Origin of the sequence: Candidatus Nitrososphaera evergladensis SR1 (assembly GCF_000730285.1) — an archaeon.
Taxonomy (GTDB): domain Archaea; phylum Thermoproteota; class Nitrososphaeria; order Nitrososphaerales; family Nitrososphaeraceae; genus Nitrososphaera; species Nitrososphaera evergladensis.
On sequence record NZ_CP007174.1, the window covers coordinates 2,472,576 to 2,697,440 of the forward strand.

A 224,865-nucleotide genomic window follows, 5' to 3' on the forward strand; every position below is an offset into this window, starting at 1 on the left:
GATTCGTTTAGCAGTATTCCGAATAGTGCTATGCCCATCCAGTTTTGTGATGTCAGTGGGTGTTACAAAAGGGATATCACCGTTCCAGTATTCGGTCACGCTAGTTAAGGGGGTCGCACCACCGACGATTTCTGCAACTTCTTCCAGCCGGACCACTTTCCAATGTTCCGGCAAATCGCCAATCTCTGTAGGTTTACTATTCGGACCGTTCATCGTGTGCATTCCATGACCTTATTTGATGCTGTTCAATTACGTCATTTAATGCTCTGAGTTCACTTTGTATCTCATTCTCTAAATTTAGAATTTGATTGAGCAATACGGAGGGGTCTTCATATTTTGTTTCTAATCTGACTGAAGGCTTGTATCGATTCGCAGATAATGAATAATCATTATCAACTATCTGCTGATATGAAGCTACCCAGGTTCTCTCATTATCTACTTGCTTCTTCGACCATTTCTTGATTATATCAGGTATGTCGTTTCTGTAAGGAGTTGGCACTCTCTTATCATCTAGTGAGTAACCGTCGGCAGTAGTCCCATAGAACCACACCTGCTCAGTCCTTCCACCCTTAGTGAACAGCACTATTGATGTGGCGACGCCTGCATATGGCTTAAAGACGCCTGCAGGCAGCGATATGATTCCTTCAACCTGGCAATTCTCTACCAGAATTTTTCTAATATTCTTGTGGGCATTACTATTTGCAAATAAAGCTCCTTCTGGAACTATGACTGCACATCTTCCACCCCTATGTAGAATATTATGCATTAGCTCAAGAAAGAGTAATTCAGTCTTTGCGGTTCTTATTTGAAAATTATCATTTATTGTAGACTCATCAACGAAGCCAGTAAAAGGAGGATTTGCCAAAACCACATCATAAAGCTCCTTCTGATCAAAACTCTTTGAAATAGAATCCGCATATCGGATGTTAGGATGCTCTACCCCGTGCAAGATCATATTCATTAACGCAATTCTTATCATAGTAGTGTCCACCTCAAAACCGTAGAATGTTTCGTTTCGAAGCAGTTTCCAGTGAGCTTTGTTTACAATCTTATCTCCTACAAGATTATGTGGAACTCCATTTGCATCTCGTTCAATTATATCATGACTGGTATTTGCAGCTAGAATGTGTTCATAAGCACCTATAAGAAATCCAGCTGTACCACAGGCAGGGTCACAAATTTTTTCTCCTATCTTTGGATCAATTAGTGTAACCATCAATCTAATGATGTGTCGCGGTGTCCTAAATTGCCCATTCTTTCCGGAAGTCTGTAATTGGCTGAGCAAATGCTCATATATGTCACCCTGAACATCTTGATTCTGTGCAGTAATGTTGATCTTATCAATAATTGCAACTGCCTCTTGCAGCAGCTGAGGCTTTGGAATAACGAAAACAGCGTCTTTCATATATTGAGCAAAGAGAGCGTCATCCCCGTTATGAATGGTCTTGATAAATTCGAAGACCTTATCTCTAACATGCTTTAGCATAGAATCAGCATTATAATGCTTCCAGTGTGACCATTTGCAATCTTCATGGCCTTTGAATACCGATACATAGGACATATCTTTTCGCTGGGAAGCCCTTTTTGCATGTAGATTATCTAGATCTTCTAGCCTCTTCATGAAAATCAAGTATGACATTTGTTCTATGGCTGTTAACGGATTCGTTATGCCTCCAGCCCAAAACTTGTTCCAGAGTGAGTCAATATGTTGTTTTAGCTCTGCAGATAAAGCCATCTATTCCTTGAACGCCTAATTTTCAAGCTTGTTGCAGAGTTGTACTAACTCATGAAGCTCTTCTTGACTGAATAACGGAATAGGTGCATCAGCACCAAAGTTCGTAAAAGGCGATTCAAAAAGATCGTCTAGTTCTATGTGCTTCTTTTTGGTAAAAACCGTCTGCAAAGTTCGAAGAAAGTTCACTTGGTTGGCATTTAAATAATTTCGCTCAATCATATAGGTCTTGAAGGCTTCAGATATCTTATCCTGAGGAGATGCAAATCGGTAAAGTCCCAGGATATGCTTTACAAAATCGACTATCGTCGCTCTTTTCTGCGAATAGACCTTTCTTAACAGTTCTTCAGTAATGAATAGGTCGGGGCTGTTCAGCTTGTCTTCTAAATCATGCAAGTCCTCTTCTGTTAGTTGCTGGTTTGTTTGCAACTTCTTGACGACCTCATTGTCGAATGCAAGTCGCTTGATGTGCGCCTCAACTTTCTCCTTGTAGACATCAATGTATTCTTCCTTTGCGGGAAAACCGTAGAGTATCTTCTTCCTTTCTTGGATAAGGTCATCTATGTCTAAAACTATCTTTGGGACAGGTTCTGGACGAACATTATCCATAATTTCTACTAACTGTTCTTGCATAGCCATAGCGTCCTTGTATTCGATAAACTTCCAGTAGTTCTTACTTAGTATCTGGTCTATGATGATTTCCTTTCTTTCAACTTCCTTTATTGTCCGGGGAAGACGCATTAGGTAGTCGCCTATCGTTTCCTTGGCCCTTTCAAATTCCTCATTATTTTTTGTCAGAATCGCCAGTCCTAGCTGTTCTGTCTTTAACCTGAAAGTTTCTCTATTAATGTTAATATCGCTAGCATATCGCATCAGTGGTGCAATCTTTTCCTTTAGAAAAACAACCTCATCCTCTATCGCAATATTGTCAAAGAGTTTGCCTTGAGTAACGATTTCAACATCCCGTAGTCTTTCTCTAATATTTGCTGAATCTTTGGGTAGCTCATCTACACTCTTGATAAGCTTTGCCAGAACTGCTTCGGCATTTTGTAGGTCGCCATTGCGTTTGAAGTATTGGTATTGCTGCAGCCTCACAAGGAATATCTTTGTAGGTAATGCTTCAGATGATGTGGAGATTTTTCCTTCAGGGTGCATGTCAAAAAATTCAAAATTCTTCCAAAAATCAAATATTAGAAATTCGGTTTTTTTACCATCCGGTAACCAGTCATGGTTCTTGCAAGCCTCATTGCTGCGTGTGCCCCTTCCAATCATCTGCCAAAACTTGATGTTAGAGAACACAGGCTTGGCAAATACAAGATTGCAAACTTCAGGAATATCAACTCCCGTATCTAGCATGTCTACCGAAATTGCAATCCGTGGATAGTTTTCCCTCTTGAACTGCCGCAGGGTTTCCTGAGCTCTAGAATCTTCAGAGACAATAACATTAGCAAGTCGTCCTCTATGCTCAGGATAAAGCCTCTCTATAGACTCCCAGAGCCTTTTTGCATGTTTTTTGGATATTGCAAAAATGATAGTCTTAGCAGGCAGAGTTCCAGACTTGTCCTTCAAGCTATACTCATAGTATTCGCAAATTATTGCCTCGTTTGTTCCTGTAACGATAACACGCTTTTCTATTTCAGTTCCTTCAAAATCAAGATCTTCTTCATCCTTGCCCTCTGCAAGTAGTTTCTTCTTTACTTCTTCAGGAATGTCTTTGCTCTTAATTCCTTCAATCTGAAAGTGTGTTTGTGCCTCATGAACTTTAAAGTCAACAAGATAGCCGTCATGTACGGCTTGTTCATAAGTGTAGAGTGCAGTAGGTTTGCCATCGAGGCAGTCAAAAAATCTGAATGTATCCCGATCGATCAATTGTGCAGGGGTAGCAGTAAGTCCAATTTGGATGCAGTCAAAGTATGTGAACACATCCTTCCATTTGTTGTAAATTGATCTATGAGCCTCGTCAGAGATAATGACATCAAAGTCCCCTATTGAAAAATCACGATAGCATTCCATGAAGGTTTGGATTGTTGATGCATACAGTCGATGGTTTTTCAGGTCTACATCTCCGGAGAATACCTTAGTCTTGGATTCACTTGGGAAGAATATTTTGAATCCTTCCTCGTATGCCTGGTCCCTTAGCGCCTTTCTGTCTGCAAGGAACAATATTTTCTGAGCCCTGTTTGAGCGTAACAAGATGTCAATTAGTGACATAGCAACCCTGGTTTTTCCGGTCCCCGTTGCCTGCACGATTAGGAACTTTCGTCTACCCCTCCCAATGCCCTCAAGAACGCGTTTTATGGACTCAATTTGATATGGCCTGTCAGTAATCTCCCTATTGATGGGAATCTCTTCAAAGTCCTTTTTTGAGATATTTTGAAAGCGTAGTCGTTCAAGTGCATCTCGGCCATGAAAACCCTTGACCATTCGGGGGTTGTCGTGGGGCTTATTCCAGAACCAAATCTCATAACCGTTCGTAAAATAAATGAAAATATCTTTGCCTGTCTGGTTCTTTATATCTTGAGCATACAGCTCGGCTTGTTTCTCGCCAAGTATTGGGTCTTTGGATGTCTTTTTGGCCTCTATTACTGCCAGAGGGTCACCGCTGCCGTCCAATAATAGATAATCGGCATACTTGCTATCTTTCTCATTTTTCAGAGTATCTGAAACAGTCCTATACAACTGCGATTTAAAGTCTGATTGTAGGGTATCTACTTCCAAGATTGCCTGAGAGACATTCTTGACATCCCATCCCGCCTCCTTTAACAGAACATCGATCTTTTCTCTTCTCGTGAGAAACTCAGAGTCGGTCGTCACCAAAACTAGGTCCCAGTACGGGACAATGTAAATTAGCCGATAGAAAAAGATTACCTATATTTACCCAGTAAGATGCTCTATATGAAGCCTTCTTACCTGCAACTGTCGTACTCTCATTGTTCTCCGATTCGGCATCTATCCTAGAGATTAATAGCTTGCAAAGATTGGATTATCATCATTATTGCACAGTCCTGTCACTTCAGTCTGTTCGTAAAGCTAAGCGACTTCATCTATTGGATGGTTTCTAAATAAAGGGGTTTGCATAGTCAGCCCAAGACAGTTTGAATTTATTCTCCGGCTTTCTGAACTTCATATGCAACTTCAAAATGACCATCGCAATTAATCATCGAGTCAGGATAGTCATTAGGATGGTAGCCTAAACCGTAATTTTTTTCCCTAATAAGCGATGCATAGTACACTCCTATTGCAAGGTTTTTCTGCTTTGCGAAATAGTCTATTGTTGCTTCAACTGCTTGGGTTGTAGCCTCTCTTGCCAATGGCACTGTAACTGGACCCGTTGGACCTGAAAATATCTGTATTAGCGAACCGGCTATTGTTCCAATTCCTTTAGCGACAAAGTTTTCCTTGAGCAGTTGAGCAAACTGGCGGGTCTCCTCGGTGTCGCGGACTGCAACCAGATACAAGTTTAGGAAACCTTGTGGCCGGCCACGGAATAGCAATACTCCAAGGTCTGGGTCTATTGACAGTGTAGCACCTTTCTTGACTTGTGGAAATTTGTCCTGTCTGCTCCAAAAGGGAGTACCAGATTTCATGTCTGGAAGACCGTTTACTACAATGGAATAAAGGATGACGTCGGTTGCGCCAAAAAGTTTCCTTGTTTCAAGAATTCGAACTTTGAGCAGCGATAAAGCACAGCTGCCATTGTAGTATTCAGGCTCCACAAGGTGTTCAACTCCGCCAGAAAAAGCTTGCTCGTCAACTCGAAGCCAGCCTGTCACGACTTGTCAAGTAACAAATCCAATGTCTTAAATTTTTCTTGCAATTAATCTCATTCGCCCTGAAGTCCTAAGTTTCTCTTTGTTAAATTAAGCACCAGGAAAAGCATGTTAAAGAAAAAGAGGACCCTCTCTTACGACTTTTTGGAAATTATGGTCACCCCATGCAGGCCGGAATCGCTCATCATGTGCCGCCATTTTGCCAAAATCAGAATTATATCTCATGGCCTGATTAAGCCGATAGTAAGCCTCGGGAATTCTGCGATCATCACAGGAAATTCTTGCTTTCTGATATTCTGTGTGTCCTTTTAGAATATGTATCAAAACGGCAGATGGATTATTGGGAACAGAGTTTGAGTATAATTGTGCAATAGCATCATGGCAACCAAGGGCTTCCTTGTATCGGCCAAGTTTGACTAGTGCCTGCATCTTATAATCAATAAAATACGGGTCGTTCGGTTGCATAACTAGAGCTTTTTCGAAGCAATCCAAGGCTCTTTTGTAGATCCTCTCATCTTCGCCAAGATTGTGTAAAGACAAAAATCCTATCCCACTAATTGCAAGAATATTATCGGGCTCATATTCTACTATTTTTTCATAACATCGTAATGCCTTGTCATATTTTTGGAGTCGCTCATATGCGCGGGCTTCTTCGACCAGCGCAAAAGTGTTGCGTGGATCTAGCTTGAGTAGGGTCTCAAAACATTCTATTGCGTTATCAAATCTTCCATCATAATTGCCGGTAACATTCTTTCGATTTAATGCATATCCCTTGCCATAAAGGGCTTCAACATCGTTTGGGTCATGCTTTAACAGAATAGCATCAAAATAGCCTATGGCTTCAACATACCGTTCCAATCCATTCAGTGTCTTTCCAAGGTACAATAGAGTAAGTACATTTTCTTCTCTGTCAAGTGCCTTCTTAAGAAGTTTATACGCTAGCTCGTATTTCTTGTACAGATATAAGATTATACCCTTTTGCTGATTTGCTACTACATTTTCGGGATCAGACGCTAGGATTTCATCATAACGTTTTTTTGCATCGAGGAGCATTCCTGCTTTAGAAAATTTTTCTGCCTCATCCAGTAATTTCTGAACACTCTCAACTTTTAAATCAGAGTTGCTGCCGGATTGTCCCAATTAGATAATAATTAATTGCAAGGTTATAGTTAAGAATTCTCAACCGCGATAGCATAAATACAAGAAAACGTAAGGACCAAGAAAGGCTTATTGTTCACATGGCGGTTCTTTTGAACGATTGCTATTAGCAGATATTCTAAAATTAAAGGCAGAATTGGAGAAGAAATCAGAGGATCAACTTAAGGAACTTGACCTTACCAATTACGAATTGGATTTCGTATTGCCTTACATGCTAATTGATCACATACCGAAGAACCTAGACCTTGTAATGGATATCGTGGAAAGAAAACTAAAAGTCAGATGGGCTCTTCACGACTCATGGGCATACCTAGTCAATAAAGTCGGAGCGGCCCGATTTGAAGAAGCCATGGAAGTGGTGGATAAATGGTTTAATGAACCAAATCTCAAGACAAAGATTTCCAATATCATTCCAGAACTTTGCAGAAATATCGATAAGATACGACTCCTACCATTCTTAGAGAATTGGGCCAAACAGGATGAAGTACGTCTTGATACTGCCATGGATTCACTAAGTATGGTTATGTTTAAAGTAATATTGGATATTGGGAGAAAGATTCCTGCTAGTGATATCCTCAAGCAAGCGGAATCCAAAGAAAGCGAATTTCTTCGTAGGTCTTTGCATTTATTAGAAGGAATAGCAAAGCACAAGGATCTTGATGTTTCCTTTTTCATAGGTGGAGAAGAAAATAAGATATTTCAGTGCGCCTCAGTGATAGAGGCAATAAAATACTACAGAGACTCTTTAGATTACGATCAAATCCGCCAAGCAGCATCGATCTACCACAACATAGAATCTTTTATGGGAAAGTCTTGGTTCATGAAAATGAAAGACGAACGGAACAAGACAAACGTGGTTCTGCGACTAATGTCTTTCAATGATAAGAATTTTCTTTCAAATTTCAATATAACCCTTGGAAATATTCTTAGCGAGAAACTACCAGGAACAAAACAGCTTAGAATGAACTTGCAATCTAAAGCGTTAAGGCAAGACTATGCCACCTTAAGTGAAATTGGATTTCTTTCGCATTTTCTCCGAAAATCGAAAATCGAACTCTATCCTTCGGTTGGCGTGAAAAAGCTAGACTTCAAAATTTGGATATCGGAAAGCCCTATTCTTTTCGAAGTAAAAAATCTGGCTATGTATCGGTACCTAAAGGCCTTAGAGGGGACTTTCATAACATTACCTGACACCGTCAAACGGAAAATTTGCACAGAATATGACGAACAGCTAATGAGCTTGGACATAGATTTGCCGCTATTGATGGCAATCGATCTGAGAGATTCCGAGGCAGGAATCGATGAGGTAGGTGCTTCAACCAGATATTTTGAAGGAAAAATGAAAAATCTCACAGGAGTAGTCCTGTTTAGGAATCCCCTATATCATTCATCGAAATCAAAAACCGAAGGCATGATTATCACTAATGACTTTGCTATCAACCCACTGTCACCTTCAACATTGGAGAAATTGAAGCAGGTGTTATTTGCCTAATTGCATAATTCTGTTAGAACTGTGGAGATGTCGCTGTCTATTCAATGCTACAATTTGCTTTAACTGAGTTCGGAGTTTTTCGGTGTATTTCAATCTCAAAAGATCTAGTGCGATATACTGTTTCGATTGATGTGGTGGAATTCCATACCCTCTTGCAAGCTCTTCCAGGCAGCATCTTCTAAGATAACAGATTTGTTTAATAGACGGTTTTGTCGTCATTGCTCTTGGCTTCTTCTTCACAATTGTTTCATCATAGACAAGATCAAGGTAGAGTATGCCAAACTCCTCAGCGGAATTCCGGTACTTATTTGCCTTCACCTCGTCGTCCGTAGCGATGAACGTTCTGTCCACAAATGGTGCAATATCTTTTAGTTGAGTGAATGCCTTTTCAAATACATCCTTTTTCGATTTCACTTCAATTGCGATGACTTGATCCTCTTTTATTGCCAGAACGTCAACATCGGATACAATGTTTGACCATGCAATGTTCAAGGTCGCGTGCGGATACGTTGTGAAGCCCTGAATTCTGAAATAGTCTTCTACTACAGAAATTAGAGGTACTTCATGAATTCCTCTAATCATATCTATCCCAGTATGATGATTCCATTGACTCAGTTGCCGTGTGTGATCGTTCGCGTTCTCTTTCCATCGCTTCCTTTAGTGTTAGAAATCCTTTAGGAGGACGCTGAGCTTCAATTACGAGAACTCCGCCATATCTTAGAGATAGCCTTGACAACTCTTGAATGGGAATATTGTCTAGCTTCGGCCTCAATCTAAATCTCCACCAACCAATCGAGTTTTTCTTATATGCATACACTGCTTTTTTGACATGCGTCCACTTTCCGACATTCACTCCTTTCTCACGAACTAATTGTAATTTTTGCTGCCCCTTTGTGCCATCTACCATAATAGCAGTATAATTATCGAGAGTAGTCGGCAAAGAATAGTTATCTGAATGAACCAGGAATAGAGTTACTTTTACGGGCTGCACCATAATGGGTATTCGAATCTCATGAATCGGTATCCTATGTTCATTCATATTTGCAAACACTCCCTCAAAAATCACTCGAACCTTCCTATCACTTGTTGTCGACAATTCATCTGTATCCAAACAGCCGAATCCGCCAAACTCGTCATATGCGGCTGTCGGTTTACATGCACTGTATGCCAGAGCTTTCAATGTTTCGCAATTCTTCACTCTATCTCTCAATGAGAAATCCAACAAGGCAAGATGTCTAGCAAATAGAGGAGCAGCCATGCTTGTCCCATAGTGAGAAGTAACCTGACCGGAAATCGAGTGTGCCATTACGCCAATATTTGTGGAGCCAAATCCTTCGACTGCGAGAGTTCCCCCAAACTCCAATACCTCGGGTTTGTTTGCAATCTTTTCTGAATTGTGTCTGCCAAAACATGCAGGATACAGACGGTATGAGTTATTGTCAACCCCATTTGCCCTACAATATGCTCCAACAGAGGTGATTGTTCTGGCATCCGATGGATGAAATACCCTTGCAGACTTCCAGATTGACTCTCGAGTCTCAACGCTTCGTCTGGAAGCCGCATCGTCAATATTGCCGGCACTATTTACAAAACACACATTCTTTGATTGGATGAGAAGCTCTAGCTTCCTCGTCTCCTGCTCAGAAAATGAATCATGAAATGTGTAATTTAGTGAACTTACAAAAACACGAGATCTGCCCTTATGATTGTCAAGAACAAACTTCATCGCAGTATAGAGGTCTTTTACATCATAGTCATGGGATTCTTGCCATGCCTTATATGAGGTAACCTTTACTCTACTAGTCTTGAGTTTCCCACCTTCTCCGAAAAGCAGTAAGCTAGCTATAGGAGTTCCATGATTATCCTTGTCCTCTCCATCTGGAAATTGAGATAACGCAGTAAGAGGTACAACATGATTCTGAAAGTCTTGGAGAATTTTTACGCCAGAATCTATCTCAATAACTTCATAGCGGTTCGTACTAGATGAATCGTCTGTTACCATAGAAGATGCAGTAATGGCTCTTGTACTATCTCCAGTTATACGACGTTTTCGTTTTCCTAATGCAGATAAGATAACATTAGGCACCTTGTATACCGATAGGATTACGGATGAATCATCTGCCAATTGTCGAAGTGTTTCACCGTTGACTTTGGCAATGATACTTCCCCGCAGATTTTCGCGGTCGATTAAACCATTAAGAGGTTCTCCTTGATGTTGTTGAATAAATTCGCGTATCTTTGACATATGCTGCTCTATCTTCGGAGCAGGAATATTCGGTATAGTATTAACGATAACAGTTGCATTTCCTGCAAAATTTACGAGATCTGGCGCAATTTTTTCTTCACGGTCAAGGGGACGAATTTTCTTAATTATTTCTCGACTTTCTTTGACTATGACTTCTAACGGATCAGCGTATGGAGACTGAACAAGTGCTTTCTTTTGAGATTTGTCCAAAAATGCCAGTAAAGTCATATTCATCTCTTGCAGTACACGAGCATATCTCCCACTAGTCGGGTTTGAGTAGAATTCGAGCAGAAAATACGCAAACTCATCATCCTTGATTGAGGAATTAGAAACCCTTGAAATTGTCTTCTCATAATCTTCTACCAATTCCTTCTTCGATTTTTTCGCGTATTGCACTTTTTTCTTTCCTCCGAAGACTTTTCTTGGATTGAAATCCACGAATTCTTCTATTGGTGTATAGAATACATCATTGCCGTGATAATTAACTTCTCTACCAATAAAGCCATCCTCAGAAGACAATGTTTACCGAAATGTGAGAATATTTTCTATAAAAATGCATTGTTTAGCTAAAGTCGGTTAATGCTTTCAGCTTTAGTATTCTAATACCGATTTCCGGTTTCAGAAGCAGGACTTTCAGGTATGTGGTATCACTCTACTGTTAGGGTTCATGAAGATAATTTGACTATTAAGATGTTTGAAGGAACACTAAAATCAATGAACGATTTTATCAGGAAAGCCTTTCGAGATAGATTGGGACAGTGATGGCCTCTTCATATGCCAATTCCGATGGTGTGCCCACCGGTTGTTTCCGATCTCACCGCTTACGAGTGTCTTAATGATTGACACCTCAACGACACGTCAAACCGACTGAAGGGTATTTCACCTTCGAGCGAAAATCGTGCCGCCCCTATCAGTGTTCTAACTGACAAGTCTATCAATATGTATTATGATCGGCAGAAGATAAATCTGCCGGTCTGAATTGGCCGAATTCCCAATAGTTGCAGCGGCCTTCAGGGGCCAGGTTTATCCGAACAAATACTTTTGCTAGAGACTATTGCTCCATTTGAACTCCAGCTATACCAGCGTGATTCTCTTAAACCATGACCGCCGCAATTACAACAAGTTGGAAAAGCATCAGGCCGTAGAACCCCATTGAAGAATAGTTGCATTGCAAGAGTCAAAGCATCAATAAGCAAAAGGTCTTTCATTAATTGCCACAATAAACAAACGGGCTTATATCACCGAATACATGCAGTCTCCTCTTATCTTACTGTACGTACATGTACAGGATCAATATTATTAATGTACATGTACAAATAATAATACAATATTCCGTCCCCGCTATAGTCATTGCCGTATGACGATGCATGTAATGCGAATACTGCGATAGCAGTATGAGCATGTCCGGTATAAAAAACACTGAAAAATTTTGTTTAAATTAATAAACTGTCGATTGCAGAGATTAGCAAATGATTAACTATAAAGTCTCATACCAAAAAGCAAGCTAGTTAGACATACATGTGCACAAGAAGAGCCTTCTTACAGCATTACGTAATGACCATAATAGTTGCAGCGGGGCATGACATTGGGTATCATAGTAGATCAAACTGCTTCTTCCACCACGTATTTCAAGATTCAAAATAGATTAGTTCCCGCGCTTTGAGTAAACTACTAGTCAAATCCAAGTCCATATTCATTATCGCTATGCTTTTGCCACTTGTGAGAAAAATATTCGTCTACTGCAGAATATCCCTTTGCTCAACTGCCACAGCAGGTCCATTTATGTCTGTACATATACACTTTGAATGAAGATAAATCAACACATCACCTAATCCAAAAAGTAAGGGAAAGACGGGCCGTCTTTTACAATGTCCAATTCTATCTACTTCACAAGGTTATCAACCCTTGTTCGTGTAGCTGCGACATCGCTGTCTTGAACTGCTGGAATTCTACTTCTAGTTGCTTCGTCCTCTCTTCTTTTTCCTTAAGTTGCATCTTGGCCCTATTTTCATCTGTGATGGTAACATGTTCAATCACCCTAAGGTATTCTCTAAGCAGTTCGTTTTCTTCTGTAGCATCATAGACCATCATTAGCCTAGTCACGCCAGTTTGCTGGTTACCGACTTTATGACCCATCAATAATTCACGGACGATAGGGTTTATCTGGGCACGGCCACATGCCTTAAAGAAGAATTTTCGAAAGGCATGATTCAGCATGTTGTCCTTACGGTCTCTGTTTTGTTTGTCAGTCTTTACCCTCAAGCCTGCGCTGATAGCACATGCATTTGTCAAATGCGCCAGTGTATCTCTATGGATTGGTCTTGCGTCATGAGTCTTGGCAGGATTGTTAAAGTCGAACCTTTCACGAATTAGCGGACTGTTAGGATTAATGTTTTCGCCGCGCAGTTTGCGAAAGTGAAGGTATGCATCTATGGCCGCCTTGCATTCTGGACTGCAGTAGGTAACATACTCATCTCTAGTATTAGCATAAGGTGTAATGGCATAGATCCCGTATTGTGGAATTTCATGCAAGTCTTTCATTCTCAGGTTAGTAATTGCACCCACACGCATTCCTGAAGAAGCCATCAGCAGGATGACACACTTTGTCCTCAAATCTGCATAAGTCAGCATCTTTTGGATTTCCTCAGTAGTGTATGCCTTGTCTTTGACTGCCTTGATGGCTTCATGCAGGTAGCCTCGAATGATCTTCCAGTTGATGTCAGGCCTGTCATTATAGACAAAGAAGTGTTTGATGCAAGATAGCTCAACTGCCACAGTTTGTGCCCTTACCTTCTCTTCGTCTTGGCGGTGCATTATAAAGTCAACAATAAGCTTTTCCAGCCTCTTTCTGTCTAGATTAACAAACTCATCCAAGCTGCAGTTTACCTTGGCAAAGGTCAGGAATCGGACAAGGTTTAACTTGTAGTGTGCCGCCGTTTCTTTAGACTTGATTGTGTTGACAAAATTCTTCCAGGCAGTAGCATCCTCATATTCAGGAAACGTCCTTTTGTTAGACATATTGGATGATTCATTGATAAAAAACTAGTATGTAAGATATCTGAAGAATTTTGTTTAAATTAATAAAAGTTGCTAGTTAAATAAGATTATATCCGTGCACGGCTTAGGAACGTCACAGAAATTGAGGCTGAGAAGAGGGCACATTCTACTTATCGCAGGAGGCGCCATCGTCGCCCTTAGCTTTATCGCAAGCAACTATTACGCTTCCCAGTTCCTCAAGGAAATACAGGAGAAAAACATGCACACCATTGCACCGGGCGCCAAGTTTGACCTGCAGGGAAACATCACGTCGGGCAACGGCGCGTACGTGGTGGCGTTTCCAAATTATTCGTCGGCAGGCTCTGTGCGAGCTACGGTCAGCATCAGCGACCCTGACGGCGAGCCGGTGCTTGAGAAAAACCTGAACCTCCCCTTTTTCAGCGAGCCCTTTGCGGCCCAAAAACAGGGCAATTATACCCTGACCATTTCAAACCTTGGCAACACTTCTCTTGACGCGTCGGTGATATTTGGCGAGGAGCAGGTGGTGGGCGAGGTCATAGGCATGCCAAACGTCGTCTCCACGGCCATCTCGTCGCTTTTGCTAATCGCAGGCATCATAGTCCTTGCGGCAGGCGGGGCCATCATGCTAATCGACAGGCACAGGGACCAAAAGATGAAGCAGTTTGGCGACATGAGCGACCTGGTGTGAAAAAAAAGAAAATGGCAAAACTTGAAGCGCGCAACATCGGCAAGCACTTTAACTCGGTGCAGGGCGGCGGCCAGTCCCAGCAGCAAGTGTCTGCAATAGACAACGTCAACCTGTCCATAGAGGACGGCCAGTTCGTCTGCCTGGTAGGCCCGTCAGGCTGCGGCAAGACGACTTTTTTGAACATACTTGCGGGGCTTGACAGGCCAAGCGAGGGAGAGGTGGTGCTTGACGGCAAGCCGGTGACAGAGACGGGCCCAGAGAGGGTAATGGTGTTCCAGGAAAACGCGCTGTTTCCGTGGCTTAGGGTCATCGACAACGTCGAGTTTGGCCTCATGGTAAAGGGAGTCGAAAAGGCCAAGCGCAACGGGATAGCGATGCAGTACCTTGAAATGATGCAGCTCACGAAATTTGCAGACGCCTACACGTACCAGCTGTCCGGCGGCATGAAGCAGCGCGTGGCAATAGCGCGGGCCCTTGCCATCGACCCGGAGGTGCTCCTGATGGATGAGCCCTTTGCGGCACTTGACAGCCAGACGCGCGACCTGCTGCTTGTAGAACTGCAGCTTATCTGGGCGCGAACTAAAAAGACCATCGTGTTTATCACGCACAACATCACCGAGTCGGTGTGCCTTGGCGACAAGGTGGCCGTGTTTACGAAAAGGCCGGGCACGATAAAGAAAGAAGTGGCAGTAGACTACCGCAGGCCGCGCCTGCCAGAGGACGACGGGCTGCGCGAGTACCAGCGCAAGGTCCTTGATGAATTGAAAGGCGAGATAGCGGCCAAGGAACTCTAGAGCGCTTTTAGCAGATCTATCCCTGATTGAAAACTGTTGGGCGAAGTGAGGAGCACCGTTCCTGCCATCCTGCCCGCCTTTTTCACAAATTCCGCCGGCTCTTTTTTGTAGCCGGACCAGTCAAGGCCGATCATCCTGGCAGACTGCTCGTTCTTTTTAGAGGGCACCATGATGCACGCAACCACCTTGATGCCGTGCGGCTTGACAAAATCGACTATCTCGCCAAGGTCGGAAAGCGACGATATCGACTGCGTGACAAGCGCGTGCGGTCTTGCGTCAAGCTTGGCCTGTATCGCCGGCGCTTTTTTGTCGATGATTTTTGCAGGAAACGACAAATCCAATTTTAGCTTGCGGTCAAAGCCCTGTTCGCGAAGCATCCTGACTGCCTGCGACGGCTTTAACCCAGAGTTGCGGCCGTCGGTCGGCGCGTCGCCAAGAAGTATCAGCAGGCTGTCTACCCCGGATATGACGGCGTCGGCCGCTGCCTGGCAGAGCGTGATGATGTTCCGGTCGCTGGTCCTGATGCTGCAGCCCAGTTTTGCATCCTTGGCAGACTTTTTTACAAACGACGCGGCGGTGATGCTTGACACCCGGGGCACGCCAAGGACAGAATCGGTGAGATGTATGCCGTCTACGTGATGCCTGCCCAGCTGCGACGCTCGCTCCCTCAGGGCATCCATGTCACTGTCTAGGCGCTGCTGGTCAAAGCGCCCTTCCCTTGCCACCTTGGGCGGGTTCAGCTCGTACGCTATCTTCATCGCAGGCCGGAGTTTGGCACTCTTGCGCCTTATTAAATGCAGAGGTATACGCCGCAGAAATTCTAGTGCGTTTTTGCTATGCCCAGATAGTACGACCTCACGTCGCGCCTGAGCAAAAGGCGCAGGACAACAAAACTTGCAATGATTGCATAGAGCGAGTAATCGAAAACAATGAAATCATAGGATTGCGACGCAATGCTCTGTACAACGTGCGCGACATATGGTGCTACGAGGTTGTTCAGGTGAGCCGCAAGAAAGACGATCTGAAATATCATGTTCGCTTTCCAGGTGTCTTTTCCCTTGAACGTCTTTATCCCTATGACAACGGCCGGAACTATAAAGGCCAAATCAAGATACAACGTGGGAACAACGAATGGAAGGGCGGGATTGTACCATATACCTATTGTCGTGGCATTCTGGATGCCCAGCAAAAGATTTAGCGCGACTGCAAGTATCGTCAGGATGCCGACTATCCTTATTATTCTTGGAGGAGGAGATAAAGAAGGCGCTGGATGCATGTTGATGTCGTAGCCTTTAACAGAAGAAGAATACTGTTCTGTCGCTATATCACAATGCTATTCAATAAACTGCTTCTTTTTGGTTGCAAAGACGCGCTCTTTTTGCATCCTTTTTTGTTTGCAGTTTCATCTTGTGCGAAGGCGTCTGCTGAAGACAAACGTAACGTGTCAAAAAAATGCAGAAGCGGCTATATGTGCTAGGCCGCATCTGCCGTATGCTTGGGCGACGACTGGCTGGCTTGCTTGTTTTCTTGTTTTCCTTCCTTTGCTTTGTATACAGGTGCAGTTGGCTTGTACACTTCTGTCTGCCCAACTGCCAAAAACGCGATGCCAAGTGCAAGCGACGCGGCAGAGGCTGCCACTATCCCGACGTATGGCACCATAGAGGACGGAAGCGGTGGATGAGGCGCCTTCTGATATATGACAGGACTGTTGCCATCCAGAACCATTGAATTTGACTCGATTGGCATGGCGTACGCCATCCCGCCTATTCCGAGGACCACCAGTATCGCGCCGATACCTAACTTGCCCGATACCATTGCCACGTCATGCGACGAGATCGTATTAGAACAAGACTTAACCATGTTAACGCAGCCACATTTTAGTAAGCTTGTTACATAATGTTCTTATAGCTGAGCTAAAGGAATTACAACTAACGTTATAATAATTGGAGAAAACATGACAATGAGTCACAAAATATCATGCAGGGCATGCGGCGAATACCTCTCGCCGACAGCCATCTGCACCGTTTGCCAAGAATACGTCATATGGACCTGCCCTAGGTGCGAGAGGATAGACGACGTGACGCACATCCACGGCTACTGCAGGGTGGCGTACAAAAAGATAGAGATAGTAAAGGCCAAATCAGCCTGACCCTGAAAAAACGTGCAGGCTTCTCTGAATCCGGTAGTTTCAGCACTACCATATTATGTGGCACCTGCGATACCATAGGCGGCATATATGGCGCTGTTGGATTCTGAAGGGATGCAGCTTGTTATCGAAATGGCGATTGCTTCGGCCGCAGGCATGATCGGGCTATGGTATCTCAAAAAGAGGACCAAGGACAGGTCATCGTCGCCACTACCGCCACCATCATCATCTTCATCATCGGCCGCCCAGAAAAACACGGATGATGACAAAAAACCTCCCGCCCCACAATAATCAATTACATGCGCACGTGCGCGTGTATGTACAAGCTCTGCTGCCAAAAAGATCGCTAGGTTCATTAATTTGATTTTGTAATTTGAGATGTACGCGCGTATGCTGCGCCCAATCGATTTAGAGACTAGCGAGCACGTCATGTTGCTCTATGATAGCGACCAGGTGCGGGACGAGGTCGCAGCGCACTATATCAACGAGGGAATAGATGAAGGTCAGCTGGTCATATACGCCTCTGTCGATGCAGAAGATTTAGCGCACTTGGCCAGGCTGGCATCAAGAATTACAGAGTATCAGGAAAACATAAGCCAGGGCAACCTGTTGATAGTTAGCTTGAAGCAGTGCTACCAAAATGCGCTGGCCGGCGACTTGAGCCCGTTTGGCGACATCAAGAAACTAGTAGAGCGAGCGTCAAAAGAAAGGCTTGACGCCGGAAAGGGCGACGGAAGGGCGATAATAGTGGCAGACTGCGCGGACACGCTGTCCAAGAACGAAAAGTTTGAAGAATGCGGCATCGTGGAGAACTGGTGGCGCAACACCTGCCGCGAATGGCTGAAAAACAACCTGCAGGTCACGGTGATCTGCCCGCACTTGCACCCTATGCTTGACGACAGCGAGCGAGAGTTAATCGGAGGCTATCACAGCATGACAGTCAAGGTGCCATAGCAATATAACAATAATAAAAAAAATCCAGCCAGTTTTTTGTGTTTCAGGTTCTCTGGCACACCTACCAAGGTTAATCATTTTTCCAGGGTTTTCCCCGTTTTCTTGTGCTAGAAACCGCGACAGCAATAACGATGACGATAAATTCGCTCATCAAAAGTTGCAGGCCTGATTTTATTTGTCGCGTACGCTCATTGCACCGATATTCGTGCACTGAGCGAAAATCATTATTACTTAGAACAGGTTGTATTAATCGATGTCACCCAAGCTCAAAAACGAAAGCGTCACCTTTCGCATATCAGGTGATATTCTGCTTGCCATGCGCCAGTTGTCACAGGAAGGAGGCGTCAGTCTCAATACACTGGTAAACAATGTATTGAAGAGTTATGTCGATTGGGAAAGCACTGCAGTAAAGGCAGGTTTTGGGGTGTTTCAGAGAGAAGTCGTCAAAGAGGCCATCAATTCCCTAGATGAAGATACGCTCAAAAAGATAGCCGCAAACACCGCAGACACGTACAAGGACATGCTGCTTCTTATGAAAGGGTCTTCGGACTTGGATTCGTTTATCTACATGGTGAAGGAAAGAGCCAAACGAGCTGGATTTAACCTCCGCGAGTTTGAAGAGGAGGAAGGAAAGAAAATAGTGCTGCAGCACGACATGGGCGCAAACTGGTCAACGTACTGCAAGATTTACCACGAGAAGGTCATCAACTCGATAGGCCATCCAGTAAAGATAGAAACTACGGATAACTCGCTTATCATATGGGTTCCAAAAGCAAAATAAGATTCTCCCAGATTTTTCAAAACCAGCTTTTCTGTTGCACACTGCTGCAAGAATCAGGGATCAGGCCGCCAGCGCTTTTCTCAAGGCCAATGCCCGCGCTAGAAGCCCATTCCTGATCCCACGTCCGTACACGTATTCGTACATGTGTGTGGGGAGCAAGGTGAACTGAACCCTGCTTCCTGAGTCGTTTTGTGTTTTGTTAAATAAAAGAGTCCGGAATGCATCGAGCGATAATTATTGCAATGCAATAATGCCGGGACGGCAACAATAACAATAGGAGCGGCTCTGCGCAAAAAATCACATCGCCGTCGCTGCCGCCACCACTGCTAGCAACATCATATCTCCTCCTGCCGCTAACGCATACAATGATTATTTCACGACAAGCACCGGGCAGGGAGCGTACGTGACTACGCCTGAAGCCACGCTTCCCATCAAGAGCTTTTTAAATCCCGTGCGGCCCCTGCTTCCCATCACTATAAGGCCGGCGTTGATCTTTTCCGCATAGTTTACGATCTCGCCTACAAGCGACAGGGGAGCTTCTATGACCTTGCCGGTCATCTTGACGTTTGCGGCGTCTGTTTCTTTTTTGATGCGGTCAAACCAAGGGTCGGCTTCCTTGCTTGCCGCCTCAAGTATCTTGTCGACGTTTTGTGGGTATGCAGCCCCGTAAACGCCAAGCGGCACAAGGCTCTGGTTTATGTCAAGCGCATAGACTACAACCAGCTCCGCGCCGTACCTGCGCGCCAGGTCGACAGCAAACGACGCAGCGCGGTAGGCGTTTTCAGAGCCGTCAATTGGGACCAGAATTGTTCGCACCGGACTTGCCGACATGGCATTGTTACCCAACCATGTTATTTACAGGTTCCAATGCAGCTGCGCATAATAATGCTGTGAAATAACATGGTTAAGCGAGTCTTAATACCAAAATTGAGTGTATGATTATCAGGCGAAAAAGAAAAATGCAATCGTCTGAACCAGCCGTGCTGCGCTGGGACCGCGTTATACACAAAGGGGTCAGGACAAAGGACGGCCTACCCTTGGGAAACATCGCATCTGAAGAGCCGGACGCCATCGTCGTCCTGGGCATCAAGTCAAGGGTGTACAAGATACCCAAGTCGCGTGTAGAGTCCTTTGACGGCTCGCAGGTGCTTGTAGACATACCGGCAAAAGAGACAGGCGGCTACCTGGTCTGACCTTCTCCCTGCCCCCTTCCTCTTTTTGGCCGTCCGCTTTTATCCGCAACGGAATTTAACCAGCGCGCATGAAGGAACGTCGTGCAAAAGGAGGAGCTCCTGCGGCATCTTGGCGGCGCGCTGACAAAAAAGGGCGTGCACATGCCGCAGGACGCCACGACCTCGATACCGGCGGCGGTGCTGGTCATAATCCACTACCACCACAGAAAAGTGCCGTACGTCTTTTTGACAAAGAGGAGCGCGGGGCTGAGGTCGCACAGCAGCGAAATCTCTTTTCCCGGCGGCAGGCACGCAGAAGGCGACGCTACACTCCTTGAAACCGCGCTGCGGGAGACGCAGGAGGAGATAGGAATCGTGTTTTCGCCCAGCGACATTGCAGGAAGCCTGCAGGTCGTCAGGACCATGACTTCAAACCACTACATCGTGCCGTTTGTGACCGTGCAGGACATGCTACCGCGCTACCGCGTCTCTGCGCACGAGGTCGAGGAAGTGCTTGACGCCCCCTTGATAGAAACGCTCAGGACAATAGAGCCGGACACCGAGCACTATCGCCTGTCAAAGAACGCGTACAGGTTCACGTACAGGGGAAACGTCATCTGGGGCGCGACTGCGCGCATCATGAAGCAGTTGTACGACTCACTCATCAGACCGTCGTAAGGTGGTCATCGCATCGCTCCCTTGGATAACAGGTCATCATTTGAGCAGTAATTCATCATCCGATGGTGGTTATACATTTAGCGGGCCCGGTGGGCTTCGATCCCACGACAACTGGCTTCGGAGGCTTGTGCAAACTTTTTTTGAAAAGTTCAGCACCCTGTCCTGACTAGGCGACGGGCCCTATCTAGGTGCACAGATTAGGCGGTATATGAAATGTGGCATTCAACGCCCACGATAATAATATCCCCCACCTGCAGAAACATCGCAGAAACAATCTGATCATGTTTGCAGATAGATGAAATTCCAAGACGATAAGGAAACGACTGCAACATTGCGAGAGTCATCAAACCTTTTCCATCATGTAGTAGTGTAGAGATCGACATTGGCACGTCTTCACGGGCAACCTGAGGCGAGTTCCCTGTATGGTTAAAGCTTATTGTCCTTTGTCATGGTATCCAAAAAGCTTAAGAGCTTCTAGTAACACCTTCGCTGTGTTGCTATCAGAGGAATTTTCTCCTGACGACGAAAGCGAGATTATTGAGGATCACTATGCAACGCTCCGGGAGTTAATAGGCAAGCGCGTCCGCTGGTTTGGAGATTATGATTGACAGAGGAGTTGCGTCCTCTGCCATAGTTCTTCTGCCGTCACTTCTTCAAGAAAAAAAAACATTTGCGCTTTGAGCGATGACAAAAAGCATGTCCGTCAGTCAATCAGAAATCCACGTTGCGCTAGAATCGTCTGGCAACCATCCTTTTCCATTGCATACAATGCATTTTGTGGTATGCCAAGAATCGATTATCTGGCCGGTTCCAGCTGCAGTCGTATGCAGTCCACTTCCCAAGCACTTTGGGCATGGCTTGACCATTGCATATCAATAGCGTCCGTACATCATAACGTTTCTGCTAAGCATCATACACTATCTTACTTGCCTTGAGGCTCCTTCCCTTGCTCCTGCTTTTGCCTGCCAAAGCCAGTTCTCTGTCGCCGCCAAAATTATGCGGCCGTCCACCCTCCGATTTGAATTGCTTTTTTCAGTCTTGCAAAAAATAGAAAGGATTTTCACTTTGACATGGACATCAAGCCAGAACACATGAATTGGCCGTCCAGATCTCATACTTTTCTTTATATCTACCACACGAGTTCATGGTACAATAGAATATGTCCTCTACTAGTTCGAGAAAAATCAAAATCGCAATACCAGCGCTAGTAGGTGGTTTGGGAGTGATAATAGCAATAGTGTTTATGCTATCATTTTACAGCCAGAACTCTTTAATTTCCAATGCTTCCCCCGATCAAAATCTAGGTGGCTCGTTTACGGTGATACGATGCAATGATGTGCTCCCGGCTACTTCGATTCTAGAAACAAATGGATTTGTGACTATAAAGCCTCGGACATCTGCAACACCCGAGTTAACTCCCGGCGTTCCAACATCGGGTAACGAACCCGGAATATACGAATTTGTTCTCAAGCCCGGTTCAACAGGTATTGTGACGATGAGCTATGATTTCTGTGCTGGCAAAGGAGAGTCCGTAGTTAATTCTTCAGATAATAAAACTACTAGCGGAGAGTTGAAGATATTCTTCGATTCGTTCAACTCTACAAACAAAGGAATTGACAAATTGAATGCCGAAGCGTTTTCCAGCTCTGACAATACGCCGAAGGATCCGCTTAGCTCTCTAATGACAAAAAATAATGTATTACCTACAACCCATATTTCACATGCAAACGAAACCGGCGTAGATATCCGTACGTCCAATATAACCAGGACTTCGGACCATGCCGTAAAAGTGACCTATGTTATTTCAGCTGATCCTTCTTCTAACAAGGCTACGTATATCATTACCAACTTCTTTAGGACATGTCCAGGCGAACTTTTGACAATAGGTGATGAGCCAAATGAGAAATCTGCCGAGTGGGCCAAGGGACCGTTTTATGGTTGTGTTGGATAATATGTGAGTTGCATGGAATTATAAATTACAAGAGATCAATAAGACATAGTTCTTACAGATTGAATTGACAGAGCCCTCCGCCGCCCACCAACATAGATAGCGTCCTATCAGTTCGCCAAGTGTACCATTATGCTCAAATATTCTGCCAAGCCCATTAATCTTACTGCATATACCATACATCATGCATGTATGAGAATGAGAGGAATGTCCTGCCTCGTTACAGACTGACTCTCATTCTCTTTCTGATTTTGATAGTCTAGCCGCAACTGCCCAACCGTATTAGCTTTTTTTATGTCATTCAATCGTATCTGTTGTTTAGCGGATCGGCCAATCTTCGAAGGCTATCAAAATTAGTCGGCATCATCATCTGCCTATGGGAGGAGCTTGGGATATCTACGCTGCATTTTAGTATATGGCTCTTGGAATTAACGATTTGAGGCCGACAAATACAAAGATAATTTTGATTGGAACAACAATAGCATCTGCGGGAATTGGCTTCTCGCGCTCTTAGAAGCCTTGCTCCCGTTTATTGGGTGTTCCATAGAATGCCTAAGCTACAACAATCTTATTATTCGAATCGCCAGAGTAATTTTCACTTTTTACCATCCAGCTTTTCATGGATTCTGTCAAGCTCCAAGGCGAGCATCATAAGTGCAATCTTTATTCCTCTTTCACCACTGTTGGTATTCAAAATGTTGGTTACGCTATCTATAATTCTTGGATTTGTCATGTTATGCTATCCCCGCATAAGGTTACTTGCATATCCAATTTACCGATTTTGGTTGCAGTATATTCTAGTGTTCGACTATTGGCTTACGGTGCGTCAGAAAGGCCAAGGTAGAAAGAAATCTCTAGTGAAATTAAATATTCGTTTATTGCATAATAATAGGCACATATGCTTGCAAAGGCCAGAGGCAAACGCCTTTACAGGATAATTCTCATCTTGGGAGCCATAATATTCATTATTGGTTTTGGACTACATCTAGTAAAAGTCGAGCTTACGCCACAAGAAACGGAGCAACTAAGGCATATGCTAACGTGCCCAAGCGGCCCGTGTACAGGGCCATTTTACAAGGCTCCATATGCAGAGGTAGGAGACTACATGATGTATGCAGGTATTGCAATAATGATTGTCGATGGGGTCTTGCTGAGTATTAGGATTGTAACTTTGAGTGGAAAGACGTCATCAACAACAACGGTTGCAGGAGACTAGCCTCCAAAAGCGAGAAACAGCATATGACGTAAATGCTACTCGATCTTTACTTCTCATTAAGCCAGCTTCAGTTATCTCAAGTATATACGCCGACTTTTGCGGCGCACGGCTTTTTTTGTCAGGGCTCTCCTACCGTAAAGTACGTCGAGACGACAGGAGAATATACTTCGGGATTCACGGTCCCACTCAGCACGAACGTCCTTGCTTCATATGTGCCTGCCTTTTCCGGGGTCCAGTTGAGCCCGACGCTAACCAAAGCGTCAGGGCGTATCAATCCAAACCGCCAGTTCAGAAACTCTGTCACGCCGTCAGAACCCCTCACCTCCATTATCGCGGCAAAGGTGCTTGTTTCGTTCAGGCGGCTCTGGACATCAGTAGACAGGATTATCCTGTCTCCGACTGCCAGAGTCGTGATGGCGGTGCTATCAGACTTGAGCACAGGTTTTGAAGCCGTCATGTCTGTGACATCGCCCGACGCTGCAGGGGCAAAAGGCAGCAAAAACATCAATAATGATGATGACGATAGAAGCGCTGCGGGAAGAATTGCTACCGCTGCCGTTATTGTTTGCCAGTGTCTGTGCAACTAGTGCCTCGATATGACGGATAGATTTATCTTCTATGGAAAATAGTTCTATATGTCAGAACGGTTAGAGCAATCTAAAGATTATGGCAGAGATGCGACTCGCCAAGGCTGTTCTGATTGACTGAAGCGTTGCGAGCGTGCGAGAATATTGCGGCGTATGCACACGACGACAACCATGATTTCGTACAACACGATTGATACCACCATACCATCGAATCCGACCTGCCTTCCACCACGCTCGTACCCATACCGAGGTCCTCGCATTAGCCTGTAAAATTTGCATCACACAGTAATTTTTACATATTATCTATATCAGGATACTGATAAACTGTATCACTTTTGAAACAAGCAGGTTTTCTTGCCAAAAATGTTAAATGCAATGCGGATGGTATCTTTTCTATGTACGCAAGGTTATGCAACATAGAGATCCTTTCAAGCTATGTCAGCGAGGTCAGCGTGGGCGATCTGCTCACGGTGCAGGCGCTCGTGACAAACCCGCTTGACTGGCAGCACTTTTACGAAAAAATATCCACCATCAAAAAGGGCGACAGGACAGACTTTATGGTGGTGACGCAGGAAGGCGACCGCCTGCAGGGCATGGGGGACATTGTGGAGGTCGACAGGTGGAGCAACCGGAGCAAGTACGGGTTCAAGGTCAAGATAAACGTGAAAAAACAAAAATCGCTGACCGACAGGAGGACCAGAGTTCCAAGGAAAGCGCAGCCGGTTCCTCTTGCAAAGAAAAAGATAGAGATCACGACGCCGGCAGCGGCGTCCGCACCACAACAACAGGAGGCCGCCGTGGCGGCAGCAGCGGCGCCCTACGTCATCAAGGCAGAAGACATTGCGGCATTTAAGGACATGCTGAAAGGCTCGCTTGCAATGGACATGTCGGCGTCATCATCATCGTCTTCGTCTGTGGACTAGATCCCTTCTATTCTATCCCTTCTTCCCCTTCTTCTTCGGGCTCTTCAGAAGGGGCCTCTGCCTTTTTCTGCACCTTCCTTGCAAAGACCAAGTAGGTGGTGTGCCCTATCATGCGCATCGACGGCCTTGTCATGCCCTCGCGCGCCTCCATCGTGCGTATCAAGAGCTCTATCGACTCGATGTCGGCATAGCCGCTCTTTTTCAGCTCTGTAGCCGTCTTCTCTATCTGGTTCATGGTCGGGCAGATGGCGACAAACGCGCCGCTTCCCTTCAGCGCGTCGTGCACCTGATCAAGCACCGTCCAGGGGTCGCCAAGGTCGACGATGGCGATGTCTGCCTCCCTCACGTCGACGCCTTCGTGCGGGTCGTGGTGGTTCAATGTCACATAGTCGGCCATGCCGGCCTTTTCCAGATTGCGCTTTGCTATCTCCATAAAGTCGGGATTGACGTCAAAACTGTAAATGTGGCCTTCCGGCTTGACGATGCTTGCAAAAAAAGTCGCCGCAGCTGCGCTCCCCGTGCCTATCTCCAGTATCTTGGAGCCGTTTTTCATGCCGGTGCGCGCGGCTATGAAGCCAAGGTCCTTTGGATAGACGATTTGCGTCCTGCGCTCTGACTTCATGATAAAGTCGTGGGTCGTAGGCTCGATCAGAAAGACGACCTTTCCTTCCGTCGTCCTTATCACGGACCCGTACTCCATGCCTATCGTGGCGCCAACGTCAATGATCCCGAGGTGCGTGTGGATTTTCTTGTCAGGCGTCACCTTCGTCAGCCACTTTTTGCGCGACGTGTGAAACAAGAGTACGTACGAGCCTTCCTGGATCTTCAACAAGCAGGAAGCGATTGAGAGGTGATAAAAATCAATCTTCGGGGCTCAAGCCGAGGCTCTTTGCAAAAAGTGTTAGCTCGTCCATTGTCATGTCATAAGCCCTTATTGTCACGAACAAGTCCGTCCTGTCCGCCCCCTTGCCCCACAGCTTTGCTTCTGCATAACCCGGATCCAAGCCTTCGTTTGCAATCAGGACCGCATACCTGCCCGCTATATCCGGCCCGCTTTCAACTCGCCGATCTTCAGCCGGCGCAACATTGACCATGTTCTTTGCCAGATCCGCAGGCGAGTCGCCAAGCGCAAGGTCAGGGCACAATGCTACTGGGCATACAGCTATCTCGGTCCTATGGTAGTTTGAACCCAAATAATAGTCTGCATAGAGAGCCTCAAAGGCTCTCAGGTCTCCGGTCACGCGCATACCCCATTGCACCTGTGCCGGCGTGATTGTGAGAAGGTGCTTGCCGTACGTGCCGGCGGCAGGGAAGGGGAGGGCATAGCCGGCGTTCCGGCTCGCTGCATCAAGCATTTCCCTGTTTGACAGGGTCAGTTCATCCTGCGACAGCCTGCGGCCCTGTCCCGGCGAGCCGTTGGCAGATATGTCGGGCTTTTTGGCGGTGATGTATCCGTCCTTGTCGACTGAAAGGTCAAGCGTGGCAAGTGCAAGCGGCCCTGCGCTGCTTGGGACAGACGGGCTGGTCATTCCCATCGATGCGGCTCCTGCAAACGCAAGGCCGTCCCACGGCCTGTACCTGTCGCTGTGGCACGGATCCTCTATTGCCCACCTGCCGTCGTTTCCAAAGTATTTTATCAAGCAGCCGCTGGAGATGGCTACCGCGCTGTACGCACGAAGCGACGAAACATCGTCCTTTTGCCCGCCAAGCCACGCAGGCAGCCTGACCAGGTTGTAATGAGAGTAAGGCTCCGTCCTTGCCCAGAACTTGCGGACTTGATCTGCAGTAGTAGCGCTGGCAATCTTTTCCCGCACAAAATTGTCCATGTCTGCGCTGAACGGATTCAGGATTACGACAGAGCTGTTTGGCGGGATGTCGCCCATTTTCAGGTTGCGGGCAGTCCACGTTTCCTGCCCAAGGCTGTAATTGTAGCGCTGCTCAAACGCCACCACCCTTTTTTCTTCGCCCCGCGAGAGCGCGCTTGTGGTGAGGGCCGGCACAACTGACAGCGACACGGCAATGAGCGCCAGCGAGGCTGCGACTGCGGCTACAGCATAGACTGCAAACCTAGCGCCGGCCATAACCAATTCTGCACTAGAAAATATATCAGGTTTTGTCCGAATGAAACATGTTTCTGTAATCTTGTTCTAGTCATGGATTGCACAACCTTAACTATCCCAGCAAGCCTTGCCTGTCCCAAGTCGCATATAGATATGTCATGCAGGGGCCTGTGCAAAAAACACCCGCACTACATCCCGGTGAAAAAGATCGAGTACGCCAAGGGGATGAAGGTATGCATCACGTGCGACCGCGCCATTTTCGTCAACATGGAGGAGACGAAATGCCCCTGCTGCAACAAGAACCTCCGCACCCGGCCGCAGTACCACGGCGACAAGGGCAGGCTGGCAAGGGAGGCAACCATGCACAGGCTTTTTACATCTTATTGAGCGCCGTTATGCCAAGCATCGACAGCGCGTTTTTCAGCGCGATGCCAAGCGCCCTGACAAGGGCAAGCCGGGCAGCAAGCGTCCCTGCGTCCTGCGCCCTTAGCACCGGCACCTTTTCGTAAAATATGTTGAAGGTTGTGGCAAGGTTGTACGCATAGCGGGCAAGCGTCTTTGGACTCAATGACTTGGCGGCGTCTTCAACTACAAGGTCCATCTTTGAAATTTCTTTTATCAGCTCTATCTCCGCCTCTCCTTTTAGCAGTGCATAATCGATTGCTGCTGTTGTTGTTTCTGTAGCGGCTGTGCCGGACTTTTCCAGTATGCGCTGCGAGCGCGCAAAAGCGTACTGCAGGTACGGGCCGGTGTCGCCTTCCAGGCTCATCGACTCGTTGATGTCAAACGTGATTATCTTGTCAAGGTCCTGTTTTATCATGTTGTAGCGTATGGCGGAAACCGCGATCTCCTCCGCGATCTGGCCGGCCTGCTCGTCTGAAAACTCGGGGTTGCGCGTCTTGACTTCTCCTATTGCCTTGCCGCGCAGGTGGTCAAGCACGAAATCCGCGCCGACGTAGATGCCCTTTCTTCCAGACATGTGCATGAACTGCCTGTCGCCGATGTCGATGCCAAGCGCCCTGGCGGTGTTGGCGCTCAGAGTCACAGCCTCGTAGCCTAGGTGCTGGTAGTCATGATGGTGCTTGCGCTCTGCATCGGTTCCTATTTTCCCGAGCACCTGCGATATGATGCGCTGGAGGCGCGCCTGCCGCGAATCGATTATTGTTATCACCCTGTCGCCTCCTTCAAAACTGCTTGCCGTGCCTTTGTCAAGCGTGGTCGCGTACAGGGTCGCGCCGTCCCACTGCTCTGCATATTTTTCATAGTTGAACGGGTCCGGCACGAGCCCCAGCTTCCACGCCGCGTACGGGATGTCCTTTGCGATGTAGGTCGCAGTGCCGTCGCTTCTGACTACCACCTTGTCCTCCTCGCCTTCTGCCTCGATAACCCAGCAGCCCTTGTTCTTGCCTTCTTCTTCGAATCTTACCAAACCCTCCTTTTTCAAGAGCTCAAAGGCCTTGCTCCACATCTGCGAGTGCACTATCTGCGACTCAAAGTTCAAGATGTCATAGTGCACCTTCATGCGCCAGCACGTCTTTAGCTGCTCGTCAAGCACCCTCTTTGTTATCTCGGCGGCAAACCTTGCAATCTCTGACTTGCCTTCTTCTATTTCGCGCAGTACCAGCTTGCGCTTTTCTGCAAGCGTCGGGTCTTTCTCGTACATCTGGTTTACCTTGACGTACACCTCGTCGCCAGAGTACTGGTCGAACTTGCGGCCGTCCGGCGGCTCGCGGGGAAAGCCTGCGTACAGGAATCCGATGACGATGTCGGCTACCTGCAGGCCCGAGTCGTCGACATAATTTAGCACCGTCACCTTGTTGTTTGCCGCCTTCATTATGCGGTATAGCGTGTCGCCAAGTATCACGTTGCGCATGTGGCCGACGTGCAGCGCCTTGTTCGGGTTGACGCTCGTATGCTCTATGACGACGCGCTCCAGCGCCCCATAGTCGACGTAGCCGTACCTGTCCGGGCTTTCCAGCGCGTAGCCAAGCGTGTCCTTTGCCACCACCGCGTAATTGAAGCGAAAGTTGACGTAGCCGGCGGGATGCGGCTCTACAGACTCGATGAACGAAAACTGGCCTTGCTGCTTTTTTTCTGCAAGGTACGGCTTGATGCCCTTTTCGATGAGCTCCTGCGCTATCTTTGGCGGGGCCATCCTCAGCTGCTTGCTGAGCAGAAACGCGACGTTGCAGGTCAGGTCGCCAAACTCTTTTCTTGGGGGCTCTGATACGTCAAATGGAACTGGATTGTATCCTGCCTTTGCCATGCTTTCAAACACTGCATGATGCGTCTGGAGCTTGAATCTGCTAAACGTCATTGCTGCGCCTTTACCCCCAAGTAGTTCTGCGCGACATAGTCGATTGCGTCTATCAGGCCCGTCCCTTCCCTTCCTGCGACAACGTGCTTTGCTTTTTCTTTTACATTGTCCTCTGCGTGCGCAAGCGCGATGCTGCAGCCGCAAATGTCGTACATTGGTATGTCCGTCTCGCTGTCGCCTATCGCGACTGTTTCTTCCGGCTCGGCTTTTAATATTTTCAGCGCCTCTCTTAACCCGAGCGCCTTGTCGACTCCTTTTTCGTTGATGTGAAACGCGTACTTGCTGTCGTTTAAGTAAAGTTGCAGGCCGTGCTCGTCTAGGATTTTCTGCCCTTCCTTGATGTCAAACGTGCGCAGCATCACGACCTCTGTCATGCGCGGAAAGACAGGCTTTTCCTGCACGCCGTCGAGGCTTTTTTTCAACAGTTCGTATCCTGCCATGCACCTTTCCCGGCTTGCCAGCAGCTTGTGCTCTTGCGGCGCCACGGTTATTGCGCCTCCGTTTTCTCCCACCGCGACCCTTGTCGTCCCGCCGAACACTGCAAGCACGTACGCCTCTATCGACGACCTGCCTGTGACATAGATTACAGGGTAGCCAAGCTTGTCAAGGTAGCGCAGTTTCGACAACGCAGGCATGTGCACTGCCCCGCCCCCGTTCTCCGTCAGGGTGCCGTCGATGTCGACTGCAAAGACCTTGATGTTGTTGTCGGCCAAACGCGCTTTTACCGGCCTCTGAACGTTATAAGTGTAATGAGACGCGGCCAATAGGAATATATCTTGACCTTGGCCCGCTAGTCCCGATAAGAATTGGCGCTTGTAGACACACTCAAGGCAGGCAAGAACCCGCCGGAAGAGATAAACGTCGTAATCGAGATCCCAAAGGGCAGCAACATCAAGTACGAGATAGACGACGAGACTGGCGCGCTCTTTGTTGACCGCAAGCTGTTCACCGCGATGTTTTACCCGTGCAACTATGGCTTTGTGCCGCAGACAGAGGAAAAGGACGGCGACCCTGTCGATGTACTGGTTTTGGGAAACGATCCCGTGGTGCCGTCGTCTGTCATCCGCGCAAACCCTGTCGGCGTGCTCATAACCGCTGACGAGGAAGGCGAGGACGCCAAGGTGGTGGCGGTGCCTGTCGCAAAGGTGGACCCGTCGTTTTCCGACGTCAAGGACATCCAGAACGTGCCCCAGCACATCCAGGACCAGATAAAGCACTTTTTTGAGCACTACAAGGAGCTTGAAAAAGGCAAGTACGTCAAGGTCAAGGGCTGGGAGAACAAGGAATCAGCCAAGAAAAAGATAACCGAAGCGATGGAACGGTACAAAAAGAAAGACGAAAAGTAAAATTTTGTGTGTATGTGGTATTCTGCGGCCGGCTTTAGTATTTTTTGGCCGGCCGCAGATTTCTGACCTATTCAGGGATATTTAGGGAGTATATACATTCTGCTATTTTTTGTCCCGTACCACCTCCCCTATAGTTGCGGCGTCGCCACCGCCGCAGTAGTAGCAGGTCCTGTCACAGAGATTCTGGAGGTGCCCACCTCAGACAGCGCGACAGGAGACCCGCTCAACTGATCCCATACAAAGACCTTGACGACATAGTCGCCCGGCTCGTCAGGTGTCCAGGATCTGGTCGCTATTTCTGTCTGTCCAGTGTCCACGGCTCCAGTCTGCCAGTCGATCTTGATAGTGACGCCGTCCTTTTCAACCTGGGTTATGTAGACATAGTTCTGCGGGTTGTTCTGGTAGTTCTTGAAGGTGGCATAGATGTCCAGTTGCTGTCCCGCCGTGGCCGATGTGAGCACGACGTTGCTGTTCTGCGGATTGACAACACCAAAGTTGACGAACTTGATCTTGTCCAGCGGGTATTGCACAAAGTGCGAGTCTGGGTAGGTGTAGACTCCGCCGCCTATGATGACGCTGCCGCCAGAGTTTCCTCCGCCACCACCACCGCCACCGCCGCCTCCTCCACCTCCCCCGCCGCCACCTCCGCCGCCGCTGCTTGGGATGGTGATGACATAGCTCTCTGTAACAACAGGGCCAAGGTTGCCGACGCTGTCTTTGGCGACGAACTTGAGTGTCGTAGTTGATCCTATTGATATCGCCGTGACATACTCTGTGTTGGCTGTTGTAGGTGTAGAGCCGTCGGTGGTGTAGTAGATCTTGGTGTTATTGGTCTCGCTCGGCGCAAGGATGACGGACTGGGCTGTAGCATAGGTTCCGCCGACAGGTGCAGCTGACACTGTTGGAGCCGTAGTGTCAATGATGTACGACAGGGTTGTGACGTTGCCAAGTTTGTCTTGCGGGTCGACCAGAACGACCTTCAGGTCAGTGCTCTTAGATATTTGTATTGGCCCGCTATAGGTGGTACTGTTTTTGGTTGGTGTCGAGCCGTTGGTAGTGTAGTGGATTGTCGAGCCCTCCTGTAATGACGTCAGCTTGACGGTTTGCGGAGCGTTGTACGCTCCAGCTTTTGGCAACGGTAGCACTGGTGAAGGGGCGACTATGGTGACTGTCTGGTTCCACGTTGCAACGTTTTTAGAGGCATCAGTTGCATTCCAATGGACAATCGTGACTCCCACACGGAAGCCAGAGCCTTCTGAACCGCCAGGTGCATCGTTGACAATGACGGGGTTTTGGTCAGTATCGTCAGTGGCTTTGACAGTGCCTACTCCAAGCTCACCCGGCGAAATAGGGGTCAGTATACCCGTGGCTTCCTTTTGAATGTCTTGAGGAGGAATTGTGAACACTGGAGCTTTGGTATCAACTGTGCCGCCAAGAGTTACGGTGACAAGGGAATAATCCCATAGGAAATTACCCCAAAAGTCGGTAGCTCTGGCAGTAACGTTGTAGGCGGCAGGCTTGGTGATGGGCAGTTCAAAAGACCAGGTGGTCCAGTTTCCAGGAGCGCCAGGAGTGGCCGTTTTATAGGCAGTACCATTGGTCCTCACCTCAACTATTTTTATTCCAGTTTCACTATCCCTCGCTTGCCCCTTTACTGGTATGTTTACCCCGGTTAAAGGTCCACCCACATGACTGTTCTTCTGGGGCTCGGTGATAGCAATTGTGGGCCTGACATTATCGGCAGTTGCGCGGACTGTTACGTACTGAAATGCTTGAACCGAATTGCCGGATTTATCAGTCGCCGTCCAAGTTACTTTGGTGGTTCCTTGTGGAAATCCCTCTGGCGGTACGTCTTTCGTAACATTAGGATTAGGATCCGAATTGTCTGATACTGAATAAACTCCAAGATCGTCTATCTGGGTACGCGAGCTATTTGAAACTCTATGTATATCTTGAGGAGGCGTAAGAACAGGCGGAACGCTGTCAATTACTGGAGGTGGAGGGAGATTGAGAACCTCTGAGAAGGTCTTTGTAGTGTAACCATAGGCCTTGACAGTATCAAGGATTGTGTTCAGGTCGGCAATTTCCGCGCTGTTAACTTGAGGCGGCTTGAGTGGAACTTGGTTTGCATCCTTTGCTGCAAAGTCCTGTGGGTGAAGGGTCACGACGGCATATCCGTATGAGGAAATCGTGCTGTTAATTCTGCTAAGGATTGTGTTTACTGAATTCTTGACGCCTTCTGGAGTTTCATAATTGTAAAAGCCGATTGTTTCTGGAAGGTGGTATATGCCTCGCGAGTCCGTGATGTTAGAGCCGGGTATCGCCCTGTACACCTTGTTGCTTTCGCTGTCTGGGTTATCGGGGTCGTATATGCCTGGAAGCTCTTGGTCAAATTCTGCGCTTAGTACCTTCATTTTGAGGCTCTTGAGCGCGTCGAGAGTAGCGTTATTGTAGGCATTGTATGGTGCAATGAAGGTTACTGGACTTGTACCCCAGAGCGTGACCATTTTTTCGTTTGCTTGCTGTAACGTAGAGTTCTGCTCTTGGAAAGTCATTTTTGAATGGTCGACGTGGTTCCACGCGTGGCTTGCGATCTCAAAGTTGCCGCTTCGAGCACCGTCTCTCACCTTGTTTATCACCGACGTGTCGGTTCCGATAAAGTTCATTATGACGCCAACAGTCAGCTTTTCATTCTTGGCGATAAACTGGTCCATGACTGCATTCTGGACAGTGTTAAGCCAGCTGTCCTGTATGTCGTCAAGTCTAAAAATAACACAGTTGCACGCACCCGGGATTGGGGCGGCGTATGCACGGATGGGGGCTGAAGCCACGACGTTAAGAACTAGCACCAAGGCGGCTATCACTGCGGTGATCCTGGCCAGGGTGCTGGCTCTGCCGTAGCCAGACAGATGTTGAAAGGTCATATAACAATGCTCTAATAATTTTGTATATAGGTAGCAGGCTCATTCTCCTACTGATTTTTGATTGTTTAAAGTGGCAAAACAGCGTCCAAAACATGTTTTTCAGGCAACCAATCGCGGTTAATCGACTGCAAAATCCAGCAAAAGATGAACCTAGATAAATCTAGGCTGGAAATTTAGAATATCGCTATAGAGCCGGACAAATGACGAATTGCGAGCTCTTGTGCAGAGCTATAGATATCTTATAGAAGATACCTCTATTCTTAAGCTGTCATAAAAAGAATGAAAAAAGGAAAAAGAGCTAGAGCGCCTTGAACTGGTCGCTCCACCTCATGTACGCCCTTATCATGTCGACGCTGACTGAAGGCTTGCGGATCTTTAGTATCTCGCGGAAATCGGTGGTGCCGACGGGCCTTGGGTTTGCGTTGGCTTCCATTGCCTTTCCGCTTTCAAACAGCTCGTTGACGACGCGCAGCTGTACCGACTGGCAGATGTCCTTGATGTCGCTTGCGCTGTAGCCGTCCGTGATTTTCGCAAGCTCGTCGATTTTGAGCGCGCTTTCGGTGTTGAGCGGGCGGGTGTACTGGTTGAACAGGTTGGTGCGAGAAGCGTTGTCCGGCAGTGTGACGTAAATCCTCTTTTGGAACCTGCGCAGAAATCCCGCTTCAAGGCTCCACGGCTTGTTGGTCGCGCCGATGACATAGAGCTGCGACTCTTTTGACTTGCCATTTATGCCGTCCATCTCTGTCAGGAACTGGTTCTTTACCCTCACCTCGCCTCCGACTTCGCTGTTGCGCTGTCCCAAGAGCGAGTCGATTTCGTCTATGAACAAGAGCACGGGCACGCCCTCGCTTTCGTTGAGCTTGCGCGCCATAGTGAATAGTTTTGAAATGTTCTTTTCTGCCTCGCCCAGCCACTTGCTCATCATCGACGCCGCGTCGACGTTGATGAAGTAGCCGTCAATCTCTGCCGCAGCGGCCGCTGCAAGCAGCGTTTTTCCGCACCCCGGCGGCCCGTACAGCAGTATCCCGCGTGGCCACCCAAGCGGGAACAGGTCCGGCCTCTTCATCGGGTAAACGATGGACTCGCGAATAGCCCTCTTGGCGTCGTCAAGGCCGATGACTTCGTCCCAGCTCACCTTGGGCTTGTCCTTCATTACAAGGTCGTCAAAGTCGGCCTTTAGCGTCTCTACGTTGCCGGACTTGCTTCCGCTGCCGCCAGATGGTGCGCTTCCCTTGCCGTTGCCGTTTGCCGGCTCGACTCTGTTGTCTTCAATCGGGGTTGGCCTGTCGTCGTCAAGCCCGTGCGACATCTGGAGTGCCTTTATCCGGTTCTGGTACGCGTTTGCCCGTTCCATGTAGACCTTGTTCAACTTGTAATCCGGGTAGATCTGTACGAGCTTGACTAGTGCCTCAATTGCCCTCTGGTATGACTGGATAGCCATGCCTCTTGAGCCCTGAGAGTCAAGCCTGATCGCCTCGGCTGCATACTTGCTAGCGCTATTTTCAAGTTCTTGGGGTGCGAGACTCATAATTGCAGTTCCAGATGAAAATTGGTTATCGATTTGAATTACCTAGGTGTAAATCTATCTTTGCTTGCAGTGTGAAAAGTTTACACCATCAGGCCAGCTCGGCCTCGGCTTTTTGCTGCCTTGTCTCGACAATCGGAGCGTCTGCAGCGGCCTTTGGCTCTGCAGCGACAGATTCTTGCGGCTGTACGGATGGCGATTGTAATGGTGGCGCCTGCGCAACTGCCGCCGTCGCCTCGGCAAGGATGTTGTTCTGCACCTCGATTTGCGCCGGCTCGGGGTCGGGCATGTACAGGCCGCAGGACGATATCTTGGATATGGCGTCGTGCATCTCGGCAAGCGCGTTTTCTGCCAGCGGCACCAGGTGCTCAAAGTCGCTCTTTATCGCGTTTACCGACTCGGCGGCGCCGTTGATTATCATGACAAATTCTTCCAAAAAGCGCGCGGCCTCCATCTTGCCGGACAGTTCGCTCAGCACAAGCTCGCCGTTTTTTACCAGCTCAAGGACTCGGGCTAGCTCCTTGTACTCGTCGCCGTCTCCCTGCGATTTCAGTATAAAGTCGGCCCGCGACTCTATCCTGCTGCGCAGCACGCTCATTGCGTAGGCGTTGCGCTCCAGGTTTGCGAGAGCTACAGTGGCCCTTTCCCTAAGGGTAGAGTCCTTGCGAAACAGCAAATGTATACACGAGTTCTGGTCAAAAGCGACGAAAAGGCAAAGGGTCAAAAGATGTTGGGCATTCTGTTCGCCCGGGGTGACCCCGGGCAAAACAGAGTAGGGCTGCCTAGCCGACGACAGCCACGAAGTCAGCTAGGCAACCTTTGTGGGTACCATCGGAAGATCGGGGATTCCGGGGAGCTCCTCCTTCATCTTGTGTTCTACGGTGCTTGATGCTTCGTCGACAAGCCTCACGGCTTCTTCGTTTGCAGTCTCAAAGTTGATAGTGTAACCGCCCACCTGGCCGGCGTCCACCAGTATCCCGCTCAACAGTTCCGAGATTATGCCCAGCTCCTCTTCCATCTCGGGCACAAAGGGCACAAGAGACGACCTCACGTTTTTCACCACCGCCATCGCAGGGCTCAATACTATGACAAGGTCGCCAAAGTCCGACACGGACGACAGCCGGCCGTGGATTTTTTCAAGCGCCACCTTGGCTATCGAGACGACGCGGCTTACCTGCCTTGCCTTTGCCAGCTCGGCAGAAAGCACGGTCGAGTACTGGGCGTTGCTCTCCTTTATCGAGGCCATGAGCTTGCGAAACGTCTCGTCGTCGCGCACCTTCAAGGACGACTGGAGTTCGTCAAGCTGGGCTATCTGGTTCTCTATCCTCTTTTGCACCGCTTCAAGCCGGGGCCTCAGGGGACCTCCCGGCTTTGGCGAAGCCGCTGCTGCTACGGATGAGGAATCGTCGGTAGAAGTAACTACTGATTCGGATTTGACCCACTTTGACATCGTCATTTTGCAACGGCTTTGCTTCCGGGGATGGCGATAATACGCCCGGTGTGCCGGAAAGTTTTGTCACCGCGGTGACGCGATTTCGCGGTAACAGCTTGGCATTTTTTTGACTTTTGACACAATATGTTTGACCCACCGTTTTACCTTGGCAACGGGCAAGTCTACCCCGGATGCACCATCAGGATAACATTTCTTCTTCTCCAGCTTCAGGCGACCTGCCGGCGAGCCTTGAAGAGTTTGGGCTGTCAAAGTATGAAGCGCGCGCCTACCTTACGATGATAGGCAAGGGATCGCTTGCGGCAAGCGACCTTGCGTATTATGCCAACCTGCCAAGGACCAAGGTGTACCAGACGGTGAAAAAACTAGAGAAAAAGAGGCTGGCGGTGGTGTCAAAGCAAAAGCCGCTGATCTGCAGCGCAATCCCGCCGGAAGAGGCGTTTGGCGAGATTGTCAACCTGCACGAGCGCAGGGTAAAGAACATGCGCAAGATAGTCGAGCGCCTGCAAAAGCTGAGCGACGAGGGGCAGAGGCCCAAGGGCTCCGAAGAAAGGAGGTACTTTATACTCGATCCTGATTCTGCACTGTCAAAGATATCAAGCTTGGTTGCAAACGCAAGGTCGTCGATAACGGCGACTTTGGACCCGTGGGGGCTGCGGCTGCTTGCGCAGTGCAGGGGGCAGCTGATAAAGGCGGAGACAAACGGGGCGCGCATCCGGCTGATAGTCGGCGCGCAGTGCCTTGGAAGCGAGAGCCTGTCACTGCTTCCTGACGGGATAGAGCTGAAGATGGCAGGCGGCAGTGCCTCGTCAAACCTCATGATAATCGACATGACCCACATGGTCTCTGTCGACCCCAGCAACGGCAAGGCCGCGCTCTTTGCGTCCCTCGACGCGTACGGCGCGATGCAGGCCAAGAGCTTTGAGGAAGCGTGGTCAAAAGCAGGCGAGGCCAAGCACGCGCTGGAGGCCCAGCCGGCGCTTGCCGCAAAGGCGATAGAGCTTGCAAGGGCAGTGGAAAACGGCCTTGCCGCGCACATGCTGGAATACGCCATGAACAGCGAGGACCCCGCCGGCGAGCTTGTCGAAGTGATGGAGAGAAAATACGGGCTCAAGGTGGGGACGATGAGCGCGCCAGAGATCCTCGACCTTGTCGATTCTGCGCTAAAGATAAGCTGCCTTGGCTGGTTAAAACATGACAAGAGCAACAACATCGTCAGCCTCCAGTCCAAGGCGGAAGGCAAGCACGTCCTGCCCTGGGCAGTGGTGCTGGCATCCTACTTCAAGCGCTCAGGCAACGAGCCAAAGATAATGCAGAGCAAGCAGAGCCCGCAGCTGGTGCACGTCAGGCTGGCAAGGCCGATATAACATAGCATAAATAGCAAAAGCGCCAATTGCTTTTCGTCGTGCAGGCAACAAGACTTGCGATAGCTATCGGAGCGGCGGCAGCCGCCGGGGCAATCGCTTTTGCTGTCTTGTACTTTACGCCGGCGCTGCGAATGGTCGAGGGCACGCCAGACAACATCTCGGCAGTTGCAGGGGCTGGCCTGCCGGGGTACAACCACACCGTGGTGTCGATAGCCGACGCCCGCATCCTTGCCGACATTGCCGACACGCCTGACAAAAAGACAAAAGGGCTTGCGGTGAGGAGCAACATGACAGAGGGAGAGGGAATGCTGTTTCTGTTTGACAACGACTATCCCCACCCGTTCTGGATGAACGGCATGAAGTTCCCGATAGACATAATCTGGCTTGACAGCAACAAGACGGTGGTGCACATCGAGCATTCGCTGCCCCCGTGCCCGAACCAATTTGACTGCCCAAACCACCAGCCCGACCATAATGCAAGATACGTGCTTGAAACCGTCGCCGGGTTTTCAGAGCGGCACGGCGTAAAGGACGGGACGCAGGCGCAGTTTAGCTTGAACTAAAGATATAAACGGGTCGCGCCCTCCGCCTCTCTCGTACACGCACATGGAATTCAATTCTCGTTTTGACGCAAAGGCTGTCGAAAACGAGGTTCGCACTCATCTCGATAGTCTCGACCTGAGGGCCATGCTTGAAAACGAGCTTGCCGGCAAGCCCCTTGTAGGCTACATAGAGGGCCCGCCCACCATGAACGGCGAGCCGCACGCAGGGCACCTGCGAGGGCGAGTCATCAAGGATTTGTGGTATCGCTTTAACACGCTGCGCAAGAACAAGGTGATATTCCGCGCAGGGTGGGACACTCAGGGCCTGCCAGTTGAGCTGGCGGCTGAAAAAGAGCTGGGGCTGACTGGAAGCAAGGCTGAAAACGTCAGCAAGGTAGGAGTCGAAAAAATCGTCGAAACCTGCAAGAAACTTATCCACACGTACAACGAAAAGTGGCGGGCGATGGACGCGCTGCTCGGCATGTCGTTCAACTATGAAAAGGCGTACTGGACGTACAAGGACGAATACATAGAGCGCGAGTGGCAATTCCTGAAAAAAGCATGGGAGACCGGCGTCCTAAAAGAGTGGTTCCGGGTAGTCGCGTACTGCCCTTCGTGCCAGACTTCGCTTTCAAACGCCGAGGTGAACCAGGGCTACGAGACCGTGGAAGACCCGTCATTTTACTACAAGGTGAAACTTGCTGACGAGGACGCCTTTCTCATCGTATGGACCACGATGCCCTTTACAATAGTGACGGACGAGATGGTGGGCACAAACCCCAAGGCCGACTACTCGTATGTCTGGGTCACAAAAGACACGAGCGAAGGGGGCGAGCGCTGGGTCGTAGGCTCTGACAGGCTTGCGGAACTGATGAAGGAGCTGCGCATCGAAGACTACAAAGTTGAAAAGACTGTCAAGGGAAGCGAGCTTGACGGCAGGCGCTACGTCCACCCACTTCTGGACATGATACCGGGCCTTGACGAGCTTGCCAGGACAGGCTCGATACACTTTGTGGTGGCAGAGGATTTCGTCGACACTGCGACCGGAAGCGGCCTTGTTCACCTGTCGCCGGCAAACGGAGAAGAGGACTTTGAAATCGCAACCAAACGCAACGTCCCGATATTCGTGCCAATAGACGACAGGGTGGTGTTCACGGAAAAGGCCGGCGCGTTTGGCGGCATGTTTGTGCGCGACGCAGACATGAAGGTGTTTGAGGCCATGAAGGCCAAAGGCGCGTCTGTCAAGATGGGCAAGCTAAAGCACCAGTACCCGACGTGCTGGCGCTCGCACCACAAGGTGGTGTGGCTTGCAAGGCGAGAGTATTTCTACATCCTGAGCAACCTTGGCGACAGGCCGCTTGAAGCCGCGCAAAAGGTGGACTACTTTTTCGACCAGCCAAAGAACAGGTTCGTAGAGATTATCCGCGAGCAGCATCCTTGGTGCATATCCCGCGAAAGGGTGTGGGGCACTCCACTGCCGATATGGGCGTGCGGCAAGTGCGGCCACAAAGAGCCCCTGTTCTCAAGGGCAGACATCGTGAAAAAGGCGGCAGAACTGCCGGACGGCGCCGAGTTTGAGCTGCACAGGCCTTGGATAGACCGGATCAAGGTAAAATGCGAAAAATGCGGCGCAGAGATGCAGCGCGAGCCGTTTGTGCTTGACACGTGGCACAATTCCGGCGCCGCCCCGTACGCGTCGCTGACCGACGAAGAATACAGGGACCTGATACCGGCGGCGTTTTTGACAGAAGGCATCGACCAGACTAGGGGATGGGCGTACACGCTCCTCATGGAAAACGTCATCATGCAGGGCGCCGCCCCGTACCGCTCGTTTCTTTTCCAGGGCCACGTGCTTGACGAAAAGGGCAACAAGATGAGCAAGAGCCTTGGAAACGTCATTGAAGCCCGCAAGCTGTTGTCGGAAAACCCTGTCGACCTCATCAGGCTGTACTTCATGTGGAAGTCGTCGCCCATCGAAGCGCTGAATTTCAGCCTCGACGAGATGAAGACAAGGACGTACCAGATACTGAGCACGCTCCACAACCTGCACGTCTACTTCCGGCAGAACAGCGAGTTCGATCATTTCGACAGGGAAAAGCACACCGTCGAGTGGGCGCTTGAAAACAACCTCCTTGCGCCGACGGAGGTGTGGCTGTTGTCAAAGATGCAGGGGCTGATAGCAGAAGTTACAGCCGCGTTTGAGCGCTGCAGGTTCCACGAAGGCGCCAAGGCCATCGACGAGTTTATCATCAACCACCTCAGCCAGACCTATGTTCCATTGACAAGGAACGTCATATGGGACGACAGCGCCGAGAACCTCGACAAGCGCCTTGCAGTGTACGCGACGCTGGGCCACGTGCTCTTGCAGATAGACATCATGCTGCATCCGCTGTCGCCGTTCATCAGCGACTACATGTATCTTTCATGCTTGGTTGGAAGGAAAAAGAGCGTGCTCTTAGAGACGTGGCCTGTACGCGACGAGCGGCTGGCAAACACCAAGGTGGAAGGCGCCTTTGACATGATAAAAGAAGTCGTGTCGACGGCAAACGCGGCAAGAAACCTTGCCAGCCTAAAGAGGCGGTGGCCAATCCGCGACGCGATAATTTGCGGCACGCACACAGAGTTGAAACCATTGGAGGTTGAAGGCGTGTCAGAGTCTTTGAAATCGCAGTTGAACACCGAGCAGTACAGGATGGTCCAGATAAACGCAGGGTCGCAGCTTGACAAAGTGTCCAGCCTGCTTGAAAACAACCTGCCCATAACGGTCAGTGTTTCGCTTGTAAGAAAGAGCGTGGCGCCCCGCGTAAAAGCAGACATCAATTCCGTCTTGCAGGCATTTGAAAAAATCGACAAGCTGGCACTGATAAGAGAGCTGAAATCGTCCGGCAAGTTCGTGCTTGCGTACAACGATGGAAAAACGACAGAGATCCTGCCGTCAGACGTTGACGTTGCGTACAAGGCGCAGGAAGGCTACTCATCTTCAGAGCGCGCAAATCTTGTCGTGTTCATTTCGACAAAGAGGGACAAAGAGCTGATTGCAAAGGGGCTGCTTCGCGACCTGGCGCGAAACCTCCAGCAGCTGCGCAAAGAGCGTCAATACAATCCAACAGACATCCTGTCAGCCGCGTACGTCGCCGGCCTTGACGACGAAGAAGAGACTGCCGCGTTGTCGGCCATGAAAGACGAAATGACTTACCTCGTGCGCGTCAAGGCTGCAGTGCTGTCAAAAGAGCCCCTTGACAAGGTCAGCTACAAGCAGGTGGAAATAGACGGCCGCGAATTTCAGATCTCGGTCGAATGATAATTTTTTACCAAATGGTACGCATTTTTGCTGCTATACTGTAATATCGAACAACCGGTTTTCTGTTGGCATCGGGGGCAGGTAGCACATTCTAGACGTACTGATAAGTAAAGACTTTTGTTTACACGCAGGTCAATGTTTCTTGCCATACTGCCTTTTCTAGATATTTTCGCCCAGATATCTGCAATTGACCAAGAAGCAGGTGACTCTTGATAGCTGGGTCACGGAAAGGTTGCGTGACCGGCTGAGGAGGGCGTCCATAATTGCCACGAGGACGGGCAAGCCTGTGGTGCTGTACAGGCACACCGTAGAGGAGATGGACCAGTCTGCAGAGGAAGAAATCGCAACTGTAAACGAGCAGTACGTCGTGGTGCAAGTCATTACGCACGGCGGCTTTATACCGCCAAATTTCCAGCAGCAATACGTCTTTACGTTTGAGCAGTTTCCCGAGTACATCATGAAGAGGAGCAACGAGCTTTTGGCCCTGTGCCTTGACAGCCTCGACCAGGAAATAGTCGACTAGCTTCTTGTGTAAGCAATTTGTTGGTCAAGGGATGGAAAACTCAAACACGACTGAATTCTCTGTCACGTGAAATCTGGGCATGATGTTTATGGCGCTCTTTAGTCCTTGCGCGCCCAGGTGGGCCAGATAGAGCGACCATTTTCTTCCCAGCTCATGGTGTACTACGAATGTATAGTTTTTCCCGTCAGACCCTATCTCGTACGTCCCAAATCCGGCGTATCTTGAGAACAATGAAAACTGCGATATAAAGGCGTCAAGGCTGGTTTTCTTGAAGACAAACATCATCAGCTCCTTTGGCTGCCGGGAGCCAATTTCCTCTGCCATTTTCTTGACAGTTTCATCGTCGAGCGCGTCAAGTATCAGTTTAAAGCCGTTTCTTGGCAGGCAGATGAATCCAAACGAGTCTGCGTACCTGTCCCACTCGGCGTACCGGGTTATTATCGAGGAGATGAGCGAATTGACCGTAGTCCTTTTTTCTTCTGCGTCTTTTTGAAGGACGCTGTCGAGATTGCTCTGCAGTCGGATTGTCCGTATGGTAGTTTTTTGTCGGGCCTTCATAATAAGAATACAATGTACTACAATGTAATATTTGAGAATTTTTGTAGACGTCCTCGATATAGCCTCGCCTTGAGTAAAAGTCAACATGAAAGAAGAAGCAAGCGTTCAGGGAAAATCAGTCGAGGTTGCAAGGATGCAAGAGATACCGGCAGGAAAGATAAAGCACGTCGAGGTTGATGGAAAAGAGATAGCGGTTGCCAACATTGACGGAAAATACTATGCCTTTGACGACAGGTGCGGCCACAGCAGCGCACGGCTTTCGATGGGGACGATAAATGGAAATGTCGTAACGTGCCCCTTCCACGGGGCGCAGTTTGACTGCACGACCGGAAGAAAAGTCAGGGATGCAAATACGGTTGCGCCGCCGACAGACGGGCTTCCAGACGTCTGGAAGAAGAACGTGGAGTATGCCTACAACATCCTATCGTACATAAAGACGTACGACCAGAAAACGTACGGCGTCACGGTCGAAGGAGACAGGATAAAGGTCAGCCTTTTGCCAGCGGCTGTTTCCCGGTGAACATACCGGGAGCCGCCGTTGGAAACACCTTTTAATGCCCCCATTCGTTTAGAATAACGAAATGGCCAAGTATGACGGCATAAAGGGTCAGGAGCTCCTCGATGTAGAGGAAACCAAGAACGAGATCACGCTGATATTCAAGGACAACAGGTACCTGTTTGTCAAGATCCAGAACGGGCAGCTTGTGATAGACTCGGTGCCCGAGTAAATCATCATTTTTTGCTTTTCAGGTATTTTTCGTACATCTGTATCGCCCATTCCTGCACGTCTGATTGGATTGAGCCGGGGCGCATTGCGCGGATCTTGTCTATTGACTCTTGCGAGCTCAATCCTTCCTTCTTTACAAGGTATGCCGCCAAGATGACGCCGGTCCTCCCCTTTCCTGCCGCGCAGTGGACCATGACCGGCCTGCCCTTTGCAACCTGGCCGTCGATAAACTCGACTGCGCGGTCAATGTCTTCTAGTTCGGGCGCGGCAAAGTCATCCACTTCTAAATGTAAATAGTCGACGCTCCCGTTGACCCATTCTTCCGGCAGCGGCCCTTCCCTCACTGTCACTATTGCAGATATCCCCTGGCTGCACGCCCAGTCAAACTCGGCTTTTGTGACTGGCATTCCAGAGCCGGCGAGCTTGCCCTCAAGCACCCACCCAAAGTTGGACGGCCTGTCGGAAGTAAGGCCACGCACTCTGCGGTACGCGTCACCCAGCTTCGTCAACGGCTGGAAATCAGCGATGGCAACTTATAATCATATCAGCCTGGGTACGCCTCCTCCAGTCCCACAGTTGCGCCACGACATCGCTCAGCCCTTGTACTCGTCGTGGCGGCGCCACCAGATGCCCGTCTCGTTGCGCCCCTTGGGGGGCGCGGTCGAGCCACTGGTACATGCCCCAGAGGCAGTCCAGTCCGCGCGCATAGGTGGAATACGTGTGGTAGACGACGTCGTCCTCGAGCGCGAACGCGCTCATGCCAGGCCTCTCGCGTATATACGTGGCCACGTCGGTTCCGGCCATGGCCGCGATCTGGGCGACGGGCCCCTCGCCGCCACTCTCCTGACCTTCGCGCCACTGCCACGCCTCCTCGCGCTGGTAGTTGTATTCGATGCCTCCCTCGCGCTGTTGCTCCTCGGTGAACCAGACGTTGAAGTCGAAGTTAAAGTCGCTGCCGAACGAGGACGCCCAGGGAAACGTCCACCCCATCCGCCGCCTGTACGCCTGCAGCTTCGCAAGAGGCGCCCGCGACACCGCCCAGAGCATTACGTCATGGTTGGCCAGGTGCATGGCAAACCCGTTGAAGCCGTCCGCTATGGCCGAGCAGGACGGGCAGCCGGCGGCGTAGTCGGGCCCGAACATGAAGTGATAGACTAGGAGCTGCGAGCGCCCTCGGAAGAGGTCCGCAAGCGAGGCGCTCCCCTCGTCGGTCTCGAATCGATACTCCTTGTCGACCCGGACCCACGGCAGCGCCTGGCGTCGCTGCGCCGCGTTAGCTCCTTCTCCGCCTTGAGCAGCTCGAGCCGCGCTGTGAGCCACTCTTCGCGTGTCCCGGTCATGTGCTTTGTCATAGCTCTTGTCCCCTTCTTTCGTTTGTCCTTAATCGTTCGTTCCCTTCTGTCCCGCGTTCGATCAACATGTAGAACTTGGCTGCCTCTTCTTCTGCCTGCCCGTCGAACCACAGGCACGGGGCGATTTTCTGGATTACTGCCATATGCATCCTACCGCAGATTTTGCATAAAAGGCGTTACTCCTCAAAGGACGCATATATATCCACAAGACAGATATTCGCCGGCCACAAAGACAGGCTGTGCTGGAAGCAAAGTGCCCCAAGTGCGGCAAGAGAGCGCAGGTCGATGACGACATGGCAAACGTCAGGTGCGATTTCTGCGGCTACTCAGCCACATACGACGAATACATCGAGCTTATGAAAGGCAAGGCCGTGACGATGGCCGACGATTACCAGATGAACTGGGACAGAAACCCGTTCTAGCTACCATGTCAGACCTTTCTCGCTGCAGTCCATTTCCATTCCGCAATTTGGGCAGCGAAGATGACATGCTGTCATGTTCTTCATTTCAAAGCCACATCTTAGACATTCGATAACTTCCTCGGTTTCTGCCACGCCTATGCTTTCAGGTACGAGCTTTTAACCGTTTCAATCATTCTTGGAATTAATTCCTTTAAACTGCCTGGATGACGTACAGTCATGAGCTACATGGAATTCCTGTCGCTCTTGTCAAGGACCTTTGGGTATACGCGCAACATCAAGATTCTTGACTGCATGTTGAACGTTCCCGCAAGCGAGTTTACAAAGAGAGAATTGAGGCAATTAAGCCAAAGGTTAATTAAATCCAAAAGGCGCCTTGATTCTGCAATGGCGCAGTTCAAGTTAGTCATTTCCGACTCGACAGGCAGGAGCGTGTCGCAGGAGCTCAAGGACAGGGCCGCGCAGCCGCTGCTTGGTGCGAGGATCGGCTCTGTTCTTGATTCATCCGTAATAGGCATTACAGGTGGCAAGGTCAAGATAACCGGCGGCTCTGACAAGGCAGGCACCCCGATGCGCTCTGACGTGCACGGAGGAGTAAAGAAGTACGTCCTGATGTCCGAAGGCGTCGGCGCCAAGAACCTCGAAGGCGGCAGGATCCGCAAGCTGGTCAGGGGCAACATGGTCACGGAGGAGATTTATCAGTTGAACGTCAGCCTGGTTGAAGGCAAGCTGCCGGAAAAGCCAAAGGAAGAAGCGCCAGCTGCAGCAGCCGAAGCAGTGGCTCCGGCAAAAGAAGAAAAGAAGAAAAAGTAATTTTTCACTCCTTCTTCCTTACCTTAATATCTGAGAGAATTAAACGGTAGATATCAATTGCACTGGAAAGAGACACTGCCGGACTGGTACATCAAGGAATTTGGATACCAGCCCAGCGTTAACATTGGCACGTCGGGCCACGTGGACCACGGCAAGACAACGCTTGTTGAAGCCATCACAGGCGTTTGGACGAGCGCCCACAGCGAGGAGCTCAGGCGCGGCATTACGATTAAAGTTGGTTATGCAGACGCGGCGTTTTACAAATGCACTGGGTGCGAGCCACCGCAGTGCTACGGGACGCAGCCGACCTGCGAAGGGTGCGGCGGCAAGGCAGAGCTTTTGCGCGTCGTGAGTTTTGTCGACTCGCCCGGCCACGAGTCTTTGATGGCAAACATGCTTTCCGGCGCCGCCCTCATGGACGGCGCCATCCTGGTGATGGCGGCAAACGAAAAGGTTCCGCAGCCGCAGACCCGCGAGCACCTTCTTGCGCTTTCAGTTCTGGGAATACAGCAGCTCGTCCTCGTGCAGAACAAGGCCGACCTCACTACGTACGAGGAGGCGATGGACAACTACAAGCAGATAAAGGACTTTGTAAAGGGGAGCATCGCCGACAAGGCGCCCATCGTTCCCGTGTCTGCGCAGCACCGGCTCAACATCGACGCGCTCATCGAGGCCATTGAAACCAACATCAAGACTCCAAAGAGGCTCAAGGACGTGCCTCCGATAATGCACGCGCTGCGCTCGTTTGACATCAACAAGCCGGGCGCGCCGATAAAGCAGGTCAAGGGCGGAATCCTGGGAGGCGCCCTGGTACAGGGCGAGTTTTCTGTCGGCGACGAGATAGAGATAAGGCCGGGACTGGTGGACGAAAAGAAAAACAGGTACGAGCCGATAACTTCTGTAATTTCCACGCTTGGCACCGGCGCCGGCCTTGTGGAGAACGTCAAGCCTGGCGGCCTTGTCGCAATCGGGACGAAACTTGACCCGACGTACACAAAGAGCGATTCTCTGATAGGCTCTGTCATTGGCAAGCCGGGGACGCTTCCAAAGGACGTGGAAGACGTGACTGTAGAGACGCACCTCTTTGACACGGCAGTTGGCACGCAGGACATGGTCAAGGTCGAGCCGATAAAGGCAAAAGAGCCGCTGAGGCTCAACATCGGCACCGCAGCCGCGGTTGGCACCGTTACCAGCGTTCGCGACGGCAAGATGGAAGTGAAACTGAAAAAGCCGGTGTGCCTGATGCCAAAGAGCAGGGTCGCCATCAGCCGCAGGATCGCAGAAAGGTGGCGCCTGATCGGGTCAGGGATAGCGGTCTAGAATACACCATGCAGGTCCTCTGTGACACAAGTTTCCTCATGGTCCTCGTGGAAAAGCCGATAAAATACATTGACAGGATAGAGCACGAGTTTGGCCGGCTTGACTTTATCGTGCCGGAAATTGTGGTTGGCGAATTAAGGAGGCTTGCAGAAAAGGCGGGGCCCAAGCGCGCCATGATGGCCAAGACGGCACTTGAAGTCATCAATGCAAAATTCAGGCAGGTGCAGATTCCAAAGGCCGCGCACGTAGACGACGCAATAGTCGAGTACGCGACGGAGAACAAGTGCGCGGTGGCGACCATCGACACCAACCTGCGCAGGCGCCTTATCGCAAACGAGGTGCTTGTATTAACATTGAGCCGCGACAGGCTTGTGGTGGCAAACCCAAACCTCGGCTAAAGAAAACTTAAATAAATTTCAGACGAGATTCTTCCATGCTCGATTACAAGGGGATAAAGTTCCACTGGCTTGGCCATGACGGCTTTAGGATTGTCGCCGGCGGCAAGACCATCTATGTGGACCCGTACGAGATGACCAAGGCTCAGCATGGGAAAAACGACGCTGACATTGTCATGATAACCCATAACCACTATGACCACCTGAGCATGGACGACCTGAAACAGGTTGTTGGCAAGAAAACAGAGCTAGTCGCCGCCAAGGAATGCGCAGAGCAGCTAAAGCCGCTTGGGCTTGCGGTCAAAGCGGTGGCGCCGGGCGACAGGGTGACCGTGCAGGGCGTGCAGGTTGAGGCAGTTGCCGCGTACAACACCAACAAAAAGTTCCATCCAAAGGGCGACAAGAAGGTCGGCTACGTGATAACGCTGAATGGCATGCGCGTCTACCACTCTGGCGACACTGACGACATACAAGAGATGTCGCAGGTGCAGCCCGACATTGCGCTCGTGCCGGTCTCTGGCACGTACGTCATGACGGCAGACGAGGCTGCAAAGGCAGTCAACGAGAAGATAAAGCCGAAAATGCTTGCCATTCCGATGCACTATGCGTCAATAGTCGGCTCTGAAAAGGACGCGGCGCGCTTTAAAGAGCTCGTCAGGGCCTGCCCTGTGGAGATATTGGAGCGCGAATAAGGCCGACAGTACCTTAAAAAAGAGGTAAAGGCTCCACAAACGGCAATAATATGTTGCAGGGAGGCAAGTCGCTGTTCAGCGTTGGCTCTTTTGAGTTCCAGACAAAGCACCTTCTAATCATAGCCGTCCTTGCGATGGCCTTTTCAATAGCAGTCATAATGAGGTCGTACCCGATAAAGTACGGCGCGTACCTCAACGAGTTTGATCCGTACTTTGACTACAGGGCCACGAAGTACATCCTCGACAACGGCCTTGACGCATACTGGAAGTGGCACGACACCATGTCATGGTATCCGGAAGGGCGCAACATCCCTGCCAGCTCGCAGTCCGGGCTGCACGTGACTGCCGCGATAATGTACTCCATGTTTGGAGGCGGCGGATCGCTCATGGACTTTACCATAATGTTTCCAGTCGTAATCGGCTCGCTCACTGTCATTGTTGTCTTTGCGCTTGTGCGCGTCCTTGCAGGCACCACCGCGGGGCTCTTTGCGTCGCTCTTGTTTGCGCTCAGCCCGCCAATCATCCTCAGGGGCAACCTCGGCTGGTTCAAGTCGGAGCCCCTTGGCCTGTTCTTTGGCCTTTTGGCCGCGTACCTGTTCATCTCTGCCATCAGGCACAAAGAGATCAAGTACGCCATACCAAAGGCGGTGCTTGGCGGCCTGCTCCTTGGCCTTGCAAACGCGTCATGGGGTGGAATACAGTACTTCAGCATACCAATAGCCCTGTTCTTCCTTGCGCTCCCGTTCTTCAGGCGCGACCTGACGATACCGATGTACGTGGCAGTCGCCTTTACGGTATTTACGCTCATTTCTGCAGCAGCGTTCCCAAGGCCGGGAATGTCGTTCATTGCAGGATTGCCCGGCATCGCCATGATAGGCTCCACGGTTTTCCTAGTTGCGGCCAACTTTGTCAGCAAGCTGAGCAAGGACAACGAGCGCACAAGGCAGCGCAACATGGCGTTTCTGCTCATCGCCTTCATAGCCGGCGGGTTGGGCCTGATAGCTACAGGCTCATACATCTCGCCCAGCTTTAGATACATAAATGCAATCTTTCCAGGCATTTCATCGCAGAACGCGCTGGTCGAGTCGGTGGCAGAGCACCTCACTCCTACAATAGCAGACTATTTCGTCGACTTTTCCATCCTGCTGATGTTTGCAGGCTTTGGCGCGTGGATGGCTTTTCAGAGGCGCAACGACGCGGCAGTGTTTGCGCTTATCATCGGCATCACTGGCGTCTATGTTAGCGCCACGTTTGCACGCCTGCTCGTGTTTGCGTCAATAGGCATCATCGTGCTTGCCAGCATCGGCCTCTTTGAGATAACAAGGAGCATCCTTGAAACAAGAGAAGCGCAGGCCAGCGGCCCGCAAAAGGGCAAGCGCAAGGAAGCGTTGGCAAAACAGCCGACGGGAACAGCATTCAGGATGGTCTACGTAGGCATTGTAATAGCCATGCTGCTCATCCCCGTGTTTTACCCTCCAAACTCCAACTGGGTAGACGCCGTCAACGTGCCTACCGCCATTGGAAACGGAGGCACGGTTTTCAGGACCACGAGCACGGACTGGCTTGATGCGACCAAGTGGATATCAGAGCACACAGAGAAAGACGCGGTCATTGCGTCATGGTGGGACTATGGCTACTGGATAACTACGCTTGGCAACCGCACAACGATTGCCGACAATGCGACCATCAACCAGACCCGCATCGAGTCGATAGCCAAGATGTTCTCCGGCGACGAACAGTCGGGCATAAAGATAGCCCAGGACCTGAAGGCGGACTATGTCGTAGTCTATGTTGTCGGCCAGCACCAGTTTACAGGCACGCAGAACGCTACCGGCATATCCGTGCCGGTGTACACCCTCGGGCAGGGCGGAGAGGAGAGCAAAAAGAACTGGATAATGAGGATCGGTGGCTTTGACACTGCAAAATACATAGAAAGCGACGGCTTTACGCCCAAGCCGGCGTTCTGGACTAACACGCTCCTTGGCAAGCTCATACCGTACGAGCCGGGATCTTATGTTTCGTTCACTCCGACAGGCATAAGCCCTCCCCGGCCGACTTATCAGCCGGGCACGGTGCAGCTTTACACAAAGAATGTAAAGTATCCTGCTGATGGCGACCCCAACCTGCCATTCCACCTGGCGTACGCGTCGCCCAGCTTTTACGACAACAGCAGCAGGATCGTGACAGGCGTCATGATATACAAGGTCAACAAGGACTATGTGCCGCACCCCACGCGCGACCCGTACAGCCCTACAAACACAACGCTGGCAGACATGACGCCGGGCCCGCAGATAGCCGAGATAAATACCACGCAGGGCATGATAAAGGCAGAGTTCTTCCCAAAGGCGGCCCCGAAAACAGTTGACAACTTTATCAAGCTTGCCAACGAGGGCTTTTACGACGGGACGGCGTTCCACAGACTCATTCCCGGCTTTGTGATACAGGGCGGAGACCCGCTGACCAAGAATGCGACTGCAGACAGGAACCGGTGGGGAACCGGCGGGCCGGGGTATACAATAGACGCAGAGTTTACCGACATCCCTCACACCAGGGGCATACTGTCGATGGCAAGGACAGCCGACGACCCAAACAGCGCCGGCTCGCAGTTCTTTGTCGTACTTGACAACAACGAGCAGATAAGGGCGGCTCTTGACGGCCAGTACACCGCCTTTGGGCGCGTGATAGAAGGAATGGACGTCGTGGACAAGATATCAAACCTGCCCACCGTCGGCGGAAGCGACCAAAGGGTCAGCGACCATATCGCAAACCCTGATGACGCAAGGATAATTTCCGTGAAAATAGTGCCCCGCTAGAGCGCCCTCAAAAGGTCATAGTGGATTATTCCGTTCGTGGCCACGATGTCCAGCTTTTCAAATACGGGAAACGCCGGCTTGCTTCCGTCAAGGAGCGTCCACCTGCCGCCTGCCTCCTCAAGTATCAGGCCGGCTGCCGCAATGTCCCACATCGACAGGTCGTTGTTTATCGTGCCGTCAAGCCGCCCAGAGGCGACGTACGCGACTTCAAGGCACAGGCTCCCAAGCTTGTGAAAGCGCCTTATCTTTTTCAAGATGTTTGCGTTGATGCGCTCAAACCTGTTCTGGTCGAACTTGGTGTGGTTCACGTTCAGGTACAGCTCTTCAATGTTGCGCCTCTTTGTGACAGACATCCTGTTACCGTTTAAAAACGCGCCCCCGCCCAAGACTGCGGTAAACTCTTCGTTGTGGTTTGGGTCGACAAGGACGCCGGCCAGTGTCTGCGTGCCCTTGCAGAGCGCAATGGACGTGCAAAAGAACGGAATCCCGATCACAAAGCTTGCGGTGCCGTCAAGCGGGTCTATGACAAAGTAATAGCCGTCCTTTTTCACGCCGGCGTTGACCTGCCTGTCCTGCTCCTCCGCCACAAAGGGGATGTCTGGAAACTGCCCTTTCAGATACGACATTATGAGCGCCTGCGACTCGCCATCCACCCTTGTCACAAGCGAGCGGTCGTGCTTTATTGAAACGTCATAAGTGGCCGAGTCACCAAAGTTGTCCTTTAGCAGTTTTGCGGCCTGCCTGCCGGCGGCAAGTGAGTGTCGCAGTACGTCTTTTTCCTCCAGTTCCAAATAGTGTGCTTGCTGGTTTGCAAGCCGCAATAATAATCGTTTCCGGCACCACTAACAATGTTTAATACAGTTCTTTTGCAAAAAAATGTTGGCATTGGGAATTTCAAAAGAGTTTGTACAAGAGCACATTGACAGGTGGGTCAGGGCTTGGAACAGCCGCGACCTTGCCGCAGTCCTTGCCATGTATTCTGACGATGTCGAGTTTGCAAGCCCCAAGATCAAGGTGGTAATGCCGGAAAAAAGCGAGGGCAGGGTAAAGGGCAAAAAAGAGCTTGAAAAGTACTGGTCGCTTGCGCTGCAAAAGCACCACGAGCTGCATTTCACCCCGGTAGCCTTTGCGATAAATAATGACAATAACGAGTGCTTTTTCGAGTACAGCTCTTTGCTGAACGGCCAGAAAACGCTCGTGGTGGAAAAGTTCCAGTTTTCAGACAGCAAAGACGGCCTTATCGTCAGGTCAAGCGCGTTTTATGGCGCGTAAAGCTAGCGGCGTGCAGCTGCTGCAGCCGCAATCGCCGCGTAGATGAACGGCAAGAGCGTCGAAGCCTCGCCGTGGATGGTCGTCTGCCTTGCCTTTGTCGTGACCTTGCCCCACGATATCGCCTCGGCCACCAGCGCGCCCGACAGGCTCCCATCCCATTCCGGCGCTGTCGTGATGTAGACAGCGTAGTCGAGTCCCCCGCGGTACTGATTCCACCAGAGCGTGTGGTGCTTTGATATCCCGCCCCCTATCATGAATGCGCCGGATTTCTTGGCGTCAAACACCATGTCTGAAAGCTTTGTCTCATCCTTTAGCAGGTTGAGCTTGAAATCCTTGTGCTGCTGGTTGAACAGCCATATCTGGCTCCCGACCGCGCCGTCGACTATGCCCGGGACTATGACGGGTATCTTGTTCTTGTGGGCCCAGTACAGAAACGACGACTCGTCAAGCGTGCTCCCGATGTAATCGGCGATTTCATAGGTCGACACGTCGCGGTGGCCTGCCTTGTACATGCCGCTCAGGCATTCCTGCACCTTTTCTTCGATGAGCGGGCCGTACGCGGTCATTGGCACGAGCACGTTTCCAAGGCGGTGGACTTTTTTCTTCAAGAGCGTCGTGTCGTCCATGCGAAAGTCGCCTGCGTAGTACTTGTCGTACGACCTTGCGATGTCGTGGTCAAGTGCGCCACACGTCGTGATGACCACGTCAAACATCCTGTTCTTTAGCATGTCCCGGACGATTCCGCGAGCTCCGGTGGACATCAGCGCGGCAACAAATGACAGAAACTTGGTGCACTGCGGCTCGTCAACTATCATCCTCTTCAGGATGTCTACTCCGTCAGAGAGGTTGCGCGACTCGAAGCCGCCCGAGCTTGCCATGCTTGTAAATATCGAGTTCACGTCAGAATCCTTGGAAATAGCATGATCCTTTACTGCGCTGTGCAGAAGGTCGTCTCTGCTCTTTTTTGTCTTGCTGGCCATTTTACAGCGCCGTACAGGGCGCGCTATAATAAAAATAATGTCCTGCATATTTAGAAAAAAAGAAATTCACCCAACCTCCAGACCTAGAAATTTAATACGTGAAATCCATCTGACAAGAGTTTTTCTTTACGCTGACGTGTTCAAGGACAAAAAGCCAAGGAGCTTTGACGAAGTTTTTGAAATGGAAAAACAAGTAGAGGATGATACAGCCACGTACAACAGAATTTTTTAAATTCAGGTGCCCTTCTAGCTAAGGGGTGCACGACCACAACGGCCACAACCATGACAATGGTGATGATTCAAGACACACTTTTTCCGGACGCAAGATAGACCCACCGACGGTTTCTCCAAACATGACAGTTCCGGATTTGATAAAGTTCTACGGCTCGACAGGCTACAATGCAAGGAGGCTTGCAGAGGCTGCCGAGATACTGCAGGACATGATAGACACCGGCTCCACCGTCTGCCTGACACTTGCCGGCGCCATGACGCCGATAGGCATGGGCAAGACGATATCAAAGATGATAGAAGCTGGGTTCATAGACTGGATTGTGGCGACGGGCGCAAACGTGTACCACGACCTGCACTTTGCATACGGCCTGCCGGTAAAGCAGGGCCACTTTGACGTCGACGACGACGTGCTCTATGCAAAGCAGATTGTTCGCATTTACGACGTGTACATCAAGGAGATGGAGACTCTGCAGGCGCAAGACCTCTTGGTCCAGAAGGACATTGCAGAAAGGTCGGACGAAATACCAAAGAATGCGTCCACGGCAGACATTGCCTACGCGCTTGGCAAGGCCGCAAAAGAGAACGCGAAATACTCTGACAAGTCATTTCTGGTAAAGGCGTACGAGCACAATGTTCCTGTCTACATGCCGGCAATAGGCGACTCGTCAATTGGGCTCAACATGCTCCCGCTCTTGCTTGAGGGCAAGGGCGTTTTCCCAAACACGATACTTGACGTCGCAGAATCTGCGGCGATTCTCTGGAAGAGCAAGAGATCCGGCGGGCTGGAGCTTGGCGGAGGCGTGCCGAAAAACTTTTTCCAGCAGACAGGGCCGGCGCTGTACCAGATACTAAAGATAAAGGAGGGAGGGCAGGACTATTTGATCCAGATGACGGACGCAAGGCCGGACACAGGCGGCCTTTCCGGCGCGACCCTGCAGGAGGGCAAGAGCTGGGGCAAGATCAAGACGTCGCACCGGGGAAACGTCATCGTGTACGGCGACTCGTCCGTGTATTTCCCGCTGCTCTGCTCTTATGCGCTCTCTGTATGCAAGCCAAGGAAGCAAAAAGAGATCTATGCCAAAAAAGACAAGTGGGTGCAGGAAATGAAAAAGATCTACTTTGCCAACAGTAACAAGAAAAAGTCATGAGAATACTTCGTTCTTGACGACCCACTTGCCTCCCTTTAGCGACATCTCTAGCTGCCCCACGAGGTTGCCGTTTGAATAGACCTTGGCAAACTCGGAGCTGGAGCCAAACATCGACGCAAGGAGGTCTTTCTTTTCGTGGTAGCCGGATTCCAGGGTCTTGACGCCCAGCTTGCCGCTTGCCCTCTTGATGATGTTGCGCGCGGCCGGCCACTCGCCCTTCCAAGAGATGAATTCAAAGCCGCCGAACTTGACGGTCGACATCGTGTGGCCCTCTTTTAGTTTGGCCTCGAACTTGATGTTGTTCTTTTTTGCGTACTCGTTCATCCAGGCTACCGCCTTTTCGCCCTTGCCCCGCTCCACCGCAAAGCTGTCCGCGCCGGCCACGCGACAACATCGCACGCGCAATTATTTAATCGATTGCAGGCAGGCGGCAGCAAAAAATATTATAAACAAACTTGTCGGACAGGAATTGTGCGGGCTTTTGTCGCAGTTGATGCTCCGGGGACCGAGATAGCAGAACTCCAGCAAGAGATGATGTCTTTTTCCGGGTGGAGCGCAAGAGAAGTCAAGCCGGTGGAGCAAAACAATTTTCATTTCACGCTGATATTCCTTGGCGAGATAACCGGCCAGCAGGCAGAAAAGGTCAAGGAAAAGCTTGCAAAAGTAAGGTTTGAGCCTTTTCCCATCACGTACACAGGCGTGGGTGCATTCCCAAAGGCGTCAAACGCAAGGATCGTCTGGGTCGGGCTTGACCCAGAAGGGTCGGCCATGCTTCAGGAGCTTGCAGGGCAGGTCGTCGCAAAGACGGCAGAAGCAGGCTTTGTGCCGGACAAGCCGTTTTCGCCACACCTTACGATTTTCCGGGCAAAGAATAGGCACGTTGCAGTCGACACGGCAAAATACGCAGGCAAGACCTTTGGCACGAGCATTGTCGACAGGGTGTACCTGAAGAAAAGCGAGCTTGCCCCTTCTGGGCCGACGTACTCGAACATTTATACCGTCAGCGCCGCAGAGGAAAAGGGAGCTTGACAGATAACACCATCGAAGGCGTCCTTGCAAAGGCACTCGCACTGTGCAACCCGACGGCCGCGGAAGAAAAGAGGATAACCGCGGTCGCAGAGGAGGCAAAAAAGCTCGTGGAGCAAAAGAGCAAGGCAACTTCTTCAGAAGTAAGGGAGATCATTTTTGGCGGCTCGTTTGCCAAGGGAACGTGGCTCCACGGCGATGCAGACATTGACATTTTCCTCAAGGTCGACCCTTCTGTCAGCGAGGAGAGGTTTGAAAAGCTGGGAGTCGAGATAGGCAGGCAAGCTCTAAGGAAATACAAGCCCAAGCTGCGCTACTCGGACCACCCGTACGTCGAGGCGACAGTCAGGGGCATCAGGATAAACGTCGTTCCCTGCTACGACGTGCAAAGGGGCCAGTGGAAGAGCGCGGCTGACAGGTCGCCTTTTCACACGCAGTACATTATGGAAACGCTTGACGTAGCCAAGAAAGAGCAGGTCAGGCTCTTGAAAAAATTCCTAAAATCAACAGGTATCTACGGTGCCGAGATATCCACCGGCGGCTTTTCCGGCTATGTCTCTGAGGTGCTGATAGCGAAATACGGCTCGCTTGAAGGCGCGCTTGCGGCAGCCGCGGAATTCAGGCAGGGGCAGGTCGTTTCGGTCGGCGACTATGACGCAGACATTTCAAAGGGGTTTTCAAGCCCGCTTGTGATAATCGACCCGATTGACCCAAGGCGCAACCTTGGGACTGCGATATCGCCAGAGAGCGTCGGCAGATTTGCGCTTGCCGCAAGGGCATTTTTGCACAATCCTTCTGAAAAATTCTTTGCAAGGCAAAAGCCAAGCGTCAACAAAAAGCTGTACAGAAACGTGCTGGTGGTAGAGTTTTCGCACAGGGAGCGCAGCCCCGACACGATATGGGGTCAGCTGAAGCGCAGCGCCAACTCGGTTGCCAAGCAGCTAGAGCTTGCAGGCTTTACGGTTTTCAGGACGACTTGCAACACCGACGAGAAAAAGAGCGGCGCGTTTGCGTTCCTGCTTGAATCGCTTGCACTGCCAGAGTACATGATGCGCAAGGGACCCGAGATCGCAAGGGCAAAAGACATGGAGAGCTTTGTGATGGCTGCAAGGTCGCTTGCAATGTGGGCTGACAGGGAGATGAGAGTATCAGCAATAGTAGAAAGAAAGGCCACCGACGCAGGACAGCTTGTAAAGACGCTGCTTGGCAGGCCGCCAGAAGCAAACGGGATTGCAAGGGACATGATAACAGGCAGGGTCAAGGTTTATAGTGCAAGCGGGCGGAGGAGATTTCCAGGTCTGGTGAAAGAGGCCGTTGACGAACTTGTCTCGACAGAGAATCTCATTTTCTTCTTCAAGTGAGCTCGTTCTTGGCTCGCCCGAGCTTGCCAAGATACTGACGTACCCTCGCGGGAGCGATGAAGAATATGCGTCGCGCCTTGCAGAGCTAAAGGGCCTTGGCGTGACTGCGGTTTTTGCAGGAGGTAGGACGGTGATAGGGGGCACAAGCATCGCAGGCAAGGGCTGTGTCGGGCTCGTGGTAAGGGCAAAGGCGCACGGAAGGACATGCGCGCTCAAGATCAGAAGAACCGACGCCAACAGGCCTACCATGCACGACGAGGTGAAATACCACAGGATTGCAAACGGCGCCGGCGTGGGCCCGGAGCTTGTCGGTTATTCGGACAATTTCATGCTGATGGAGTTTGCAGAAGGCACGACGATAGCTGAATGGGCGCAGGGCAAAAAATTAATTGACATCAAGCAGGCGTCTGCAGTAGCAAGGTCTGCCCTTGAGCAATGCTACGCGCTTGACAGGGCAGGGCTTGACCACGGCGAGCTCTCCCATGTCGACAGGCACATCATAGTCGACAATGACACAAAGGCCACCACCATCATCATCGACTTTGAAAGTGCAAGCACGGAACGCAAGCCGTCAAACGTCTCTGCCGCCGGCCAGTCGCTTCTCGTGTCCGGCGCCGTCGCAAGCACTCTTGCGCAAGTCCTGCGGGTTGACAGAGAAGCCGCAATAGGCGCACTCAAAAAATACAAGCGCGACCAGACGCGTGAAAATTTCGACGCAATCCTGGCGCTTGTTGCTTTTGCCTAACTACTATATAGGCAAGCTATATTTTTTAACTCAAGCTGCGTAGCAGCGCCGTTGGCTGTGCCTGAAATCGACATACGCAAGCTGAAAAACGTGAACCTAAAGGGCGGAATAGTGGTTGACGGCTTTCCAAGCGTCGGCCTTGCAAATGCCATCGCCTCAGAGTGCCTGATACATTCGCTCAAGACAGAATTTGTGGCGGTCATTGACTCGTCGGCGTTTCCGCCTCTTTCGATAATCAAAAACGCCATGCCCAACTTTCCAGCGCGGGTCTACGCAAACGAGGATCTAAAGCTGGCAATGTTTGTATCAGAGCTGAACCTCGACCCTTCTATGTTCCGGCCAGTAGCCAACATGATGATCGAGTGGGCCCTTGACAGCAACTGCGACCTCATCATCAGCGCGGCTGGAATCCCGTACGAGGAAGGTGAGGGCACAAAGGAAAGCCCGCCGGTGTTTGCGGTAGGGAGCACGCCGGCCGCGCTCAAAAGAGCGGCAGAGGCAGGCATCCCGCCTGTCATGAACGGCTCTGTCTCTGGCATACCGGCGATACTGCTCAACGAAGGCGCCTGGCGCAACTATGACGTGATTGTGCTCATGGTAAAGGTGGTGCGCGACATGCCCGACTTTAGGGCAGGCGCCGCCGTTGCAGAAGCGCTTGCCAAGCTTGCGCCGGGTGCCTCGTGTGACGTGCCGGCACTGCTGAAAGAGGCGGAGGGCATGGAAAAGACCCTGAAAAGGATACGCAGTGAGCAGCAGGCCGCGCTTCCAAAGGAACCGTTCTACGGCTGATGATTAGGATATGGACGCAATTTTGCACCACCTCTCAGGCGTTGACGAGCGCCTCGGCAGCATAATCACATCAGTCGGCAGCTACACGATAGCAACCGGCGGCGACCCGTTCCAGTCGCTTGTGCGCTCCATAATGTACCAGCAGCTTGCCGGCAGCGCGGCTGACGCCATCCACGCGCGGTTTCTGGGGCTGTACAGAGGAAGGTTCCCCTCGCCGGTCAGGCTTGCCGCCACTCCTGAAGCGCAGCTGCGGGCAATAGGGCTTTCCGGCAGAAAGACAGAGTATGTGAAAGGACTTGCAGCAGACGTGTCCGGCGGCAGGCTGGACCTCGCATCGCTTGCCGCAATGGAAGACGAGCTGGTCATAGAGCAGTTGACCACGGTCAGGGGGATAGGCAGGTGGACGGCAGAGATGTTTTTGATCTTTTGCCTCGGCAGGCCCGACGTGCTCCCAGTGGGCGACCTTGGCCCGCAAAAGGCCGTGCAAAAGGCGTATTTTCTGCGGAAACTGCCGTCGCCGGAAAGGATGGAAAAGATTGCCAGGCCGTGGCGGCCCTACAGGAGCGTCGCCACCTGGTACCTGTGGAAGTCGCTTGAAAAGTTCAAGACTATAGGCTGATCTTCATTTCCTGCGCAAGCGCCTTTACGGTGTTGACGTCAAGGTCCAGCTGCTCGGCCACGAGATCTTCTGATATCCCGGATTCAAGCAGGTTGCGCAGCGCTTCTTTCTTTTCCGCGTTGACGATGTTTGCAGGTGGGTAGAGCGACAATTCGCCCTCCACTGACTTTACATATTGCTGCACCTTGCCGGTCAGCTCGTCGAGGCTGACGTCGGCTTCTGTAGAGAACACCAGTATGTGGTCCTTGATGGGCATGCTGACGAGCCTCACAGTGTCATAATTGTAGACGACGGATTGCAGAGTGCCCAGCTCTTTTGAGAATATCTTGCGCAGGTCTATGATGTACGCAGACTGCGACAGGCTTATCTCGTTGCTCCTATCCGAAAGGCGTGCGGGCGCGTCTTCCCTCCTGACGCCGGCGTAAAGGTGGCCAGACTTTTCAACTATTCCGGCAAAACGGATCTTGGGGTTCAGTGCAAGTACGTTCTTGGAAAACTGCTCGGCTCTCATATTTTACACACTCTTAAACTTGGGACGGAATATTAGGTTTTTTGAATAAGAAAAGGAAAAGGAGGGAAAAAGTGAAGGCTTTACGCCTTTTGTGGGACTTCTTTTATCCTGCCGCGGCCGGTCTTTTTCGGCGCGATGTTGCCCACCTTGCGTCCTGGCGGCGTGTTCCTCGACACCGACGACTGGCGGCCAATGTGCTGGTGCCTTCCACCTCCGTGCGGGTGGTAGACGGCTGCCTGCGCAATGCCCCTGACCGTCGGGTACAGCCTGCCGTGGGCCTGCATGTACTTTGCCCTGTTTCCGGCCTTCAAAAATGGCTTTTCCTTCCTGCCTGCGCCTGCGATGGTTCCAATCATTGCCCGGCATTTTGCGTTTAGCGTCAGGAACTTGCCAGACGGGAACTTGATCGTGACTCCCTCCGTGCCGTGCGCAAAGACGATGGCGCCCGAGCCGGCAGCCTTTATCAGCTTGCCTCCGTCGCCGGCGTTCTTTTCAATGTTGCATACAAGCGTCCCGTCCGGGACCGATTCGAGGGCAAGGATGTTGCCCTTGGTTGCCGGCGAGCCCTGGCCGACCTGTATGGTGCTTCCGACTATGGTGCCCTCTGGCGCCGGGACGTACGAGTGGCGGCCATCGTCAAAGGATACCTTTGCCAGCGGCGCATCGCGCCCCCTCTCGTGAACAATGTCAACTACCGTACCTTTGTGATTCTCTTCTAGCTTGAAATTGGGATATTTTGCTGGTGCTATCTTGCCGACTATGATCGCGCGGAACTGCTTGCCTCCGCGGCCTCGGCGGCGCACTAGTGTTCGCTTGCCCATTTATTATCCACAGTCAAGCCTGCCGATAGGTGATTTTAAGCTTGTGCTATTATTGTTGCTTCTGCTGCTGGGACGCAAAGAACTCTGCGCCGGCCTTCTCCATCTGCTTCTTTGTGAGGTTTTTCTTGCGGGTTGCAACCCACCAGACGTGCCCAGACGGGTCGACAAGCTGGCCCGCCCTGTCGCCCCAGAACATATCCATGACAGGCATGGTAGCAGTGGCGCCTGCCCTCACGGCCTGGTCAAAAAGCTTGTCTACGTTCTTTACGTACAGCCATATGCTGCCGCTCGGCCCGCCCACGGACTGCGGCGAGAAGGCTTTCATCTCTGGCATCTCATCAACCAGCGTAAAACGAGAGTCACCTATCTTTAGTTCCGCATGTGCTATGGTCTTGCCGTCCGGCATATAGAAGCGGCCGCCTTCCTTGGCGCCAAACGCCTTTTTGTAAAACTCGATCGCCTGCGTGCCGTTCTTGACAATTATAGAGGGTGTTATCGTGCGGTACCCCTTTGGTATCGGGCTGACCTTTGCCATGCGTCACAGTTGTCCCCAGGCGGTATTAAGGCTTGTGAGTACGCGCATGCACACAGATGACGCATTATTGCCGCCAATCTCAGGCGCGGCTACCAATTATTCCCTTATCCACAAAAAATATATGATTTAAAACGACCATTTCATGCAGAGATAATGAGCAAGTCCAGAGTGGCTACTACAACAGCCGCCAACTCCAAGCAGAAAGGTATCTCGCCCCCAAAGCCCAACCCTAGATGGGGCAGGGAGGAGGAGACAGAGTTTTTCGCAAAAAAGGTCAAGCTTTTCAGACAAGGCAAGATTAGTGAAGACGATTTTCGCCGTTTCAGGCTGCAGCACGGCGCCTACGGATCGCGCCTGCACGCCGATTACAGCATGGTAAGGATAAAGGTTCCGTCAGGAGAGATAACCGCAGAGCAGGTTGAAAAGATAGCAAGCCTCTCAGAGGCGTTCTCGATAGGCTCGGCGCACGTCTCGACCCGCCAGAACATCCAGCTGCACTGGGTGCAATTGGAAGACGTGAGCGAAGTGATGCGCGGCCTGGTAGAAGCAGGATTGACCACGAGGGAGGCATGCGGCAACACCGTCAGAAACGTCATGTGCAGCCACTTTGCAGGCGTGTGTCCGGACGAGGCGTTTGACGCCACTCCGTACGCTATGGCGATTGCAAGGTTCTTTTTGAGAAACCCGATGTGCCAGAACCTTCCGCGCAAGTTCAAGATCAACTTTGGCTGCTGCGAAAAGCACGGCCTGGTTAAAGTCGCAGACATTGGCCTCGTGCCCACAGTAAAGGAAGGAGAAAATGGCGCAAAGGTCAGGGGGTTCAGGATATACCTTGGCGGGGGGCTTGGCGCCGCGTCGTTCATCGGCCACGCACTTGAAGATTTCACCCCGGAAGACCGCGTCCTTGCCACGTGCATGGCGACAGTCAGGCTGTTTGACAGGCACGGAAACCGCGAGAACATGGCCAGAAACAGGATGCGCTACTTGGTGCACGAGACAGGCTGGGAGAAATTCCAAAAGATGGTGCTGAAGGAGCGCACGGCAGTCGAGATGACGACCTCGCTTGCCACTGCTTCCATGTACGACGTCAAGTCGCAGGAGGACAAGCGCCAGCTTCCAAAGGCGCCTTCTTCCCGCATGGCAAAGCTGCCAATGTTTGACAAGGTGACAAAGGACGGCCCGGCGTTTGAGCGCTGGCTGCATTCCAACACGGTGCCTCAAAAGCAGGAGGGCTACTTTACGGTGTTTGTGACGCTGGGCGCAGGCGACATCACCGCAAGCCAGCTGCGCGTCCTTGCGTCTGCGATACGCGACTTTTCTGCAGAGGGCGCGGCAAGGAACACGCCCCAGCAGAACTTTGCGATACGATACGTGCGCGGCACGGACCTTCGCGACTTTTACAACAGGCTTGCAACGGCAGGCCTTGCAAACCCAGGCGCACTCACCATTGCATCTTCCGTAGGCTGCTCTGGCACGACATCGTGCAACCTTGCGATCACCAACTCGCACAGGCTGGCAAAGGAGGTCCAGCGCAAGTTCCTGGAGCTTGGGCTTGACACCGACGACGACCTGCGCGACGCCACGATAAAGATAAGCGGCTGCCCCAACTCGTGCGGCCAGCATGAAATAGCCACAATCGGCTTTTTCGGCGGCGCCTCAAGGATTGGAAACGCCATGTCGCCAACCTACACAATGCTGTTTGGAGGAAGCGCAGGCGAGCAGGGCGAGCTTGGAAGGTCGGTGATGCGCGTGCCGGCAAAGCGCGTCATTGACGCGATACTAAAGATAATCGAGATGTACAGGTCAGAGCGCGTACAGGGCGAGACGCTCCACCAGTGGGTCGTAAAGGTGGTAAAGGGCCAAGGAACCGGCGCCATAAAGAGCCTTGAAGACATCAAGAACGCGCTCGTACCGGTCATCCAGCTCCCCGCAATCGAGCAAGACCCTGACGCCTACCGCGACTATGGCAGCGACGCCAAGTTCACTGCCAAGACGGCAAGGGGAGAATGCGCGGCTTGAGAAAAAAGGTAGTAGCAGCAAAGGCCAAAGTCAAGGCAAAGCCAAAGCCCAAAGCCGTCGTAAAAAAGGCCAAGCCTGCTGCTGTGGCAACAACAACAAAAAAACAGGAATTTGTCCAGCTGCCCATAGTGTGCGATGCTGACACGCTCCGCACCCTTGTGCGCAAAAAATCAGTGCGCGTAGTCGACGTCCGCAAGGCAGACGACTATGCCGCCGGCCACATCCCTACCGCGGTTTCACTGCCGCTTGCGCGCCTGCTTGAGGACGACAAGCCCGAGCGCGTCGTGCAACTGCTGGAGGAGTTTGGCATCACCGAAAAGATGCCCGTGGTGATATACGACGACACGTTTGGCGCGCTCGCCGCCAGAGTGGCATGGACGTTCCAGTACGTCGGCCACACAAACACGGCGCTCTTGGAAATGACGTTTGGGCAGTGGAAGGAGCTTGGCCTCGAGACAGAGACAAAGCCCAACAAGTATCCTCCCTCAAAGCACCCGCTTGCAATAAACAGGGACATTTACGCAGACGCGCAGTACGTCGAGGCCGCGCAGTCGCAGCAGGGCAAGCTGCTGGTCGATTCCCGGGAGCGCCTGAACTTTCTGACTGAACACATCCCCACCGCAAGGAACATCCCCTACACGATGCTTGGCGCAAACGGCAACATACTGAGAAAGGCAGACGAGCTAAAGCGCATGATAGAAAACCGCGGCATCGCGCCAGATTCAGAGATAATTACGTACTGCGGAAGCGTCGGCACGCTGTCGGGCCTTGCATACTATGCGCTAAAGCTTGCCGGCTACAACAACGTCAAGCTGTATCCAAAGTCGTTCAAGGAATGGAAGTCGCTCGGCAAGCCCAAGGACGAGTTCAAGGAAGCCAACTACTGGGACCTTTCAGCGGAGTGAATTGCCTGCGCTTTAAAGAGTGAGGCTTCCTGCTTCAGCGACCGCGCTTGCACGCCAACGCTGGCGAGTAGAGGCGCAATTTCCACAGGCGTAAATTCCCGCAATCCCTGCGGTAGAGTCGTCAGACCTTCATTCAAGATGTTCAGGCTTGCATTGTAGTCGCGATCTAGAGTTAAGCCACATTTGTTACATCTATGAAGTCTGACTGCAAGTGTCTTTGGCACAGTATTACCGCACTTTGAGCAATTGATTGAAGTGTACGCCGGCCCCACACCAACAACCATCTTGGCTTTGTACTCAAGCATTGTCTTGAACGTACCCCATCCTGAATCCATGATGTGGCGTGCAACATGGTGGTTCTTTACCATATTCGATATGCGCAGGCGTTCTAGGAATATTAGGTCGTACTTGCTTGCATATTCGGTTGAGAGCTTGTGTAGGAAGTCATGACGCTTGTTAGCTATTCGTTGATACAGATGTGCTACCCACGATTTAGCTTTCTTTCTATTATTGGAACCTCTCTTCCTCCGCGATACCTTCCGCTGTGCCCTTCTGAGCGGCCGAATCATCTTTGAGAGGAACAGAGGATTATCTATTTCATGATCGTCACTATCATATGCGAACTTGGTGATACCTACATCAATACCTATAGACTTGCGCGTGTCAACGAATCTGAATATTGATTTTGCAATTTCGCACGTAACTACTGCATACCACTTTCTCGCCTGTCTGACAACCATAACCTGTTTGACTTTGGTCGGTTGCCTATGCAACACTATTTTAATGCTGCCGATTTTTAATAACCACAGCTTGTCATTCTCAATTCTGAATCCCGATTGGTTGTAAGTGAATGAATTGCATTTGCCCGGCTTGCAAAACTTCAAACTGCCTGTTCTTCGGCCGTGTTCTTCCAATACTTCAAGGGCACGCCAAGCAGCTGCAACCTTTGTGCTGACCATCTGTAGCATCTTTGAATGATATTTCCTCAGAATGGGCTGTCGTTCTTTCAGCTCTGTCAAAGCATAATTCATATCATTACGCGACCTGAGGTTACTGCTTACAAAATAGTTGTAGACAACCCTATTGATTTCCAGTGTTTCCACAAGTTTCTGTTCTACTTCCCGTGTTGGATAGAGTCGAAACTTGTAGTTACGCATCATCGCATCTGCTTTGGCATACGATCTATTATTTAACATCAGAAGCACCCTGAGGAGAGGGAGTGGTAGGAATTACACTATAGACAAGGTTCGTCTACCCCGCATGAGTTTTTTTATTATGCTCATTATCTTGGTAAACCCGCAAGAGACCTCGTTGCGGTTATATCCTGAAGTTATCATACCGCTAGCGTGAGCCTTATCGGTATTGATAGTATTGTTCAGGAGATCGAAGATAGAAGGCTTTACAACGATGATGAGATTACGGCATTTCTTGTGCATAAGGGAATAGTCAATAGAGAGCAAAAGATACAGCTTTTCAAGGCAATAACGGAAGATTTCCTATATGATCATAGCTTTATGCAGAATCACATTATGGAAGTCTTTTCTGATGGAGATGACTTTGTAGATCTTATTCTCCACCTGTCATCAAAGAATTACCATTCTTCTGTAAGCAAGCTCGCTGACGCTTACAAACATGATCCTGTTCAGGCCCTTAATCTATATGACAAGATCTTGAAGAACGATTCAAAAAGCAGGTCTATACCACTAGCGCAAATTCTGTTTGGCATCGGCAAGAACGATCTAACCAAGTTCTATTCTATGTTGGACTTTTCTGACCAGCGGCCAGAAATAAAAACTGCGTACATAGAGGCACTGAGGTACCTGAGCTATGAAGTCAGCATCAAGAAATCTTCGATAGACTATGTGATCGAACAGTCTGATTCCGTTGACGCTGGGATACGAGAAACAGCCATCCACTTTATGCTCAGCGCGGGAATCGATGATATAGATGTCAGGAATAGATTAGTAGAGCTCGCATCGAACGGCCAACAAAATGACAAGATAAGAATCGGATGGAACGGATTAATCTTGCAAAAAAGGAACAAGAGCTTATGTCTCGAACTAGTAAAGTTGCTTTCAGAGTCTGAAGATATTGCTGTACTGAAGAGCTTAGGTATAACTATGGGTTCAGTTGCCGAAGACTATCCAGTTGAATGTCTTGAAATAATTAGGCGCTGGTTCAATACCGAGTCCCTCAGGAACAAAATCAGCACGGGTTGGGCGCCAGAACGCGTTGATGCATATTTGCTCAAATGGATAACAGAAGAGAAGGATGAGCTTATTCTCAAGTTCGACTTACCCAAGCTGATATGGGATATTTTCGAGAAAGGCGACAAGACTAGACTTTTAAATATTCTGTACAAGATAGATGTATCCACTGAAGGCGGACTCACAGTATTTGATGAAGTTGCGGGAAAGGCGCTCTCTGAAATGCATAAAAATCCACAGCATGATTCCACATTTGTAGAGAGATGCCATGAGCTAGTATGTAGAATGGCTATCGCCAGAGGGGTTGACCCTTCAACCATAAAAATAAACAAAGATGACAAGACCTTGCTTACACTTGCGATCCTAGAGAGAGCTACGGCTGATAAGAAGGAGATAGACTTTTCTGCAGTGTTATCAAATGTGGCTCAATACAAAAATATTGAACGTCTAGTAGGGCGCAAGTGGTTTGAAGAAAGAGCGTCAAAGAAGGATACGAGCCAACCTTTGATATGGCTTCTTGCCAAAGCAAACCCCAAAGAGGAGGAAATAAAACAGCTTTTTGAAGAGCTCGAGAAGTACAAAGACGACCAATTGCGCAAGTGGTCTGTATTGATGGCCATCAGGTTAAAGCTCCAACCTTACGCCGTCCTTGAACACATAGACAGATCCATTGCCATCTTTATGAAAGATCCTCTACCACGATTGAAGGCAGTGCGCGACAGCCTGATCAATCCCGACCAGATCTATCAAACAGTAGGAGAGCTTGTTCTAGCAGCACACCTCAGAGCAGCTTATCCAGCCGAGATACAATTCAAAGTAGGTAAGAAGATTGCAGGTTGTAGGACAATCATAGAAGGTAAGGAGATCATAATTGAGGTGGTGAACCCAGACATGTCTCTAGAGTCGAAATATCTCAGGGGCGTGCTCACTCAGGCGGGAAATCGAACCAAGAGCCAGATAAAGAATAAGCTGAAAGAACAGATACCAGAGATTGCCAAGAATACAGATGCACCCATATTCCTTGCTATAAACCGCGGAAGGTCTGGTATTGACGATATGGAGATCGCAGATACGTTATATGGAAGCTTGAAGGTGAGGATGTATCTCGATAAAGAAACGAGCAAAGTTGTAAAGAGTGAATCCTTTAGGGAGGCAGACGGCATATCCACAGACAACGCCGGCAGGCAGGTTAGCGGGGTCATTTTCTACAATACGGTGTTTGATTTTTCAGACTTCAAAGAGAAGCTTGAAGGGGATATATTCGAGAATGACACAGATAGACCTGTCAGCAAGGACATGATAAAGAAGATGAAGGAAGTGCTATTCAATAAGGCATTACCATAAGATTGCAAGACCCTATCCAAGTAAATTCATAACAACTTCAAATATCCTCGCACTTGAGCCATTTTTTCGGTGTCGTACAAGCTATAAAGGCCATTTCGCCGCCTATGTCAGCGGAATAATGATAAACCAGCTGGCCGGCACACATAACGTCATACTTAATTGCCAGACAAAAAGAAGAGACTAATAGTCTGCCTTACGGGGATGCCGGGTGCCGGCAAGTCCACCGTGGCGTCGTACCTGAAGGAAAAAGGATTTTCCGTGATAACCATGGGCGACGCGGTACGTGAGGAGGCCAAGAGGCAGAAGCTAGAGCCTACAGATGCAAACCTAGGCAGCATGATGCTGAAACTGAGAAAGGAACTCGGCCAGGGCGCAGTCGCGCACCTGATACTGAAAAAGCTTGAAAGGGACGGCAACAAGAACAACCTTGTAATAGACGGCATACGGAGCATCCCCGAAGTCGAGGTATTGAAAAAAGTAGGTGAGGTCAGGCTGCTTGCGATACACGCGTCTCAGGATACGCGCTTTAAGCATTTGACGGAGAGGGGCAGGTCGGACGCGCCCACAAACCAGGACGAGTTTGCAGGAAGGGACAAGCGCGAGCTGTCGGTTGGAATAAGCGAGGCAATAGCGCTTGCCGACGAGACGCTTTCAAACAACGAAATAACAATAGACCAGCTGAAGGAAAAAGCGTATGCAATAGTGAAAGGATGGCTTGCAGAGGCGGCTGCTGAGGCAAGATGAGAAAGCCCCGCGTGTCGTCGCCCATCGAGGTAAAGGTTGAGGCGGTCGTGAACCCGTCTGAGGACCCGCAGAAGGTCATCGGCGCCATCGAAAACGTCATTGAAAGGTGCTCGCCAGAGTTCCGCTACGGCAGCCGCGTAATCGGCAGGGCGGCAGGAAGCGAGCCGTTATCCACCATATACGAGCAGGTACGCTCTAGGTCTGCAATGGGCGTGCTGAGGAGGATGCTCCTTGACAACCGCGCGGGCACCAGCACGTGGTTTTTGCTCAACAAGCAGGCGGCAAGTGCGGGAATAGCGGCGGTAATCGAGGACGAGCAGGAATCGCCCCTTGGGCCCATCCGCGTCACGATAAACTGCGAGGAGCTTGACGCCTTGACCGACTGGCTGGTCCCCGAGAGCGGGTAGTGGAAAAACTCTTTTACCCCACCCCCGTACCCGCCCTTATGGAAGCATACTGCGTGAAGTGCAAAGCCAAGCGCGAAATGAAGGACCCAAAAAAGATTACCATGAAGAACGGCAAGCCGGCCACACAGGGCATCTGTCCCAAGTGCGGCACCAAGATGTTCAAGATTGGCGGATAAAAGCCGCACATACATACATCTTTTTTACATTCTTATTTTTCTAAGGTATAATAGCCGATTGCGTGTGACTGTACGCGCGTCTAACACACAATGATAAAGTTAAAGAGCCTCACCAAGCGCTACGGCAACAACCTCGTGGCCGTGGACAACCTGACGCTTGACATCGAGGAGAACGAGATATTCGGGCTTTTAGGCTCAAACGGCGCGGGCAAGACGACTACAATACACATGCTTGCCACGCTGCTAAAGCCCACGTCGGGCACTGCCACCGTCAACGGCTACGACATTGTAAGGCAGCCGTCCAAGGTGCGCGAAAGCATCGGCATCGTGTTTCAGGCGCCAAGCAGCGACGACATGCTGACAGGCTATGAAAATTTGTACGTTCACTCGCTTTTGTACAGCGTTCCTCGCGACATCAGGAAAAAGAGGATAGATGAGGTGCTGGAGCTCGTCGGCCTGTCGGAGAGAAAAAACGACAGGGTAAAGACGTACTCGGGAGGCATGAGGCGCAGGCTGGAGATAGCCAGAGGGCTGTTGCACAAGCCACGCGTGATGTTCCTTGACGAGCCTACGCTTGGGCTTGACCCGGCAAGCAGGGAGACTATGTGGAAGTACGTGCGCCGGCTGGTAGAAGAAGAAAAAGTGACTATCATACTTACCACGCACTATATGGAGGAGGCCGACATGCTCTGCGACAGAATAGGGGTTATTGACAGGGGCAAGATAGTGGCGCTGGACACGCCTGCAAGATTAAAGGCGGCGCTTGGAGGCGACATCATCAAGATCAAGACAAAGGCTAAAGACGCTGACGTGATTGCAAGCAAGCTTGACTTTGTGCAAAAAGCCGAGTTTGTCGACGGCCTGCTGGTGCTGTCTGTCAGAGACGCCAAGCGCAGCCTTCCGGTGTTGCTGCAGAAAATCGAGGCAGAGCAGGCCGAGTTTTCAAGCCCTACCCTGAACGACGTTTTCATACACCTGACTGGCAGAAACATCAAAGAGCAGGCAGAAGGCGGATTCATGGAGAGGTACGCCCAGTATGATGATTGAAGAAGTGCAAACCCACGTTGCCAAAGTGTACGCGATATGGCTGCGCGAGTTCAAGGTGTTCTTGCGGGAAAAAAGCAGGCTTGTGGCGTCAACGTTCACGCCGATTCTGTGGCTTTTTGTCATCGGCTCCGGGATAGGCTCTGCCACTACGGTCAGCGCCGCGCCAAGCCTTGACTACCAGCAGTTCATTTTTCCGGGAATAGTCAGCATGTCCATAATATTCACGTCGGTGTTTTACGGCTCGTACATCATCTGGGACCGCAAGTTCGACTTTTTAAAGAGCGTGATGGTGGCGCCGGTTAGCAGGGGCGCGGTGTTTGTCGGCAAGACGCTTGGCGGCATGACAAACTCGCTTGTGCAAGCGCTCATACTGCTTGCCATCGGAGCTGCAATCGGGATACCGCTGACGCCGCTTTCGGTGGTGCAGGCAGTCGCAGTCATCATGCTGATGTCGTTTGGCCTCACCTCTCTTGGGCTTGCTCTTGGAAGCTACATGTACAGCCTGGAAGGGTTCCAGATGATAGTCAGTTTCGTGGTGTTTCCGCTGTTCTTTTTGTCCGGCGCATTGTTTCCCCTTGACAACCTGCCGGCGTGGCTGTCGGTGCTCACAGCCATCGACCCTGCCACGTACGGCGTGAGCGCAATGCGCGGGACGATGCTTGGCGTAGGCTCGGCAAACCCGGCGCTTGACTTTGCGATACTGACGGCGTACACTGGCGCACTGGGGCTCTTTGGCATCTATTCTTTCAAGCGCATGAAAGCGGTGTAGGTTTAATAGAGGTAGAAAAGCCTCTGACACGCAAAGAGGGGCCATCGTCTAGCTTGGTCAGGATGTCAGCCTGGGGCGCTGGAGGTCGTGGGTTCAAATCCCACTGGCCCCACTCTAAATTAAGAACAAATCCCTTGTTTTTGCCTTCAAAAATAGGTCATGAGATGGACGGTAAAAGCCTAGGTGCGGTGGGCAGAAGCTTTCCACAATGTTTGGGCGAGAGGCGCCCGCCCAACCCTTGCGAGCGACAGTCCAAAAGCAAGTCACTGGGCCGGTAACCGACTTTTCAGGCGATTACAGGATGTATAAATAATCTAGAAAGCTGCTTTTTATTTTGCTTTTATATGATCATTGGTATTCATTCTATACGGCAGATGGCGATTAGCAATATCTGACCTCATGAACATCCAGATACAGGGAAGGCAGCTACACTACATAGAGCAAGGAAAAGGTCAGCCAGTAATCTTCATTCATGGCGGAATCAACGACTATCGGAGTTGGCAGTTTCAGATAGGGCCTTTTTCAAAAAAATATCGTGTTATCTCGTATAGTAGAAGGTTTGCTTACCCAAACAGGCAGCTAGGCAATGTTGTTAAGGACAACACGATTGGCGACAATGCTGATGATCTGGCTGAGCTAATAAGGAAACTAGAGCTAGCACCGGTACATCTGGTCGGTCATTCATACGGAGCATTTACTGCATTGTATTGTGCATATCGCAATCCAGAATTAGTAAAGACACTTGTGCTTGGCGAGCCTCCTGTTCTTCCATTCCTTGCAAAGAGTCATCTGGAAGACGACTTGGAATTGCTTTCATGGTTCAGAGATGATGCCCAAAGACCTGCTATGGAAGCATTTGAAAGAGAAGATGACGAAAAAGCGATCCGGGCGTTTGTAGACGAAGTTATGGGGAAAAAGAACGCCTTTGATCAGATTCCTGAACGGGCAAGAATGTTGATAATGGATAATGCAAAGACCTTGCAAGGAGAATTAGAATCCGGCATGCCTACTTCATTTACTATTGAAGATGCCAAGCAGGTATCAATCCCTACACTATTAGTAGTGGGAGAGCTTAGCCCAAGATTCTTCCATAGGATTATAGAAATTCTCTCTGACAACATGCCAAATACCGAACAGGCTACTATTCCAGGTGTTACTCACGACCTTGGTCGGGCGACAAAGCCAGATATTCTCAATGCAAAAGTAATGGAATTTCTTGGAAAGCATGCTTAGAGTTAGCGAAGCCATGGTGGAAAAGTTTGTAGTGCAAAAGGAGCATGTTGACGGACTGAGTTTTGCAGAGACTATCATGAGATACCATCCTTTGCATGATAGAAGATCTTCCAAAAGAAAGACAAATGACAAGACATAATCTCCTCTCTATACGGCTCAAAGTCGGCATTTGTTGACAGTTGCCTAGCACTCTTTTCCAGTATAAGGTTCCCAAAAGTCGTCAAAGACTTCCGAACTCCATGAGGTTCCGAAGAATAGAGTTGACATAATTTTGATTTTTTTCGGCTGATATTCATATCAGAAGGGAATAAACCACCTTCGTGAACTTTTCTTTTCTCCCCTTTCCTCCATTCTCTTTTTTATTATAGTATATGTCCGAATTAATATCAGCCGTTGTCGGTGCAATGCTGCAGAAGACGGATCCCCAAGTTGTAGACTTGGACCGAGACTATATCCAAGAATACCTCATCGACCTGAGACATCGTTCACCGCAGACCGTAGATCTCTATCGAAGAAGTTTGGCAGCTTGCGGGCTAACGACGATCAGAAGGGACGAAATAGACCAAACTTGGGCCAAGTTGAGGGCACTCTTAGAGAATAGACGGGTAGGTAAAATATTTGTAAATAAAGCAAAAACTGTAGTCAAAGGCGCCATCAGACGTAAGACTTGGAAATGGGAGCCGACTGAAGATTATCAACGAATAATCGAGCTATGCGGCATTGAAGGCGAGGATGTCGAGGAATATAGTCTAGATGACATCCAGACTATTTTCGGCGTTACATTCTATGAGCCGGACTTGTTCAATGCATGTGTTCTCCAAAGCCTATCGGGTATCCGAGCTGGCGCTCTTAAAGGACTCGGTTGGACTGCATTTCATAAAGTTCCTGATGTTGATGGCGTTTTGCTTTACCGTGTGTTTTCTAAAGGGCGCCACTATACTGCGGCCATTTCAGAGCGTGTCTTTAATTTTCTTAAAGATAGGAATCGGCTCAACAACCCCTACCTAGTGTGGTATGATTCCGGCTACAAGACACCGTTTACGACTCTACTCCGAACCCGGCTGTATTATCAAATCGTGATCAAACACGGATTAGGGGAGGTCCTAGAGCTTGACAGAAAATCTCTTCAACATTCTATGCGGCATTTTGTCCTGACCGAGTTTGCCGCATCACTCTCTGAAAATGACGCATCAATCTTGAGCGGTCATAAAGTCTCCTCAAGCACGATCAATCTGTACGTCAACAAAAGAATACAACGCAATGGAGGAATGCCGTTGCCAGACTATCATCGTAAGATTGCAGAGCTGTACAAGAAAACGCCGCTATACAACTTTCCGATAGAAGATGTGGAAAAGTGGGCTCAAAAATGGAGGAGGTGATTGAATGCACAAAGATAGTGAAATCGAGATAGTGGGAAGCAACTTCAGTGTCGGACAAGTTCTGGCTATCGTCAAGGCTCATAATGGTGGCGTAAGCATGGTCCAAATAAGGAGGAGATTCAAAGTATCGCCTAAGGCTCTGAGAATAATGCTTACGGAGGCCGGCTCGAAGTGAAAATCGAACTACATTGAACGCTTGACAGCGAGGGCCAGCCTATTTTCTACGCCTTCCTGCCAAGGCGCCGAAATGATCATCCTCAGCCAACTATCGGCCATCATTGAGATACGTTTCTCCCCTTACCGCCCATCTGGAATAGGGATCTCTATTTGGTCAAAGTAGAAACCAAAAATCACCATAGTTGCGAGGACTTGATCGAAGGTAATGCTGGCAAGTGCCCTGTGATATTGACAGAGAATTTTTTGGCATTCCTGTGGCGTTAGCACCGCCGCATCTCCATGAAGGTTCCTCATAACAAACTTGTGAAATGACTTGGTAAACGTCACGGTGTTTTTATCGCTTCTTCTTTCTGCCACATTGGTCCGTATCAGTATGTTGATCAACCCATTCTCAACCCACAACATGAGATTTATGGTCATATTGCTAGTTAATAACTCTGTTTCATGTCACTTATCTATAAAAAGGATAGAAGTTGATCTAGTAAATGAGTCATCTTTTTGGTTAATTGCGGTTAATTTTCTTAGGTACGGGCCATTGCTTTTTTTAATAAATCTAGATCAAAAAAGTTCGTTACATGAATCACACTTCCACCACCATATCCTCTTCTCACCATCAGTGACTTCTGCAAACAATTCTGAGCCGCATGAAGGGCACGATACCAGTCTCTTGCCTTCTCTTCCTATCAGGAAGTATGTTGAGAGATAATGTTCTGCAATAGATATCTGTGTGAGTCACATCTGGGACAAGAAATGAGGTGGTTGTTCTACACTGCAGCAGATCCATAAAACTCTGATTTGATGGCGTTCCTGCAGACTTGTTTACGAGAATGATGAAAAGAACTCATACAGGCAATCAAGTCAACCGTCGGATCGGAAGTCATTTATGCTATTATGACCAAATTAACGAATGAGAGCGACTGAGAAGTTCCATAGAGGAAGTGTCGCAGCACGCAAAGCAATCGGACACACTCTATCCAATATTGTCCATGCTTGGTTTAGGATGATAAAGTTTGAGCTGCGTACGCTTTTGCGGTGGTGACACTAATTTTTTGTTCGTTCCGGGGTCTAATATGCTCCCGTCCAACAACTTTCTTTTTTGGTATAGAATATGCAACCCTGGCGATGCAAATATTCATTGGTAGCCTCCGTCTGTGATCTACATCAAGAGGCGTTCGATTCAAGATAAGCTGGAGGGTTGTTGCAGATTTTGAATTGTCGGAATATCATTTCCGCATTCTCTGGCTGGACCCTAATTGTATCTCTCATAAGAAGCTGAACCTGCCTTAACGAGTAGTAATAGTCTCCTCTTCTGAACCATACTTGGCCCTTGACTGAAAATAATTCATGAAGCCGCAAATTCTATCACATCCTCATTACAACGGATTTACAGTCTGTGTGTATACCGGCGGCCTTATCACTTATAGACCCTTTGCCCGTCTGTCAGTTTTTTGTTTTTTATTATGATAACAGAATGTCACAATTCAAAACAATCCGTGTCCGTGGCGACATCTATTCTGCTGGAAGGCGCTTCCTAGGGTGGCACAGTCCAAATACTGAGAAAAAGACAGCAGGTGCGGCCTAAAGTCCTCCACCACCACGCCCTGAGGCGTGCTCGTTCCAACTGATACCAGATACTTCTAGAAGTTGTATGTGTCTCGTTTATCTATGAATAACACTGTAGGCTTCTTTGTATGACAACAACTATAGTTCGAATTGAACACGCAGTTGGCAACTTTGAAGCTTGGAAGAAAATGTTTGACACCGATCCTTTAAAGCGGGAAAAATCCGGCGTGCGACGTTATCGGATATTGCGGCCAAAGGATGATCAAAACTATGTAATGATTGATTTGGAGTTTGATAATGCGACACGGGCGCAAGCTATGGCAGAAGCCTTAAGAAAGATGTGGGAGAGTAGTAAAGATGCGCAGACTGTCATGCAGAATCCCAAAGTTCGGGTTGTGGAAGTCGCAGAGACCAACGAATATAGAGAGGACGCATAACCCTTCTGCCTTTCTCACTCGGCGCCTCCTCGAAGTTGTTGCTCTCCTTGCCGATATGCATAATCGAGTTGACATGTACACAAGAGCAGTCTGCGTTTGCACTGGGTGCAGCGTGCTCGAGCTGATGGTCATGAATCGTGTCGCACGGTATCCAAATTAGTACCCAAATCGAATAGCGAAAAGATCATTCAAGGGATTTACATCTTCACGCCAGATTGCAGCTGGAATTGCTTCAGCTGATGTAAGCTCGTCTGGATTGCGAAAGTTTGTTCCAAACGGGATTAGAGGACTTGTCCAGTTGCTTCCAGTGTTGGTTATTTCATAGACTTTATCATTGGCCAATGTAAATACATGAATGACGCCATCTGGTCCCAAGCTTGCTGCAGGAAGCGAGTGTGATAGATTCGAGTCCACCGTCTCGACTCCTTTGAAGACGCCCATATTGTTCCATTTGGCAACCATGAGGTCGCCAGAGTTTCCGTCCTTGACATAGAACACATAGATAAAGTGGCGGTTGTCGCTTATAGAAGAGATCTGCTTTACTGTTCCAAAGTGCAGCCCAGAGCCAGTCGTCATATTCATTGGACTCCAGTAACCCGCGTGGTAAACAGAATAATACAGTTCATTTGCATCAAACGGGGCATACACAAAGAGCATTGAACCTAGAGAAAGCCGCGCAAGTGACATCTCGCCTCTTGTTCCAGGTGCTACTGCCCAAGTAGCATTCATTGATGTTGTCCAGCTGATTCCACCGTCTGTAGATTCAAAAATTGCATATTGGAAGCCAGTGCCATTTGCAGACCACCTAAATGCTGCAAAGATATTCCCGCGTGTGTCCGTGCTAGCAACCGCAGCAGTGCATGCCCCGCCGCCAATATTGCCCACGCATGAACTTGGGTTTGATACAGTTCCAAGAGTACTGGGTTTATCCTCCCACTTTATAGACCGGCTAATAGGAGAGAAGACGCCTTCTTTTGCGTGTAGCTCTGTCATTGTGTTGTTTGATACTGCATTTGAATAAAGCAAGACGATGTGTGTTTCGCCATGTAATGGCGTAGCAGCCACTGTCCATCTTGCAAAGTCAGAACCGGCGATACCTGTATTGGCAGATTGCGGGACGCCCCATGTCTGACCCTTATTTACCGAAACCTTGTAGAGGATGTTGGAGCCATCATAATAAAACGCCACAAATGTGTGGTTGTCGACAGGAATTAATCTTCTTCCTCCTTCAGAGTTATCATAAGCAGATGGAGAAATCGTCAGGTTGTCCCTTGCGACTGTATGAACTCTATGAGATGCCTCGCTTGCATAAACCTTTGATTTAATGTCGCTATTTACCAAATTTGTAAATCCTGCGATGGCCAGTATTCCAACAACTAAGACGCAAACCAGAGCCGCGGCAATGAGCTTGGTCTTAGACAATAGTGAATATACGATACGTTACCTGATTAATAACACTGTCTAACTGGAATTCTAGTTCTTCCTTCTCAGCTAAAAGTCCTTTACTCTGAAACTCTTCATGATCAGAATCTGGTCGCCACCACCAACAAAACAATTCCTACGTAAAGTATTGCGCTCATCCGGATGAGAAAGTTCTGAACTCTCATGTCAGTAGTCCCCCCTTTTCTTCTCAAATTCAAGAGTCATCCACTTGCACACTAGTATAGGCGAGCAAGCGCTTAACAGTCTTGTCTTCAAGTATGGCCTCTTTCTGGCAAGTATTGCTTCTTATCTGCATTGAGATCGTAACGAGGCAGCGTAGACTCTCTCGTACAATCTAGCTGCATGTAAACGCATCGCTAGGGCTCATGTCTAACGAGAATTTCCCTCTAGGATCCAGTCATGTCGCCATTCTTCTGCGCCATCGTTCTATAGGGTAATATTTTGCAAAAAACGGCTCCTTGACGAACACGAGTCTTTCGTACTCGTTTGTCATTGTTATCCCTGACAAACGGCAATGTCCACGACGGCCATGAAATTCGTCAAACAGAGAACGACGAGCAGAGAGCTTTCGTGCAGGCGCTATGCTTTTCCATTCAAGTCTCAGGAAGAAGAATCAAGGAGCAGTCATTTTGATTTACAACGATTCCCAATTAGCATCGCTCCAGAAGGGAGGCAAGAGCAGGATTGACATCCCACTCGTTTCCCATTGGCGCTCCCTCATCCGCAGAACGAAGAAAGACAGCGAATGTTGTCTTGTCTGTAATACTGGCAAGCATCATTATCATTACAGCTTCCGTGTTTTTAGTACCGGCGGCCGAAAGTGCACGCGCGGCAAGTACGGAGTGCAATTGTGTCATTTTCCGCCTTGATGACGTTCAGGATTCGTGGATACACGACGTGCAGGCAAAAGTGCTTGACGCCTTCATCAGCAGCGACACCAAACTTACCCCCGGCATAATCATGAATTTCTATGGGTCGGATTCTGTTGTCGTCGACAAGATATCGCAGGGAAAAGATGCAGGCCTCTTTGAACTGGCGCTTCACGGCTGGAACCACGTTGACTATGCACAACTTTCACTTGCTGAACAAGAACAGACGCTTGCCGATGCAAACACAAAACTCCAGAAAATTAATGGCCAAAAATCAAACATATTCATAACACCGTACAACTCTGCCGACGCTGACACGCTTGCGGCCATGAAGGACACTGGCCTGACAATTCTGTCTGCAGACCTGTATGCTGACGGTTCACCGCCATTTCTGGCAGTCACCTATCCTGCGGCGGATCCTAGCGGCATAGTCAGCATACCTTACACGGTCTACTACGTAGACGAGGACAAGCCATCCGGACAAAATGCCAAGACTGCCGACCAACTGTACGCAGAGATAAACGACAGCATTGAAGCTCACGGCTACGCGGTGGTAATGCTGCACCCTCCTGACTTTGCAAAGCACGACGACAATAATGGGCAGGCGCTAAATGCCGTCAACCAGAGTCAGATAAACACCTTGCAGACTCTCATTGACAAAATAAAGGCCGACGGCAAGACGATAACCAGTTACAATGAACTGGTTTCCATGACAGACAATTCCGACCAGTCAGCGGATGCGCCGTCGACGTCAATTAGTAATGTGTCTCTGCACTCTGGCAGCGCTGGCGCGTCTGGCAGCCGGCAGTTGATGAACACCCCTTCCTCAACTGACCCGATCTCCGGGCCAAATACCATAAAGCCACAGATTAAAATAACCTCGCTAACAGCCATCCCAAGCGTTACCGAAGGCTCGAAGGTAAAGGTATCAGGAACCGCAAGTGATGACATAGCGATCTCCAAAGTCGAAGTCAGGGCAACTTTGCCTGATGGCTCTGCCGGCACCACATATGTCAGCGCAGCATTGACCGGCGACGGAGAAGAATGGTCATTCGATCTTCCTCTTGCAGATCCGGCATTTACAAAGGTAGTGGCAAGGGCGACAGATGCATCAGGCAACCAGCAGTGGGCGGTGGTATCTCTTCCGACGGCATGAGGCCAATAGCGACACGCAAATGTTGGTCAAGGCTTAGACTTGCATGATATAGCAGTAAATGAAAATTCGCCGCACAAGAGCTTCAAAGAGCATATGGGATTTTGCAGTCCCATCTCCATAATCTCCTTCCCTTCTTTACGAATGCAAAAATACAAAATAGCTAGATGCTTGGCGTTGAACCCCCTAAACATGGAAAGACTCAACCCTGCTGTCCCCACTTACGTTATGAGTTCAGATAGCAGCGCGGCATGTACAAGCAATACATCGATGATCATCTGAGAGAAGATCAGAGAATGCAGCATTACGTCCTATTAACGCGGTTGAGTGGCAGGAAAAAATCTTTTCATGCTTTTGAATTTAGCATTTTTTTCGTTCATTTTTCAAGATCGTGCGATTTAGCCAGCTGCTGGGAGGACTGCTCCTTCTTTGCCCGAATAACGGACAAAACAAGGGCCCCGCCGAGTATCGCCGCAATAACTGCAAGTGAAGCGACAACAGGAATATGAAAGACCTCAGAAAGCACCATCTTGACGCCTATGAACAGAAGTAGGGCAACCAATGCAGGCTTGAGATATCGGAACTTTTCCATCATCCCGGCAAGCAGGAAGTATAGACTGCGAAGTCCAAGGATTGCAAATATGTTCGAGGTTATGACTAGGAACTGGTCGGTTGTGATTGCAAGCACGGCGGGAATGGAGTCGATTGCAAATACAAGGTCGGTTACCTCGATGATAACAAGCGCTACAAGTAACGCAGTCGCGTAGAGGGTGCCATTTATCCTTGCAAGGAACTTGCCGCCGTGCAACTCGGTCGAGACAGGTAAAATCCTTCTCAGCATCCTGACGGCAATATTCTTTTCGACTTCAATCTTTTTCTCCTTCTTTTGGAGCATCATCCTCGCCGCTGTGAGGACGAGCATGCCTCCAAAGAGATAGACCATCCAGTGAAACGTCTCAAGCAGAGATGCCCCTACAACTATCAACGGAATTCTCATCGCGATTGCACTCAATATGCCCGCTGAAAGAACCCGGTGCTGGAAAGCATGGGGAATGCCAAGAGACGAAAATATCAGGAGGAAAACGAACATGTTGTCAACACTTAGAGACTTTTCAACGGCATAACCTGTTACAAATTCGAGCATCTTGTCGTAGCCCATCTCTATGAGTATAATTACAGCAAAGATAGCAGCAAGCCCTATCCAAACAATAGTCCAGATTAGCCCTTGACGAAACGCGCCTGTCTGATGATGAGATGAAGGAGGAGGATGATGATTATCATGTTCAGCAATAGGGGAGGAAGAGGTAGCTGCCGTTTGTCCCCGGCCAAGAACAGTTCTTCTTAGAGCGCCCAGAATTCCAAGGTCGACGGCAAGAGCAGCTCCGACAAATACGCCGAATAAAATCCACATCACATATCCGTCTTCAAACAACCGCTCTTTCAATACTGGCTTGACAGAGAGGAGTATTTTGCCTACACGTCCACTCTGCAACACAATGTAAACAAGAATTCTAAATATTCAAAAAGACACAAAAGAATTAGCACAAAACCATGGAAGATATCATAAGCGGCGGTAACAACAACAGGAGCAATGGTGTATCGTGCCCTTACTGTCAGTCAAAGTTTGCAACAAGCGAAGAGATGTCAAAGCACGTTGACAGGATGCACCACGGGTCGGGCCTGCTTGAAGGCGATTCTCGCAGGTGGTAAATGAAAAAACAATAACAATCATCGTCACAACCACCGACTTTTCGTTCCTTTTTTTGTTTCCCAAGGAGAATCTTTTAATCGGTTGGAACCCAAACCTCTAGTGCTTCCATACTTGAACAAAAGCACCGCTAATGATCATGATGTAAAGAAAAAGGAGAGGACAGAAACCATAACATTCAGGCTCCCATCTGCGCTTATAGACGAACTGCGTACTGACGCAGAGTTGGAAGGTGTAAGCCTCAACAACTATGCGGCAAAGATATTCTCAAACCACGTGCAATGGGAAAGGTACGAGAGGAAAGTAGGCCTCTTGCCTATGACAGAAGCGTTTCTGAAAGAAACGCTAGGTCAGTTGACAGACGAGCAGGTCATAAATCTCGCACAAAAGATAGAGAAGCAAAAGTTCAAGAATATTTTGGCATTTATGAAGGACAGCCATGACGTTGCAGATTTTGTAGAACTCATAAGGACATGGCTGAACGTGTCATGGATGCAGCAGAACGTAGAACTCCGCAACGGCACTTATCAATTCAAGATTCAACACAACCTGGGAAGCAAGTGGTCGCTTTATGTAAAGACACTCATTGCAGAGCTGGCGCAGGATGTTTTGGGCAAAAAGGCAGTCATCAAAACTATGGCCGAGACGATATCTTTTTCATTTCCAGAATAGCCGTCAGAAATACACGCTCACACACATTGCAACACATTGTGGACTTGCTGTTTAAGTAATTTTGCGTGTGTCATTTTTTATGAAAGAGAAATGTCAGAAGCACACAATAGCATTGGAGCGACGGAGAACAATAACAGTCCAAAACATTTCATGGTACTGGATGCCATTTCAAGAGGCATGGATGATATCGGCAAAATAGCCAAGGTAACTAAACTTGACAAGGCCGAGGTTGAACTGGCGGTAAACGACCTTGCTGCTCAACGGCTAGTTTTGGCCTCTGCAAAGAAGAGGAGGCTTTTTGGGAGAAGGGCACTGCAGGTCTCTATAACAGAAACCGGTACAAGACTGCTTGAAGAAAAGAAAAGGCAGCTAGAGAGAAAAGCGATTGACCTGCGGAATTCTTATCGCAATGGAGACAGACAGGCCACGCAGTCATTTATGGATGAAAATCGTGCATGGTTGCCAATGATGATATTTTCAGGCCTGATGAGCGCAGTCATGTTTGCATCCATCATGTCCTTTGCAGGAATGGCGATGAATCCTGCCGAGTCTGCCATGGCAGGCGATGCTGCAGCCACTGCGGCAAGTTCACAGGAAACTTCTGCGGATTCTGGCGCTGGCGAATCATCAAACGAAAGTGCAGACGGCGGGGGTGGCGCAGACTTTGGTACAATCAGTGATACAAACAGCAGTGATAGCGGCAGCAGCTCTGATGCAGGATTTGATGCCACAGGAGGAGACCTAGGCGGAGACATGGAATTTTAGTTCATGTCTGCTTTTGCCATTACGCTGAAGATGGTCGTATAGTCTACTACTCCAAAGAAGAGAGGAAAAATAAAATGGTACTTGAGAACTTGCCCACCGGCTATGAGATCGAGTTCCTGATCAATCTTGGAATCTCGCTGGTAGCAGGTTTTGCCATAGGCGCGGAAAGAGAATCGAGGGGCAAGGCGGCTGGAATTAGCACGCATTGTCTTGTAATAGGAGGAGCGATGATCTTTACGTTTTTGTCCTCTGTAGTAGATCCTAATTCGTCATCCAGAATCGCAGCACAGGTGATATCTGGAATTGGTTTTCTAGGAGCAGGTCTTATCCTAAAGAGCGAAATAGACGGCAAGATTACCAACCTAACTACTGCAGCTGCTGTATGGTTTGCTGCTTCAATTGGGATGGCCATAGGATATGAATACTACTTTCTTGCCGCTGTTGCAACAGCATTTGCCGTCGGAGTGCCGCGCATACCGCATATTTCGAAAATGATGAAGAAAGGCGAAGAGACATAGCAGGTTTGGGTTTTTTTCTTAAATGCTTAAGAGTAATTGAATTTTGAACTTTTGAAATTCTTCTTCTGTCAACAGGCCTTGTTGCTTAAGGCTAGCCAATTTTTGAAGTTCCTGTAATGGATCCTTTTTGTCCTAGCTGGATGCTTGCGCTGCCTGTGTACCAAGTGCCTGTTAGACCCGGGCAACCTGTGCTTGCTAATCTGTTCTTGCTGCGCTTGTGCAGCCTGCATCGCTTCAAATTGCCTTCTAGCTGCATATCTCCCTACTACTGCAACGGTGGTCCCCTCACAATCATCGTGCCAAACAATCCGATAATGCTAGTAGTAGTAGCCTACAGTTTTGTGTGTACGTCATGATGATGACAAAGAGGGCATCCAAGCCTGTCCCCTGCCAGTGATTCCGGTAACGACCAGCCTAATGCCATAAACCAAGAGTCCTACCCCAATCACAACCGCTGCTAGTGCTATTCCAAATGCTGGAGACGCAAGTATCATGATAGACAATGCAACTGCCAGTGCGCCTGCAATGACACTTAATGTTCTAGCACCCTTGCTTGGTCTGGGCATATTGATGTCGCCTGTTAATTCGTTTCTTCCCATGAGGCCTGCCACTATGCTAGCAAAACCGCTAAACATCAAGGCAACAGCTCCCAGTATTATCGCAAATACAGCGCTGCTAAGGGGGAACGCCATCATGAAGATTGAAAGTACTATTACCAATATTCCAAGGCCAATGTGAGCGCCGCGAGCTTGCTTGTATAGGAATATTCCTGCAATTACACTTTCAATGCCAATCAAGAGCAAGACTATTGCTGCTACCGTAAAGACTGTTACAATCGTGATGACCGGATAAATGATTGCAGCCAACGATAGTACAATTGCGATAGCCCCTATTGCGATTTGCAGGGCTCTTACCCAAGAAGGCGATTTTACACCTGTGATTTTAGTTGCAGTCACACCTCTCTTTATGAGAGGAATAAAACTTAAAGTTATGCTAAGATTTTTCATCCCAATTTTTAAGGATACCAGTTACAAAATATGCTCATAGCAGAAATTTGTTAAATAATTTCTATTTATAAGAAGAATTATTATGTAATAGAGTATATAAATCGAACGTGCTTTCCGGATGCTAAATACACGGGTCCGAGTTGAATAAAAATGAGTTCTGGCACGAGGCTTTGAATAACTATTTGCGCGCCATGTCCAGCTGCCAAGATAAGGATGTCTATGCAAAGGCAGAATGCTAAATGCAGCTGGCTCGCCCCTGCTAAAAAGCGAGAACCTACAATAGACAGTGCCTTGCCCTACCCGCCCCGGGCGGGGCTGGCCGGTAGGGTAGTTTTATGGGGGTATTTGCTGTTTACACTTGCTCAGGCATGAATGAGTGCATATGCCTGATACTTGATATCTCATAGGGCACAATAATGACTTTGTGACCATTATCTGCCTCCTACAAGATATCTTGCCTCATTCCGGATTAACAGTCGGCGAAATTTTGTCAGCGCAGATATACCGAAGCAAGAATCTCGCTTTCTGCTCGATAAAGCTGCTGCTAGTCCTTTAGTATCCTCCTTCAAAGTCCTCGCTGAACGTCAGGTCTTCGCACTTGTAGAAGGCGTTCTTGTACTCATAGTATACAGAGCCTTGGTAGTATTCGTCGCACTGGTACTCGTTGCCGTCCTCGTCAAAGTAGAACCGGCCTTCGTCGTCGTATTCATGATCCTTGAAGGGGTGGTCGAAGAAGATTAGCACATTGCCGTCATGGTGTTCGTAGTCAAAGTGCACGAAAAAGTCTGCACCCACAAAGTCCTTGAAGTAAAAGTGGTAGATGATTATCTTTACATTTTCATAGTAGGTAAAATCGTGCTTGTACTTGAAGAACTTTTTGTGATGGCTGCTGTAGTGCTCCCCTACGCGACCATCGTCATCATCGGCTTGGGCTCCTTCGTTGTCATGATGCTTGTACTTGTAATATTTTGGCCCCTGGTAATCCTTGCTGTCATCGTACAGCTTTCTCTCGGGCTTGTTATGGTTGCTTCCATCTTGTTTGCTATCGTCGTTGCCGCCATTGTTGCTAGAGTTCTGCGGTTTATTGTCATCATTGCTTCCGCTGCCCTTGTCGCTGTTGTTCTCCAGCGGCGAGGTCGCGGTGGTGTTGTTATTATTATCTTTATTCTCCGGAGTCGTCGCGGTGGTGCCGTTGTTCTCCGGCGGGACAGTAGTTATCGTGTTGTTCTCTCCGGAATTCGTCGCGGTGGTGCCGTTTTCTGACGGGTTATTATTCGTCATGCTGTCGTTGGGAGCTGTCACAGTGTCGTCATTATTCTCTGGAGCAGTGGCGGTGGTGCCGTTATTCCCTTCAGGCGCTGCCGTTGTATCATCACTTTCTGATGGAGCAACCGTTGCATTGTCGTTGTCGCCGGTGTCATTGTTTGCAGCACCGGAAAGGTCTGGAGTCGCAGCAGCCGTCTGATTTTCATTGTTTGCAATCGAAGGGTCAGAGGTTGGAGCTTGGTCGGGGGTAGTTGGACTCGTATCGTTGTTGTTGGCTACAGGAGGATTGTCGTTATCATTGTCGCCACCGCCGTCACCTTGTTCGCCTCCAGCATCTACAGGAGGCGAGGTAATTGTCCCGTTCCCGGGATCGGCTGCAAACGTGGAAACTGGCATAAATGCGTATGCCGCAAGTGCAACGCCAACTATCAATATCGAAAGCGCCAGCGTCATGCTGTTCCTTGTTGTACTTGACATCAGCTCGCAAACAGATTCTTTGCTTTAAAGCCTTGAGCAGAATCCCTACATAAATTAACTATAAAGTGCAATTCTATTATTAAATCCTGCACAGTTTTACATATTCTATATTTTTGTAGCTGGATTATTGAATTGTAACATTGTCCCGTAATCTGTGAACATGACCAATCGTTTTCAATGAACCTGCGACATCGTATAAAGAGCAGAGGCGTGGACCAGACGGTCAGGTATTATTGGTACGCGTATGCTAGAGGCACATCTACTCAAGGCTTACGGTCTTGACTTGCGGCAGAGGGCAGAGCTGTGAGAGCTAACGACAGGCTAGTTTTTAGAGTTCAAAAAGCAAGCACGGATTGTTTCAAGACGAGCAGAGAATAAAAGACTCGAAGCAACCCAGGATGGGGAGGAAATGTGCCTTTTGGCAGAGTAGGATGATTTTATACCTATATGCCTCTTGCAGAGGAGTTACATCTTGATGCATTCCTTTTTTGGGAGATGATGTATTGACTAATATTTGTGAGGATATTTGGTGTAGAGCAAGGTTTAACTAGCATTCGACTCCTAGGCTAGAATGTCAGGCGGCGACAGTCAGTAGGCATGGACGATTTGATCGCGTCACGCGGGGTATATGTTGTATGTATACGTAGCTTGCTCAGGCAAGAAGAGCTGTCGTTCACGTCTGACATTTCTACACAATAGATTTTTCTCTTCTCAATATTCATGCGCCGGGAATTGGCCTAGTAACGCATGAAAAAACGCCAGATATAGCAGCGATAAGTCGCGGATCATACCAGGAGAAAAAGTTCCTGACAGAGAAGCCACCGATAATTGCAGATCGGGCCTTTGCCAGTTCAAAAAACAGGTGCGCCGAGCCTCGCAATTTTTAATAATAGCATAGTCTAACAAGTTTCATCAGGCGTATGCAAGCATCCGCGCCTGAGCAAGTTCACGCAGCATATACCCAAAAACATGTACGCAACCAAATTGTCCCTGCCCTCAAGCCATGAAAGAGGGCAGGGGCTTGCGTACTGAATGACCCGATCATTTCAAACTCTGCTATTCGGTCAAGAAGCAAGGGAAAGGATAAGCTGTAAAGAGAAAGAGAAAAAAAGATGGGACGAGCGTCAGTCCCGCGTCTCAGTAAGATGATTTGTCATTAGAGTTGGAGTACTCTCCTTCATCATCTTCGCCTTCAGAGTCTTCGCTGTCATTGCTGTCGCCCCCAGTCGTAGTAGTACATTCACAGTCGCCGCTGATGCTGCTACCGTTCGCCTCTGCTGCAGCTATTGCTCCTTCTCCGGTATCTCCACTTTCATCCTCAGTTACTTTAGTCGTGAGCGTTGTCTTTGTGCCCACGATTTCCTTCTTTGTTATCTGCTTGTGAACATCTGTAGTGGTAGTCTTTGTCTTGACGTGCTCGAACGTTTGGGTATCTACGTTGTCACCGCCACTGTCATTGTTGGTACTTTCTGCACCGCCACTACCGCTACTGTTGTTGTCTTCACCTTCACTTTCCCCATAGCCGCCGGCAAATGCCATGGACGGCACGACCGCGAAAGACGCTATTGCGACACCTACTATCCACAAAGATAGCAATGTCACCTTGTTTTCTCTTATTTTGGACATCGGGCTCATTCTTAGCAATAATAATTTTAATGGGTTTGGAAACAACTTTTGAGAAATTTTCAATAGAGTCCGCCAATAGTGATATTTTGCTTCGACAGCTGTGGAAAAAAGTAAATCATCTAATTATTGACAGATTGATCGAACAACTCGCCAAAATTGTCCTACACCAGATTCCTAATGCAGGACAGTATCACAATGAACATCGCATCATCCGGTAAGATGATGTTTTGCGCCAAGTCGGAATAAGAAGAAAAAAGAAAAGGGGAGATAACTTGAAAAAGTTATCAGCCCCAATCGTTTGTTTTCGATTTTAGGCGATAGTAGTTGTTGTAGTAGCTATTGTCGCCTTAGTCGTACTTCCAGTAGTAGTGGTCGTAAGAGTAGTCGTCATCTTCTTCATCGTCGTCGCAGTCGTCATCGTCATCTTCGTCTTCATCATCGTCGTCGTAGTACTTGGAGTGAGACCAGTCACTGTCATAGCTTGACCAGTAGTAGTCATCGCCGTTGTCGTCGTCATCCTCATCATCATCGTCATCGTCGCCGCATTCGTCGTCATCTTCGTCATTGTGGTAGTATTTGTAGTAGTAGTGATGATACGATCCATTGTCGTCGTCATCCTCATCATCGTAGTACGATGATGCAAATACTGCCGTCGGTGCTGCAAACGTCGATGCTACTGCTGCGAGGCTCAAAGCCAGTAAGGCCAGAACCACGATTCTGTTTCCTGTGAGTTTGTTTTGACTTGACATCGGATACAGGCTTCTCATTAATTATTTTAAGCATTGAGAAAATTGCCTCTGTCTAAAATTTATTAACATTTGATCTGCTATCAGTTACAACGACAATTGCAAAACTTTTCCTGCGACACTGTGTTCGTCAAGGCTTGTGTTGCAGAATAATACAGCTTACGCAAGCTGCGGACGTTTTTCGCTTGTTGCTCAGAGCATGTTTTTTCAAGTCATGATCAAGGCGGCGCGCCAATCGGACCCGTCATTCCCATTAAATCATAAAACAATCTCTCTTCTGTAATCTTGCCGCCTTTCCAATGGGCAACAGTGCAAAACTCTATGCGAAACTTTTTGTTGGGAGGTTGAATCATCCTTCCGCCAAATCCTTTCATTTCGCCTTTGAATGTCCCGGCGAAATCCGGTAATTTTTGAGGAGTCGCACATCCTGCAAGTGAAATATAGAAAAAAGAAAAAATGGAGAGAGGAAAGAAAGAGAAAGAGCCTCTCTCTCAGTATCCTCCTTCTTCAAAGTCCTCGCTGAACGTCAGGTCGTCGCACTTGTAGAAGGCACCGTCATAGTCGTAGTAGACGCTTCCCATGTAAAAGTCGTCACACTGGTACTCGTTGCCGTCCTCGTCGTAGTAGAACTTGCCTTCTTCATCCCATTGGTGATCTTCAAAGTGCTGGTCGTAGAACTTGAAGACCTTTGTGCTTTCGTTGCCGTCATAGTCCTCTGTGTCAAAGTGCACAAAGAACGCGCCTGCGTCATAGTCCTTGTAGTAGTGGTTGTGTATGATGATCTTTATGTTGTTGTAGTAGCTGTCGTCGTGGTGATACCGGAATTTTTTCTTCCAGTGCGCGCTGTAGTGGTATCCGTCATCGTCGTCGTCATTGAACTTCTCCTTGTACTTGAAGTGCTTTGGACCATAGTATTTGTCATCGTTATCGTCGTAGTTTCTCTTGTACTTTCTGTCATAGTGGTCGTCATCATCCTCTTCGTTGTCATTGCTGTAGTGCTTCTTCTTGTCTCCATGGTCTTTATCATTGTCATCGTCGTCATAGTTGTTCTTCCACTGCTTTTTGTATCCGTAGTCGCTGTCATCGCTGTTCTTCCAGTGCTTCTCGTCTCCTTTGCTGCTGTTGTCGTCATTGTCATCATTGTCGCTGTCATAGTTGTTATTCCACTGCTTCTTGTCACTGTGGTCAGCGTCGCTGTCGCCGCCGTCGCCGCCATTTCCACCGTTACCGCCATTGCCTCCGTTTCCACCGTTACCGATGAGTAGTCCCCCATCACCGCCGTCTCCGCCATTACCGCCATTGCCTCCATTACCGCCATCGCCGGAACCGGAACTGTCGCCGCCGTCTCCCCCGTCGCCTCCATCGCCTCCGTTTCCACCGTCGCCACCATTACCGACAACTTCGTTCAATAATCCGCCATTTCCTCCATTGCCTCCGTCGCCGCCATTTCCACCGTTCCCACCGTCTCCGGCGGCAAACGCGTTGGCAGGTGCGCCAAAGGCGTATGATGCTATCGCGGCACCAACTATCAACATTGATAGGAATGCCGTTTTGTTTTTGATGATGCTATTCGACATCTTGCGTTAGCATGATGTCAATGCTTTAAAGCATTGAGAAGTCAGAACTCATAATGTGATTATAACCCTTAATTCTAGAGAGAAACCTTAGTTCTCTATGCAGAATATCCAGCATATACGATAGAATACATTTTGAATAGAGCGCAAGTAATGACATTTGGCATCATTGCTGCGTTACAGCAATCGGCAAAGTTATGACTGGTCAGACAAAGCCTTTGATTGCAGCTTTAGGATTGCAAACGGAATGTGCAGATGCTCATAGATGATAATAAAAAATGTCTTGATGCTGTAAAGAGAGCTAGTCTCCGTCCTCGCCGTCCTCTCCATCTTCGCCATCCTCGCCATCTTGGCCTTTCATGGTACTCATCAAGGCTTGCTCGTCGCTAACGATAAAGTGGCCAAAGTCGTCGCACTTGAACAGGCTTTCATTGATCTGATAATAGATGGTGCCGTTGTACACCTTGTCGCACGGCAGCTCGGTTCCTTCTGAATCAAAGTATGAGAGCGCAGTTTCGTTCCATTTGTGTTGGGGGTCGTGCTTGTCAAAGAACTTTAGTTCTTCGGAAGCAGCTCCGGGCGCAACGGTAACAGTCTTGTTGCCGCTGGAACTGGCACTACTCTTGCTGGCTTGGCCTTCTTCTCCGGATACAGGAGTTAGAGCTGCAAAGGGAGATGATGATAACAATAATGACGACACGCATACAACGCTGACTATAACAAATGATGACACCATCACCATCATCTTTTTGTGTATCATGGGATCAAAGGCAAATCAGTTCCCTACGACTTAAGCATTGAGAAGAATGACTTGAGAATTCTTCAACAGAATTTTGAATAATTAATTTTCAATAGATCTTGAAATAGTCAAGATTCTGTCTCAGCACTTGTTGAAATAAGAAGAAGAAAGAATAGCACATGTGTGTATGTGCATTTGCCGAACATGCTATTTGACGTGGTACAAAAGGATGCAAAAACACGCACACCTGTCAAGATAAGAAAGAAAAGGAATAGGAGATGGTAATAATTATCTCCTCTGTTCAGAGGAGCAGTTCTGGATTTTGTATGTAGCCTGTTTGCTTTGTCGGTTGCTGTGACACATATTTTCCTTGTCAGACAGTAATTGTATCGTGTAAGAGCATGAAATCATCATGGCCAGTGGTGATGGCGTTGACGATGTTCTTTTTGTCCGTCATCATCACAGTTGCAATCGCAATCATTGTTTCTTCCATTTGATATGTCGTCATGGTCGGCCGGTATTGGAGGCGATATGAAGATCACATCTCCATTGCCTGCATCAACAAACACAATGTTGACGGTGTTGAACTGTACGTTGGCTACGACAACGGTAAAGACAAGGAAGTTGTTTACTACGCTTAGGTGACTATCGATCACTTCTCCTTTATCAAAGTGAGCCTTTGCTGCTTCCTCTGCTCCACTGCGTTTGATCTTCAAATTAGCTTCCGAAAAGTCTGAGGCTTTCTGATTGTTGTTGACTTTGACTGTTCCAACGATCTGTTGTGTCACCTGCGCGTTGTTGACGTTAGTATTGTTGTTGATGATGTTATTGGTGTTAGTATTGTTATTTTCTGATGGAGCAGTAAGAGTGTTGTTGTCATTGCTACCCTCTGGAGGCGCAGTCATTGTGTTGTTCTCCGACGGAGTAGTGAGAGTGTTATTTTCCTCAGGGGCATTCATTGCATTGCCTTCAGGAGTTGTCGCGGTGTTGTTATTTTCTGACGAACCGTTTAGCCCATTATCTTCTTCTGGAGTAGTAGTGGTATTGTTGCTCTCTTCCGGAGTTGCCATTGTGTCATTTTCTGATGGAGCAATCATTGCATTGTTGCCAGTATTTTCATTGGTTGTGGTGCTGTTGTCTTCTAGGGGAGCTGTCGAAGTGTTGTCACCATTATCATTTTCTGAAGGAGCTGTCATGGTGTTATTCTCCGATGGGGCGGTCGCATCATTGTCGTCATTGTTTTCCTGACCGGTTGTATCCTGTGCCAAAACACGCGGCATGACGATTGTAAAGGATGCAACCGTCAAGATAGCAACCAGAAAGACAGGAATTAGAAACTTGTTCTTGTTTCCCGTTAGGTTTGACATTACCTAAAGATCGCAGCCATCATTATAATGACTTGAGGAAAAACTATCAATAATGAGCTTAGTTTGAAAATTCAAATATAAAAATGCCGAAAAAATCTATTTCTAACAAGGCGCCTCTATGAGAATTATCTTTATTAGATTTCCGGTCAGCAGCCATACCAACAAGAATTGCCAAGGTTGGAACTGCAAACTTTCCCTTCCAATTCACAGAAGATGCGCTAGATATAACATCGTGCGATATTTTGGACCATTGCTCGCAGAGCCGACAGAGTTAGATGTTTTTACGCGTAGAATATTTTTAACAGAGTCAACTTGCCATCACAGGTACGACATCTGACCGGCATCATCACAGTCATTCTACGCAGTAGTACGAGCAGCTGCAGGGTCAGGGCCAAAGTCAAATGCCGCTGCCACCATAAGATGCGACTTGGAAAAAATATGTCATCCACATTTTTCATCATCAGAACCGTCGGGATGTCTTTCCAATAATCTGTCCAAGCGATAGACAAAATCTCTCAATTCCTCGATAGACAATCCCATCTTTCTAAATTCACCTACATTTATCCCGCGCTTTTGAAGCTCTTCATACAGCTCGTCTTCTTCGTCGGCATTTTCATGATATTTCATTCCAAGCGCCCAACTCCCTTGCATCAAATTGTCACGGTTGTTGCTGTCGTCGTCATCGTATTTTCTTGCATTCAATAGTTTTTTGCTGCCGTCTGCATAGACCCAAATGCACATTTGTACAAGCCTGCCCCAACTCATCAACAGAAGAGACACGCACACTTCACTGCGAGAAGGGGCGGTGGCTTTATTCGGGGTATATGCACGTTTTTTGTTACAAATCCTTGCTATAAGTAATGCGAGTACATTGTGTACCATGCACCTGCATTTGACATCAAAATCCAAATCTGGGAACAAAATATACATGCACGCCGATAGGCTATGCTGCATAATATTTTCACGCTTTATTCACATAGGGTTCAAATTCAATGCAAACTACATATTATTTTTTATTGTGTTACTTCTACGAAAAATAGGATATTAACATTAAACTTCCAAAAATAATAAAAGGCGGAGGGATCTGTTTGAGGTCAACTAGACTTGACCAACCCTACTGAAGCCGCCACATTCAGATTTGATAAAACAATGCTTGACCAGCTTAGGGTGGAGGCTGAACAAAAACAGATCAATCTCAACACATTGTTGAACCAGATTGTAAGATCTCACATTGAATGGCACGCAAATGCCGCGCGGGCAGGGTTTATCCCAATACGCAGGGGGGTGATCAAGAGGTTGTTTGACTTGTTGACCAAAGAGCAGATAGATGCGCTAGCGGCGGATGTCTCCAGAGGTTTGACGGATGAGACAATGATGATCATGACAAGCGAGCGTACGGAAGAGACGATTTACGAGCTCTTGGAGAGATGGATAAGAATTTCTGGCTTCAACTATCGCCACGAAATAAGCGAGGATGCCCGCATTTTTGTGATTCAGCACAACATGGGAGAGAATTGGTCTCATTACATAAGTCGGCTTATCGAGTATGCGGCATCAGAATTCACGGACATGAAACCTGAGACTCAGGTTACAGAAAACGCGCTTTTCATCAGGATTAGAAGGGTTCGGCACTAGCATAGTACACAACCAATATTTTCTTTTTTTTCAGTACATATGCACGCCCTAGCCTTTGTACAACCACCATCAGGCCAAAACTAGAAGGTGTTTAATATTTTGCCTTGCATAACTTTTTGCATGGCAGCAGACAAAGATGATGATGAAGATAATGATAGCAATAACATAATTGACATTTTGGATACGCCCGATGTGGCAGTCTGGGCCAAGGGGATCGGGAAGGGTGCAGGCGCACCCTCAGACAGGGTCAAAGAACCTTCAAAGATCGTTTCAATGATGCCTCACATCGTCAAAGCAACAACAAAAAAAGAAGGAAAAGGAGGAATGGAATTGATGATCGACCCGGCCAGCAAGAAAGACATGGCAAAAGTATCAGCAGAACATGCTTCTTTAACCGACGAGTCAGACTATGCCAGATAATAATAACAACAACAAAAAGACGGTAAAATTCCACGGCCAGGAAGTAGAGGACGTAGTCGTGCTTTATCTGCAGCAAGTGCGCGACAAGCCGGGTACAACTGCCATTGAGGAATTTGACGCAGAAAGGGACCCGCAGGTTTGCGAGACCATCAACGTTCAGGTTGTGTCAGAGTTTGTAACAATTACATTCTACAAAGATGAAAAAGCCAATTCCATCGTACGGCGAGAGCTTATCCCCACGTACAGGGTGGAACACATCTGGGTCAGGGATTTGCAGATCTAACGAGCAAAAAGACACCTGGCAAAATTTTTCAGGGCAAAAGGGTTTTTACGTATCTTGCGTATTATCACATTTCCCCTTCTTCTTCCTCTTCTTCGTCAAGGTCAAATTGCTCGGCATCCTGCAGCTCGTCGTTTTCCTCTTTCATTTCCTCCCTTTCAGCTTCTTTGTTGCTGCTCATATATAGCGTAGAGACGCAGAGCAAGTAATTACGCAATTCGGAAGATGATGCTGCAAATTTGCAGTACAAGTTTTTTCAAGACTTTTTTTGTTGTTGTTGTTGCCTTTCATTACCCTCTCCTCTATGCTGCCGCAAGCTTGTTTTGCATTTGCCTGAGTCTGGCGGTCCAGCTGACAAGAGCCGACATGAGCTCCCTTATCCTTTCCCGCGTCTCGTCGTCGACCAGATTTCCCTGCGCGTCAAATTTGCGTGCAGCGTTTGCGATCATTACCTCCGGCCTGTTAAGGGCGTACATGTTGAGAAAGACAAACATCTGCCTCAAGTGGTATTGCGCGCGAGCCGTGCCGAGCATTCCCACGGAAGCGCCCATTATGGCTGCCGGCTTGCCCTCCCACGCACTGTCGCCGTGCGGCCTTGACCCCCAGTCAATAGCGTTCTTCAAGACACCAGAGACAGAATAGTTGTACTCGGGCGTGACAAAAAGGACGGCGTCAGCCGACCGCACCTTGCTTTTCAGCTCCGACACTGCTTGCGGCGGCTGCATTTCGATGTCTTGGTTAAAGGGCGGTATGCCATCAAGCTCGAAAATCTCTAGACGCGCATTGCCAGGAAGGAGCTTTTGCGCGGCCCTGAGCGCGGCGCGGTTGTACGAGCCTCTTCGGAGGCTGCCTGCTATCCCTAGTATTTTCACGCTGTTATTATTATAATTGTCATTATTCATATGAGACATTCTCTATGTACGCCGTCAAATTATTAATGAGTTAGACTGGGCTTGCCCATCTGGCCAAGTATGTCTGCGATTGCAATGCGTATTGCAGAGATGCCGGTGCGGAAAGGATGAGCGCCCGAGCCCGTATTTGTGACGGGATTTACCCACTCGTAAAATGCCCGTTTGTTTGACTGGCAGTCGTTTGAGGCAAGCATGGAAAGAAGCTCATGGCACTCGTGCACTCTTGAAAACCTGCTTCTTGCAAGCATCTCTATGCCAGTCGTCCACGGCCAGAAGGTATGGTTGTGGTACTGGTTTGGATTTAGGATCCAAGGGCCAGTCCTTTCCAGCGCCGACTCTGTCACGAGCGGCCACTTGTCCTTCCAGATCCGGGCCCGAAGGGTGTCAAGGGCACGCCCTGCCCGGCTGCCAAATTCCGGCCTAGCCTTTTCGTCCTGCGCAGGCTCTTCCCTTATCTGTCCGCTGCCAAGTATGTCCTGCGTGGTGTTTTCTGTGACTGCCACCAGGTATAGGGCGATGTCCTGCGTCAGCGTCCCGTGCTGTCCGTCGCCGTCGCCACCGCTGTCCTGCAAATAGTCAATATACACGCCGTCCTTTTCTGACCACAGCCTGCTTTCTACGGCCTTTATCGTCCTGTAGGCCATCGACATTGCCCTCTTTGCCTCGTCTTTTCTGTCAAGCTCCAAAAGAAGCGAGGAGAGGTTGCTCAGCGCAAGTATCCAGCAGGCCTGGCTATACACGATTTTTCCCGAGCGCAGGACGGTGTCCATCCAGTCTTCGTTGTGACCCTGCTCGAGCAGGCCGTCGCCGTCAATGTCTCTGGACGCAAGATAGTCCATTGCCATGAGCATCCTTGGCACGACGTATTCCATCACAATGGAAGGCGAAGAGACAAGCGAAGACATTTTCAATTCAATGTTTCCATGCGACGGCGAGGAAGGAGCAGGAATGACCATGCCAGATTTCAAATAGACGTTAAAGATCCACGCAGTAGTGGATATCATGAGCGCCGTCGAGTCAATGTCAGGATTTCTCCCATAGATCTCTGAAAAGCCGCGGAATATCGTAGAAGGCAGGGCGCCTTCAAACTTTTTGTGGGTTTCCGGATCTGCCACCTGCGAGATGTACCGCATTTCTGGCGATCCCCGGCCATAGATCACCTTTTCGCCGCCAGCCGTCACCTGGTGCGACCAGATGAACAGCAGTTCATGCATAACGTCTTCAAAACGGCCCGACAGGAACCAGTCCTTCAATATGTAAGAGGCATCACGGCACCATACTGCCTTGTAATAGCCACCGGGGTTCACCCCTTCCTGCACAAACTGTTCCGTAGATTCTACAAACGCGCCAGCGTTGGCAGAAAACGAATGCCACAGGCCATCAACAGGGGGAGGAACCGTTACATCGCCCATATAGAAGGTATTTCTCCCTTACCGGGTTGTAAACCCTTTTGTGTGCGAGACACCAATAAATTATTAGTATTGCCAGGAAAAGATAGTGAATATAGATGCTTTGCCTGCAAGCGGAGGTTCGAATCGCTTGGAGATATGCAGAAGCATATCGTAATAGATCACCTACAAAAGGGCGATTTCATAAAGAAAATCAGCAGAAGCAGCAGCAAAAAAGGAGAAGTCCAAGCAGCCTAGGCTGTTGCGGCAGGCCTCTACTATTTTTTTAGTTGAAATCTTGCTTTGAGTATATGGGGATAAGAATATCATATGCGCGCGTGTGTGCATGTACATATGCTGTTAACTCTAATTATTTGCAGTACGTACATACGTGTTGTCAAGAACCCGGGCCGTCTTCAACCTCGAACGCTACCTTCATGCTGACCCTGTATTCCACTATCTTTTCGTTTTGAATTTCTGCCTTCCAACCAAGCACGTCGATGCCTTTTACGTTGCGGATCGTCTTGGTGGCTCGCTCCAGCCCATTGTTGACCGCATCCTCCCAGCTGGTCGGCGAGGTTGCGAGTATTTCTGTCACCCGGATGACCGACATGCACCGTAAATACACCCGAAAATATTAAAGACTTACAACAACAAAAATGTACAGTGCAGCAGAAAAAAGAAAAACTAGGCCAGGCTGGACCTTCTGCCGGCGGCTGGCGCCATGCGCCGCTCACAGGGCGCGGTGGCAGTCGCAAGCTGCCTCTCGGTTATGAATTCCGAAAACCGGCTTGTGTACGCCTGCATAGAAAATCTTTTGACCGAGTCGCTTATTGCCAGCCGCTCTTTGTCTGAAGCCTGCAATGCTGCCTGGATCATGTCGGCCGCCTCTTCAAGTGAGTGAAACTGGTATTTCTGTGGCACAAACTCTACGAGTCCACCCGTGGCCGGCACGATAGGCACGAGGCCGGCGGCCATCGCTTCTACCACCGAGATCCCAAAGGGCTCTTCCGGCATTGGGTGGAAATAGGCCTTGGATTTTTGCATCAGAGACCAGAGCTCGCCAAGCTCCACGTTGGGCCTGATGGCGACATAGTCTGACAGCCCATAGTGTTCGGCCATGCCCGCAAGTTGCTCATGGTATCTGCGGCTACAACTGTCATCGGATACCAGATTGCCGGCTATGATCATCTTGTTCCCTATCCCGCGCTGCTTCAGGATGCGGGCAAGCTCTATTGCATTTTCCAGCTTTTTCGAAGGATGTATCCGGGACACAACCAGCACAAGGTCCGCCCTTGACGGCGAGAGGAGCGCGGCCTGGCGCAGCTCGTCCACGCACACAGGAGGTGCAATGATGGTCGGCTCGCTTGCCATCCTGTGCACGCCAGTTGTCATTGCGTTGATTATTGCCTGGCTGCTGAATTTTGAATTGGTGACCACAATCGAGTTTCTCAGCATGAGGAAATAGTATTCCAAAAAGCTACGCCAGAACAAGGCGCTGTCTGCCATTCTCATGACGTCTTTATCCAGCAGGCACAGGTCGACTAGGCTTTGCAGGTAGTCGAGATTACGGCACGCCGCATAGCTTGCCACGACTGGAAAATGGCAGTAGGTTATGCAGGTTTTGCTTGAAAAAGACGGAAGAAAATACGGCAGTATGTCGCCGTGCGTGTTCACTATCATATCGTATTCCAGGATGGCGCTGTCGGCACTTGGGCGGCAGGTTAGCGTGCCTGTCTGCCAGTCAAGCTCTATTGGAAGCCTGCCAAGCGGCTTTACGTTGACATGGTCGAATATCCGACGAGCCTTGCCGCCAAATGCCTTTTCGATCCTTTTGAGGTCTGGAGCCTTTGCTACTGTCAGTTCCACCTGCATTTCCATCTCAAGGAGCGACTGCAAAGTGGCAATAGCCAGCTGCTCGGCGCCGCCGCAGGGGTTCAGGTCTGCATGTATCACGTTTGCCTTCTTCATTTTTTTCCATCACCATCGTCAAGAAGCTCCCTGCTTGCATTATCAGGATGATGGCACCATTGCGGCGCTTTTTTTAGGCGCCACGGCGCCTTCCATTCTTGCTACACTGCCACGATGCTTGCGAGCAGCAGGAGCTGCTGCAAGTGGCAAAACAACAATGGAAGACGTCGCAACATTATCTCCGATAAAATATTCTATCATAGGGTTTATGACGTTGAAATAATATTAACGAGTCTCGCCTCATGAAAGGGACGGCGCGTCTCTTAAAACGTTGCGGAAATATACAAGATTATCCAGTAACAACTTTCCCTAACCCGGAAGATGCCTCAGCTTTTTTCAGGAAGGAGCTTCTTGCTTGACAGAAGCAGGCGGCCCTTCGGTTTTTACGCCAAGCACCCTGTCTGCAAAGGCCTTCAGGTCATTGTTTTGCTCATAAATGGAAGGATATTGCATGTCCTGGAGTATCTGCTGGCCCTCGCTTCCGACAATCCACTGCATAAAGTCGATGATTGCCGCGTCCCTGCCGGCTAGCGCGGTTTCATTGGCGGTGGCGCCAGGGGCAGCTGCATTGGGGTCTGAAAATACGCCATAGTAGAACCCTACCACAGGGTACGAGCCGTTTCCAAGCTGCCCGATGGAAACAGTAGGAGGAGGAGGGACAAGCGCTGGCGACGGGTTTTCAGAGCCCGTGCCGTTGACCATTGCAGGGTTGACCGCTACTATCGTGCCGTTGCGTACGGCCGCGCCTATCGAGTCGGCCGACGGCATGAGGTACTGCCCGTCAGAATTCTGGAGAGACGCGTACGTCATTCTGGTCTGGACGGCAAAGGCAAAGTCGACGTACCCTATCGAATAGGGCGTCTGCCGCACCATCGCAGCAAGGCTGTTTGCAGAATCCGCCACCAGGCTTGACTCGGGCCAAGCGATAGCGCTGCTGTTGTTTGAGGCAGAAGAGGAGGCAAGGTACCGGGCAAGCATGTCAGAAGCGCTTGCCGCAGGACCCTCGTGCACGACGACTATTTGCTCGTGCGGCAGGCTTGTGCCCGGGTTGAGCGACTTGATGCGAGGGTCGTCCCAGTACGTGGCATTTCCGCTCACCACCGCATAGAGCGTGGACGGGTCAAACCTCAATCCCGACGGCACGTCCGGAAGCGCAGGTATGTTGTAGACCACCGCCACTGCCTGCGCGCTGACCGGCAGGAACACCGAGCCGGCGTACGTAAAGTTATCTTTCGCTGCAGCCGGCCGGCTTGCGATGGCAAGGTCTGCCGAGTAGTCTGCAAGGAAAGAAGAGACGTTTGAATAAAGCAGCGGAATGCGGGCGTCGTCTACGCGGTCAGAATATGTTACTTTAACGTTGCCCAGATTTTTCTCGCTGTTGTACTGGGCGACCCACTTGTCCACAAACGGTAGCGCAGAGGGCGACGACAGAGCGCTGATGGGGGTTTTTTCAACCGGGCCTTGGGCAGGTCCCCCTCCTCCGGCTGTCTCATTGATTCCCACGCCCGGCGGGGTGGACACGGTCTGGTTGCGGTCCGGGCCTCCTCGCGTACCATCATTATTATTGTTTGGAGAAAAGAATGTCATGGCAAGAATTATTGATGCCGCTGCGGCGACTGCCGCAACAATAATAATAATGACAACGACCAGTGCGGCGCGCTTTTTTCTTCTGCTCATCGTCCGGCGGTATAAAACACATGCAAAATTATTAACGGGTTTGGTTTTTGATGGTAGAGGATGCCTCTCTATTTATCATTCACAGATTCTTTCATTTTGCGCATGCTGCGGATGGTCAAATAGTACAGGAACGACGCGGAAAAAAGCGCGACAGGATACCACCACACTATGCCGTAAAATGAAAGGTGAAGCGGAGTCATCACGTCCTTGGGCCATTCCCCAAAAAGCACCCAGTAGAACAGGTCCTCAAGCCAGATAAAGTTCAGGATGTTGCCCGTGCCCCACAATAGCGCCTGTTTTTTCACAGTCCGCGTGGACGCAAAAAACAGTATGTCAAAGAACGGGTTGAAAGATATGAGGACTGCGAGTATGAACATCAGCACGTGGTAAAAGAAGATCTGGCCAACTATGTGCACGCTCAGCGGATGCACCAGGATGCTTATCCCAAGCGAGCTTGTGAGCAGCGTGTGCTCTATCACGCCATAAACCATGGCAAAGATAAAAGTCGAAGCTGCCGAGGTCACGTGTATCGTCCTCATGGCAAACTGCCTTCCAAATACGTCCATGTTGAACATGTCTTGCGGCTTGTCCTTCATACGATACCATCCCTTTTATCTCTGCTAGCTTTAGGGTCATTTTCTTACGTAAAATTTTCTCAAGTGTTTTACCTGTATTAATAGTCCAGAGAACCTTTCTAGAGATTAGCCCGCATGACTGTTTTAAATGATGAGATCTTAGACTAGGCGTGTTTGATAATCCTTTCATCATCGTCGCCATGTTTTTCTGGTTTTCGTACGTCCCCATCGCGGCGATGTCACTGTACAGAGTAGTCCGGAACCGAAACCTGTTTGTTGAAAAGCTGGCGTTTGCAGAAAAAAACGTAAAGCGCGTGCGCAGCGACGCCGCTATAATATTTCAGATAACGACCCGCTCGGCCACAAAGACGCACGTGGTGAGGCGCGGCATACAGTCGATAATCGACTCTGCAAAAAAGACAGAGTATCGCAATTTCCACATCTCGATAGTGACTGACGACCCTGACGACATCAGGACGCTAGAAGGAGTCAACTGCGAAGTGGTCGTGGTGAACAAGAACTTCAAGACAAACGCGATACGAAAGGGCAGGGCGCTCCAGTACGCCGTGGAGCACCGCAGGCGCATCGGCATGAACACGTCCAAGCACTGGATATTCCACATGGACGACGAAAGCTATGTCACCACCCAGACAATAGTCGCGCTTTTAAAGTCCATAGAAAGCGGAAAGGAGGTTGCCTCAGAGGGCCCGATATTTTACCCGCTAAAGTTTGAGGCTGCAAACAGGCTTACCGCCATTGCAGAGTCCATCCGGCCCTTTGCGTGCTACGACTGCGTTTCGCAGATGACAAACCCACCCCCGCTCCACATGCACGGAAGCAACCTGCTCATAAGGTCGGACATCGAAGACACGATAGAGTGGAAATTCGGGCCGACGCTTGCCGAGGACCAGATGTTTGGCTACAAGGTTTACGAAAAGTACGGGCCCGGCTCAATGGGCTGGCACGGAGGCATGCTTCTTGAGCAGCCCCCGCTCAACATCAAGGACCACTTTTTCCAGAGGCGCAGATGGGTGCTCGGCACGCTCCAGAACCTCCAGAACTTTCCCCGGTGGCACAGGTACAAGCTGATGTACAAGTCGGTAACGTACTTTCTTGGCTTTGCATCCGCGGTGGCTTCGACTGCCATAATGCTGTACAGCTCCATCCCCACACTGATCCCCACGCTGTTGAACTATAACACCATAGGCTACTACGACTTCATGTCGCTTCCAGACAAGCTGCCAAGCATCTTTTTCAACTCGATCTTTGACGCAGTGACAAAGGGCAGCATGCTGGAGCTTAGCGCAAGCACCATCCTGCTCTTTACGTCCATCGTGTGGCTAGGCTCGTACCAGCTGGGGCTCTTTTTGAACCTGAAATATTCAAAGATAGAATGGAGAAAGAGGGTGATGTTCCACCTGCAGACGCTGCTTGTGTGTCCAATCATAGGCCTGGTCGAGACCTTCCCGGCATTCTGGGCCATGATTGAGTACAACCTCAAGAAAAAAGACCCGGCTCAAAAGACCAAGGTTTACGACTTTTACGTCGTAAACAAGTGAGAGAAGGAGACACGATAAATATAGTGCAAGGCAGAAACCTAGTGCGTGAGCGGCAAGGAAGAAGAAAGGCAGGATGAGCTTCGCAACCTCTTGCAGGTCGTGTCTGACAAGGGGCTCAGGGTCCTTTCAATTGCAGAGCTTGACAGGCTACGCATACTCTTGGCGGCAAAGGACTACAGCAAAAACAAAAAAGCCGACAGGTCGCGCAAAAAACTCTTGAAAAAGATAAACGCCGAGATGTTTGACAGGCACTCGCCGCGCCGGTTCTTTTGAGGATTTTGTTATCAAACAGTGCCTTGCATGTAGGCGCGCCTTTTTTCCTCTGAAAAGCGCTCTATCGCATAGCGCAGCGCAGTACGGGGCATCTTTTTGTAGTGTTTTTGCAGGAATTCTTCTTCTGCGGCAAGATCGCGCTTGCCCACCTCCCGGAGCATCCATCCAACTGCCTTGTGCATCAGGTCGTGCGAATCTCCAAGGAGCATTTCCGATATTTTCAGCGTGTCGGCAAAGTCATTTTTCCGGATAAACACGTGCGTCGAAATGATAGAGACGCGCCTTTCCCACAGCACCTTTGATCTTGCAAGCTTGTACAAGAGCGAGCGCTCTTTGTCAATCAAGAACGTGCCAAGGATCGCCGGCGCAGTCAGGTCAACAAGGTCCCAGTTGTTCACCCATGCAAGGTTTTCAAGATAAAACTTGGCAATCCCTTCGGGGTCGCCCCGGTAATTTTGCACCAGTATCAAGAGCGCCACAAGGCGCTCTTCGTGGATTCGTGAATGCAAGAGCGTTCTTACGTCTGCAAGCGAAATTCCTGCGGCGGCATATTTTCTGGCGACCTGCCTTGACGCAGGAACCATGATTCCCATAAAGACGTCGCCCTGCCCGTACTGGCCGGGGCCGGTCTTGAAGAACTTTTGCAAAACTCTGGCCTTGACAGGGTTGGCAAGCGCCTGCATCTCGAGCCTTAGCATGTCAACAAGCGTCGTCATTTGAATTATGCAGCAACCTCCACTATCTTTTTCCTCGATGCAAGGCCGGAGAGTATTCGCACGTCCTGCTCTGAAACGCCAAAATGCTCTGCAAGCCTCCTGACAAGCTCGCGGTTTGCCCTGCCGCGTTCTGGCTGCGACTTTATCGACACGGTTATTTCATCGCCTGCCACTTCCAGCCTGCCATCCGCTGAAAAGCGCACGGTGACACGGTATTTTTTCAAGCGCCAATTCCTGTTGTTCTGGCTCGCTAATATGCTTGTAGAAGGATGTTACATAAAGCATTATACGGCAAAACTGTGACTTTTGCAGCGATAGCGATACGACAGACTCGTGGATAGAATGCGTGTGCGGCGCCCGGTACGGCGCGAACCTTCCAGCATGTCCAAACTGCGGCGCGCCAAACGCCTTCTATGGCGAGAAAAAGAGAGGCGGCGGCAATAAAGCAGGCATCATTGCCGCGATCGTCATTGCAGCCATTGCGGTAATATTCATCGCTCCCCAATTCATCGAGGATCTTGCTGGCGGCGGCAATAACAACAATAGCGCAGGCAGCGACGACGACAACCCAGTCAGCAGAGCCATAAAGATACTGCAGCCGCAGGCTACCAAGCCGGAAAAGGTGCCGCAGGAAGAGCTTGTCGCGCACGTCCTTGCCGCGATAAACAGCGACCGCAAGAAATTCGGCCTGGAGCCGGTCAAGCTGGACAACAGCAACCAGGCCGCGCAGTTGCACGCAGAAGACGTTTTCAGGACAAAGCAGATCTCGCACTGGACGTCGTCAGGGGAAAAGCCCTACATGACCTATACGCGGCTTGGAGGAGAAGGAAGCGTGCACCAGAACGTCGCCATCGCCGGCTTTGGGCCTGACGAATACGACAGGTGCGTCTCCACCATCATCCTCTGCGAGCGCATAGACCCCATATCCACCATCGACGAGCTGGAGAAGGAGATGATGTACAACGACAAAGAGTGCTGCGACAACGGTCACAGGGACAACATACTTGACAGGGACCACACACACGTGAGCATCGGAATAGTGTACGACGAATACTACCTTGCGCTGGTGCAGAACTTTGAGGCAGATTACGGGCTGTTTACAAGTGTCGAGGGAACCAAAGTCAGCATCGCCGGCCCCATGCCCGCAGGGGCCAAGTTCGACAACGTGGTGGTGTACTATGACAAGCTGCCAAGCAAGGAGGCGTACGACGCAAACAAGGAAAAGCTGTCGTACGACGCAGGCACGCTTGCCGCAACCGTGTTTGAACCGCTTCCAAGAGGCCTAAAGTACCAGCAGCCAGGCGACTACGTGGTGATAGAGGCAGGCAGGTGGCGTAACGGCAATGGCAACCTTGATGTCAGTTTTGACCTTGCGCCTGCAATGAAAGAGGACGGCGTCTATACAGTGTATGCCATGCTTGAGGACGCAGACGGAGAGCAGTTCTCCGCAACCTCGCACTCGATATTTGTAAAGGCGCAATAGAGAAACAACAACAGCAGGTGAAGGAAAGGCATTATCATGCAACGCCGCCTCGGGCCAAAGGCGCCCGGCGCGCGCATATTGCTCGCCTTCCGTTCGTCCGTGCTGAAACTCGCTGTTTTGTGTTACGAGTGACTGCATATGCACATTTCAGTTATTTAAGCCAGCTGTCCATATTCTCTATATTTCAGGTTAATTCCTGTAGACATGCCAGGGATACGTATTTGAGCGGGCGCAATTATATCGAATTCTCATGAATTTTGCCACTCTTAAAATAGGCTCCTGGGACCTTTCGGGGCTTGTAAAAGACCCTGCCGGCGCCGAGTTTGCGCAGTTTCTTGATTCCATTGAAGACAAGGTAAAGGCGTTTGAGGGCAAGCGCCAGTCTCTCCGGCCCGACATCCCTGCTCCAGAATTTGAGGGCATGGTTCACGACCTTGAGGACATTTATGAAAAGCTCAGCATCGCAGGAGGCTACGCGCACCTACGCTACTATAGCAACACCGCCTCTAACGAGGCGTCGGCGCTTGTGACTAGGATGGACAAGATGTCAGCCGAGGCAGGAAACCGCCTGCTGTTCTTTGACCTCTGGTTCAAAAAAGAGCTTGACGAGGGCAACGCAAAGCGCCTGATAGAGTCGATGCCCGCAGTCTATAGCAATTACCTGCGCCACAAGCGCCTGCTTGCAAAACACTCTCTGTCAGAGCCGGAGGAAAGGATAATCAACACGCTTGAAGTCACCGGCACTGGCGCGCTGGTAAAGATCTATGACAAGATGACGTCCGCCTTTGAGTTTGAGATGTCGCTAAAGCGCGGCAGAAAGAAAAAAACAATCACCAAGAAATTTGACAACAAGGAAAAGCTGGTGTCGCTTGTGCGCAGCGCAAACCCGGCAGAGAGGGAGGCCGCGTACAGGGCGTTGTTTGCGACGTACAGGAAAAATTCAGGCGTTCTTGGCGAGATCTACCAGAACATCGTAGTCGAGTGGCGAAACGAGGGGATATCCATGCGCGGCTACAGGACGCCGATCTCTGTCAGAAACATTGCAAACAACCTAGACGACGAAACCGTGGGCGCACTGCTGCAAGCGTGCAGGAAAAACAACAAGGTGTTCCAGGAATATTTCAGGGAAAAGGCGCGCCTTTTGGGCGTCAGAAAACTGCGCAGGTACGATCTGTATGCGCCACTTTCCACAAAGAGGTCCGGCAAAAAGTTTGCGTACGGCAAGGCAGTCGCAAGCGTGCTTGATACGTTTGGCGACTTTCACCCGCAGGTCAGAGCCCTCGCAGAGCGCGTATTTTCCGAGCACCACGTTGACTCGGAGATACGCAGGGCAAAGCGCGGAGGCGCATTCTGCCACACCGTTTCGCCCTCGACAACCCCGTACGTTCTCCTGAACTTTGACGGCAGGACCCGCGACGTGTCAACGCTTGCGCACGAGTTTGGGCACGCCATCCACAGCATGCTTGCAGAGAAACTGCCGATAACAGTGTCTCACGCGCCGCTCCCGCTTGCCGAGACCGCGTCGGTGTTTGCAGAGATGCTTCTAAACGAGCGCCTGATGGAGAAGATGTCAAGGCAGGAGCGGCAACTGCTGCTGGCAGAGCAGATAGACGACATGTATGCCACGATAATGCGCCAGGCGTATTTCACGCTGTTTGAGGTAGACGCGCACAGGGCAATAGGCGAAAAGAACGCCACCATCGACCAAGTCACTCAGATCTATACGGAAAACCTGAAAGAGCAGTTTGGCGACTCTGTTGTTGTTTCTCCAGAGTTTGGGTGGGAGTGGATATATATCCCGCACTTTTACCACACTCCGTTCTACTGCTACGCCTACTCGTTTGGGAACCTGTTGGTTCTGTCGCTGTACCAGCAGTACAAGGTCGAGGGTAAACCTTTTGTGCCAAAGTACCTGGGCATCCTTGCCGCAGGAGGTTCCAGAAAGCCGGAGGAGCTCCTAAAAGAGTCTGGCCTTGACATTACAAGGGAAGAGTTTTGGCAGCAGGGCTTTGACCTCGTTGGCGAAAAGATACAGCAGCTGAAAGGGCTTGCGTCCAAGTAACGACGCGATACTGGCCTGCGCCATCGCCGGCTCGATGGCGGCCGGCGTGCTCGTGCCGCAGGTCGGTTTAATGGTAGAGCCGTACCTTCTGGTGTGGCTTGGCATCCTCCTGTTTCTCAACCTGATAAAGCTTGAAGCTTCTGACGTCGTAGCGACATTTGCAAGGCCAAGGGGCCTTGCCGTCCTTGCCCTTGTAAAACTAGTGGCGCTGCCGGTCGGCATGTACGCCCTGACGTACGCGCTGTACAGGCCGCTTGCGCTTCCCGTGCTCCTTGTTTCGGGCATGTCCACCGGCCTTGGAGCGCCCTTTGTGACCAATATCGTGGGCGGGCGCCTGCCGCTTGTGGTCGGCATGATAATCGCGACGTCGCTTTCTGTGCCGTTTGTGCTCCCGTCGCTGACGTACGCGCTCGTAGGGTCAGAGTTTGACCTGCCCATTGCAAACATGATCCTGCTCCTTGTGCTTGCGCTTTTCATCCCGCTTTTTGGAGGGTGGGCGGTAAAAAAGAAGGCTCCAAAGGCGTCCGAGTTTGCGCACAGAAACTCGTTTTACCTTTCGATAATCTTTGCAATCCTCATCAACGTCAGCATGTTTTCCAAGCTGTCAGGGTTCTTTTTTTCAGACCAGGTCTTTCTTTTGCAGAATATCGCGGCGACGTTTCTGTGCTACGCGGCGTTTGCGCTCGTCGGGTTTGCAGTTTCCCCCAAGACCGAAAAGCCGGCTGGCATGATAGCGACTTCGTACGTCAACAACACGCTTGTGATGGTATTTGCGGCGCAGTTCTTTGGCCCGCAGGTCGCAGCTCTTGCAGGGCTCTACAACATACCCTACTATGCGTGCATCCTCGTACTGAAAAAGATTGTACGACACTAGGCCTGGCCGGCTGCTTCAAGTATTGATTTGGCCTGCTTGTAGTGCACGGCGTCTATCATCCTGCCTTCAAGCCGGACTGCAAGCCTGCCCGTGCCTTTTTCCATCGCCTCTCCAAGCGCCGCGACGACTTTTTTGGCCCATTCGACCTCGCTCTTGGACGGCAGGAAAACCTTGTGCACAGGCTCTATCTGGCCGGGGTGGATTATGCTCTTGCCAGAGTAGCCGAGGCGCTTTGCGACAGCCGCGTCCTGGGTAAGCCCCTCGACGTCGTCCACCTTTTGCCATATCGCGTCAATGGCGGCAACGCCGGCGGCCCTTGCGTCCACAGGTATTTTCGCTCGCGCATACGCATAGCCGCTGCCGTCGCGCTCGTCATAGTCCATGCGCATGTCGTGCAAAAAGTCAAAGACGCCAAACACCACGGCGCTCACGCGGTCGTCCGCGCTGGATATGGCGTACGTGTTCACCACGCCTCTTGCAGTTTCAATGGAGGGAATTAGCGCCACCCTGCCCGTCCCGCGCTCTTTTTCAAGTGCCGATACAGCCCTGACGATTTCTGCGACTTCATTTGCGTCGTTTACCTTTGGGATGACCAGACCGTCGATGCCTTTTTGCAGCACGGCCTTGATGTCAGCGTCTATCAATCCGGATTCGGGCGAGTTGGTACGCACGTACACGGGTTTCTGGTATTCCTGCCTCTTTGCCAGCGCGCCGGCGATAACTTTTCTTGCTGCCTCTTTTTCGTTTGCCGGCACGGAATCTTCAAGGTCAAAGCAGACAATGTCGGCTGCAAGCGTCTTGGCCTTTTCCACAAAGCGCGCGTTTGCGCCGGGCACAAAGATGAGCGTCCTGAACATCATGTCAAAAGTGAAGGGAAAAAGAGTGGAAAAAGGTTTCTTTTCCTTTTTTTAGAGCTTTTGCGGCGTCGTCAGGATCTTGCCGAACTGCTGTGCCTCTGCCATCATGACGTGGCCCTTGACCATGTCGGAGAACGGAAGCACGGTGTCAATCACTGGCTTGATCTTGCCCTTTGAGACCCAGTACACCACGTCTTCAAGCTCCGCCTTGGTGCCCTGCGTCGAGCCGAGGAGGTTTGTGCCCCTGAAGAACAGGTAGCGCAGGTCGATTGTCGAGTCGTAGCCGGTCGTTGCGCCTGTCGCAACCAGCGTTCCGCCCATCTTTAGCAGGCCCACTTCCTGCGGGAAAACAGACTTGCCGATGTGCTCAAACACCACGTCGACGCCGGGCTGGTTCAGCTCCTTGTTGATTGCGCGCACCTTCTTGTACCAGTCGGCTTCCCTGTGGTTCACCACATAGTCGGCGCCAAGCTCAAGGCACTTGTCCATCTTGTCTTTTTTGCCTGCGGTGGCTATGACTGTGCAGTTGTACAGTTTTGCGATCTGTATGCCTACCATGCCGACGCCAGAACCGCCGCCCATTATGAGCACCACCTGTCCTGGCTTTATCTTGGCCCTGCCGACTAGCATGTGCCACGAGGTCATGCCGACCATCGAGACAGCAGCTGCGTTCTCAAACGAGACGTTGTCCGCGATTTTTACCACGTTTACCTCTGGAAGGCGCGTGTACTGCGCAAAGCCGCCCCAGAGCGGGCCGGTCTGAAATCCCCAGATTTGCCGGTCGTTGCAATCGTATTCCCTGCCTGACGTGCACGCATCGCACACCCTGCACGACATGTTCGAGTGCGACACAACCCTGTCGCCCACCTTGAGCTTTAGGACGTCAGAGCCCACCTCTACAATAGTGCCGGCGACGTCGCTTCCGGAGATGTGTGGAAGCGGTGTCTTGACGGGTTCGCCCCATATGGCCCACAAGTCGTTATAGTTGTACGACGCTGATTCTACCTTTATCAGAACCTCGTTTGGTTTTAGCTTGGGAACGTCGATATCCTCAATCTTGACAACCTTTGTCGGGTCTTTGTTGTATTCTCGAAATACTGCTGCCTTCATATATAGAGGGCAAAGCCTGCTTTTCACCTTAAATAGTTAACTCTACACCGGCCGGCAGAAAAAAGCTGGATGCTTAGCGCCGGTCGAACTTGAACTCCTTCTTTGGCTGCTGCAGGCTCGCCAGAATCTGCTTCAGCTCGTCGTCTGAAAGGGCGCGGTTGAGCCTGCCTGTCGACGCAGCGTTTATCAAATAGTTTTCAACGGCGGTTGCAAGGTCTGGTTTTACCAGCCGTATGTTGGTAAGGCGCTGCCGCGCTTGCGGGTCTAAAACAACGGACAAGACGCGCTGGCGCATCGCGGCGGCCTCTGCCTCCCGCCTCCTTATCTCCTCGTCGTTTGGTTGTTGTGGTGGAGGAGCAGACATTTTTCACTTATGCATAGCGCTGGAGCGCCGGAGCAGCCTTGACCAGCTCTTTGTGGATCTCTGTCGCCAGCCTGTCAAGCTTTTTGGTGCCCTCGCTTGTCACAACCCTGCCCTTTGCCGGCAGCTTGGTGACGTACCCGGCGGCTTCAAGCTGCTGGATGGCGTGCCTGATAATGGCTCCGCCTGCGTCCTTGTGGTGCGAGAGGTTGTAGCCTATCTGCTTGCGACCGCCGTATGCCACCTTGAGATCTGAAACGCCTATTGGACCGTGAAGGTAAATCTTTCTCAAAAGAGAAGCGCATCTGGTGTACCACCAGTCCCTGTTTTGCGGGATCTTTTCGGCGTGAGAGCCTGTCTTGACAAATGCCGACCACGCTGGAGGCTCGATCTTTTTGTCCTTCTTCAGCTGTTCGGCCAGCTTGGCGATTAGCTCGTCAGCCGGAACATCGTAAACCTTGGCCATATGTGTAACGAAAAAGTCGCAACAGCCCTTATAAATCCTTATAGTGGCTGCTTTTTGATATGACCTTGCGGTACGTGTGCCCGCACAGCGCGCACGTTACGCGCACGGCTTTTGTTCCTGATCGGCCTACCCTTACTCTGGCTGTCCTGCCCGGCACTATGAAGGCTTTGCATTTCTTGCAGTACAGCTGCCTTATCTCATAGGGCATTCGCACCCGGTGGCGCATGGCTATTTTTTTTGCAAGATGTGCCCGGCGGCTGGCAAGCGCGGCGTCTTGCTCCTTCAGGGCGCCGGCTACCAAGATCTCGATGCGCTCTCTTGCCATTTCTCTAGCCTGCTGCTTTTTCTTGTTGTCCGTGCAGGCTCTAGCGCCTGTGCCAGATAAAAAGCAGCTGTCATTATAAGGCCCACGCGGCAAACCGTCAGGCACGGACAAGACAATTCTGGTAATAGCAGAGGCGGCTCTTGAACGCGTGCCAGAGGAAATAGCCAGCCACCCGGCGGTGTCAAGCAGGGCAAGAAAGCTTGGCTGCAAAGCGCAGGAAACACTGCTTGACAGAAGCTACCATCATGCCGCCATGAAGCGCCTGCCGGATAGCGGCAAGCGCGGCAGGCCGGACATCGTGCATTTTGCCCTCATGGAGGCGCTTTCGACCCCACTCTTCATCCAAGGACATCTGGACGTGTACGTGCACACGCATGGCAACATGATAATTTCAATGGCAGGCGGCCTGCGCATCCCAAAATCGTATTTCCGCTTTGAGGGCCTCATGCAGGGCCTGTTCCGGGACGGCGTGGTAAAAAGCGACGAAGGTGCCGTGCTCATGGAGATGGTAAAGGGTACGCTTGCAGAGCTGATAGGAGAGGCCAAGCCGGGCAGGGTGGTCGGGCTGTCGTCGGCAGGGGTGCAGTCAAGCGCCGAGCAGGTAGTGGCGAAAAACGACGTGGACAACTGCATGTTCGTGATAGGCGGCTTTCCAAAGGGCCACTTTGACGACGATACAAAAGCATTGTTCAACTGCACTTATTCTATCGAGGGCATGGGACTTGAGGCCCACGTCGTCATCGCCAGGATATTGTACGAATGCGAAAAGAAAAAGAGAAAGTCTAGCCAGGCGGCTTGAAGTAGTAGGCGTCTACCATGAACGCTATGAAAAGCGCCGTCAGGTATGGGCTTGAGAACTTGAACACCGTCCACGAGGCTTTTTCAGTGGGCTTGACAAGGAGCCACATGGAAAGCGCAAGCATCACCGCGCCAAACACTCCGGCAGTCGTTAAATAGATGAGGCCAAATTCGCCAAAGAAGAACGGCACCAGGCTGAACACCACCATCATCACGGTCGTCCCGGCAATGACCCTGACAGAGCTCTTTTCGCTTGACACCACCGGAAGCATCGGAACGCTCGCCTTAGTGTAGTCTTTTTTGATGTGCAGCGCAAGGCTCCAGATGTGGGTAGGTATCCAGAGGAACACGAGGCCGGCCATGACAAGCCCGATCTCAAGGTTCTGCGTCGTTACCGCCACGTAGCCTATCAGCGCCGGCGCGCCTCCAGAAAATCCGCCCAGTATGATGTTTGACTGGCTGCGCCTCTTGAGCCACTTGCTGTAGACTATGACGTTGTCAAAGAGGCCAAAGGCCATCAGCGAAAACGCCCAGATGTTGACAAACCACGACATGACAAGGGATATTGCAGTCAGGATGAGGCCAAATGCAAGGGCGTTTTTCGGCGATATCCTGCCCGATGGGATCGGCCTGTCCTTTGTCCTGTCCATCATGGCGTCAATGTCGCGGTCGATGTACCCCGTCAGCGTTTCTGCGGCCGCCGAGCCGGCAGTCACGCCCCCGATAAGCAAAACCCAGGTCATCGGCTCTATCGGGATGTCAAAGTAAAACGATGCCGTGAGGGCTGCGCCAAAGGTCGTGAAGACTAGGAGGTACCATATCTTGGGCTTGGTCACTTCATAGTAATCCTTGATCTTGCTTCCTACGGAAACCTGCCTCACAGTGTCCAAGCGATCGAGATCCGACCTACAGGGCACATCCTAGTTATTTATAGCTTAAAAAACCAGTGTGCTACTACTTTTCTATCGAGGACGGGTACGCAAGCTCCCTGACCGTCTTGCGCATCTCGATGAACGTCTCGGTCTTTTGCACACCCTCTACCCTGCCTATCTTTTCAGAGATGAGCTGGTGCATCTCGTCAAGCGAGTGGGCGTTCATGGTGACAAGGATGTCAAACCTGCCCGTCACTTCCGAGACTTCGCGCACCTCCGGGATCTTGAAGAGCTCGTTCAGGACGTTGTCGCGCAGTTTTGAGTCCATGTTGATGCCCGTCAACGCCTTTACGTTAAAGCCGAGCGCCTCGTCGTTTATCACTATGGTGAATTTCTTGATAAGTCCCTTCTTTACAAGGCGTTTTATCCTGCTGTACACGACGGACGAGTTGATGTTGATTTTTTTGGATAGCTTGGGCACAGAAATACTGGCATCTTTGGCAAGTTCACTTAAAATTTTGACATCGAGATCGTCTATTTTCCCCATGTAAAGCCGAGCATATCTTAAGATGCTGGGTGTTAATAAACGTATAATATGGTTCCAAACAGTGCTTTAATTCAATATTTTACAAGCTTTCAAGCAACGAAGAGGCACTGGTAAATTATTCGCCAAGCGCGCCGTCAAAGTCAGCAACTGGCGCACGTGCTATTAAGCATTAATAATAAAAAGCCTAGAGGATCTGCTTGTCCTTCAGCAACTCTGCAAGAAGGACTGCGCCCTTGGCAGATCCCATCTTTTCGTTGTGGGACAGGAGCACATACTTGATGCCGTTGTCAAAGGCGGTGTCCTTGCGGAGCCTGCCTACGGCCGTCGTCATGCCGTCGTTGAGCTCGCGGTCAATCCTTGGCTGTGGCCTGGTTGGGTCGTCGTGAACCACGATGTACTCCTTTGGCGCGGACGGGAGCTTGCCTATTGACACGCCCTTTGAGAATTTCAGCATCTCTTTTTTCACATCTTCCGGCTCTGCCGCCTCGGCCGTCTCGACAAAGACAGTCTCCGTGTGGCCGTCAAGGACCGGGACGCGGGTGCAGGTGCAGCTGACGCGGAAATCTGCCGGCGTGATTGCGTTTTTGGCGAACTTGCCGAGGATCTTTTTCGCCTCGACCTGCACCTTTTCCTCTTCCTTTGGTATGTAGGGGATGACGTTGTCGGTGATGTCAAGCGCGATTACGCCCGGCGACCTGCCTGCGCCGGAGAGAGCCTGCATCGAAGTCATTATCACCTTGTTTATGCCAAACTTGTCAAGCACCGGCTTTAGCGTGATGGCAAGGCCGGTGGTGGTGCAGTTTGGCAAGGGAGCAACGAACCCTTTCCAGCCCCTGTTCTTGCCCTGGGCCTTCAAGAGGTCGGCCTGGTCGTCGTTTACGCCCGGGATGAGTATCGGGACATCTGATTCATAGCGAAATGCAGCAGCGGTGCTTATGACCGGCGTGGTTTTTGCAAACTTGGGCTCGATTATCTTGGCATCGTCAGACTCTAGCGCGGTGAATATGAGGTCAAAGTTCTCCGGCTTGATGTCGTCAACCTTGCTGACTGTCATGTTCTTGACGTACTCGGGCACTTCTTCGCGGTTGTGCCATTTCAGTATCCCCGAATTGGGGTCGCGAAGGGCATCGACGTATTTCTTGCCTGCCGACCTTTCAGAAGCTGCCACCTGCGTAAGCTGGAACCACTTGTGCTTGTTGAGAGCCACGACGAATTCCTGACCCACAGCGCCGGTGGCGCCTATCACTGCTACCTTGAGCATATACGGGCGATTGAGAGGTATCGCAGCTAATAATCGTTTTTCCAAACGGGGGGGGCGCACATTCTAAATACAGATAATAACACAAGGAGTTTGATGACGATAGCGGGCGCCTGCTCCCACGGAGGCGTCTACTCCATAGCGGACCACAAAAAGGTCAGGCTTGACTTTAGCTCAAGCGTCAACCCCCTTGGCGCGCCGGCAAGGGCGGTAAGGGCCATTGAGAGGCAGGCAGGCCGCCTTGCGCCCGTCTACCCTGACCCAGAGTGCCGCGACCTCAAAAAGAGCCTGTCGCGGTATCTCGATGTCGACGCAGCGCAGATAGCGGTGGGCAACGGCGCGGCAGAGATAATCTACTGGTTTGCGCAGGCGTTTGCAAAAAAGCGCGTGGTCATCCCGGCGCCCACGTTCTGCGAGTACGAGCTTGCTTCGGAAAAGGCAGGCGCGGAGGTGACGTTTGTCCCGCTGTCTTCAGACTTCGCGCTTGACGCCGAGGCAGTCATAAAAAGCGCCAAGGGCGCAGATGCCGTCTTTATGTGCAACCCAAACAACCCGACCGGCCTGCTGGCAACCGACGCTGTGAGAAAGGTGATTGAAGGCGTCGACCCTTCTACCAAGATTTTGCTGGACGAATGTTTTATCGAGCTCGTCGACAAACCCAAGGCAAACACGCTTGTAAACATGGTGCGCGACTGCGAAAACCTGGTGGTGCTGAGATCGCTGACCAAGTCGTTTGGGATGGCCGGCCTGCGGCTGGGCTACAGCGTATCCAGCCTCGCGCTTGTGCAAGCGATGCAGGCAAGGAAGACGCCGTGGAACGTCAACGGGCTTGCCCAGGCTGCGGGGATAGCGGCGCTTGCAGACGGGAGCCATGTCGCAAGGGCAAGGGCGCTCGTGGCAAGGGAGCGCAGGTTCCTGCATGACAGGATCAAAAGCAAGACAGAATTTGTGCCGCTGAAATCTGACGCAAATTATTTCTTGATACAGCTGCCAGAGGGCAGCAACTCGACAGAATTTCGCGACCGCCTCTTGAAAAAGACAGGGGTGCTTGTGCGCGACTGCAGCACCTTTACCGGCATGGATGGCAGGCACATCCGCGTCGCCGTCAAGACGCACAGGGAAAACGTCGCGCTTGTACAAGCGCTGGAGGCAATGAAACTGGATGGCTAGACGCGCAAAATTGTTGATGGTGCAGGGAACGTCGTCAGGAGCGGGCAAGAGCACGCTCGTGGCAGGGCTGTGCAGGATGTACGCAGACAGGAATTACAGGGTGGTCCCGTTCAAGTCGCAGAACATGTCGTCCAAGCTTTACCTTACAAAGGAAGGTGCAAAAATGGCGCAGGCGCAAGCGGTGCAGGCAGTCGCCTCAAAAAAGCAGCCTGACCCCCGCATGAACCCGATCCTGCTAAAGCCCCTTGGCGAGTATCGAAGCGAGGTCATAATCAACGGCAGGTTCTACTCCGAGATGCACGCACGCGACTATTACGAAAAATTTGCGCTAAAGCAGGGCCTGCCGCTTGCGCTAAAGGCGCTTGACGGGCTGCGGCGCGAAAACGACCTTGTAATTATCGAAGGGGCCGGCTCGCCGGCGGAGATAAACATCGCCAAGTATGACATTGCAAACATGCTCCTTGCAGAAGAGGTCGGGGCGCCCGTTGTTATCGTGGCAGACATTGAGCGCGGCGGGTGCTTTGCCAGCATGGTCGGGACGCTCCAGTTATTGAAAACAAGGCACAGGGCGCTTGTCAAGGGATTCTTGATAAACAAGTTCAGAGGCGACCGGTCGCTTTTAGAGCCGGCGATAACAGAGACGCAAAAGCTGACCAAAAAGCGCATCCTTGGCGTCATACCAAAGATCGACTTTGACCTGCCGGAGGAAGACTCGCTTGTTGGCAGTGCTACTGTAAGGACGGACCTGCCGCAGGACGCATGGGACTGGCAGATAGGCATGCTTGCAAAGGCAATAAAAGACAGCATAGACGTAAAGAGGCTGGACGGGATAGTGGGCATCTGATGCTGCTTGCTCTCATTGCCAGCCTTGCCGGAGGCATTGGCCTTGACGTTGTCGCAGGCGACCCGCCAAACCGCTACCATCCTGTGGCATGGCTTGGCCGGCTCATTGGCTATTTCGTCCCGCGGCTCAAGGCAGGGTCAAGGGCAAAGGAGCGGGCCAAGGGCGCAGCTTTTGCAATACTTTTTGTTGCACTTGTCGGCGCCGGCGTGCACCTTGCCGCCATGGTAAGCCTGTACCTAGCCGGCGCCGTTGCGCTGGCGATATTTTCCGCGATAATCCTAAAGGTCACGGTTGCCGTGCGCGGAATGGACAGACACGCTCGGGCAATAATGGCCTGCCTTGAAAATGGGGACCTGCCCGGCGCAAGGCAGAACCTGTCGAGGATAGTGCGCCGGCCCACAGAGAACCTTGACGAGCAGCACGTGCTTTCTGCCACGATAGAATGTGTCAGCGAAAGCACGGTTGACGGCATCACAGGGCCGGTCTTTTATTATTCACTGCTTGGGCCTGCAGGCGCTTTTGCGTACAGGACAATAAACACGCTTGACTCGATGGTCGCCTACAGAGACGACTATTACAGAGACATTGGCTGGATGTCCGCCCGGCTTGACACCCTTGCCAACTATGTGCCTGCGCGAATCACCGCTTTTCTTATGGTCATATCTGCAAGGATGCTGGGTGCCGACTGGAAGAACTCGCTTGGGATCTTGCAGCGTGACCACAACAAGACGTTCTCGCCAAATGCCGGCTACCCGATGGCCACCATGGCTGGCGCGCTCAGGATACGCTTGGAGAAAATAGGCCACTACGCACTTGGCGACAGCCAAGAGCAGGCATCTCTTGAAAAGTGCAGGACGGCAATTGCGATGATGAAACTTACAACACTTTTGTTTTCCCTTGCGTTTTCCGTGCCGGCAATGTCAGTTTTATATCTGGCCGGCTGGTGGAGGCTCTTGCTTGGCCTCCCTTAAGCCGGTCCAGTCGGTGCTGGCATTTCTCACTATAATCCCTGTCGGCAAGAAGGACGGCGATCACGATATCCACTACATTGCCAAGAATATGTACCTCTTTCCGGTGGCCGGCGCCATTGTGGGCATCATGGCAGGCGGCATGGCCTTTGGCATATCGCCATTTCTGCCTCCGCTCCTTGTCGGCCTGCTGGTCGCAGGGGCGCTCGTGATACTGACTGGCGTGCACCACACCGACGCGCTTGCCGACTTTGCAGACGGCATGATGGCCAAGGGCGACAAGGAGAAGAAACGAAAGGCGATGATGGATCCGGCTGTCGGCTCTGCCGGCGTTGCAGCTCTTGTCATGTACTTTGCAGGCATGATAATCGTGTTCAACACCGGCTTTTCTGGTGGCATAAAGATCCTGACAAGCATAATCGCCGCCGAGGTGATTGCAAAATACATCATGGTTCTTCTTACGTACAGGGGCACGTCGGCGTGGGAGGGTTTCAGCTCGCCCTTTACCGCGGCCATGAAGGATGGAAAGAAGATGCTTGCCGCGACTGCCATCATGCTCCCAATCGTGTGGTTTTCCACCGGCTATGCAGGCATGGCCGCGCTTGGAGTCTCTGTTGCGCTCGGCGCACTTGTGAGACACGCTGCAAAGAGGAGCTTTGGAGGCATCTCCGGCGACGTGCTTGGCGCGTCCAACGAAGTTGCCCGGCTTGCATCGCTCATCGTCCTTTCTTCGTTGCCGCCGGTAGTGATGACGCTTTGACAATAGTTGCTGCAGTCATGTGTGGGGGAAGAGGCACCCGCATGCAGCAGCAACCAGAAACTGAAAAGCCGATGACAGAGCTTGCAGGCAGGCGCTTTGTCGAGCGCGTGGCGCTTGCGCTAAAAGAATCAGGCCGGTTTGAAAGAATAGTTGCGGCAGTTTCGCCAAGCACGCCGGCGACAAAGGAGTTCCTGCTGTCAACAGCAGAAGATATCGCCGAAACAATAGATACTCCGGGCGCCGGCTACCCGCAGGACCTTGCGATTTTGCTTGAAAAGCTTGCGCCGGCAAAGGTGCTCGTGGTGCCTGCAGATGTGCCTCTCCTGACCGCGGCAATAGTAAGCGAAATCGTTGACAAGCTTGCAGCGGTTGGTGCACCCGCAGCGTCCATTGCAATCGAGAAAAGCTTTGCAGAGAGCATCGGAGTTGCGCCAAGCGTCGCTTTTGGAGACCTCTGCCATTCGGGCATCACCTTGTTTGACTCTACGCGTGCAAAAGGCACGGCGATGATGGTAGAAGAGCGTTACGTCATCATGAACAGGGTAGAAGTCGCGCTGAACGTGAATACAAAAAGGGAAAAAGAGGTTGCAGAGTCACTGGTCAAGCGTGCCAATGACCTTGCCGGAAATAACCGCCTTTGAGCCAGAGCTCGTGGCAAGTATCTCGCCGCATCCGGAGCACTTGATTTCAGACGTGGTGTGCGAGAATATGACGGTCCTTGCGCCACACTTTTCGCACTGGACGGAAATAAAGTTGCTCCGCGGTTTTGGAACCAGTATGTTCTCTCTCTTCATATGATCATCAAATCTCCAGCTTGCGTATCCTGCGCCCTTCCTTCATGGTCTTTCTCTGGCAGGTCTTGCATGTATAGCGCAAAGTTATCTTTTTCGTGGTCTTGGCAGTCCTTTTAAGCTCGGGGAATTTCTGGCCGCCGTATCCCTTTTTGTCCTCGGCGTGCCTGCGAGCGCCCTCTGCCACTGTCCTGTCCTTGCCCTTTTTGTATATTGCAACAGACTGCATGGTATGCGTCTTGCACCGGGGGCAGAACTTGCGCATCTCCTTCTCCATCTTCATAGCTAGCACATGAATTCACTCTAGGGTAATTTAAGGTATGTCCGGGTGCCTTGAGGAGGGCCGGCTTAGAAAATCTAATATACTTGTATTATTATCCTTCTGGCATGTTTGAAGCTCTGTTCAGACAAGTGATCGACCCAGCTGCATTTCCAGTATGGATTCCGTTGGCTTTTGGCCTGATAGTTGGTCTGGCCTATGCTATTGCCTCTGGCATGAGGCGCAGCAAGTAAGAAAGAGGCACAGGGTGTCGCTTCTCTTTTCTTTCTTTTTCGATTACCTTATAGCGTAGGCTATTATACCATAGCCCGATATATGGGCCTTTTACACCGTGAAAAGAACGAGTGCGAAGACTGCCACACGCGCTTTTCCAGTTACGAAGAGCTCGTGCACCACGCGCATGACGCCCACAAGCACCACATCATAAAATGCTCCGACTGCGGCAAGCTTTTCCTCCACGAGAAAGACAGGCTGCACCACGTCAAGGAAGAGAGGGAGAGGAAGACGGACATTCGCCGGCACAAGTTTTAAGCGGGCTTTTTTGAGGAAAACAGGACACACTATGAGCATCGATTTTGGATCCAGGGTCAGAGTGGGCGCGGTAAAAGAGCGTACCATCACGGTCGATTCCAACATGACTACAAGCTTTCTCTGGGAGGGCGAAAACGTGCTTTCCACTCCAGCCATGATAATGGAGATGGAAGAAACCTGCCGGCTCTTGCTCAAGGAACAGGCCATCCCCGAAGCAGAGTGGGACTCGGTTGGCACCATAGTCGACATCAGGCACTTGGCGGCAACGCCCGTGGGCGCTCAGGTGTTTCTGAAGGCAAAAGTGACTTCTGTGAACGGCAGGCAGGTCATGTTCGAGGTAGAAGCCAGCGACAGGCTTGAGAAGATAGGGGAAGGCAGGCACGAGCGCTTTATCATCAACGTGCCAAGGTTCCGGGCCAAGTTTGGCGAGAAGCAGAAACAGCTTGGGATGTGAAAAATATATAAGAGATGCATGAAAAGCGTAATTATTCTTAGGTGATACTGTAATGGCATCAATTCAAACAACGCCTGGCGGTATGCCAGTCTTAATCCTGAAGGAAGGGACTAAGGAAAGCAAGGGACGCGAAGCGCAAAAGAACAACTTGACAGCGGCAAAACTGATCGCAGAGATAGTGAAGACGAGCCTTGGCCCACGCGGAATGGACAAGATGCTGGTGGATAACCTTGGCGACGTCACGATAACAAACGACGGCGCCACCATCTTGAAAGAGATTGACGTGCAGCATCCGGCGGCCAAGATGATGGTCGAGGTTTCAAAGTCGGTGGACAACGAGGTCGGCGACGGCACCACGTCTTCGGTGGTGTTTGCTGGCGCCCTGCTTGAAAAAGCGGAGGATCTCTTGAACAAGGATGTCCACCCGTCTGTCATCGTCGACGGCTACAATGCGGCAGCAGATCAGGCGCTAAAGCTTTTGGAAAAGATGGCGGTGCAGGTCGACGTATCAGACAAGGACATGCTCCTAAAGATTGCAAGGACCAGCATGGATTCCAAGCTTGTGTCTGATGACAGCCCGCTCCTTGGCGCAATGGTGGCCGACGCGGCAAAGCAGGTCGCAGAAAAGACAGAGAATGGCGCCCTGAAGGTCGACCTTGACAACATCAAGGTGGAAAAGAAGGCGGGAGGCTCGATGCGCGACACGAAGCTCATCAAGGGCATCGTCCTTGACAAGGAAGTCGTGCACGCAGGAATGCCAAAGCGCATAGAGGGAGCCAAGATTGCGCTTGTCAACTCGGCACTTGAAATTGAAAAGACAGAGATGAGCGCAGAGATACGCATCTCTGATCCGCACCAGATGCAGATGTTCCTCGAAGAAGAAAACAGGATGCTCAAGGCGATGGTGGACAAGGTCAAGAGCTCTGGCGCAAACGTAGTCCTGTGCCAGAAGGGAATAGACGACATTGCCCAGCACTACTTGGCAAAGGCAGGTGTCCTTGCGGTGCGCAGGGTAAAGGAAAGCGACATGACGAAAATGTCCCGCGCAACGGGAGCAAGGATTGTCAACAACCTTGACGACCTGACTGCAAAAGACCTGGGCTCTGCCGAACTGGTAGAAGAGCGCAAGGTAGAGACAGACAAGTGGGTGTTCATTGAAGGGTGCAAGAATCCCAAAGCAGTCACCATCCTCATCCGCGGAGGCTCCCAGAGGGTCGTAGACGAGGCAGACAGATCATTGCACGATGCACTCATGGTCATGAAGGACGTGCTTGAAAAGCCGGCCATAGTGGCAGGCGGAGGCGCGCCAGAGGCCTACATCGCAAACGAGCTGCGCCAATGGTCCTCAAGCCAGGAAGGCCGCGCCCAGCTTGCGGTGCAGAAATTTGCAGACGCCCTCGACACGATCCCACTCAACCTTGCAGAGAACGCAGGCATGGACCCGATTGACACCATGACGGAACTTCGCGCCAAGCAGAGCAAGGGAAGCAAGTGGACAGGGGTCGACGCAAGGAACACGGTGGTTGCCGACATGTACAAGCAGAACGTGCTTGAGCCATTGGTAGTAAAGCAGCAGATAATCAAGTCTGCTACAGAGGTTGCGTCGATGATCCTCAGAATAGACGACGTGATTGCCGCAAGCAAGTCCAAGATGCCAGCCATGCCGCCGGGCGGTGGAGGTATGGGTGGCATGGGCGGAATGGGCGGCATGGGAATGGAATAAGAAGAAAAAAGTCCTCTTTCTCCTCCTTCCCTTTTTTCCTCTTTCTTCTTTTTCAACAAACAACAAATATCGCAAAGTGCTAACGCTCGCAAGAAGAAAAAGTGATAATCGACAAGCTGAAGCAGCTGCACATCCTTGGCTCGATAGTGGTGATGCCGGACTTTTTCGTTGACAGGATAATCAGGCTTGACGCAAGGGAAAAGCTGGCCAGCGCGCTTGAGGAAAAGGCAAAAAATGGCGGCGGGAGCGTCCGGGGCGTCCCCACGACAGACATCAGGGGCGGAAACGCAGTCAACGTCGCGTACGCGCTTGCCAAGATGGGCGCCAAGGTGACGCTGTTTACGGTCGCAGACGAGATGGGTGCGGCCATGATAAGGCAGTCGTTTTCGCAGTTTGGCGACAGGGTGACGCTCAAAATCGCGCAGGGCAGGCACGGCTGCACCACCGCGTTTGAGTTTCCGCACGACGACAGCAGGGTTAACGTGATGGTAAGCGACATCGGGGACAATGCAAGCTTTGGACCCGACAAGGTCAGCTCAAAGGAAGATCAAGCGGCGCTAAAGAATGCCGACGCGGTGATGGTGGTCAACTGGGCAAGCAACCAGAAAGGCACCGAGCTTGCAGAGCACGTCTTTAAAGGCTCGCCCAGTGCTCTGCACTTTATCGACCCTGCAGACATTGCCACGAGAAAGCAAGAGTTCCGCGACGCGCTGTTCAAGCTTGGCTCCGTCACCGATTACCTAAGCATAAACGAAAACGAGTGCGACCACTTGGCGTCCGCGCTTGGGCTTGACGCGCCCCTTGGCGCAAGCTACAGGCCGGACGACGTGAAAAAGGCGGCGGCCAAGATCGCAGAAAGCATCGGCATCACCACCGACCTGCACACCCGCATCGGCTCGGCGTGGTCAAACGGCAAGGAAGTCGAGTTTGTACACGCAATAAAGGTCGAGCCAAAGATACTGACCGGTGCCGGCGACGTATGGGATGCGGCCGACATACTTGGCTACATCGCAGGGCTTGACTCGCGCGAGCGCCTGCTGTTTGCAAACGCCGCCTCGTCGCTGTACGTGAGGCAGCCGTCTGGCGAGCCCCCTGCCATGAGCAGCGTGTTTGAGCTTATCGAGCGCGTCCAGTAGCTAGCTCTAAATCACCTGTCCTGCAAGAAAAAACGATATAATGTGATAGAATCAGGCGACGCGGCAAGGGTCGTGGACACGCTCGCAAAGAACCTTGCAGGCGTGGCGATGAACAAGTCAAACTTTGCAAGGCTCCCAGACACGTTCTGGGGATATTACGCCAAAGGCCACGACGGCAAGAACGGCAGGTTTGCAGTCATTGTCACTTATTCAGAGAAGGGCGACGATGTTGACGACCTGGTGAAAATGTACGAGCAATGGATTGCCAGGAACAAAAATACCACTACTACGACTACTAGGTGATTTGCTCCAAAATCCACTCGCGGAATTTTGCGATTGCAAATTCTTCTGACTGCTTTACAAACGCGGGATCCTTTACCCGCCACTGGTCCTGCGGTATGCCGTCAAAAAACTCTTGCATGCATAGTATGAACCGAAAGCGCAGGTTGCGCGGGTTTTCTGCCATCCCGTAGCGGTACAGTATTTCCGCAATAGCAGAAAACGCCGTGTCATAGTCGCGCTTGAACGGCTCTATCGCAAACGTCTGCCGCAGAACGTCTGAAACGGCGTCAAGGTCCTGCCTTAGCGTTATCATCATTATCGTCATTTGGCCCTGAGGCCCTCAAGCTTTTTGGAATATAGGGCCTGCATGTTTGCCGGGACGTCGAGATTGTATTTTGAGGCAAGATAGTGGAGAAGTGCTATCGACTCGGTTATCTCTAGCTTGGCGTGCTCGGCGTTTTGCTTTTCCATCGCAAAGGCGATCTCGCCTATTTCGCGTACCAGGTGTACGAACGCTGCCTGGGCGTTGTCGCCAAACTTTATGTTGTAATATTCGACTGCGGCCGTTGTTGCGCTCATGCAAGGCTGCATATCTCGTGGACGGTATTAAAACCCATTTTCGGGCCTTGTACCGCATGGCATATAATGAATTACCACATCAATAATTATTGCAACAGCAGCATGAAAAAAGAGCTATTGATAATGGCCGGCGTCGTGGCAGTTTTTGTCGCCGGCGGCGTTGCGCTCATGTCGTCCGGCCTTTTGCCGGAGGAAAACGCCAGAAATTTCAACGCGCTTTCCAACATAACGCTCAAGACGGAAAACATTGTCATCAAAGAGCCCACCAAAGACGACAACACGTACATCTATGCCATAAACGACGTGGCCAAGCAGGCATGGGAGATAGCCGAGCAGGACTCTGGAGTTCAAGACATACTTGCGCAGGCAAAGGGGAGCGCTATTACAATAGCTGCGGTGCAGCCTACAGCGTTTGTCGACCCAAGCGGCAAGGTGACGAGCAGCGGCGCAGGGCAGGTGATAATCACCGCAAACAGGCAGCTTGTCGGCGGCAACCCCTATTCAGACGCGCAAAGCTTTTCAGCGATTGCGGGCAAGCAGGGCGAGTCGCACCAGCAGATATGGAACGTGTTTGTCGACATGGACAAGAACAAGGTAATGAACATTGCAAACGAAAACGAGCGGGTGATGTCAAATACCCTGCGCAAGGACATCGTGTACGGCGGCATGAACATGTATATGCCCGACGCGGCAGTGACGCAGGCCGGCTCGACGGTAAAGTGGATAAACGAGTCGAACATTCCTCACAACGTAGTAGGCACGTACAGGACCGAGTCAGGCAAGGCCACCAGCATAGACAGCGGGTTTTTCAACAACAACGAATCGTTCCAGTACAAGTTTGCTGAAAAGGGCACGTTTGAGTACCACTGCACCATCCATTCCGAAGAGGGGATGAAGGGCACAATAGTGGTGTCTTAGGCTTATGAGGTCTCTCCCTTTAGGTGCTTGTCAAAGAACGCAAGCGTCTTTTGCCAGGCGTCCTTTGTTTCCGTTGGCGCATAGTTGGGCCCCGACGGGTTTGCAAACGCGTGCCCCACGCCGTTGTACACATGGATCTCGTTTTGTATGCCGTCCTTGTCAAGTGCCTGCTTGAATGCGTTTACCTGCTCTACGGGTATCGACTGGTCCGCGCTTCCAAAGATGCCAAGGACCGGCCACTTTATCACAGACAGCGCTTTTGGATCGGTAACGGGCCTGCCGTAATAGAGCCCAGTTGCGTTCATTTTTTCGTTCAGCGCAAGCTGGAGCGACCAGTCGCCTCCAAAGCACCAGCCAAGCGAGCCTATCTTGCTTGCGTCGACAGAACTGTCGTTGCGCAGGTAGCTGACTGCGGCTTGCAGGTTCTTTACCGCCTCGCCGGGGTGGTTCCTGACGCCCGTGGCAAGCTGCTGCGCTTGCGAGCTAGCAGTCGTCACCTGCCCTTTGTACAGGTCTGCCGCAAGCACGACGTACCCTTCTGACGCCATGTGCCGGGCCATATCCTTGATGTTGTCGTTTAGCCCCCACCACTCGTGGATCATGACGATGCCAGGGTACTTGCCGCCAGTGCCCGCAGGCTTGGCAAGAAAGCCTGACGCATTGTCATAGTATTGAACCATAGAAGTCTCGACTTTTGAAACGTCTTTACCATCTCCAAGCATAGTGACGTTGCTTTCCACGCTGTCGCCCTTTTGCGTGCCAATCCATACCGCGATGGCAATCGCGGCCGCTATGGCCGCTGCACCGCCTATTTTGGCAACGGACTTGGAATTCATGGGAGAGACATACGTGGCAGGAATAATAAAGAGAATCGCGGCAATTACTATTGGCTGTGCTGGTCAAGCCCCCACCTTGCCCGGACCTTCTCCTCCAGCTTTACAAACACCAGCCGGTCAAAGAGCAGGCCTATGGCAAAGACGGCTATCATGACTGCGATTATCTGCCCCATGTCCTGAAACTCCCTGCCTATCTGGAGTATGTGCCCAAGCCCGTACAGGGTCGTTATCAGTATCTCGGCGCCTATCAGGGCGTGCCATGCAAACGACCACGCCTGGCGGAGCCCGATTATCAATGAAGGCGTGGCGGCAGGGATCATTACGTACCTGAAAAGCGAAAAGCCGCTTGCGCCCATGTTTTTTGCAGCCCTGATGTAGATGGGAGGTATGTTGCGTATAGAGCTGTAGGTGGATATCATCACCGAAAACACAGACGCCATGACCAGCACAAACAGTATGCCAAAGTCGTTAAAGCTGATGAGCAGTATTGAAAACGGCACCCATGCAATGCTTGGAAAAGTGAGCAGTCCTACTGCAAACGAGCTGAGGGTCTTGCCAAAGCTTGGGAACTTGACCATCGCCAAGCCCACTGCGCCGCCGATGCCTACAGAAATGACAAACCCGGCAAACAGCCTCCACATCGTGACTCCGATGCCAATTGTCAGGGAGGAGTCGGCAACCAGGCCGACTATTGTCTGCGCCACCATTGCCGGCGAGGGCATCAGAACCTTGGGCCAAATCCCAAGCGAAAAGGCAAGCTGCCAGACGCCAATGAACGCGGCTATGAACAAAAAAGCGTTTGCCGCATCCGTCGCATCGAATCGGCTATTTTTCTTGGCGCTGTTGCTGCTAACCTTCTTGTGGATTGTGGTTTCTTTTTGCAATTTGAAAGTCCTCCTCTAGTTCTCGCAAAAGCTCCCTGCGGATCGCGCTTATCTCGTGGCTCTCGATGTCCCTGGGCCTTGGGTGGTTGACTGCGATCTCTTTTTTGACGTTTCCCGTCCTTGGCGAGAGCACGATTATCCTGTCGCCCAGAAGCACCGCTTCGTTGATGTCGTGTGTCACAAACAGTATGGTCTTGCCGGTCGACTGGTGAATCTGCACCAGCTGCTCGTGCAGTATGTCTCTGGTCTGCACGTCAAGTGCGGCAAAAGGCTCGTCCATGAGCAGAATCCGCGGGTCAAGGGCAAGTGCACGCGCTATTGCAACCCTCTGCTTCATCCCGCCTGAAAGCTGGTAGATGTACGAGTCTGCGAATTTGGCTAGCTGCGCCATCTCGATGAAACGGCTTGCGGTTGCCCTTCTTGACTCCTTTGTGACGCCGGCCACCTTTAGCCCAAACTCGACGTTGTCAGAGACTGTCAGCCACGGGAACAATGCGCCTTCTTGAAATATCACTACTCGCTGCGCTTTTCTTATTCCATCGCTTCCGTCTCTGACTGAGACCAGGCCCGAGTCTGGAGCGTCGAGGCCGGCCACGATGTTCAAAAGCGTGCTCTTGCCGCAGCCAGACGGCCCCACTATGGTGACAAACTCGCCTTCACGCACGTCAAGGTTAATCCCGTCAAGCACCCTGTGACGATCCGCGGTCTTGTTTTCATGCAAAAAAGCCTTGGAGACGCCTCTTAGCTCCAAGACAATGTTATTTCCGCTACGGGGATATTCTTCTTTTTGCGGCTGTTGTTCAATCAGAGACATGTACGAACAGAGCAGGAGTGCATCAGATATAATCTGCATCAAAGGTGCAACGGGGGCATCATGGACGCAGTTTTGGCATGATCATTGCATGTATTTCAAGGGCACTCGGCAAAATTTCTTTGCGGCCAGAACAAAAAAGAGAGAAAGGAAAAAAGGAGAGAGAGAAAAACTCCTTTAGCTTATCTGCGGCAGGCCCTTCTCCTTCAACACCTCGTTCAGCAGAGTCAGGTCGTATATGCCGGAAAGGTCCGGCTTTTGCTTCAAAAAGCCAATGTCGTGCGCGTCGCTTGCCGACTTGAAGAGCGAGTCCTCCACGGGGTCGTACGTGAGCGTCAGCCGGGAGGTGCCGGCCTTGTACTCGTCTTCGGGTATTGTCTTGCCGGTCAGCTTTTTCAGCTCCTCGTTGTACACCTTGAGCGCCTCGTCAGGGTGATCGTTAATCCACTTTGTCTCGTCCACGTTGGCCGCGATGACCTTCTTGACCACGTCCGGGTTGTTCTTCAAATAGTCTGTGCTGACGATGATGTGCGCCGTGACGAACTGGCCGCCGGGCCACCGGTCCTGCTCGTCAAGGAATATGCGCCCGCCGGCCTCCTTGACAAGCTTGGCGCCCCAGGGCTCTGGCACCCACGCGCCGTCAATCTCTTTTTTCAAAAAGAGCGCAAGGATGTCCGCGTTTGCAGCAGGAATGACCTCGACGTTTCCGCCGTTTTCCTTTGTCCTGTAGCCGTTCTCAAGCAGGTACTTGCGCAATGCCACGTCCTGCGTGTTGCCAAGCTGCGGCGACGCAAACTTTTTGCCCGCAAAATCCGCCGGCGTCTGTATGCCAGAGTCGTTTCGCACTACAAACACCGCGCCTCCGCTTGCGGCCCCGGACACGATCCGCAGCCCCTGCCCGTCAGACTTGACATAGCCGTTTATCGCCGGGTTTGGCCCGATGTAGGTGATGTCGACCTGCTTTGCAAAGAGGGCCTCGATGGCAGACGGCCCGGCGTTGAACACCTGCGTCTTGACCTCGACGTTGCTCCCAAGCGCCTTTTGAAAGTCGCCCCGGCCAAGCCCTATCACGGCCTGCGCGTGGTTGATGTTTGGAAAGTACCCAATCCTGACTACCTTTGATTCCTGCTGTTGTTGCTGGGGAGCTGCAGCCTGGCTTGAAGAAGCCGCGTCAGAGTTGGCCGCCTGCGATCCCGCAAAAAGCGGGACGGAAGTGGCAATGACTGCGACTATTATGGCCGCAGCTATCCCAAACTTGATCTTGTTGTTATTCATGCCCTTTTCCTGTCCCGGAGGGGTTAATACTGCTGGCAACGGTGCAAAAAATGCAAGAAAGGCGCAGGTTCACGGTATGAATTTTGGAAAAAGTGCAGGATCCGCACAGTTCACAAGTTCAAAATAGGCGCACATCTTGCATATACATTATCAGATTTGCTAGAGAGCTACGTGAAGAACAGGGTCGACGTTAAAAAGCCGCGCAAGGAAGGCAGGACATATGTTATAGACAAGCTGCAGGGGCTTGACAAGGAGAACTTTGAGGCGCTTGCGCCGTTTATCGACGCAGTCAAGATCTATGGCGTCCTGCCGCTATTGCTTTCCGAGTCTGTGCTGCAAAAAAAGATCAAGTTCTACCAGGACCTTGGCGTCAAGGTGTCCACTGGGAGCACCATTTCCGAGTACATGGTGTCTGAAAACGCGTTTGACAAGTTTGTAGGCGACGCGGCAAGGGTCGGCTTTAACATCATCGAGATAGGCGAAAACGGCATAGACCTGACATTTGAGCAAAAGAAAAAGCTGACCGATACAATCCTGGCAAGGAACCTTGACTTTCAGTGGAAGGTGGGCAAAAAAGACCCCCGCCACCAGATCTCTATCGACGCGACGATAGCCAAGGTGGAAGAGGCAGTCAAGCTGGGCTCTGACAAGGTGGTGCTTGAGGCAAACGAGGGCTTCAGCGTCGGAATATACGACGAAAAGGGCGCAGTGAGGTGGAACGCTGTCGGGGCGCTGACTGCAAAGTACCCGCCGACTACGTTCATCTTCGAGGCGCCGCTTGAGCACCAGCAGTCGGCGCTCATTGCAGAGTTTGGCCAGCGCGTCAACCTTGCCGAGATCCATATCGACGCGGTTTCGTCGATAGAGTCGCAGAGGAGGGGCTTTCCGTCCAAGGCGTCGTTTGGCGTCTCGTACCTGCGCAAGGACCCGGAGGGCGGGCCGGCTGCCAAGTTTGTATATTTCATAATAAAGTCAAAGCACCCAATAGATCAGGTGGAGCTGATGGAGATGAGCCGTCTGCCCAGAAGGACGGTCCAGAGCGCTGTGGAGGACCTAAAGAGCCAGGGCCTAATAATAGAGCGCAGCAGCCTTGACGATGCAAGGAAAAAGATGTACGCGCCAGTGCAGTCGGTGTGGCTATAAGCCACATCATATTGCGCCAGAATTGCGCATTTTATGCTTGGCCGGCGCAATCAGGGGTGAATAAATCCCTTGAAGGCAAAAAATATGCCATGCTCGATCATCTATTGGCAAAACCGGAAAGGATTGCAGCAAGGCAGGCGCAGTTTCTGATATGCAACGAATGCTTTTGGTGCGCGTCCTGCCTTGACCCCGAGTTTGCGACAGGCAACTGCCCGTCGTGCAATGCTGCAGCGGTGGAAGACATGCCAATATCGGCCAACGAAAGATACACGTTCGATTACAGTGTCGACAGGGGAGTGATACTGGAATTTACCCCCAAGGTCAGGACGGCAAGTCGCGCCGGCCAGACAGTATGACGATGATGACGACAAGCTACAACAAGATTAGCTGCAGGGTGTGCGGCCACGCTTTTTCAGTGGCCCAGACCTGCGGGTTTTGCCAAGAGCCTTTCAAATGGCACTGCAGAAATTGCGGCAACGTTGACGACTCGACCCACAGCCACCATCTTGCCGACGGCGACAGTAGCGGCAATAATGTTGTTTTGCAAACCCTGCTGGTTTTGGACAACGCGGCATGATCCATAATTTCTGCGCAGATAATTCACAGTTGTTGAAAGGGATGCGTCTTTGAATTGCGTTATATTGCTTTCAGGTGCAAATGCAGGTGCATATACCAGAAATCGCCGCCCGCCAAGCGCCATGCCAGCCCTGCAAGCTTGGCGAGGCTTTTTTTTCTTCTTTGAAGTTATGATATAGTATCATCCCATCCTAGTTAACGGAGAAGTATTCCCTTTCCTTGCAGAGTGGAGGCAGGGCCGTACCGGATGATTTAGGCCAAAGTTTTCCGCGCCAGCCGATGGAACATGATCATCGACCCTAGCGCGCCGGCCACCACCGCGATTGCCCCGGCAGGAAACTCTGGAATCACCACCGTCCCCCTTGCTATGCCGTTTCTGGTAAGGTCAAGCGACTGCTGCCCTGCGGCTGTGACTCCCTTTACATCGACTTCAATGCGGTAGGCCGCGTCTTCAGGAAACATCATGGTTTGCGAGTCTGAGCCGTCCTTTGCGACTTGGCCTGCCAGAGAATGCACTTGGCTTCCATCGGGGCCAAACGTGCGCAGGTCGTACGTCACATCGTCCGTTACCTTGTTGCCAGAAAACGCGTCGTAGAACTCTAGGTCAAGAGTCGCATTCCTGTTTGCCGCAAGCTGGCCCGGTGTCCAGTTCAGCAGGACCAACATGCCTCCAGTGTCGGTAGCTATTTCGCCCGAAGTTTGCTGCTTGCTGCCATTGGAAGCTGGCGAAAACGCAAACTCCATCTCCCTCGCTGTTGCAGGGACTTGCTGCTCAAGCCGGAGGATTTCGTTTTTGTTTACCAGAAAGTGCAGGATTAGATTATTTTCATCAGTGAATGGATCTAGCGAGAGCATCCCTCCTGTTATGGGCCTGCCATTGACCGACGCGTCAAAGGTCATGGCGTCCCCCACGCCCTCAAAGGACTTGGGGATCCGGACTTCCTCGTGCACGAACATGCTTGTCGCAGACTTGATTCTTTTGATGTCCCAGTTAAAGGGCATCGACCAGGAATAGGTCTTGGTATTTGCGTCGAACTTGAAATCTTTTACCTTGTCATAGTAGGATATGATTGTAGCAGGGTAGGTTTTGCCCTGGTACTGGACATCCTGTGTAATGACGTCACCAACAGAAAGGTAAGTATCAAATGTCCTGACTTGATCCGGCGGCAAGAGTTCTTTGGCGCTGTCAACGCCAATCACGTCAATCCTAAAGTGGTACAGTCCGCCGTCAAGCAGCACAGGCCCCTTGATGTTTATGGTTCCACCGAGGTCTGCCTTCCATGCGTCTAGGATAGCTTCCCTTGTCGCCAGTACCTGCACCGGCCCTTCCTGCGGCTGTATCTTGAGCGTGAGGAGGCCGCTTTCAGTGTGGAAAGCGTCAGGAGCCATGAGCACGTCTTCCCCGGAACCTGTAACCTTGGAGATCTCCATCACAAAAGTCGTGTATCTGATAGTCTGGTTGTTGCCCTCAAAAAGCCGGAGCTGCACGAATGCGTCTTGCTGCGTCTGTGTAGTGAGTACGGGAGGATTTATCCTGACGAACAGCTCCACGTTTCTGCCTGCGATGCTTCCCTGAATGTTTTCTTGGAAAAGCCCGTCGGCAAAAGCGCGCTGGCTTGCAAGCGCCGGCAGGAACACGAGCCCTGCAAGGCCAAGAGCTAGAACTCTTTTCTCTATTATCGTAGCAGTTTTTTGGTACAAATCATATTTAAATTTGCTCAGGATCATGGATTCATTCTCGACTTTCAATTTTTGAGAAAACTTGTGCGCATGTTTGTCGTGCGGCTGTGCATGAAGTGGTAATAGTTGTTATCGATAGTACATATCTCGGCTTCATCGCCGCTGCTGTGTTCGCTGCTTGAAACACAAGCGCGCTAAAGCTAGAATTTCCTATAGATAGGAAGTTACTGGCTAGCTTAGATACCCGAAAAAGCTAATGCAAAGGGAACAATAGGCAAATGCGATGGAGAAGGGGCAGGAGGAGCACGAACATCGAAGACAGGAGAGGAGCCGGACTGCCCATGAAGGCCATTGGAGGAGGAATAGGCGGCCTCATCGTACTCGTAATTGCGCTGCTGCTCGGCGCTGACCCTGGCGCGATTTTGAACAACAGCAACGTTTCTACCACTACCACAGGCGGCGTCAATCCCGCTTCTCTTTCCAATGAAGACAGGGAACTTGCCGATTTCGTGTCTGTCGTGCTTGCCGATACAGAGGATACATGGAACGAACTGTTTGCAGCCAACAACCGCCAGTACAGGGAGCCCACGCTTGTTTTGTTCACTGGAGCAGTCGATTCTGCGTGCGGGTTCGCTCAGTCAGCAATGGGGCCTTTTTACTGCCCGCCCGATGAAAAGGTGTACATAGACCTGAGCTTCTACAGGGACCTCAAAGAGAGTTTCAACGCCCCGGGCGACTTTGCCGAGGCATATGTCATCGCGCATGAAGTAGGGCACCACGTGCAGAACCAGCTTGGCATCATGGATCAGGTTCAGGGCGCGCAATAGAGGGAAAGCAAAGTTGACGCAAACAGGCTCTCTGTCATGCTGGAGCTGCAGGCAGACTGTCTTGCAGGCGTCTGGGCGCACAACGCCGACAAGGCAAGGGGCGTTCTGGAGCAGGGCGACATAGAGGAAGGCCTGAACGCCGCAAGCAGCATAGGAGACGACCGGCTTCAGATGCAGTCGCAGGGCAGGGCGACGCCCGACTCGTTTACGCACGGAAGCTCGGCGCAGAGGGTAAGCTGGTTCAAGACAGGATTTGAATCGGGCAGCGTCGGTTCCTGTAACACCTTCAGCAGCGTTGCAAACCAGTAAAAATTCCAAGGCGTCACTTTCTTGGCAACAGCATCAGTACCTTGTCATAGGCCTTTAGCGTCTTTTCAAAAATTCAATTTTTTTGCGCGGGCAACAAAATCCGCTTTGAATGTACTGCGGATTTTAAAATGAGGATAACCTTGTTAATTTACATGGTTAATCAGAGTTTATAATTTCTGGTCACGAGTAATGGCTAGGAGAGATGATACAGACAAAATGGTGATGGAGGCAGAAAGAATATGGCCCTGATTCCTTCCCTGATACCAAAAGAGCTTGAAATCCAGAGGCTAAAGCGGATCTACGTGATGATAATAGTCATGCTCTCTGTAACGGCCTCTGCGGATTTGGGCTATTTTGTGGACACTTCTCTGAACCAGACGATCATTCGCGACTCGGCATTTACTCCTGCAAACTGGTGGCTGTACAGCAGCTTGATAGCCCTGCCTTTGGGCTGGGGCATAATAGCAGTATACGACAGGCGAGTTCCTGTTATGAGGGGGCCGGGAAACGCGCTGAACACGGGTCTGAAAATGGCAATCATCGGCTATCTGGCGTCGATGTTTGCAATCGGAGTGAACGAACTGTGGCACTTTTGGTTCGTAGAAGAGATATTTGCAGTCCCTCCGCACTGGATCTTTAACATGGGAATATTCGTGGCCCTCATGGGTTCGCTGGCATACCTTGTGAGGGTCTACGCAAGGCTTGTTGAACTGGGCGTAGAGATGCCTGCAAGGAATCCGTACCTGGCAGAGATGTACAAGCTCGCACTCGAAGGAAAACTGTACAGCCGGTCGATACCCTAGGAGACTCTTTTTTATTGTCTCCTCACTTTCTTTTCTTCTTTAACTGATTATATTCTGTGATCATGATAAACTGCAGACTTTAAAAATAATGGTACGCTAGACTGGCATGTACAGAATCATATGGAGAAAAAAGCTGGAATGGCGATGTTTGTTATTGGAGTCATCGTGCTCTTGGGCCAGGGCAAGGTGGTTCCATTTCTTTACGCCTTTCCTCTGGTTCTCTTCCCAAGGTTTGGGCAGCCGCAGCCAGATATGACCAACTACTTTAACCTAGTTCCCGTCCTGTCTCTTGGCATATCAGCATTCGCCATAATTCTGATCATATCAGGAGTAGTAATCTTTTATCGGGCTCGCAAACAGAATAGCAGCAACACAGAGTCATTCGTTTTTCAGGATGAATAAGAGAGACGTTATATCCCAAAGTGTGTCATCCTGTGGGTATAGAGCTCCTCGCTATAAGGGGTAAAGAACCCGCAGATCTCGCAGGTGAGCATCTCCATTTTAGATGGAGAAAGCACTCTTCCTATTGTAAACGTCTCTCCAAGTTCGATTACTTCATAGTCCTTGAACCTTGATGGGTTTGATTTCAAAAATGACTCTAGAATCCATTTTATCATTCCTTTAGGGATGTTGGCCAGACGGTCAACACGGATTTGACTTTCTTCTCCCCCTGCTTGTTCTCCTTCTCCTTTCTCTCTGACATGCAATGTTATCAGGTCTTGGGCAACATTCAGACCCTTGCTCTCCTCCGTGAATTGCGCCTTTTGCTGCTCCAATTTAGAATACAGATAGTCATAGACCTCTTTGGCAAACTGGATGCTATCGTCCGATATGCAGGTTATGATCAGACTACTACTACCACTGTCTGCAGTCACTTCTATCCTCTAATATCCCCAAGGTGTCTATTCAGGTTTTTCAGCGTCTTGCTGACGATTGACAGAGAAAATTAACCATCAATCTTTCAGAAAGTGCAACTGATGATGATAAGTTATATCTTGTCGATGCGAAAATAGTCTGTTATATGGAGAGCCCGCCGCTGTGGGTATGGGCTGTAATATTGGCAGGCATCATTGCGTCCAAGCTCTTGCTGCGCTGGTCTAGGTTGCGCCGGCTGGCAAGACTGAGCGGCAGGCATTAAAAAGCTGTTTCAAGAATTGTGTAACGCAATCAATTACAGCTTGCTATCAAGTAAGCTGTCCGATTCTAGGAGTGTCGCTACCACCGGAGATAAATCCAGTGTTGTCGGAGGAATGCCATGCAAAAACAACATGAATCTTCTGCAAAAAACGCGAAGGAGATCGTAATGGAGTACCTCGAGGCAGTAGCACGCCAGGACTTTGAATCTGCCAGAAGCTACCTGAAGGACAACGTATCGTACGTGTCGCCTCTTAATTCATTTGATAATGCTGAAGCATACCTAAAGTATAATTTCAGCCTGCACCTGCCGAAATTAGATATCAAAAAGATATTCACCGATGGCGACGATGTTTGCCTTTTCCATGAGACGACTCTTACCAAGCCGCCTGCAACGGTCTTTACATCCATATGGTGCCACGTCGATGGCGGGAAAATAAGTTCGATAAGGGTTCTTTTTGATCCGCGACCTTTCCTTCGGCCGGAAAGATAAGTTTCTGAATTCCGGGTGAAAAAGCGGACCCATCGGGATTTGAGCCGCCTTGTGTATGTTGGAATAAAATGGGCCCGCACCCACATATAGGGTCTGGGCTCTCCACGGGCCCAGAGGGGTTCGGACTCGAACAGGTTCGGGTCTAAGCTCCTGACACTGGTAACTTGGTGGGGAGATGGATGAAATATCGCGATTGAAAATGCCATGATCCCCCTTTAAATTAACAGCGTCCTAAATTTCGCGTATTCTTGAGCCATCCCAATCGTCTGATCGGCTCCATTCGTATTGAAAGTAATCATAGCACCACTCAAAGAAATGTGGATCACGGCTAAAAAACATGTAATTGAGATCACCATCACCTCTAGAATTGGCAAATCCTACACACGAGTACTGCCTTTCGTTGAAAACAACTGCAATCGAAGCTTTTTCCATCATCCTGCGCTCCACAGTTCCTTTCGAGATAAGTCCTCTCAAGCGCTTGTCTATTTCGTCAAGGCTGCCTTTTGGGGCAATCGTGTTTTTGCTAAGGAGTAATGAAAGCTTGACTCCTTTAGTCAACACCTCGATTCCCAGCATGCTTACGTCCAAAGGTATCTGGGGCGAGATGCACCAGACATGTTCTTTTGCCTCCAAAAGCATGCCCTTCCACCTTTCCAGCACCGCAACCACGCCGTCGACGGGTTCTGAATTGTTGAGAGCTGCAAGTCGCTGGATGAATTTTAGCGGTAGTTCACCAAACGAATGATCCCGAAAGTATAGTTCATTTCTTTCAAGAAAGTCGAAACAAGGAATTTGTTTTGCGACGATCCTGCCACACGCGGTAAGCGACAGAAGCCCTTCAGAGTCTTTTCTCACGAGTCCGGCGTTTGCCAGCCGTGCAAATTGCCTATGTGACTCCTGAATAGTCATATCAAGAGATTCAGCCAGCTGGGACAGCTTGAGCTTTTTCCCGTCCAACGCGATAAGGATAGAACGCCTCATTCCACTAGCAAGCTCTAGAAATACTTCGCCGTCGCTTACTGGTGCTTGGTCGGACAATCAAATAGCTATATCCATTCAGATAATTAATGGTTCTTTCTGTCTCTTGGCCATCATTTTCTTGGCTTTGAGTCTTGTTCGTATCAGTCCACACAGATTTCACGCACATCATCGGGCTTGACATTGAACTTGTTTATCAAGATCACAGAGCACCTTTCCTCCTTTCCGCAACTGATCAGCAAATGTCACATTCTCGTCCATTTCGATGAACCTTATCATATGCGTAACTAATCGCCTACAGAGATTACCTTTTCTCGCAGCTTTTGCCTAAAGTATCATCCCTTTGTTAACCACTCATTAATACTGGATTCAACCTAACTGAGCTATGAAATCCGTTCGAATCAAAGGCTACGGAAGCACGGGTGATGTAATTGAAATCGACCAAAATACGCCTGCACCAAACGACCCTTCTGAGGGAAAAGTTCTAGTCAAGGTAAAGGCAGCTGGCGTTAATCCGACAGATTGGAAAATCAGCGAAGGCTACATGCAACAGATCATGCCCATCGAGTTTCCAGCCACATTGGGATGGGACTTTTCAGGCACCGTCGAAAAGGCTGGAGCTGGCCTTTCGGACATCAAACAAGGTGACGAAGTATATGGACAGGCCGCGGCGGTCTTTGGAGGGTCAGGAACATTTGCAGAAATGGCATTGGCAAATGCGGACAATATCGCTCAGAAGCCAAAAACTCTAAGCCATGAGGAGGCTGCGGGTTTACCGACTGTAGGCGTTACCGCCTGGCAGGCACTTGTTGATATTATTGGATTATCCAAGGGTCAGAAGATTCTGATTCATGGCGGGGCAGGAGGTGTAGGAAGTATTGCTATACAGCTGGCTAAGTACCTTGGTGCATACGTAGCGACGACGGTAGGTGAAAAAGACAAGCAATTTGTAAAGGGTCTAGGTGCAGACGAAATAATAGACTACAAGACCCAGACCTTTGAAGACCTGCTGTCGCATGACTATAATGCGGTCCTTGATACAGTAGGAGGTGAAACTTACACTCGGTCATTCAAAATACTGAAGAGGGGCACGGAGATAATCGTATCAACGCTGGAGCAGCCAAACCAAGAGCTAATGGAGAAATTTGGCGTGAAAGCAATATTTGTGTTCTCTCAGGTTAATAGGGAAAGGCTGACAAAATTAGCGCAGTGGGTCGATGAAAATAACGTACGCGTAAACGTTGACAAGACGTTTCCTCTGGACGATGCTGCTAAGGCACTAGACCACCAAAGAGTTGCGCATCCAAGGGGCAAAGTAGTATTGGCGATCTAATGCGTAAGTCAATTTTTGTTAGAGCATCAAGGCAGCCCTTGTCGTTGTTAAAGAGGACGTTTTCCCTTTCCACCTCTCTTATTATGCGCTCGATGTCGCTCTTGTCCACCATAGCTATTATTGCATTGCCGGTTTTTGCAGACAGGCATCCGCACTGCGTACATAAAGGAACTAAAACCTGCTACAACTACGTTTGTATTTGTAGTCCACTGGAAACGCGCACGTGTAAAAGAAGTGGTGCGGGGGGTGGGATTTGAACCCACGAATCCCTAAGGAATGAGGTATCCCAGTTGGTCTAACATCTGAGCATCGCGCCAGATAATCTCTGATCCGGTCTCACGCCTTTGACCAGGCTGGGCGACCCCCGCCCGTCCGTGCGCGGGGTATCGTAGCGACTAGAATAATATCCTTTTGCGCGTATGCTAGTCTATCTTGATAGAGACGCCCGAGTCGGATTTTCTGCGCAGCTTTAGCGCGACTTCCAAGACGCCGTTTTTGTACGTCGACTTGGCGGTCTTGGGGTCCACCGGCTCTGGCAGGTCCACCACCTTGCGATAGCGGGGCTCGCCCGTCAGCGACTCGATTGTGACAGAGTTCTCGTCGGCTGTCAGGTGCAGGTCGTCTTTGTTGACGCCCGGAAGTTCCGCAACTACGCGCACATCGTCAGAACCCTTTATCACGTCTACTAGGGGCTCGCGCTCTTCCCTGACCGCAAGTCCGCCTCCGAGGAGGTTTGGAAAGGCGTCGATGTTGCCGAACTTGCGCACCTGCGGCTTGCCGTCCGGCCCTATCTTGACAGAATAACCATAAACTATGGGCCCCATCTCGCGGACAGTCGAGCCGTCGTCCAGCTTGCGCTCCTTGACAAGGTTCTTTGGCACCTGCTTTTCAAAGTTCTTGAAGGCCTCGGCCATCATCTTGTCCATGTCGCGCATCATCTCGTCCACGTCTGGAAACCACGCTCTTCGCCTCTTGGAAAACCATTCGTCAAAGGGTGATGACATATCTTTGTATTCGCCGGTAAAATAGCAAAAATTCTATTAAAGCATTTCACTTTTCGTCATTGTCAAGCGCCCGGTCAAGCTCCTTTAGGAGCGACTTTTGCCTGTCCGACAATTTGGTGGGCACCTTGACGTTCAGCTTTATCACCATGTCGCCCTTGCCTGATGCGCCATAGCGCGGGAGTCCCTTGCCTTTCAGCCGCAAGAGCCCTTCAGGCTGCGTCCCCTGCGGGATTTTCAGTTTTTCCGTGCCGTCAAGCGTCGGGACCCGCATCTCGGTGCCAAGCGCAAGGTCGGTGTACTTGACGTCCAGCCTGTAAAGCAGGTGGCCGTCTTCCAGGCGCTCAAACTGCTGGTGCGGCTTGATGTGCAGGTGTACGACAAAGTCGCCGGGTATTCCCGACTCGGACATTTCACCCTCGCCTCTTAGCTGCATTGCCATGCCGTCTTCGACGCCCGGCGGTATCTCTATCTTTAGTTTCTTCATCTTTTGCATCTTGCCAGAGCCCTTGCACACGCTGCACGGGCGTTCGATTATCTGGCCCCTGCCCTGGCACGTCCTGCACGGCTCGACGGTCACGGAGGTGAAAAACCGGTTCTGGCCGTACACTCGCTGCACCTGTCCACGGCCGTCGCAGACTGTGCACCTGCGCGCCTTTGTACCGGGCGCCGCGCCAGAGCCTCCGCACTCGCTGCACCTGTCAAGCCTTGGAACCTCTACCTCTTCTTTTTTGCCCCGGAGAACGTCTTCGAGCGAAAGCTCCATGTCGTAGACAAGGTCGCGCCCCTTGCGCCTGCCGCCAAATCCAAACATGTCTGCTGCACCGCCTCCAAAGCCAAAGCCCCCGCCACGGCCAAAGAACTGCTCAAAAATGTCCCGAAAGCCTCCAAAGCCTCCCATGTCGCGGAATATCTCTTCGAAATTGGCCTCAGAACCGCGGAACACCTCTTCTGCCCCCACGTGGCCGTACGTGTCATAGCGCTTGCGTTTTTCATCGTCAGAAAGGACAGCATAGGCTTCAGAGATCTCCTTGAACCTTTCTTCTGCGCCGGAATCCTTGTTGCGGTCAGGATGGTACTGCAGCGCAAGCTTGCGGTAGGCGCTCTTGATGTCTTCCTTGCTTGCTGTCTTTTGGATGCCAAGGACCTCGTAATAGTCCCTTTTCTTGCTCATGCAGGGTCACCGGGACGACGCTCAGATCGTACAATCATTATGGTTGCGCGCCTGCCGCACCACCACCACCACTACTGCCTGCCTGTTGCTGTTGCGGGCCGGAAGGACCTGTCGACGTGGTCTGCTGTTGTTGTTGTTGGGCGCCGGCGCTCCGGTATGCCTCGGCGCTCACGTCGGCAAGGATGTTCTTTAGCTCCTGCACCTTGGCCTTGATGTCCTCAAACTTGTTGCTTGAAATTGCGTCACGCAGCTCCTGCGCGGCCTTGTTGACGCGCTCGGCCTGCTCTGGCCTTATCTTGTCCTTGAGGTCCTGCTTGACCAGCTTTTCTGCCGCATAGACAAGGTTGTCGGCCTCGTTTCTCGCCTCGGCCTCGTCCTTTTTCTTCCTGTCCGCCTCGGCAAACTGCTCCGAATCACGCTTTAGCTTCTCAATGTCGTCCTTTGAGAGCTTGTTGTTGGCGGTGATGGTGATTTTTGCTTCCTTTTGCGTTGCAATGTCCCTTGCGGCCACGTTGAGGATGCCGTTTGCGTCAATGTCAAATGTCACCTCAATCTGGGGAACTCCCCTTGGCGCCGGCGGTATGCCAGAAAGGTTGAACATGCCAAGCGAGACGCAGTCAGACGCCATCGGGCGCTCGCCCTGCACGACGTGGATTGTCACCGCGGTCTGGTAGTCTGCCGCCGTCGTGAACACCTTGCTCTTTTTGGTGGGTATGGTGGTGTTGCGCTCTATCAGGGGCTCCTTCAGCCCGCCAAGCACCTCTACTCCAAGGGTCAGGGGCGTGACGTCTACCAGCAGTATGTCTGTAGAGACATCGCCGGCGATGATTGCGCCCTGCACCGCAGCGCCCATTGCCACTGCCTCCATCGGGTCGATGCCGCGCTCCGGCTCCTTGCCCATCACGCTTGCGACAAACTCCCTCACCATCGGCATCCTGGTCGGCCCGCCGATGAGGATTATCTTGTCGACTTCCTGCGGAGTCATCTTGGCGTCTTGGAGCGCCTGGAGCATGGGATGCCTGCAGCGCTCGACTATTGGCCTCATGAGCTCTTCCAGCTTTGCCCTGGTCAGCTGCAGGACGAGGTTCTTTGGCCCTGCCTGCGGGTCGTAGGCAAGAAACGGCAGGTTGATTTCCGTGGTGACGACGTTTGAGAGCTCTATCTTGGCCTTTTCTGCAGCCTCGCGCACCCTCATCATGGCGGCCTTGTCGTTTCTGACGTCGATGCCGGATTGCTTGCGGAACTCTTGTACCACAAACTCGACGAGCGTGTTGTCCATGTCCGTCCCGCCAAGCTGCGTGTCGCCGGACGTGCTCTTGACCTGGAACACGCCTCCGCCCATCTCCATTATCGTGACGTCGAGTGTCCCGCCGCCAAGGTCAAAGACCATGATCTTCAGGTCCTTGTGGGCCTTGTCAAGGCCGTACGCAAGCGACGCGGCTGTCGGCTCGTTGATTATCCTGACTACCTGCAGGCCGGCGATCTCGCCTGCGTCCTTGGTCGCCTGGCGCTGGTTGTCGTTGAAATACGCAGGAACCGTGATGACTGCGCGGTCGACCGTCTCGCCAAGGAAAGCCTCGGCGTCGCGCTTTATCTTTTGCAGTATGAACGACGACACCTGCTGCGGCGTGTACTCCTTGCCCCAGACGCGGAACCTAAAGTCGGTGCCCATCTTGCGCTTTGCCGCAATCACGGTTCCTTCAGGGTTTGAGATCATCTGGCGCCTCGCCGGCTCGCCCACGATGAGCTGCCCTTCCTTTGTAAACGCCACTACGGACGGAAACGCTTTTCCTCCAACAGACGTGCCCTCTGCAGCCTGGATGATGGTGGGCTTGCCACCTATCATTGCAGCTGCCGCAGAGTTGCTGGTTCCAAGATCGATACCTATGATTTTTCCCAATTTTTATTCCTCTCCTGCGCCACCGTTATTGGCAACATCGCTATTTTTAACTATCTTTCTTGCGATTTCCACCATGCTTGGGCGGAGAACCTTGCCGTTTAGCATGTAGCCGCGCCTAATCTCGGCCGTGACGGTGTTCTCTTTTGCGTCTTCCCGCGGCGAGAACGCTATCGCGTCGTGCACGCTTGGGTCAAACGGCGTCCCTACTGCCTCAATAGGCATCACGCCCTCCGACGAGAGGAGCGAGTCGATGTTCTTGAGGATGCCCTCAAGGCCCTCGATGACTGCCGGCTCGCTCTTTTTCTGCCTTGCGCTCTCGACTGCGCGCTGGTAGTCGTCTCGGATGTTGAGGAACTTTAGCAGCAGTTCCGCCTTTATCGTCTCGACCCTTGAGGCGGCGTGCTTTTCCATCTGCTTGCGATAGTTGTCAAAGTCGGCCATGAGGTACTTTAGCTTGTTGAGGTAGCCCTCTGCCGCCTCTTTTGCCGCCGCCAGCTCTTTTCTCAGTTTTTCAATCTCGTCTATTTGCTGCTGCATTTCTTCTTCTTCCGCCTCCTCCCTCTCTTTACCAGCGTTAACTTTTTCTTCTGCCGCTGCTTCTTCTTCCGCTACCATATGGTGCCGCTGTCACCGGCCATTACCGGCGCTGTTGAATAATAATTGTTTTCCGCCCAAAAGAATAATAGCGCAATTTGAGAATGAAGGTGGCGTGTCAGCAGCAGGCGGCGACGACGAACTTGAGGCGATAAAGCAGAAAAAGATGGCAGAGCTGCAAAAGGCAGCAGCCGAGAGGCAGGCGCTGTCCTCCATAACCCAGCCTGTCCACCTCAGCGACTCTAACTTTGCAGGCGAGACGGCAAGATACCCCCTCATGCTCGTGGACTTTTGGGCGCCATGGTGCGGGCCCTGCAGGATGGTAGCCCCGGTCATCGACCAATTGGCAAAAGAGTACGCCGGCAGGGTCGTGTTTGGCAAGGTAAACGTCGACGAGAACCCCATAATCTCAAACACGTTTGGGATTGCAAGCATACCGACGATGATGGTGTTCAAAGCCGGCAAGGTAGTCGACGTGATGATAGGCGCCATGCCAAAGGGGCAGCTAGAGATAAAGTTAAAGCAGCACCTTGGCAACAGCGGCTCGACAATATACGGTTAGAAAAAGAAAAGTAGAAGAAAAAGGAAAAAGAGGACGTCCGCACTTTTTTAGTTTATTCCCAAGTGCGGGAAGGATGCAACGCTTACGCCCAGTTCGCCCTGGATCTTGCGGATCTTGCCTGCGTATTCCCTCATGCGGCTCGCATCGCCCTGTACCTTGGCGATCCTGTAGCCCTTCCAGGCCTTCCTCAGTGCGCCCCAGCTCTGTCCGGTCGTAAAGTTGCTTCTTGCTGCTTCGTTGTGAAGCGACATTATGGCTGTCATGATGAGATAATTCCTAGTTGATACTTAGAACCAATAGTCAACTTTTGACGATTATCAGGTAAACAAGGTTGACATGATAGTAGCGATTGAGGCGCTTTTTTGGAAATTTTAGTTAATGAGAGCGTCTACCTCATATATTTTGCAAGGTTTTCAGGCGCCTCAACAACGCTGCGCAGCCAACATTTTAATCATCCAGGCCCGTGCATTATTGAGAAAGTAGTGGGCATACTAAGGAAAAGGGAAGAGGACAAGGAAGAAAAACAAAAGGCAGTCGAACGCTTTTACGCGCTCCTCAAGGCGCTCATGGACGAATTGTTTGAGCACGCGCAAAAGAGCAAGCATATCAAGATGCCCAAGAATGTTTCATTTGGCCTCATCTACGACCAGCGCGACAACATCCTTTTCACGGGCTCGGACAGCAAGACAGGCAAAAAGATGTACCTGTACAATGTGCGCATAATCGGCAAGATGTTTGAGGAAAAGCGCGATCAGATGCTTGCCGACCAGACGACGCAGACACTGTTCAGCTGGATTGCAGACGTCTGCTCGATATACATCAGCCCGTTTGTCTACGATTATGTGGTGAACGTGCAGCACCGCGGCGAGGGCACGGCTGAGCGCACCACCAGGCAAATAGTGCGCACCTTTTTAGACAAGCTGACAAGCGAGCCGGAGTTAAAGTACGTGCTTGACACGATACGCGACGATAACCCGCAGGAAAAAGCTGATCAAAAATAGCTGACGAATGCGCCAAGCATGGTTGGCGCCTGCACAGATAATCGATGTCCGCTTTTTATGTTTGCACATATGGAAGGAGAAAAACTGCGCTGCAACATCTGCAACGAAATCGTAGAGATGGCCGAAGTTGGTCAGCACGTCACTGGCAGGAACCACGCAGTCAAGAAAAAGGTCGCCGAGTTTCACGAGATGAACGCGCAGGTCGGCAACAACAGCAGTAGAAGAAACTATGACGGCGATGACACGTCGGTAGTCAACGCATGGATAAGGGGCCTGTACGTCCGCGACTATTTGTCATTAGGGACTACTTAGGCATAGTTGCCCTTGATCGACGACTTTGCACCGCACGCCTCGCAGATCAAAAAGCCAAGCTTTTTGTTCTTTTCTGTACGCGTATCCGGACTGCCGCACACGGGGCACAGCACATAGTCCTTGACATAGCGGTCAATGAGCGCCGCAAACGATGAGGGAGACTTGCGGCCGAGAAAGTGGACGCGGTCGCCCTGTATATAGCCGGCAGAAGCAAGCTCTTTGTTAAGATAGAGCAATAGTTTTTCAGGGTCGCGCCTGAGCGCCTTTGGGAACTCCATAAAGTTGCGGAATATCGTGTTCTTGCCGACCCAGATTATCTGAGGTTGCGGGATCTCTAGCCTAGAAGTTGCCTTTCTGGCACCGGTTCCCAGCTTGTCCTGCAGGCGCTTTAGCAGCGCTTCATAGTCGGCAGCCTTTTGGACGCTCACACGGGAATGGTCGCATTTCTGTTTAATTAATGTATGTTGCTCTGCTGTGTTTGCAACAGAAAAGAAGTGAGGGAAAGAGGGAAGGGGAGGGGCGTGCTTCCAGTGGAAGCCGCCGAATAGGGGTTGGTTCTTTTAGGCAGGTCTTGCCACCGTATATGCAACTGGAACAGGCATTATCTGGACATCAGCGCGTTCCCCACTCGTTCTTGCGCAGGCTCCAGATCGCAGGAAAGATTATCCACGATATCACGAACGCGGTTATCATGTTCATCAGGGGCTTGTAGAACCACGTCTTTGATGTCCTGTCGCGGAACTTGTAGTCGGCCCCGTGCCCGAGGCTTGTCAGGAGCGACCCTATGAAGAATATCACGGGCACCCAGTAGTTGTTCAGGAACACCGGCTCCCACACGAACGCCAGCAAGAGGATCAGCGGGTTTGTGAACATCAGCATGAATTCCACGTAAAAGAGCAGGAAGGACATTATGGGGTTTCGCCGCCAGAAAAAGCCGCTGACAAAAAAGCTCACCCTGAGCGTCCCCTTCTTCCAGCGCTTTTGCTGGCGCAAGAACACTTTAAAGTTCTCAGGCACGTCGGTGTACACTATGGCCGACGGGGCGTACACGGCCTTCCAGTCTACAAGCGCCTGACCGGTGAGGCCGCGGTCTTCTGCGTCGTCGTAGCGCGACATCCACTGCATCACCTTTTTTGTGCCCGGCGTCATCAGGGGCTTGGCCTTGGGCGGGGTAATAACGTACGTGGTCAGCTCCCTGTCCTCGCTGTCCTTCAGGCGGGCGTTGATCCAGTACGGGATATAGTCTGCGATGGCCTCGCGCCTGTAAGCGGCAAGGCAGCCGGAGAGGCACATGACGGAGCCAAAGTAGCTTTCGGCGCACTTGCGGATGTTGAACGAGTAATCATACCACACGTCCTGACACCGGGTGAGGATGTTCTTGTCCGCATTCCACACCTTGGCAAATCCCACTACGCCTCCTACGCGCTCATCAGCCTTGAACGCCTTCATAAGCTCCATGACGGCATGTTCTTCTACGACGCTGTCAGAATCGATGAGCACGAGATACCTGCCGCGCGAGTTGTAAAAAGCGCTGGCAACTGCCTTGCGCTTGCCCTCGTTCTTTTTGTGTATGACCTTCAGGGTAGGATATTTTTTGACCAGCCCGTCAAGGATCTCTGCTGTGCCGTCCTTGCTGCCGTCGTTGACCGCAATGACTTCTATGTTGCGGTACGTCGAGCGATAGATGGCGTCGATGACAAGCTCTATCATGCCCTTCTGGTTGTACACCGGGACTATCACTGAAACAAGATCGTTGCCGGGTGTGCCGGTGGCTGGCGACTTGAACAGCAGCCACCCTATTATGAGGTAGGCAAGCGAGTGCGCCGGGACAATGATGCCGGCAGTCACGAACGGGTCCTGCAGGGTAATCCCCAGCTGTATTGTGAATGATATGAGGATCAGGGTGGCCACTATGGTGATGATCCTGACGGCCCAGGCTTTTTTGCTGACCTGGATCCTTCCGCTGCTGTTTACGCGCTGCTGGCACTTTTGCGACAGCGTCTTGGCAAGGGCATCGCCTTGAGCGGCGTCCATCATGCCGATGCTCTCCATTTGACCATGAGGGCAACAACAACAGCAACAACGCCCGCCAAGTCAGGCACACACGCAGGCTGCATTCTGTCTTGATCTGGCGTACTCGTATGAGCAGTGTCTGCGATCATTGCCGCAACACTATTCGTGGCGGCGGCAGTCATTGCAACCAAAGTTGCCTCTCCTAGGCAAGAAAACTTCACTGGACAACACAGCTCCTCTCTCAATGGAATTGCGCTATTGGCGGGAGCTTCTTTGACGGCACGTCAGCGATGTGCGCCCTGTACTCCTCGTCCACCTTCTTTGCCGCGTCTATGATGCTTGTAGCCAGGAGGTTCTTTGATAAGTTGAGGAACATCTGGCTGTCCTTTGGAAGGCAGTGGCCGCCGATGCCTTCACGGGGCTCCAGTACTTTGATGTTCCACTTTGTATTGATGGCTTCTCTCAGCTCTTGAAAATCTATTGCTGACCTATCGCAGAACATTTTCAGCTCTTCTGCAAAGGCTATCTCCATGAACCTGTACGAGTTTTCAACGATCTTGCACAGCTCGGCTACTTCTACTGACTCTACAGTATGAAGAGGGATGTCCAGCAGGTTTCCGTAAAAGTGCTTTGCAGCTTCTATGCAGCATTCCCCGCATCCGCCAATCACGCGCGTCTGGTTCACGCCATGGTCGTGCTTTTCAGGGCCAAAGTACCTGTGCGGCACATGTACGACATGAAGGCGGTGGCCGAGAATTTCTTTAATCTTCTCAGAGGTTCCCCTGGTTATGGTGCTATCAATGCCTACCAGCGCGCCCTGCTTGCCTTCGTACAAAAGCTGCCTTGCAATGTCAAACAATCCGTCAAGGTAAGGCTGGAACATGTCTTCCGGCCTGTGGGTGGATATGCAGATAATGTAATAGTCATAGCCGGCAAAGCTTTGCGCTCTTTTCCTTATCACTTGATCATCAACAGCACGTTGAATTGCTTTTTCGCTGATGTCGTATCCATCGACAGTCAGCCCCTTCATTGTCATGTACTCTGCGTTGCTGTAGCCTATCTGGCCAAGGCCTATGACCAAAACCTTATTGTTGCTATTGTTATTCATCTTGACGAAAGCTACTCAAAATACTAAAAGCAATTATGCAATGACCTTACATTGGAATATAATAGAATAATACTCTGGTTTGGGAAATAATTACGGATTATTCCCTCGGCTGGGGACTATCTACCAAGGCATTGCCGCCGCCTGCCATTGTGTCATGCAACACATACACATACACAGGGCAGCTTTGCATAAAGCAAGATGCAATGCTAGTGCATGAGGTTCACAGAAAGAATCGCGAATCAGTCGGCTCCTCCATCATTAACATAGCTGTATACCGATTTCCACATCGTCTCCGCCTGCCCTACTGACATCTCGTGGCCGTGGATCATGTGTCCCAGAAACTGCTCGCGGCCTTCAAGCAGTATGTCGCAATAGCGGCACTTTGTTGAGAGCAGGACCTGCATTGTCAGCGCGTCCCCCAGTCGTTTTTGCGCAGGCTCCAGATAGCCGGGAAGACGAGCCAGCTCAGAACAAACGCTGCAAGCATGTTCTCAAACGGCTTGTAGTACCAGTGCTTGGAGCTTGGGTCGCGGAACTTGTAGTCGGCCCCCTGCGCAAGCCCCATCAACATCATGCTGGCAAACAGCAAAAGCGGCACCCAGTAGTTGCCAAGCACCAATGGCTCGTAGACGAATGCAGTAGTTATCAAAAGCGGGCTGATGAACGTATGCATGAATTCTAGGTAAAAGATGAGAAACGCCATGACGGGATTTCTGCGCCAGAAAAAGGCGCTGACAAAAAAGTTCACCCTCATGGTGCCCCTCTTCCACCGCTTTTGCTGCTTCACAAACATCTTCATTCTTTCCGGCACTTCGGTGTACACAAGGGCGGTAGGGACGTACACGGCCTTCCAGTCTAGCAGTGCCTGGCCCGTAAGGCTGCGGTCTTCGGCATCGTCGTAGCGTGCCATCCACTTCATCATGTTTTTCGTGGCAGGAGCCATCATCTCCTTTGCCTTTGGCGGCGAGATTACAAACGATGTCATCTCTCTGTCGTCGGCTATTGGTGTCTTGGCCCGGGTCCAGTACGGCAAATAGTTGGCAATGGCCTCGCGCCTGTAGCCAGAAAGGCAGCCGGAGCAGCACATGACGCTTCCAAAGTAGCTTTCGGCGGACTTGCGGACGTTGAACGAATTGTCGTACCACACGTCCTGGCACCTTGTAAGCGCGTTTTTGTCTGCGTTCCACACCTTGGCGTGCCCTACTACCGCCCCCACTCTTGGGTCGCCCTTGAACGCCTTTATCAGCTCCATGATGGCGTTTCTGTCCACTATGCTGTCAGAGTCTATGAATACCAAAAAGTTCCCCTTGGAATTGTAAAACGCAGAAGCGATTGCCTTTCGCTTGCCCTCGTTTTTCTTGTGGACCACCTTTAGGGTGGGGTACTTTGCCGCAAGCCTGTTGAGGATCTCCTGCGTGCCGTCCTTGCTGCCATCGTTCACGGCTACCACTTCAAGGTTCTTGTATGTCGACTGGAACACGGCTTCCACCACTGACTCTATCATCCCGTTCTGGTTGTAGACAGGTATTATCACCGTCACCAAGTCGTCCCCGACCTTGCCCGTGGCTGGCGACTTGAAAAATATCCACCCCACGACGAGCGCGGTGAGCGAGTGAAGCGGAAATATCACGCTTGCAAAGATGAACCAGTCATTCATCTGCAAACTCAGGTAAACCGTGTAAGCGATTATCCCGAGCACCGCAAGGATTGTCACCGACCTGACAGCCCAGGCTTTTTTGCTGACGTGAATGCGGCCGCTTTTTCCAATCTGCTGCCCGGACATGGCAGCAGCCGGAGCGGCCGATGATTGTGTTGAAGGTTGTTGCCGCTGCAGATCAGGCTCTTCTTCTATCATGGCTATGCGTTTCTCACCGTCAGGTCAAGGCCCGTGAGCCCGGACGCGTTTACAAGGTCCACGTTGCTGTTCTTGAGCGCCACTACGAGACTTTCAATCTCGCTTGTCTTTGCCGTGTTGTCGATGTCTATCATTACCGGCGAATGCATGTCCATGAGCTGGCGCACCCTGTCTGGCGATTCGCCGCAGTTGTCGCATGATACCAGCCCGTACTTGACGAACTGGCCTCCTTCAAACTTGTTGTACTGCGAAGGGTAAGAAAAGTCGGCGGTAATGTCAGAGCTTGAAAGAATAGAATAGATGTTCTGGTCGGTAGCGCCATAGGGCGCCTTGAATATGCGCGAGTTTACATTGCCGGCCGCGTCGACTGCCATTTTGCCGCGCTTGACCTCGTCAAGTGCTTTTGTATAGTCTCCCAAAGAAGGCAGGGCGACGTAGCTGTACGTCTGGCTCCCGATGTCGATGCCAGAGTAGGCTGCAAGGGCAGTCACGCAACTAGGGTTCTGCTCTGCAACCTTGCCGGTGACAAACACGGTTGCCTTGACGTTGTGCTTGGCAAGTATGGAGGAAAGGTCCTTGCACCACTGCGGCACGTTCTGGCCGTCCACAACTGAAAACGAGAGCATGACGGGCGGGGGCTTGTTGCGGTCAAGCGTGTGCATGTAAGCTGGGCCTATGGCCAGAACCACGCCTATTGCCACTATTGCGGCAGTGGCTATTGCCCCAAGGTGCGCCAGCTTCATGTGGTGGTTTTATCCCTCTCTTTCTCTTTTTTCCGGTATTTTTTTTCCTCTTAGTGTAATTGCTGCATAGACTGGACTTTGCTGCTACTGCTTGAAGGAACAGGGCAGCCGATGTGCGCCCTGTACTCCTCGTCCACCTTCTTTGCCGCGTCTATGATGCTTGTAGCCAGGAGGTTCTTTGATAAGTTGAGGAACATCTGGCTGTCCTTTGGAAGGCAGTGGCCGCCGATGCCTTCACGGGGCTCCAGTACTTTGATGTTCCACTTTGTGTTTATCGCGCTGCGGAGATCTGCAAAGTCGATGCCAGAGCGGTCGCAGAATACCTTTAGCTCTTCTGCAAAGGCTATCTCCATAAAGCGGTAGCTGTTCTCCACTATCTTGCACAGCTCGGCCACTTCCACAGACTCTACTGGATGGAGAGGGATGTCAAGCATGTCGCCGTAGAACTGGCGCGCTTTATCAATGCAGCATGGCTCGCATCCGCCAATTACGCGCGTCTGGTTCACGCCATGGTCGTGCTTTTCAGGGCCAAAGTACCTGTGGGGAACGTGCACCACGTGCATCTTGTGGCGCAGCATTTCCAGAACCTTCTCAGAGGTTCCCCTGGTTATGGTGCTATCAATGCCTACCAGCGCGCCCTGCTTGCCTTCGTACAAAAGCTGCCTTGCAATGTCAAACAATCCGTCAAGGTAAGGCTGGAACATGTCTTCCGGCCTGTGGGTGGATATGCAGATAATGTAATAGTCATAGCCGGCAAAATTGCTCGCCCTTTTTCTGATAACCTGGTCGTCCAGCGCGCGCTGGACTGCCTTTTCGCTGATGTCGTATCCATCGACGGTCAGCCCCTTCATTGTCATGTACTCTGCGTTGCTGTAGCCTATCTGGCCAAGGCCAATAACTAGAACTTTTTTACCGTTCATCGGAGTCAACGTAGCCAGAAAATTAAAAGCCATTATGCAGAACTGATTTAGTGGATTGGTACAAAGTCCGACTCTAGTTTTGGAGACTATAAGCGGATAGCCAAAGAAAGCGAAAAGGAATTGCGACGCGGATGCCGTGTGCGTGTCTATGCATCATCATCATCTTCTTCTTCTATCGGCCGCGCACACGCCACTATTCTTTTAAACTGCAAAGACATACTCTGTTTCCGTCTTGATCCCAATAAACAAGCCGCAGCTAGGAGAAGAGGAAAAGCGTGAAGTGATGAGCGTGATGGAAGAAAACGCGCTCACAAGCGCCGCGTCAGACGGCGGAAAACGCGTCCGCGACTTTGAGTCTCTTATGAGAGAGTACCTTGGCTGCAAGCACGTCGTAGCAGTCAACTCGGGCACCGCTGCGCTCCACGCTGCGCTTCTTGCGGCGGAAATCGGGCCGGGCGATGAAGTGCTCGTGCCGTCGTTCACGTTTGTCGCCACCGCAAACGCGGTCGTCGCCTCTGGCGCCAAGCCGGTGTTTGTGGACGTCAACAAGCAGGATTACACCATCGACGTCTCTGACGCAAAGCGCAAGACGACAAAAAAGACAAAAGCGGTGATACCCGTCCACCTGTACGGCCACCCGTGCGACATGGACGCCGTGTCGGAGCTTGCGCAAAAGCGCTCCCTTGCAGTCATCGAGGACGCCTGCCAGTCGCTTGGCTCCACGTACAAAAAGAGGCAGACAGGCACGTTTGGCCAAATGGGGTGCTTTAGCATGTACGCAAGCAAGGTGCTGACCTCCGGAGAGGGGGGCGCGATAACAACAGACGACTCGGACCTTGCAGATAAGCTAAAGATGATACGAAACCACGGCATGGTAAAAGGCTACGACACGCGGATACTGGGCCTGAACATGCGCCTGCCCGAGCTTGCAGCAGCAATAGCAAAGGTGCAGATGACAAAGCTTGCCGCAATGCTTGCGGCAAGGAGAAAGAACGCAGAGTTGATGTCAGAGCTGTTGCAGGGCGCGGCGGCTAAAGAAGTTTCATTGCCGCAGGAAAGCGATGATCGCGTATTCAACTGGTACCTCTATACGATATGCTTTGCAAAGGGCGCGGCGCGAGACAGCGTAATGGCTAGGCTGCAGAAGGAAGGCATCGGCGCAACAGTCTATTACGACCCGCCTGTGCACAAGACGCCCTACTACCGCAAGTTTGCCGCGCGCCTGCCGGCCACGGAATGGTGTGCAGGGCGCGTTCTTTCCCTCCCGGTCCACCCCGGCGTACAAGATGGCGACGTCAGGCGCACTGCAGCAGAGATGGCGCTTGCCCTTTCGTCCCCGATGGCATCATGACACCATGATATTTCAAGCAAGGCGCGATAATTATTGCAACTTGTAAGATCATATCATAAAAATCATATATTATGATATTATCACGATTTCGATGGCTTTTTATAGCATCTTTATCTCAAGTAGAGGCTGGAAATGCCGATCGATACTGGAGATACCACATGGATGCTTATCTCTACAGGTCTCGTCATGCTGATGACGCCTGCGCTTGGCTTTTTTGAAGCCGGTCTTATCCGCAGCAAGAACTCGCTGTCAATTCTCATGCAGACCTTCTCCGGCCTTGCGATCCTTTCCACGCTCTGGTTCGTCTTGGGGTTCACGCTGGTGTTCGCTCCTTCCCAGAACGGGTGGATCGGCGGCCTTGACTGGCTGTTTTTCAACAATGTGCCGTTCAACGACAGCGTCGACTATGCGCCGACGATACCGGGAGTCACGTTTGGCTCGTACCAGATGATGTTTGCAGTCATCACGCCGCTCCTCATAACGGGAGCGTTTGCAGAGAGGCTAAAGTGGAGCTCGTTTTTCGTGTTCATAATCGCGTGGAGCATATTCATCTACTACCCGCTTGCCCACTGGATCTGGGGCAGGGGCTGGCTTGCCGACTTGGGAGTGTTTGACTTTGCCGGCGGCATCGTCATACACACAAGCGCGGGCATGGCTTCCCTTGCGGCCGCGCTAGTGCTTGGCCGCAGGAAGAACTTTGGGCCAGACATCATGGTGCCTCACAACATCCCCCTTGCAGTCATCGGGGCGGCGCTTTTGTGGATAGGCTGGTTTGGCTTTAACGCGGGGAGCGCGCTTGCGTCAGGCTCGCTTGCGGCAAACACTCTCCTTGTCACCCACATTGCCTCCGCAACGTCCGCGATGGTGTGGATATTCCTTTCATGGAAGAGGTCGGGCAAGCCATCGACAACTGCCGTCATCAACGGAGCAATCGCCGGCCTTGCAGGCGTGACTCCGGCGGCAGGATTCATCGATGCCCAGAGCTCGTTTATCCTCGGCATCGTGCTTGGCTTTGCGTCCTACTATGCCATCCTGCTCCTCAAGGAGCACTGGAAGATAGACGACGCGCTGGACGTAAGCTCTGTGCACGGCGTGACCGGCATAGTCGGCTCGCTTGCCATAGGCATACTTGCGACTCAGGTTGTAAACCCTGCCGGTCCAAATGGGCTCCTCTTTGGCAACCCGATGCAATTTGCAATACAGGCTCTCGGCGTGGGAGTGGCAGGCGCGCTCGGCTTTGGAGGCACGGTCGTCATCATGAAGGTGATAGACAAGACGATTGGCCTCAAGGTCAAGGAAGAGGAAGAGGATATCGGCCTGGACATCACGCAGCACGCAGAGAGGGCCTACGTCACGTAGGCACCTGCCTCCTTCTTTTTTTTCCAAACTTTTTTATCTTTAAAACGTCGATTTTTGTCTGCTTTGAGGCTCATCATATACACCGGCAAGGGAGGCACTGGCAAGACTGTCACGTCCTGCGCAACAGGGTTAAAGCTTGCCAGGCGCGGACACAGGACGCTGGTCCTTTCGGCAGACCCGGCGCACACGCTTGCTGACGCTTTCATGATGCCAGAGGTGGCGTACGAGCCAAGGCAGATTACGGATAACCTCGTGGCCCAGCAGATAGACCCCGTGACAGAGATGAGCAAGCAATACAACACGATACTTTCGTACATGGCGTCCGTGTTTTCCGCAAAGGGCATCGACGAGACTCTTGCCTACGAGATAGCGATGCTTCCCGGCATGACGCAGCTCTTTTCCCTTTTAAAGATACAAGAAGTCTCAAAGACGGGCGAGTTTGACGCAGTCGTGCTTGACATGCCGGCGTCCGGCGAGGCGCTGCGCTACCTCTACTTTCCAAAGCTGGTAGGGAGCATTGGCCGCAAGTTGACCGGCCTTGCCGGCCTCTTTTCCGGGTTTGCCAAGGTGTTCCAGCCGCTTGCGAAAATCCCGGCGCCTTCAAGGAGCGTCATACAGAGCGAGATGGACCTCATCGACAGGCTCGACTTGCTTGCAGACATTATCAGAGACAGCAACGCGACAAGCCTGCGCCTGGTGGCAAACCCGGACACGTTCAGCATCGAAAACGCCAAGCGCGCCCTGATGTCGGCAAGCCTGTACGGGATAAACGTGGACATGGCAGTGGTAAACAAGATAATGGCCGGCTCGTCTGACGCGTACTATGACAGGTGGGCAAGCTTCCAGCACGGCAAGGTTGAAGAAGCCAAGGCCAATTTTTACCCGCTTCCCGTAAAGGAGGTGCAGCTGTACGCGACGGAACTTCGGGGCATGGAGATGCTTGCAAAACACGGAGACCAGCTGTTCGGGGACGAGGACCCTGCCAAGGTGTTCTACAGGGGCCAGCCGTACGTGTTTGAAAAGGAAGACGCGGCAACCATACGCATGACCGTGCAGGTGCCCTTTTCAGAGAAGGACGACTTTGCAATCGAGCGGTACGGCGACTCGCTCACCGTGAGCGTCAAGACTGCCGCCGGCAAGATCGTAAACATCGTGCCCCTGCCCGTGGCAACCGCGGGCATGAAGCTTGCCAAGGCAAGACTTCAAGACAAGCAGCTTTTGGTGCTGTTTGAAAAGTAGTAAGCAGGCAGGCCAGCACGCTTTTGTGCGCGGCTTTCTTTTCGCGCCGTCGTGTTTCTCTCTCTCTGGCTGCTACAGATCAGAGTTGCAAACTACGGCTCGTACCCGCAAACAGTTTATATAATATTTGAAACCCTCTCTCTTGCAGAGTAAAAATGCCGATAGATCCAGACTTTCCGCGGAATCATCAAGTGATTGGAAGGATTAACCACTCTGACGGCGAGCACTTCCACTTTTTCTGGGGCCCAGGCAAGGTAGCCGAGGCCGCTGAGAACGAGGAGGTCAAGCACGCCTACGAGTCGCACGGCGAGGAGCTGGTCCCGCTGGGCGTGAGTGGCACGATGGTCGCAATCGACTGGGACTCTTGCGTCGCTGACGGCGCCTGCATAGAGGCGTGCCCGGTCCAGGTGTACCAGTGGTACAGGACAGAGCACGACGTCCCGGCAAAAGAGGCCATCAACCAGACCTTTGCAGGAACAGGAAGCTCGGTAAAAGAAGAGCGCAAGGACTACACCGACAAGGCAGACCCGATAAGGGAGCACGACTGCATATGGTGCATGGCGTGCGTTTCAGTGTGCCCGCCGCAGGCAGTCAAGGTCGACCAGAGCAACCTGGAATTCCACGAAAAGGCTGCAGGCACCTTCAACGAGGCGCTGTCAAAGAGCTCACAGGCTCCGCCGCACGCGCACTAGGCTAACAAAAGCCTTTTTTCCTTTCTTTCTTTTCATTTCTTTATAATAAGATTAAATCACGCCGGGCGCGTTATTCTTGCTGCAATTGCCCGTCCTATCAGACTCGTACATGGGTCTCTTTATGCCTGCCGACATCCCATCAAGGATAACGCGCTTTATCGCAGGGCAGGCCGACTTTCCGTACATAAAACGAGAAGAGACTATAGGGGCGTTTTTCATATTTGGCAAGGACGGCGGCGTGCACGGCGACTCTGAAGTGGGAGAGGCAAGGGACCTTGCCAAAAGGACGGTAGAGCAGGCCGCAAAGGACATCCGCATGTACGCGTCGATGCCTGGCAGGCTAGATTCCGCGTTCACGCGTGAAAACTATACAAAGCGCATGCTGCAAATAGCCGTTGACAGCCGCGGGCTGAAACAGGAAGAAATCAACGAGCGCGTGGCCGGCGACCCGACCATATTATCAGACTGCTTTGCGCAGCATGTCGCGTTTTACAAGCAGGAATTTTATTTCGAGATTTTCGGCCCGCTAAAAAAATACCAGCTGCCGCCGTCGCTGCAGCAAAGGATGGAGTCAAGGATGATACTGCTTGGCTACAACGCAAAAAACGCCAGGGCGCTTCCGTTTGCCAACTCGCTTGAAGCCTTTTTTGCGTGGCTAAAATCGCATTAGAAATTTGACGTGTGATCAATCACACGAACCATGTGCTTGACGTCAAGCACCACCACTCCCTTTGGCAGGTTTACCGAAAGCACCTGCTCCTTGGGCGGGTTGTACCGCAGCACGTGCACGAGCGCGCCCTTGCCAAGCCTCCTTCCGCTCCTCTTTTCAATCACTATTTCAGGGTCGAACAGCGCGTCAAACGCAAAAAAGTATGTGCCGCCCCACACGTTTACGGAATACTCTATGCGAAAGTACGGTATAGACATCCTTGGGAACTTGAGCGCCGTAGACGAGTGCAGGTTCTCCTCGGCGTCGTGCATTCTGCCGCCGTGGTATACGTCGATGAACGGCACTTTTGCATAGACGGTCGAGTTGACCGCTTTTCGGGTGCACAGCGTTTCGTACCGGGCAAACTCTTCCTCGGGCAGTGTAGCGGGGCCGTACTTGGCGTCGTCGTGCATCGTCGTCCGGCGGTTTACGATAAATTTTTCCCCAGCCTCAAGCAGGCGCCGGAGGTTTTCTACAAACTGGTGCTCGTTGCATTCGTACAGCGGCATTTTTTATTTAACCACCCACGCCCTTTACAACGTGCGTTATCGTGCTCTTGGAACCGCAGATAGTGATAATGGGGTCCTTGGGGTACGCGTCGCCGATCTCCTCAGAGACGCTTATCGTCTCGTCGCCGCGCACGTACAGCAAGCGCTTCCAGAACTTGCCGTCTGCAACAACGGTCGCAGAGTCCTGCAGCAGAAAGCCGATCTCTGACAGGCTTGCCTCCACCCTTTCAAGGGGCACAAGCACTGAAATGGACTTGAGTTGCTGCTCGCTTTTACCCACGATACTTCGATCGCTTTACGCATATAAAAATTGGACGAAAGAAGTTGCATGGGGTTGTTTTTTGAGCGTGCATAAATGCATAATTTGAGCAGGGCTGCGCATAATTTCTTGCAGCAGTGTATTTACAATGAACAATTTCAGTCGCATAATATTTTGTGCTACCACGCAAGAGAATAAAAGAACTAATTTCATGCTACGCTGCTACGACTTTAGCTAGAGGTTCGAGTCCCTCTGGGCCATACATTGTTCCTAATAATATCCATGAACAATGTTTTACCAATATGAAGAGATGCCATAGCCTGAGTAGCTTGACATCATAGTGGTTCTTTTGGCCTGCTACCGTCATTATAACTAAGGTAATGATTTGGTTAGCTTTAGCTTTTGCGAAGCAACTAACCCTCACTATTCAAGTAATAGTAGTAGTTGGTTTTTTGAAAAATGCATAACGACCTAGTATGCGATATGCCAAAACGACAACAGGTATTCCAGATAGAAGCGTGAAAATTACCGCAGAATAGGTTGCTGCTTCATTGTCGAGTGATACAACTGCTGGCAAAAGAATTGCAGACACAATTTCAACTACTATGGCACCAAGCGCGAGTGAAATACCAACACGCATTACCTTCTTCATTATTGAAGCTGGTTTAGCCAATCTTGTTGAGACAAAGCCATCTATGATTAATCAAACTATAGGAGAATGATTCTATCAGGTTATTAGAGTACGCACCAACTAGCCTATAGCATAGGCAAAAAAGCGGCACAAAAGTGAGCATGGAAGGATTATTCCCTTTATATCGACAGTCAGTTCGTGCTTAGAAACGTACCAAATTGCTTTCCTTCCAATCAACTAAGTTAATCGAGCAATAAACAGTCGAGATATCATTTCTATTATAGCAAAGAGATGATTCTTATGAATTTCCAACTCTGTTTGATTTTGCAGATTTCTGCCAGATATGTATACAATTAATTCTCCTACTCTATATTTAATATAGGATATAGGTAACTATCGCATAATTTCTGCTAAACTCTTTAATCCTATTGAGTATTAGATTCAGTCGAACAAAATTATGAAAATTGGAAAAAGACAAACTGCAATGCTCGCAGCCATGGTGACTGTTGCACTTTTGAGCACAATAGCAGTTCGAGGACTGGTAGCACCTAGCGACAACACTGCCGCCGCAACCACGCAAAAGCAACCTGCAATTAAACTACAACCTAATTCAGATGCTCCCGGGAGTATCGTTACCGTCACTGGTACTGACTTTAGCGCCAAAAGCCCTTTGAGCGTCAGCGTTGACAACAAGGAGCTCCCGGCAGACACCAAAGTAACTACAAAGGATGATGGTAGCTTTACGGCTACTTTAAAGATTCCAAACGACGCAAAAGACGGCAACCATCAGATAAAGGTTAGCGACGACAAAGGCAAGAGTGCGACAGCAGACTTTACTGTTGTTAAGAAGTAATAGCTGCGTCGTTACGTCCAACTGGGGTGAATGGCTAAGCACTCTTCATTTTTTATTATGGCTTTCAGGGTTGCTATGTTCCTTTACAATGCATTTCCGGTATTCGTTCATTCATTCAGAGTCATATTCACAAGTTTCACGTTGCAATGATTTTTCTGTCTTCGAACAGTCATTTGCACCATTATGACTTGCGTTATGAGCTTTAAGGAATCTCCAACATTTCCTACTCTGCGTCATAATGTAGACTACGCGTACAAAGAGGAGCGTGGGGAGGGGGATAGTGTTTTTACTCCATGTCTACGAACTCATTGGAACCCGAACCCTTATTTTTCTAAATTCTAGTTCCTCTGGACCCGCGTATACTTTCAGTTTGTGCATTTTGTTGATTTTTGCATCGACGCCATCCATGAACAATCTATGGTCGCTGGTATTTGTTGCAAATTATCTAACATTTCAGTGTACGAGTCTGTAGGGGTTTGCTCCCACCTAGAGATTGAGTCATGTGCTCAACTCTATTATTTTAAACAAGGCGAGTCATTGCGATATTCTGAAGCAAGCTGGATTTGATCTCACTGAATAATACCTTTCCTGAATTTGAGAGAAAAAGAGCTTCCATTTTGTATCTCAGACCACGCAATATAGACATATTTTCCATTAACTGAATAAATTGAAGGATAGACGCAAGTATTATGTACCGAGTCGCCACCGGGATTTTCACTTAGTCTTGTTGTATCGGTAAAGGTCATCCCGGCGTCAAAGCTTGCAGAAAAGAACATCTCTGAATCCGGTTCTAGAGGTTTAGAGAGCCTTGATTGAATATCTTTTCTCATCGCAATAAAGATACGGCCATTTGGACTAGTAATTATGGCTCCACTGTTTGAGGGCGACCCGGTAGGATGGAATATCTTGATTTTGGGAATCTGAACTGTCGGCTGAAAGGATTTTCCACCATCAGTACTGGTACGCGACATCAACACTCCACCCTGTGCGACAGCTCTCCATATTACATGCACATCCTTGTCCGAACGCAGCAAATATGTATCATCAATCCCAGCAGAATAGTCTTCCAAGTACACCGGGTTCGTAAAAGATGACCCGTAATCCACACTCTTTGCAAAATAGATAGGAAGGTTGATGTCGAGCAGGTTTGGGTTTGCCGCATTTGACGCAACAGGAGTCGTTTTGCCTCCTTCCGTCGAGGGCCTAAATCGCATCAGACTCTCTAAAAAGTCACGTTGGCCATAGCTCTCGTGGCCGATCAGGACCATGTAAAGTACTCCTTCACCGGCTGCGACGATCTCAAATGGAAGTTTTTCAAATACGCTTCTTCTTGTTCTGCCGACTCTATCACCACTAGCATCATCTTTATTCTCTTGCCGATCCCCTTGTACGACAATCGTGTCTTCAGACAAATCGATCGTTCTTTCCAGTGTCTTCCCTGCGTTTCGACTAATTGCCACATAAGCTTTCAAGGGATTAGGCCGGCCCGAAAACATGTAGCCGGGAACTGGCGTAAATTGAACCCACATCATGTACACTTCGTCGCCAGATGCGGTTAAATTGATTTGAAACATTCTCAAGAACTCTGAGGCTTTGACTGTGGTGGTCCCAATGATCTTTTTGCTGCCAAAGGTCCTTCCGCCGTCATTGCTTGCGCGAAAGAAGAGTCGGTACTCTACATCTGTGTATAATTGGCCTTTCGTCTCGGACCAGAAAATGTAGACATTGTCTCCTGCAGCAGCAAGCTTGACTCGTGGTACGAGGTACCCTCTTCTGAAGAATTCCTTCCTCTTTTCATCAAACTCCGTAACTCCTTCAGTCTTGGACTCGGCACTGACTTTGCGGCTACTGATGGTGGTAGCGGCAGAAGAATCTGTAGTTTTGCTTTCCGAGTCATCCTTGTTGTTAATAATTACAGGGTCCTCAAAGCCAGAGCCATCATCATTGCTCCTGCAGAAAAAGACGACGGAATCAGTGGCTTCTTTGTTTCCATCTCCCCAAGCAAGAAAGACTCTGCCGGCAGGAGACATCTCCATTGCTGGAGGGACATATTGCGCAATATTGCATTGGTAGAGGGTTGCCATTTCGCCGAAAACATTGCCATAGTCACTGCTAATCCGGTATTTGATCGCAGAGTGCGCGTTAATCTCTGCATCCAGCTTTTCTTCATCTGATCGAGTGCTAGCACTATTATTAGGATCGATCTTTGCACCTTCTTGCCAGACAAGATAGACCTTATTGCGGAAAGCGGCTAGTCTTGCAATTAGCAAACTGGCATCAGAAACTAGAGTTTGGGCTTTGAAAAAAGATACAGCCATCTCCTGATATAACATCTCGGTAGTTATAGGATTTGAGGTCATCCAACCTAGACATTGTTAAGTTATAGGTCCAAGCGATTATCGTTGTTGATATAGTTGCAACATAATAGTCACTGTCTGAAGTTGGAATTCTTTTTCATAGTGTTTCTCATTTCACCGCTACTTTCTTGTCCATCAGAGCGAGCAACGTTGTGGTGGTGTTCCAGTTTCGTATGGTCATGTTCTGATAAACCGGAAGCGTGATGATTTTTGGCAAGCGGCTTTGAGCTGCTTTCGCTATAAGGCGCGAAAAATAGAGTACACTCTTTCCTTCATACGCACTATCTACACCATCTCTGACACTCACGCTTTTCATGGCAGTTTTCGCCGTGAGAGGCTCTTTCAAAAAGATTACATCGTATCGGTATCGCGTGGCATCTTTACCGAACTGACGGGGTGCACCCTCTACCACGCTTTTCAGTTGTTTGTGCGTGATGACGACAACCCGCGAATTGTAATGAAATGTATCTGACAAAACTCTTTCAATCTTGTCGGTCAACCTTGCCCTGTCCTGCTCATCGGTCCTGAACAGAATATTGCCGCTTTGAATATAGGTCGCCACATCTGCAAACCCCATCTCTTCAAAACATGCTGTCAAATCATTCATTCTGATAACGTTGTTTCCGCCCACGTTAATGCCGCGCAGCAGTGCAAGGTACTGATACGCGCCTACTTTGTCGCTCACGACGCCAATATCGGTCAGGATATCCATTCTAATATGCTCTGCGACACTAGCAGAAAAACTCCGTTTGGGGCGCAACGCCTTTTATGCTATTTACGACAAACTGCTAATAATAACACACAAGGAGAAAACAATAGCATGGCAAACAACAACAAAGATTCATCACGGGCAAATTCATCCAAAACAACGCCAAACCCTGCTTGCCAAAAAAATCCGAGCACCTGACGGCAGGCGAGCAAAAAATCACCCCGTTTTTGTGGTTTGACAACCAAGCCGAAGAAGCAGCTAAATTCTACACTTCTATTTTCAAAAATTCAAAGATCGGGACCATCGCCCCTTATGGAGAAGCAGGGGCGCAAGCCTCCGGAATGCCAAAGGGGACGGTGATGACCGTGACGTTTGAGCTTGAAGGACAAGGGTTCATTGCGTTAAACGGCGGCCCAGTTTTCAAATTCACGTCAGCCGTTTCGTTCTTTGTGAGCTGCAATACCGAAGAAGAAATTGACAGGCTTTACAAGAAGCTGTCCGAAGGAGGGATGGTCCTTATGGAATTGGACGAGTACCCGTTCAGCAAAAAGTTTTGCTGGATAAATGACAGGTTTGGCGTCTCTTGGCAGTTGAACCTTGCAAATAGCACACAACAAAAAATCACTCCATTCTTGATGTTTGTAAGAGAGCGGAATGGAAAAGCCGAAGAAGCAATGAATTTCTACGTCTCGCTGTTTGAGAATTCGAGAATCGTCAAGATAGAGCGCTATGGCGCAGGCGAAGAGGAGCCAGAAGGAACCGTCAAGCACGCCACGTTCTCTCTTGACGGACAAGACTTTATGGCATTGGACAGCAACCGAGAACACCCCTTTACTTTCACTCCAGCAATATCGTTACTGGTACCTGCAAGACGCAGCAAGAAATAGACAGATTATGGGAGAAGCTCTCCAAGGGTGGAGAAATCGAACAATGCGGCTGGCTCAGAGACAAATATGGCGTCTCTTGGCAGGTCGTCCCCACCATTTTGGGCGAGATGATAAGCGACCCTAATCCTGTAAAATCGCAGCGAGTCATGCAGGCAATGCTTCAGATGAAAAAGATTGACATTGAAGGATTAAAGAAAGCATACTGGGGACAAAAATAATCAGTCCAGTCAATCTTGCAGAATTTTTCTCCTGTCAGTGCTGTTGTTGAATAACTGAACGCCGCCAAAGCCTTCATTTTATGAATGATGCACGGCTCAATGTCGCCTCCATGTAATGGTCTTGTTGTTTAGATAGTTTCGGACGCCTCGTCTCGATAGCAGGTAGAATCCTGTCAGACTGATCGCAATGGACGCGAGTCGGCCGTATGAACTGTCAAACGTGCCTATGAAACCCTGCCCTGCCTCATCTGGCCCAACCGCTATGCTGGCTGCAACATGTACAAAGATGACCAGCGCAAACAGACCTATCGCAGAAAACCAGGCCCATCTCTGGCGTTTCAGAAGGCCAATGCCCGATATTATAGAGAGTAATAAAAGAAGTATGTCAATGACAAAGTAATAAGCTTCGCCGATGACCGGGCGGGGCTGAGGAGGCGAAGACGGGTAGACAAACGCAATTTCAAGCGGGTCGCGCCGGGGTTGCCCGGCAATGGGCGGTATTACCGCGATAAGGCCAGAGCCGACAGGATTATGATGGCCAAGGGTTGCCGGCTGCACGCTGTATTTTTCGTACAGGAATCAGAGGGCGAGCGAATTATTTAGGCATTGCATAAGGAGCAACCCTGCACGCATTCTATAACAAGAACTCAGTATTCTTTAATACTTCACAGCCAGCAAAATATACTGTTGCAAGCCGCTCTTGCGGCCATAATAATGAGAATTAGTACGAGTCTTTTCTCCCTCAAAGCCAAAGCTGTTTGCTCTATCAAACATCCGGTATAACTTTATCTAAATCATCTGCATATCATGATATGTTGCAGTTCATGCGCGTGCTTGCACTGGGCATGACCATCTTCATTGCATCTGCCGTTGTCATTATTAGCAATAATACGGGTTTGGCTTATGGTCATGGCTGCCAGGCGCAGGGCGGTTGCTGCACCGTGGGCGACGCATGTGTTGAAATCAGCGCCAGCAGCCCCATCTACATGATGTTTGCAGTCGTTGGTGCAGGTGCTGTAATGATGCTCGCATTCTACGGCAGGTCGGAACAAACAAGAAAGAGCCGGCTCGGTGCTGTTTTTAACATCTTTATCTAGAGCACGTAAAGAAATTTTTGTTGAACAAAGATCTTTTTGTAACGCGTACGCCGACCTGCGATTCTCCGCTAGTACTTCCAGGTTGCCATGTAAAGCGGCGTGATCTCGATGACGCTTGAACTCTTGGCGTTTTCAACCAGGGTCTTTGCCTCTGGGCTGTCGACAGACCCCATGTACCTCATCACGTTGCGGGCTGTCACCTTTGCGGCGTATTCCGGATCGTCGATGACTCTGACCCTCCCCTTGCCGCGGACCCCGTAAGGCTGCTGGCTGTTGTCGGCCACGTCCACAAGAAAGTAGACGTTGGGATTCTTTTTGAGCGACCGGGCCTTGGGCCCGCCAGCGGCGACGGTGAGAAAGAATTTTTCATTTTCGTAGTAATACCAGACAGGATGAACCAGAGGCGTGCCATCGCGTGCGTCAATCATGGCGATTCGCAGGATGCCGGGCTGGTTCAGGAGCTTGGCGACCTCTCCTTCCTGCATCGGCTTTGCATAGTTGTCGGCAAGCCTGTACTCCATATGCAGTCTATCAATGGCCGCCGAGAGCCTAAAAGAGTATCGTCAATTTATCATCGGCCGTTTATTCTCTCATAAAAGGCAGAGGCTGGTGCAGGGCAGAACCGATTTTTAGATCGAGGGCAAGGAGGGATTTGTACAGAGCTATAGTTCTGTTGAATAACACTCTGACAATACATATCAGACGTTTGGATGCGTCTCGTCCTGCCAGCACTGCAGGCAATAGTCGCCTGTCACCTGGAATATCTCGGCTTTTCGCTGGTAGCAGTATTCGCAACAATTTGCTGCGCGTAGATCCTGCGGTCTTGAGCCTTGATTATTCTGGTTTATTATTTTCACCGGGCCTCCTTAACAATTCAAAACAAAAGGGAGACAGTGGTGTGGCTAGTGCCACATTCCCCAGCCAAATCCGTGCCCTTTCCAAGGTCCACCCCACCATCCTCCAAATCCGGGCCCCCCTCCCCAATGTCCAGACATTGGACCAAATGACGAACCCAGAGGATGGCCTTCAGAGGTGTAGAGCGCCTGACCGTTTCCTGCGTCGACTATGACCAGATGCCCTGCTGTTTGGTTTGACGTGTCTACCACAAAGAACGTGTACACGAGGTATCCTTGCACCACGCCCACGTGCCCGCCAAGCACGGTCCCATTAGCCACTTGTTCCTGTGCAGTCTTGGCCGCTGCGTCAAATGGCACCTTGAGATTTTCGCTGATAAATCCTGCTGTTTCGTTTGCGACGCTTACCGACCCTTTTATCTCAGGCATCGTCGTCATCATCGTTCCCTGGCCTGCTCCCCGCATCCACATCATTGTCTGCTGTTGTTGCTGCTGTGCAGTTGCCTGTGCTATCATCGACGATGCCACCAAAATTGCGGACACTGCGCCGATAGCCAATATGCTAACTACAATCACTTTCTTGCTGAGAAAGTTTTTTGTTGCTGACATGCGTAAGATTGGCAGGGAATTATTTTAACCCTTGAGAACCTATGACACGTAATATAGTTACCCGAGATCTTGCTCATACTACGCCTTTTAGTAAAGGATTTTGTACCTTTTAACGAAAGAAACAGGCTGGCACGAACGCCACAATTCAATTGCCATGGATAATCAAAAAATCGTCCAATGTACCCATGAATCTTTTATTTGATGAGCGAGAAAATATTGCGACAACTGTCGAAAAGATATTTAGGTGAGAAGGATCGGTGGTCTACCATACGCACGACTCGTTGGATAATAACAACAACAAGCGCAGCCGCATAATCTTTCTTACAGAAAATATCGTCTCTGACGAAAGGCAAAAGGTGTTGACGCTCGTTTCCTTGGCTAACGAGGCCATAGCCCGGTACTTTGGCGCGGTGACTTCGTTTGACATCGTAATCTGCTACGGAAGCTGGGAGATGGAAGTTCAAGTGATATCAAGGGAAGGAAAAAGAAAGGCGGTGGGCGAAGATAATGATAATATCATCAGCAGCATGCAAAAGGCTCCTCCGCGCGTCATCATAAACTCTGTCGGGCTGACGGACTATTACGCTGAAGAGATTATCATCAGGCACGATTCGGCAGGATACGGCCATTACCTGCACGAGCTCATACATGGCGTGATAAGCAAGGACCATACCCACCAGCTGAGAGAAGGGCTGGCATGGTACTTTACGCTAAAGCTCACAGAGGATCACAAGTACGTTAGGCCCTCGCACCCTTCGTGGGTGGACCATCTCTACGTATTTCCGGTAAAAGAATTGGCGCGGATAGTCGGCGACGACTTTTTGAGGGATTTTGCGCTTGGAAAAGGATCGCTGGAGGTCGAATTCCTCCCGCCTCAAGTGCAGGAGTTATTCTTGCCGGAGGAATTGTTCTATGCCAAAAAGCGATATTTTCGATGATGATCAAGAGGAAAAGGGCTGGACAAAAAGGAACCCCGAATTTGAAGATAAACTTGGAGATCTAATTATCTCCGAATACCAGGCTGACAGGATAAGGGCTGGACTGGCAAGAAAGGTTGAAGGATACCGGCACAAGGCTGCCGGATATTATTACCAGGATAACGACAAGGGTTCACCGTCGTCAACTTGCGAGTTTCGATACAAAGGCAAGTTGCTCAAGCTGACAATCAAGGTGGACGAAATTGCCATTCCAGACCAAAGGTCGTCGCGGGCAAGAAGGGGGCTGCAGAGACTCGTCAGATCTTTATCAGAAAAGAAGAAGAACAACAGCAACAAAAAAATTCTTGCCAAAACGGAAAAGGAAAAGCTGTAATCTAGATTTACATTGCTAGAGCAGCCCTGCCGCAAACACTATGGCCATGGCAGCCAGTACGAGCGCGCTGAGCTTTGGCAGGTATTTTGTGTATTGAACAACCTTGTGCTGGATGCGCGCATAGAGTTTAACGGCCAGTACGGTTACCCCTATCAGGGCTGCGGCTACTGCAGTTGCGTACGACAGCATCAACAGGACAGGATTGACTCTGCCAACGGCCAGCGCAAGGATGACAAATTCTTCTTCGTGAGCAAATCCCAGTACCAGTGCAAGGCCGGCGATCGCAGCCAGAGTGGGCGCCGTCCTTTTCTGATGGACGTGCAGGTGTGTATGATAGCCGGTGCCTTTGTGCCAGTGCACGTGCGCGTGCTCCTCCTCCTGTTTTTCTTTTACCTGCCCTGTTTTTCCGTCACCACCATCATCATCATCGCTATGCAGGTGCCCGTGCTGAGTTTCGTTCAAGTCTTCGCCTTTTTCCTTCCAGAACATGTACGCCAATATTCCTAGCGCTACGGCGACTGCGTAATTCAGGTAAGAGTCAGGTATCTATACAAACGCGGCAAAAAAGACGTACGCCACTACCACGGCGATTGATGACAGGAAGTGGGCTCCAGCAATTATGCTCGAACTTGTAACGCCGGCAAGCACTGGCCGGCGGCTCTTGACAGAATACAGCACTGCAACCGTCCAGCCGTGGGAAGGGTTCATGCCGTGCAGTAATCCAAACGCAACTACGCCAAGCAGTACGACGACGGCATCACCCTGCGGCTGCACCATAATAATAACACCTTCTTCTTTGCTTCCACTTTGAATTTTATCGCCAATAAACTTTCACGAATACGTTTTTGTTGTTATGAGCCATGACACGGCCCCCTGAAAGAGTCAATAGAACATGGCGTAGTACGCCTTAAATCAATCCCGCCGATACCTCTACTTTATGCAAGGCGATCTCGTATTTGATGAGAAGGGCAAAGTGACGGGCAGAAGGGTGCTGGATGCAACGACGATGGAAGTGTCGTTTGAAACGAAAATCAAGGTCAAAGGAGTTGACGGGGTGAACATGGGCACGTACACGTCGACCATGATGCCGGACGGCTCGATGTACGGCCAGGGGCAGGGTTGCGTCATGTCCAACGACGGCCAGATGGTCACCTGGAAGGGAAACGGCATGGGCAAGCTCGTCCAGAACGGGAAGATCAGGTTTGCAGGAGCAATCTACCTGAGCACGCAGTCCAAGGGCTCACTTGCGCCGCTGAACAACGTCGCAGTCGTCTTTGAGCACGAGGGCGACATGGAAGGAAATGTAAGTTCCAAAGGCTGGGAGTGGAAGTAAGTAGCTTGCTCTCCATCTCTTTTTCATTTTCAGGGCGCAGATAGAATAATCTTTCTGAAATCAACGGGCCGGTTGCGTACAACGCTGTTGTTGCAGGAGAAAGGCCTCCCACGTCGTACGGCCAACGGCGCGATCAGGGACCAGGTTGAGGCCGGGAGGAAATGCATCGTTGTCATTGTAGAACTTGTCTGGCTCCGACCGTATTTTGGCGCTTTTTTTGTCATGGACGCGTTTGTACGTTTCTGCCATTTCTTCTAAAGTAAGTATCTTGTACAGATTTGCTATTTCAACACATTTCTATGGTCGTTTTCGCAGATCCATTCCCCTTTCATGTTGCCAAACCAGTCGATCTTGACATCGTTCTTCTTTACTTTGCCGCTTCCGCACACTTTGCACGGAGGGAGAACCCGTACGTTATCGAAATAGCCGACCACGATTAAAGAAAGTCGCTCGCGACTATTTTAATTTGACAAAAAATAAAGAGGACATGACAATTGTTGAGGTAAAGTGATATCCTTTGCAGATGGCAGAATCGTCCGCGATTTCAAAAACGTTAGGGTTTATCCAAGCAAGCAGCAAGATTTTCAAGCACAGAAGTTTGACTACAGGAATTCGAGAGAGAGATCACACTGGCAGCTGACGCGCCGATAGTAATCTCGCCGTAATTTGCAAGTCTGTATTTTCTAAAAATATACAGATGAAGCGTGAATATCGTAATTTTTTATAATGATAGAATCCGAGTACGACAATATTACTATTCTCTTAGCAATTGTTAAATATTTTATGCACGTTATCATGGCATGACGTTTACCCTTTCAAAGTATTTTGCAGGTGCGTTCAAGGCAAAGCCAGAGAAGAGGCATTCCAAGTACAGGTGGCCATGCTACATGTGCCAGCTCTCCTTTGACGACTTGCAGGAAAGAGAGGAGCATGTAAGAACCGTGCATTACGGAGAAGTCGAGTAGGCCAGCCAACCAATAAGTCTCCTTTTCAACTATTGTCAGTGACTCTTACAGTGAAAGATTCTGTTATTGTGCCTCCCTTGCGCTGAAATTGCCCCCATATTTTGTACAAGCCCGGCCTTGGAAAGTTTGCCATAAAGGTTACTTGCGGCCCACCGCGCCAAGTAGAGCCAACTTGTTCAACCGGATGGACATGGAGGAACTCTTTTGCATCGCCACTGATGATCACGCAATGGCCGCCGGCTCCCATAATTGGCTCCAAGTCATGCACTGGCGTTCCTTTTGCGTCAGCCAGCTCGAACGTTATGTCTGTGTCACGGTTGGCAGTGACTTTTTCGGCAAGTTTGATGCGAACCTGATAGTCCCCTTCGATTGATTTTTTCACAAAATCCCTGTCCGGCGCAGGCTCTACGAATATGTGAATGGGCTGGCCTGCGACGCTTAACCGAAAGGCGGCAAGGAACTATGCGCCGCCCTTTGGTTTGGCGTCGGCCCACGCCTTGTATTCTCCGGATTCAGGAAAAGTGTGAGTGACGGTAAAAATCCCGCTGCTGTTATCCAGTTGCAGGTGCAAATGGGCAAAGTAAGAAAGGTCATTCCTGTTGACTATGAACAAGTGCATCAGCTTGTCGTGCACAGCGTCAAATTCCGTGATTGGATCGCCAATGCTTTGCTCTGTAACAACCAGAGCAAGCTTGGTTGGTTTTCCCGCCTCGGGAGTGGCAGGGTCGGATTGCAGGTTGATGTTATAGTTTTTTACCATAGTTCTGCCGTGAGCACCGTGCTTGCCGTCGTCCATGCCATGCCCCGTCTTTTCATGGCCACCGCTCTTGGCGTGCGCCCTGTGATTATCTTGCATGTACGTAATAGTATATCGTCGCCTCTGCAAAAAAGAGTTGGCTTTTTGTATGCGTGTGTAGTAGCGCTTGCACTTTCCTACTGTGGAACGGGCACCTTTGGCCCGCCTTGCGTATAACGTATAAAAGTAGGCAGGCAAGAGGATTGCATTGCGCGGACGTGGCAGAGTGGTCTCTCCCTACGCGAGACACAATAATGCGTCGGCCTTGAGTCATTCATGGCTGGACAGCCGATTCGCCTTCGGGCGATCAGGAGTTCAAATCTCCTCGTCCGCGCCTATCACACTTCTTCTTCTGCCTCCACTTTTCTTGCAGTTTCGCGGTGCTGCCTGCCCTTGACCTTTTGCGTGTGCTCGGTCTTTATCTGCCTGTCAAGCTTCTCGATGAGCTCCTTGGACGCGCTCAGCGGGTCATAGCCTACCGCCTTGGCGTTTACCACTCCCTTGGCAGTTATGAGCCGGCACCTGACAGAGTATTTCCGGGTCTTGTGCTTGTCGGCGTACACGACCACGGACTGGATGTCGCCAAGCTTGCCCTGTATCTTTTTTACAAACCTCAAAAGCTGATCTTCGATTTCGCGCCTGTCCCGGTCGTCTTCAAGGTGCGCCATGTGGATGGCCGGCCCATCCTTTTTGGGGAGCACGAGCTCCAGAGCGTCCTTGGGCGTCACGATGCCCATCGGCCTGCCGTCGCCTACGACCACAACCTCCTCGCTGCGCTTGAAATGCTCTGCAAGCTCGTTCATCCTCGTCCCGCGCTCTACGGACACCGCCCTGCGCATGATGTCTTTTACCTTCACGTCGCCCTGCACCCTCGACTTGCTGCCAGTGATTGCGGCAGACTTGCTCGTGCGCTCTTTGGGGGTTGCGACTATCGACGCGGCGTCAAGTATGTTGACTACCCCGCGAAGGAGGCCCTTATTGTTGATCACCGGAAGCCGGGAAATGTTGTACCGGCGCATCTTTGACATGGCGTCGGCAAGGGGAGTGTCCTCTTCGATCACGATGGCGCCGGACATCACCTCGTCGACGGTTGCGTGCCCAAAGTCGGCAGTCTGGGCTATGTCAGTCTCGCTGACAATCCCTGCTAGCCTGCCGCCGTTTCCAACGACCGGAAGCGCCCTGTTGCCGCTGCCAAGGACCATCTTGGCCGCCTTTTCGACGTCTTCGTCCGGGCGCAGGGCCTGCGTCTTTACTGCATAACTCTTTAATTTTGACGTAGGCGGGGCGCTTGAAGAGAGGAGGTGCTTGGCAAACACCATGCCCGAGTAACGGCCGTCCTCGTCTACCAGCGGCAGCTGGTTAATCGACCTGTCAATCATGACGCTGAACGCCTTGGCTACTGGGTCTTCCGAGGCAACGCTTGCAACATCTGCAACCATGATGTCAGAAACTTTCATCATGGTAAAGACGAAGGATTACATTTTAAGCCTTCTCCACCCAAACCCCTTCTGTATATGGAGCGGGACAGGAGGCTTGCGCTTGTGGCGGCGGTGGCAATCATTATCGCGTCCGTGGCTACAATCTTTTTCACGCCCTCTTCGACTACCATCCCGATCCCCGAGCCGTCGTCTGGCGGCAAGAACAGCACAGGGATCAGCTCTGGCATAAAGGTGGTGGCAGAAAACCTCAACGTCCCGTGGGCTATTGACGTCGCAAAGGACGGCCGGCTGTTCTTTACCGAGAGGTCCGGCGCGATAAGGGTCGTTTCGGCAAACGGCACGCTCCTTTCCGACCCTGCTGCGTACATCAACGTGGCGCAGCAGGGCGAGGCCGGCCTGCTTGGCCTTGCGCTCCACCCCGACTTTGCGCAGAACCACCTGCTCTACATCTACCAGACGTACACAAACGGCACGGCGGTCTTTAACAAGGTCGTGATGCTGACGGAAAAGGACAACAAGATTATCGATTCCAAGGTCGTGCTTGACAAGATACCAGCGGCAGACAGAAACGACGGCGGCAGGATAAGGTTTGGGCCTGACGGCAAATTATACATTGCAACAGGCGACGCCAAGCAGCCCGAGCTTGCGCAGAACGCCGGCTCGCTTGCAGGCAAGATACTGCGCATAAACCCGGACGGCTCTATACCTGAGGATAACCCGTTTTCAGGCTCGCCAGTCTACTCGTACGGCCACAGAAACGTGCAGGGCTTGGCATGGGACCTGAAGGGCAACATGTACGCAACAGAGCACGGCGAATCAGGAAATGACGAAATCAACCTGATAAAGCCGGGTGAAAACTATGGATGGCCTGTGGAGGAATGCGACGCCAAGAGGTTTGAAAAGCCGGTGATGTGCTTCAACCCCGCCGTTGCGCCGGCGGGCATGACGATAGCGCATTTTGACAAGCTGGGCTACAAGGGCGACTTGCTCGTTGCGTCGCTCAAGGCGATGCAGCTGCGCAAGGTGGACCTTGAGAACAACACCACCACAAACATCCTGACAAGCTACGGCAGGATACGCGACGTGGTGGAGGCACCTGACGGCACGCTGTACCTTTTGACCTCAAACCGCGACGGCAGGGCAATACCCAACCCCGGCGACGACAAGATCCTCCACATACAGGAACCTTGAGGATCAGCCTGCGCCTTTTGCGCTTTTTTTGACGGCGTTAGCAAATTCTTTTCTAGAATTTTTTGCCTTGGTTCTTAAAATAACAGATTACGCATAATATTATCTGCATATACGGCATCATCAAAAACCTCGCGCGGCAAGACAGAGAAAGCACTTGCAACCTTTACTCTACTGAGCGCTGGTTTCACGCTATTAGGCGGCTTTACCAACACCTACGGCTGGTTTGGAAATTTGATGAAAACCCAGGATGCAAGGGAGCAAGACCTGCAACCGAAAATAGAGTACGCCAAGAATGCGTTATGGACGTGCTCTGACATGAAGAATGTAGAGAAGGCATCAGTCTACAGGGACCTGGAAAAGGCGGCCAAGATGCTGCAGCTACTTCATGACTATGACGGCGCAAAACGGATACTTGAAAACTATACGTCGGTGATTGTCAATTGCAGGGTCGCTTCCTATTTCGACTCGGCCAGTACCGAAAACGAGACCGTGACGCCCCCACTTTTTCCAGGCAATCCAGATGTTTTTGGCCCGCCCAATGGCGGAGGAGGCACATCAGAAGGAAGTTCTTCTTTAATATTTTTGATACCTCTTGCCGCGACTGCCGTTTTTGGCGCCCTCTGGTACACGACCCGCAAAAAATGAGGCAGAAAAGACGAACATGCGCGTGTTGTTTTGTCATCATTATTGCCGGCTTTCCATTACAACTTACCAACTCGTAACCTAGTATCCGCCACATTACCTGGTCACTATCCCATTACCTAGTAGCCAACTTATCACTTTCCAACTTATATCGTCATTTTGCCATTAGTTGTCTTTGCTATGCAAAAAGAAGGTCAGGAGAAAAAAGGGAACAAGGTAGCAGTTGTGTCAGGAAGCTCAAGCGGGATAGGGCTGGCGACCTCGCTGGCGCTTGCAAGGAACGGGTTTTACACGTACGCCACGATGCGCAACCTTGAAAAATCTGCAGGCATCATAGATGCCGCGGCAAAAGAAAAACTGCCGCTTCAATTGGTTCAGCTCGATGTCAACGACGAAAGATCGGTAAACAGCGCGATTGCAAAAATCACGGCCGAACAGGGCAGAATAGACGTTCTGGTAAACAACGCAGGCTATGGGCTATTTGGAGCGCTTGAGGATCTATCGATTGAAGAGATAAAGGCGCAGTACGAGACGAACTTTTTTGGTCTGATAAGACTGACCCAGGCAGCCCTTCCGCTGATGAGAAAACAAAATGGAGGCATAATAGTAAACGTAGGCTCTGTCGCAGGGCGCATCGGCTTTCCCGGCACCGCCGCATACACAAGCACCAAGTTTGCGCTTGAAGGCTTGACTGAAGCAATATCCTACGAGCTGGAGCCGTTTGGAATCAAGGTTGTGATAGTCGAGCCCGGAGTTATCAAGACCAATTTCCTGAACGGGATGGTAGTTCCAAGAAAAACCAGCGATCCCAACTCGCCATATCTGCAGCTAATGCAGCAAATGAACGCAACTTTAAGCTCCATGAGGGAGAACGGATCGTCTTCGCCTGAAGTGGTCGCCAAGGCAGTACTTCAAGCCGTCACGGTCGAAAACCCGGAGCTGAGATACCTGGCTGGAGAAGATGCCGTCACGCTGATGGAAATGAGGAAAAAGGCGCCATCTGACGAGGAATTCCGGCAGATGCTGAAGCAAAACTTTTCGCAGCATTAAGAGGCAAAGGGAGAAAAAAGAGGATAAAAAAAATGGATATTTCAACAAGCAGTAATAATAATAGAGTAAATACTGCAAAAGAAGAAGAGACAGCAGCGGTTGTTGTTAATGACAGTCGCTCGGCGTGGTTCACCTTAGCGATACTCAGCAGCACGCTTTTGGCGGTGATGTTTTCAGAGACCATGCTTTTGCCGGCAATCCCGGAAATAATGCAGGAATTTAACATACCGTACAGCACATCGGCGTGGATATTCAGCGCATACTTGATAGTGGCCGCCGTGATGACTCCTATTGCAGGCAAGCTGTCCGACATCTATGGCAAAAAGAAGGTGTTGCTCATACTGCTGGCAATATACGTGGCAGGCATCACCGCAGGCGGATTTGCAAACAACATAACCTTCTTGCTTGCAAGCAGGGTAATCCAGGGCGTGGGACTGGCGGCAGTTCCGGCAGCCTTTAGCCTCTTGAGAGACTCATTCCCACCTTCAAAACTTGCAATAGCCGTAGGAGTGTTTGGCTCTGCATACTCGGGCGGCTCGGTGGTAGGCCTGCTAGTAGGGGCCAGCATCATCCAGCACTTTGGATGGCACACGACGTTCTTTTCCATCGCCCCGGTCGCGGCGATAGTGGCCTTAATGATCGCCAAGTTCGTCAAGGACAATGGCAGCAAAGAGGCGCGGTTGCAATTGCTGTCCGTAAAGGGCACAGGACACACCACCGGTGCAGAAAAGCCCACCATCGACATAAAGGGCGCACTAGCGCTGTCTGCCACCATATCGTCATTTCTGCTGGCGCTGACACTTATAGAGACTGGCATCAGTCCTGCAAACCTGCCGCAGATCGTCGGCGCGCTTGCCGCATCGGCAGCATCATTGGCCGCCTTTGTTTTCATAGAGAAAAGGGCGACGGCGCCGTTGCTTGACTTGAGGCTGCTAAAGCACAAGATCCTGCTGCCCTCGTACATCATACTGATGGCAACAGGGATCACGATGTTTCTGGTGTACCCATCAATAGTGCAGCTGGTAAGGAGCCCGCAGCCGTTTGGGTTTGGCGGAGACGCAGTAGACGCGGCAAACGTCCAGCTTCCGTTCATGATAATGTTCCTGATATTTGCCAGCGCGACTGCGTTTATCATAAACAGGATAGGGAACATCAGGCCCACGATGCTTGGCGCAATAATCAGCTCAGTCGGGGCTTTTGGCCTGCTGGCGTTTCACTCCACAGGGCTCATGGTTTCGACAAACCTGGCCATAATCGCCACGGGGCTGTCTCTGACAAGCACTGCGGGATGGAACATCATCGTGTCTTCGTCTCCAAAGGAATTCACTGGAATATCGGTGGGAGTAGGCGCGTTGCTGTTCTTTGTTGGGATGGCGATAGGCCCGGCGCTGGCAGGGCTGTACATGCAGTCATACCACACTTCCCCATCAATAGGAGGCGCCGCCGGAGGACCGTCGTATCCAGCCCCAGAATCGTACAATCTGGTATTCGCAACAGCAGGATTGTTCTCGATAACAACCCTCGCATTCTCGATCCTGCTAAGGAGAAAAGCCTCTTTGATGTCACAGCAGCAACAGCAGAACACCGCCGAAGAAAAAATTCAGCAGCATCCTGCAGAGCCAAATAGCAACAGCAGTACAGAAGCAGGCGACAAAAGCCTAGAGGAAGAAGAAATGTCGTGCATCAACTGCACCGACAGCAAGAAGCGAAAAAAATAGATCTAGCAACTCTGTGGCTGATCAGTCAGGTCAGCCCAGAAACCCTACCCATTTTTTGTACCAGAGCAAAAAAATCATCCGAACAAAAAACCATCAAGAGATGTTCTGTATATAACGTGCACACGCTGCAAGAGAGATCGCTAGGTGGTGGTGGCGGTGTCGTCGTATTATTGTTTTATTTGTTGTTTCCATTAACTGACGCCGGCTGGCTCTACCGCAAGTTTTCCAACCATTGAAGGATGAAGTGCGCAGTAGTACGCATAGTCTCCCGGCGCTGTCGGCTTGAACTCCTGCGTCTTGTTTGGCAGTATGACGTCTGGAGTTCCATCCGCCTTGACTCCAAACTTGCCGTCAGGCACGCCTGAACCTGATGTCACTGTATGCCCGGTAGAGTCCTTGTTTGTCCACGTCACCGTCTCGCCCACGTGTACTTCCGGTGAGCCTGGAGAAAATGCCTGGTTGCCCTTGGATTCTGCTCCCGGCACAATGTCGATGTTTACATTGGCTGCAAAGGCTGTCTGGCTTGACGTTGCCGTTGTAAAAGCCAGAACGGCTGCTGCCAAAATGGCAGCCATGCCTGCTGCAGCAAGGGTTATCTTCCTGTTCATTAAAGGCGTGCAAAACTTGCACGAATTAAAAAGGTTTCGTGAAAAATGTAGAATATTAATATAAATAATTTCCTAGATAATATATAACGAAGAACTTTCTTATCCGTTATTTGTATAGCAATTGTCGAATTTGTGGCATGATTTTGCGGTCGCTGTGGCGACGACATATGCAAGAACCTTGGGAAGCAGAGCCAGCTATTATGCACGCATTGTCAGCATCTCTTTTGGCCTGCTGCCGTCATAACGAAGGCAATGACGCACCAGTCAGCTCTTGCGGGTGCGAATTGTATTAACGTTCTCGACAAAACTCAAATAATAGGATGATGCCAGTTATTTCATACGGCAACAGCAGCGCTTCCTGCCATATTGTCCATATTTCTAATCGGCAGCATCCTCTTTGGCGTCAATCAGGCATTTGCTCAATCAATGCCGGAAAACCCACTTTAGAGCAACTTGCCGAATGCGAACAATTAGGAATCAAACCCGAAAAATGCTCAGAACAAGCAATCTTGGGTAAACGCTGCATGGGCCCACCGGAGGCCTGCAGCCATCAGGTCATGGCAATGCCCGCTGCTCCCAACCCAAATATCGTCTTGGCTCCAATTTACGTCGGAATTGCAGGGGCTTTTGCAGCAGGCATCATCTATGTAAAGAGAACCGGCCGATGGAAACCCAAAACTTCGTGATGCCAAAATAGCCTAACAAGCGGCATGAACCTGCGCACAAAAAGGGGATATGTCTTTTTGCTGATGCAGAACGCATAGCAGCAGCGTTAATGTCCGGCAAGAACGCCAGTAACATCTGGAAAGAGGCTCCGATGTCACGCATAGACGACCGCTACAACAAGCTCAGGAGGGACATTGGAAATGATTTTGCCAGCAATAATGGTGCAGCGCAAGTGGCGGAACTCTATTCGTTTCATTGCGGCAACTGTGGATACCGAATATCCATGACGTAAAGACGCTGGCCTGCGGCTGCGGCAAGGAATTGCAGGGGGTCTTGGTTTACCGCAGAGTCGGAGATACCGTGATCTATGACACGCGGGAAAAGAGAAAAGGCGCAAGATAATTTTCGTTCCATGTACAGCAGCAGGAAAATATATCGACATACGCCGATTTTTATCATGATTTTACGGTTTCAGTAGCAGGGATATGACAAGATTTTAAGGTCGACAGGCTTTAGGCTAGCTGCCGTGAGCCAGGAAAAGAGGAAATTCTACGAGATGGATCGCGAAGAGCGGCTTGCCTTTCTCAAAGAGTCGGCAGGGCTGACAGACGAGGAGGCAGCATCCTTTGGACAGCCCCTTGCGTTTGACAGCGCAAACAGGATGGTTGAAAACGCAGTAGGAATAATGTCGATTCCGCTTGGGATAGCCACCAACTTTGTGATAAACGGGGTCGAGCGCCTTGTCCCAATGGCGATAGAGGAGCCGTCCGTGATAGCGGCGGCAAGCAAGGCCGCAAAAATCGCCAAGGCAAAAGGCGGCTTTGTCGCAGAGACAGACGAGCCGCTCATGATAGGGCAGGTGCAGGTAGTCTCGCTTGCCAATATCGGCGCGGCAAAGCGCAAGGTGCTTGCGCGAAAAAAAGAGATCTTGGCGATTGCAAATTCAAAGAGCAGGTCCGTCTCTGCAGCCGGCCTGCAGGCGCGTGAAGTAAAGGATTCCAGCAAGAACAAGATGGGCAGGATGCTCGTCGTCGAACTGGTAATAGACGCCAAGGACGCGATGGGCGCAAACGCGGTGAACACAATGTGCGAGGCAATAGCGCCAAGGGTTGCAGAGATAACCGGGGGCGAGGTTGTGCTGAAAATACTGTCAAACTATGCGACAAAAAGGATGGTCAGGTGCAAGGCGGTGTTTGACAGGGACGAGCTTGGAGGCAAAGACATAGTTGAGCGGATATTGTACGCGTACGCCCTTGCGCATTCCGACGTCTATCGCGCAGTCACGCACAACAAGGGCGTCATGAACGGAGTCGACGCGGTGGCGCTTGCGACTGGGCAGGACTTTCGGGCAATAGAGGCCGGCGCTCACGCGTGGGCCGCGCGGGACGGCACGTACCGCTCGTTAACACGATGGTGGCGTACAAAGAATGGAGACCTTGCCGGGGAGATAGAACTGCCGCTTGCAGTAGGAGTCGTGGGCGGCGTGGCAAACGTGCACCCCACCGCCAAGGTCGCGCTGAAGGTGCTTAGCGCAAGCAACAATGCAAAAGAGCTTGCGATGGCAATTGCCGCCGCCGGCCTTGCGCAGAACCTTGCGGCGATGCGCGCCCTTGCGTCAGAGGGCATACAGAAGGGCCACATGCGCCTGCACGCAAGGAACATCGCTGTGATGGCAGGAGCCAAGGGCGCAGATGTTGATAGGGTAGCAAAGAAAATCGCAGATGAAGGGCAGGTCAACGTGGAAAAAGCAAGGGAAGTGCTTGCATCCCTGCGCAAGGGCAGCTAGGCAGACAAGCAAATCTGGCTAGTTATCGCAAATTTTTCACGATAATTGACAGCGTTTGTGAGACCCAGCCACCTTCCATACAAGATATAATATATATGCGGTAGCGCGAATTGTGCACCTGCACATATCATGCCTACTGTGAAATTTGCGGTCCCAAAAGGTAGCATAGAGGAAGTCACCTTCAAGCTTCTCGAGCAGGCTTACCAGAGCATAAGCGGCAGGGGCCGCACGTACAGGGTGAGGCTGAGCGACCCGGAGATAGAGGCCAAGATCCTGAGGCCGCAAGAGATCCCCACCTACGTCCAGGAGGGCTTTTACGACGTGGGCATAACCGGCAAGGACTGGATAAAGGAGGCCAACGCAGACGTTGAAGTGCTCCTTGACCTGGAGATAGGCAGGGTCAAGCAGGTGATAGCGGTCCCAAGCAGCTTTCCGTACGGGAGCCTTGACGAGATGGTGTCTGACTTTGCCAAAAAGGGCAAGACGCTGCGCTTTTCATCAGAGTACCTGACGACTACGGCGGCGTACATCAAGGCTACAAAAGCGTACAAAAAGGCGTACGGCGACGCAGACCCCATGATAATAACGCCGTGGCTGCGCGTGGGCGACAACAAAAAGGTCGAGATATTCCTTTCGTTTGGCGCGACGGAGGCCAAGCCGCCAGAGGACGTTGACGCGATTTTCGACATCACAGAAACAGGGACCACGCTTGTGCAGAACAACCTAAAGATAATCGACACCGTGGCAACGTCGACTGCGGTGCTTGTCGCCAACAAAAAGGCGCTAAAGGACGAGAAAAAGCGCGAAAAGATTGCCGACATGGTGGTGCTGCTAAAGGGCGTCGTCGAAGGCAGGAAAAAGCTGCACATCTTTGTCAACGTCAAGAAGGAGAACCTTGACAAGCTGCTAAAATCGCTGCCGGCGCTAAAAAAGCCGACCATAAGCCCGCTATCCGAGGACGGCTGGTTTGGCGTCAACACCGTCATCGACAAGGAAGAGTTCATCAGGGTCGTCCCCAAGATGAGAAAGCTGGCGCAGGGTCTGGTGGTCCTTGAGCCAAGGCAGATACTGTCCCTTGAAGAGGTAAACCTGGACGGATATTCGTAGCATGAAGATTGTAAACGTCGTCGCCGAGCCGGCAGCAGAAGCAGCGGCCAAGCTGCGCAAGTCGACCAACAAGATTTCTGACGCTCTGATGGCGCAGGCTCGTACAATAATGGACGACGTTTTGGCGCACGGCGATCCTGCGGTGATTGATTACACTGCCAAGTTTGACGGCGTCAGGCTCGATTCGCTAAAGGTTTCAGAGGAAGAGATCAAGGGTGCATATGACAAAGTGACAAAGGAGCAGGTCAAGGCGCTGAAACTGATGAAATCGCGCCTTGAAAAGAGCGAGATTGCAGTGCTTGGGAGGCTCAAAAAAAATATCAAGGTCAGGTCAGAAGGCGTTTTGATAGACAGGGTGGTGCAGCCGGTGGCAAGCGTTGGCTGCTACGTGCCGGGCGGAAAGGCAAGATACCCAAGCACGCTTGTGATGTGCGCCGTGCCGGCCAAGGTGGCGGGGGTAAAGCGGATTGTCGCAATATCGCCTCCGACAAAGGATGATGGCTCTATCGACCCGCTGACCATCGTGGCGGCAGACATTTGCGGCGTAAATGAAATCTATAAAGCTGGAGGCGCGCAGGGAATAGCCGCGCTTGCGTACGGCACGCAGACGATAAAGCCTGTGAGCAAAATAGTCGGCCCGGGAGGCATGTTCGTCACTGCGGCCAAGATAGCCGCTTCAAGCATCGTGTCGACCGACATGGTGGCCGGCCCGACAGAGCTTTTGGTGTACGCCGACCAGTCCGCGGACCCCAGGCTGGTGGCAGTAGACCTCATCTCGCAGGCGGAGCACAGCCCCGACACGGTGTGCGGCCTCGTGACGACTTCGGAAAAGCTGGCCGCGCAGGTGCAGGAGCAGGTGGACGCGATTTCATCTGGTATTGCCAGGTCAGACATTGTGAAAAAGAGCCTATCAGAAAACGGCTTTGTTGCAATCTGCAAGGACGAAAAGGCGTGCGCCGAGTTTGCAAACGAGTTTGCGCCAGAGCACCTGGAGATAATAAGCAAAAAGAAGGCAGACGCGTTTGCAGACAAGATCGAGTCTGCAGGGCTCATCCTCATCGGCCCTGACGCGCCGTCGTCCGCAAGCGACTATTGCCTTGGGTCAAACCACGTGTTGCCCACGCTCGGCTTTGGCAAGTCAAGGGCGTCGCTTTCCGTTCTCGACTATGTCAAGCTGGTAAACAGGGTAAAGGTGACAAAGGCAGGGCTTGCAAAAATCGACGGCGCGGTAAGAGCGATTGCAACAGCAGAAGGGTTGCCAAACCACTACGAGGCAGTGAAGGCAAGGAGAAAGAGGAACAAGAAAGAAAAATGACTGCAGCAAAAACAGTTGAAAAAGAGCTAAAGAGGATAGCGAAACTTGACCGCTACGTCCGTCCTGAAAAGATAACCGGCGCGATAAAGCTTGACTCTAACGAGAATTTTGCGCTGGACGCCAAGTTTGTCTTGCAGATAGTGACAGAGGCTGCGCGGCGCGTCGACCTTCGAGAATACCCGATAGACGAGCTTGACGGCCTCTATGCGCAGCTTGCGAAATATACGGGGATCAACGAAAAATACATCGGGGCAGGAAGCGGCTCTGACCAGATAATCGAGCTCTTGCTGACTACGCTTGCGAGCAACAACAACAAAAAGGGCAAGAAGGGCAGCAGTGGCAGGGCAGCCGTCTTTGTCCCGACGTTTTCTTATTTCATCAACAGGTGCGAGCTGCACGGAATGGCCGTAGACAAGGTGCCCCTTGAAAAGAATTTCGAGCTGGACATTGACAGGTTTGCCAAGAGCGCAAAAAAGGCAGGTTTGGTCTACCTCTGCTCGCCAAACAACCCGACGGGCGGCCAAATACCAAAAAAGGACGCGGTGGAACTTTTGGACAGGCTTGACTACGATAATGCCCTTGTGCTCGTTGACGAGGCGTACTCTGACTTTGCCAGCTACTCGCTTGCAAAAGAAGCCACCAAGCGCGACAACGTGATAGTGCTTCGCACGCTGTCAAAGGCATTTGGGCTTGCAGGTGCCCGCGTCGGCTACATGATAGCAGGGGAAAAGACCGCAGGCTTGTTCCGCTCGACCATACAGTCGCCGTACCCTGTCAGCACGCTTTCGCTCACTATAGCCACGGGCGTCCTTGAAAGGGCAGACTTTGTGAAAAAAACCATCGAAGACGTCAAGGGCGAGCGCAGGCGCGTCTTTGAAAGCCTTGATGAAATAAAGGGCATCAAGGCTTTCAGGTCGGACGCAAACTTTCTCTTTGTAGAGACAGGCAAGAAAAAGAGGTATTCTGCGATTGCAAAGGCACTTGAAAAGGAAGGAATAGTGGTCAAGATGCTTGGCAACGTCTCCGGGCACACTGGCTGCATGCGCGTCACGATTGGCACGCAGGAAATGAACGACAGGTTCCTAAAGTGCGTACGAGAAGGGGCAGCCAGCTGAGATGCCAGGGTTTGATTGCGCGCTGTTTGACGTAGACGGCGTGCTTGTCGACATACGCAAGTCGTACAACGAGGCGATAAAAAAGACAGTCGATTTCGTGCTTGTGCAGTCCGGGATAAAGAAGATGCGCGGCCTTGTCACTGACTCGCTGATACTAAAGTTCAGGCAGAGCGGAGGGTTCAACAACGACACGGACACCAGCTATGCTATTGCACTTGCCGTACTTGCAAGCAGGCAGCAGCAGAAAACTGTGACAGAAGCCCGCAAGTTCCTTTTAAGAGTAGCAGAAAACGCCGACGAGACTGGAATAGGGTCCGTCGAAAGGTTCCTCTCTGCGTATGACATTTCGAAGGTCAAGGAAATGCTTGCATACCCAGCGCCTGTCAAGGACAGCTACATCGGCAGGGTGTTTGACGAGCTGTTTTACGGTCCTGTGCTTTTCAAAAAACAGAACGGCCTTGTACCGAAATACTGCAGGGATGCAAGACCGCTCATTGACAACGACAGGCTCGCCGTGAGCAAAAAGACAATGAAGACTTTGCACGAAAAGTTTGACGGCAACCTTGCAATAGTGTCTGGAAGGAGCAGGCTTGCCGCAGAATATTCGCTCAAGCCGGTGATGCAGTATTTTGACATCGACGCCTGCGTGTTTTTAGAAGACGAAAAGAGAGAGTACGCCAAGCCAAACCCCTATGCTGCAAAAAAGGCCATGAAGGCGATGGGCGCAAAAAACGCCGTGTACTCTGGCGACTCGGCAGAAGACATGCTTATGGCCCGCAGGGCGCAGGAGGAAACCGGCCTGCCCATAGCGTTTGTCGGGATCTATGGCTACAGCCCCGAGCCGGCCAAGACGCTTGCGCTTTTCAGAGAGAGGGGCGCAGAAGCTGTGGCAAAAAGCGTCGACCTCCTGCCGAAGATATTATATGAACAGCTATCTCGCAAGCGCGATAGCTTCTCCTGACATCATCGCACTCAGGCTGTGCATGGCAGAAGTTCTGGGCATGTTCACGGATACCCCTAGCTTGGACATGTAGCCCAAGCCCCGTTTGGCAATGTTGAAGGCAGCATTTCTGTCAGCATTTTCTTCTGTGTGGCAATGTTCGCATTTGAACAAGCCTTGTGTCAGCCTAACTCCCTTGTTGCGGCATTCTGTGCATGTTTGGCTGGTCCACGCTTTGCTCACTTCTATCACCTTGATTCCTTCAAGAGCCGCTTTGTACTTGATGTACTGTGTCAGTCTGGAATAGGGAAAGCTATTCAACAACCTAGCTCCTCTTTTTCGGCGTTGTTGTATTCTATTTCTGCGCAGGTGCTTGAGATTGCCTATGACAATTGCCGCATCTGTGGCTATTGCTTGGTCCACTATTTCCCTGCTGATCTTGTGTAGCATGTCGTTTGTTGTTCTGCTTTCACGTTCTCCGATCTTTTTGATCGTGTCTATTGCCTTTGCCTTTCCTAGGTTCTTTCGTAACCAGAAGTAGTGGCCTCTGACACGGTTCAGTTGCTTTCCGTAAAAAATGGTCTTTCCACTTGCTAGCTCCACAGAAGTAGCAATGTGCTTTATTCCCATGTCTATGCCTATTACATTCTGGTACTCTGATTTTTCAGGAACATCTTGTTCGACAACCAAGTACAAGAACCAATTACTGCCTTGTTTGTACAGCCTTGATTCGCATATTTTGGCGTTCATAGGCAGGGGCTCGTACGGCTTTATCCCAACCCATACACCACCTCTGACTGTTTTGACTGGTATCCTTGCCCAATATTCTGATACAGTGTTTGGATTTTTCTCTACCTTCAAGAGGTCGCTGCGTACCGAGATAGGATATTGTCGTTTCTTGATCTTCTTGTAGAACCTGTCTGCCTGTTGTTTGTTGGCTGAGTATAGTCCTAGGTCTTCTCTTGTCTATAGGTAATGTTGGAGGTTGTCGCATTCCTGACTTAATGCCGCTAGTGCGTCTTGTTCTAGACTAGTCAATAGATGTTGTTTGGTTTTTGTAAGCCCAACTATCTTGCAGCGGTAACACTTTGTAACTAACGGCAGTATGAGCAGATTATCCTTGTTGCATATAAGAAGAGGCGCCCCTTGCAGGGAGGGAGTATACTGAGATCTGCAGTACGTAAGGGTTTCATGTTGCACTGCTGCTCAATTCTACTGATATAGAACAAAAGAAATCTTATACCAAAACAAAAATGAATAATGACGAAATCAGATACAAGATCCTTCTCGTACTTTACAATAAATTCTATAATGGGCAAGCCCGTAGACACATAGTTACTGATAATGCCATCAATGAGGCAGGATTGCTGAACACAGATACAAGGATCTATCCTAACATTGACTACTTAATGAAAAACGGTTACCTGAGGGAATTCGTGCTGTTGGTGTTCCCTACCCAATTAATATCACGATAGAAGCCTCTGGAATTGATTATGTAGAAAATCATAATCAGCCACTTGCAATATATCATAATGAAATCAGATTTAGGATCCTCGCTTTTCTATATGATTTTCATTTTACCGGAGGTTTTAGTAAGCGGATTATTATAAATGACGAATTCACAAAGGATCTGCAACTGAATAATATTAATGATGATGTGATTCATGGTGAGCTGATATATTTAGAAAGAGCAGGTCTGATTGAAGGATTTTATGCTGTTGGAAGAGCATGGCCAACGAACATCAAGATTTCTTCCTATGGTATTGACACAGTGGAAGGAATTATCAATCAGAGTTTAGGAGAAATAGCCGCTAGTTCAGAGGAGAGTATTAAACAAAAGACAGAAGAGATAATTAACGAGTCAGATCAGCAAACAAAAATTCAAAAGTTTCGCGATTTTGTCGGTAGGAATGCAGGATGAATTGAGCTTGTTGCAAATGTTGCGAAATCATGGATTACAGGTAGTTGAAGAACACGGGAAGACACCCAAGAACGATCAGTTTTATTATATTAATTCAAGTTTTTCGCCACTTTTAAATAAAGTAAAGCCAGCCTAAACTCTGTAGTTGGCTCCTTCTCCCCCTGCGAGAAAGGCTAGAGTCGAGCGCGTCACAAAAGAGACAGCAGTCACCGTAGAGGTCAACGTCGACGGCACGGGCAACACCAAGGTCAAGACGGGCTTGCCGTTCATCGACCACCTCATAACCTCGATAGGCAAGCACTCGATGATAGACATCGCCCTTGCCGGCAAGTCAAACGACGACATTGTGCACCACCTTGCAGAGGACGTTGCAATCGCCCTTGCGCAGACCATAGACAAGGCGCTGGGCGACAGGGCAAGGATAGTGAGGTTTGGGACGGCGATGGTGCCGATGGACGAGGCACTTGCCTATGTTGCAATCGACCTTGTCAAGCGCCAGTACCACAAGATGGACATCAAACTGGAGCGCTCAAGCATTGAAGGCATCCCAAGGGAAGACCTTGAGCACTTTTGCAGGTCGCTATTGCAGGGCCTCAACGCGTGCACCCACATGATAGTAGAGTACGGCGACAACGACCACCACAAGGTCGAAGCTGCACTAAAGGCGTTTGCGCTTGCTCTTCGGGCGGCGGCAAGCATCGACGGCAGGAGAAAGGGAGTGCCAAGCACCAAGGGCGCGATGTGAAGAAACAATGGCAAGGATAGCAATATTTGATTACGGCGCCGGAAACCTGTTCAGCCTGAAATCCGCGCTGGAAAGAAACGGCGCCGAAAAAGTGGACATCATCTACGACATGAGCGATCTGGACAGGTACGACGGCCTTGTGCTCCCCGGCGTGGGCAACTTTGACCCCGCGATAGAGTCTATCGAAAAGGGCGCCAAGCGCCTCGACTCTGCCATCGAGAAGGGCAAGCCTGTGATGGGGATATGCCTTGGGATGGAGATGCTGTTTAACAGGAGCGAAGAGGGCAGGCTGGAAGGACTGAAAATCCTGGACGGCGAGGTGGTGATGCTCCCAAAGGGCAAGGTAAAGGTGCCCCACATGGGATGGAACAACCTGAAGATAACGGCAAGGGGCAAGAACAGCAGCAGGTTCCTCAAGGGCATAGAGAACGACTCGTGGGTGTATTTCGTCCACTCGTACAAGACGGTGCCGGCAGACAAAAAGCTGGTCGTGGCGTCGTCTGACTATGGCACCACGGTCCCGGCGGTGGTGGAAAAGGGCAACCTAGTAGGCGTCCAGTTCCATCCGGAAAAGTCCGGCGACGTGGGCGCCAAGATGATCAAGAACTTTCTTTTAATGTGCGAACAAGCCAAGGCGGCTGAGGACAAGAAAAGCAAATGAAGGTAATCCCGGCTATAGACATCATGGGCGGAACGGTGGTGAGGCTCGTCAAGGGCGACGCCCAGAACAAGGTCGTATACGGAAGCGACCCGGCAGAGATGGCCATAAAGTGGGAGGCCGCCGGCGCCGACATGCTCCACGTGGTAGACCTTGACGCGGCGTTTGGCACCGGGAGCAACGCAGAGGCGATAGCCAAGGTCGTGTCGGCCGTAAAGACTCCGGTGCAGGTAGCAGGGGGCATCAGGACGCCAGAAGCGGCAAGGGAGGCGCTTGAAAAAAAAGCCGCGCGAGTTGTTATTGGCACGATGGCCTACAGCGACCCTGAGGCAGTGAGAAAGCTTGCAAAGAGACACCCCGGCAGGGTGGTGGTTTCAATAGACCAGGCCGGCGGAATGGTCATGGTAAAGGGATGGAAAGAATCTGCCGGCGTCAAGGTGAATGACGCGATATCGCAGTTTGTCGCAATAGGCATAGAGGACTTTTTGCTCACAAGCATCGAGCGCGACGGGACGCTTGCAGGCCCGGACATTGAAACGCTTGCAAGCGCGGTGGCGTTCAGCGAAAAGGCAAGGATAATCGCAAGCGGAGGCATCTCCAGCCTTGAGGACACGATAAGGGCAAAGAGCGTCGGGTGCGCCGCGGTGATACTTGGCAAGGCGATGTACGACGGCAGGGTTTCAATAGAGAGGGTGAAGGCAATAGCGTGACGCTTGCAAAGCGCATAATCCCGTGCCTTGACGTGGACAACGGCCGCGTGGTCAAGGGCGTGCACTTTGCAGACGTCAAGGACGCCGGCGACCCCGTTGAGCTGGCAAAAAAGTACAGCGAGCAGGGCGCCGACGAGCTGGTGTTCCTCGACATCACGGCGTCGCAGCAGGGGCGCGACACTATGAAAAACGTGGTGCGCAAGGTGGCGATGGTCATCGACATCCCGTTCACGGTTGGAGGGGGCATCAAGAAACTGGAGGATGCACGCGGGATTTTGCTTTCAGGAGCCGACAAGGTGTCGATAAACACGGCGGCGGTAAAAGGCCCGGAGCTGATAACGCAGCTGATGGAGATTTTCGGCAAGCAGTGCGTGGTAGTCGCAATAGACGCCAAGCGACGTTATTGCGAAGGTGTAGAATGCAAAGGCAAGCACACGTTCCGGGATAAAAAGGGCAGGCGCTACTGGTTTGAGGTGATGATATACGGAGGCAAAGAGGGCACGGGCCTTGACGCAATAGCGTGGGCGCGCGAGGTCGAGAAAAGGGGCGCCGGCGAAATCCTCTTGACAAGCATCGACGCCGACGGCACGGAAAACGGCTATGACATCGAGCTTACAAGGGCGATCTGCAAGGCGTCTACCATACCGGTCATTGCGTCCGGCGGCTGCGGGAGCCCGCGCCACATGCGCGAGGTGTTTGAAAAAGCCGACGTAGACGCGGCGCTTGCGGCGTCCATATTCCACTATGAAAAGAGCACTGTCGACAAGGTCAAGAAATACCTGAAGAGGAGCGGGGTCAGGACGAGGATATGAATCTCGGGTTCCTGCCTTCATCTTCTGGCGGCGGTGGACGCTCATTTGAGGCGCACCTTGCAGGCCTGCAAGAGCCGGCAAAAAGCATCATGGCAGACCTGCGCAGGTTTGCGCTGTCGCTTGGCGCAAGCGTGATCGAGGAAGTGAGGCCGCACAGGGTGGTGTACGCCAAGACGCTGACGTTTCGCACTTTTCTTGACATCGAGCCGGCAGTAGACCACCTTGTAATAGAGGTTAGGACAAGCCGCCAGTCGCCACCTACGCGCATTGTCGTTAAAATGCAAGAAGAAGCCGAGCAGGCGAAAAGGGCGATAGCAGAAGCGTACGAAAAGATCCGCTAGCTAGCCCGTTACTTCAAAGCTTGCAAACTCGCCGGTGTAGCCTTCGTGTTTTACTTCAATGTTGTCGACCCTTGCTGATGACGGCCCGTGGCGGCACCAGTCGACCACCTTTCTCACGGCCGCGTCGTCACCCTCGATGACAGCCTCCACCCGGCCGTCAGGCAGGTTTCGCACCCACCCAGTGACGCCATGCTCTTTTGCAGTCAGCTGCGTGTTCTGCCGGAAATAGACGCCCTGAACCTTGCCGGTCACAAAAACATGAGCTCGCGTTTTTTTCAACACAAGAGAAAAAAAAGTATCTAAAATATGATGGTTGCCCCGCCATGTGGCAGGGAAGTTTTTACGCTATGTCGCCGCCTTCCTCGACAAAGAGCTGCTCGTACGTCGTGCCCTTTCTGACCAGCCTGTACTTGCCGTCGCTGTCCTTCATCACGACTGGAGGCTTGGTCTGGCAGTGGAACGGCATGTTGAACACGACCGAGTAGGCACCCACGTTGTAGAACGAGACATAGTTGCCCACCTCTGCGCCCGACATGTCTGATGCCTTTGAGAGCGGAAAGACGTCGTACGTGTCGCACAGCCTTCCTGCAAGGTGCGTGTTCTTTGGTGTCGCAAGGGCCGTTGTCCTGTCCTGGCTGTCCACTACAGGAATCACTTCCTGCGGGTATTCCTGCTTCAACAACGCCGCGTCAAGGAGTATGTGGTAGCCTGCGTCGACTATCACTATCTTGTGCTCGTTGTACTCCTTGGTGTTCACTATCCTTGATACCAGGATTGACGACTCGGCAACCAGAAAGCGGCCCGACTCTATCATCAGCGTGAATATGCCGTGTGTTTCTGCAAGCTGGTTGAGCCGGGCAAGGTGGTTCTGAGCCATCTCTGCCGGCGTTGGCACAGGGTCGTTGTAGAACACTGGCGTTCCTCCGCCGATGTCAAAGGTGTTTACCTGAAAGTTCGGGTACTCTTTTTTCATCTTGGTCATAAAGGCGTCCATCTTGTCCAGCGCGTGGGTGTAGCAGGAAAAGTCGGTGATCTGCGATCCTAGGTGGAAGTGGAAGCCCTCGAACTTTAACAGGTCGCTTCCCATCAGGTACTTGACCATCTTTGTCGCGCTGTCGATTGTGCCGCCGTTGAACGGGACTCCGAACTTGCCGTTCTTGTACGAGGCGCGCACCTTGGCGTCAGTCGCGACTTCTGGGTTGACCCTTATCATGGTCAGCGGGCGCACGCCCACCTGGCCCGCCGCAAGCGCGAGGTTCATCATGCCCTTGTGCGAGCTGACTACTATTCTGCGCACGCCGCTCTTTAGCACTTCGACGTACTCTTCAGGCTCCTCCGTTACGCTGGTGTAGATGACGTTCTCAGGGTCGGCATTGCATTGCTTGATAAAGTGTAGCTCGCCAAGCGACGTGAGGTCAAAAGTGAGCCCGTCCTTCATGAAGGCGCGCACTATGGCCGGAGAAAAGTTGGCCTTGATCGAATACGCTACTTTTACCGGGCCCTTGAACTTGGAGTATGCTCTCTGGAGCTCGCGGGCTTTTGCGTGCAGCGTGTCCTCGTCTACAAGGTAGAGAGGAGTGCCGTACTGCGCTACAAGGCTCTTCACGTCTAGGGGCGTTGCAAAACGGTTCAGCAGTGCAGAGGTTTGCTTCGGTACAAGTTGGACTTGGGTATTTTCTGCCAATTCTTGTTGATTCTGTCTTTATCAATAAACCATTACTTTAAAAACATTACCCCGAAATTTTGCGGACAAATTCGCGCCGGCGCGCCGGAAAAATTTTTGGAGAAAATTTTTTGCGTAGAGCAAGCGTGGCTGGCATCGCGGAAATATTTTTTGCCGTACGAAAAAATATTTTCTTTGATAAAAAACAAAAAAGGGAAAAAGAAGAAAAAGAAGAAAAGGAAAAAGCTTGGGCGTGCGCCGCACTAACGATAGTACGGCACTGTGACCTTTTCGCCCGGCTTGCCTTCGCGCTGTGTCTTTATTTTCTTGATGGCGTCTTCAAAGTGGCGCATCATCACGTGCGCTTCTGCAGCGTGCTTGGCAGCTTCTTCCGGCGTCGGATACTTTGCAAGGTACTCGTGCAGCACGAGCGACACCGCAGTGTTGACCACCGAGCTGGTGTCTGCTCCGCTAAAGCCGTCTGTCAGCTCGGCAACCTTGCCAAGGTCCACGTCTGGGCCTATAGGCTTTTTCTTGGCGTGTATTTCCAGTATCTTGAGCCTTGTCGGCTTGTCTGGCATCGGCACGAACACTATTTTGTCAAACCTTCCGGGGCGAAGCAGCGCAGGATCGATGATGTCTGCCCTGTTTGTAGCCGCAATGACAACGACGCCGGAAAGCGCCTGGATGCCGTCAAGCTCTGTCAGCAACTGTGATACTACGCGCTCTGTGACCATGCTGTCGCCTCCCATTCCCCTCGTCGGGGCGATAGAGTCTATCTCGTCAAAGAACACGACGCACGGCGCAGCCTGCCTTGCGCGCCTGAATATCTCTCTGATGCCACGCTCTGACTCGCCGACCCACTTGCTCAGCAGTTCCGGACCGCGGACGCTGATAAAGTTGGCCTCAGACTCTGTTGCCACTGCCTTTGCAAGCATGGTCTTGCCCGTGCCGGAAGGACCGTGCATCAGTATGCCCTTTGGCATGGTGTGTCCAAGCTTTGTGTACAGGTCGGGGTAGCGCAGCGGCCATTCCACGGCTTCCTGGAGCTCGCGCTTGACCTCGTCGAGCCCGCCGATTGCGGTCCACGGGATGTCAGGCGATTCCAGGTAGACCTCTCTCATGGCAGACGGCATTACCTCCTTGACGGCGTTTTCAAAGTCTGACATGGTCACGATGAGCTTGTTGAGCACATCCGGCGACAGCTTTTCGTCCTCAAGGTTCAGTTCAGGTAGCAGCCTGCGGAGGCACTTCATCGCGGCCTCCTTGCAGAGGTATTCTAGGTCTGCGCCGACAAAGCCGTGCGTGATGCCGGCAATCTTGTCCTGGTCCACGTCGGTTTCAAGCGGCATGTTGCGGGTGTGTATCTGGAGTATCTCTAGCCTTCCGCGCTTGTCTGGGACCTTGATCTCGATTTCCCTGTCGAACCTGCCGGGTCTCCTGAGCGCCGGGTCGATTGCGTTTGGCCTGTTTGTCGCGGCAATTACGATCACCTTGCCTCTTGCCTCAAGGCCATCCATCAGCGACAAGAGCTGAGACACGACGCGCCTTTCGACCTCGCCTGTCACCTCTTCCCTCTTTGGCGCAATCGAGTCTATTTCGTCGATGAATATGATTGACGGGGCCTTTTCCTTTGCCTCCTTGAATATCTCTCGCAGTCTAGCCTCGGACTCGCCGTAGAACTTGCTCATGATCTCCGGGCCTGAGATGGAGATGAAATGCGCGTTGCTTTCGTTTGCCACCGCCTTGGCAAGCAATGTCTTGCCTGTTCCTGGTGGACCATAGAGCAGCACGCCCTTTGGAGCTTCGATGCCCAGTTTCTCGAATATCTCGGGGTGCCTGAGCGGGAGCTCTATCATCTCGCGGACTTTTTGTATCTCTTCCTTCAGGCCGCCGATGTCCTCGTACGTGACCTGCGGGACGCCCCTCATGGTCTCGCCTTTCTCGGCGATGTGGAATATCGTCTTTTGAGTTACAAGCACTGCGTCAGCGGCCGGCGTCACGCCAATTACCTGGAAGGTCAGTCTGCCACCAAAGTACGGCACCATCACGTTGTCGCCCTTGATGAGAGGCACGCTTTCAAGCGCGTCTGCAAGGTAGCGCTCGTCTATTGGCGGGATTGCCTCCAATGGAGCAACGATGACTTTCTCGGCAGGGACCGCCTTTATCTTCTTGACTGTCACGGTGTCACCAATGGCAATGCCGGCGTTGTTTCTCACAAGTCCGTCGACGCGGATTATCCCCTTGCCTTCGTCAGACGGGTAAAGCGGTAAGCATTTGGCAACCGTCCTGCGCTTGCCCCTTATCTCAATAACGTCGCCAGTTGATGCACCCAGAGAGTCCATCGAGTCGTAGTCGATCCTGGCTACTCCCCTGCCTACGTCCCGGGTATACGCTTCAAGAACCTTTAAAGATAGAGTATTCTGGCTCACACTAACACCTTGACGATACTGCTCTTTATACCTTTATTATCCTTCGCCCACCGCTCTCTGTAAGAAACACACAATCTTTCAGGGAGAGATTGTAAAAATTTTGCATATTTTCCACCCATAAACAGTTATAACTTGCCGCACGTAAAAGCTGCACCGAATTGAGCAAGGAAAATAATAACAAAGTAATGATAATGCTGCCAGGCGAGCAGGTTGCCTCCATAGAAGAGTTTGAGGGAGGCAAGAACACTTACCTGACGCAGGACGGCACGATAAGGTCGGCCGCAATAGGCACCAAGGCAATGGACCTGAAAAGGCGAGTGATAAAGATAGAGCCCAAAAATGCGCCAATGCTTCCCAAGATAGGCGACATACTGGTAGGCTATGTAGAGATGATATTTGCCAGCATGATATCGGTAAAGGTGCTGTACATAAACGGAGTAGAGTCCACGTCAGGGTTCTCGGCGATTGCCTCCATGAGGGTAGGCGGTGGCGGCCGCGACAGGCGGGAAAGGCCGATCTTTCGCACAGGCGACATCATAAGAGGCAGGGTGATGAGCCTGCTCAACTCTACAGTGCACATGACCATTGCGGAAAGAGAGTTTGGCGTGCTCTACACCACCTGCTTTATGTGCGGAGGCGACACGGTCAAGGTAAACGACACGGTCAAGTGCATCGAATGCGGAGCATGGGAGCCCCGCAAGCTGACAAACGACTATGGCAAAGAGACGCTTCGCCAGATATTCAGGGCGGGCGGCAGCAGGTAGTAGAATTAATGCCAAGCGTCGCCTTTCAGGGAGAGCGCGGGGCATTTAGTGAGATGGCCGCGCTACAGTATTTCTCCAAGGGCGCTACGCTTGTCCCTTGCAAGTCCTTTGCAGACGCTTTTTCCGAAGCTGAAAAGAAAAAGGTCGACTATGCAGTCATACCGGTTGAAAATTCCATAGAGGGAAGCGTGCCTGAAGTGTATGATTTGCTGATGCAGACCCCGCTAAAGGCAACGGGCGAGGTCTACCACAGGGTGCACCACTGCCTGATTGCCGGAAAAGGCGTCAAGATCAAAGATGTCAGACACGCCTACTCGCACCCGCAGGCGCTGGGCCAGTGCCGGCAGTACCTGCAAAAGAAAAGGATAGAGCCCGTGCCGGCGTACGACACTGCCGGCTCTGTCAAGATGGTAAAGGAGCAGGGCGCCAAGGACGCGGCGGCAATAGCAAGCAGGCGCGCGGCAGAGCTGTACGGCATGGAGATACTGGACGAAGGCATCGAGGACAGAAAGAGCAACTATACCCGCTTTTTGGTGCTTGCGCTGTCAGATAATGATGACAAGAGAGCCAGGAAAAACAACGAGCAACAACAGCAGCAGTACAAGACGTCCATCATATTTTCAGTAAAGCACGTGCCGGGCGCGCTCTTTGGAATCCTCGGCGAGTTTGCGATAAGGAACCTGAATCTTACGAAAATAGAGTCGCGGCCGACAAAAGAAACCCCGTGGGAGTACAACTTTTACGTCGACTTTGAGGGGCACGCAAACGATACGGCGGTAAAGCAGGTGCTAAAGGCGGTAAAGAGCAAGACGTCGTACCTGAAGATCATCGGCTCGTACAGAAAAGCCGAATTCTAGTTTAGCGTCCCCGGAAGCGCAGGCTCAAGCCTATTACTATGATGCCGGTCACGACCAGCATGAGCGAGCCGGAAAACTCCAGCGGGCTGGACTTGGTCTGAGCCGTGCCGGTTATCTGCACGTCTTGATTTCCCGTGTTCTGTATTGCTATCCGGTACTCGCCGGCCTTGGAAGCGGTGAGCTCGTACGTAAAGTTGGAAAGGTCCTTCTGCGAAGTTACTATGCTTCCGTCAGGGTCCTTTACTTGAATGTCAAACGTAGAACCTTTTACCTGCATCAATGCGGTGTTGCCTACGTTCATGTCCGGCGACAGCTCGTCTGCAAGGCCCGGCTTGACCGTGCCATCAAGGGACACTGCGACTGCCGTGTTTGCATAGATGCTTGCGGCAATGCCGATGACAATAAAGGCCGCGCCGGCGCCAAGCATCGCGATAAACGTCTTGGCAGCCATCCATTACATCACGTCGACGTCGTGGGGCTGGCTCTCGATAAAGCCGGCGCCGGTTATCCTAACAAACTCGGCGTTTCTTTGCATCTCTGGAATGGACTTGGCGCCGCAGTAGCTTAGGCCGGAGCGCAGGCCGCCAGCAAGCTGGCGCACGATCTCGACGACGCTTCCCTTGTACGGCACCATCGCCTCGACTCCCTCCGGGACATAGTCGTTGAGGTCGTCAGAATCCACGACCTCCGGGCCCTCCTGGCGGTACTTGCGGCCAAGCGACGCCATGTAGGACGCCATGCCGCGGTACATCTTGTACTTTTTGCCGTTTTTGACAAGCGTCTTGCCGGGGCTCTCGTCGGTGCCTCCAAACATGCTCCCTATCATGGCAGACGATGCGCCAGCCGCCAGCGCCTTTGTGAGGTCGCCGGACGTGCGGATGCCGCCGTCAGATATGACTGGAATGTCAAATTCCTTTGCAGCCTTGACTGCGTCAATGACCGCAGTGAGTTGCGGAACGCCCGACCCTGTCACGACCCTCGTGATGCATATCGAGCCAGAGCCGACTCCGACCTTGACTGCGTCGACTCCTGCCTTTATCAGGTCGCGGGCGCCGTCGCCTGTCGCCACGTTGCCTGCAATGAGGTCGCAGCTTGGAAAAGCCTTCTTTATCATGTGCACGGTGTTGAGCGCGTTCTCGCTGTGGCCGTGCGCAATGTCTACCACTATGGTGTCAGCGCCTGCCTCAAGCAGCGCCTCCGTGCGCTCTAGGTAGTCGCCCTTTACCCCTACCGCCGCGCCGACAAGGAGCCGGCCCTTTCTATCCTTTGCAGCGTGCGGGTACTCGTCCATCTTCAAAATGTCCTTGCTTGTTATCAGGCCGGCAATCCTGCCCTTGTCGTCTACCAGCGGCAGTTTCTCTATGCGGTGCTTGTGCAGGATCTCTTTTGCCTGCTCTATGGTGGTGCCGGCCTTGGCAGTTATGACCTGCCGGGTCATGAGCTCTGACACCTTGCGCTTCATGTTTTTCTCAAACGTGATGTCGCGCCTTGTGATGATGCCGGCAAGTTTCCCCCCGTCTTCTACAAGGAGCCCGGAGACCCCGTACTCGGCCATGTGCTTGTACAGCTCTGCCACGGTAGTGTTTGCCTTTACGGTGTACGGCTGCTCTATCACCACCGACTCTGACCTCTTCACCTTCAATACCTCGTCTACCTGATCCTCAATCGTCATGAAGCGGTGGATGATCCCGATGCCTCCCTCACGGGCAAGCGCTATTGCCATGTGGGACTCGGTCACCGTGTCCATGTTGGCCGAAATGAGCGGTATGTTGAGGCTGATGTTGCGCGACAGCTTTGTCCTCAGGTCCGTCTGCGACCTTGAAACTATAGGCGAGCGTTTAGGAACGAGAAGAACGTCGTCAAACGTCAGACCTTCTCTAAAATCCAAGTAATCCCTTGATGTCTAGTCGCCTAGAAGCATTATAAGCGTTACCGGCTCTAGCGCCGGAGGAGCTCCAGCATGGTCAGCGCCTGCACGGTCTCTTTCACGCTGTGCGTCCTCACCAAGCTTGCGCCGTTTATTGCCGCAACCACCTCGCACGCGATAGAGGGGGCCATCCTTTCCTCTGCTTTTGGCAGGTTGAGAAGGTGGCCTATGAACGACTTTCTTGAAACGGATACGCAGACTGGCGCAAGCGCGGCAAGCCTGTGCAGGCTCGACAACACTTCGAGGTCGCGGGCGTACCACTGCATTTTGTCGCCGTCGGCTATTTTCGTGAAAAAGGGGTTCCTGCCCTCGGCACGGAAAAAGCCTATCGACGGGTCGACTATAATCATCTCTTTTCGGATACCTGCCTTTTTTGCCATAGCGATGCTTTCCTTCAATGCCCGGACCGTGCCTGCAACCCTGCCTGAGGCAGGCGTCCTGCTGTAGGCCCCGATTATCACGGGCAGGCCGGCCCTGGCGGCGACCTGCGCCATCCTCCGGTCGTACTGCAGCCCCGTGACGTCGTTTATCGCGTCTGCGCCAAGCTTTACCGCGGCCTCGGCAACCTCTGCTCGTGGCGTGTCGACTGAAATCGGCAGGCTGCACGCGGACTTGGCCGCCTCCATGGCGGTTTTCAGCCGCCGTACCTCTTCTTCGGCAGGGATTATGGTGTCGAGGTACGGCGCGGTCGACATTGCCCCGATGTCGATGACGTGCGCACCGGCGTCCTGCATTTCCCTTGCAGTCTGCGCAACCTCGTTAAAGCCGGTCCTGACAGAGCCCGAAAAGAACGACTCGGGGCTTGCGTTGATTATCCCCATCACCTTGACGTGGTTTTTGCTGCCGCCGACCTCCACTCTGCCAATTTTTACCGCCAATACGATTCCTTTTGCGCATCACTGTGCTTAAAAAGCTGTGGCAAAAATTTCAAAAACAAGCTTGACTATGTACGTACTGTCATGGATTTTGCAAAGATTTGCGATCAGGTATTTGCACTTGACGACGACATCAGGTACGCCGGCGTTATTGACGACATGGGCGCGCTCGTGGCCGGCGGCATGAGAAAGGGCATCGACTCTTTGACAGACCAGTCAAACGAAGAGCTTTATCTTGCGCAGACGGCGCTCCGCAAGTCCATGAGGCACAGGTTTGACAACACCCTTGGAAGGGCGCGCTTTGCGTATGTCGAGCGGGACAGGGTCTCCATCCTGACGTTCTACATGGACGGCCACACGCTTGTCGTGACGCTAGAGCCCAACCTTGACTCTCACACGGCGATGGACATTGCCAAGGACACGCTTGACCTTCTCAACGGCGGCAGTTGAGCAGGATCTTGCCAGCGTGCAGGCCCTTTTCCATCCTGTCCTGCGCCTGCCCCGCCTCCTTTAACGGAAACACGGAATCGATGACAGGCTTGATCTTCTTTGCCTGCACGAGCCTTAGCAGTTCTACAAGCTGCGCCTTTGTCCCCAATAGTGCGCCCGTCATCGCTACCTGCTTGCTGTAAAACATCCGTACGGGGACCGTCGCGTCGTTTCCGGACGTCATGCCGCAGACTGCCATCCTGCCACCCGGCATTAGAGATGCAATGCTTGTCTGCCAGGTCGCCGCGCCCACGTGGTCGATGACAATGTCCACTCCTTTGCCACCAAGCCTGGCAAATACCTCGCCGGCGATGTCCTTTGTCTCGCTTCTGTCGATGACGTGGTGGGCGCCAAGCTTTTTGCCAAATTTCGCTTTTTCAGGCCCCGCCGCTGTCGTGATGATTGTCGAGACGCCCATCGCGCGGGCAAGCTGGATAGTGGCCATGCCGACCCCGCTTGCCGCGCCGTACACAAGGAGCGATTTTCCCTTTTTCGCACTGTTTGCAGACAGCATGTTCCACGCCGTAAGATACGAGACTGCAAGCGTCGCCGCGGTCTTCAAATCTATTTTCATCTTGCCAAGCCGGACGACGTTTCGTGCCGGCACCGCCACCTGCGCTGCATACCCGCCGTTATAGTCGCTTGTCCCGCCAATGATTGCAAACTGGCTGCAGAGGTTTTCCCGCCCTGCTTTGCAGTGCGTGCATTTTCCGCAGCTGGCGCCGGGGTACACCATGACGCGCTCGCCGGCATCAAAACCGGCCGCGCTTTTCTTTACGGCGCCTACAATGTCGCAGCCGCATATGTGCGGCAGCCGGATCTTTTTGCCGGTTATCCCCATCCTCGTCCAGATGTCGAGATGATTCACGCCGCAATACTCTACATCGATTACGACCTGCCCCTTTGCCGGCTCGGGTTCCGGGAAATCCTCATACCTCAACATGTCCACCGGCCCGTGCTGGTAAAAGGGCACCGCCTTCATCATTTTGAGATCAGGTTGTGCATCGATACGAGGTCGGCTGCAAACGGCTCTAGTTCTTCTGGCACTGCAATTTCAATCGGGTCCTTGAGCGACATCGGCTTGCCTGTCCCTTTTGATATTGTCTCTTTCTTTTTGTTCCATACCTGCGAGTTAAAGTCAGTTATCGCTTTGGTGTATTTTGCAAATTCCAGGTCCTGCTCTTCGATAACAGAAGGCAGCTGCTGGTGGTGTATGCTACTTTTTTCCAGATACATCTTGACCCACAGCTCCTCGGAAATGAACGGAGTCATTGGCGCAAGCAAGAGCAGGATCGTAGAAAACACCTTGTGAAGTGTATAGAGCGCCGAGGCGTGGCCCTGCTGGCTTGGGTCGTACGCCCTTCCCTTCACCATCTCGATATAGTGGGCGGCAAAGACGTTCCACGTAAAGTCGCGGATCGCATTTGCAGGCACGAAAAAGTTGTATTCGTCATAGCCGCGCCTGCATTCCTGTACGAGCTTGGCAAGCTCGGCAAGTATCCACCTGTCAGATGCTTCTAAATTCGCCGGCTTGTCCTTTACCACGTCAAACGAAGAGAGGAACCTGCCCACGTTCCACAGCTTTGACAGGAACTTTTGCGAGCTGGCTATGCGCTGCTCCGAGCAGCGAAAGTCGTAGCCGAGGTTGGCCTCGCTTGCCGACCAGAACCGGAATGTGTCTGCGCCGTACTGCTGGATTATCGGGAACGGGTCGATGACGTTGCCCTTGCTCTTGCTCATTTTTTCTCCCTTTTCGTCGACGCCGTAACCCATTATCCACGCGTCGGTCCAGGGCATCTTGCCCGTCAGCTGCACGCAGCGCAGCATCGTGTAGTGGAGCCACGTCCTTATGATGTCCTTGGCCTGCGGCCGGACGGCCGTCGGGTACGCATAATTAAACAGCTTTTGATCGTTGTTGAATTTTGTCACGTAGAGCGGGCTTATCGACGAGTCCATCCACGTGTCAAACGTCCTGTCTTCGCCCGTGAATTCCGCGTGGCCGCATTTTGGGCACTTTTCAAAGGGCGGGCTCTCCTTCCAGGGGCGATAGTATCTTCCCGGCTCTGGCAGGAGCGGCGCCTTGCAAGAGTTGCAGTACCATATTGGTATCTCGGTGCCGTAAAAGCGCCTGCGGGACACCGGCCAGTCGATTGCCACAGAGTCAAGCCAGTTGAGCAGGATCTGCCGGTGCATCTCGGGGTGGAATTTCAACTGCATCGCCAGTTCGCGCAGCTGCGGCACATATTCAAGCTGCTTGACGTAATAATCGTGCAACGGGATTATCTCTATAGGGGTCTTGCTTCGCTCACAGAGGGGCGTCCTGTGCATGATGCTTTCTTCCTTTTCCACAAGGTTTGCAGCCTTTAGGTCTTCAATCACCTTGGTGCGCGCCTGGTTGACGCGAAGGCCGGCGTACGCGCCTGCCGCTTCTGTCGTTACGCCGTTTTCGTTGAGCGCCACTATCTCCTTCAATCCCAGTTCCCGGAACACCTGCACGTCGTTCTGGTCGCCATAGCTGCACACCATCACGGCGCCAGAGCCAAACTCTGGTTTTGCAGAGTGGTGCGTCTTTATAGGCACCTCCCTGTTGAACAAGGGCAGGACGACGCTCTTGCCCTGATAGTCAAGGTAGCGCTCGTCCTCCGGGTTTACAATCACTGCCTGGCACGCAAAGAGGAGCTCCGGCCTTGTCGACGCGATTACAATCGAATCGCCAGAGCCTGCGACCTGAAACTTCATGTGCACGAGTTTTGTCGGCAGGTCGTCGTAGATTATCTCGGCGTCTGCAATCGTTGTGCCGCAGTCGGGGCAATAGTTGTTGGGCCTGTTTGCCAGGTACACGAGCCCGCGCTTCCACAGCTCAATAAAGGTGGCCTGCGTAAGCGCACGGTATTCGTCAGAGTCGGTGCGGTAGTAACGTGCAAAGTCGCCGGAAAGCCCCATGTTCTTCATTATCTGGAGCATCTCTGCTTCGAGGTCGTCAAGCGCGCCCTTGCACAGGTCGAGGAACTTTTGACGGTCCATCTGGCGCATTCGCACCTTGTACTTTTTCTCGGTGTAGATTTCCACCGGCAGGCCGTTTCGGTCAATGCCTATTGGAAACAGCACGTTCTTGCCGGACATCCTTGCAGTCCGGGCTATCATGTCTATCTGGGCGTAGTGAGCGGCGGCGCCAATGTGCCACGGCTTGCCCGACGGGTACGGGGGCGGCGTGTCAATGACAAACGCCGGTTTATTTGAACTCGTTATCTCAAAGCGGTACGTGTTCTCGTCCTGCCACTTTTTCAGTATCGCGCTTTCAATCTCGTGGTTCCACGACTTGGTCTCTATCTTGGGTTCCATCTTGGTTGGCCGGCCTGCCTAGTGGTGGCGCCCGATGCCGTTATTAACGTTAAGGCGGAGTTGGCTAGAAAAAGATATTAATATTAACGTCTGCGCAACCCATTCCGTGAAATTCGTCGACTGGTTCCCGTATTACCAAGGAATCCGCGCAGAGTTTGGCTACAGCACAGAGAAGGACCAGGAGGCGGCCAGGATGCTTTCTGGCATGATAAAGAGGAAAGCCCTTGAGCCCAAGGTCTTGCAGAAAAAGATTGCCGGCAAGAGCGTGCTTGTCCTTGGCGCGGGGCCAAGCCTGGCAGAAAACATCAAGATAATCAAAAAGAACAAGGCTTTTGTGAAAATCGCTGCCGACGGCGCGGTGCAGGAGCTCTTGGAGAACAAGATAAAGCCGGACATCGTGGTGACGGACCTTGACGGCGATTCTGCTTTGCTGCAAAAGGCGGCCAAGTCGGGCGCGGTGATGGTCGTGCACGCCCACGGCGACAATACCGACATGCTGAAAAAGCTGGTGCCCAAGTTCAAGAAGGTCCTTGGCACGACGCAGGTGATGCCAGTTGAAAACGTCTACAACTTTGGCGGGTTTACGGACGGCGACAGGTGCGTCTTTATGGCAGAAGAGTTTGGCGCAAAGAAAATAGTGATGATGGGCATGGACTTTGGCGGTACAAGCGCGTACAAGGACGTCAAGGACCCGGAGCTCAAAAAGCGCAAGATGCAGGCCGGAAAGCGCCTGCTAGAGACGCTTGCCAAGCAGTCGCGCTCGCAGCTGTTCCACGCCTCCAAAAAGCCGGTCAAGGGCTTTTCGCCATACTAATAACAAGGCATGGTCAGCCAGAAAAAGGCAATAGGCATCCTAGGCATAGTCTTTGCCGTTGCAGGAGGCGCCGCGTGGTTCTACGGCCAGCACATCCCGGCAGCGATATTGTGGGGCGCCGCCGTCCTGATAGTGATGAAGCTGAACAAACGGCAGCAGCAGAAAAGGCGGTAAGGCTATTATACCATTTAAGATCAAGAGGGCTTGCTACTACAATATGTCCGGCTATTCCGAAGATGACGTGAGGCGTGCAGCCGAGCTCCGAGAGTGGGTCATGAAGCAGATTTCAGACAAGCAGGAGGAGCTGGAAAGGCTTCGGGCCACGCTTGCCATCATTGACAGCGTTTTAAAGCAGGGCAGTTTCAGGGCCGCAGCGACAATGGCGCCATCATCGTCGACAGCGGCGGCAAGCGAGCCGGCCAGGCAGACGACGGCACCGGCAAAGCAAGCGGCGACTATGGCTGCGCCACCACCGCCACGGCAGCAGGCAACAGCAGCAGGCTTTGACCCGGGCAAGGAAGTCAGGCCGCTAAAGAGGGCCAAGGACGACTTGCTCCTTGCAAACGCGGAGGTCACCGCCAACTCGATAACCATAGTGCCGGCACCCGGAATTGACCTGAGCGTCAACACGCCCCCGTTCCGTTCGTTCTTCCTTGGCAGGATACTTGACGGCATGAAGGGCAAGGACGCCGAGAAGGCGGCGCAGGGCGCGATTTCCGAGTCCGGCGCCATGAGCTACAAGGTCGACGAAGACTCAGGAGGCGCGATAAAGAAGATAACGATAACAAACTACCGCGACAAGGAGCGCATGACAGAGATATTCAACACTGCCGCCTGGGTGTTTACAAGGATGCTGGAAAAAGCTGGACGCTGACAACATGGAAGACAATAACAACAAAATGGACAAGATAGTCGTTCTCGACTTTGGCTCGCAGTACAGTCACCTGATATGCAGGAGGATAAGGGAGGCCAACGTGTATTGCGAACTCGTGCCGTACAACACGCCGGCAAAGGCGCTGAAGGAGATGGACCCAAAGGGCATCATATTTTCCGGCGGGCCGGCAAGCGTATACGCCAAGGGCGCGCCCAAGCCGGACAGGCAGATATTTGCAATGGGCAAGCCCATACTTGGCATCTGCTACGGCCACCAGGTGCTTGTCGACAACTTTGGAGGCAAAGTGAAAAAGGCTGCAAGCAGGGAATACGGGCGCGCAGGGCTAAAGATAGACGACGATTCTGACCTTTTCAAGAATTTGGATACCAGCATAAACTGCTGGATGAGCCACGGCGACGCGGCGGAAAAGGTGCCGGAAGGGTTCAAGGTGATAGGCCACACGGAAAACTCGCAGTCTGCTGCAATTGGCAGCCGCGAGAGGAAAATGTACGGCATCCAGTTCCACCCGGAGGTGGTGCACACCGAGCGGGGCATGCAGATCCTAAAGAACTTTGCGCAGGAGATAAGCGGCGCAAAACCCGAGTGGGACATGCAGAGCTTTATCGACACCACCGTCAAGGAGATAAGGGAGCAGGTGGGTGAAAAGCGCGTGCTTGCCGCGGTGAGCGGCGGTATTGATTCAACGACGGTTGCGGCGCTCATGCACAGGGCGATTGGGAAGCAGTTGTCGTGCGTGTTTATCAACCACGGCCTTCTCAGACAGGACGAGGAAAAGGAGGTCGTCAGGCTGTTCAAGGAGCACCTTGGCATCGATCTTATTTATGTCAACGCTGAAAAGCGCTTTCTGTCAAGGCTGAAAGGCGTCAGCGACCCGGAGAAAAAGCGCAAGATAATCGGCGACCAGTTTGCGAAGGAGTTTGTCGCGGTTGCAAAAAAGCACGGGCCTTTCCAGTGGCTTGCGCAGGGGACGCTGTACCCGGACGTGATTGAAAGCGGCGTGTCAAAGGGCCCGGCGGCCGTGATAAAGACGCACCACAACGTCGGCGGCCTGCCAAAGTGGCTGAAGCTGCAGGTAATAGAGCCGCTGCGCTTTCTGTACAAGGACGAAGTGAGGAAGGTTGCAAAGCTGCTTGAGGTGCCCGACGAACTGCTAAAGAGGCACCCGTTCCCCGGTCCGGGCCTTGCGGTGAGGATAATCGGCGCAATAACCCCTGAAAAGACAAGGATTGCCAAACACGCAAGCAAGCTAGTCGAAGACGAGCTAAAGGCGGCAGGCTACTATGACAAGGTGTGGCAGGCTTATGCGGCAGTTGGCGACGACAGGGCTGTGGGCGTCCTTGGCGACGAGCGGGTGTACGGCCACATAGTCATGGTGCGCGTAGTCGAGTCGATTGACGCCATGACTGCCGACTGGACCCGCCTGCCGTACGACGTGATAGAGCGCATCAGCAACAGGATCACAAATGAGGTAGAGGGCGCGACATGGGTCACGTACGCAGTGTCAAGCAAGCCGCCGGCGACGATAGAGCCGCAGTAAAAATAGGGACTTTACTTTTCATGCCCAAAAACCTGACGCTTTTGCAAAGGCCAAAGCTGATGGTACATGTACAAAAGTAATGACGAGGAAGCTCGTTTAATAATAGCTCTGCTTTTGTTGGCTTTTTTCCTCGATATTCAGCGCGCATTTTTTTATACTATGATGCCATCCCTACACTTCATGAGTGGCGCGTTTGACTCGCAAAAGTTCAAGTCAGCGCAACGTCAGGGGTGGGATGGCGCTGCAGAGGGCTGGAAAAAGTGGTGGAAGACCATTGAAGAAAGTGCACAGGTGGTATCTGACAGACTAGTCGAACTTTCGAGAATTCAGAAAGGTAATCACGTACTGGACATCGCAACAGGCATAGGAGAGCCTGCCGTCACTATCGCAAGAAAGGTCGGTTCCGGAGGGAAGGTAACTGCAATCGATCTTTCCACGGCGATGCTTGCCATTGCAAGAGAAAGGGCAAAGGAACTTGGGCTGACAAACATCATAGAATTTGAAGAGGGCGATGCGGAATCCTTCCGCCTTCCTCCTCAGAGGTTCGATGCTATTGTTTCCAGATTCGGACTGATGTTTCTGCCCGACCTTCCTAATGCACTGAAGACCATGAAAGAAGCGCTTGTCCAGGATGGGCGAATAGCTGCGGCAGTCTGGTCAACCCCACAGAGAGTCCCTGCTTTCCTTCTGCCCCTGGAAATAGTGATGAAGGAGACTGGCACTCCGCCTCCGCCTCCGGGCACGCCAGGGCCTTTCAGCCTGGCAGATATGAACCGTCTCCGTGAAATATTTGGGCAGGAAGGGTTTCAGGACATCCGCACAGAGAGCAATACAATGAATTTCAAGCTGCCCTCCCCCGAGAAGTACGTGGATTTCGTCCGAAGTACAGCCGCCCCGCTTACGGCCATGATGGCAGGATTGCCCCCTGCAAGACAGCAGGAGATCTGGAATAAAGTAGCAGACGCTTCAAGGAAATACTCCGACCCTGGTAACGGGAGCGTCAATTTTACAAATGAAGTGATATTCGTGTCGGCCAAACGGTAACCTGGCGCTTTAAAAGTAGATGCAACATCTTCAAGAAGAAGAAACGGTGGTGCGCCTATTGTTGTCTTGATTTCTTTCGCTTCTTCTTGCTTTCTTCATCGGTTCCAAGTAGATGTGATATGAAAAACGCTGCGCGGCTGTTAGTGGGATTTAGGAAAGTTGGATAGTCGACATTATTGGGATCGGCATAGCCGGCTTCTTTCCATGCCCTTTCTTTATGGAACCTTTGATGTTTTCTCAGGTGCTCCTTAGAAGGTAATTCTGTCCCACATTCTTTGCACTTGAATGTCTTTTCCTTCACCACCACTACTGCTGCCACTTCCCTACGGAAAAGATAGTAGTTTCATCATGCAGATAAAGGCAGCTTTTGCGAGTTATTACACACACACAAGTTTCAGTGGCAAAAGCTCATGCTGGTGCTACGTATACCGCCATGGGCTGTTCAATTATCACGTACCTGTGCGATTCGATGACTCTTTTCAGCTGGCTTGCCAGGGTTATCCCTTCAGCATCGTAAGAACACAGCACCGACATCTTGTCATGGAGGCGCCTGCCCATCATTCTCTCTGCGTCAAGAAATTCATTTTCAAAACCGTTTCTCAGAAACCAAGAGGCGTCCTCTCCAGCTATCCTTGTCTCCCTTCCAGACTGGTTTGATTTGTGTATATCCCATATCCACTTGAACATCACGTCCATCGCCTCAGATTTTTCCTTCACCTTTAGGAACTCGTCGTACGTGATGATGCTTTGTACTTTTTCGAATTTGCCTGCGGCGCTCTTGCCCTCGGCACCGCAAGAAGAAAGCGAGATAAGAGCCTGAGTGCGGGGCGCGGCCAAGTGATCAAAAAATTGCGACAGGACTGCATCCTTTGTCGCTTTCCTGTTGTAAATGAAACCTACGTGCTCGTGACCGGCCAAGTTGCCGACAAATCGCATCACTTCCACCTCTCTCATCTCGTTTGCTATCTCCTCCAGCGAAAGCCCTGGTTTTTTCGCAAGTGAAAACGGCACGAGTTCATCCTTTATTTCGTCGATGAAGAAATCGGCGGCGCGTCCAAACATCGCCCTGATCGACCCTTCTACAAGGTCGCACCGGCGGAACAGCTGCTGCTCAGTCCGGTTGTTAATTTTGCAGAGGTTACGGATAACCAGCGCGGTGATATGCTCTCCAAGCTTATTGAACACGCTGTAGACCGCATCTGAGACGATCTCCGCGACGATCTCGTCGGTGATTGAGCGGTAGCCCAGAGCGTCAAGGGTTGCAACTATTGCGGAAGGAGATTGTATGTTAGACAACAGCAGTCGACGACACATGCGGTATTATTCCGGCATCATATAAGGGAAGCTATGTTAGGCTCTGTCAACTCGGCGTCGGTCAGATTGTTTTGGTATGATCTTTCTTTCAGCCGGCGAACAGTTAATGAAGCTGTATCTTGAGGCGGCAGAGAATATTCTGCTCTCTTCATGGCTCAAGTCGGAAATGATTCATCAAGAGATTCTGTTGGATGGAAGACAAGAAAAATCTTTCATGCTTGTTGGAATCTTTTGCAGCACATATACCGCCGGCGTGCGGCTGGAGAGTGGAGAAGGGGAGAGAATTGGGATATCTTGTATGCCCGTCCTCTCGGTAGTTTCTTATCAAATCTTGTATATCCAATGACCTTGTCTAGATAACAAGAGGTTAACTTGGGTGGAGTTTGACGAAGTAGTACGGAAGAGAAAAATGATTAGAAAGTATCAGGTTCGCTCTATTCCGGATAGCATAATCAATAAAATAATTGAAAACGCGCACAGGGCTCCAAGTGCGGGCCACACGCAGGTCCAGGAGTTCATCATCGTAAGAGACGCAGAGACAAAAAAGAAGCTCAAGAGGGTGTCTGTAAACCAAGAGCAGGTTGAGGAGGCTCCCCTGCTAATAGTTGTGTGTGCAAACACTTCTCGTTCTATTGGTCGATACAGGCAACGGGGAAAGGAGTTCTACAGTGTAATGGACGGGGCGTTTGCATCGATACTAATTTTGCTTACTGCGGTAAATGAGGGAATTGGCGCAGGATTTGTCGGAGCTTTTGAAGATGACAAGGTTTCCGAGATACTTGGCCTCCCCGAATATGTCAGACCCATAGGAATAATCGCGCTAGGGTTTCCTGATGAAGAGCCGAAAAAGCTGGAAAGGATTGCTAAAGAAAGGCTCATCCATCATGAAAGGTGGTAGTGGTAAGCTGGGTACTGTCAACTTGTTGTCGACTCACGCTCTGCTGAAAATAAAGTTCAGCTGATGTCAAGTTAACAGAACCAGTTTAAATCATAATTTTGCGGCCATATAAAAAGAGAACCCCCCTCTTTTGTGCGAGAAAATCCGATTAGGCGGAAGGATGAAAACATGACATCAATAATGCGTAATAGGTACCGCATCGCTATGAATAATGATGTACGGCAGGGATGCTGGTCAAAGTAAATAGCATCATCAGGAGAAATGAAGGGCAGGAGGAAGGAAAAGAGGAAAACCAATACATCGTAAGAGTCACCAAGCTTGATATCGATGATCTCGGCTCGGTGATTCCATTAAGGGAAATAGAGCTGTGGTTGCCTCTTTACGACGAATCTATCGTAAAGACGTTGATGAACAGCCATTATGCTGCTATCTTTACTGAAGGTTATAACGAGGAGGACGGCAGCACCATAATCCTGGCAAGAGGCTTCACTGAAGAAGAGCTAAATAAAGAAAAGGAGAAAACGATAAAGAAGGTAAATGAAAAGAGACGCGACCACACAAAATGACCTTTACAACGAACGAAAGAAGCGCATTGTAACACAGTCCTGAGAACATACTTTACAAACTAGCAGAAATTCTTTTACGATCTCTTCTCCTTACAAATACATGAGTGTCCCGGACGACAACTCGATCCCAAGAGAGATAGACCAGCATTTAGCGACGTTTGGAAAGGAGCCATGGGAAGTCAACTATGACTTGTACGGTTACTGCGCCATCTGTAATTCAAGGGTGGATGAATTCAATTACTGCGGATGCGGAGGCGCGGCGGATTAGCCTTGATTCTCTGGCATACACTTTAGGACGACATTTTTTTATGCCCTTTCTACGGCGGCGAATATTTCTTTCTACTTTGCGCAAACGACAAACCGTGTTTGCGCATGGCAATTTTGAGCTGGCCGATCGCCTTTGGCCCCATGCCGTGAAGTTCCAGAATCTCGTCTTCGGTGTGCTTTGCGAGTTGCGCAAGCTTGGTAATTTTCGCATTGAGAAGGGCGCGAAGGGCAAGAGCAGCAAGGCTATCAGGAAAATCGTTTTGTGACTGTTGTTTCCGGTAGTATCCAGACCAGCACACAGGGCATACAGGACAGTCGCAGCTTCTGTAAAACTTGTGCCCGCGGCTGCATGTTTTCAGTTTTCCTTTTGCGGTCCTCGCAGGCTTGCTTCGATCAAGATCTCCGGTCCTGCTTTTGCGTCTTTCCGCCATCTGCTCGATGATCCCGATTAAACGCTAAAAGGATTTAAAATGATTGGCGACAGGTTGGCGTAATACAACAATGCAAAAAACGAAACCAGTAGTATCGAGGAGATAGAAAGCAGGAGCCACAGATTATTCATCCTGTGCCTGTACCTCCGCATCAACAAAAGCGAGATGATCCCTATTGCGGCAAGGCCGGCAGATGACGCTCCGACAAACACGACATATGGATATACAGTATCAAAAAAGTGAATCCGGCCGCCAAAAAAGGGCGGGTCAAGAGACGCATTCTTTTGATAATCTGCATAGTCGTAAACGTAATAGGAATAGAGGTTCACGCTTATCCAGAGGAACAAGGCAGAAGCGATGAACGCGCCTGCGCTTAATGCAACGAGTTTTTTCGTACCCCCATTTATCCAAGGGATTATTTTTGTTTTGCATACTTTGCATATTTTGCGAGAGTCTTTCCTCTCTTTTGTGCTAAAAAACATGCCAGAAATGTACAGAGAGAGATTTTGAATGAGGCAAGGGACCTATGTACCGGTGATCAAAGGCGAGGTCAGCAAACGGCGTTCGCCCATATTCAAATCAACACGTATATCCTATCAGGACACTGTAATTTCCTTGTTCCTTCCGTCGAGGCATATCCTGTAATTGTCAAGTATGTCCCTGCCCAGGAGCGCCTTTGCTGGCGTGCCTTCTGGCAGATCGAGGCATCCCACGTGAACGCTTTCGTACAACTGGCCAAAAACCTCGATAGACACTTCATAGTAAGGGATATGGATTATTCCTGCTCCAGTTACCGTCTCGTCGCTGCCGGCAAACGAAAGGTTCATGTCATTTGCGATGTACGTGGGTATTATCGTCTTTGATGAAGCAAAATCAAGGTGGGCATCAACGACAATTTTCTTGTTAGACCCCGCATCAATGATTCCCATACTGACCAGCGGCAAGTTATTCTTGTATTGAATCGTTAACGCTTCTTCTGATGTCATGGGTGCTGCATCGTACCATTACATGCGCCCAGCCTAAAAGAGTTAGATATGACTGGCTATAGTTTTTCTCATAAAGAAAGTGTATGACCTTTTTTAAAAGTTTCATGTCACCAACATTTTGAAAGGTTAAAGTACTGTAACAGCCCTTGTGACATATTATGGTACGCAAATTTGAGGAATGGTGGAACAGCGTTCCTGCGGATCTTCGACAAAAAGCCCGCGCGGGCGACGAAGGAAACAAGCCGTTGCTGAACCAGGTTAACTATGTCCTTTTGCATCTTCACCTGGCAGGCAAGCACGACCAAAAACCATCTCATGAGGAACTCAAGGAATGGTTGCACAGCGGCCAGGTAGACGTGCTCAGAATGGCCAAGAAGTAGAGAGAGAGAGCAGCCAGACAGCCATTTGCAAAGGGCGGGCAACTGTCAGATCTGCCAAGCCATACGATCAGGTTAACCAGGACGCCCAGTACTCTATTTTCTAGGAGGTCCCACCTTTACTTCTATGCGCTAATTCCCACATTCTTATAAGCAGCGATCCTGCAAAGATTCTCTGATGATGACGACGGGGTGATAAGGCAAAGTCTTGTCTTAACTGCCGCAGTTGCAGCAGGACTTATTTTCTTGGCCGTCGCGGGCGCCGCCTCTCTTACGAACGCATCGCAGGAACAGTTTGCACAGCAACAACAAGACGCAACTAAATCTCCTACTTCCACAAGTGCGGCGACTACAGTACACGCAGGGTCGGGCGGTCCGGTCGGGCCATTGACCATTTTCTCACCCAGTCGCGTAGAAATCAAAGTTGGTGAAAAGGTGGTATGGACTAACCCGTCGCTTGTAAGCGAGCCTCATACGGTGACTTTTATGAAAGACAATAGCACCTTTGCAGATTTTGGATCTCCTTTTATAGTATCCAAGAACACAACTTTTACCCCCGTTTCACCTGGATCAAACGGAGAACCTTTTGTTGTGCCCAATGACAATGACACAAACATCGTAGTCACGTTAAACAAGCGCTCCTTCTTTCCCGTCATAATAAATTCCGAAGATAAAACATCGTACTTGGCACCTAACGCGGAATATACCATGGACGGTACTGAAAAATATGTCAACTCTGGATGGATCTGGCCAAAAGATCAGGCTCCACAAGGAGTTCCACCGATAAATCAATTTGCAGTTACATTCACTCAAGCTGGAACGTACAACTATGTTTGTCTAGTGCATCCTTGGATGAAGGGTCAGGTTGTAGTTGCAGCAGAATAGCAAAAGATACTTCTCCTATTTTTTTTTGTCATGGCAAAAGAGAGGGAGAACACTCTTTTACACAGAGCCGCGCAGTAAAATCTACGATTAGATAGAAGGAAGTACAATTTGATATTCTCATCATAGCAACAAGCATCATATTCTCATTTTGGATTCTCATAATGTGCAAACGTCTTTTGGAGTTATATCAGAGAGACAAGAAAAAGAATCTCACTATGACAGCAACAAAATTGAAAGGCAGCAATCTGCTCATAATGTCTGGCATTGTCGCAATCTTGCTTGCGACAGCAACAGCTGTCATCGCACCGGCAATGGCAGACAATGGAAATGGCGAAGGCGGCGACAACGATATTGCAGACTGCCAACATGACAAGAACACGCATAAACAAGAAGGAACTGGCTCAGAAGGTGATGCAGAATTCCATATAGACCAGCTATTGACAGAGGGTGAAACACCCATCTGCCCATAAGCGGCTAGAGAAGGTCCCACCTTCTCTTTTGATTAGCCTTTCTAGATGTGTATGTGTGTCATCACATGTCTTTGAAGTTTGAATGTGAAAAATCTGCGCTTCTCATATATCTGAAAGATAACAATAAACTATCGCGGTACCATATTCCCTTGCAATGGAGCACATAATATTCCACCATAATGGAAAGGAGTATGCAGTCTATGATGCTCTGACGCTTGACGAGATCAAAACGATAATGAAAATGAGCGACGAGCGGGACAGAAAGTTAAATCCGCTCAATTCCAAATCAACAAGAAAATATTTTGAAGACACGGACAAGATGGTGGCGGCAATACTGCGAAGGTGTTTTCGCATGACGGACAGCCAAATTTCAGACATTGAACAGAGCGAACGCCGAAGCCTCGCCAGCGCTTTTATACGATTTCTCAAATCTGCAAATGGTCTCTAGGAGCGCCCAATCTAGTCATACACGCAAGTCAGCGCTCAAATGTTAGATAAGTAGCGCAAGTAATCTCTTTCTTACTAACTTTCGTACTCGTTTAGGCCACGTATATGTACATCGATATGCCAAGACCTACTACTTCTGACAGTGTGTGTGGAGCTACTATGGACTCTTGCCAAAGCCCTCTGGATACTCAACCTTTTGCTTGCCTTTGAAGCTGCCTGCAACCTTTTTGCTCAATTCCAGCGCGCGTTTTGATTTCTGCGGATCAGTTGTTTTGAAGAACACCTGCAATGCGCGCAGTTCGCCTACGACCTTTTTTTCGCCAAGCTCTTTTGCGCGCTCAAATACTATCCGTTCTTGCTCGTCATTTGTACGGTTAAAGAAGCCAGATCCTCCCAGCGCGCCTTCCTCAAGGGGCGGGACGATTTTCGGCCCACGACCCTTTTTTCCGCGATCACGAGCCTTAAACGTTGAGGGCTTTACCCGCGATTTGCCAACTTTTACAGTCTTGCCGCCTCGCTTTGCGGTATATGCTTTTCTCGTATGTCCCTTTCGATGGATAGTTAATTTTGCCATATACCTATCCAAGTACAGTTTGCAATCATGATACAAAAGACTATCCAATATTTGCGTCTTTTTTTCTTGGAAGCTCCAAGCCGATTATACCCATCATAGAATCCCCTATCGGCTCAAATATTCTCCTTAGAGATTCTTCATCGTAGAATTGAGTGATTTCGCCGAGCTTTGCTTCAATTTTTTTCTGTTCAATTTTCAACAGAACGTATCTTGCAATGAGGGCCTTGACTTCATCTGCCTTGTCTTGCTGTATCGGATGTTTTGAGCTCATGCACCATCTCACACACGCATACATACACGTCTCCAGAGCTCTATGGCGCGTTCTTTAGTATGACCACAGAGCCGTACGAAACCTGCAATTCATTAAGCGCATAAATCATCTGTTCCATCGGATCTAGGATCCCGTCTGTATTCTCGCAGATGAAAATATTTAATTCCGGCCCTGAAAAAGGCTCTTGCTTTTCAATCAAGGAAGATTCCAATTTGTCCATGTTGTCAGCCGGCCTTGTTTCCTAAGAGATGGCATTTAAATCGTGTCCAGATTCCATGAAATGAGAATGACGATTTGCTAGCTTATGGATGGTGTGCATATGTGTACGTCAAACCACAAAGCCAACGCTACATCATAGGCGGAGGAAAAGTGCTTGTGTCACGCGGCGTCATGGCCGTACGTGGCGCGGCCGCCGTCGTCATTATCATTATTCTTCAATGTGCTTGATCCTGTCTTTTCGACAAGCTGGCATATTATGCAGTGCGGGTCTGGATTAACCAACTTTGAATCTAATTCATGATGCTTGACGTGATTCTCGTACGGCAAAAAGAACGATTCTTCAAAGCTGTGGTTCATCTTGTTTCTTCCCAATTCCAAGAATGGCTCGATGTCTGGAAATTCTCCAAACTTTTCCTCATAAGATTTTGCAATTTGTTCTTTTTGTTTTTTGGTCAAGCTGTCATCATAGGCTATTGCAAGAATGGCTGAAGCTGTCTGCCAGTTCTTTATTCCCAGTTCAATCAATTGTAGCATTTTGACAAAATTCCTGTTGGATGATGCCCTGATCTTTTCAAGCTCTTCGCCTATGGGCAGAAAAAAATCCCGCCCGTTGTTTTCATCTTCTTCATCATTGTCAATCATACGGGCAACATCTCCCTCGGGGGATGCTGTGGCCGTGCGGGCATTGCCGGGGATGGTTCAAGAGGGTGCACAAGGCCTCGGTGAAAATATCCTTCATATGGTGCTCTATCCCGCAGACCATCTCCTCGTCGACCTCTATCTTTAGTGCATCATTCATGAGCACTTCCAGTAGCCGGGTATTTCTTATCATCTGTTTTCCAACACGTTCCCCCTCTGGAGTGATCCCTACCTCTTGTGATGTGTATTTCACAAGATTCAAACCGGCCAGCTTTTTGAGCATCTGTATCACGGATGGTTGCCGCACGTTCAACAGTTTTGCAATGGAACTTACCCTGACCTCTTCTTCCCTTTCAGCAATGTACCAGATTGCTTTCAGGTACATTTCAACGTGCTCCGACTCGGCCGTTCCAACATAGAGCTTTTCTTCCGAGCTGTCTTCTTCCCTTGTCACAATAACAACAACCTCCTTCTACTACTACCCGGTTCACGCGCATTTGGCATCTTTTATGCTCAATTCATTTGATGCATTTAGCGTCATGCACGTTTCTCGCATTTGAGAATAAGAAATAATGTGTATTACAACTAACATTCTATTATTTTCTTAGCGATGACCATAATATGATAAAATTCATTAGGTATGCCTAATTTCTTGTATTATTCTTAAATACACGAAAGATGATCAAAACCAGCATGGGAAAAAAATCATTAGAAATAGCGGGTCCCGGCGTCGATGGCACTGTTGCAATGCTGCATAAAGCATATGCTTTTGAAATGTCGACCTTTCATTACTTCCAGTACGTAGCCAACAACATAGAGGGCTTGGGGGTTTTGCACGAGGACTTTTTTGATGAGAGAGCCGAAGAAGAACTTGGCCATGCTGAAGAAGTTAACGAAAGACTGATGGAACTTGGAACCAACCCGACAGACGATCCTGCCAGATGGGAGCAAGAAAGCGGCGTGGGCAAGCTAGAGCCAAAAAGGTACCTTTCCCTTAGAAGCGCAATTGAAAAGGCACTTGAGTTTGAGAGAGTCGCAATCGGGCTGTACAACGACTTGGCCAACGCCACAAAAGACAAGGATCACGGAACATACCAACTTGCACTGAAATTGCTGCATGACGAACTGGAAGACGAGCAAACGATGGAAGACATACTGGCAAGGCTCGAGATTCAGGATAGAAGGTAGAAAAAACAAAAGTATTGAGGGAAGCTGCGGCTAACGCAGCAGGCCCTTTCTCCTTCTCTTTACCATAATTGCACTACTGCTTCTTGGCATCACTCTTGCCTTTGTCAGTTTTGTTCCACACTGGGAACATTGACCTTCAAAAACAGCCCTGTTGTTGGCAAGCCTTGCATATTTTCCGTCAATAATGTCGACGTTTGTTTTGCATTTGGTGCAGTATGTTTGTTTTGCGGCTATCATTTTTTGTGCGGCGCCTCGCTAACTCTTTAATTGTGACGGCGACGTTTCTTATCTTCTTTGCCTTTCTCTTTTCCTTTGTATCTGTGGTGATTATCTTCTCCTTCTTCTTTGTTTTTGAATTCGAGTTCGCCTATCTTGAATCCTAATTCCTTTACATGTTTTGTTATTTCTGAAACCTTGTTCATGACAGCTGATTCATCGTCCTCGTTGATGTACATCTCTAATTCCACTTTCATACAAGGTCAGAATCATTCGCAGCTGGTATTTAATCCGTCGACAAAATCATCAGATGAAATAAAATCATTATTATGTTGGAAATGGGCTGATCTCGATTCACCATCTTAAACCGGCTTGTAGGCCACGCCGCCGGTTCCCAACAGTTGGCCGTCAAAAATCTCCAAGATCAGCTTAGAAAGAGAAACGCCTTTTCATTCTGCAAATACCGTATACGCGGACCGATACGGCCAGGACTGGCAACATAAAACAAAAGAGGATCGCCTGTCAGCGCCCTTCCTGTTCTCTTTCGATGTCTGCATCTTCTGCAGGCGTGATGTTTGTTATGCAGACCGCCTTGAGCGTGCCTCCATCGAACTTTAGGTCCATCGCGAAGGACACGATCTGCTGAGGGCTCGCACCCGGAGCTAACGTGAGAGGGTCTTTTGTCATGGCGCTTGTCCCCTCAAGCAAGAATGGAATATCGTCAAGAACGACCCTGCTCTCCCTTACTTGTATTTCTCCCGGAGATTCCATTGTAATGTCTACAACCTCAAGATTATCCCCACAGCGGCCCGACACATTCTTGTCGAGCTTTACAAAGTGGTTATGCCATACTGGATCGCTGGCGTCCCTTTGCAGTTCGCTGTCAAGAACGCCTGCGTGGGTGGTGGAGACTATGATTCCTTCGTTGCCTGCGCCTGTCAATATTCCATAACCATAGGCGCTTTGCCCATCCTGCGGAATTATGCCGCTTGTTTCCAGCCTTGCATCGACCGTGCTTTCATCTACCTGCACTTTTGCGTTTTCCAACGTAAAGTAGTCGCTTACCGCCGAGGCCAGTAGAGGCGACAGCAAAAGCGATGACGCTAGGCTTGCTCCTGCAAGAGCGAGGTGGTAGTAGTAGTGTTGTTGTATGAACATAGTCACATATACACGCAAAAGCCTGCAAATCTAACGGTTCTTGCGTTTCTCATTTTCTGAGATGAGAACTGAAAATACATACGCGCATTCCCTTCCGCGGCAAAATAGGAAGAGAGAGAGAGAGGGGACTGTTGTTGTTTTGACCCATGTACAAGACGGCTCCAAAAAAACATTTTTTATCAAACGCGCACCAGAACTATATGCATATGTTGTTAAGAGAGGTGGAGAAGGCGGTAGTCACCTGCCTGGTTGACAACAACGTAGATGTACTATTGCCAAATACCAAAGTGGCACAGCGGCCCTCTCTGGCAGAAAACTGGTACGAGCAGCCGCTAATTGCAGAACATGGCTTTTCTGCAGCCATAACAGTGGTAGAATCTAGTAATTGGAAAGAACGCAGAATACTGCTTGATTCAGGTCTGGACCCGCTGGCCGCTGCCTACAATGCAGACGTGCTTGGCTTTGATCTATCCACCTGCGAGCTGGTTATTTCAAGCCACGGGCACATCGACCACGCAGGAGGTTTGCTCAATATCAGAAGGAAGATGAACGCAGAACAAAAGATCCCCTTGGTCCTTCATAAAGACGCTTTTAGGAACAGGATGGTCAAGTTCCAGGACGGCAGGACAATAAACCTGCCGGCTCCAAAAAGGTCTCTTTTGGCAGGGGCAGGCTATGAAATCACTGAAAAGCATTCACGAAGCACATGGCTTGACGACAGCATCCTAGTCACGGGAGAAATAGCGCGAACAAATAACTTTGAGAAAGGTTTTCCAAACCATTATTCCGAAGCAGAGGATGGAGAGATGGAAAATGATCCGTTGATCAAAGATGATCAGGCCGTTATATTAAATGTCAAAGGCAAGGGACTCGTGGTCATTACAGGCTGTGGACATGCGGGAATAATAAACACCCTGAACTTTGCAAAAGAATTGACTGGACAGGACACCATCTATGCCGTGATTGGAGGGATGCACCTGACTGGATCACTCTTTGAGCCAGTAATTCCCAAGACAGTAGATGAATTGGAGAAGTTGAGCCCCACGTTCGTTGTGCCTTGTCATTGCTCTGGCCTGAAAGCCGCAAATGAAATAGCCGCAAAGATGCCTCACGCATTTACGCAAAACAGCGTCGGAACCAGCTATGTCTTTTAGAAAATATCCTTTGCCCTACTCAATCGAGACTGGAAACAGGCCATCAGCTGCAGAGCATGTGAATCAGGAGCATCGGCCTAGACTAGACAACCACCACTATACCATAGCCTCTCCCGTGGCCCTCGACAAGGGTTGTTGTTGGTTGCGCTGCAGAATTTGCAGCGAATGTGTATGTGTACGTATATCTCATGCTATGCATACCCGAATATCTTGTTGCAGGCAAGGCTGAGTCTTGCCGATAGTCCTGGATTCACCTAGATGCCAATAGCTTCGTCAGCAGGTGATCTCCTTGATGATAAGAGAATTACCTAGAATGTTTCTAAAGGTCAAAACCATTAGAATTATCTGTCCATGTATACTATAACCGGCTGCAGAGCAAGCTTTAGACTGCTCACCGTATCATCTGTACATCGAGAAGATCTCTGAAAAGTATGCGCTCTAGCATCATCATTCAGAATGCTTATAACCAGTGCAAAAAGCCAAATTTTTGCAAACGGCTTTTTATGTGTGTATATATCAATGCCACTAGGAAATGGCACATAAAATGGCACACTTCATTTTATAGCTGCAAAATCATATTTTTTTGAGCCTAATGTACTCTCCTCCTCAAAAGGCAATTCTCAATTACGGCAGCCAAACAACAGAGACATCATCGTCGTCGTCTGCATCCGAGATAAAGTGGTCTTGGGCTTGCAGGATACTTGAAAACGGCAGCAGCTACGGTCTTGACGAAAATGTTTCAAATGTTGCGCCAAAAGCAGGCGACCTTGCGCTTGTAAAAGTAGATCGAATTGGTTATCACAATTCAATCATAACTGCAAACAACAGAAAATTGCGGATCTACCCCGGCGATCTCCTTGTGGGAGTGTTCGGAAACAGGTATGCCACCGACGCCCTTGAAGGCGAACTTTTTGGAGTTCAAGACCTCAGCATACTGACTGCAGGAGGCATGATTGGGACTGTAAAATCCCGGCATAAGGAATTTGGCAGGCCCACCAGCGTTACTTTTGTCGGTTTTCTAAAGAACAAGAAAGGCCTCAAGGTGAATCTTAAGGAACTGGGGTTTCATTTATCGCGCCCAAAAGGCGCATTGAAGAACATAATCATAATAGTCGGCACAGGAATGAACGCAGGAAAAACGACTGCCGCAAGGATACTCGTAAAAAGCCTCTCGGATCAGGGGTTGAAGGTGGCAGCCTGCAAACTCACAGGGAGTGTGTCGAACCGGGACCAGGACGAACTAAGATCCGCGTACGCAAGGACTATCATAGATTTCAGCGACTATGGGTTCCCGTCTACTTACCTTTGCACCAAAAAAGAGCTGTTTGACCTCTTTGACACCATGGTGGCAGATTTGGAAAAGACAAACCCCGACGTGGTCATAATGGAAATCGCGGACGGAATACTGCAAAGAGAAACTGCCATTCTTCTTGCAGAGCAATCCGTAAAAGGCATGATAAAAGGAATAATACTTGCGGCAGACAGCGCGCCTGCCGCACTTTACGCCGCCGAAAAGATAGAGGAAATGGGCCACAAAGTGATCGCAGTATCGGGCGCGATCACGTCGTCGCCGTTGTTCGTAAAAGAATTTGAAGAGAACAGCCGCATTCCAGTCTATGCGTCTGTCGATACCGGAAAAGAGCTTGCAGATGCCGTCATGAAGTTCATCGGGGACAGCAGCAACTCATCATCATGATGATGGCAAGGATGACGATGACAATATTCAGGCTCCGTCGCCGGCGGGCAGCAACAACAACATCAGTAGAAAACGCGCATCAAAAGGAGCCGTCAATTTCTGCTGCAAGATATGTATTGACGCACCTGAAAAAGGACAGGCTGAGACTAATCTGGGCGGTATTTTGGTCTGTTGTTTTTGTCATCATACCAATGCAGGTGCCCATACTTACAGGAACATTGATCGACGGGATACACCATACAGCGCATCCAAGGATCTATGGCATGATAGATCTTTCATCTTTAACACCTCAAGAAACTGTCACCTATGCTGTTATTGGCCTGATGGTTGTCGCGGGTCTGTATGGAACTGCGGCATACTTTCGCACTACTTCTATCGCCAAGGTCAGCCGGCATTTTGTGTCTGAAATACGAAAGACCTTGATCCAAAAACTAGAGGTACTTTCGCTAGACATTCATTCAAAGTACGGCTCTGGCGAACTCCTCAACAGGGCATTGCTTGACACCCAATCCCTAAGGACCTTCATTGAAAGTAGCTTCATCAAGACCGTCGTGAGGGTCGTGCAAATGTCATACCCGATTCTGCTACTATTTTTGCTGGATCCTTTTCTTGCCGCAATAGCCTTGTCCGTCCTGCCCGCGCAATGGCTGATAGTGTCAAGGCTGCAAAAAAAGCTGCACAGGACATCAAGGCGGGCCAAGAAATCAAGAGCCCGTTTGACCACGGTAATAAAGGAAACGCTGGACGGGATAGAGACCGTGCAGACTTCAACTGCAGAGTCAAGGTCGTTTGAGAAAGTCTCATCCCTTGCTGAAAAAATAGAGTCAAACCAGGTGCAGACTCAAAAGTATGTCGGCATGATAACCGGCGTAGTGTGGGCGTTTACAAGTTTTGGACTGGCATTAATCTGGTGGCAGGGAGGCCTAAGGGTGCTGGATGGGCACATGACAGTGGGGAACCTGATCCAGTGCAGCGGCCTGTCTTTGTTCATTTACCAGCCCTACAGGAGCTTTACCAAAGCGATTAATGACTACCAAAAAGGCATAGTTGCAGCAGAAAGAATACAGGAGATCCTAGAAACGCCTTCTTCAATCCAGGAATCTCCAGACGCCACTCACCTGGATATACAGCATGGCAGCATAGAGTTTAGAAACGTCGCTTTCTCGTATTCGCTTTCTTCTTCAAGCAATTCTTCTTCCTCCTCTGCTGCGCCTGTACATCAGGAGGAGCAGCAGCGTTACGATCAAGAAGTACTAAGAGGCATAGATCTAAAGATACCGGCGCATAGCTTGACCGCAATTGTAGGCAGAAGCGGCTCCGGCAAGAGTACGCTTTTGAAGCTAGTCTCCAGGCTATACGATCCGTCATCGGGCCAGGTCCTGATCGACGACCAGGACATAAAAAAGATAAAACTTGATTCTCTTAGGTCGCAAATTGCCGTAGTTCCACAGACGCCATTCATTTTTAGCGGAACTATTTCTGAGAACATCAAGCTGGCAAAACCTGATGCCACCGACGAAGAGTTGAGGCAGGCGTGCGAATCAGCCGACTGCTTGCACTTTATCCTAAAACAAAAGAAAGGGTTTGAAACCCGCCTGGGCCAGGGAGGGATCAGCCTCTCTGGAGGGCAGGCCCAGAGGATCGCGATAGCCAGAGCGCTGATAAGAAGACCGGTGATTTTATTGCTAGATGAGCCTAGTTCTGCACTTGACTCTGAATCAGAATCTGCAATAATGGCAACACTGTACAATCTCAAGAGCACCATTACGATAATTCTTGTTGGACACCACCTAAAAGCAATCAGCAAAGCTGATAGGCTGGTTGTAATGAACGATGGAAAAATAGTGCAGGATGGAACTCACACGGAACTTATTTCCTCTCAGGGACTTTACAACATGCTTTATGTTGAAAAATCGTGAGTGAGTCATGGACCATATCATGCTTGAGCAAGAACACGGTTTTTCCCATCCAGGCAGCTCCTCTGAGATAATAGGCTACTCTGAAAAGGGCCGGCCGCTGGTCGTCGGCTACTACTACAATAATGAAGGCAGTCATTTGGATTCAGGCAAAAAAAATCCCAAAGTCAGGGTCTTTGTCCTGGCGGGACAGCATGGCGACGAGCGGTATGGCAGAAAAGCAGTGGGCAGGCTAGTCAACATTCTTGACGACAACAGCAGCATCTATCAAAGGGAATTCCAGTCTCTCCAGATAGCCATCCTCCAGGATGCAAATCCAGATGGTGCATCCATGAGGTCCAGGGCTAACGCGTCGGGCATTGACCTGAACAGGGATCACCAATTCCTGAACGCGGCAGAGACAAGAGCAATGCACTCTTTTATAAGAAAATGGAGGCCGCACCTTGTAATTGATGTTCACAACTACCCTTCAAAAAGAAAGCATTTGCTGAAGAAAGGGCTGGTGCTTCACCATGACGTATTCGTCGACGTTCCCACAAGCCCGTGCGTCTTTGCGAATCCCTGCATGAACCAGAAAACACTGGATCAATTTCTGCACGAGATAAGGGCGGATCTGCAGCTTCATGGATTCAGCTGCGAAAGATATTGCATGATAAGGCCATCTGGCAGGGTCAGACATAGCACGCCGGATGTCATCGACGCACGCAATTTCCTTACTCTCAGATATAATGCCATGACGGTCCTGCTTGAAGGAAGGACCCCCACCCGTAAAGATGGAGAGCTAAAAAGGGAATTGCTCGTAGCGGCGCAACTTCAAGCCCTCCTGTCCATTCTTGCATGGTCAGTCCGGAACGGGAGCCATCTCCGCAGCATTTCCAATTACATTCCCGTCAAAGGGGAAAGGGTGCCTATTCAGTCAAGGTATGCCGCAGCACGCCAGGCGCTCAGGATGAGTTTCAAGACTGTGAAATCCGATAATATAGAGATTCTTTCATTGCCAAACTATACCCCGTACCTGGAAATTTCAAGGTACGTGGACTTGCCGGCCGCGTACGCTGTTCCAAAGGAAAACAAAAAGCTCCTCAATCTTTTGCACCGGCATGGATTTGTGTCCATGTCTCTTGACAGCCCTTGCGCCGAAAGAGCAGCAGTACAGCGTTACTACATACAGTCTAGAGGCTCAAAACGTGAAAACAAGCCGCAATCAAGAGCTCCTGCCATGGCAGCAATAGTAACAGCTGCTGGGCCGGAGAAAAGGGCGCTTTGTGATGACAGTTACGAGATTTTTCCATCAAGCCAACTGGGAGGCCATTCCCTTGCAATCCTACTTGAACCCAAGTCAAAGTACGGTCTTTGCCGGAACAAGCGTTTTGGTCTTTCCCTTCTCCCAGAGAGCTATTACCCAATTTTGAGGGTCATGTGAAAAAAGGAGCTAGCGCAACCTTGAGCAGCTGCACACACATATGTGTGTGCAGTCACTGATTTTTTGGGATACATGTGCGTGTGTGTGGACAAGCCGCCCAGCCCGACTCTCGTCGCGGTATCTTCTTTGGCGGAGCGATTGCCTGTTTTATTATTGCTTGTGCAGAAAACACCTAGAGACTTTTCCCGCAACGGCGGTTATCTCTTTAGCATCAGTCTCATTCGTTCGTGGGTCTATCACCACAAAGCCTAAGATGAGCATTTGCGATTTGATGCATGACCGAGGCGGCAGGGGGCACCACACATTGATGAAGAGTGGCAGACGGGTTATCATTGTTGTTGTACGTGCGGTTTTGCTTTCAACAAGATTATCGGGACTGGTATTTCCCAGTAGCGCAGCGAGGGGCCACTAACATGGTCCACATCAGGAAAAACGTCACGATAATTGTTGTGGCAAGCGCATTGCTGCTAGCGACCGGAGCCATGTTTGTGATACAACAACAAAAGCAGGCTCTGGCAAGGCACACGTCTCCTGACGGACAATCGTCTTCTTCACCTACACGATGCAACTGCGTAATCTTTAGGGCTGACGACATACAGGACTATTGGAAGCAAGAGCCGCAAGTCGCGCTGCTTGATATTTTCATCAGCAAATCTGTACCATTATCTGTCGGGCTGGTCATGAACCATTATGGAAGCGACCGCCTCATAGTTGACAAGGTGAGGGAGGGTGGCCCGCTTTTTGAGTACGACATACACGGCTGGGACCATGTTGACTATACGACCTTGAGCGCGCAGCAGCAGGAAGAATCGATTAGCCAGGCACAGGCAAAGATAGAGTCAGTCATGGGCAAAGACGCCAAGGTTTTCTTTGCGCCTTACAACAATTTCGATACAAACACGCTCATTGCCATGAAGCTTGGCGGCCTCAAGATAATCAGCGCCAGCAAGGCAGACACCAGCCCATATGCTCCGGCCAACGATACTCTTGGGATATTGCACATGCCGCAAAGCATCAACTACGGCTATGCAAACAGCACCTCTGAAAGACATGCGTGGCGCACTGTTGCAGAGATGAAAAGCGTGGTTGAGGCAGACATCGAGGTCAGAGGCTGGGCCGTTGTAACGATACACCCGCAGGACTTTGCAAAGTATGATGATGGAGAAGAAAACGGCGGCAAGATGCTTAACGTCGCAGACGAGCAGAGAGTGGATACATTCAAGACCTTTATCGACCAGCTACGCGCGGAAGGCAAAACGCTCACAACCTTTGAAGGCGCAGTACGGATCATGGATGGAGATGATGTCCACCCTGATCTACACTAATTCATTCACATATACATATTGAGGAAAAAAGAGAGAAAAGAGAGAAAACAACAGTGATCTGGCAGGTAACGATAGACTCGGCCGACGCGCGCCCCCTATCTGTCCTGTCTCCATCTTTTAGAGCTTGTTGCCTGCTTCTTGGACCATTGCCTTCATTTCGCTCTCTGTGTGGTCCGTAGTTGCTGACTGGGACGGCTTGCCGTTGTTGTATGCCTGTATGAACCACTGCTTGACCGAGTGGTGCTGTCCCATCTCATCCTGAAGCTGGACAACCCTGTCAAACAACAGTTTGTCCCTGCTCTTCTCTACAAACTGCATGAACGCCTTTACGTCGCCGGCGGGCATGTCTTTGCACTTGTCGCTTCCGATTGGCTTGCCAGAGTCATCAGTGCACCACCACGCTTTAAACGCGTTAAGGTTGTCTGCTTCTGATCTGGTAGAGTTGTAGTGCCAGGTATGCTTTTCCAGAAATTTGTAACCGCCATGCACGTGATTGACATATTCCATGTACTTGTTCTGGGCTATGCCTTTACTGGCAGCCTGGGCGTTTCCTGCTGGCGCGATTGAGGAAGCCACCACCAATACGCCTGCCAACAAAACAAGGCTTGCGGCCGACAGGGTCACTACGGCTGTTTTTTTCTTCTTCTTATTTTTTATAGCATTGCTTCCTGTGCGAAAATTCATTCTGCCTTCTTCGAGTGTACTGTGCAGGCAGGTATCAAAGATTAATGGCCACCAAGACAAGACTTGGGGATTATTTTGCCCTCTAGAGAATTATCTGATGCAAAATTGCATACCTGAAATTTCTAGGCGCGCCCGCGCCAGGAATAATATAATGATAATAATCATCATCGGCTCCTCCGGCATAGAGGGCGCAGCGTTAGCTGCGGTTGCACGGTTTGGACAAATCCTTATTACCTAAAAATCATAGAGCAACCAAAGAGAGAGAGAGAGAGAGAGACATACTCTTGGCATCGGCTCTGGCTACAAGTGCCATTGTGATTTGCGGTGTTGTCGTCGCCATCGTCCTTTTCCAGATCTATACTGGCGCAGAAAAAAGCAGC

The 224,865-nt window shown here is 50.7% G+C and carries 252 protein-coding genes, 4 tRNA genes and 5 pseudogenes (2 of these 261 running past the window's edge); 136 read left to right on the top strand and 125 right to left on the bottom strand.

Annotated elements, in window-relative coordinates:
• The 5 genes from NTE_RS13515 to NTE_RS13535 form a co-directional block, all read right to left on the bottom strand.
• On the bottom strand, positions 1–213 hold the beginning of the coding sequence (locus tag NTE_RS13515; protein WP_158385587.1) for a restriction endonuclease subunit S. The gene continues 1,035 nt to the left of window position 1, outside the view; only the first 213 of its 1,248 coding nucleotides appear in the window; it begins with the start codon at positions 211–213; its stop codon lies beyond the left edge, outside the window.
• Complete coding sequence (locus tag NTE_RS13520; protein ID WP_148701493.1) at positions 197–1,735, bottom strand: type I restriction-modification system subunit M; 1,539 nt, start codon at positions 1,733–1,735, stop codon at positions 197–199. Before NTE_RS13520 ends, NTE_RS13515 begins: the two co-directional genes overlap by 17 nt.
• Positions 1,736–1,750: 15 nt before the next feature.
• A complete protein-coding gene (locus tag NTE_RS13525) occupies positions 1,751–4,546 on the bottom strand; it encodes a type I restriction endonuclease subunit R (protein ID WP_148701494.1) in 2,796 nt (931 codons plus the stop codon).
• Between the two features lie 287 nt (positions 4,547–4,833).
• Complete coding sequence (locus tag NTE_RS13530) at positions 4,834–5,505, bottom strand: hypothetical protein (RefSeq protein ID WP_148701495.1); 672 nt, start codon at positions 5,503–5,505, stop codon at positions 4,834–4,836.
• 108 nt (positions 5,506–5,613) lie between these two features.
• Positions 5,614–6,642, bottom strand: coding sequence for a tetratricopeptide repeat protein (locus NTE_RS13535; RefSeq protein WP_148701496.1), 1,029 nt, complete (start codon positions 6,640–6,642; stop codon positions 5,614–5,616).
• 154 nt (positions 6,643–6,796) lie between these two features.
• On the opposite strand from NTE_RS13535, the gene NTE_RS13540 reads away from it, so the two are divergent.
• The gene (locus tag NTE_RS13540; protein WP_148701497.1) at positions 6,797–8,152 is read left to right on the top strand and encodes a hypothetical protein; all 1,356 of its coding nucleotides are present in this window, start codon (positions 6,797–6,799) and stop codon (positions 8,150–8,152) included.
• On the opposite strand, the gene NTE_RS13545 is transcribed toward NTE_RS13540, so the two are convergent.
• The 3 genes from NTE_RS13545 to NTE_RS13555 form a co-directional block, all read right to left on the bottom strand.
• Positions 8,141–8,734: a hypothetical protein gene (locus NTE_RS13545; RefSeq protein ID WP_148701498.1), complete on the bottom strand. Its 594-nt coding sequence runs from the start codon at positions 8,732–8,734 to the stop codon at positions 8,141–8,143. The two genes, NTE_RS13540 and NTE_RS13545, sit on opposite strands and share 12 nt — an antisense overlap.
• A complete protein-coding gene (locus NTE_RS13550; RefSeq protein ID WP_148701499.1) occupies positions 8,727–10,916 on the bottom strand; it encodes a S8 family serine peptidase in 2,190 nt (729 codons plus the stop codon). The genes NTE_RS13545 and NTE_RS13550 overlap by 8 nt, the downstream gene beginning before the upstream one ends.
• Positions 10,917–12,284: 1,368 nt before the next feature.
• The gene (locus tag NTE_RS13555) at positions 12,285–13,415 is read right to left on the bottom strand and encodes a tyrosine-type recombinase/integrase (protein WP_148701500.1); all 1,131 of its coding nucleotides are present in this window, start codon (positions 13,413–13,415) and stop codon (positions 12,285–12,287) included.
• A gap of 121 nt (positions 13,416–13,536) precedes the next feature.
• Between NTE_RS13555 and NTE_RS13560 the strand changes: the two genes are divergently transcribed.
• Both NTE_RS13560 and NTE_RS13565 read left to right on the top strand, forming a co-directional pair.
• Positions 13,537–14,103, top strand: coding sequence for a hypothetical protein (locus NTE_RS13560; RefSeq protein ID WP_148701501.1), 567 nt, complete (start codon positions 13,537–13,539; stop codon positions 14,101–14,103).
• An 11-nt stretch (positions 14,104–14,114) separates the two neighbouring features.
• Positions 14,115–14,897, top strand: a complete 783-nt coding sequence (locus NTE_RS13565; protein WP_148701502.1) for an ABC transporter ATP-binding protein — start codon at positions 14,115–14,117, stop codon at positions 14,895–14,897.
• Here NTE_RS13565 and NTE_RS13570 read toward each other — a convergent pair.
• The 3 genes from NTE_RS13570 to NTE_RS13580 all read right to left on the bottom strand — a co-directional run bounded on the left by NTE_RS13570 (position 14,894) and on the right by NTE_RS13580 (position 16,757).
• Positions 14,894–15,655 (bottom strand): hypothetical protein, encoded by a 762-nt coding sequence (locus tag NTE_RS13570; RefSeq protein WP_148701503.1) that lies wholly within the window; start codon positions 15,653–15,655, stop codon positions 14,894–14,896. The genes NTE_RS13565 and NTE_RS13570 overlap by 4 nt on opposite strands.
• 62 nt (positions 15,656–15,717) lie before the next feature.
• Positions 15,718–16,173 carry a hypothetical protein gene (locus NTE_RS13575; RefSeq protein ID WP_148701504.1) on the bottom strand — a complete coding sequence of 152 codons (456 nt, stop codon included), beginning with the start codon at positions 16,171–16,173 and terminating at the stop codon, positions 15,718–15,720.
• A gap of 197 nt (positions 16,174–16,370) precedes the next feature.
• On the bottom strand, positions 16,371–16,757 hold the full coding sequence (locus NTE_RS13580) for a hypothetical protein (protein WP_148701505.1): 387 nt from the start codon (positions 16,755–16,757) through the stop codon (positions 16,371–16,373).
• A gap of 100 nt (positions 16,758–16,857) precedes the next feature.
• Here NTE_RS13580 and NTE_RS13585 point away from each other — a divergent pair, with 100 nt between their 5' ends.
• From NTE_RS13585 to NTE_RS13600, 4 genes are all read left to right on the top strand, one after another.
• Positions 16,858–17,046, top strand: a complete 189-nt coding sequence (locus NTE_RS13585) for a hypothetical protein (protein ID WP_148701506.1) — start codon at positions 16,858–16,860, stop codon at positions 17,044–17,046.
• Positions 17,047–17,133: 87 nt separating this feature from the next.
• On the top strand, positions 17,134–17,334 hold the full coding sequence (locus NTE_RS13590) for a hypothetical protein (RefSeq protein WP_148701507.1): 201 nt from the start codon (positions 17,134–17,136) through the stop codon (positions 17,332–17,334).
• A gap of 99 nt (positions 17,335–17,433) precedes the next feature.
• Positions 17,434–17,997: an MEDS domain-containing protein gene (locus NTE_RS13595; protein WP_148701508.1), complete on the top strand. Its 564-nt coding sequence runs from the start codon at positions 17,434–17,436 to the stop codon at positions 17,995–17,997.
• A 253-nt stretch (positions 17,998–18,250) separates the two neighbouring features.
• On the top strand, positions 18,251–18,778 hold the full coding sequence (locus NTE_RS13600; RefSeq protein WP_148701509.1) for a hypothetical protein: 528 nt from the start codon (positions 18,251–18,253) through the stop codon (positions 18,776–18,778).
• 369 nt (positions 18,779–19,147) lie between these two features.
• On the opposite strand, the gene NTE_RS13605 is transcribed toward NTE_RS13600, so the two are convergent.
• Complete coding sequence (locus NTE_RS13605; RefSeq protein ID WP_148701510.1) at positions 19,148–19,609, bottom strand: universal stress protein; 462 nt, start codon at positions 19,607–19,609, stop codon at positions 19,148–19,150.
• 128 nt (positions 19,610–19,737) lie between these two features.
• Here NTE_RS13605 and NTE_RS13610 point away from each other — a divergent pair, with 128 nt between their 5' ends.
• Together NTE_RS13610 and NTE_RS13615 are read left to right on the top strand one after the other, a co-directional pair.
• Positions 19,738–19,971: a hypothetical protein gene (locus NTE_RS13610; protein ID WP_148701511.1), complete on the top strand. Its 234-nt coding sequence runs from the start codon at positions 19,738–19,740 to the stop codon at positions 19,969–19,971.
• An 81-nt stretch (positions 19,972–20,052) separates the two neighbouring features.
• Positions 20,053–20,628 (top strand): NUDIX hydrolase, encoded by a 576-nt coding sequence (locus NTE_RS13615; protein WP_148701512.1) that lies wholly within the window; start codon positions 20,053–20,055, stop codon positions 20,626–20,628.
• 81 nt (positions 20,629–20,709) lie between these two features.
• Here NTE_RS13615 and NTE_RS13620 read toward each other — a convergent pair.
• Positions 20,710–20,809 (bottom strand) — tRNA-Arg (locus NTE_RS13620).
• 1,041 nt (positions 20,810–21,850) lie between these two features.
• Here NTE_RS13620 and NTE_RS13625 point away from each other — a divergent pair.
• The gene (locus tag NTE_RS13625) at positions 21,851–22,579 is read left to right on the top strand and encodes a hypothetical protein (protein WP_148701513.1); all 729 of its coding nucleotides are present in this window, start codon (positions 21,851–21,853) and stop codon (positions 22,577–22,579) included.
• Between the two features lie 592 nt (positions 22,580–23,171).
• Here NTE_RS13625 and NTE_RS16775 read toward each other — a convergent pair.
• Positions 23,172–23,309 (bottom strand): hypothetical protein, encoded by a 138-nt coding sequence (locus NTE_RS16775; protein WP_158385589.1) that lies wholly within the window; start codon positions 23,307–23,309, stop codon positions 23,172–23,174.
• A gap of 165 nt (positions 23,310–23,474) precedes the next feature.
• Here NTE_RS16775 and NTE_RS13630 point away from each other — a divergent pair, with 165 nt between their 5' ends.
• Positions 23,475–23,792: a hypothetical protein gene (locus NTE_RS13630; protein WP_148701514.1), complete on the top strand. Its 318-nt coding sequence runs from the start codon at positions 23,475–23,477 to the stop codon at positions 23,790–23,792.
• A 118-nt stretch (positions 23,793–23,910) separates the two neighbouring features.
• Here NTE_RS13630 and NTE_RS13635 read toward each other — a convergent pair whose 3' ends face one another.
• The gene (locus NTE_RS13635; protein ID WP_148701515.1) at positions 23,911–24,375 is read right to left on the bottom strand and encodes a hypothetical protein; all 465 of its coding nucleotides are present in this window, start codon (positions 24,373–24,375) and stop codon (positions 23,911–23,913) included.
• Between the two features lie 399 nt (positions 24,376–24,774).
• Between NTE_RS13635 and NTE_RS13640 the strand changes: the two genes are divergently transcribed.
• Positions 24,775–25,302 (top strand): hypothetical protein, encoded by a 528-nt coding sequence (locus NTE_RS13640; RefSeq protein WP_148701516.1) that lies wholly within the window; start codon positions 24,775–24,777, stop codon positions 25,300–25,302.
• Positions 25,303–25,309: 7 nt separating this feature from the next.
• Here the strand turns inward: NTE_RS13640 and NTE_RS13645 are convergent, their stop codons facing one another.
• Entirely contained in the window at positions 25,310–26,131 is an 822-nt protein-coding gene (locus NTE_RS13645) for a tRNA (adenine-N1)-methyltransferase (protein WP_226987028.1), read from the bottom strand.
• A gap of 31 nt (positions 26,132–26,162) precedes the next feature.
• Positions 26,163–27,383, bottom strand: a complete 1,221-nt coding sequence (locus NTE_RS13650) for a hypothetical protein (protein ID WP_148701518.1) — start codon at positions 27,381–27,383, stop codon at positions 26,163–26,165.
• A gap of 132 nt (positions 27,384–27,515) precedes the next feature.
• On the opposite strand from NTE_RS13650, the gene NTE_RS13655 reads away from it, so the two are divergent.
• The gene (locus NTE_RS13655; protein WP_148701519.1) at positions 27,516–27,749 is read left to right on the top strand and encodes a hypothetical protein; all 234 of its coding nucleotides are present in this window, start codon (positions 27,516–27,518) and stop codon (positions 27,747–27,749) included.
• On the opposite strand, the gene NTE_RS13660 is transcribed toward NTE_RS13655, so the two are convergent.
• Together NTE_RS13660 and NTE_RS13665 are read right to left on the bottom strand one after the other, a co-directional pair.
• Positions 27,736–29,679, bottom strand: a complete 1,944-nt coding sequence (locus tag NTE_RS13660; protein ID WP_148701520.1) for an arginine--tRNA ligase — start codon at positions 29,677–29,679, stop codon at positions 27,736–27,738. The genes NTE_RS13655 and NTE_RS13660 overlap by 14 nt on opposite strands.
• On the bottom strand, positions 29,676–30,392 hold the full coding sequence (locus tag NTE_RS13665) for a phosphoglycolate phosphatase (RefSeq protein ID WP_148701521.1): 717 nt from the start codon (positions 30,390–30,392) through the stop codon (positions 29,676–29,678). Before NTE_RS13665 ends, NTE_RS13660 begins: the two co-directional genes overlap by 4 nt.
• Before the next feature lie 93 nt (positions 30,393–30,485).
• Between NTE_RS13665 and ppa the strand changes: the two genes are divergently transcribed.
• Positions 30,486–31,025, top strand: a complete 540-nt coding sequence (gene ppa / locus NTE_RS13670) for an inorganic diphosphatase (RefSeq protein WP_148701522.1) — start codon at positions 30,486–30,488, stop codon at positions 31,023–31,025.
• Between the two features lie 128 nt (positions 31,026–31,153).
• On the opposite strand, the gene NTE_RS13675 is transcribed toward ppa, so the two are convergent.
• The 4 genes from NTE_RS13675 to NTE_RS13690 form a co-directional block, all read right to left on the bottom strand.
• Entirely contained in the window at positions 31,154–33,949 is a 2,796-nt protein-coding gene (locus NTE_RS13675) for a chitobiase/beta-hexosaminidase C-terminal domain-containing protein (RefSeq protein WP_148701523.1), read from the bottom strand.
• Positions 33,950–34,247: 298 nt separating this feature from the next.
• On the bottom strand, positions 34,248–35,477 hold the full coding sequence (locus NTE_RS13680; protein WP_148701524.1) for an AAA family ATPase: 1,230 nt from the start codon (positions 35,475–35,477) through the stop codon (positions 34,248–34,250).
• An 88-nt stretch (positions 35,478–35,565) separates the two neighbouring features.
• On the bottom strand, positions 35,566–36,150 hold the full coding sequence (locus NTE_RS13685; RefSeq protein WP_148701525.1) for a hypothetical protein: 585 nt from the start codon (positions 36,148–36,150) through the stop codon (positions 35,566–35,568).
• A gap of 132 nt (positions 36,151–36,282) precedes the next feature.
• Positions 36,283–36,930 carry a Snf7 family protein gene (locus NTE_RS13690; RefSeq protein ID WP_148701526.1) on the bottom strand — a complete coding sequence of 216 codons (648 nt, stop codon included), beginning with the start codon at positions 36,928–36,930 and terminating at the stop codon, positions 36,283–36,285.
• Between the two features lie 167 nt (positions 36,931–37,097).
• Here NTE_RS13690 and NTE_RS13695 point away from each other — a divergent pair, with 167 nt between their 5' ends.
• From NTE_RS13695 to NTE_RS13710, 4 genes are all read left to right on the top strand, one after another.
• Positions 37,098–38,291: a TrmB family transcriptional regulator gene (locus tag NTE_RS13695; protein WP_148701527.1), complete on the top strand. Its 1,194-nt coding sequence runs from the start codon at positions 37,098–37,100 to the stop codon at positions 38,289–38,291.
• A 38-nt stretch (positions 38,292–38,329) separates the two neighbouring features.
• On the top strand, positions 38,330–38,854 hold the full coding sequence (locus NTE_RS13700) for a DUF192 domain-containing protein (protein ID WP_148701528.1): 525 nt from the start codon (positions 38,330–38,332) through the stop codon (positions 38,852–38,854).
• A 43-nt stretch (positions 38,855–38,897) separates the two neighbouring features.
• Complete coding sequence (ileS, locus tag NTE_RS13705) at positions 38,898–42,134, top strand: isoleucine--tRNA ligase (protein ID WP_148701529.1); 3,237 nt, start codon at positions 38,898–38,900, stop codon at positions 42,132–42,134.
• A gap of 187 nt (positions 42,135–42,321) precedes the next feature.
• Positions 42,322–42,657 (top strand): hypothetical protein, encoded by a 336-nt coding sequence (locus NTE_RS13710; protein ID WP_148701530.1) that lies wholly within the window; start codon positions 42,322–42,324, stop codon positions 42,655–42,657.
• Between the two features lie 24 nt (positions 42,658–42,681).
• Here NTE_RS13710 and NTE_RS13715 read toward each other — a convergent pair whose 3' ends face one another.
• Positions 42,682–43,215: a hypothetical protein gene (locus NTE_RS13715; RefSeq protein ID WP_148701531.1), complete on the bottom strand. Its 534-nt coding sequence runs from the start codon at positions 43,213–43,215 to the stop codon at positions 42,682–42,684.
• Positions 43,216–43,300: 85 nt separating this feature from the next.
• Here NTE_RS13715 and NTE_RS13720 point away from each other — a divergent pair, with 85 nt between their 5' ends.
• Together NTE_RS13720 and NTE_RS16975 are read left to right on the top strand one after the other, a co-directional pair.
• Positions 43,301–43,735 (top strand): Rieske (2Fe-2S) protein, encoded by a 435-nt coding sequence (locus tag NTE_RS13720; protein ID WP_148701532.1) that lies wholly within the window; start codon positions 43,301–43,303, stop codon positions 43,733–43,735.
• Between the two features lie 61 nt (positions 43,736–43,796).
• Positions 43,797–43,943 (top strand): hypothetical protein, encoded by a 147-nt coding sequence (locus tag NTE_RS16975; protein ID WP_169736203.1) that lies wholly within the window; start codon positions 43,797–43,799, stop codon positions 43,941–43,943.
• Between the two features lie 4 nt (positions 43,944–43,947).
• Here the strand turns inward: NTE_RS16975 and NTE_RS13725 are convergent, their stop codons facing one another.
• The 3 genes and pseudogenes from NTE_RS13725 to NTE_RS13735 form a co-directional block, all read right to left on the bottom strand.
• Entirely contained in the window at positions 43,948–44,451 is a 504-nt protein-coding gene (locus NTE_RS13725) for a dual specificity protein phosphatase 23 (protein WP_148701533.1), read from the bottom strand.
• 84 nt (positions 44,452–44,535) lie between these two features.
• Positions 44,536–45,294: pseudogene (locus NTE_RS13730) on the bottom strand (DUF899 domain-containing protein).
• Entirely contained in the window at positions 45,291–45,437 is a 147-nt protein-coding gene (locus tag NTE_RS13735; RefSeq protein WP_158385591.1) for a VOC family protein, read from the bottom strand. Before NTE_RS13735 ends, NTE_RS13730 begins: the two are co-directional and overlap by 4 nt.
• Before the next feature lie 96 nt (positions 45,438–45,533).
• Here NTE_RS13735 and NTE_RS13740 point away from each other — a divergent pair, with 96 nt between their 5' ends.
• From NTE_RS13740 to NTE_RS13765, 6 genes are all read left to right on the top strand, one after another.
• Positions 45,534–45,716, top strand: coding sequence for a TFIIB-type zinc ribbon-containing protein (locus NTE_RS13740; RefSeq protein ID WP_226987029.1), 183 nt, complete (start codon positions 45,534–45,536; stop codon positions 45,714–45,716).
• A gap of 216 nt (positions 45,717–45,932) precedes the next feature.
• On the top strand, positions 45,933–46,526 hold the full coding sequence (locus NTE_RS13745) for a S6e family ribosomal protein (protein WP_226987030.1): 594 nt from the start codon (positions 45,933–45,935) through the stop codon (positions 46,524–46,526).
• A 57-nt stretch (positions 46,527–46,583) separates the two neighbouring features.
• Entirely contained in the window at positions 46,584–47,846 is a 1,263-nt protein-coding gene (locus NTE_RS13750) for a translation initiation factor IF-2 subunit gamma (protein ID WP_148701535.1), read from the top strand.
• On the top strand, positions 47,813–48,244 hold the full coding sequence (locus NTE_RS13755; RefSeq protein WP_148701536.1) for a PIN domain-containing protein: 432 nt from the start codon (positions 47,813–47,815) through the stop codon (positions 48,242–48,244). Before NTE_RS13750 ends, NTE_RS13755 begins: the two co-directional genes overlap by 34 nt.
• Before the next feature lie 35 nt (positions 48,245–48,279).
• Positions 48,280–48,933 carry an MBL fold metallo-hydrolase gene (locus tag NTE_RS13760; RefSeq protein ID WP_148701537.1) on the top strand — a complete coding sequence of 218 codons (654 nt, stop codon included), beginning with the start codon at positions 48,280–48,282 and terminating at the stop codon, positions 48,931–48,933.
• Positions 48,934–48,983: 50 nt separating this feature from the next.
• Positions 48,984–51,746 carry a peptidylprolyl isomerase gene (locus tag NTE_RS13765; RefSeq protein ID WP_148701538.1) on the top strand — a complete coding sequence of 921 codons (2,763 nt, stop codon included), beginning with the start codon at positions 48,984–48,986 and terminating at the stop codon, positions 51,744–51,746.
• Here NTE_RS13765 and NTE_RS13770 read toward each other — a convergent pair.
• Positions 51,743–52,567: an inositol monophosphatase family protein gene (locus NTE_RS13770; protein WP_148701539.1), complete on the bottom strand. Its 825-nt coding sequence runs from the start codon at positions 52,565–52,567 to the stop codon at positions 51,743–51,745. The two genes, NTE_RS13765 and NTE_RS13770, sit on opposite strands and share 4 nt — an antisense overlap.
• 64 nt (positions 52,568–52,631) lie before the next feature.
• Here NTE_RS13770 and NTE_RS13775 point away from each other — a divergent pair, with 64 nt between their 5' ends.
• Positions 52,632–53,018 carry a nuclear transport factor 2 family protein gene (locus NTE_RS13775; RefSeq protein WP_158385593.1) on the top strand — a complete coding sequence of 129 codons (387 nt, stop codon included), beginning with the start codon at positions 52,632–52,634 and terminating at the stop codon, positions 53,016–53,018.
• Positions 53,019–53,020: 2 nt separating this feature from the next.
• Here the strand turns inward: NTE_RS13775 and NTE_RS13780 are convergent, their stop codons facing one another.
• Positions 53,021–53,998, bottom strand: coding sequence for a deoxyhypusine synthase (locus tag NTE_RS13780; protein WP_148701541.1), 978 nt, complete (start codon positions 53,996–53,998; stop codon positions 53,021–53,023).
• Positions 53,999–54,035: 37 nt separating this feature from the next.
• Between NTE_RS13780 and NTE_RS17195 the strand changes: the two genes are divergently transcribed.
• Positions 54,036–54,230, top strand: a complete 195-nt coding sequence (locus NTE_RS17195; RefSeq protein ID WP_226987031.1) for a hypothetical protein — start codon at positions 54,036–54,038, stop codon at positions 54,228–54,230.
• Positions 54,231–54,255: 25 nt separating this feature from the next.
• Positions 54,256–55,377, top strand: coding sequence for a homospermidine biosynthesis protein (locus NTE_RS13785; RefSeq protein WP_148701542.1), 1,122 nt, complete (start codon positions 54,256–54,258; stop codon positions 55,375–55,377).
• Here the strand turns inward: NTE_RS13785 and NTE_RS13790 are convergent.
• The gene (locus NTE_RS13790; RefSeq protein WP_148701543.1) at positions 55,372–55,761 is read right to left on the bottom strand and encodes a hypothetical protein; all 390 of its coding nucleotides are present in this window, start codon (positions 55,759–55,761) and stop codon (positions 55,372–55,374) included. The two genes, NTE_RS13785 and NTE_RS13790, sit on opposite strands and share 6 nt — an antisense overlap.
• A gap of 87 nt (positions 55,762–55,848) precedes the next feature.
• On the opposite strand from NTE_RS13790, the gene thpR reads away from it, so the two are divergent.
• Genes thpR through NTE_RS13815 form a run of 5 tightly spaced genes read left to right on the top strand, consistent with a single transcriptional unit; the run spans position 55,849 to position 59,917 of the window.
• Positions 55,849–56,406: an RNA 2',3'-cyclic phosphodiesterase gene (gene thpR, locus NTE_RS13795; protein WP_158385595.1), complete on the top strand. Its 558-nt coding sequence runs from the start codon at positions 55,849–55,851 to the stop codon at positions 56,404–56,406.
• Positions 56,403–57,764 carry a CCA tRNA nucleotidyltransferase gene (gene cca / locus NTE_RS13800; protein WP_158385597.1) on the top strand — a complete coding sequence of 454 codons (1,362 nt, stop codon included), beginning with the start codon at positions 56,403–56,405 and terminating at the stop codon, positions 57,762–57,764. Before thpR ends, cca begins: the two co-directional genes overlap by 4 nt.
• Positions 57,727–58,509, top strand: coding sequence for a serine/threonine protein kinase (locus NTE_RS13805; protein WP_148701546.1), 783 nt, complete (start codon positions 57,727–57,729; stop codon positions 58,507–58,509). The genes cca and NTE_RS13805 overlap by 38 nt, the downstream gene beginning before the upstream one ends.
• A gap of 57 nt (positions 58,510–58,566) precedes the next feature.
• The gene (locus tag NTE_RS13810; protein ID WP_226987282.1) at positions 58,567–59,298 is read left to right on the top strand and encodes a proteasome assembly chaperone family protein; all 732 of its coding nucleotides are present in this window, start codon (positions 58,567–58,569) and stop codon (positions 59,296–59,298) included.
• 10 nt (positions 59,299–59,308) lie between these two features.
• Positions 59,309–59,917, top strand: coding sequence for a DNA-3-methyladenine glycosylase family protein (locus tag NTE_RS13815; RefSeq protein WP_148701548.1), 609 nt, complete (start codon positions 59,309–59,311; stop codon positions 59,915–59,917).
• On the opposite strand, the gene NTE_RS13820 is transcribed toward NTE_RS13815, so the two are convergent.
• The 3 genes from NTE_RS13820 to NTE_RS13830 form a co-directional block, all read right to left on the bottom strand.
• Positions 59,907–60,428 carry a DUF6659 family protein gene (locus tag NTE_RS13820; protein WP_148701549.1) on the bottom strand — a complete coding sequence of 174 codons (522 nt, stop codon included), beginning with the start codon at positions 60,426–60,428 and terminating at the stop codon, positions 59,907–59,909. The genes NTE_RS13815 and NTE_RS13820 overlap by 11 nt on opposite strands.
• Before the next feature lie 80 nt (positions 60,429–60,508).
• A complete protein-coding gene (locus NTE_RS13825; protein WP_148701550.1) occupies positions 60,509–61,249 on the bottom strand; it encodes a 50S ribosomal protein L2 in 741 nt (246 codons plus the stop codon).
• A gap of 49 nt (positions 61,250–61,298) precedes the next feature.
• On the bottom strand, positions 61,299–61,784 hold the full coding sequence (locus NTE_RS13830) for a VOC family protein (protein ID WP_148701551.1): 486 nt from the start codon (positions 61,782–61,784) through the stop codon (positions 61,299–61,301).
• Between the two features lie 153 nt (positions 61,785–61,937).
• Between NTE_RS13830 and NTE_RS13835 the strand changes: the two genes are divergently transcribed.
• Together NTE_RS13835 and NTE_RS13840 are read left to right on the top strand one after the other, a co-directional pair.
• A complete protein-coding gene (locus NTE_RS13835) occupies positions 61,938–63,803 on the top strand; it encodes a nitrite/sulfite reductase (protein ID WP_148701552.1) in 1,866 nt (621 codons plus the stop codon).
• Positions 63,804–63,922: 119 nt separating this feature from the next.
• Positions 63,923–64,708 carry a sulfurtransferase gene (locus tag NTE_RS13840; RefSeq protein WP_420835312.1) on the top strand — a complete coding sequence of 262 codons (786 nt, stop codon included), beginning with the start codon at positions 63,923–63,925 and terminating at the stop codon, positions 64,706–64,708.
• Here NTE_RS13840 and NTE_RS13845 read toward each other — a convergent pair.
• Positions 64,684–65,865, bottom strand: coding sequence for an RNA-guided endonuclease InsQ/TnpB family protein (locus tag NTE_RS13845; protein WP_226987283.1), 1,182 nt, complete (start codon positions 65,863–65,865; stop codon positions 64,684–64,686). The two genes, NTE_RS13840 and NTE_RS13845, sit on opposite strands and share 25 nt — an antisense overlap.
• A 189-nt stretch (positions 65,866–66,054) precedes the next feature.
• Between NTE_RS13845 and NTE_RS13850 the strand changes: the two genes are divergently transcribed.
• From NTE_RS13850 to NTE_RS13890, 11 genes are all read left to right on the top strand, one after another.
• Positions 66,055–68,259, top strand: coding sequence for a hypothetical protein (locus NTE_RS13850; RefSeq protein ID WP_148701555.1), 2,205 nt, complete (start codon positions 66,055–66,057; stop codon positions 68,257–68,259).
• A 159-nt stretch (positions 68,260–68,418) separates the two neighbouring features.
• Complete coding sequence (locus NTE_RS13855; protein ID WP_226987033.1) at positions 68,419–69,003, top strand: nucleoside monophosphate kinase; 585 nt, start codon at positions 68,419–68,421, stop codon at positions 69,001–69,003.
• Positions 69,000–69,410: an RNA-binding domain-containing protein gene (locus NTE_RS13860; protein WP_148701556.1), complete on the top strand. Its 411-nt coding sequence runs from the start codon at positions 69,000–69,002 to the stop codon at positions 69,408–69,410. The genes NTE_RS13855 and NTE_RS13860 overlap by 4 nt, the downstream gene beginning before the upstream one ends.
• A 38-nt stretch (positions 69,411–69,448) precedes the next feature.
• Positions 69,449–69,586 carry a DUF5679 domain-containing protein gene (locus NTE_RS17200; RefSeq protein WP_226987284.1) on the top strand — a complete coding sequence of 46 codons (138 nt, stop codon included), beginning with the start codon at positions 69,449–69,451 and terminating at the stop codon, positions 69,584–69,586.
• 90 nt (positions 69,587–69,676) lie between these two features.
• A complete protein-coding gene (locus tag NTE_RS13865) occupies positions 69,677–70,633 on the top strand; it encodes an ATP-binding cassette domain-containing protein (RefSeq protein ID WP_148701557.1) in 957 nt (318 codons plus the stop codon).
• The gene (locus NTE_RS13870) at positions 70,623–71,402 is read left to right on the top strand and encodes an ABC transporter permease (protein WP_148701558.1); all 780 of its coding nucleotides are present in this window, start codon (positions 70,623–70,625) and stop codon (positions 71,400–71,402) included. Before NTE_RS13865 ends, NTE_RS13870 begins: the two co-directional genes overlap by 11 nt.
• A gap of 37 nt (positions 71,403–71,439) precedes the next feature.
• A tRNA-Pro gene (locus NTE_RS13875) sits at positions 71,440–71,514 on the top strand.
• Between the two features lie 287 nt (positions 71,515–71,801).
• Positions 71,802–72,635: an alpha/beta fold hydrolase gene (locus tag NTE_RS13880; RefSeq protein WP_148701559.1), complete on the top strand. Its 834-nt coding sequence runs from the start codon at positions 71,802–71,804 to the stop codon at positions 72,633–72,635.
• A 371-nt stretch (positions 72,636–73,006) separates the two neighbouring features.
• Complete coding sequence (locus tag NTE_RS13885) at positions 73,007–74,014, top strand: hypothetical protein (protein WP_148701560.1); 1,008 nt, start codon at positions 73,007–73,009, stop codon at positions 74,012–74,014.
• Between the two features lie 4 nt (positions 74,015–74,018).
• Positions 74,019–74,189 (top strand): hypothetical protein, encoded by a 171-nt coding sequence (locus NTE_RS16780; RefSeq protein WP_158385601.1) that lies wholly within the window; start codon positions 74,019–74,021, stop codon positions 74,187–74,189.
• A gap of 1,693 nt (positions 74,190–75,882) precedes the next feature.
• Complete coding sequence (locus NTE_RS13890; RefSeq protein ID WP_148699329.1) at positions 75,883–76,191, top strand: hypothetical protein; 309 nt, start codon at positions 75,883–75,885, stop codon at positions 76,189–76,191.
• Positions 76,192–76,347: 156 nt separating this feature from the next.
• On the opposite strand, the gene NTE_RS13895 is transcribed toward NTE_RS13890, so the two are convergent.
• Positions 76,348–77,613 carry a hypothetical protein gene (locus NTE_RS13895; RefSeq protein ID WP_148701561.1) on the bottom strand — a complete coding sequence of 422 codons (1,266 nt, stop codon included), beginning with the start codon at positions 77,611–77,613 and terminating at the stop codon, positions 76,348–76,350.
• Positions 77,614–78,387: 774 nt separating this feature from the next.
• Here NTE_RS13895 and NTE_RS13900 point away from each other — a divergent pair.
• A complete protein-coding gene (locus NTE_RS13900) occupies positions 78,388–79,659 on the top strand; it encodes a polysaccharide deacetylase family protein (protein WP_148701562.1) in 1,272 nt (423 codons plus the stop codon).
• A 373-nt stretch (positions 79,660–80,032) separates the two neighbouring features.
• Here the strand turns inward: NTE_RS13900 and NTE_RS13905 are convergent, their stop codons facing one another.
• On the bottom strand, positions 80,033–81,088 hold the full coding sequence (locus NTE_RS13905; RefSeq protein WP_226987034.1) for a TerC/Alx family metal homeostasis membrane protein: 1,056 nt from the start codon (positions 81,086–81,088) through the stop codon (positions 80,033–80,035).
• A gap of 119 nt (positions 81,089–81,207) precedes the next feature.
• On the opposite strand from NTE_RS13905, the gene NTE_RS16980 reads away from it, so the two are divergent.
• From NTE_RS16980 to NTE_RS13920, 4 genes are all read left to right on the top strand, one after another.
• The gene (locus NTE_RS16980) at positions 81,208–81,366 is read left to right on the top strand and encodes a hypothetical protein (protein ID WP_193354077.1); all 159 of its coding nucleotides are present in this window, start codon (positions 81,208–81,210) and stop codon (positions 81,364–81,366) included.
• 82 nt (positions 81,367–81,448) lie between these two features.
• Positions 81,449–82,036, top strand: a complete 588-nt coding sequence (locus NTE_RS13910; protein WP_148701563.1) for a hypothetical protein — start codon at positions 81,449–81,451, stop codon at positions 82,034–82,036.
• Between the two features lie 90 nt (positions 82,037–82,126).
• Positions 82,127–82,801 carry a MarR family winged helix-turn-helix transcriptional regulator gene (locus NTE_RS13915; protein ID WP_148701564.1) on the top strand — a complete coding sequence of 225 codons (675 nt, stop codon included), beginning with the start codon at positions 82,127–82,129 and terminating at the stop codon, positions 82,799–82,801.
• Positions 82,802–82,875: 74 nt separating this feature from the next.
• Positions 82,876–83,319 carry an MgtC/SapB family protein gene (locus tag NTE_RS13920; protein WP_148701565.1) on the top strand — a complete coding sequence of 148 codons (444 nt, stop codon included), beginning with the start codon at positions 82,876–82,878 and terminating at the stop codon, positions 83,317–83,319.
• Positions 83,320–83,337: 18 nt separating this feature from the next.
• On the opposite strand, the pseudogene NTE_RS17640 reads toward NTE_RS13920, so the two are convergent.
• The 10 genes and pseudogenes from NTE_RS17640 to NTE_RS13970 form a co-directional block, all read right to left on the bottom strand.
• A pseudogene (locus NTE_RS17640) lies at positions 83,338–83,427 on the bottom strand (SHOCT domain-containing protein); the annotation flags it as partial.
• 242 nt (positions 83,428–83,669) lie between these two features.
• The gene (locus NTE_RS13930; protein WP_148701566.1) at positions 83,670–84,326 is read right to left on the bottom strand and encodes an HdeD family acid-resistance protein; all 657 of its coding nucleotides are present in this window, start codon (positions 84,324–84,326) and stop codon (positions 83,670–83,672) included.
• Between the two features lie 552 nt (positions 84,327–84,878).
• Positions 84,879–86,069, bottom strand: coding sequence for a hypothetical protein (locus NTE_RS13935; protein ID WP_148701567.1), 1,191 nt, complete (start codon positions 86,067–86,069; stop codon positions 84,879–84,881).
• Positions 86,070–87,206: 1,137 nt separating this feature from the next.
• Positions 87,207–87,695 carry a hypothetical protein gene (locus NTE_RS13940; protein ID WP_148701568.1) on the bottom strand — a complete coding sequence of 163 codons (489 nt, stop codon included), beginning with the start codon at positions 87,693–87,695 and terminating at the stop codon, positions 87,207–87,209.
• A 347-nt stretch (positions 87,696–88,042) separates the two neighbouring features.
• The gene (locus NTE_RS16785) at positions 88,043–88,444 is read right to left on the bottom strand and encodes a DNA primase (protein WP_158385603.1); all 402 of its coding nucleotides are present in this window, start codon (positions 88,442–88,444) and stop codon (positions 88,043–88,045) included.
• Positions 88,445–88,659: 215 nt separating this feature from the next.
• Positions 88,660–88,899: an ester cyclase gene (locus tag NTE_RS17645; RefSeq protein WP_420835313.1), complete on the bottom strand. Its 240-nt coding sequence runs from the start codon at positions 88,897–88,899 to the stop codon at positions 88,660–88,662.
• 33 nt (positions 88,900–88,932) lie between these two features.
• A complete protein-coding gene (locus tag NTE_RS16985) occupies positions 88,933–90,018 on the bottom strand; it encodes a hypothetical protein (RefSeq protein WP_193354078.1) in 1,086 nt (361 codons plus the stop codon).
• Positions 90,019–90,316: 298 nt separating this feature from the next.
• A complete protein-coding gene (locus NTE_RS13960) occupies positions 90,317–90,775 on the bottom strand; it encodes a hypothetical protein (RefSeq protein WP_148701570.1) in 459 nt (152 codons plus the stop codon).
• Positions 90,776–91,164: 389 nt separating this feature from the next.
• Positions 91,165–92,121, bottom strand: a complete 957-nt coding sequence (locus tag NTE_RS13965) for a hypothetical protein (RefSeq protein ID WP_148701571.1) — start codon at positions 92,119–92,121, stop codon at positions 91,165–91,167.
• A gap of 441 nt (positions 92,122–92,562) precedes the next feature.
• Positions 92,563–93,003 carry a hypothetical protein gene (locus NTE_RS13970; protein WP_148701572.1) on the bottom strand — a complete coding sequence of 147 codons (441 nt, stop codon included), beginning with the start codon at positions 93,001–93,003 and terminating at the stop codon, positions 92,563–92,565.
• A gap of 222 nt (positions 93,004–93,225) precedes the next feature.
• On the opposite strand from NTE_RS13970, the gene NTE_RS13975 reads away from it, so the two are divergent.
• The 3 genes from NTE_RS13975 to NTE_RS13985 all read left to right on the top strand — a co-directional run bounded on the left by NTE_RS13975 (position 93,226) and on the right by NTE_RS13985 (position 94,459).
• Positions 93,226–93,756 (top strand): hypothetical protein, encoded by a 531-nt coding sequence (locus tag NTE_RS13975; RefSeq protein ID WP_148701573.1) that lies wholly within the window; start codon positions 93,226–93,228, stop codon positions 93,754–93,756.
• Between the two features lie 120 nt (positions 93,757–93,876).
• Positions 93,877–94,176: a hypothetical protein gene (locus NTE_RS13980; protein ID WP_148701574.1), complete on the top strand. Its 300-nt coding sequence runs from the start codon at positions 93,877–93,879 to the stop codon at positions 94,174–94,176.
• Positions 94,166–94,459, top strand: a complete 294-nt coding sequence (locus tag NTE_RS13985) for a hypothetical protein (RefSeq protein ID WP_148701575.1) — start codon at positions 94,166–94,168, stop codon at positions 94,457–94,459. The genes NTE_RS13980 and NTE_RS13985 overlap by 11 nt, the downstream gene beginning before the upstream one ends.
• A 299-nt stretch (positions 94,460–94,758) precedes the next feature.
• Here the strand turns inward: NTE_RS13985 and NTE_RS13990 are convergent, their stop codons facing one another.
• From NTE_RS13990 to NTE_RS14015, 6 genes are all read right to left on the bottom strand, one after another.
• The gene (locus NTE_RS13990; RefSeq protein WP_148701576.1) at positions 94,759–95,358 is read right to left on the bottom strand and encodes an NADPH-dependent FMN reductase; all 600 of its coding nucleotides are present in this window, start codon (positions 95,356–95,358) and stop codon (positions 94,759–94,761) included.
• Positions 95,359–95,390: 32 nt separating this feature from the next.
• Positions 95,391–96,779, bottom strand: coding sequence for a glucosidase family protein (locus NTE_RS13995; protein ID WP_226987035.1), 1,389 nt, complete (start codon positions 96,777–96,779; stop codon positions 95,391–95,393).
• Positions 96,780–97,152: 373 nt separating this feature from the next.
• Positions 97,153–97,368 carry a dodecin family protein gene (locus tag NTE_RS14000; protein WP_148701577.1) on the bottom strand — a complete coding sequence of 72 codons (216 nt, stop codon included), beginning with the start codon at positions 97,366–97,368 and terminating at the stop codon, positions 97,153–97,155.
• A 74-nt stretch (positions 97,369–97,442) separates the two neighbouring features.
• Entirely contained in the window at positions 97,443–98,726 is a 1,284-nt protein-coding gene (locus tag NTE_RS14005; protein WP_148701578.1) for a glycosyltransferase, read from the bottom strand.
• A 336-nt stretch (positions 98,727–99,062) separates the two neighbouring features.
• Positions 99,063–100,403, bottom strand: coding sequence for a substrate-binding domain-containing protein (locus NTE_RS14010; protein WP_148701579.1), 1,341 nt, complete (start codon positions 100,401–100,403; stop codon positions 99,063–99,065).
• A 68-nt stretch (positions 100,404–100,471) separates the two neighbouring features.
• Positions 100,472–100,999: a hypothetical protein gene (locus NTE_RS14015; RefSeq protein ID WP_148701580.1), complete on the bottom strand. Its 528-nt coding sequence runs from the start codon at positions 100,997–100,999 to the stop codon at positions 100,472–100,474.
• 149 nt (positions 101,000–101,148) lie between these two features.
• Between NTE_RS14015 and NTE_RS14020 the strand changes: the two genes are divergently transcribed.
• Together NTE_RS14020 and NTE_RS14025 are read left to right on the top strand one after the other, a co-directional pair.
• The gene (locus NTE_RS14020) at positions 101,149–102,537 is read left to right on the top strand and encodes a glycosyltransferase family 2 protein (RefSeq protein ID WP_148701581.1); all 1,389 of its coding nucleotides are present in this window, start codon (positions 101,149–101,151) and stop codon (positions 102,535–102,537) included.
• Positions 102,538–102,582: 45 nt separating this feature from the next.
• Positions 102,583–102,810, top strand: coding sequence for a hypothetical protein (locus NTE_RS14025; protein ID WP_148701582.1), 228 nt, complete (start codon positions 102,583–102,585; stop codon positions 102,808–102,810).
• Positions 102,811–102,821: 11 nt separating this feature from the next.
• Here the strand turns inward: NTE_RS14025 and NTE_RS14030 are convergent, their stop codons facing one another.
• Positions 102,822–103,526 carry a DNA alkylation repair protein gene (locus tag NTE_RS14030; RefSeq protein ID WP_148701583.1) on the bottom strand — a complete coding sequence of 235 codons (705 nt, stop codon included), beginning with the start codon at positions 103,524–103,526 and terminating at the stop codon, positions 102,822–102,824.
• Positions 103,527–103,531: 5 nt separating this feature from the next.
• Positions 103,532–103,750, bottom strand: coding sequence for a DUF167 domain-containing protein (locus NTE_RS14035; RefSeq protein ID WP_158385605.1), 219 nt, complete (start codon positions 103,748–103,750; stop codon positions 103,532–103,534).
• Positions 103,751–103,872: 122 nt separating this feature from the next.
• Here NTE_RS14035 and NTE_RS14040 point away from each other — a divergent pair, with 122 nt between their 5' ends.
• The 3 genes from NTE_RS14040 to NTE_RS14050 all read left to right on the top strand — a co-directional run bounded on the left by NTE_RS14040 (position 103,873) and on the right by NTE_RS14050 (position 107,945).
• Positions 103,873–105,009, top strand: a complete 1,137-nt coding sequence (locus tag NTE_RS14040) for a CAP domain-containing protein (protein WP_158385607.1) — start codon at positions 103,873–103,875, stop codon at positions 105,007–105,009.
• Positions 105,010–105,259: 250 nt separating this feature from the next.
• Positions 105,260–107,071, top strand: coding sequence for a M3 family oligoendopeptidase (locus tag NTE_RS14045; RefSeq protein WP_148701586.1), 1,812 nt, complete (start codon positions 105,260–105,262; stop codon positions 107,069–107,071).
• Positions 107,058–107,945: a bile acid:sodium symporter family protein gene (locus tag NTE_RS14050; protein WP_226987036.1), complete on the top strand. Its 888-nt coding sequence runs from the start codon at positions 107,058–107,060 to the stop codon at positions 107,943–107,945. Before NTE_RS14045 ends, NTE_RS14050 begins: the two co-directional genes overlap by 14 nt.
• On the opposite strand, the gene NTE_RS14055 is transcribed toward NTE_RS14050, so the two are convergent.
• The 5 genes from NTE_RS14055 to NTE_RS14075 form a co-directional block, all read right to left on the bottom strand.
• Positions 107,942–108,805 carry an HpcH/HpaI aldolase/citrate lyase family protein gene (locus NTE_RS14055; protein ID WP_148701587.1) on the bottom strand — a complete coding sequence of 288 codons (864 nt, stop codon included), beginning with the start codon at positions 108,803–108,805 and terminating at the stop codon, positions 107,942–107,944. The genes NTE_RS14050 and NTE_RS14055 overlap by 4 nt on opposite strands.
• A gap of 48 nt (positions 108,806–108,853) precedes the next feature.
• Positions 108,854–109,912, bottom strand: coding sequence for a zinc-binding dehydrogenase (locus NTE_RS14060; protein ID WP_148701588.1), 1,059 nt, complete (start codon positions 109,910–109,912; stop codon positions 108,854–108,856).
• 73 nt (positions 109,913–109,985) lie between these two features.
• On the bottom strand, positions 109,986–110,276 hold the full coding sequence (locus NTE_RS14065) for a DNA-binding protein (protein ID WP_148701589.1): 291 nt from the start codon (positions 110,274–110,276) through the stop codon (positions 109,986–109,988).
• A 7-nt stretch (positions 110,277–110,283) separates the two neighbouring features.
• Positions 110,284–110,739, bottom strand: coding sequence for a 30S ribosomal protein S19e (locus NTE_RS14070; RefSeq protein ID WP_075055412.1), 456 nt, complete (start codon positions 110,737–110,739; stop codon positions 110,284–110,286).
• 28 nt (positions 110,740–110,767) lie between these two features.
• Positions 110,768–111,064 (bottom strand): ribonuclease P protein component 4, encoded by a 297-nt coding sequence (locus tag NTE_RS14075; RefSeq protein WP_148701590.1) that lies wholly within the window; start codon positions 111,062–111,064, stop codon positions 110,768–110,770.
• 148 nt (positions 111,065–111,212) lie between these two features.
• Between NTE_RS14075 and NTE_RS14080 the strand changes: the two genes are divergently transcribed.
• On the top strand, positions 111,213–111,863 hold the full coding sequence (locus tag NTE_RS14080) for a ribosome biogenesis protein (protein ID WP_420835298.1): 651 nt from the start codon (positions 111,213–111,215) through the stop codon (positions 111,861–111,863).
• Here the strand turns inward: NTE_RS14080 and NTE_RS14085 are convergent.
• The 3 genes from NTE_RS14085 to asd all read right to left on the bottom strand — a co-directional run bounded on the left by NTE_RS14085 (position 111,847) and on the right by asd (position 114,542).
• The gene (locus NTE_RS14085; RefSeq protein ID WP_148702192.1) at positions 111,847–112,743 is read right to left on the bottom strand and encodes a heme o synthase; all 897 of its coding nucleotides are present in this window, start codon (positions 112,741–112,743) and stop codon (positions 111,847–111,849) included. The two genes, NTE_RS14080 and NTE_RS14085, sit on opposite strands and share 17 nt — an antisense overlap.
• 73 nt (positions 112,744–112,816) lie before the next feature.
• On the bottom strand, positions 112,817–113,281 hold the full coding sequence (locus tag NTE_RS14090; RefSeq protein WP_075055409.1) for an Lrp/AsnC family transcriptional regulator: 465 nt from the start codon (positions 113,279–113,281) through the stop codon (positions 112,817–112,819).
• 184 nt (positions 113,282–113,465) lie between these two features.
• On the bottom strand, positions 113,466–114,542 hold the full coding sequence (gene asd, locus NTE_RS14095) for an aspartate-semialdehyde dehydrogenase (RefSeq protein ID WP_148701592.1): 1,077 nt from the start codon (positions 114,540–114,542) through the stop codon (positions 113,466–113,468).
• A gap of 93 nt (positions 114,543–114,635) precedes the next feature.
• Here asd and NTE_RS14100 point away from each other — a divergent pair, with 93 nt between their 5' ends.
• The 5 genes from NTE_RS14100 to NTE_RS14120 are packed head-to-tail and all read left to right on the top strand — an operon-like array spanning position 114,636 to position 118,922.
• Positions 114,636–115,709, top strand: coding sequence for a pyridoxal phosphate-dependent aminotransferase (locus NTE_RS14100; RefSeq protein WP_148701593.1), 1,074 nt, complete (start codon positions 114,636–114,638; stop codon positions 115,707–115,709).
• Positions 115,702–116,553: a cobyric acid synthase gene (locus NTE_RS14105; RefSeq protein WP_148701594.1), complete on the top strand. Its 852-nt coding sequence runs from the start codon at positions 115,702–115,704 to the stop codon at positions 116,551–116,553. Before NTE_RS14100 ends, NTE_RS14105 begins: the two co-directional genes overlap by 8 nt.
• Positions 116,553–117,524: a cobalamin biosynthesis protein gene (locus NTE_RS14110; RefSeq protein ID WP_158385609.1), complete on the top strand. Its 972-nt coding sequence runs from the start codon at positions 116,553–116,555 to the stop codon at positions 117,522–117,524. The genes NTE_RS14105 and NTE_RS14110 overlap by 1 nt, the downstream gene beginning before the upstream one ends.
• Positions 117,511–118,281, top strand: coding sequence for an adenosylcobinamide-GDP ribazoletransferase (gene cobS, locus NTE_RS14115; protein ID WP_158385611.1), 771 nt, complete (start codon positions 117,511–117,513; stop codon positions 118,279–118,281). The genes NTE_RS14110 and cobS overlap by 14 nt, the downstream gene beginning before the upstream one ends.
• A gap of 17 nt (positions 118,282–118,298) precedes the next feature.
• Entirely contained in the window at positions 118,299–118,922 is a 624-nt protein-coding gene (locus NTE_RS14120) for an NTP transferase domain-containing protein (protein WP_226987287.1), read from the top strand.
• Here NTE_RS14120 and NTE_RS14125 read toward each other — a convergent pair.
• Together NTE_RS14125 and NTE_RS14130 are read right to left on the bottom strand one after the other, a co-directional pair.
• The gene (locus NTE_RS14125) at positions 118,875–119,075 is read right to left on the bottom strand and encodes a 30S ribosomal protein S27e (protein WP_148701598.1); all 201 of its coding nucleotides are present in this window, start codon (positions 119,073–119,075) and stop codon (positions 118,875–118,877) included. The genes NTE_RS14120 and NTE_RS14125 overlap by 48 nt on opposite strands.
• Positions 119,076–119,082: 7 nt before the next feature.
• Complete coding sequence (locus tag NTE_RS14130; RefSeq protein ID WP_148701599.1) at positions 119,083–119,355, bottom strand: 50S ribosomal protein L44e; 273 nt, start codon at positions 119,353–119,355, stop codon at positions 119,083–119,085.
• Positions 119,356–119,667: 312 nt separating this feature from the next.
• Here NTE_RS14130 and NTE_RS14135 point away from each other — a divergent pair, with 312 nt between their 5' ends.
• The 5 genes from NTE_RS14135 to NTE_RS14155 all read left to right on the top strand — a co-directional run bounded on the left by NTE_RS14135 (position 119,668) and on the right by NTE_RS14155 (position 123,499).
• Entirely contained in the window at positions 119,668–119,883 is a 216-nt protein-coding gene (locus NTE_RS14135) for a hypothetical protein (protein ID WP_148701600.1), read from the top strand.
• Between the two features lie 31 nt (positions 119,884–119,914).
• Positions 119,915–120,337 carry a thioesterase family protein gene (locus tag NTE_RS14140; RefSeq protein WP_148701601.1) on the top strand — a complete coding sequence of 141 codons (423 nt, stop codon included), beginning with the start codon at positions 119,915–119,917 and terminating at the stop codon, positions 120,335–120,337.
• Positions 120,338–120,389: 52 nt separating this feature from the next.
• Positions 120,390–122,060, top strand: a complete 1,671-nt coding sequence (gene thsB / locus NTE_RS14145) for a thermosome subunit beta (RefSeq protein WP_148701602.1) — start codon at positions 120,390–120,392, stop codon at positions 122,058–122,060.
• 101 nt (positions 122,061–122,161) lie between these two features.
• On the top strand, positions 122,162–123,196 hold the full coding sequence (locus NTE_RS14150) for a carbohydrate kinase family protein (protein WP_148701603.1): 1,035 nt from the start codon (positions 122,162–122,164) through the stop codon (positions 123,194–123,196).
• A gap of 42 nt (positions 123,197–123,238) precedes the next feature.
• Complete coding sequence (locus tag NTE_RS14155; RefSeq protein ID WP_148701604.1) at positions 123,239–123,499, top strand: hypothetical protein; 261 nt, start codon at positions 123,239–123,241, stop codon at positions 123,497–123,499.
• Here NTE_RS14155 and NTE_RS14160 read toward each other — a convergent pair.
• Both NTE_RS14160 and NTE_RS14165 read right to left on the bottom strand, forming a co-directional pair.
• Positions 123,492–123,803, bottom strand: coding sequence for a hypothetical protein (locus NTE_RS14160; protein WP_148701605.1), 312 nt, complete (start codon positions 123,801–123,803; stop codon positions 123,492–123,494). The genes NTE_RS14155 and NTE_RS14160 overlap by 8 nt on opposite strands.
• Positions 123,800–124,057, bottom strand: coding sequence for a hypothetical protein (locus tag NTE_RS14165; RefSeq protein WP_148701606.1), 258 nt, complete (start codon positions 124,055–124,057; stop codon positions 123,800–123,802). Before NTE_RS14165 ends, NTE_RS14160 begins: the two co-directional genes overlap by 4 nt.
• Positions 124,058–124,123: 66 nt before the next feature.
• Here NTE_RS14165 and NTE_RS14170 point away from each other — a divergent pair, with 66 nt between their 5' ends.
• Entirely contained in the window at positions 124,124–124,975 is an 852-nt protein-coding gene (locus NTE_RS14170; RefSeq protein ID WP_148701607.1) for a cupredoxin domain-containing protein, read from the top strand.
• Between the two features lie 2 nt (positions 124,976–124,977).
• Here NTE_RS14170 and NTE_RS14175 read toward each other — a convergent pair whose 3' ends face one another.
• From NTE_RS14175 to NTE_RS14190, 4 genes are all read right to left on the bottom strand, one after another.
• Positions 124,978–125,811: a dienelactone hydrolase family protein gene (locus tag NTE_RS14175; protein ID WP_148701608.1), complete on the bottom strand. Its 834-nt coding sequence runs from the start codon at positions 125,809–125,811 to the stop codon at positions 124,978–124,980.
• A 47-nt stretch (positions 125,812–125,858) separates the two neighbouring features.
• Complete coding sequence (locus NTE_RS14180; RefSeq protein ID WP_226987037.1) at positions 125,859–126,695, bottom strand: ABC transporter permease; 837 nt, start codon at positions 126,693–126,695, stop codon at positions 125,859–125,861.
• A complete protein-coding gene (locus tag NTE_RS14185) occupies positions 126,661–127,509 on the bottom strand; it encodes an ABC transporter ATP-binding protein (RefSeq protein ID WP_148701609.1) in 849 nt (282 codons plus the stop codon). Before NTE_RS14185 ends, NTE_RS14180 begins: the two co-directional genes overlap by 35 nt.
• Before the next feature lie 174 nt (positions 127,510–127,683).
• Positions 127,684–128,820: an ABC transporter substrate-binding protein gene (locus NTE_RS14190; RefSeq protein WP_226987038.1), complete on the bottom strand. Its 1,137-nt coding sequence runs from the start codon at positions 128,818–128,820 to the stop codon at positions 127,684–127,686.
• Between the two features lie 117 nt (positions 128,821–128,937).
• On the opposite strand from NTE_RS14190, the gene NTE_RS14195 reads away from it, so the two are divergent.
• The 3 genes from NTE_RS14195 to NTE_RS14205 all read left to right on the top strand — a co-directional run bounded on the left by NTE_RS14195 (position 128,938) and on the right by NTE_RS14205 (position 130,501).
• On the top strand, positions 128,938–129,924 hold the full coding sequence (locus NTE_RS14195; protein ID WP_148701611.1) for a phosphosulfolactate synthase: 987 nt from the start codon (positions 128,938–128,940) through the stop codon (positions 129,922–129,924).
• A 104-nt stretch (positions 129,925–130,028) separates the two neighbouring features.
• Complete coding sequence (locus NTE_RS14200; protein ID WP_148701612.1) at positions 130,029–130,280, top strand: hypothetical protein; 252 nt, start codon at positions 130,029–130,031, stop codon at positions 130,278–130,280.
• Positions 130,277–130,501: a hypothetical protein gene (locus tag NTE_RS14205; protein ID WP_148701613.1), complete on the top strand. Its 225-nt coding sequence runs from the start codon at positions 130,277–130,279 to the stop codon at positions 130,499–130,501. The genes NTE_RS14200 and NTE_RS14205 overlap by 4 nt, the downstream gene beginning before the upstream one ends.
• A gap of 251 nt (positions 130,502–130,752) precedes the next feature.
• Here NTE_RS14205 and NTE_RS14210 read toward each other — a convergent pair whose 3' ends face one another.
• Positions 130,753–132,201: a hypothetical protein gene (locus NTE_RS14210; protein WP_148701614.1), complete on the bottom strand. Its 1,449-nt coding sequence runs from the start codon at positions 132,199–132,201 to the stop codon at positions 130,753–130,755.
• A 257-nt stretch (positions 132,202–132,458) separates the two neighbouring features.
• Between NTE_RS14210 and ypfJ the strand changes: the two are divergent.
• The 3 genes and pseudogenes from ypfJ to NTE_RS14225 all read left to right on the top strand — a co-directional run bounded on the left by ypfJ (position 132,459) and on the right by NTE_RS14225 (position 134,521).
• Positions 132,459–133,316: pseudogene (gene ypfJ, locus NTE_RS14215) on the top strand (KPN_02809 family neutral zinc metallopeptidase).
• A gap of 239 nt (positions 133,317–133,555) precedes the next feature.
• Positions 133,556–134,119: a methane monooxygenase/ammonia monooxygenase subunit C gene (locus NTE_RS14220; RefSeq protein ID WP_148701615.1), complete on the top strand. Its 564-nt coding sequence runs from the start codon at positions 133,556–133,558 to the stop codon at positions 134,117–134,119.
• Between the two features lie 138 nt (positions 134,120–134,257).
• Positions 134,258–134,521 carry a hypothetical protein gene (locus NTE_RS14225; protein WP_148701616.1) on the top strand — a complete coding sequence of 88 codons (264 nt, stop codon included), beginning with the start codon at positions 134,258–134,260 and terminating at the stop codon, positions 134,519–134,521.
• A gap of 8 nt (positions 134,522–134,529) precedes the next feature.
• On the opposite strand, the gene NTE_RS14230 is transcribed toward NTE_RS14225, so the two are convergent.
• Positions 134,530–134,994 carry a hypothetical protein gene (locus tag NTE_RS14230; RefSeq protein ID WP_148701617.1) on the bottom strand — a complete coding sequence of 155 codons (465 nt, stop codon included), beginning with the start codon at positions 134,992–134,994 and terminating at the stop codon, positions 134,530–134,532.
• 380 nt (positions 134,995–135,374) lie between these two features.
• Here NTE_RS14230 and NTE_RS14235 point away from each other — a divergent pair, with 380 nt between their 5' ends.
• The gene (locus NTE_RS14235; RefSeq protein ID WP_148701618.1) at positions 135,375–135,746 is read left to right on the top strand and encodes a nuclear transport factor 2 family protein; all 372 of its coding nucleotides are present in this window, start codon (positions 135,375–135,377) and stop codon (positions 135,744–135,746) included.
• Positions 135,747–135,977: 231 nt separating this feature from the next.
• On the opposite strand, the gene NTE_RS14240 is transcribed toward NTE_RS14235, so the two are convergent.
• The gene (locus tag NTE_RS14240; RefSeq protein ID WP_148701619.1) at positions 135,978–136,784 is read right to left on the bottom strand and encodes a helix-turn-helix transcriptional regulator; all 807 of its coding nucleotides are present in this window, start codon (positions 136,782–136,784) and stop codon (positions 135,978–135,980) included.
• 325 nt (positions 136,785–137,109) lie between these two features.
• On the opposite strand from NTE_RS14240, the gene NTE_RS14245 reads away from it, so the two are divergent.
• Positions 137,110–138,057 carry an NADP-dependent oxidoreductase gene (locus NTE_RS14245; protein WP_148701620.1) on the top strand — a complete coding sequence of 316 codons (948 nt, stop codon included), beginning with the start codon at positions 137,110–137,112 and terminating at the stop codon, positions 138,055–138,057.
• Between the two features lie 235 nt (positions 138,058–138,292).
• Here the strand turns inward: NTE_RS14245 and NTE_RS14250 are convergent.
• From NTE_RS14250 to NTE_RS14270, 5 genes are all read right to left on the bottom strand, one after another.
• Positions 138,293–138,425 (bottom strand) — tRNA-Leu (locus tag NTE_RS14250).
• 54 nt (positions 138,426–138,479) lie between these two features.
• Positions 138,480–139,061, bottom strand: coding sequence for an archaeal heat shock protein Hsp20 (gene hsp20 / locus NTE_RS14255; protein WP_148701621.1), 582 nt, complete (start codon positions 139,059–139,061; stop codon positions 138,480–138,482).
• Between the two features lie 46 nt (positions 139,062–139,107).
• Positions 139,108–140,232: a molecular chaperone DnaJ gene (gene dnaJ, locus NTE_RS14260; protein ID WP_148701622.1), complete on the bottom strand. Its 1,125-nt coding sequence runs from the start codon at positions 140,230–140,232 to the stop codon at positions 139,108–139,110.
• Positions 140,233–140,269: 37 nt separating this feature from the next.
• Positions 140,270–142,132 (bottom strand): molecular chaperone DnaK, encoded by a 1,863-nt coding sequence (gene dnaK, locus NTE_RS14265; protein WP_148701623.1) that lies wholly within the window; start codon positions 142,130–142,132, stop codon positions 140,270–140,272.
• A gap of 3 nt (positions 142,133–142,135) precedes the next feature.
• Positions 142,136–142,747, bottom strand: a complete 612-nt coding sequence (locus NTE_RS14270) for a nucleotide exchange factor GrpE (protein WP_148701624.1) — start codon at positions 142,745–142,747, stop codon at positions 142,136–142,138.
• A gap of 94 nt (positions 142,748–142,841) precedes the next feature.
• Here NTE_RS14270 and trxA point away from each other — a divergent pair, with 94 nt between their 5' ends.
• Positions 142,842–143,288: a thioredoxin gene (trxA, locus tag NTE_RS14275; RefSeq protein ID WP_226987039.1), complete on the top strand. Its 447-nt coding sequence runs from the start codon at positions 142,842–142,844 to the stop codon at positions 143,286–143,288.
• 47 nt (positions 143,289–143,335) lie between these two features.
• On the opposite strand, the gene NTE_RS14280 is transcribed toward trxA, so the two are convergent.
• Positions 143,336–143,551 carry a hypothetical protein gene (locus NTE_RS14280; RefSeq protein ID WP_148701625.1) on the bottom strand — a complete coding sequence of 72 codons (216 nt, stop codon included), beginning with the start codon at positions 143,549–143,551 and terminating at the stop codon, positions 143,336–143,338.
• A gap of 219 nt (positions 143,552–143,770) precedes the next feature.
• On the opposite strand from NTE_RS14280, the gene NTE_RS14285 reads away from it, so the two are divergent.
• Both NTE_RS14285 and NTE_RS14290 read left to right on the top strand, forming a co-directional pair.
• Complete coding sequence (locus NTE_RS14285; protein ID WP_148701626.1) at positions 143,771–144,289, top strand: hypothetical protein; 519 nt, start codon at positions 143,771–143,773, stop codon at positions 144,287–144,289.
• Positions 144,290–144,358: 69 nt separating this feature from the next.
• The gene (locus NTE_RS14290; protein ID WP_148701627.1) at positions 144,359–144,601 is read left to right on the top strand and encodes a hypothetical protein; all 243 of its coding nucleotides are present in this window, start codon (positions 144,359–144,361) and stop codon (positions 144,599–144,601) included.
• On the opposite strand, the gene NTE_RS14295 is transcribed toward NTE_RS14290, so the two are convergent.
• From NTE_RS14295 to NTE_RS14320, 7 genes are all read right to left on the bottom strand, one after another.
• Positions 144,598–145,029 carry a translation initiation factor IF-2 subunit beta gene (locus NTE_RS14295; protein WP_148701628.1) on the bottom strand — a complete coding sequence of 144 codons (432 nt, stop codon included), beginning with the start codon at positions 145,027–145,029 and terminating at the stop codon, positions 144,598–144,600. The genes NTE_RS14290 and NTE_RS14295 overlap by 4 nt on opposite strands.
• A 184-nt stretch (positions 145,030–145,213) precedes the next feature.
• Positions 145,214–146,638, bottom strand: coding sequence for a glycosyltransferase family 2 protein (locus NTE_RS14300; RefSeq protein ID WP_226987040.1), 1,425 nt, complete (start codon positions 146,636–146,638; stop codon positions 145,214–145,216).
• Positions 146,639–146,855: 217 nt separating this feature from the next.
• Positions 146,856–147,722: a nucleotide sugar dehydrogenase gene (locus NTE_RS14305; protein WP_148701629.1), complete on the bottom strand. Its 867-nt coding sequence runs from the start codon at positions 147,720–147,722 to the stop codon at positions 146,856–146,858.
• A 239-nt stretch (positions 147,723–147,961) separates the two neighbouring features.
• Positions 147,962–148,126 carry a hypothetical protein gene (locus NTE_RS16790; RefSeq protein ID WP_158385615.1) on the bottom strand — a complete coding sequence of 55 codons (165 nt, stop codon included), beginning with the start codon at positions 148,124–148,126 and terminating at the stop codon, positions 147,962–147,964.
• Between the two features lie 2 nt (positions 148,127–148,128).
• Positions 148,129–149,577 (bottom strand): glycosyltransferase family 2 protein, encoded by a 1,449-nt coding sequence (locus NTE_RS14310; RefSeq protein ID WP_226987041.1) that lies wholly within the window; start codon positions 149,575–149,577, stop codon positions 148,129–148,131.
• A 2-nt stretch (positions 149,578–149,579) separates the two neighbouring features.
• Complete coding sequence (locus NTE_RS14315; protein ID WP_148701630.1) at positions 149,580–150,320, bottom strand: polysaccharide deacetylase family protein; 741 nt, start codon at positions 150,318–150,320, stop codon at positions 149,580–149,582.
• A 50-nt stretch (positions 150,321–150,370) separates the two neighbouring features.
• Positions 150,371–151,240 carry a nucleotide sugar dehydrogenase gene (locus NTE_RS14320; protein ID WP_226987042.1) on the bottom strand — a complete coding sequence of 290 codons (870 nt, stop codon included), beginning with the start codon at positions 151,238–151,240 and terminating at the stop codon, positions 150,371–150,373.
• A gap of 232 nt (positions 151,241–151,472) precedes the next feature.
• Here NTE_RS14320 and NTE_RS14325 point away from each other — a divergent pair, with 232 nt between their 5' ends.
• The 5 genes from NTE_RS14325 to NTE_RS14345 all read left to right on the top strand — a co-directional run bounded on the left by NTE_RS14325 (position 151,473) and on the right by NTE_RS14345 (position 156,551).
• Entirely contained in the window at positions 151,473–152,591 is a 1,119-nt protein-coding gene (locus NTE_RS14325; RefSeq protein WP_226987043.1) for a DegT/DnrJ/EryC1/StrS family aminotransferase, read from the top strand.
• A 132-nt stretch (positions 152,592–152,723) separates the two neighbouring features.
• Positions 152,724–153,950: an ammonium transporter gene (locus NTE_RS14330; RefSeq protein ID WP_148701632.1), complete on the top strand. Its 1,227-nt coding sequence runs from the start codon at positions 152,724–152,726 to the stop codon at positions 153,948–153,950.
• A gap of 63 nt (positions 153,951–154,013) precedes the next feature.
• Entirely contained in the window at positions 154,014–155,189 is a 1,176-nt protein-coding gene (locus NTE_RS14335; RefSeq protein WP_158385617.1) for an ArsA family ATPase, read from the top strand.
• Between the two features lie 155 nt (positions 155,190–155,344).
• A complete protein-coding gene (locus NTE_RS14340; protein WP_075055363.1) occupies positions 155,345–155,881 on the top strand; it encodes a 4Fe-4S dicluster domain-containing protein in 537 nt (178 codons plus the stop codon).
• Positions 155,882–155,966: 85 nt separating this feature from the next.
• Positions 155,967–156,551 (top strand): hypothetical protein, encoded by a 585-nt coding sequence (locus NTE_RS14345; protein WP_148701634.1) that lies wholly within the window; start codon positions 155,967–155,969, stop codon positions 156,549–156,551.
• Here NTE_RS14345 and NTE_RS14350 read toward each other — a convergent pair.
• From NTE_RS14350 to NTE_RS14360, 3 genes are all read right to left on the bottom strand, one after another.
• A complete protein-coding gene (locus NTE_RS14350; protein WP_148701635.1) occupies positions 156,548–157,099 on the bottom strand; it encodes a hypothetical protein in 552 nt (183 codons plus the stop codon). The two genes, NTE_RS14345 and NTE_RS14350, sit on opposite strands and share 4 nt — an antisense overlap.
• A 7-nt stretch (positions 157,100–157,106) precedes the next feature.
• Positions 157,107–157,379, bottom strand: coding sequence for a hypothetical protein (locus NTE_RS14355; protein WP_148701636.1), 273 nt, complete (start codon positions 157,377–157,379; stop codon positions 157,107–157,109).
• A gap of 406 nt (positions 157,380–157,785) precedes the next feature.
• Entirely contained in the window at positions 157,786–158,010 is a 225-nt protein-coding gene (locus NTE_RS14360; RefSeq protein ID WP_226987044.1) for a hypothetical protein, read from the bottom strand.
• 493 nt (positions 158,011–158,503) lie between these two features.
• Here NTE_RS14360 and NTE_RS14365 point away from each other — a divergent pair, with 493 nt between their 5' ends.
• Positions 158,504–158,842: an IPT/TIG domain-containing protein gene (locus NTE_RS14365; protein WP_158385619.1), complete on the top strand. Its 339-nt coding sequence runs from the start codon at positions 158,504–158,506 to the stop codon at positions 158,840–158,842.
• Positions 158,843–159,411: 569 nt separating this feature from the next.
• Here the strand turns inward: NTE_RS14365 and NTE_RS14370 are convergent.
• Entirely contained in the window at positions 159,412–161,202 is a 1,791-nt protein-coding gene (locus NTE_RS14370; protein WP_148701639.1) for a sialidase/neuraminidase family protein, read from the bottom strand.
• A gap of 106 nt (positions 161,203–161,308) precedes the next feature.
• On the bottom strand, positions 161,309–161,911 hold the full coding sequence (locus NTE_RS14375; RefSeq protein WP_148701640.1) for a DUF1697 domain-containing protein: 603 nt from the start codon (positions 161,909–161,911) through the stop codon (positions 161,309–161,311).
• Between the two features lie 224 nt (positions 161,912–162,135).
• Here NTE_RS14375 and NTE_RS16990 point away from each other — a divergent pair.
• A pseudogene (locus tag NTE_RS16990) lies at positions 162,136–162,824 on the top strand (VOC family protein); the annotation flags it as partial.
• A 285-nt stretch (positions 162,825–163,109) separates the two neighbouring features.
• On the opposite strand, the gene NTE_RS14385 reads toward NTE_RS16990, so the two are convergent.
• On the bottom strand, positions 163,110–163,571 hold the full coding sequence (locus NTE_RS14385; protein ID WP_148701641.1) for a hypothetical protein: 462 nt from the start codon (positions 163,569–163,571) through the stop codon (positions 163,110–163,112).
• 254 nt (positions 163,572–163,825) lie between these two features.
• Here NTE_RS14385 and NTE_RS14390 point away from each other — a divergent pair, with 254 nt between their 5' ends.
• The gene (locus NTE_RS14390) at positions 163,826–164,110 is read left to right on the top strand and encodes a hypothetical protein (protein ID WP_158385621.1); all 285 of its coding nucleotides are present in this window, start codon (positions 163,826–163,828) and stop codon (positions 164,108–164,110) included.
• A gap of 68 nt (positions 164,111–164,178) precedes the next feature.
• Here the strand turns inward: NTE_RS14390 and NTE_RS14395 are convergent, their stop codons facing one another.
• The 3 genes from NTE_RS14395 to NTE_RS14400 form a co-directional block, all read right to left on the bottom strand.
• Positions 164,179–164,631 (bottom strand): pyridoxamine 5'-phosphate oxidase family protein, encoded by a 453-nt coding sequence (locus NTE_RS14395; protein ID WP_148701643.1) that lies wholly within the window; start codon positions 164,629–164,631, stop codon positions 164,179–164,181.
• Between the two features lie 177 nt (positions 164,632–164,808).
• On the bottom strand, positions 164,809–164,967 hold the full coding sequence (locus NTE_RS16795) for a hypothetical protein (protein ID WP_158385623.1): 159 nt from the start codon (positions 164,965–164,967) through the stop codon (positions 164,809–164,811).
• A 45-nt stretch (positions 164,968–165,012) separates the two neighbouring features.
• Positions 165,013–165,573 carry a hypothetical protein gene (locus NTE_RS14400; RefSeq protein ID WP_148701644.1) on the bottom strand — a complete coding sequence of 187 codons (561 nt, stop codon included), beginning with the start codon at positions 165,571–165,573 and terminating at the stop codon, positions 165,013–165,015.
• A 257-nt stretch (positions 165,574–165,830) separates the two neighbouring features.
• Between NTE_RS14400 and NTE_RS14405 the strand changes: the two genes are divergently transcribed.
• The gene (locus NTE_RS14405) at positions 165,831–166,511 is read left to right on the top strand and encodes a hypothetical protein (protein ID WP_148701645.1); all 681 of its coding nucleotides are present in this window, start codon (positions 165,831–165,833) and stop codon (positions 166,509–166,511) included.
• A complete protein-coding gene (locus NTE_RS14410; RefSeq protein ID WP_148701646.1) occupies positions 166,486–166,884 on the top strand; it encodes a hypothetical protein in 399 nt (132 codons plus the stop codon). Before NTE_RS14405 ends, NTE_RS14410 begins: the two co-directional genes overlap by 26 nt.
• A 15-nt stretch (positions 166,885–166,899) precedes the next feature.
• On the opposite strand, the gene NTE_RS14415 is transcribed toward NTE_RS14410, so the two are convergent.
• Together NTE_RS14415 and NTE_RS14420 are read right to left on the bottom strand one after the other, a co-directional pair.
• Positions 166,900–167,382, bottom strand: a complete 483-nt coding sequence (locus tag NTE_RS14415) for a hypothetical protein (RefSeq protein ID WP_148701647.1) — start codon at positions 167,380–167,382, stop codon at positions 166,900–166,902.
• Positions 167,383–167,430: 48 nt separating this feature from the next.
• Positions 167,431–167,661 (bottom strand): hypothetical protein, encoded by a 231-nt coding sequence (locus tag NTE_RS14420; RefSeq protein ID WP_148701648.1) that lies wholly within the window; start codon positions 167,659–167,661, stop codon positions 167,431–167,433.
• Between the two features lie 160 nt (positions 167,662–167,821).
• Between NTE_RS14420 and NTE_RS14425 the strand changes: the two genes are divergently transcribed.
• A complete protein-coding gene (locus NTE_RS14425; RefSeq protein ID WP_148701649.1) occupies positions 167,822–168,217 on the top strand; it encodes a hypothetical protein in 396 nt (131 codons plus the stop codon).
• 281 nt (positions 168,218–168,498) lie between these two features.
• Here the strand turns inward: NTE_RS14425 and NTE_RS16800 are convergent, their stop codons facing one another.
• Positions 168,499–168,651 (bottom strand): hypothetical protein, encoded by a 153-nt coding sequence (locus NTE_RS16800; protein ID WP_158385625.1) that lies wholly within the window; start codon positions 168,649–168,651, stop codon positions 168,499–168,501.
• A gap of 366 nt (positions 168,652–169,017) precedes the next feature.
• On the opposite strand from NTE_RS16800, the gene NTE_RS16805 reads away from it, so the two are divergent.
• Positions 169,018–169,182, top strand: a complete 165-nt coding sequence (locus NTE_RS16805) for a hypothetical protein (protein WP_158385627.1) — start codon at positions 169,018–169,020, stop codon at positions 169,180–169,182.
• A 25-nt stretch (positions 169,183–169,207) separates the two neighbouring features.
• Here the strand turns inward: NTE_RS16805 and NTE_RS14430 are convergent, their stop codons facing one another.
• Together NTE_RS14430 and NTE_RS14435 are read right to left on the bottom strand one after the other, a co-directional pair.
• Positions 169,208–169,564 (bottom strand): hypothetical protein, encoded by a 357-nt coding sequence (locus NTE_RS14430; RefSeq protein ID WP_148701650.1) that lies wholly within the window; start codon positions 169,562–169,564, stop codon positions 169,208–169,210.
• Between the two features lie 78 nt (positions 169,565–169,642).
• On the bottom strand, positions 169,643–170,038 hold the full coding sequence (locus NTE_RS14435) for a hypothetical protein (RefSeq protein WP_148701651.1): 396 nt from the start codon (positions 170,036–170,038) through the stop codon (positions 169,643–169,645).
• Positions 170,039–170,190: 152 nt separating this feature from the next.
• On the opposite strand from NTE_RS14435, the gene NTE_RS14440 reads away from it, so the two are divergent.
• Positions 170,191–170,312, top strand: a tRNA-Ser gene (locus NTE_RS14440).
• 4 nt (positions 170,313–170,316) lie between these two features.
• Here the strand turns inward: NTE_RS14440 and NTE_RS14445 are convergent.
• Positions 170,317–171,438 (bottom strand): CBS domain-containing protein, encoded by a 1,122-nt coding sequence (locus tag NTE_RS14445; protein ID WP_148701652.1) that lies wholly within the window; start codon positions 171,436–171,438, stop codon positions 170,317–170,319.
• 54 nt (positions 171,439–171,492) lie between these two features.
• On the opposite strand from NTE_RS14445, the gene NTE_RS14450 reads away from it, so the two are divergent.
• From NTE_RS14450 to NTE_RS14465, 4 genes are all read left to right on the top strand, one after another.
• Positions 171,493–172,608, top strand: coding sequence for a PQQ-dependent sugar dehydrogenase (locus NTE_RS14450; RefSeq protein WP_148701653.1), 1,116 nt, complete (start codon positions 171,493–171,495; stop codon positions 172,606–172,608).
• 234 nt (positions 172,609–172,842) lie between these two features.
• Entirely contained in the window at positions 172,843–173,253 is a 411-nt protein-coding gene (locus tag NTE_RS14455) for a hypothetical protein (RefSeq protein ID WP_148701654.1), read from the top strand.
• Between the two features lie 177 nt (positions 173,254–173,430).
• Complete coding sequence (locus tag NTE_RS14460) at positions 173,431–174,300, top strand: SDR family oxidoreductase (protein ID WP_148701655.1); 870 nt, start codon at positions 173,431–173,433, stop codon at positions 174,298–174,300.
• A gap of 32 nt (positions 174,301–174,332) precedes the next feature.
• A complete protein-coding gene (locus tag NTE_RS14465) occupies positions 174,333–176,018 on the top strand; it encodes an MFS transporter (protein ID WP_148701656.1) in 1,686 nt (561 codons plus the stop codon).
• Between the two features lie 191 nt (positions 176,019–176,209).
• On the opposite strand, the gene NTE_RS14470 is transcribed toward NTE_RS14465, so the two are convergent.
• Positions 176,210–176,626, bottom strand: coding sequence for a cupredoxin domain-containing protein (locus tag NTE_RS14470; protein WP_148701657.1), 417 nt, complete (start codon positions 176,624–176,626; stop codon positions 176,210–176,212).
• A gap of 320 nt (positions 176,627–176,946) precedes the next feature.
• Here NTE_RS14470 and NTE_RS14475 point away from each other — a divergent pair, with 320 nt between their 5' ends.
• From NTE_RS14475 to NTE_RS14505, 7 genes are all read left to right on the top strand, one after another.
• Entirely contained in the window at positions 176,947–177,312 is a 366-nt protein-coding gene (locus NTE_RS14475) for a hypothetical protein (RefSeq protein WP_148701658.1), read from the top strand.
• An 89-nt stretch (positions 177,313–177,401) separates the two neighbouring features.
• Positions 177,402–177,584, top strand: coding sequence for a hypothetical protein (locus NTE_RS14480; protein ID WP_148701659.1), 183 nt, complete (start codon positions 177,402–177,404; stop codon positions 177,582–177,584).
• Positions 177,585–177,818: 234 nt separating this feature from the next.
• Entirely contained in the window at positions 177,819–179,078 is a 1,260-nt protein-coding gene (locus NTE_RS14485) for a hydroxymethylglutaryl-CoA reductase, degradative (RefSeq protein WP_226987045.1), read from the top strand.
• 129 nt (positions 179,079–179,207) lie between these two features.
• Positions 179,208–180,185 (top strand): ATP phosphoribosyltransferase, encoded by a 978-nt coding sequence (gene hisG / locus NTE_RS14490; protein ID WP_148701660.1) that lies wholly within the window; start codon positions 179,208–179,210, stop codon positions 180,183–180,185.
• Between the two features lies 1 nt (position 180,186).
• Positions 180,187–181,500 (top strand): histidinol dehydrogenase, encoded by a 1,314-nt coding sequence (hisD, locus tag NTE_RS14495; RefSeq protein ID WP_148701661.1) that lies wholly within the window; start codon positions 180,187–180,189, stop codon positions 181,498–181,500.
• Positions 181,497–182,615 (top strand): histidinol-phosphate transaminase, encoded by a 1,119-nt coding sequence (hisC, locus tag NTE_RS14500; protein ID WP_148701662.1) that lies wholly within the window; start codon positions 181,497–181,499, stop codon positions 182,613–182,615. Before hisD ends, hisC begins: the two co-directional genes overlap by 4 nt.
• Before the next feature lies 1 nt (position 182,616).
• Positions 182,617–183,576, top strand: coding sequence for an HAD family hydrolase (locus tag NTE_RS14505; protein WP_148701663.1), 960 nt, complete (start codon positions 182,617–182,619; stop codon positions 183,574–183,576).
• Here the strand turns inward: NTE_RS14505 and NTE_RS14510 are convergent.
• Positions 183,547–184,461 (bottom strand): annotated as a pseudogene (locus NTE_RS14510) (RNA-guided endonuclease InsQ/TnpB family protein); the annotation flags it as partial. The gene NTE_RS14505 and the pseudogene NTE_RS14510 overlap by 30 nt on opposite strands.
• Positions 184,462–185,212: 751 nt before the next feature.
• On the opposite strand from NTE_RS14510, the gene NTE_RS14515 reads away from it, so the two are divergent.
• The 6 genes from NTE_RS14515 (at position 185,213) to NTE_RS14540 (ending at position 188,742) form a co-directional block, all read left to right on the top strand.
• Positions 185,213–185,476, top strand: coding sequence for a hypothetical protein (locus tag NTE_RS14515; RefSeq protein ID WP_148701665.1), 264 nt, complete (start codon positions 185,213–185,215; stop codon positions 185,474–185,476).
• Positions 185,477–185,621: 145 nt separating this feature from the next.
• On the top strand, positions 185,622–186,221 hold the full coding sequence (locus NTE_RS14520) for an imidazoleglycerol-phosphate dehydratase (protein ID WP_148701666.1): 600 nt from the start codon (positions 185,622–185,624) through the stop codon (positions 186,219–186,221).
• A gap of 7 nt (positions 186,222–186,228) precedes the next feature.
• Positions 186,229–186,882: an imidazole glycerol phosphate synthase subunit HisH gene (gene hisH, locus NTE_RS14525; RefSeq protein WP_148701667.1), complete on the top strand. Its 654-nt coding sequence runs from the start codon at positions 186,229–186,231 to the stop codon at positions 186,880–186,882.
• Positions 186,879–187,589, top strand: coding sequence for a 1-(5-phosphoribosyl)-5-[(5-phosphoribosylamino)methylideneamino]imidazole-4-carboxamide isomerase (gene hisA, locus NTE_RS14530; RefSeq protein WP_148701668.1), 711 nt, complete (start codon positions 186,879–186,881; stop codon positions 187,587–187,589). Before hisH ends, hisA begins: the two co-directional genes overlap by 4 nt.
• On the top strand, positions 187,586–188,401 hold the full coding sequence (hisF, locus tag NTE_RS14535) for an imidazole glycerol phosphate synthase subunit HisF (RefSeq protein WP_148701669.1): 816 nt from the start codon (positions 187,586–187,588) through the stop codon (positions 188,399–188,401). The genes hisA and hisF overlap by 4 nt, the downstream gene beginning before the upstream one ends.
• Positions 188,398–188,742: a hypothetical protein gene (locus tag NTE_RS14540; RefSeq protein WP_148701670.1), complete on the top strand. Its 345-nt coding sequence runs from the start codon at positions 188,398–188,400 to the stop codon at positions 188,740–188,742. The genes hisF and NTE_RS14540 overlap by 4 nt, the downstream gene beginning before the upstream one ends.
• Here the strand turns inward: NTE_RS14540 and NTE_RS14545 are convergent, their stop codons facing one another.
• The 3 genes from NTE_RS14545 to NTE_RS14555 form a co-directional block, all read right to left on the bottom strand.
• Positions 188,743–189,024: an acylphosphatase gene (locus tag NTE_RS14545; RefSeq protein WP_226987046.1), complete on the bottom strand. Its 282-nt coding sequence runs from the start codon at positions 189,022–189,024 to the stop codon at positions 188,743–188,745.
• A gap of 58 nt (positions 189,025–189,082) precedes the next feature.
• A complete protein-coding gene (locus tag NTE_RS14550; RefSeq protein ID WP_158385629.1) occupies positions 189,083–190,348 on the bottom strand; it encodes a diaminopimelate decarboxylase family protein in 1,266 nt (421 codons plus the stop codon).
• 320 nt (positions 190,349–190,668) lie between these two features.
• The gene (locus NTE_RS14555) at positions 190,669–192,837 is read right to left on the bottom strand and encodes a CDC48 family AAA ATPase (protein ID WP_075055334.1); all 2,169 of its coding nucleotides are present in this window, start codon (positions 192,835–192,837) and stop codon (positions 190,669–190,671) included.
• Between the two features lie 158 nt (positions 192,838–192,995).
• On the opposite strand from NTE_RS14555, the gene NTE_RS14560 reads away from it, so the two are divergent.
• Positions 192,996–193,601 (top strand): exosome complex RNA-binding protein Csl4, encoded by a 606-nt coding sequence (locus NTE_RS14560; RefSeq protein ID WP_148701673.1) that lies wholly within the window; start codon positions 192,996–192,998, stop codon positions 193,599–193,601.
• Positions 193,602–193,609: 8 nt separating this feature from the next.
• Positions 193,610–194,458 (top strand): prephenate dehydratase, encoded by an 849-nt coding sequence (gene pheA / locus NTE_RS14565; RefSeq protein WP_148701674.1) that lies wholly within the window; start codon positions 193,610–193,612, stop codon positions 194,456–194,458.
• A gap of 1 nt (position 194,459) precedes the next feature.
• Here pheA and NTE_RS14570 read toward each other — a convergent pair whose 3' ends face one another.
• Genes NTE_RS14570 through NTE_RS14580 form a run of 3 tightly spaced genes read right to left on the bottom strand, consistent with a single transcriptional unit; the run spans position 194,460 to position 197,263 of the window.
• The gene (locus NTE_RS14570) at positions 194,460–194,909 is read right to left on the bottom strand and encodes a p24 family protein (protein ID WP_148701675.1); all 450 of its coding nucleotides are present in this window, start codon (positions 194,907–194,909) and stop codon (positions 194,460–194,462) included.
• 3 nt (positions 194,910–194,912) lie between these two features.
• Positions 194,913–196,346 (bottom strand): IMP dehydrogenase, encoded by a 1,434-nt coding sequence (gene guaB, locus NTE_RS14575; protein ID WP_148701676.1) that lies wholly within the window; start codon positions 196,344–196,346, stop codon positions 194,913–194,915.
• 50 nt (positions 196,347–196,396) lie between these two features.
• Complete coding sequence (locus NTE_RS14580) at positions 196,397–197,263, bottom strand: dihydropteroate synthase (protein WP_148701677.1); 867 nt, start codon at positions 197,261–197,263, stop codon at positions 196,397–196,399.
• A gap of 81 nt (positions 197,264–197,344) precedes the next feature.
• On the opposite strand from NTE_RS14580, the gene NTE_RS14585 reads away from it, so the two are divergent.
• Entirely contained in the window at positions 197,345–197,710 is a 366-nt protein-coding gene (locus NTE_RS14585; RefSeq protein WP_148701678.1) for a DUF6659 family protein, read from the top strand.
• Here NTE_RS14585 and NTE_RS14590 read toward each other — a convergent pair.
• Positions 197,694–198,734 carry a zinc-binding dehydrogenase gene (locus NTE_RS14590; RefSeq protein ID WP_148701679.1) on the bottom strand — a complete coding sequence of 347 codons (1,041 nt, stop codon included), beginning with the start codon at positions 198,732–198,734 and terminating at the stop codon, positions 197,694–197,696. The genes NTE_RS14585 and NTE_RS14590 overlap by 17 nt on opposite strands.
• Positions 198,731–201,091 carry a valine--tRNA ligase gene (locus tag NTE_RS14595; protein ID WP_148701680.1) on the bottom strand — a complete coding sequence of 787 codons (2,361 nt, stop codon included), beginning with the start codon at positions 201,089–201,091 and terminating at the stop codon, positions 198,731–198,733. Before NTE_RS14595 ends, NTE_RS14590 begins: the two co-directional genes overlap by 4 nt.
• A gap of 106 nt (positions 201,092–201,197) precedes the next feature.
• Here NTE_RS14595 and NTE_RS14600 point away from each other — a divergent pair, with 106 nt between their 5' ends.
• The 5 genes from NTE_RS14600 (at position 201,198) to NTE_RS14615 (ending at position 205,381) form a co-directional block, all read left to right on the top strand.
• Entirely contained in the window at positions 201,198–201,905 is a 708-nt protein-coding gene (locus NTE_RS14600) for a 6-hydroxymethylpterin diphosphokinase MptE-like protein (protein ID WP_226987047.1), read from the top strand.
• A gap of 9 nt (positions 201,906–201,914) precedes the next feature.
• A complete protein-coding gene (locus tag NTE_RS16810) occupies positions 201,915–202,079 on the top strand; it encodes a hypothetical protein (RefSeq protein WP_158385631.1) in 165 nt (54 codons plus the stop codon).
• Between the two features lie 43 nt (positions 202,080–202,122).
• Positions 202,123–202,779, top strand: coding sequence for a hypothetical protein (locus NTE_RS14605; protein WP_148701682.1), 657 nt, complete (start codon positions 202,123–202,125; stop codon positions 202,777–202,779).
• 25 nt (positions 202,780–202,804) lie between these two features.
• Positions 202,805–204,337, top strand: a complete 1,533-nt coding sequence (gene guaA, locus NTE_RS14610; protein ID WP_148702199.1) for a glutamine-hydrolyzing GMP synthase — start codon at positions 202,805–202,807, stop codon at positions 204,335–204,337.
• A 159-nt stretch (positions 204,338–204,496) separates the two neighbouring features.
• Positions 204,497–205,381 (top strand): class I SAM-dependent methyltransferase, encoded by an 885-nt coding sequence (locus NTE_RS14615; RefSeq protein ID WP_158385633.1) that lies wholly within the window; start codon positions 204,497–204,499, stop codon positions 205,379–205,381.
• A gap of 55 nt (positions 205,382–205,436) precedes the next feature.
• Here NTE_RS14615 and NTE_RS14620 read toward each other — a convergent pair whose 3' ends face one another.
• Together NTE_RS14620 and NTE_RS14625 are read right to left on the bottom strand one after the other, a co-directional pair.
• Positions 205,437–205,700 carry a C2H2-type zinc finger protein gene (locus NTE_RS14620; RefSeq protein ID WP_148701684.1) on the bottom strand — a complete coding sequence of 88 codons (264 nt, stop codon included), beginning with the start codon at positions 205,698–205,700 and terminating at the stop codon, positions 205,437–205,439.
• An 89-nt stretch (positions 205,701–205,789) separates the two neighbouring features.
• A complete protein-coding gene (locus NTE_RS14625) occupies positions 205,790–206,677 on the bottom strand; it encodes a hypothetical protein (RefSeq protein WP_148701685.1) in 888 nt (295 codons plus the stop codon).
• A 124-nt stretch (positions 206,678–206,801) separates the two neighbouring features.
• Here NTE_RS14625 and NTE_RS14630 point away from each other — a divergent pair, with 124 nt between their 5' ends.
• From NTE_RS14630 to NTE_RS16995, 4 genes are all read left to right on the top strand, one after another.
• On the top strand, positions 206,802–207,041 hold the full coding sequence (locus NTE_RS14630) for a hypothetical protein (protein ID WP_148701686.1): 240 nt from the start codon (positions 206,802–206,804) through the stop codon (positions 207,039–207,041).
• 30 nt (positions 207,042–207,071) lie between these two features.
• Positions 207,072–207,593, top strand: coding sequence for a nitroreductase family protein (locus NTE_RS14635; protein ID WP_148701687.1), 522 nt, complete (start codon positions 207,072–207,074; stop codon positions 207,591–207,593).
• A gap of 227 nt (positions 207,594–207,820) precedes the next feature.
• Positions 207,821–208,159, top strand: coding sequence for a hypothetical protein (locus NTE_RS14640; protein ID WP_148701688.1), 339 nt, complete (start codon positions 207,821–207,823; stop codon positions 208,157–208,159).
• A 100-nt stretch (positions 208,160–208,259) separates the two neighbouring features.
• Positions 208,260–208,427 carry a hypothetical protein gene (locus NTE_RS16995; protein WP_193354079.1) on the top strand — a complete coding sequence of 56 codons (168 nt, stop codon included), beginning with the start codon at positions 208,260–208,262 and terminating at the stop codon, positions 208,425–208,427.
• 49 nt (positions 208,428–208,476) lie between these two features.
• On the opposite strand, the gene NTE_RS14645 is transcribed toward NTE_RS16995, so the two are convergent.
• From NTE_RS14645 to NTE_RS14655, 3 genes are all read right to left on the bottom strand, one after another.
• Positions 208,477–208,725 (bottom strand): helix-hairpin-helix domain-containing protein, encoded by a 249-nt coding sequence (locus NTE_RS14645; protein ID WP_148701689.1) that lies wholly within the window; start codon positions 208,723–208,725, stop codon positions 208,477–208,479.
• A gap of 149 nt (positions 208,726–208,874) precedes the next feature.
• Complete coding sequence (locus tag NTE_RS14650) at positions 208,875–209,204, bottom strand: hypothetical protein (RefSeq protein WP_148701690.1); 330 nt, start codon at positions 209,202–209,204, stop codon at positions 208,875–208,877.
• 249 nt (positions 209,205–209,453) lie between these two features.
• Positions 209,454–209,843, bottom strand: coding sequence for a hypothetical protein (locus NTE_RS14655; RefSeq protein WP_148701691.1), 390 nt, complete (start codon positions 209,841–209,843; stop codon positions 209,454–209,456).
• Between the two features lie 158 nt (positions 209,844–210,001).
• On the opposite strand from NTE_RS14655, the gene NTE_RS14660 reads away from it, so the two are divergent.
• The 4 genes from NTE_RS14660 (at position 210,002) to NTE_RS14675 (ending at position 212,023) form a co-directional block, all read left to right on the top strand.
• Positions 210,002–210,223, top strand: a complete 222-nt coding sequence (locus tag NTE_RS14660) for a hypothetical protein (RefSeq protein ID WP_148701692.1) — start codon at positions 210,002–210,004, stop codon at positions 210,221–210,223.
• Between the two features lie 243 nt (positions 210,224–210,466).
• Positions 210,467–211,105, top strand: coding sequence for a hypothetical protein (locus tag NTE_RS14665; protein WP_148701693.1), 639 nt, complete (start codon positions 210,467–210,469; stop codon positions 211,103–211,105).
• Positions 211,106–211,320: 215 nt separating this feature from the next.
• The gene (locus NTE_RS14670) at positions 211,321–211,575 is read left to right on the top strand and encodes a hypothetical protein (RefSeq protein WP_148701694.1); all 255 of its coding nucleotides are present in this window, start codon (positions 211,321–211,323) and stop codon (positions 211,573–211,575) included.
• A gap of 154 nt (positions 211,576–211,729) precedes the next feature.
• Positions 211,730–212,023 carry a hypothetical protein gene (locus tag NTE_RS14675; protein WP_148701695.1) on the top strand — a complete coding sequence of 98 codons (294 nt, stop codon included), beginning with the start codon at positions 211,730–211,732 and terminating at the stop codon, positions 212,021–212,023.
• A gap of 156 nt (positions 212,024–212,179) precedes the next feature.
• Here NTE_RS14675 and NTE_RS14680 read toward each other — a convergent pair whose 3' ends face one another.
• The 5 genes from NTE_RS14680 to NTE_RS14700 all read right to left on the bottom strand — a co-directional run bounded on the left by NTE_RS14680 (position 212,180) and on the right by NTE_RS14700 (position 214,179).
• Positions 212,180–212,596 (bottom strand): hypothetical protein, encoded by a 417-nt coding sequence (locus tag NTE_RS14680; protein ID WP_148701696.1) that lies wholly within the window; start codon positions 212,594–212,596, stop codon positions 212,180–212,182.
• Between the two features lie 40 nt (positions 212,597–212,636).
• Positions 212,637–212,867 (bottom strand): hypothetical protein, encoded by a 231-nt coding sequence (locus NTE_RS14685; RefSeq protein ID WP_148701697.1) that lies wholly within the window; start codon positions 212,865–212,867, stop codon positions 212,637–212,639.
• A gap of 40 nt (positions 212,868–212,907) precedes the next feature.
• Positions 212,908–213,087 (bottom strand): hypothetical protein, encoded by a 180-nt coding sequence (locus NTE_RS14690; RefSeq protein WP_148701698.1) that lies wholly within the window; start codon positions 213,085–213,087, stop codon positions 212,908–212,910.
• A gap of 158 nt (positions 213,088–213,245) precedes the next feature.
• On the bottom strand, positions 213,246–213,728 hold the full coding sequence (locus tag NTE_RS14695) for a hypothetical protein (protein WP_148701699.1): 483 nt from the start codon (positions 213,726–213,728) through the stop codon (positions 213,246–213,248).
• On the bottom strand, positions 213,721–214,179 hold the full coding sequence (locus NTE_RS14700) for a metal-dependent transcriptional regulator (protein ID WP_226987049.1): 459 nt from the start codon (positions 214,177–214,179) through the stop codon (positions 213,721–213,723). The genes NTE_RS14695 and NTE_RS14700 overlap by 8 nt, the downstream gene beginning before the upstream one ends.
• Before the next feature lie 239 nt (positions 214,180–214,418).
• On the opposite strand from NTE_RS14700, the gene NTE_RS14705 reads away from it, so the two are divergent.
• Entirely contained in the window at positions 214,419–214,913 is a 495-nt protein-coding gene (locus NTE_RS14705; RefSeq protein WP_158385635.1) for a ferritin-like domain-containing protein, read from the top strand.
• Between the two features lie 30 nt (positions 214,914–214,943).
• Here NTE_RS14705 and NTE_RS14710 read toward each other — a convergent pair whose 3' ends face one another.
• From NTE_RS14710 to NTE_RS14720, 3 genes are all read right to left on the bottom strand, one after another.
• Positions 214,944–215,150: a DUF5679 domain-containing protein gene (locus NTE_RS14710; protein WP_148701701.1), complete on the bottom strand. Its 207-nt coding sequence runs from the start codon at positions 215,148–215,150 to the stop codon at positions 214,944–214,946.
• 26 nt (positions 215,151–215,176) lie between these two features.
• The gene (locus NTE_RS14715) at positions 215,177–215,386 is read right to left on the bottom strand and encodes a hypothetical protein (protein ID WP_148701702.1); all 210 of its coding nucleotides are present in this window, start codon (positions 215,384–215,386) and stop codon (positions 215,177–215,179) included.
• A 265-nt stretch (positions 215,387–215,651) separates the two neighbouring features.
• The gene (locus NTE_RS14720) at positions 215,652–216,293 is read right to left on the bottom strand and encodes a hypothetical protein (RefSeq protein WP_148701703.1); all 642 of its coding nucleotides are present in this window, start codon (positions 216,291–216,293) and stop codon (positions 215,652–215,654) included.
• A gap of 200 nt (positions 216,294–216,493) precedes the next feature.
• Here NTE_RS14720 and NTE_RS14725 point away from each other — a divergent pair, with 200 nt between their 5' ends.
• The 5 genes from NTE_RS14725 to NTE_RS14745 all read left to right on the top strand — a co-directional run bounded on the left by NTE_RS14725 (position 216,494) and on the right by NTE_RS14745 (position 223,801).
• Complete coding sequence (locus NTE_RS14725; RefSeq protein ID WP_158385637.1) at positions 216,494–217,441, top strand: MBL fold metallo-hydrolase; 948 nt, start codon at positions 216,494–216,496, stop codon at positions 217,439–217,441.
• 592 nt (positions 217,442–218,033) lie between these two features.
• Positions 218,034–219,137 carry a P-loop NTPase family protein gene (locus NTE_RS14730; RefSeq protein ID WP_148701705.1) on the top strand — a complete coding sequence of 368 codons (1,104 nt, stop codon included), beginning with the start codon at positions 218,034–218,036 and terminating at the stop codon, positions 219,135–219,137.
• Positions 219,134–221,056, top strand: coding sequence for an ABC transporter ATP-binding protein (locus NTE_RS14735; protein ID WP_148701706.1), 1,923 nt, complete (start codon positions 219,134–219,136; stop codon positions 221,054–221,056). The genes NTE_RS14730 and NTE_RS14735 overlap by 4 nt, the downstream gene beginning before the upstream one ends.
• Before the next feature lie 19 nt (positions 221,057–221,075).
• A complete protein-coding gene (locus tag NTE_RS14740; RefSeq protein ID WP_158385639.1) occupies positions 221,076–222,476 on the top strand; it encodes a M14 family zinc carboxypeptidase in 1,401 nt (466 codons plus the stop codon).
• A 413-nt stretch (positions 222,477–222,889) separates the two neighbouring features.
• Positions 222,890–223,801 carry a polysaccharide deacetylase family protein gene (locus NTE_RS14745; RefSeq protein ID WP_148701708.1) on the top strand — a complete coding sequence of 304 codons (912 nt, stop codon included), beginning with the start codon at positions 222,890–222,892 and terminating at the stop codon, positions 223,799–223,801.
• A gap of 117 nt (positions 223,802–223,918) precedes the next feature.
• Here the strand turns inward: NTE_RS14745 and NTE_RS14750 are convergent, their stop codons facing one another.
• Positions 223,919–224,425, bottom strand: a complete 507-nt coding sequence (locus tag NTE_RS14750; protein WP_148701709.1) for a hypothetical protein — start codon at positions 224,423–224,425, stop codon at positions 223,919–223,921.
• 344 nt (positions 224,426–224,769) lie between these two features.
• Here NTE_RS14750 and NTE_RS14755 point away from each other — a divergent pair, with 344 nt between their 5' ends.
• Positions 224,770–224,865, top strand: partial view of a hypothetical protein gene (locus NTE_RS14755; RefSeq protein WP_148701710.1) — the 5' end (the start) only. 1,311 nt of this gene lie beyond the right edge of the window; the window shows 96 of its 1,407 coding nt (coding positions 1–96); it begins with the start codon at positions 224,770–224,772; the stop codon falls past the right edge of the window.

Excerpts from the sequence above, each read along its gene's own strand:
- NTE_RS14710 (WP_148701701.1), bottom strand. The coding sequence starts at position 215,150 with ATGATAGCCGCAAAACAAACATACTGCACCAAATGCAAAACAAACGTC.
- NTE_RS17200 (WP_226987284.1), top strand. The coding sequence starts at position 69,449 with ATGGAAGCATACTGCGTGAAGTGCAAAGCCAAGCGCGAAATGAAGGAC.
- NTE_RS14725 (WP_158385637.1), top strand. The coding sequence starts at position 216,494 with ATGTTGTTAAGAGAGGTGGAGAAGGCGGTAGTCACCTGCCTGGTTGAC.
- NTE_RS13690 (WP_148701526.1), bottom strand. The coding sequence starts at position 36,930 with ATGACGATGTCAAAGTGGGTCAAATCCGAATCAGTAGTTACTTCTACC.
- NTE_RS14125 (WP_148701598.1), bottom strand. The coding sequence starts at position 119,075 with ATGAAGAGAGAGAACATACTGGTTCCAAAACCGCGGAGCAACTTTATT.
- NTE_RS13930 (WP_148701566.1), bottom strand. The coding sequence starts at position 84,326 with ATGAAAAATCTTAGCATAACTTTAAGTTTTATTCCTCTCATAAAGAGA.
- NTE_RS16780 (WP_158385601.1), top strand. The coding sequence starts at position 74,019 with ATGCACAAAGATAGTGAAATCGAGATAGTGGGAAGCAACTTCAGTGTC.
- dnaJ (WP_148701622.1), bottom strand. The coding sequence starts at position 140,232 with ATGAGCAAGAAAAGGGACTATTACGAGGTCCTTGGCATCCAAAAGACA.
- NTE_RS13605 (WP_148701510.1), bottom strand. The coding sequence starts at position 19,609 with ATGTCGGCAAGTCCGGTGCGAACAATTCTGGTCCCAATTGACGGCTCT.
- NTE_RS13760 (WP_148701537.1), top strand. The coding sequence starts at position 48,280 with ATGCTCGATTACAAGGGGATAAAGTTCCACTGGCTTGGCCATGACGGC.
- NTE_RS14225 (WP_148701616.1), top strand. The coding sequence starts at position 134,258 with ATGGCGATGTTTGTTATTGGAGTCATCGTGCTCTTGGGCCAGGGCAAG.
- NTE_RS13985 (WP_148701575.1), top strand. The coding sequence starts at position 94,166 with ATGCCAGATAATAATAACAACAACAAAAAGACGGTAAAATTCCACGGC.
- NTE_RS14375 (WP_148701640.1), bottom strand. The coding sequence starts at position 161,911 with ATGGATATCCTGACCGATATTGGCGTCGTGAGCGACAAAGTAGGCGCG.
- NTE_RS13660 (WP_148701520.1), bottom strand. The coding sequence starts at position 29,679 with ATGACGTTTAGCAGATTCAAGCTCCAGACGCATCATGCAGTGTTTGAA.
- NTE_RS14060 (WP_148701588.1), bottom strand. The coding sequence starts at position 109,912 with ATGAAGGCAGCAGTATTTCGAGAATACAACAAAGACCCGACAAAGGTT.
- NTE_RS16805 (WP_158385627.1), top strand. The coding sequence starts at position 169,018 with ATGACGTTTACCCTTTCAAAGTATTTTGCAGGTGCGTTCAAGGCAAAG.
- NTE_RS14220 (WP_148701615.1), top strand. The coding sequence starts at position 133,556 with ATGGCCCTGATTCCTTCCCTGATACCAAAAGAGCTTGAAATCCAGAGG.
- NTE_RS14705 (WP_158385635.1), top strand. The coding sequence starts at position 214,419 with ATGGGAAAAAAATCATTAGAAATAGCGGGTCCCGGCGTCGATGGCACT.
- NTE_RS14010 (WP_148701579.1), bottom strand. The coding sequence starts at position 100,403 with ATGAGCAGAAGAAAAAAGCGCGCCGCACTGGTCGTTGTCATTATTATT.
- NTE_RS14360 (WP_226987044.1), bottom strand. The coding sequence starts at position 158,010 with ATGAAGAAGGTAATGCGTGTTGGTATTTCACTCGCGCTTGGTGCCATA.
- NTE_RS14660 (WP_148701692.1), top strand. The coding sequence starts at position 210,002 with ATGGTACGCAAATTTGAGGAATGGTGGAACAGCGTTCCTGCGGATCTT.
- NTE_RS13815 (WP_148701548.1), top strand. The coding sequence starts at position 59,309 with ATGGACGCAATTTTGCACCACCTCTCAGGCGTTGACGAGCGCCTCGGC.
- hisD (WP_148701661.1), top strand. The coding sequence starts at position 180,187 with ATGAAGATTGTAAACGTCGTCGCCGAGCCGGCAGCAGAAGCAGCGGCC.
- NTE_RS14110 (WP_158385609.1), top strand. The coding sequence starts at position 116,553 with ATGCTGCTTGCTCTCATTGCCAGCCTTGCCGGAGGCATTGGCCTTGAC.
- NTE_RS13580 (WP_148701505.1), bottom strand. The coding sequence starts at position 16,757 with ATGGTTAAGTCTTGTTCTAATACGATCTCGTCGCATGACGTGGCAATG.
- NTE_RS13590 (WP_148701507.1), top strand. The coding sequence starts at position 17,134 with ATGGCGCTGTTGGATTCTGAAGGGATGCAGCTTGTTATCGAAATGGCG.
- NTE_RS14300 (WP_226987040.1), bottom strand. The coding sequence starts at position 146,638 with ATGATGGACGCCGCTCAAGGCGATGCCCTTGCCAAGACGCTGTCGCAA.
- NTE_RS13555 (WP_148701500.1), bottom strand. The coding sequence starts at position 13,415 with ATGTCTAACAAAAGGACGTTTCCTGAATATGAGGATGCTACTGCCTGG.
- NTE_RS14615 (WP_158385633.1), top strand. The coding sequence starts at position 204,497 with ATGATGCCATCCCTACACTTCATGAGTGGCGCGTTTGACTCGCAAAAG.
- NTE_RS14045 (WP_148701586.1), top strand. The coding sequence starts at position 105,260 with ATGAATTTTGCCACTCTTAAAATAGGCTCCTGGGACCTTTCGGGGCTT.
- NTE_RS14410 (WP_148701646.1), top strand. The coding sequence starts at position 166,486 with ATGCCAAAAAGCGATATTTTCGATGATGATCAAGAGGAAAAGGGCTGG.
- NTE_RS13835 (WP_148701552.1), top strand. The coding sequence starts at position 61,938 with ATGAGCAAGTCCAGAGTGGCTACTACAACAGCCGCCAACTCCAAGCAG.
- NTE_RS14120 (WP_226987287.1), top strand. The coding sequence starts at position 118,299 with ATGTGTGGGGGAAGAGGCACCCGCATGCAGCAGCAACCAGAAACTGAA.
- NTE_RS14315 (WP_148701630.1), bottom strand. The coding sequence starts at position 150,320 with ATGAAGCTGGCGCACCTTGGGGCAATAGCCACTGCCGCAATAGTGGCA.
- NTE_RS13890 (WP_148699329.1), top strand. The coding sequence starts at position 75,883 with ATGACAACAACTATAGTTCGAATTGAACACGCAGTTGGCAACTTTGAA.
- NTE_RS14390 (WP_158385621.1), top strand. The coding sequence starts at position 163,826 with ATGTTGCAGTTCATGCGCGTGCTTGCACTGGGCATGACCATCTTCATT.
- NTE_RS13980 (WP_148701574.1), top strand. The coding sequence starts at position 93,877 with ATGGCAGCAGACAAAGATGATGATGAAGATAATGATAGCAATAACATA.
- NTE_RS13960 (WP_148701570.1), bottom strand. The coding sequence starts at position 90,775 with ATGATACACAAAAAGATGATGGTGATGGTGTCATCATTTGTTATAGTC.
- NTE_RS13780 (WP_148701541.1), bottom strand. The coding sequence starts at position 53,998 with ATGGCCAGCAAGACAAAAAAGAGCAGAGACGACCTTCTGCACAGCGCA.
- NTE_RS13870 (WP_148701558.1), top strand. The coding sequence starts at position 70,623 with ATGATGATTGAAGAAGTGCAAACCCACGTTGCCAAAGTGTACGCGATA.
- NTE_RS14185 (WP_148701609.1), bottom strand. The coding sequence starts at position 127,509 with ATGTCTCTGATTGAACAACAGCCGCAAAAAGAAGAATATCCCCGTAGC.
- NTE_RS13680 (WP_148701524.1), bottom strand. The coding sequence starts at position 35,477 with ATGAGTCTCGCACCCCAAGAACTTGAAAATAGCGCTAGCAAGTATGCA.
- NTE_RS14450 (WP_148701653.1), top strand. The coding sequence starts at position 171,493 with ATGGAGCGGGACAGGAGGCTTGCGCTTGTGGCGGCGGTGGCAATCATT.
- NTE_RS14320 (WP_226987042.1), bottom strand. The coding sequence starts at position 151,240 with ATGAACGGTAAAAAAGTTCTAGTTATTGGCCTTGGCCAGATAGGCTAC.
- NTE_RS13600 (WP_148701509.1), top strand. The coding sequence starts at position 18,251 with ATGTCACCCAAGCTCAAAAACGAAAGCGTCACCTTTCGCATATCAGGT.
- NTE_RS14245 (WP_148701620.1), top strand. The coding sequence starts at position 137,110 with ATGAAATCCGTTCGAATCAAAGGCTACGGAAGCACGGGTGATGTAATT.
- NTE_RS13575 (WP_148701504.1), bottom strand. The coding sequence starts at position 16,173 with ATGCATCCAGCGCCTTCTTTATCTCCTCCTCCAAGAATAATAAGGATA.
- NTE_RS14640 (WP_148701688.1), top strand. The coding sequence starts at position 207,821 with ATGCTGGTCAAAGTAAATAGCATCATCAGGAGAAATGAAGGGCAGGAG.
- NTE_RS14270 (WP_148701624.1), bottom strand. The coding sequence starts at position 142,747 with ATGGTAGCGGAAGAAGAAGCAGCGGCAGAAGAAAAAGTTAACGCTGGT.
- NTE_RS14000 (WP_148701577.1), bottom strand. The coding sequence starts at position 97,368 with ATGTCGGTCATCCGGGTGACAGAAATACTCGCAACCTCGCCGACCAGC.
- NTE_RS14205 (WP_148701613.1), top strand. The coding sequence starts at position 130,277 with ATGACGATGATGACGACAAGCTACAACAAGATTAGCTGCAGGGTGTGC.
- NTE_RS13595 (WP_148701508.1), top strand. The coding sequence starts at position 17,434 with ATGCTGCGCCCAATCGATTTAGAGACTAGCGAGCACGTCATGTTGCTC.
- NTE_RS14370 (WP_148701639.1), bottom strand. The coding sequence starts at position 161,202 with ATGACCTCAAATCCTATAACTACCGAGATGTTATATCAGGAGATGGCT.
- NTE_RS14470 (WP_148701657.1), bottom strand. The coding sequence starts at position 176,626 with ATGAACAGGAAGATAACCCTTGCTGCAGCAGGCATGGCTGCCATTTTG.
- NTE_RS13630 (WP_148701514.1), top strand. The coding sequence starts at position 23,475 with ATGCTTGCAAAGGCCAGAGGCAAACGCCTTTACAGGATAATTCTCATC.
- NTE_RS14680 (WP_148701696.1), bottom strand. The coding sequence starts at position 212,596 with ATGGCAAAATTAACTATCCATCGAAAGGGACATACGAGAAAAGCATAT.
- NTE_RS14420 (WP_148701648.1), bottom strand. The coding sequence starts at position 167,661 with ATGGTGCAGCCGCAGGGTGATGCCGTCGTCGTACTGCTTGGCGTAGTT.
- NTE_RS14605 (WP_148701682.1), top strand. The coding sequence starts at position 202,123 with ATGTCCGGCTATTCCGAAGATGACGTGAGGCGTGCAGCCGAGCTCCGA.
- hisG (WP_148701660.1), top strand. The coding sequence starts at position 179,208 with ATGCCTACTGTGAAATTTGCGGTCCCAAAAGGTAGCATAGAGGAAGTC.
- NTE_RS13545 (WP_148701498.1), bottom strand. The coding sequence starts at position 8,734 with ATGATTAGAGGAATTCATGAAGTACCTCTAATTTCTGTAGTAGAAGAC.
- NTE_RS14140 (WP_148701601.1), top strand. The coding sequence starts at position 119,915 with ATGAGCATCGATTTTGGATCCAGGGTCAGAGTGGGCGCGGTAAAAGAG.
- NTE_RS13745 (WP_226987030.1), top strand. The coding sequence starts at position 45,933 with ATGAGCTACATGGAATTCCTGTCGCTCTTGTCAAGGACCTTTGGGTAT.
- NTE_RS13880 (WP_148701559.1), top strand. The coding sequence starts at position 71,802 with ATGAACATCCAGATACAGGGAAGGCAGCTACACTACATAGAGCAAGGA.
- NTE_RS13695 (WP_148701527.1), top strand. The coding sequence starts at position 37,098 with ATGCACCATCAGGATAACATTTCTTCTTCTCCAGCTTCAGGCGACCTG.
- NTE_RS14400 (WP_148701644.1), bottom strand. The coding sequence starts at position 165,573 with ATGTCAGCAACAAAAAACTTTCTCAGCAAGAAAGTGATTGTAGTTAGC.
- NTE_RS14505 (WP_148701663.1), top strand. The coding sequence starts at position 182,617 with ATGCCAGGGTTTGATTGCGCGCTGTTTGACGTAGACGGCGTGCTTGTC.
- NTE_RS14280 (WP_148701625.1), bottom strand. The coding sequence starts at position 143,551 with ATGACAGCCATAATGTCGCTTCACAACGAAGCAGCAAGAAGCAACTTT.
- NTE_RS14175 (WP_148701608.1), bottom strand. The coding sequence starts at position 125,811 with ATGAATTCCAAGTCCGTTGCCAAAATAGGCGGTGCAGCGGCCATAGCG.
- NTE_RS13675 (WP_148701523.1), bottom strand. The coding sequence starts at position 33,949 with ATGACCTTTCAACATCTGTCTGGCTACGGCAGAGCCAGCACCCTGGCC.
- guaA (WP_148702199.1), top strand. The coding sequence starts at position 202,805 with ATGGACAAGATAGTCGTTCTCGACTTTGGCTCGCAGTACAGTCACCTG.
- NTE_RS14090 (WP_075055409.1), bottom strand. The coding sequence starts at position 113,281 with ATGGGGAAAATAGACGATCTCGATGTCAAAATTTTAAGTGAACTTGCC.
- NTE_RS14540 (WP_148701670.1), top strand. The coding sequence starts at position 188,398 with ATGAATCTCGGGTTCCTGCCTTCATCTTCTGGCGGCGGTGGACGCTCA.
- NTE_RS13860 (WP_148701556.1), top strand. The coding sequence starts at position 69,000 with ATGAGAAAGCCCCGCGTGTCGTCGCCCATCGAGGTAAAGGTTGAGGCG.
- NTE_RS14585 (WP_148701678.1), top strand. The coding sequence starts at position 197,345 with ATGGATTTTGCAAAGATTTGCGATCAGGTATTTGCACTTGACGACGAC.
- NTE_RS14480 (WP_148701659.1), top strand. The coding sequence starts at position 177,402 with ATGTCCGGCAAGAACGCCAGTAACATCTGGAAAGAGGCTCCGATGTCA.
- NTE_RS13570 (WP_148701503.1), bottom strand. The coding sequence starts at position 15,655 with ATGAAGATAGCGTACGAGCTGAACCCGCCCAAGGTGGCAAGGGAAGGG.
- NTE_RS14735 (WP_148701706.1), top strand. The coding sequence starts at position 219,134 with ATGATGATGGCAAGGATGACGATGACAATATTCAGGCTCCGTCGCCGG.
- NTE_RS13965 (WP_148701571.1), bottom strand. The coding sequence starts at position 92,121 with ATGTCAAACCTAACGGGAAACAAGAACAAGTTTCTAATTCCTGTCTTT.
- NTE_RS14330 (WP_148701632.1), top strand. The coding sequence starts at position 152,724 with ATGCCGATCGATACTGGAGATACCACATGGATGCTTATCTCTACAGGT.
- NTE_RS16985 (WP_193354078.1), bottom strand. The coding sequence starts at position 90,018 with ATGTCGAATAGCATCATCAAAAACAAAACGGCATTCCTATCAATGTTG.
- NTE_RS14075 (WP_148701590.1), bottom strand. The coding sequence starts at position 111,064 with ATGGCAAGAGAGCGCATCGAGATCTTGGTAGCCGGCGCCCTGAAGGAG.
- hisH (WP_148701667.1), top strand. The coding sequence starts at position 186,229 with ATGGCAAGGATAGCAATATTTGATTACGGCGCCGGAAACCTGTTCAGC.
- NTE_RS14165 (WP_148701606.1), bottom strand. The coding sequence starts at position 124,057 with ATGAGCGCAACAACGGCCGCAGTCGAATATTACAACATAAAGTTTGGC.
- NTE_RS14160 (WP_148701605.1), bottom strand. The coding sequence starts at position 123,803 with ATGACGATAATGATGATAACGCTAAGGCAGGACCTTGACGCCGTTTCA.
- NTE_RS14130 (WP_148701599.1), bottom strand. The coding sequence starts at position 119,355 with ATGAAGATGGAGAAGGAGATGCGCAAGTTCTGCCCCCGGTGCAAGACG.
- NTE_RS14445 (WP_148701652.1), bottom strand. The coding sequence starts at position 171,438 with ATGATGAAAGTTTCTGACATCATGGTTGCAGATGTTGCAAGCGTTGCC.
- NTE_RS13520 (WP_148701493.1), bottom strand. The coding sequence starts at position 1,735 with ATGGCTTTATCTGCAGAGCTAAAACAACATATTGACTCACTCTGGAAC.
- NTE_RS14305 (WP_148701629.1), bottom strand. The coding sequence starts at position 147,722 with ATGAATAACAATAGCAACAATAAGGTTTTGGTCATAGGCCTTGGCCAG.
- NTE_RS16975 (WP_169736203.1), top strand. The coding sequence starts at position 43,797 with ATGGCCAAGTATGACGGCATAAAGGGTCAGGAGCTCCTCGATGTAGAG.
- NTE_RS14570 (WP_148701675.1), bottom strand. The coding sequence starts at position 194,909 with ATGGCTGCCAAGACGTTTATCGCGATGCTTGGCGCCGGCGCGGCCTTT.
- NTE_RS14670 (WP_148701694.1), top strand. The coding sequence starts at position 211,321 with ATGACAGCAACAAAATTGAAAGGCAGCAATCTGCTCATAATGTCTGGC.
- NTE_RS14015 (WP_148701580.1), bottom strand. The coding sequence starts at position 100,999 with ATGAAGGACAAGCCGCAAGACATGTTCAACATGGACGTATTTGGAAGG.
- NTE_RS14030 (WP_148701583.1), bottom strand. The coding sequence starts at position 103,526 with ATGACGACGCTTGTTGACATGCTAAGGCTCGAGATGCAGGCGCTTGCC.
- NTE_RS13995 (WP_226987035.1), bottom strand. The coding sequence starts at position 96,779 with ATGGGCGATGTAACGGTTCCTCCCCCTGTTGATGGCCTGTGGCATTCG.
- NTE_RS13970 (WP_148701572.1), bottom strand. The coding sequence starts at position 93,003 with ATGGTACACAATGTACTCGCATTACTTATAGCAAGGATTTGTAACAAA.
- NTE_RS14715 (WP_148701702.1), bottom strand. The coding sequence starts at position 215,386 with ATGAAAGTGGAATTAGAGATGTACATCAACGAGGACGATGAATCAGCT.
- NTE_RS14065 (WP_148701589.1), bottom strand. The coding sequence starts at position 110,276 with ATGTCTGCTCCTCCACCACAACAACCAAACGACGAGGAGATAAGGAGG.
- NTE_RS14395 (WP_148701643.1), bottom strand. The coding sequence starts at position 164,631 with ATGGAGTACAGGCTTGCCGACAACTATGCAAAGCCGATGCAGGAAGGA.
- NTE_RS14055 (WP_148701587.1), bottom strand. The coding sequence starts at position 108,805 with ATGATGTTCAGGACGCTCATCTTTGTGCCCGGCGCAAACGCGCGCTTT.
- NTE_RS14435 (WP_148701651.1), bottom strand. The coding sequence starts at position 170,038 with ATGCAAGATAATCACAGGGCGCACGCCAAGAGCGGTGGCCATGAAAAG.
- NTE_RS14475 (WP_148701658.1), top strand. The coding sequence starts at position 176,947 with ATGATGCCAGTTATTTCATACGGCAACAGCAGCGCTTCCTGCCATATT.
- NTE_RS13825 (WP_148701550.1), bottom strand. The coding sequence starts at position 61,249 with ATGGGCAAGCGAACACTAGTGCGCCGCCGAGGCCGCGGAGGCAAGCAG.
- NTE_RS14695 (WP_148701699.1), bottom strand. The coding sequence starts at position 213,728 with ATGATTGACAATGATGAAGAAGATGAAAACAACGGGCGGGATTTTTTT.
- NTE_RS13845 (WP_226987283.1), bottom strand. The coding sequence starts at position 65,865 with ATGCGTAACTACAAGTTTCGACTCTATCCAACACGGGAAGTAGAACAG.
- NTE_RS14070 (WP_075055412.1), bottom strand. The coding sequence starts at position 110,739 with ATGGCCAAGGTTTACGATGTTCCGGCTGACGAGCTAATCGCCAAGCTG.
- NTE_RS14655 (WP_148701691.1), bottom strand. The coding sequence starts at position 209,843 with ATGACATCAGAAGAAGCGTTAACGATTCAATACAAGAATAACTTGCCG.
- NTE_RS14630 (WP_148701686.1), top strand. The coding sequence starts at position 206,802 with ATGAAGCTGTATCTTGAGGCGGCAGAGAATATTCTGCTCTCTTCATGG.
- NTE_RS13655 (WP_148701519.1), top strand. The coding sequence starts at position 27,516 with ATGTCATGCAGGGGCCTGTGCAAAAAACACCCGCACTACATCCCGGTG.
- NTE_RS14740 (WP_158385639.1), top strand. The coding sequence starts at position 221,076 with ATGCTTGAGCAAGAACACGGTTTTTCCCATCCAGGCAGCTCCTCTGAG.
- NTE_RS13830 (WP_148701551.1), bottom strand. The coding sequence starts at position 61,784 with ATGGCAAAGGTCAGCCCGATACCAAAGGGGTACCGCACGATAACACCC.
- NTE_RS14455 (WP_148701654.1), top strand. The coding sequence starts at position 172,843 with ATGAAAACCCAGGATGCAAGGGAGCAAGACCTGCAACCGAAAATAGAG.
- NTE_RS13990 (WP_148701576.1), bottom strand. The coding sequence starts at position 95,358 with ATGAATAATGACAATTATAATAATAACAGCGTGAAAATACTAGGGATA.
- hsp20 (WP_148701621.1), bottom strand. The coding sequence starts at position 139,061 with ATGTCATCACCCTTTGACGAATGGTTTTCCAAGAGGCGAAGAGCGTGG.
- NTE_RS13935 (WP_148701567.1), bottom strand. The coding sequence starts at position 86,069 with ATGTCAAGTACAACAAGGAACAGCATGACGCTGGCGCTTTCGATATTG.
- NTE_RS14425 (WP_148701649.1), top strand. The coding sequence starts at position 167,822 with ATGCAAGGCGATCTCGTATTTGATGAGAAGGGCAAAGTGACGGGCAGA.
- thsB (WP_148701602.1), top strand. The coding sequence starts at position 120,390 with ATGGCATCAATTCAAACAACGCCTGGCGGTATGCCAGTCTTAATCCTG.
- hisC (WP_148701662.1), top strand. The coding sequence starts at position 181,497 with ATGACTGCAGCAAAAACAGTTGAAAAAGAGCTAAAGAGGATAGCGAAA.
- NTE_RS13610 (WP_148701511.1), top strand. The coding sequence starts at position 19,738 with ATGCAATCGTCTGAACCAGCCGTGCTGCGCTGGGACCGCGTTATACAC.
- hisA (WP_148701668.1), top strand. The coding sequence starts at position 186,879 with ATGAAGGTAATCCCGGCTATAGACATCATGGGCGGAACGGTGGTGAGG.
- NTE_RS13865 (WP_148701557.1), top strand. The coding sequence starts at position 69,677 with ATGATAAAGTTAAAGAGCCTCACCAAGCGCTACGGCAACAACCTCGTG.
- pheA (WP_148701674.1), top strand. The coding sequence starts at position 193,610 with ATGCCAAGCGTCGCCTTTCAGGGAGAGCGCGGGGCATTTAGTGAGATG.
- NTE_RS16810 (WP_158385631.1), top strand. The coding sequence starts at position 201,915 with ATGGTCAGCCAGAAAAAGGCAATAGGCATCCTAGGCATAGTCTTTGCC.
- NTE_RS14590 (WP_148701679.1), bottom strand. The coding sequence starts at position 198,734 with ATGATGAAGGCGGTGCCCTTTTACCAGCACGGGCCGGTGGACATGTTG.
- NTE_RS13640 (WP_148701516.1), top strand. The coding sequence starts at position 24,775 with ATGTACGCAAGGTTATGCAACATAGAGATCCTTTCAAGCTATGTCAGC.
- NTE_RS13585 (WP_148701506.1), top strand. The coding sequence starts at position 16,858 with ATGAGTCACAAAATATCATGCAGGGCATGCGGCGAATACCTCTCGCCG.
- NTE_RS13720 (WP_148701532.1), top strand. The coding sequence starts at position 43,301 with ATGAAAGAAGAAGCAAGCGTTCAGGGAAAATCAGTCGAGGTTGCAAGG.
- NTE_RS14105 (WP_148701594.1), top strand. The coding sequence starts at position 115,702 with ATGGCTAGACGCGCAAAATTGTTGATGGTGCAGGGAACGTCGTCAGGA.
- NTE_RS13820 (WP_148701549.1), bottom strand. The coding sequence starts at position 60,428 with ATGAGAGCCGAGCAGTTTTCCAAGAACGTACTTGCACTGAACCCCAAG.
- NTE_RS13715 (WP_148701531.1), bottom strand. The coding sequence starts at position 43,215 with ATGAAGGCCCGACAAAAAACTACCATACGGACAATCCGACTGCAGAGC.
- NTE_RS13920 (WP_148701565.1), top strand. The coding sequence starts at position 82,876 with ATGGTACTTGAGAACTTGCCCACCGGCTATGAGATCGAGTTCCTGATC.
- NTE_RS13565 (WP_148701502.1), top strand. The coding sequence starts at position 14,115 with ATGGCAAAACTTGAAGCGCGCAACATCGGCAAGCACTTTAACTCGGTG.
- NTE_RS13765 (WP_148701538.1), top strand. The coding sequence starts at position 48,984 with ATGTTGCAGGGAGGCAAGTCGCTGTTCAGCGTTGGCTCTTTTGAGTTC.
- NTE_RS17195 (WP_226987031.1), top strand. The coding sequence starts at position 54,036 with ATGTCCTGCATATTTAGAAAAAAAGAAATTCACCCAACCTCCAGACCT.
- NTE_RS13885 (WP_148701560.1), top strand. The coding sequence starts at position 73,007 with ATGTCCGAATTAATATCAGCCGTTGTCGGTGCAATGCTGCAGAAGACG.
- NTE_RS16790 (WP_158385615.1), bottom strand. The coding sequence starts at position 148,126 with ATGCAGGTCCTGCTCTCAACAAAGTGCCGCTATTGCGACATACTGCTT.
- NTE_RS14745 (WP_148701708.1), top strand. The coding sequence starts at position 222,890 with ATGGTCCACATCAGGAAAAACGTCACGATAATTGTTGTGGCAAGCGCA.
- NTE_RS14690 (WP_148701698.1), bottom strand. The coding sequence starts at position 213,087 with ATGGACAAATTGGAATCTTCCTTGATTGAAAAGCAAGAGCCTTTTTCA.
- NTE_RS14465 (WP_148701656.1), top strand. The coding sequence starts at position 174,333 with ATGGATATTTCAACAAGCAGTAATAATAATAGAGTAAATACTGCAAAA.
- NTE_RS14290 (WP_148701627.1), top strand. The coding sequence starts at position 144,359 with ATGGAAGGAGAAAAACTGCGCTGCAACATCTGCAACGAAATCGTAGAG.
- NTE_RS14340 (WP_075055363.1), top strand. The coding sequence starts at position 155,345 with ATGCCGATAGATCCAGACTTTCCGCGGAATCATCAAGTGATTGGAAGG.
- NTE_RS14100 (WP_148701593.1), top strand. The coding sequence starts at position 114,636 with ATGACGATAGCGGGCGCCTGCTCCCACGGAGGCGTCTACTCCATAGCG.
- NTE_RS14170 (WP_148701607.1), top strand. The coding sequence starts at position 124,124 with ATGAATTACCACATCAATAATTATTGCAACAGCAGCATGAAAAAAGAG.
- NTE_RS14685 (WP_148701697.1), bottom strand. The coding sequence starts at position 212,867 with ATGAGCTCAAAACATCCGATACAGCAAGACAAGGCAGATGAAGTCAAG.
- NTE_RS14235 (WP_148701618.1), top strand. The coding sequence starts at position 135,375 with ATGCAAAAACAACATGAATCTTCTGCAAAAAACGCGAAGGAGATCGTA.
- NTE_RS14460 (WP_148701655.1), top strand. The coding sequence starts at position 173,431 with ATGCAAAAAGAAGGTCAGGAGAAAAAAGGGAACAAGGTAGCAGTTGTG.
- asd (WP_148701592.1), bottom strand. The coding sequence starts at position 114,542 with ATGCTCAAGGTAGCAGTGATAGGCGCCACCGGCGCTGTGGGTCAGGAA.
- NTE_RS14310 (WP_226987041.1), bottom strand. The coding sequence starts at position 149,577 with ATGATAGAAGAAGAGCCTGATCTGCAGCGGCAACAACCTTCAACACAA.
- NTE_RS16785 (WP_158385603.1), bottom strand. The coding sequence starts at position 88,444 with ATGTCAAGTCAAAACAAACTCACAGGAAACAGAATCGTGGTTCTGGCC.
- NTE_RS14135 (WP_148701600.1), top strand. The coding sequence starts at position 119,668 with ATGGGCCTTTTACACCGTGAAAAGAACGAGTGCGAAGACTGCCACACG.
- NTE_RS14005 (WP_148701578.1), bottom strand. The coding sequence starts at position 98,726 with ATGAAGAAGGCAAACGTGATACATGCAGACCTGAACCCCTGCGGCGGC.
- ileS (WP_148701529.1), top strand. The coding sequence starts at position 38,898 with ATGGAATTCAATTCTCGTTTTGACGCAAAGGCTGTCGAAAACGAGGTT.
- NTE_RS14595 (WP_148701680.1), bottom strand. The coding sequence starts at position 201,091 with ATGGAACCCAAGATAGAGACCAAGTCGTGGAACCACGAGATTGAAAGC.
- NTE_RS14350 (WP_148701635.1), bottom strand. The coding sequence starts at position 157,099 with ATGCCGCTGTACGAATGCAACGAGCACCAGTTTGTAGAAAACCTCCGG.
- NTE_RS13650 (WP_148701518.1), bottom strand. The coding sequence starts at position 27,383 with ATGGCCGGCGCTAGGTTTGCAGTCTATGCTGTAGCCGCAGTCGCAGCC.
- NTE_RS16995 (WP_193354079.1), top strand. The coding sequence starts at position 208,260 with ATGAGTGTCCCGGACGACAACTCGATCCCAAGAGAGATAGACCAGCAT.
- NTE_RS14730 (WP_148701705.1), top strand. The coding sequence starts at position 218,034 with ATGTACTCTCCTCCTCAAAAGGCAATTCTCAATTACGGCAGCCAAACA.
- NTE_RS13735 (WP_158385591.1), bottom strand. The coding sequence starts at position 45,437 with ATGGCAGTAATCCAGAAAATCGCCCCGTGCCTGTGGTTCGACGGGCAG.
- NTE_RS13915 (WP_148701564.1), top strand. The coding sequence starts at position 82,127 with ATGTCAGAAGCACACAATAGCATTGGAGCGACGGAGAACAATAACAGT.
- NTE_RS13940 (WP_148701568.1), bottom strand. The coding sequence starts at position 87,695 with ATGTCCAAAATAAGAGAAAACAAGGTGACATTGCTATCTTTGTGGATA.
- NTE_RS16775 (WP_158385589.1), bottom strand. The coding sequence starts at position 23,309 with ATGACAAATCCAAGAATTATAGATAGCGTAACCAACATTTTGAATACC.
- NTE_RS16980 (WP_193354077.1), top strand. The coding sequence starts at position 81,208 with ATGGAAGATATCATAAGCGGCGGTAACAACAACAGGAGCAATGGTGTA.
- NTE_RS14675 (WP_148701695.1), top strand. The coding sequence starts at position 211,730 with ATGGAGCACATAATATTCCACCATAATGGAAAGGAGTATGCAGTCTAT.